Source organism: Bacillus sp. C28GYM-DRY-1 (assembly GCF_030519405.1).
Classification (GTDB): Bacteria; Bacillota; Bacilli; order Bacillales; family Bacillaceae; genus Bacillus; species Bacillus spizizenii_A.
This window is the reverse complement of the sequence record NZ_JAUMKF010000001.1, coordinates 230,686-438,394: the sequence shown is the minus strand read 5'-3', so window position 1 is coordinate 438,394 and position 207,709 is coordinate 230,686. Positions and strand designations below refer to the sequence as shown.

General features: G+C 41.7%; 170 protein-coding genes, 1 tRNA gene and 27 pseudogenes (1 of these 198 cut by a window edge). 97 read left to right on the top strand and 101 right to left on the bottom strand.

Annotation, left to right across the window (positions count from 1 at the left end; translation table 11 throughout):
• Positions 1 to 137: transposase (locus Q3W56_RS02115; RefSeq protein WP_302894325.1), on the top strand; the 137-nt coding region annotated here is incomplete at its 5' end.
• 192 nt (positions 138 to 329) lie between these two features.
• On the opposite strand, the gene Q3W56_RS02110 is transcribed toward Q3W56_RS02115, so the two are convergent.
• On the bottom strand, positions 330 to 1,007 hold the full coding sequence (locus Q3W56_RS02110; RefSeq protein ID WP_019714624.1) for a lysozyme family protein: 678 nt from the start codon (positions 1,005 to 1,007) through the stop codon (positions 330 to 332).
• Between the two features lie 192 nt (positions 1,008 to 1,199).
• On the opposite strand from Q3W56_RS02110, the gene czrA reads away from it, so the two are divergent.
• Positions 1,200 to 1,523, top strand: coding sequence for a Zn(II)-responsive metalloregulatory transcriptional repressor CzrA (gene czrA / locus Q3W56_RS02105; protein ID WP_302894318.1), 324 nt, complete (start codon positions 1,200 to 1,202; stop codon positions 1,521 to 1,523).
• 25 nt (positions 1,524 to 1,548) lie between these two features.
• On the opposite strand, the gene csk22 is transcribed toward czrA, so the two are convergent.
• Positions 1,549 to 2,094, bottom strand: coding sequence for a mother cell-specific sporulation protein Csk22 (gene csk22 / locus Q3W56_RS02100; protein ID WP_302894317.1), 546 nt, complete (start codon positions 2,092 to 2,094; stop codon positions 1,549 to 1,551).
• Between the two features lie 189 nt (positions 2,095 to 2,283).
• On the opposite strand from csk22, the gene Q3W56_RS02095 reads away from it, so the two are divergent.
• The 7 genes and pseudogenes from Q3W56_RS02095 to csaA all read left to right on the top strand — a co-directional run bounded on the left by Q3W56_RS02095 (position 2,284) and on the right by csaA (position 6,524).
• The gene (locus tag Q3W56_RS02095; protein WP_302894316.1) at positions 2,284 to 3,222 is read left to right on the top strand and encodes a helix-turn-helix transcriptional regulator; all 939 of its coding nucleotides are present in this window, start codon (positions 2,284 to 2,286) and stop codon (positions 3,220 to 3,222) included.
• A gap of 53 nt (positions 3,223 to 3,275) precedes the next feature.
• Positions 3,276 to 3,758, top strand: a complete 483-nt coding sequence (locus tag Q3W56_RS02090) for a GyrI-like domain-containing protein (protein WP_302894315.1) — start codon at positions 3,276 to 3,278, stop codon at positions 3,756 to 3,758.
• 73 nt (positions 3,759 to 3,831) lie between these two features.
• Positions 3,832 to 4,535: pseudogene (locus tag Q3W56_RS02085) on the top strand (MBL fold metallo-hydrolase).
• Positions 4,536 to 4,537: 2 nt separating this feature from the next.
• Positions 4,538 to 5,113: a TetR/AcrR family transcriptional regulator gene (locus Q3W56_RS02080; protein WP_268401389.1), complete on the top strand. Its 576-nt coding sequence runs from the start codon at positions 4,538 to 4,540 to the stop codon at positions 5,111 to 5,113.
• A gap of 57 nt (positions 5,114 to 5,170) precedes the next feature.
• Positions 5,171 to 5,386: pseudogene (locus Q3W56_RS02075) on the top strand (GNAT family N-acetyltransferase); the annotation flags it as partial.
• Positions 5,387 to 5,407: 21 nt separating this feature from the next.
• A complete protein-coding gene (locus tag Q3W56_RS02070) occupies positions 5,408 to 6,124 on the top strand; it encodes an AraC family transcriptional regulator (protein ID WP_268401388.1) in 717 nt (238 codons plus the stop codon).
• A 67-nt stretch (positions 6,125 to 6,191) separates the two neighbouring features.
• Positions 6,192 to 6,524 carry a chaperone CsaA gene (csaA, locus tag Q3W56_RS02065; protein ID WP_019714619.1) on the top strand — a complete coding sequence of 111 codons (333 nt, stop codon included), beginning with the start codon at positions 6,192 to 6,194 and terminating at the stop codon, positions 6,522 to 6,524.
• A 228-nt stretch (positions 6,525 to 6,752) separates the two neighbouring features.
• Here the strand turns inward: csaA and Q3W56_RS02060 are convergent, their stop codons facing one another.
• Positions 6,753 to 8,189 (bottom strand): flavin monoamine oxidase family protein, encoded by a 1,437-nt coding sequence (locus Q3W56_RS02060; protein ID WP_302894314.1) that lies wholly within the window; start codon positions 8,187 to 8,189, stop codon positions 6,753 to 6,755.
• 204 nt (positions 8,190 to 8,393) lie between these two features.
• Here Q3W56_RS02060 and Q3W56_RS02055 point away from each other — a divergent pair.
• From Q3W56_RS02055 to Q3W56_RS02035, 5 genes and pseudogenes are all read left to right on the top strand, one after another.
• Positions 8,394 to 8,796, top strand: a pseudogene (locus Q3W56_RS02055) (SMI1/KNR4 family protein).
• Between the two features lie 140 nt (positions 8,797 to 8,936).
• Positions 8,937 to 10,739 (top strand): LXG family T7SS effector ribonuclease toxin YobL, encoded by a 1,803-nt coding sequence (yobL, locus tag Q3W56_RS02050; RefSeq protein WP_302894313.1) that lies wholly within the window; start codon positions 8,937 to 8,939, stop codon positions 10,737 to 10,739.
• A gap of 9 nt (positions 10,740 to 10,748) precedes the next feature.
• Positions 10,749 to 11,207, top strand: coding sequence for a type VII secretion system immunity protein YobK (yobK, locus tag Q3W56_RS02045; protein WP_268277482.1), 459 nt, complete (start codon positions 10,749 to 10,751; stop codon positions 11,205 to 11,207).
• A gap of 54 nt (positions 11,208 to 11,261) precedes the next feature.
• Positions 11,262 to 11,832: pseudogene (locus Q3W56_RS02040) on the top strand (SMI1/KNR4 family protein).
• 114 nt (positions 11,833 to 11,946) lie between these two features.
• Positions 11,947 to 12,384, top strand: a complete 438-nt coding sequence (locus tag Q3W56_RS02035; RefSeq protein ID WP_483298516.1) for a YrhA family protein — start codon at positions 11,947 to 11,949, stop codon at positions 12,382 to 12,384.
• A gap of 304 nt (positions 12,385 to 12,688) precedes the next feature.
• Here the strand turns inward: Q3W56_RS02035 and Q3W56_RS02030 are convergent, their stop codons facing one another.
• Positions 12,689 to 12,772, bottom strand: coding sequence for a putative holin-like toxin (locus Q3W56_RS02030; RefSeq protein WP_082786706.1), 84 nt, complete (start codon positions 12,770 to 12,772; stop codon positions 12,689 to 12,691).
• Positions 12,773 to 13,007: 235 nt separating this feature from the next.
• Between Q3W56_RS02030 and Q3W56_RS02025 the strand changes: the two genes are divergently transcribed.
• From Q3W56_RS02025 to Q3W56_RS02015, 3 genes and pseudogenes are all read left to right on the top strand, one after another.
• Complete coding sequence (locus tag Q3W56_RS02025) at positions 13,008 to 13,475, top strand: DUF4879 domain-containing protein (protein ID WP_302894312.1); 468 nt, start codon at positions 13,008 to 13,010, stop codon at positions 13,473 to 13,475.
• Positions 13,476 to 13,480: 5 nt separating this feature from the next.
• Entirely contained in the window at positions 13,481 to 13,840 is a 360-nt protein-coding gene (locus Q3W56_RS02020) for a hypothetical protein (RefSeq protein WP_019714609.1), read from the top strand.
• A 335-nt stretch (positions 13,841 to 14,175) separates the two neighbouring features.
• Positions 14,176 to 14,382, top strand: a pseudogene (locus Q3W56_RS02015) (UV damage repair protein UvrX); the annotation flags it as partial.
• Positions 14,383 to 14,471: 89 nt separating this feature from the next.
• Here Q3W56_RS02015 and phrK read toward each other — a convergent pair.
• On the bottom strand, positions 14,472 to 14,594 hold the full coding sequence (gene phrK, locus Q3W56_RS02010) for a phosphatase RapK inhibitor PhrK (protein ID WP_004399440.1): 123 nt from the start codon (positions 14,592 to 14,594) through the stop codon (positions 14,472 to 14,474).
• Positions 14,591 to 15,706 carry a response regulator aspartate phosphatase RapK gene (gene rapK / locus Q3W56_RS02005; protein WP_019714607.1) on the bottom strand — a complete coding sequence of 372 codons (1,116 nt, stop codon included), beginning with the start codon at positions 15,704 to 15,706 and terminating at the stop codon, positions 14,591 to 14,593. Before rapK ends, phrK begins: the two co-directional genes overlap by 4 nt.
• Positions 15,707 to 16,558: 852 nt before the next feature.
• Between rapK and Q3W56_RS02000 the strand changes: the two genes are divergently transcribed.
• Positions 16,559 to 16,747: a hypothetical protein gene (locus tag Q3W56_RS02000; protein ID WP_302894311.1), complete on the top strand. Its 189-nt coding sequence runs from the start codon at positions 16,559 to 16,561 to the stop codon at positions 16,745 to 16,747.
• A 130-nt stretch (positions 16,748 to 16,877) separates the two neighbouring features.
• On the opposite strand, the gene Q3W56_RS01995 is transcribed toward Q3W56_RS02000, so the two are convergent.
• Positions 16,878 to 17,690 (bottom strand): ATP-dependent DNA ligase, encoded by an 813-nt coding sequence (locus Q3W56_RS01995; protein ID WP_302894310.1) that lies wholly within the window; start codon positions 17,688 to 17,690, stop codon positions 16,878 to 16,880.
• Between the two features lie 69 nt (positions 17,691 to 17,759).
• Entirely contained in the window at positions 17,760 to 18,434 is a 675-nt protein-coding gene (locus tag Q3W56_RS01990) for an SOS response-associated peptidase (RefSeq protein ID WP_302894309.1), read from the bottom strand.
• Positions 18,435 to 18,504: 70 nt separating this feature from the next.
• Here Q3W56_RS01990 and Q3W56_RS21120 point away from each other — a divergent pair.
• Positions 18,505 to 18,581: pseudogene (locus Q3W56_RS21120) on the top strand (hypothetical protein); the annotation flags it as partial.
• Between the two features lie 70 nt (positions 18,582 to 18,651).
• Here Q3W56_RS21120 and Q3W56_RS01980 read toward each other — a convergent pair.
• Together Q3W56_RS01980 and Q3W56_RS01975 are read right to left on the bottom strand one after the other, a co-directional pair.
• A complete protein-coding gene (locus tag Q3W56_RS01980) occupies positions 18,652 to 19,017 on the bottom strand; it encodes a hypothetical protein (RefSeq protein WP_302894307.1) in 366 nt (121 codons plus the stop codon).
• Between the two features lie 38 nt (positions 19,018 to 19,055).
• A pseudogene (locus Q3W56_RS01975) lies at positions 19,056 to 19,261 on the bottom strand (SAR2788 family putative toxin); the annotation flags it as partial.
• 828 nt (positions 19,262 to 20,089) lie between these two features.
• Between Q3W56_RS01975 and Q3W56_RS01970 the strand changes: the two are divergent.
• Both Q3W56_RS01970 and Q3W56_RS01965 read left to right on the top strand, forming a co-directional pair.
• Positions 20,090 to 20,293, top strand: a complete 204-nt coding sequence (locus tag Q3W56_RS01970) for a hypothetical protein (RefSeq protein WP_302894306.1) — start codon at positions 20,090 to 20,092, stop codon at positions 20,291 to 20,293.
• A 223-nt stretch (positions 20,294 to 20,516) separates the two neighbouring features.
• Positions 20,517 to 20,960, top strand: a complete 444-nt coding sequence (locus Q3W56_RS01965) for a hypothetical protein (protein WP_302894305.1) — start codon at positions 20,517 to 20,519, stop codon at positions 20,958 to 20,960.
• 425 nt (positions 20,961 to 21,385) lie between these two features.
• Here Q3W56_RS01965 and bla read toward each other — a convergent pair whose 3' ends face one another.
• Complete coding sequence (bla, locus tag Q3W56_RS01960; protein ID WP_302894304.1) at positions 21,386 to 22,297, bottom strand: class A beta-lactamase; 912 nt, start codon at positions 22,295 to 22,297, stop codon at positions 21,386 to 21,388.
• Positions 22,298 to 22,559: 262 nt separating this feature from the next.
• On the opposite strand from bla, the gene Q3W56_RS01955 reads away from it, so the two are divergent.
• From Q3W56_RS01955 to Q3W56_RS01940, 4 genes are all read left to right on the top strand, one after another.
• Complete coding sequence (locus tag Q3W56_RS01955; protein WP_268401521.1) at positions 22,560 to 23,192, top strand: type 1 glutamine amidotransferase family protein; 633 nt, start codon at positions 22,560 to 22,562, stop codon at positions 23,190 to 23,192.
• Positions 23,193 to 23,429: 237 nt separating this feature from the next.
• A complete protein-coding gene (locus tag Q3W56_RS01950; RefSeq protein WP_302894303.1) occupies positions 23,430 to 24,320 on the top strand; it encodes a CPBP family intramembrane glutamic endopeptidase in 891 nt (296 codons plus the stop codon).
• 1,095 nt (positions 24,321 to 25,415) lie between these two features.
• Complete coding sequence (locus tag Q3W56_RS01945) at positions 25,416 to 26,327, top strand: VanW family protein (RefSeq protein WP_302894302.1); 912 nt, start codon at positions 25,416 to 25,418, stop codon at positions 26,325 to 26,327.
• Positions 26,328 to 26,584: 257 nt separating this feature from the next.
• Complete coding sequence (locus Q3W56_RS01940; RefSeq protein WP_302894301.1) at positions 26,585 to 26,779, top strand: hypothetical protein; 195 nt, start codon at positions 26,585 to 26,587, stop codon at positions 26,777 to 26,779.
• Positions 26,780 to 26,863: 84 nt separating this feature from the next.
• On the opposite strand, the pseudogene Q3W56_RS01935 reads toward Q3W56_RS01940, so the two are convergent.
• Positions 26,864 to 27,141 (bottom strand): annotated as a pseudogene (locus Q3W56_RS01935) (hypothetical protein); the annotation flags it as partial.
• A 137-nt stretch (positions 27,142 to 27,278) separates the two neighbouring features.
• Here Q3W56_RS01935 and Q3W56_RS01930 point away from each other — a divergent pair.
• The 4 genes and pseudogenes from Q3W56_RS01930 (at position 27,279) to Q3W56_RS21115 (ending at position 30,094) form a co-directional block, all read left to right on the top strand.
• Positions 27,279 to 27,673: pseudogene (locus tag Q3W56_RS01930) on the top strand (DUF4944 domain-containing protein).
• Between the two features lie 249 nt (positions 27,674 to 27,922).
• Positions 27,923 to 28,225, top strand: a complete 303-nt coding sequence (locus Q3W56_RS01925) for a hypothetical protein (RefSeq protein WP_019714592.1) — start codon at positions 27,923 to 27,925, stop codon at positions 28,223 to 28,225.
• Positions 28,226 to 28,907: 682 nt separating this feature from the next.
• Complete coding sequence (locus tag Q3W56_RS01920) at positions 28,908 to 29,624, top strand: NPP1 family protein (protein WP_302894300.1); 717 nt, start codon at positions 28,908 to 28,910, stop codon at positions 29,622 to 29,624.
• A gap of 101 nt (positions 29,625 to 29,725) precedes the next feature.
• Positions 29,726 to 30,094, top strand: a pseudogene (locus Q3W56_RS21115) (hypothetical protein).
• Positions 30,095 to 30,574: 480 nt separating this feature from the next.
• On the opposite strand, the gene Q3W56_RS01915 reads toward Q3W56_RS21115, so the two are convergent.
• Positions 30,575 to 31,612, bottom strand: coding sequence for a polysaccharide lyase family 1 protein (locus Q3W56_RS01915; RefSeq protein ID WP_302894299.1), 1,038 nt, complete (start codon positions 31,610 to 31,612; stop codon positions 30,575 to 30,577).
• Between the two features lie 158 nt (positions 31,613 to 31,770).
• On the opposite strand from Q3W56_RS01915, the gene Q3W56_RS01910 reads away from it, so the two are divergent.
• Positions 31,771 to 32,448, top strand: a complete 678-nt coding sequence (locus Q3W56_RS01910) for a YoaK family protein (RefSeq protein ID WP_019714589.1) — start codon at positions 31,771 to 31,773, stop codon at positions 32,446 to 32,448.
• Positions 32,449 to 32,698: 250 nt separating this feature from the next.
• A pseudogene (gene exlX, locus Q3W56_RS01905) lies at positions 32,699 to 33,397 on the top strand (expansin ExlX).
• A 63-nt stretch (positions 33,398 to 33,460) separates the two neighbouring features.
• Here the strand turns inward: exlX and hpaB are convergent.
• Positions 33,461 to 34,915, bottom strand: coding sequence for a 4-hydroxyphenylacetate 3-monooxygenase, oxygenase component (hpaB, locus tag Q3W56_RS01900; RefSeq protein ID WP_302894298.1), 1,455 nt, complete (start codon positions 34,913 to 34,915; stop codon positions 33,461 to 33,463).
• A 299-nt stretch (positions 34,916 to 35,214) separates the two neighbouring features.
• Here hpaB and Q3W56_RS01895 point away from each other — a divergent pair, with 299 nt between their 5' ends.
• The gene (locus Q3W56_RS01895; RefSeq protein WP_302894297.1) at positions 35,215 to 36,900 is read left to right on the top strand and encodes a methyl-accepting chemotaxis protein; all 1,686 of its coding nucleotides are present in this window, start codon (positions 35,215 to 35,217) and stop codon (positions 36,898 to 36,900) included.
• A 147-nt stretch (positions 36,901 to 37,047) separates the two neighbouring features.
• Here the strand turns inward: Q3W56_RS01895 and Q3W56_RS01890 are convergent, their stop codons facing one another.
• Together Q3W56_RS01890 and Q3W56_RS01885 are read right to left on the bottom strand one after the other, a co-directional pair.
• Complete coding sequence (locus tag Q3W56_RS01890) at positions 37,048 to 37,341, bottom strand: YozQ family protein (protein WP_302894296.1); 294 nt, start codon at positions 37,339 to 37,341, stop codon at positions 37,048 to 37,050.
• Positions 37,342 to 37,396: 55 nt separating this feature from the next.
• Positions 37,397 to 37,519, bottom strand: a complete 123-nt coding sequence (locus Q3W56_RS01885; RefSeq protein ID WP_003220370.1) for a hypothetical protein — start codon at positions 37,517 to 37,519, stop codon at positions 37,397 to 37,399.
• A 552-nt stretch (positions 37,520 to 38,071) separates the two neighbouring features.
• Between Q3W56_RS01885 and Q3W56_RS01880 the strand changes: the two genes are divergently transcribed.
• The 4 genes from Q3W56_RS01880 to Q3W56_RS01865 all read left to right on the top strand — a co-directional run bounded on the left by Q3W56_RS01880 (position 38,072) and on the right by Q3W56_RS01865 (position 43,165).
• On the top strand, positions 38,072 to 39,067 hold the full coding sequence (locus tag Q3W56_RS01880; protein ID WP_302894295.1) for a LacI family DNA-binding transcriptional regulator: 996 nt from the start codon (positions 38,072 to 38,074) through the stop codon (positions 39,065 to 39,067).
• Positions 39,068 to 39,558: 491 nt separating this feature from the next.
• Positions 39,559 to 40,488: a sugar phosphate isomerase/epimerase family protein gene (locus Q3W56_RS01875; protein ID WP_302894294.1), complete on the top strand. Its 930-nt coding sequence runs from the start codon at positions 39,559 to 39,561 to the stop codon at positions 40,486 to 40,488.
• Between the two features lie 17 nt (positions 40,489 to 40,505).
• Positions 40,506 to 41,672: a Gfo/Idh/MocA family protein gene (locus Q3W56_RS01870; protein WP_302894293.1), complete on the top strand. Its 1,167-nt coding sequence runs from the start codon at positions 40,506 to 40,508 to the stop codon at positions 41,670 to 41,672.
• Positions 41,673 to 41,710: 38 nt separating this feature from the next.
• Positions 41,711 to 43,165: a sugar porter family MFS transporter gene (locus Q3W56_RS01865; protein ID WP_302894292.1), complete on the top strand. Its 1,455-nt coding sequence runs from the start codon at positions 41,711 to 41,713 to the stop codon at positions 43,163 to 43,165.
• Positions 43,166 to 43,243: 78 nt separating this feature from the next.
• Here Q3W56_RS01865 and Q3W56_RS01860 read toward each other — a convergent pair whose 3' ends face one another.
• Both Q3W56_RS01860 and Q3W56_RS01855 read right to left on the bottom strand, forming a co-directional pair.
• Complete coding sequence (locus tag Q3W56_RS01860; protein WP_302894291.1) at positions 43,244 to 43,564, bottom strand: hypothetical protein; 321 nt, start codon at positions 43,562 to 43,564, stop codon at positions 43,244 to 43,246.
• Between the two features lie 107 nt (positions 43,565 to 43,671).
• Positions 43,672 to 45,630, bottom strand: a pseudogene (locus tag Q3W56_RS01855) (molybdopterin oxidoreductase family protein).
• On the opposite strand from Q3W56_RS01855, the pseudogene Q3W56_RS01850 reads away from it, so the two are divergent.
• Positions 45,623 to 46,051 (top strand): annotated as a pseudogene (locus tag Q3W56_RS01850) (MFS transporter); the annotation flags it as partial. The pseudogenes Q3W56_RS01855 and Q3W56_RS01850 overlap by 8 nt on opposite strands.
• Before the next feature lie 230 nt (positions 46,052 to 46,281).
• On the opposite strand, the gene Q3W56_RS01845 reads toward Q3W56_RS01850, so the two are convergent.
• From Q3W56_RS01845 to Q3W56_RS01835, 3 genes and pseudogenes are all read right to left on the bottom strand, one after another.
• The gene (locus Q3W56_RS01845; protein WP_019714578.1) at positions 46,282 to 46,815 is read right to left on the bottom strand and encodes a GNAT family N-acetyltransferase; all 534 of its coding nucleotides are present in this window, start codon (positions 46,813 to 46,815) and stop codon (positions 46,282 to 46,284) included.
• 43 nt (positions 46,816 to 46,858) lie between these two features.
• Positions 46,859 to 47,631: pseudogene (locus tag Q3W56_RS01840) on the bottom strand (hypothetical protein).
• Positions 47,632 to 47,700: 69 nt separating this feature from the next.
• Positions 47,701 to 48,006 carry a DUF948 domain-containing protein gene (locus Q3W56_RS01835; RefSeq protein ID WP_302894290.1) on the bottom strand — a complete coding sequence of 102 codons (306 nt, stop codon included), beginning with the start codon at positions 48,004 to 48,006 and terminating at the stop codon, positions 47,701 to 47,703.
• A gap of 150 nt (positions 48,007 to 48,156) precedes the next feature.
• Here Q3W56_RS01835 and Q3W56_RS01830 point away from each other — a divergent pair, with 150 nt between their 5' ends.
• Positions 48,157 to 48,873 (top strand): 3-ketoacyl-ACP reductase, encoded by a 717-nt coding sequence (locus tag Q3W56_RS01830; protein WP_019714575.1) that lies wholly within the window; start codon positions 48,157 to 48,159, stop codon positions 48,871 to 48,873.
• Positions 48,874 to 48,903: 30 nt separating this feature from the next.
• Here the strand turns inward: Q3W56_RS01830 and Q3W56_RS01825 are convergent, their stop codons facing one another.
• Positions 48,904 to 50,121, bottom strand: coding sequence for a cytochrome P450 (locus Q3W56_RS01825; protein ID WP_302894289.1), 1,218 nt, complete (start codon positions 50,119 to 50,121; stop codon positions 48,904 to 48,906).
• Positions 50,122 to 50,425: 304 nt separating this feature from the next.
• Between Q3W56_RS01825 and rtp the strand changes: the two genes are divergently transcribed.
• From rtp to proB, 3 genes are all read left to right on the top strand, one after another.
• Positions 50,426 to 50,794 (top strand): replication termination protein, encoded by a 369-nt coding sequence (gene rtp, locus Q3W56_RS01820; protein ID WP_003220337.1) that lies wholly within the window; start codon positions 50,426 to 50,428, stop codon positions 50,792 to 50,794.
• A 146-nt stretch (positions 50,795 to 50,940) separates the two neighbouring features.
• A complete protein-coding gene (gene proC / locus Q3W56_RS01815; protein ID WP_302894324.1) occupies positions 50,941 to 51,834 on the top strand; it encodes a pyrroline-5-carboxylate reductase in 894 nt (297 codons plus the stop codon).
• A complete protein-coding gene (proB, locus tag Q3W56_RS01810; RefSeq protein ID WP_302894288.1) occupies positions 51,831 to 52,946 on the top strand; it encodes a glutamate 5-kinase in 1,116 nt (371 codons plus the stop codon). Before proC ends, proB begins: the two co-directional genes overlap by 4 nt.
• A gap of 51 nt (positions 52,947 to 52,997) precedes the next feature.
• Here the strand turns inward: proB and gltC are convergent, their stop codons facing one another.
• Positions 52,998 to 53,900, bottom strand: coding sequence for a glutamate biosynthesis transcriptional regulator GltC (gene gltC, locus Q3W56_RS01805; RefSeq protein ID WP_302894287.1), 903 nt, complete (start codon positions 53,898 to 53,900; stop codon positions 52,998 to 53,000).
• Positions 53,901 to 54,045: 145 nt separating this feature from the next.
• Here gltC and gltB point away from each other — a divergent pair, with 145 nt between their 5' ends.
• Both gltB and gltD read left to right on the top strand, forming a co-directional pair.
• Positions 54,046 to 58,608, top strand: a complete 4,563-nt coding sequence (gltB, locus tag Q3W56_RS01800) for a glutamate synthase large subunit (RefSeq protein WP_302894286.1) — start codon at positions 54,046 to 54,048, stop codon at positions 58,606 to 58,608.
• A 16-nt stretch (positions 58,609 to 58,624) separates the two neighbouring features.
• Complete coding sequence (gene gltD, locus Q3W56_RS01795; protein ID WP_302894285.1) at positions 58,625 to 60,106, top strand: glutamate synthase small subunit; 1,482 nt, start codon at positions 58,625 to 58,627, stop codon at positions 60,104 to 60,106.
• 413 nt (positions 60,107 to 60,519) lie between these two features.
• Here gltD and ggt read toward each other — a convergent pair whose 3' ends face one another.
• Positions 60,520 to 62,283: a gamma-glutamyltransferase gene (gene ggt / locus Q3W56_RS01790; RefSeq protein WP_019714568.1), complete on the bottom strand. Its 1,764-nt coding sequence runs from the start codon at positions 62,281 to 62,283 to the stop codon at positions 60,520 to 60,522.
• Positions 62,284 to 62,467: 184 nt separating this feature from the next.
• On the opposite strand from ggt, the gene Q3W56_RS01785 reads away from it, so the two are divergent.
• The 3 genes from Q3W56_RS01785 (at position 62,468) to Q3W56_RS01775 (ending at position 63,685) form a co-directional block, all read left to right on the top strand.
• Positions 62,468 to 62,698, top strand: a complete 231-nt coding sequence (locus Q3W56_RS01785) for an excisionase family DNA-binding protein (RefSeq protein ID WP_024121629.1) — start codon at positions 62,468 to 62,470, stop codon at positions 62,696 to 62,698.
• Between the two features lie 316 nt (positions 62,699 to 63,014).
• Positions 63,015 to 63,560, top strand: a complete 546-nt coding sequence (locus Q3W56_RS01780) for a site-specific integrase (protein ID WP_019714566.1) — start codon at positions 63,015 to 63,017, stop codon at positions 63,558 to 63,560.
• Positions 63,561 to 63,612: 52 nt separating this feature from the next.
• Positions 63,613 to 63,685: transfer RNA gene (locus tag Q3W56_RS01775), tRNA-Arg, on the top strand.
• 87 nt (positions 63,686 to 63,772) lie between these two features.
• On the opposite strand, the gene iseA is transcribed toward Q3W56_RS01775, so the two are convergent.
• Positions 63,773 to 64,318, bottom strand: a complete 546-nt coding sequence (gene iseA, locus Q3W56_RS01770; RefSeq protein ID WP_302894284.1) for a DL-endopeptidase inhibitor IseA — start codon at positions 64,316 to 64,318, stop codon at positions 63,773 to 63,775.
• 285 nt (positions 64,319 to 64,603) lie between these two features.
• On the opposite strand from iseA, the gene Q3W56_RS01765 reads away from it, so the two are divergent.
• The 15 genes and pseudogenes from Q3W56_RS01765 (at position 64,604) to nrnB (ending at position 80,568) form a co-directional block, all read left to right on the top strand.
• On the top strand, positions 64,604 to 65,995 hold the full coding sequence (locus tag Q3W56_RS01765; protein ID WP_302894283.1) for an MATE family efflux transporter: 1,392 nt from the start codon (positions 64,604 to 64,606) through the stop codon (positions 65,993 to 65,995).
• A gap of 132 nt (positions 65,996 to 66,127) precedes the next feature.
• Positions 66,128 to 67,105: an aldose 1-epimerase gene (gene galM, locus Q3W56_RS01760; protein WP_302894282.1), complete on the top strand. Its 978-nt coding sequence runs from the start codon at positions 66,128 to 66,130 to the stop codon at positions 67,103 to 67,105.
• Positions 67,106 to 67,139: 34 nt separating this feature from the next.
• The gene (gene dacB / locus Q3W56_RS01755; protein ID WP_302894281.1) at positions 67,140 to 68,615 is read left to right on the top strand and encodes a D-alanyl-D-alanine carboxypeptidase/D-alanyl-D-alanine endopeptidase; all 1,476 of its coding nucleotides are present in this window, start codon (positions 67,140 to 67,142) and stop codon (positions 68,613 to 68,615) included.
• A 66-nt stretch (positions 68,616 to 68,681) separates the two neighbouring features.
• Positions 68,682 to 68,768 (top strand): annotated as a pseudogene (locus tag Q3W56_RS21110) (hypothetical protein); the annotation flags it as partial.
• Positions 68,769 to 68,958: 190 nt separating this feature from the next.
• Positions 68,959 to 69,351: a DUF1360 domain-containing protein gene (locus Q3W56_RS01750; protein WP_268401495.1), complete on the top strand. Its 393-nt coding sequence runs from the start codon at positions 68,959 to 68,961 to the stop codon at positions 69,349 to 69,351.
• 155 nt (positions 69,352 to 69,506) lie between these two features.
• Complete coding sequence (locus tag Q3W56_RS01745) at positions 69,507 to 71,045, top strand: glycoside hydrolase family 10-like protein (protein ID WP_302894280.1); 1,539 nt, start codon at positions 69,507 to 69,509, stop codon at positions 71,043 to 71,045.
• Positions 71,046 to 71,300: 255 nt separating this feature from the next.
• Positions 71,301 to 71,429 (top strand): annotated as a pseudogene (locus Q3W56_RS20965) (hypothetical protein); the annotation flags it as partial.
• Between the two features lie 90 nt (positions 71,430 to 71,519).
• Positions 71,520 to 72,662, top strand: coding sequence for an acyl-CoA dehydrogenase family protein (locus Q3W56_RS01740; protein WP_302894279.1), 1,143 nt, complete (start codon positions 71,520 to 71,522; stop codon positions 72,660 to 72,662).
• Between the two features lie 42 nt (positions 72,663 to 72,704).
• A complete protein-coding gene (locus tag Q3W56_RS01735) occupies positions 72,705 to 74,354 on the top strand; it encodes an AMP-binding protein (RefSeq protein WP_302894278.1) in 1,650 nt (549 codons plus the stop codon).
• A 9-nt stretch (positions 74,355 to 74,363) separates the two neighbouring features.
• Positions 74,364 to 75,698 (top strand): acetyl-CoA carboxylase biotin carboxylase subunit, encoded by a 1,335-nt coding sequence (locus tag Q3W56_RS01730; protein WP_302894277.1) that lies wholly within the window; start codon positions 74,364 to 74,366, stop codon positions 75,696 to 75,698.
• Between the two features lie 14 nt (positions 75,699 to 75,712).
• Positions 75,713 to 75,934 carry an acetyl-CoA carboxylase biotin carboxyl carrier protein subunit gene (locus Q3W56_RS01725; RefSeq protein WP_019714554.1) on the top strand — a complete coding sequence of 74 codons (222 nt, stop codon included), beginning with the start codon at positions 75,713 to 75,715 and terminating at the stop codon, positions 75,932 to 75,934.
• A 14-nt stretch (positions 75,935 to 75,948) separates the two neighbouring features.
• Positions 75,949 to 76,851, top strand: coding sequence for a hydroxymethylglutaryl-CoA lyase (gene ldeG, locus Q3W56_RS01720; protein ID WP_302894276.1), 903 nt, complete (start codon positions 75,949 to 75,951; stop codon positions 76,849 to 76,851).
• 17 nt (positions 76,852 to 76,868) lie between these two features.
• Complete coding sequence (locus tag Q3W56_RS01715) at positions 76,869 to 77,651, top strand: enoyl-CoA hydratase (RefSeq protein ID WP_302894275.1); 783 nt, start codon at positions 76,869 to 76,871, stop codon at positions 77,649 to 77,651.
• Between the two features lie 10 nt (positions 77,652 to 77,661).
• Positions 77,662 to 79,197 carry an acyl-CoA carboxylase subunit beta gene (locus Q3W56_RS01710; protein WP_302894274.1) on the top strand — a complete coding sequence of 512 codons (1,536 nt, stop codon included), beginning with the start codon at positions 77,662 to 77,664 and terminating at the stop codon, positions 79,195 to 79,197.
• Between the two features lie 171 nt (positions 79,198 to 79,368).
• Complete coding sequence (gene nrnB, locus Q3W56_RS01705) at positions 79,369 to 80,568, top strand: oligoribonuclease NrnB (RefSeq protein WP_302894273.1); 1,200 nt, start codon at positions 79,369 to 79,371, stop codon at positions 80,566 to 80,568.
• A gap of 48 nt (positions 80,569 to 80,616) precedes the next feature.
• Here nrnB and uptA read toward each other — a convergent pair whose 3' ends face one another.
• From uptA to Q3W56_RS01690, 3 genes are all read right to left on the bottom strand, one after another.
• Positions 80,617 to 81,213 carry an undecaprenyl phosphate transporter UptA gene (gene uptA / locus Q3W56_RS01700; RefSeq protein WP_019714549.1) on the bottom strand — a complete coding sequence of 199 codons (597 nt, stop codon included), beginning with the start codon at positions 81,211 to 81,213 and terminating at the stop codon, positions 80,617 to 80,619.
• A gap of 70 nt (positions 81,214 to 81,283) precedes the next feature.
• Entirely contained in the window at positions 81,284 to 82,177 is an 894-nt protein-coding gene (gene galU / locus Q3W56_RS01695) for a UTP--glucose-1-phosphate uridylyltransferase GalU (protein WP_302894272.1), read from the bottom strand.
• Positions 82,178 to 82,183: 6 nt separating this feature from the next.
• A complete protein-coding gene (locus tag Q3W56_RS01690) occupies positions 82,184 to 82,591 on the bottom strand; it encodes a GtrA family protein (RefSeq protein ID WP_302894271.1) in 408 nt (135 codons plus the stop codon).
• A 347-nt stretch (positions 82,592 to 82,938) separates the two neighbouring features.
• Here Q3W56_RS01690 and Q3W56_RS01685 point away from each other — a divergent pair, with 347 nt between their 5' ends.
• The 7 genes and pseudogenes from Q3W56_RS01685 (at position 82,939) to xynC (ending at position 124,380) form a co-directional block, all read left to right on the top strand.
• On the top strand, positions 82,939 to 83,124 hold the full coding sequence (locus Q3W56_RS01685; RefSeq protein ID WP_302894270.1) for a 6-carboxyhexanoate--CoA ligase: 186 nt from the start codon (positions 82,939 to 82,941) through the stop codon (positions 83,122 to 83,124).
• Between the two features lie 795 nt (positions 83,125 to 83,919).
• The gene (gene fabD, locus Q3W56_RS01680; protein ID WP_302894269.1) at positions 83,920 to 85,122 is read left to right on the top strand and encodes an ACP S-malonyltransferase; all 1,203 of its coding nucleotides are present in this window, start codon (positions 83,920 to 83,922) and stop codon (positions 85,120 to 85,122) included.
• Positions 85,123 to 85,141: 19 nt separating this feature from the next.
• Positions 85,142 to 97,090: a non-ribosomal peptide synthetase/type I polyketide synthase gene (locus tag Q3W56_RS01675; protein WP_302894268.1), complete on the top strand. Its 11,949-nt coding sequence runs from the start codon at positions 85,142 to 85,144 to the stop codon at positions 97,088 to 97,090.
• A 49-nt stretch (positions 97,091 to 97,139) separates the two neighbouring features.
• Entirely contained in the window at positions 97,140 to 113,234 is a 16,095-nt protein-coding gene (locus tag Q3W56_RS01670; RefSeq protein ID WP_302894267.1) for a non-ribosomal peptide synthetase, read from the top strand.
• An 89-nt stretch (positions 113,235 to 113,323) separates the two neighbouring features.
• Positions 113,324 to 121,150 carry a non-ribosomal peptide synthetase gene (locus Q3W56_RS01665; protein ID WP_302894266.1) on the top strand — a complete coding sequence of 2,609 codons (7,827 nt, stop codon included), beginning with the start codon at positions 113,324 to 113,326 and terminating at the stop codon, positions 121,148 to 121,150.
• A gap of 320 nt (positions 121,151 to 121,470) precedes the next feature.
• Positions 121,471 to 123,009 (top strand): glycoside hydrolase family 43 protein, encoded by a 1,539-nt coding sequence (locus Q3W56_RS01660; protein ID WP_302894265.1) that lies wholly within the window; start codon positions 121,471 to 121,473, stop codon positions 123,007 to 123,009.
• A gap of 83 nt (positions 123,010 to 123,092) precedes the next feature.
• Positions 123,093 to 124,380: pseudogene (gene xynC, locus Q3W56_RS01655) on the top strand (glucuronoarabinoxylan endo-1,4-beta-xylanase XynC).
• Positions 124,381 to 124,553: 173 nt separating this feature from the next.
• On the opposite strand, the gene Q3W56_RS01650 reads toward xynC, so the two are convergent.
• The 3 genes and pseudogenes from Q3W56_RS01650 to Q3W56_RS01640 all read right to left on the bottom strand — a co-directional run bounded on the left by Q3W56_RS01650 (position 124,554) and on the right by Q3W56_RS01640 (position 127,918).
• Positions 124,554 to 124,817 (bottom strand): YnfE family protein, encoded by a 264-nt coding sequence (locus Q3W56_RS01650; protein ID WP_302894264.1) that lies wholly within the window; start codon positions 124,815 to 124,817, stop codon positions 124,554 to 124,556.
• 68 nt (positions 124,818 to 124,885) lie between these two features.
• A pseudogene (locus Q3W56_RS01645) lies at positions 124,886 to 126,208 on the bottom strand (glycoside hydrolase family 5 protein).
• 312 nt (positions 126,209 to 126,520) lie between these two features.
• The gene (locus tag Q3W56_RS01640; protein WP_302894263.1) at positions 126,521 to 127,918 is read right to left on the bottom strand and encodes an alanine/glycine:cation symporter family protein; all 1,398 of its coding nucleotides are present in this window, start codon (positions 127,916 to 127,918) and stop codon (positions 126,521 to 126,523) included.
• Positions 127,919 to 128,393: 475 nt separating this feature from the next.
• Between Q3W56_RS01640 and Q3W56_RS01635 the strand changes: the two genes are divergently transcribed.
• Positions 128,394 to 128,747 (top strand): hypothetical protein, encoded by a 354-nt coding sequence (locus Q3W56_RS01635; RefSeq protein ID WP_019714543.1) that lies wholly within the window; start codon positions 128,394 to 128,396, stop codon positions 128,745 to 128,747.
• A 25-nt stretch (positions 128,748 to 128,772) separates the two neighbouring features.
• Positions 128,773 to 128,898, top strand: coding sequence for a hypothetical protein (locus Q3W56_RS01630; RefSeq protein WP_014113948.1), 126 nt, complete (start codon positions 128,773 to 128,775; stop codon positions 128,896 to 128,898).
• A gap of 50 nt (positions 128,899 to 128,948) precedes the next feature.
• Here Q3W56_RS01630 and parC read toward each other — a convergent pair whose 3' ends face one another.
• From parC to Q3W56_RS01615, 3 genes are all read right to left on the bottom strand, one after another.
• Positions 128,949 to 131,369 carry a DNA topoisomerase IV subunit A gene (gene parC / locus Q3W56_RS01625; RefSeq protein WP_302894262.1) on the bottom strand — a complete coding sequence of 807 codons (2,421 nt, stop codon included), beginning with the start codon at positions 131,367 to 131,369 and terminating at the stop codon, positions 128,949 to 128,951.
• 2 nt (positions 131,370 to 131,371) lie between these two features.
• A complete protein-coding gene (gene parE / locus Q3W56_RS01620) occupies positions 131,372 to 133,339 on the bottom strand; it encodes a DNA topoisomerase IV subunit B (protein ID WP_019714541.1) in 1,968 nt (655 codons plus the stop codon).
• Positions 133,340 to 133,733: 394 nt separating this feature from the next.
• On the bottom strand, positions 133,734 to 134,141 hold the full coding sequence (locus tag Q3W56_RS01615) for a CoA-binding protein (protein WP_302894261.1): 408 nt from the start codon (positions 134,139 to 134,141) through the stop codon (positions 133,734 to 133,736).
• Between the two features lie 167 nt (positions 134,142 to 134,308).
• Here Q3W56_RS01615 and plsY point away from each other — a divergent pair, with 167 nt between their 5' ends.
• Both plsY and Q3W56_RS01605 read left to right on the top strand, forming a co-directional pair.
• Complete coding sequence (gene plsY, locus Q3W56_RS01610; protein WP_302894260.1) at positions 134,309 to 134,890, top strand: glycerol-3-phosphate 1-O-acyltransferase PlsY; 582 nt, start codon at positions 134,309 to 134,311, stop codon at positions 134,888 to 134,890.
• 79 nt (positions 134,891 to 134,969) lie between these two features.
• A complete protein-coding gene (locus Q3W56_RS01605) occupies positions 134,970 to 135,257 on the top strand; it encodes a HesB/YadR/YfhF family protein (protein WP_014113944.1) in 288 nt (95 codons plus the stop codon).
• Between the two features lie 33 nt (positions 135,258 to 135,290).
• Here the strand turns inward: Q3W56_RS01605 and Q3W56_RS01600 are convergent, their stop codons facing one another.
• The 7 genes from Q3W56_RS01600 to acnA form a co-directional block, all read right to left on the bottom strand.
• On the bottom strand, positions 135,291 to 135,590 hold the full coding sequence (locus Q3W56_RS01600; RefSeq protein WP_019714536.1) for a hypothetical protein: 300 nt from the start codon (positions 135,588 to 135,590) through the stop codon (positions 135,291 to 135,293).
• Positions 135,591 to 135,605: 15 nt separating this feature from the next.
• Positions 135,606 to 136,022, bottom strand: coding sequence for a YbgC/FadM family acyl-CoA thioesterase (locus Q3W56_RS01595; RefSeq protein ID WP_302894259.1), 417 nt, complete (start codon positions 136,020 to 136,022; stop codon positions 135,606 to 135,608).
• A gap of 83 nt (positions 136,023 to 136,105) precedes the next feature.
• A complete protein-coding gene (tlp, locus tag Q3W56_RS01590) occupies positions 136,106 to 136,357 on the bottom strand; it encodes a small acid-soluble spore protein Tlp (protein ID WP_019714534.1) in 252 nt (83 codons plus the stop codon).
• Positions 136,358 to 136,393: 36 nt separating this feature from the next.
• On the bottom strand, positions 136,394 to 136,540 hold the full coding sequence (gene sspN, locus Q3W56_RS01585) for an acid-soluble spore protein SspN (protein ID WP_003221249.1): 147 nt from the start codon (positions 136,538 to 136,540) through the stop codon (positions 136,394 to 136,396).
• Positions 136,541 to 136,604: 64 nt separating this feature from the next.
• Positions 136,605 to 136,730 (bottom strand): FbpB family small basic protein, encoded by a 126-nt coding sequence (locus tag Q3W56_RS01580; protein ID WP_003244964.1) that lies wholly within the window; start codon positions 136,728 to 136,730, stop codon positions 136,605 to 136,607.
• 78 nt (positions 136,731 to 136,808) lie between these two features.
• Positions 136,809 to 137,321 (bottom strand): redoxin domain-containing protein, encoded by a 513-nt coding sequence (locus tag Q3W56_RS01575; RefSeq protein ID WP_302894258.1) that lies wholly within the window; start codon positions 137,319 to 137,321, stop codon positions 136,809 to 136,811.
• A 71-nt stretch (positions 137,322 to 137,392) separates the two neighbouring features.
• Positions 137,393 to 140,122 carry an aconitate hydratase AcnA gene (gene acnA / locus Q3W56_RS01570; protein ID WP_302894257.1) on the bottom strand — a complete coding sequence of 910 codons (2,730 nt, stop codon included), beginning with the start codon at positions 140,120 to 140,122 and terminating at the stop codon, positions 137,393 to 137,395.
• A gap of 225 nt (positions 140,123 to 140,347) precedes the next feature.
• Between acnA and sspO the strand changes: the two genes are divergently transcribed.
• The 4 genes from sspO to Q3W56_RS01550 all read left to right on the top strand — a co-directional run bounded on the left by sspO (position 140,348) and on the right by Q3W56_RS01550 (position 141,806).
• Entirely contained in the window at positions 140,348 to 140,494 is a 147-nt protein-coding gene (sspO, locus tag Q3W56_RS01565; protein ID WP_003221239.1) for an acid-soluble spore protein SspO, read from the top strand.
• 31 nt (positions 140,495 to 140,525) lie between these two features.
• Positions 140,526 to 140,672, top strand: a complete 147-nt coding sequence (locus Q3W56_RS01560; protein WP_003221237.1) for a small acid-soluble spore protein P — start codon at positions 140,526 to 140,528, stop codon at positions 140,670 to 140,672.
• Between the two features lie 80 nt (positions 140,673 to 140,752).
• Positions 140,753 to 141,145, top strand: a complete 393-nt coding sequence (gene cotM, locus Q3W56_RS01555) for an outer spore coat protein CotM (RefSeq protein ID WP_268401472.1) — start codon at positions 140,753 to 140,755, stop codon at positions 141,143 to 141,145.
• A gap of 232 nt (positions 141,146 to 141,377) precedes the next feature.
• Positions 141,378 to 141,806, top strand: coding sequence for a DUF2621 domain-containing protein (locus Q3W56_RS01550; protein ID WP_003221232.1), 429 nt, complete (start codon positions 141,378 to 141,380; stop codon positions 141,804 to 141,806).
• A 30-nt stretch (positions 141,807 to 141,836) separates the two neighbouring features.
• On the opposite strand, the gene Q3W56_RS01545 is transcribed toward Q3W56_RS01550, so the two are convergent.
• The 3 genes from Q3W56_RS01545 to ccdA form a co-directional block, all read right to left on the bottom strand.
• A complete protein-coding gene (locus Q3W56_RS01545; RefSeq protein ID WP_080010291.1) occupies positions 141,837 to 142,328 on the bottom strand; it encodes a CcdC family protein in 492 nt (163 codons plus the stop codon).
• Positions 142,329 to 142,405: 77 nt separating this feature from the next.
• Complete coding sequence (locus Q3W56_RS01540; RefSeq protein ID WP_019714527.1) at positions 142,406 to 142,765, bottom strand: response regulator; 360 nt, start codon at positions 142,763 to 142,765, stop codon at positions 142,406 to 142,408.
• Positions 142,766 to 142,853: 88 nt separating this feature from the next.
• Complete coding sequence (gene ccdA / locus Q3W56_RS01535) at positions 142,854 to 143,561, bottom strand: cytochrome c-type biogenesis protein CcdA (protein ID WP_087987047.1); 708 nt, start codon at positions 143,559 to 143,561, stop codon at positions 142,854 to 142,856.
• 219 nt (positions 143,562 to 143,780) lie between these two features.
• Between ccdA and ynzD the strand changes: the two genes are divergently transcribed.
• Positions 143,781 to 143,954, top strand: a complete 174-nt coding sequence (gene ynzD, locus Q3W56_RS01530) for an aspartyl-phosphate phosphatase YnzD (RefSeq protein ID WP_024121579.1) — start codon at positions 143,781 to 143,783, stop codon at positions 143,952 to 143,954.
• Between the two features lie 73 nt (positions 143,955 to 144,027).
• On the opposite strand, the gene Q3W56_RS01525 is transcribed toward ynzD, so the two are convergent.
• From Q3W56_RS01525 to yneA, 6 genes are all read right to left on the bottom strand, one after another.
• On the bottom strand, positions 144,028 to 144,246 hold the full coding sequence (locus Q3W56_RS01525) for a YneF family protein (protein WP_003221221.1): 219 nt from the start codon (positions 144,244 to 144,246) through the stop codon (positions 144,028 to 144,030).
• 85 nt (positions 144,247 to 144,331) lie between these two features.
• A complete protein-coding gene (sirA, locus tag Q3W56_RS01520) occupies positions 144,332 to 144,778 on the bottom strand; it encodes a sporulation inhibitor of replication protein SirA (RefSeq protein WP_019714525.1) in 447 nt (148 codons plus the stop codon).
• 154 nt (positions 144,779 to 144,932) lie between these two features.
• On the bottom strand, positions 144,933 to 146,936 hold the full coding sequence (gene tkt / locus Q3W56_RS01515; RefSeq protein WP_302894256.1) for a transketolase: 2,004 nt from the start codon (positions 146,934 to 146,936) through the stop codon (positions 144,933 to 144,935).
• Between the two features lie 167 nt (positions 146,937 to 147,103).
• Positions 147,104 to 147,337 carry a DUF896 domain-containing protein gene (locus Q3W56_RS01510; RefSeq protein ID WP_019714523.1) on the bottom strand — a complete coding sequence of 78 codons (234 nt, stop codon included), beginning with the start codon at positions 147,335 to 147,337 and terminating at the stop codon, positions 147,104 to 147,106.
• A gap of 63 nt (positions 147,338 to 147,400) precedes the next feature.
• Positions 147,401 to 148,054 (bottom strand): YneB family resolvase-like protein, encoded by a 654-nt coding sequence (locus tag Q3W56_RS01505; protein WP_019714522.1) that lies wholly within the window; start codon positions 148,052 to 148,054, stop codon positions 147,401 to 147,403.
• Positions 148,055 to 148,074: 20 nt separating this feature from the next.
• Positions 148,075 to 148,392: a cell division suppressor protein YneA gene (yneA, locus tag Q3W56_RS01500; protein ID WP_302894255.1), complete on the bottom strand. Its 318-nt coding sequence runs from the start codon at positions 148,390 to 148,392 to the stop codon at positions 148,075 to 148,077.
• A 149-nt stretch (positions 148,393 to 148,541) separates the two neighbouring features.
• Here yneA and lexA point away from each other — a divergent pair, with 149 nt between their 5' ends.
• Positions 148,542 to 149,159 carry a transcriptional repressor LexA gene (gene lexA / locus Q3W56_RS01495; protein WP_019714520.1) on the top strand — a complete coding sequence of 206 codons (618 nt, stop codon included), beginning with the start codon at positions 148,542 to 148,544 and terminating at the stop codon, positions 149,157 to 149,159.
• A gap of 391 nt (positions 149,160 to 149,550) precedes the next feature.
• Here the strand turns inward: lexA and Q3W56_RS01490 are convergent, their stop codons facing one another.
• Together Q3W56_RS01490 and fosM are read right to left on the bottom strand one after the other, a co-directional pair.
• Positions 149,551 to 149,979: a hypothetical protein gene (locus Q3W56_RS01490; RefSeq protein WP_302894254.1), complete on the bottom strand. Its 429-nt coding sequence runs from the start codon at positions 149,977 to 149,979 to the stop codon at positions 149,551 to 149,553.
• Between the two features lie 76 nt (positions 149,980 to 150,055).
• Positions 150,056 to 150,478, bottom strand: coding sequence for a FosM family fosfomycin resistance protein (fosM, locus tag Q3W56_RS01485; protein WP_302894253.1), 423 nt, complete (start codon positions 150,476 to 150,478; stop codon positions 150,056 to 150,058).
• Positions 150,479 to 150,658: 180 nt separating this feature from the next.
• Here fosM and Q3W56_RS01480 point away from each other — a divergent pair, with 180 nt between their 5' ends.
• A complete protein-coding gene (locus Q3W56_RS01480; protein WP_302894252.1) occupies positions 150,659 to 151,111 on the top strand; it encodes a YndM family protein in 453 nt (150 codons plus the stop codon).
• Positions 151,112 to 151,133: 22 nt separating this feature from the next.
• Here Q3W56_RS01480 and Q3W56_RS01475 read toward each other — a convergent pair whose 3' ends face one another.
• From Q3W56_RS01475 to Q3W56_RS20960, 9 genes and pseudogenes are all read right to left on the bottom strand, one after another.
• Positions 151,134 to 151,892: a poly-gamma-glutamate hydrolase family protein gene (locus Q3W56_RS01475; protein WP_302894251.1), complete on the bottom strand. Its 759-nt coding sequence runs from the start codon at positions 151,890 to 151,892 to the stop codon at positions 151,134 to 151,136.
• A gap of 233 nt (positions 151,893 to 152,125) precedes the next feature.
• On the bottom strand, positions 152,126 to 152,440 hold the full coding sequence (locus tag Q3W56_RS01470) for a hypothetical protein (protein WP_302894250.1): 315 nt from the start codon (positions 152,438 to 152,440) through the stop codon (positions 152,126 to 152,128).
• 101 nt (positions 152,441 to 152,541) lie between these two features.
• Entirely contained in the window at positions 152,542 to 154,173 is a 1,632-nt protein-coding gene (locus Q3W56_RS01465; RefSeq protein WP_302894249.1) for a YndJ family protein, read from the bottom strand.
• Positions 154,167 to 154,787 carry a DUF4166 domain-containing protein gene (locus Q3W56_RS01460; RefSeq protein WP_302894248.1) on the bottom strand — a complete coding sequence of 207 codons (621 nt, stop codon included), beginning with the start codon at positions 154,785 to 154,787 and terminating at the stop codon, positions 154,167 to 154,169. The genes Q3W56_RS01465 and Q3W56_RS01460 overlap by 7 nt, the downstream gene beginning before the upstream one ends.
• Before the next feature lie 4 nt (positions 154,788 to 154,791).
• Positions 154,792 to 155,598, bottom strand: coding sequence for a hypothetical protein (locus Q3W56_RS01455; RefSeq protein ID WP_302894247.1), 807 nt, complete (start codon positions 155,596 to 155,598; stop codon positions 154,792 to 154,794).
• Between the two features lie 147 nt (positions 155,599 to 155,745).
• A pseudogene (locus Q3W56_RS01450) lies at positions 155,746 to 156,008 on the bottom strand (Ger(x)C family spore germination C-terminal domain-containing protein); the annotation flags it as partial.
• 82 nt (positions 156,009 to 156,090) lie between these two features.
• Positions 156,091 to 157,287 (bottom strand): chromate efflux transporter, encoded by a 1,197-nt coding sequence (gene chrA, locus Q3W56_RS01445; protein WP_302894246.1) that lies wholly within the window; start codon positions 157,285 to 157,287, stop codon positions 156,091 to 156,093.
• 152 nt (positions 157,288 to 157,439) lie between these two features.
• Positions 157,440 to 157,628, bottom strand: coding sequence for a hypothetical protein (locus Q3W56_RS01440; protein ID WP_268401455.1), 189 nt, complete (start codon positions 157,626 to 157,628; stop codon positions 157,440 to 157,442).
• A 21-nt stretch (positions 157,629 to 157,649) separates the two neighbouring features.
• Positions 157,650 to 157,909: pseudogene (locus tag Q3W56_RS20960) on the bottom strand (hypothetical protein).
• A 126-nt stretch (positions 157,910 to 158,035) separates the two neighbouring features.
• Between Q3W56_RS20960 and Q3W56_RS01430 the strand changes: the two are divergent.
• Positions 158,036 to 158,445 (top strand): annotated as a pseudogene (locus Q3W56_RS01430) (SRPBCC family protein); the annotation flags it as partial.
• Positions 158,446 to 158,506: 61 nt separating this feature from the next.
• Here Q3W56_RS01430 and Q3W56_RS01425 read toward each other — a convergent pair.
• Positions 158,507 to 158,674 (bottom strand): annotated as a pseudogene (locus Q3W56_RS01425) (hypothetical protein); the annotation flags it as partial.
• A 482-nt stretch (positions 158,675 to 159,156) separates the two neighbouring features.
• Here Q3W56_RS01425 and cotC point away from each other — a divergent pair.
• From cotC to Q3W56_RS01410, 3 genes are all read left to right on the top strand, one after another.
• Positions 159,157 to 159,375, top strand: a complete 219-nt coding sequence (gene cotC / locus Q3W56_RS01420) for a spore coat protein CotC (protein ID WP_019714508.1) — start codon at positions 159,157 to 159,159, stop codon at positions 159,373 to 159,375.
• A gap of 237 nt (positions 159,376 to 159,612) precedes the next feature.
• Entirely contained in the window at positions 159,613 to 159,963 is a 351-nt protein-coding gene (locus Q3W56_RS01415) for a YoqO family protein (protein WP_302894244.1), read from the top strand.
• A gap of 98 nt (positions 159,964 to 160,061) precedes the next feature.
• Positions 160,062 to 160,481: a YrpD family protein gene (locus tag Q3W56_RS01410; protein WP_302894243.1), complete on the top strand. Its 420-nt coding sequence runs from the start codon at positions 160,062 to 160,064 to the stop codon at positions 160,479 to 160,481.
• Between the two features lie 10 nt (positions 160,482 to 160,491).
• Here Q3W56_RS01410 and Q3W56_RS01405 read toward each other — a convergent pair whose 3' ends face one another.
• A complete protein-coding gene (locus tag Q3W56_RS01405; RefSeq protein ID WP_302894242.1) occupies positions 160,492 to 161,331 on the bottom strand; it encodes a thymidylate synthase in 840 nt (279 codons plus the stop codon).
• Between the two features lie 791 nt (positions 161,332 to 162,122).
• On the opposite strand from Q3W56_RS01405, the gene Q3W56_RS01400 reads away from it, so the two are divergent.
• Positions 162,123 to 162,413 carry a hypothetical protein gene (locus Q3W56_RS01400; protein WP_302894241.1) on the top strand — a complete coding sequence of 97 codons (291 nt, stop codon included), beginning with the start codon at positions 162,123 to 162,125 and terminating at the stop codon, positions 162,411 to 162,413.
• A gap of 590 nt (positions 162,414 to 163,003) precedes the next feature.
• Here Q3W56_RS01400 and Q3W56_RS01395 read toward each other — a convergent pair.
• Together Q3W56_RS01395 and Q3W56_RS01390 are read right to left on the bottom strand one after the other, a co-directional pair.
• Positions 163,004 to 163,438, bottom strand: coding sequence for a dUTP diphosphatase (locus Q3W56_RS01395; RefSeq protein WP_302894240.1), 435 nt, complete (start codon positions 163,436 to 163,438; stop codon positions 163,004 to 163,006).
• A 30-nt stretch (positions 163,439 to 163,468) separates the two neighbouring features.
• Positions 163,469 to 163,798 (bottom strand): annotated as a pseudogene (locus Q3W56_RS01390) (DUF2691 family protein).
• 321 nt (positions 163,799 to 164,119) lie between these two features.
• Between Q3W56_RS01390 and alr the strand changes: the two are divergent.
• Positions 164,120 to 165,304, top strand: coding sequence for an alanine racemase (gene alr, locus Q3W56_RS01385; protein WP_302894239.1), 1,185 nt, complete (start codon positions 164,120 to 164,122; stop codon positions 165,302 to 165,304).
• A 137-nt stretch (positions 165,305 to 165,441) separates the two neighbouring features.
• On the opposite strand, the pseudogene Q3W56_RS01380 reads toward alr, so the two are convergent.
• The 6 genes and pseudogenes from Q3W56_RS01380 to Q3W56_RS01355 form a co-directional block, all read right to left on the bottom strand.
• Positions 165,442 to 166,367: pseudogene (locus tag Q3W56_RS01380) on the bottom strand (MFS transporter); the annotation flags it as partial.
• A 797-nt stretch (positions 166,368 to 167,164) separates the two neighbouring features.
• Positions 167,165 to 167,635, bottom strand: coding sequence for a hypothetical protein (locus tag Q3W56_RS01375; RefSeq protein ID WP_302894238.1), 471 nt, complete (start codon positions 167,633 to 167,635; stop codon positions 167,165 to 167,167).
• 581 nt (positions 167,636 to 168,216) lie between these two features.
• Positions 168,217 to 168,975 carry a YqcI/YcgG family protein gene (locus Q3W56_RS01370; RefSeq protein ID WP_302894237.1) on the bottom strand — a complete coding sequence of 253 codons (759 nt, stop codon included), beginning with the start codon at positions 168,973 to 168,975 and terminating at the stop codon, positions 168,217 to 168,219.
• A gap of 136 nt (positions 168,976 to 169,111) precedes the next feature.
• Positions 169,112 to 170,362, bottom strand: coding sequence for a Y-family DNA polymerase (locus Q3W56_RS01365; protein WP_302894236.1), 1,251 nt, complete (start codon positions 170,360 to 170,362; stop codon positions 169,112 to 169,114).
• Positions 170,355 to 170,648 carry a YolD-like family protein gene (locus Q3W56_RS01360; protein ID WP_302894323.1) on the bottom strand — a complete coding sequence of 98 codons (294 nt, stop codon included), beginning with the start codon at positions 170,646 to 170,648 and terminating at the stop codon, positions 170,355 to 170,357. The genes Q3W56_RS01365 and Q3W56_RS01360 overlap by 8 nt, the downstream gene beginning before the upstream one ends.
• Positions 170,649 to 170,997: 349 nt before the next feature.
• Positions 170,998 to 172,287: a Na+/H+ antiporter NhaC family protein gene (locus tag Q3W56_RS01355; protein WP_302894235.1), complete on the bottom strand. Its 1,290-nt coding sequence runs from the start codon at positions 172,285 to 172,287 to the stop codon at positions 170,998 to 171,000.
• A 172-nt stretch (positions 172,288 to 172,459) separates the two neighbouring features.
• Between Q3W56_RS01355 and Q3W56_RS01350 the strand changes: the two genes are divergently transcribed.
• Together Q3W56_RS01350 and Q3W56_RS01345 are read left to right on the top strand one after the other, a co-directional pair.
• The gene (locus Q3W56_RS01350) at positions 172,460 to 172,615 is read left to right on the top strand and encodes an HNH/endonuclease VII fold putative polymorphic toxin (RefSeq protein WP_302894234.1); all 156 of its coding nucleotides are present in this window, start codon (positions 172,460 to 172,462) and stop codon (positions 172,613 to 172,615) included.
• A gap of 14 nt (positions 172,616 to 172,629) precedes the next feature.
• A complete protein-coding gene (locus Q3W56_RS01345) occupies positions 172,630 to 173,019 on the top strand; it encodes an Imm50 family immunity protein (RefSeq protein WP_302894233.1) in 390 nt (129 codons plus the stop codon).
• A gap of 13 nt (positions 173,020 to 173,032) precedes the next feature.
• Here the strand turns inward: Q3W56_RS01345 and Q3W56_RS20955 are convergent.
• Positions 173,033 to 173,171: pseudogene (locus tag Q3W56_RS20955) on the bottom strand (phage holin family protein); the annotation flags it as partial.
• Between the two features lie 87 nt (positions 173,172 to 173,258).
• On the opposite strand from Q3W56_RS20955, the gene Q3W56_RS01335 reads away from it, so the two are divergent.
• On the top strand, positions 173,259 to 173,462 hold the full coding sequence (locus Q3W56_RS01335; RefSeq protein WP_483298515.1) for a tyrosine-type recombinase/integrase: 204 nt from the start codon (positions 173,259 to 173,261) through the stop codon (positions 173,460 to 173,462).
• Between the two features lie 112 nt (positions 173,463 to 173,574).
• On the opposite strand, the gene glnA is transcribed toward Q3W56_RS01335, so the two are convergent.
• From glnA to spoVK, 5 genes are all read right to left on the bottom strand, one after another.
• A complete protein-coding gene (glnA, locus tag Q3W56_RS01330) occupies positions 173,575 to 174,909 on the bottom strand; it encodes a type I glutamate--ammonia ligase (RefSeq protein WP_019714494.1) in 1,335 nt (444 codons plus the stop codon).
• 57 nt (positions 174,910 to 174,966) lie between these two features.
• Positions 174,967 to 175,374, bottom strand: coding sequence for a transcriptional repressor GlnR (gene glnR, locus Q3W56_RS01325; protein ID WP_019714493.1), 408 nt, complete (start codon positions 175,372 to 175,374; stop codon positions 174,967 to 174,969).
• A gap of 109 nt (positions 175,375 to 175,483) precedes the next feature.
• Positions 175,484 to 176,749, bottom strand: coding sequence for a methionine gamma-lyase family protein (locus Q3W56_RS01320; RefSeq protein ID WP_302894232.1), 1,266 nt, complete (start codon positions 176,747 to 176,749; stop codon positions 175,484 to 175,486).
• Between the two features lie 16 nt (positions 176,750 to 176,765).
• Positions 176,766 to 178,028 (bottom strand): GTPase HflX, encoded by a 1,263-nt coding sequence (gene hflX, locus Q3W56_RS01315; RefSeq protein WP_302894231.1) that lies wholly within the window; start codon positions 178,026 to 178,028, stop codon positions 176,766 to 176,768.
• A 133-nt stretch (positions 178,029 to 178,161) separates the two neighbouring features.
• Positions 178,162 to 179,130: a stage V sporulation protein K gene (spoVK, locus tag Q3W56_RS01310; protein ID WP_302894230.1), complete on the bottom strand. Its 969-nt coding sequence runs from the start codon at positions 179,128 to 179,130 to the stop codon at positions 178,162 to 178,164.
• A gap of 789 nt (positions 179,131 to 179,919) precedes the next feature.
• On the opposite strand from spoVK, the gene Q3W56_RS01305 reads away from it, so the two are divergent.
• Entirely contained in the window at positions 179,920 to 180,687 is a 768-nt protein-coding gene (locus tag Q3W56_RS01305) for an N-acetylmuramoyl-L-alanine amidase (protein ID WP_302894229.1), read from the top strand.
• Positions 180,688 to 180,749: 62 nt separating this feature from the next.
• Here Q3W56_RS01305 and Q3W56_RS01300 read toward each other — a convergent pair whose 3' ends face one another.
• From Q3W56_RS01300 to Q3W56_RS01260, 9 genes are all read right to left on the bottom strand, one after another.
• A complete protein-coding gene (locus tag Q3W56_RS01300) occupies positions 180,750 to 181,370 on the bottom strand; it encodes a hypothetical protein (protein WP_302894228.1) in 621 nt (206 codons plus the stop codon).
• Positions 181,371 to 181,419: 49 nt separating this feature from the next.
• Positions 181,420 to 182,409, bottom strand: coding sequence for a class 1b ribonucleoside-diphosphate reductase subunit beta (gene nrdF / locus Q3W56_RS01295; protein WP_302894227.1), 990 nt, complete (start codon positions 182,407 to 182,409; stop codon positions 181,420 to 181,422).
• A gap of 17 nt (positions 182,410 to 182,426) precedes the next feature.
• Positions 182,427 to 184,529, bottom strand: coding sequence for a class 1b ribonucleoside-diphosphate reductase subunit alpha (gene nrdE / locus Q3W56_RS01290; protein WP_302894226.1), 2,103 nt, complete (start codon positions 184,527 to 184,529; stop codon positions 182,427 to 182,429).
• Positions 184,489 to 184,881, bottom strand: coding sequence for a class Ib ribonucleoside-diphosphate reductase assembly flavoprotein NrdI (nrdI, locus tag Q3W56_RS01285; RefSeq protein ID WP_302894225.1), 393 nt, complete (start codon positions 184,879 to 184,881; stop codon positions 184,489 to 184,491). The genes nrdE and nrdI overlap by 41 nt, the downstream gene beginning before the upstream one ends.
• Positions 184,882 to 185,125: 244 nt before the next feature.
• The gene (locus Q3W56_RS01280; RefSeq protein ID WP_003238362.1) at positions 185,126 to 185,356 is read right to left on the bottom strand and encodes a hypothetical protein; all 231 of its coding nucleotides are present in this window, start codon (positions 185,354 to 185,356) and stop codon (positions 185,126 to 185,128) included.
• Positions 185,357 to 185,438: 82 nt separating this feature from the next.
• Positions 185,439 to 185,711 (bottom strand): YmzC family protein, encoded by a 273-nt coding sequence (locus tag Q3W56_RS01275; protein WP_302894224.1) that lies wholly within the window; start codon positions 185,709 to 185,711, stop codon positions 185,439 to 185,441.
• Positions 185,712 to 185,901: 190 nt separating this feature from the next.
• Positions 185,902 to 186,123, bottom strand: a complete 222-nt coding sequence (gene hfq, locus Q3W56_RS01270; protein ID WP_003221097.1) for an RNA chaperone Hfq — start codon at positions 186,121 to 186,123, stop codon at positions 185,902 to 185,904.
• Between the two features lie 39 nt (positions 186,124 to 186,162).
• Complete coding sequence (gene miaA / locus Q3W56_RS01265) at positions 186,163 to 187,107, bottom strand: tRNA (adenosine(37)-N6)-dimethylallyltransferase MiaA (RefSeq protein ID WP_302894223.1); 945 nt, start codon at positions 187,105 to 187,107, stop codon at positions 186,163 to 186,165.
• Positions 187,108 to 187,206: 99 nt separating this feature from the next.
• Positions 187,207 to 187,620 (bottom strand): YmaF family protein, encoded by a 414-nt coding sequence (locus Q3W56_RS01260; RefSeq protein WP_302894222.1) that lies wholly within the window; start codon positions 187,618 to 187,620, stop codon positions 187,207 to 187,209.
• Positions 187,621 to 187,709: 89 nt separating this feature from the next.
• Between Q3W56_RS01260 and Q3W56_RS01255 the strand changes: the two genes are divergently transcribed.
• From Q3W56_RS01255 to ebrB, 3 genes and pseudogenes are all read left to right on the top strand, one after another.
• Complete coding sequence (locus tag Q3W56_RS01255; protein ID WP_302894221.1) at positions 187,710 to 187,958, top strand: hypothetical protein; 249 nt, start codon at positions 187,710 to 187,712, stop codon at positions 187,956 to 187,958.
• Positions 187,959 to 188,099: 141 nt separating this feature from the next.
• A complete protein-coding gene (ebrA, locus tag Q3W56_RS01250; protein WP_302894220.1) occupies positions 188,100 to 188,417 on the top strand; it encodes a multidrug efflux SMR transporter subunit EbrA in 318 nt (105 codons plus the stop codon).
• 13 nt (positions 188,418 to 188,430) lie between these two features.
• Positions 188,431 to 188,785, top strand: a pseudogene (gene ebrB / locus Q3W56_RS01245) (multidrug efflux SMR transporter subunit EbrB).
• A gap of 11 nt (positions 188,786 to 188,796) precedes the next feature.
• Here ebrB and Q3W56_RS01240 read toward each other — a convergent pair.
• From Q3W56_RS01240 to Q3W56_RS01230, 3 genes are all read right to left on the bottom strand, one after another.
• Complete coding sequence (locus tag Q3W56_RS01240; RefSeq protein ID WP_302894218.1) at positions 188,797 to 189,249, bottom strand: OsmC family protein; 453 nt, start codon at positions 189,247 to 189,249, stop codon at positions 188,797 to 188,799.
• A 74-nt stretch (positions 189,250 to 189,323) separates the two neighbouring features.
• Positions 189,324 to 190,031: a poly-gamma-glutamate hydrolase family protein gene (locus tag Q3W56_RS01235; RefSeq protein ID WP_302894217.1), complete on the bottom strand. Its 708-nt coding sequence runs from the start codon at positions 190,029 to 190,031 to the stop codon at positions 189,324 to 189,326.
• 278 nt (positions 190,032 to 190,309) lie between these two features.
• The gene (locus Q3W56_RS01230; RefSeq protein WP_302894216.1) at positions 190,310 to 190,543 is read right to left on the bottom strand and encodes a hypothetical protein; all 234 of its coding nucleotides are present in this window, start codon (positions 190,541 to 190,543) and stop codon (positions 190,310 to 190,312) included.
• Positions 190,544 to 190,757: 214 nt separating this feature from the next.
• Here Q3W56_RS01230 and aprX point away from each other — a divergent pair, with 214 nt between their 5' ends.
• The 3 genes and pseudogenes from aprX (at position 190,758) to ymzB (ending at position 193,457) form a co-directional block, all read left to right on the top strand.
• Positions 190,758 to 192,086, top strand: a complete 1,329-nt coding sequence (gene aprX, locus Q3W56_RS01225) for a serine protease AprX (RefSeq protein WP_302894215.1) — start codon at positions 190,758 to 190,760, stop codon at positions 192,084 to 192,086.
• Between the two features lie 111 nt (positions 192,087 to 192,197).
• Positions 192,198 to 193,023 (top strand): annotated as a pseudogene (locus tag Q3W56_RS01220) (MBL fold metallo-hydrolase).
• A gap of 77 nt (positions 193,024 to 193,100) precedes the next feature.
• Positions 193,101 to 193,457: a protein YmzB gene (gene ymzB / locus Q3W56_RS01215; RefSeq protein ID WP_019714473.1), complete on the top strand. Its 357-nt coding sequence runs from the start codon at positions 193,101 to 193,103 to the stop codon at positions 193,455 to 193,457.
• A 171-nt stretch (positions 193,458 to 193,628) separates the two neighbouring features.
• On the opposite strand, the gene Q3W56_RS01210 is transcribed toward ymzB, so the two are convergent.
• Positions 193,629 to 194,225, bottom strand: a complete 597-nt coding sequence (locus tag Q3W56_RS01210) for a TetR/AcrR family transcriptional regulator (protein WP_302894214.1) — start codon at positions 194,223 to 194,225, stop codon at positions 193,629 to 193,631.
• Positions 194,226 to 194,345: 120 nt separating this feature from the next.
• Between Q3W56_RS01210 and Q3W56_RS01205 the strand changes: the two genes are divergently transcribed.
• A complete protein-coding gene (locus Q3W56_RS01205) occupies positions 194,346 to 194,903 on the top strand; it encodes a hypothetical protein (protein ID WP_302894213.1) in 558 nt (185 codons plus the stop codon).
• 141 nt (positions 194,904 to 195,044) lie between these two features.
• Positions 195,045 to 195,500, top strand: coding sequence for a regulatory YrvL family protein (locus tag Q3W56_RS01200; protein ID WP_302894212.1), 456 nt, complete (start codon positions 195,045 to 195,047; stop codon positions 195,498 to 195,500).
• A gap of 45 nt (positions 195,501 to 195,545) precedes the next feature.
• Here the strand turns inward: Q3W56_RS01200 and Q3W56_RS01195 are convergent, their stop codons facing one another.
• The 11 genes from Q3W56_RS01195 to ymdB all read right to left on the bottom strand — a co-directional run.
• Positions 195,546 to 195,779: a CPBP family glutamic-type intramembrane protease gene (locus tag Q3W56_RS01195; protein WP_302894322.1), complete on the bottom strand. Its 234-nt coding sequence runs from the start codon at positions 195,777 to 195,779 to the stop codon at positions 195,546 to 195,548.
• Positions 195,780 to 195,852: 73 nt separating this feature from the next.
• Entirely contained in the window at positions 195,853 to 196,113 is a 261-nt protein-coding gene (locus Q3W56_RS01190) for a hypothetical protein (RefSeq protein WP_302894211.1), read from the bottom strand.
• A 599-nt stretch (positions 196,114 to 196,712) separates the two neighbouring features.
• Complete coding sequence (gene mutL, locus Q3W56_RS01185) at positions 196,713 to 198,599, bottom strand: DNA mismatch repair endonuclease MutL (protein ID WP_302894210.1); 1,887 nt, start codon at positions 198,597 to 198,599, stop codon at positions 196,713 to 196,715.
• Positions 198,600 to 198,614: 15 nt separating this feature from the next.
• Positions 198,615 to 201,191 (bottom strand): DNA mismatch repair protein MutS, encoded by a 2,577-nt coding sequence (mutS, locus tag Q3W56_RS01180; RefSeq protein WP_302894209.1) that lies wholly within the window; start codon positions 201,189 to 201,191, stop codon positions 198,615 to 198,617.
• 132 nt (positions 201,192 to 201,323) lie between these two features.
• Positions 201,324 to 201,869, bottom strand: a complete 546-nt coding sequence (cotE, locus tag Q3W56_RS01175) for an outer spore coat protein CotE (protein ID WP_019714466.1) — start codon at positions 201,867 to 201,869, stop codon at positions 201,324 to 201,326.
• Positions 201,870 to 202,129: 260 nt separating this feature from the next.
• A complete protein-coding gene (gene ricA, locus Q3W56_RS01170; protein ID WP_302894208.1) occupies positions 202,130 to 202,561 on the bottom strand; it encodes a regulatory iron-sulfur-containing complex subunit RicA in 432 nt (143 codons plus the stop codon).
• A gap of 1 nt (position 202,562) precedes the next feature.
• Positions 202,563 to 204,092 carry a tRNA (N6-isopentenyl adenosine(37)-C2)-methylthiotransferase MiaB gene (miaB, locus tag Q3W56_RS01165; protein WP_003221018.1) on the bottom strand — a complete coding sequence of 510 codons (1,530 nt, stop codon included), beginning with the start codon at positions 204,090 to 204,092 and terminating at the stop codon, positions 202,563 to 202,565.
• A 144-nt stretch (positions 204,093 to 204,236) separates the two neighbouring features.
• Positions 204,237 to 205,415: a glycine C-acetyltransferase gene (locus Q3W56_RS01160; protein WP_302894207.1), complete on the bottom strand. Its 1,179-nt coding sequence runs from the start codon at positions 205,413 to 205,415 to the stop codon at positions 204,237 to 204,239.
• Between the two features lie 13 nt (positions 205,416 to 205,428).
• Complete coding sequence (gene tdh, locus Q3W56_RS01155) at positions 205,429 to 206,472, bottom strand: L-threonine 3-dehydrogenase (RefSeq protein ID WP_019714463.1); 1,044 nt, start codon at positions 206,470 to 206,472, stop codon at positions 205,429 to 205,431.
• A gap of 266 nt (positions 206,473 to 206,738) precedes the next feature.
• Positions 206,739 to 206,999, bottom strand: a complete 261-nt coding sequence (gene spoVS / locus Q3W56_RS01150; protein WP_003154135.1) for a stage V sporulation protein SpoVS — start codon at positions 206,997 to 206,999, stop codon at positions 206,739 to 206,741.
• A gap of 199 nt (positions 207,000 to 207,198) precedes the next feature.
• Positions 207,199 to 207,709, bottom strand: the 3' portion of a protein-coding gene (ymdB, locus tag Q3W56_RS01145; protein ID WP_019714462.1) for a 2',3'-cyclic-nucleotide 2'-phosphodiesterase. Its footprint extends 284 nt past the window's final position; 511 of the gene's 795 nt are visible here — the last part of the coding sequence; its start codon lies beyond the right edge, outside the window; its stop codon occupies positions 207,199 to 207,201.

The window sequence follows — 207,709 nt, the reverse complement described above, 5'->3', positions numbered from 1 at the left end:
TTGCAGATTCAAAACAGCTGCATGGGCTTCGCTATTGCAGGTTGAGGGGAAAACGGAATGTGAGCGAACAAGTTCTCCTCACAGCCGCATGCCAGAATATGAAGAAGATTGCCACATACCTAGCCAAACGGAGCTAGGTATGCGGGAGCTCTTTTTCTGTTTTTGAAATCAGCTGAATATCCAAAAAAACAGCGTAAAACAAAAAAAGCTTGTAGAAAAACATCGTTTTCTCTACAAGCTGAGCCATACTCTGTATGGCTTTTTTAAACGTTTTTAAACATGACAAAAGCCCAAATCTGTTTTGGGCTTTTGTCAGTAATTATAGACTCCTATTTATGAGTCTTTGATTCCATGGTTTCAAGTGTTGCAACCTGCAAAGATTCTTCAACAGTTTTTGTTTTTTCTTTTACTTTTTCTGCATACGTGTAATCACCGTAGCAATACGGATAGCGGAAATTGTTCACATTTCCCCCGCAAGTATACAGATCGGGATTTTTTTTGACTTGCTGCTCGGAGTATTGTTTTGCCAATTCCTCAGTATGCGTTCCTCCATGTTCAGCTACAAAATCAATGTAACCTGCCCCCATGTTGTAGCTTTGAATAATAGTATCCAAATCCACACCTTTTTCCTTACCGGTCTTGTACATGAGGGTAAATTGCTTGATGCCTTGTTTAACACTGAGTTGAGGGTCTGTTATCTCATTGCGTTTTAACCCCAGAGATTCAGAGGACTGCATGGGATCATTGCCTTTTCCTTTAGACTCCTGATACATCATGCCAAGTATCAGTGATGTATAATTAGAGAGCCCTTGGTTTTCAAGCTCGTCTTCCACCAGCGGTTTGTAATCGGTTAAACGTTCCAAAACAATCGTTTTCGTATCGATTGGAAGTTTTTTGATCAAATCCCGGTTGAAAAAAAGCAAGACCAGTAATAAAGAGGCGATGACAAAGACAAAAATCATCATAAAACCCGCAGCAGCGAAACAGCCTTTTCTCTTTTTCTTCACTGTGTTTCACCCTCAATATTTGGAGCAGTATGACCTTTTTATTATGACATAGAACGATATATCAGACCAAGTAAAAACCTGATTTGAAACATAAATTTAACTTATGAGATTGAATTGGAACACAAGCAGAGTGGTTTGCACTCAAGCGTATTTGTTATAAGATAAAACCATGAATAAAGAAAGGTGATACAGATGACTGAATTTAGAGAAACGGACCGGATGGCTGCTGATCTGGATGAGGAAACCTTGTTTCTAGTCGCGCAAACATTCAAAGCGCTTTCTGACCCTACCAGAATCAGAATTCTCCATTTATTATCCCAGGGTGAACATGCAGTAAACGGAATTGCAGAAAAGCTGAATTTATTGCAATCCACAGTTTCCCACCAGCTTAGATTCTTAAAAAATCTCCGGCTTGTCAAATCGCGCAGAGAAGGAACATCCATTTATTACTCACCGGAGGATGAACACGTATTAGATGTTCTTCAGCAAATGATCCACCATACACAACATGATTAAAGAAGACATCCTTGCTTAATCCCAGTTAGCGGGCAAGGATGTCTTTTTCTTTACTGTGTCCGTTCTGATCGAGTTCGTTTCTGCTGAGCTTGATGACAAAAGAAGAAAAACCGATATAATAAACCGCTATCAGAAAAAAGACGCCAATTGTCAGAGGATCCGTTCCAATTGACTGACTGTAAGATCCAAGGCTGTTTAGATCTGACGAGGTAAGATAAAGCTCTGTCACACGATACAGAAATCTTGATAGAAACAAGGTTAAGAGAATCACTTCTACCCAAATATGAGTCCGAAAATAAATTTTTCCTCTGCGTTTTTCAAAGGAGATGTTTTTCTTTGCGAAAACGACAAGGAGCCATCCGCCAACTATGCCGAAAATGAGATATCCATATAAAAAAGGGTGAATGACGCTGAAGATTGAAAGACCACAAGCAAACAGCGAGAAAAGAATCATACGTGTGAACAGCCAGCGAGGCTTCAGCGGCTGATATCCGATGGACCTTTTAATTTTTTTATACAAAAAAAAGATGATAATCATGGCAGGATAAACGCTTTGAAGTGTAAGATGCATGATGTGAAATCCCCTCCGTTGAGAAGTGTATGCTTATCCGTTTCGAAATAGTAGCTAAAATCAATACTGGACACAAAAAAGAAGGGGAAACCCCTATTTTCATAACATATGCAAAATGTATTTGGACCGCATAATAGATATACCCAAGATTTATAAAAATGTTAAATAAAAGAAGAAAAGGTGCAGAGAATGAAACTGGAACGTTTGTTAGCGATGGTTGTGTTATTAATCAGCAAAAAACAAGTGCAGGCAGCTGAACTTGCTGAGCTGTTTGAAGTGTCCGTCAGAACAATTTACCGTGATATTGAGACGATTAATAGAGCTGGTATTCCAATTGTGACCTCACAGGGCTCCGGGGGCGGAATTGCGATTATGGAGACGTATCGGCTTGAGAGAGAGTGGTTGAAAGAGGATGAGCTGTTTGCGATCGTTTCCGCTTTGCAGAGTGTCTCATCTATGTATGAACCTGTTTCTCACAGCACAGCATATCAAAAAATCAAGCACCTCATACCGGAGCAGTCTGCTGAAGCATTTAAGCACCAAACTGAAAAATGGTTTATTGATATGACGGCTTGGGGCCAGACTGAGGATCAAAAGGCGCTTCGTGAGAAAATTAGTGCCGCCATCGATCGATTGTCAACAATATCATTTACATATACTAATGCAAGCGGGGAAACACTTCAGCGTGAAACGGAACCTTACACATTGGTTTGCAAGGCGGGGCACTGGTATTTATATGCCTATTGTCTGGTTAGAAATGATTTTCGCTTCTTTAAACTTAACCGAATGAAAGATCTGACCATATTACATCAATCCTTTATCAGAAAAGAAGTCCAGCTGGAGACTTTGCCGTGGGATAAGCAATGGTACCAAAAGGACCGTTTAACCGAACTGGTCATTCTTGTTCAGCCGTCTGCACGTCAGCGCATATTTGAATGGTTCGGAAATGAAGTTTTTCATTACGATGAAGATGAAAACTGCCGGGCAGTGATTTCTCTTCCTGAAGATCGATGGCTGATCGGTTTTTTGCTGCAGTTCGGAAAGGATATTGAGGTTCTGCAACCTCTTCATATCCGGGATAAAGTAAAAGATATCATTCGTCAAATGCAAAAAGTATATGGAACCTGACACACTGCTGTCAGGTTTCTTTTTTTATAATCTAGATAAAAGGGAGGGATTGTATGAGTTTTTCACATATGACACACTTAGAGCAGAAATGGTTTGCCGGACTGTCACAGCGGACAAACAACGCATTGGAAATGACGGAAGAAAGGCGGATCCCGGCACTGTGGGACCAATTCTGGAAGCGGGAGATGAGCGTACTTTTCTCACAGGCAAAAGATCAGAGCATTATTGCCTTATATTCCAATTACGAACAGGAGACGAAAGGGTTTTACACGTTTTCAGTCGGAACGTTTCAGGAGGACAGCAGGATTCTATCGGAACCATATGAAAACATTGAGCTACCGGCTTCCGCTTATGCCGTTTTTACTTCCAAAATCGGCCCTATTGAAGAGATTGTGTATGAAACGTGGAAGGAAATTTGGACTTGGGATAAGCGTCATCTGCGTACATTTACAGGTGACTTTGAAATGTATGATCAAAGTGCAGCAGTACCTCAGAGGGCACAAGTTAACATATATGTTGCCATAAAACATTCATAAACTCATGAAAAGCTAATGGTGTTAGTTAATAATAAAACTAACACCATTAGTTTTTGTTAGAGGGGAAAAATAAATGAGAATTACCCAGTATCAAACAGTTTGGCAGCTGACTTACTTTCCAGCTTTGTTTCCGGTCAATTGCTATTTAGTAGAGGAAGAAAACGAAGTCACCCTTGTTGATGCCGCACTTCCAGGCAGCTATAAAGGAATTATTCAAGCTGTAAACCAGTTGGGAATGCCGCTTCATCATATTTTACTGACCCATGCACATGGAGATCATGTCGGATCACTGGATGCATTGACACAAGCATTTCCTCACGCAAAGGTGATGATCTCAGAACGGGATTCTTTCCTGCTGAAAGGTGATACATCCTTGCGTCATGATGAGCCGCAGACTCCGATAAAAGGAGGTATTCCGAAACACGTGCAAACAAAGCCACACCATCTGTTGACGGGCGGTGAAACAATTGGTCCGTTGCTTGCCATTTCTACACCGGGCCATACACCGGGTAGCATGTCATTTCTTGAAACAAGAAACGGCACTATCATTGCAGGAGATGCGTTTCAGTTGCACGGTGGAATCGCTGTATCAGGTCAGATAAAATGGGTGTTTCCTTTTCCGGCATTTGCCACATGGAATAAGGAGGAGGCCATCAAAAGTGCACAATTGCTCGCCGATAAGGCGCCTTCCTGTCTCGCTGTTGGACATGGGAATTTTCTGAGAGTACCATCAGAGAGGCTGAGAAGGCGATCCAAAAAGCAAAGAAAGGACGATGAGCATGTCACCGAGAATAGGATTGAGCCCAAAAATGATTGTAGACGCCGCAGCGGAGATTGCCGATCAGGAAGGCTTGAATGGTGTCACGCTTGCCGCACTGTCTAAAAAAATGAATGTACGCTCTCCATCGCTATATAATCATATCAACGGGCTGCAAGCGATCAGAACAGAGCTTGCTGTCAGCGGACTGACAAAGCTCTATGATCAAATGGCTGACGCCGTGACGGTACAAAAGGGAGATTCCGCTTTGCTTTCTTTAGCTCAGGCATATGTTGATTTTGCAGTTGAAAATCCCGGATATTATGAAGCGGCTTTGCTCAAGATTCAGGACAAGAGAGCGGAAATCGTGTCAGACCAAATTGTCCGGCTTGTCGCGAACCTGCTCATTGAAAACGGCTATGCAAGCGAAAAGACTGCCATTCATGCGACTAGGGGGCTTAGAAGCCTGCTGCATGGCTTTACGGCTTTAATGGCAAAAGAAACATTTGAACGTGAAGAGGATATTTTAGAAAGTCTATCATTTTCAATTCGGACATTTTTGGCCGGCTTATCAATAAACAACAAAAATATTATGTAAACTAATTAATAGATGTCTTATATTTCTGAATATTGTATAATGTAAGGGGTATACTTAGGCTATGGCGGAATCAGTAGCATCGTGTTGCCAAGGAGCATAGATGGAAAGGGGCAGGAACTCAAGTGATCAGGATATTGACTGAATGGGCAATCAATTAACGGAGCGAGGCACATCTACTTGTAAGTGCTGAAGAAAACCTAGCGGCAGTTTCTTTATATGAAAAAAATAGGATTTACACCTATATCGGAACACCATTACCGGATTAAAAGATGACCATAGGAAGGAGCTTGCTTGATGGACTCGCTTCAAGAGATCATTTGCGAAAAACGGACATACACACGCCTTTATCATTCACATCAGCACGGGTACAGCCAATTTCTTTTTCCGCTTGAAGGAAGTATAGATCTTGAGACAGAGGGGCGCCAGGTGAAATTAAAGCCGGATCATTTTTTATATATTCCGCCGGAGTGCGAGCATCGTTTCCGTTCAATCGGCAGAAATGAATGTCTTGTACTGGATGTTCCGCTTCATGCAATGAAAATCGATGAATATCATGCAGGATCGGGAATTGAAGCTGCGCTTGATCCTTTCTGGTCTTCAATCAGGTACTTACTGACGGAGGAAGCAAAGGCCGGCACAGCGAACTCGCTGCATATGCTGGTTCAATACATAAAAGAAAAGCTGCAATCCCATACCTACGCCTCAATTGCTTATATCCACAGCCATTTATCTGAGCGGCTGACGATTAAGAAGCTGGCTGAAATCGAGCATTACCACCCAGCTTACTATTCAAACTGGTTCAAAAAGCAGACGGGGAAGTCTCCGCAGCACTATATTGCCAACCTTCGACTCGAGGAAGCGAAACGAATGCTGATAGAGAAAAGTGAAACCCTTACCGTCGTAAGCGAGGCACTGGGTTTTCAAAATCTGTCTTCATTTACAAGATGGTTCACGAAAAGTACAGGCATGTCGCCCCGGTTATATCGAAACACCTTATATTTGGATAAATAATGAGGGTTCTTTGGTTAAACGAACCTGTGATATCTCTTTTATAATAGGAGAAAAAGGAGTTATTGATATGGCAGTCATTGAGGATTTTGAGAAATTGGATATCAGAACAGGTACTATAGTAAAAGCAGAAGAATTTGCTGAAGCAAGAGTCCCGGCGATGAAGCTTGTGATTGATTTTGGAGCAGAAATTGGCATGAAACAATCGAGCGCGCAAATCACGAAGCGTTACCAGCCCGAAGATCTTATCAACAAGCAAATCATAGCAGTCGTCAACTTTCCGCCGCGCCGGATCGCGGGCTTTAAATCAGAAGTGCTGGTTCTCGGCGGCATTCCCGGCCAGGGCGATGTCGTCCTATTGCAGCCGGATCAGCCCGTCCCAAACGGCACAACAATCGGATAACATAAAAAAGACGTTTGCCTTAGGCAAACGTCTTTGCGTATTGAGGCGATGCACCACACGCCACATTCGTGTGCGCCGCAAAGGGCATGTACATCGGCTTACACAATTCAGCTCATCGCTATATGAATATAGCATGGCGGGTGAAGGAATGCAAGGGTTACTTTGTTGTTGTGATTGAATTTGTACATCTGATTATGATTTGGCTATATGAACAAGATGAAAGCGGATCTAAGATAAACGATTAACTTCAAAAGCAGTGCGTATTCCAGATTCAATCGCGCCTTGCATCCACGCATGAGTAAGTGAGACATGTTCTCCAGCGAAATGAACTCTTCCTTCAGGGGCAGGGATATAAGGATACAGCTCTAATTCTTGTCCTGGTTCGAAAGCTGTAAAGGCCCCAGCCGAATAAGGATTCTGACTCCAGCTAAAAGAGGCGGCAGACACAAATTCTGACCATACAACATCGCCATATATTTCAGATAAATTCAATAAAGTATACTGAATACGCTCTCTTTCTGAAAGACTATCCCACATCAGTGCCTCGTCTGCCCATGTATAACTCGCCAGGACAACAGCATGTCCATTTGCTCCAATATCAGTGCTTGGATAATAAGAGAATCGAATCGGAAGATCAGTAATAGATTTGCCGCCGCGCTGCCCGGCTTTTTCCCAAAATCGGCTTTTAAACTCTATGCCGATTTTTGTTGCGCTCATATAGTTGACTTCGCGAATTGCCCTACGTTTATAGTAGGAAAAAGAATGGTATGGTTCGACTTTCACAAATCGCAATGATGAAAAAGGAATGGTTACAATAGCGAGATCAGCTGTGAATGTTACATGTTCTCCTGTTTGTTGATGCTGACAATGGATCGTAACGCTGTTTTCATTTTGAGAAATTTTCATCATTTTTTGGTGGTATAGAATATTTGTTTTTAATTGAGGAAGAAACGCATAAGGAAGCCGATCCATGCCACCTGTTATCTCATAGAAGTGAGATGGTGATAAAAAAAAGACGGATTCCCGTAACGCTTCAACAAGGGACATACCCATATACGCTTCCATATCCAGAAGTATACCAATCATATCAATCGCGCCATATGAAAAGAAAGTGTTTAAGTAAGAGCTTAACGAATAATTCTTGTATTGTTTTTCAATAATCCGCCAATTTCTTGCAGGATCTTGATTAATAAAATGCAATATAGGCTGTAATACAGTAAGCATCAGCTCTTCAGCGGTTTTTCCTTGTTCGTTTGGTGCAACGGGGTATCTTAGTAATCCAGGATTTCGTTCAAAAAGATGGAGACGTGTCTTGATTCCATTCGTGTAAATGATGTCCATTGGGGTTCTATTGATAAATACATTTGTTGGCAGACTGAATTTTTTTATATATTCTAAGGTTAACAAATGGGTATTCGGTATGCGCATCGAACCAACATTGAAATACAACCCATCACTAAAGGGAGATCTCAACGTGCAGACACGGCCGCCTGCTCTGCCACTTGCTTCAAGAATCGTTACTCTATGACCGGCATTTTTTAGTAAAGATGCTGATACAAGCCCGGCCAATCCAGCACCCACAACAATAATATGCTTTGGATGATGTGATGCGTTAAGTCCGTTTCTAATGATCTTTATCATATCTTCATTCATTAGTGAATTCACTTTTGGGGGGCACCTCTTTTTTGAATTTATTGCATTATATTCAGTGAAAAGGGCAGCTATCCCGATCTATTCACTTCTATTGGAATTTGTATTGATTTTCGTGAAAAGAACAATATTGAGGTGAACTTTGTTACTGTAAGCGGTTTGAAAAGTCTCCTAGATGAAAAAGGAGCCATTAAATTGTTTTGTTCTGAAGGGTATATCATGGAGGTCCTTGTTACAATTTCACAGGACAAAGCAACTCCGAATGCGAATGGCATTCAAAGCTTTGAAGCTAAACATCAGCTTACCCTTCCAGATAATTATCAGAAGTTTATTACACTACATAACGGTGCATTGCTGATGGGGAGAATATAGGTGGAGGACTTTATTTAGTCTTGAAGAGATTGAAGAAGAATTAAAATATGAGGATTTGTTTGAAGGCATCAATGGCATCCCAATTGGCCACTTATTAGAAGGGTGCCATTTGATGATCGACAAAGATAAATTGGATAAAGGGGATCTCAACTATCTCATTATTTTTCAAATGGGTGAGTATACACCATTAAATGTAAAATTTGAGATATTTCCAGATCGGTATATACAATCCAATGGGGCAACTTTTTGATGGCGTTACTATACTGCAGAAAATTATTATAGAACAAGATAGTAATATGTATAAGGCAGTCAACTTGGCTGTCGTTTTCTGTTATGCAAATAGATTATTGTGGTAAAATTTACATAGAGTAAGTATGAAAGGAGAATGATATGAAGGTATTTGAAGCTGATTCATTACTCTCTGAAGCAGATAAAAGAACCAAAGAGTATAAGGAATTAAGGTCACAAATGGTGAAGCTTAAAAATGCATTTAAAGGCGTAGCTGACCTGGATGACAGTGAGTTTTCCGGCAAGGGCGCTAACAATATCAAAGCGTTTTATCATGACCATGTCGGCGTTACAGACCAATGGATTGATCTTATCGATATGAAAATTGCTTTCTTAAGCAGCGTTTCTGCAAAACTTGAAGACGCCAAGATGACCGATGCTTACATAGAAGAATCTTTTCTAGAACATGAGCTGGCGAACGCTTATACAAAATCAAAATCCATTATGTCTGAACAAAAGAAAGCGATGAAAGATATCTTAAACGACATTAATGACATCCTTCCCCTTGAAATATTTTCAACAGAGGACTTCAAAGACAAGCTTTCTTCTGCAGATGACAAACGTGAGAAGACTGTCGATAAATTGAACAAGCTTGATGACGATTTAAAAACAGAATACGTTGAAACAGAGCCTAACGAACAATTTATTCAGCAAGATTTTAAAAAGCTGCAGGAATCTACAGGGAAAGGGAAAAACGCCTCTCCGATTCACTATAATGCCAAAGCGTATAGAGAAAGTGACATACATAAGAAAGAAGGCGATATTGAGAAGCATTCTGAATCTTATTTAAGCGTGAAAAAAGAAGAAGCAAAAGAACGAGAAATCAAAGAATTAAAGAAAAAACTTAATGACGGTGTTTCTGACCCTGATGAATATTTAGAGATTGCTAAAAAAGTAGGCTACGAGAATCTTGAGCCAGCTCAAGTTCAGCTAGCAGTGCAAATTGAACAAGCGAAGCAGCTAGAGGGAGCCGGAGAAATCACCTGGGATATCGTAAAAGGTGTAGGAGTAGGTATATATGATGTTGGAAAAGACACTGTAACCGGCATTTGGGACTTCATCACCGATCCAGGAGAAACACTCTCAGCACTGGGGAATGCAGTTATTCACCCAGTGAAAACATATAATGCCATTTCAGCAGCAATAGAAGAGTCATATCAAAAAGATATGGTGAATGGAGATTCCTATTCTAGATCAAGATGGGTTACCTATGCTGTTGGTTCAGTGGCTGTAGCTGTTTTTGGAACCAAAGGTGCAGGAGCCATTAACAAAGCAGATGCAGCGGGCAAGGTCATAAACAAGGCAGGGCAAGCAGGGAAGAAAATGAAGGACGTTAAGATTCCAGATTTACTACCTTACAATCCTAAGTATAAGCTTGCTCTAGCTGATAACGTACCATACAATGTGGTTGATAGCCAAAATCTTAAGAATGAACTTTTGACTAATGCGAAGAAAATACCAGATGGAACAAGAAAACCGTTTACTGGCCAAAAGATAAGTCCCCCATGGCTAAATAAGGAAAAGTATGAAGCGTATGAAATAAAGGGGAAGGTAAAGGCGAAGGGGAAAGTTAAAGATGTAAGTCGAAGAGTGTATACTATGAAAGATATAGATATTAATCAAAAAACAGAATTCGGCGTTACAAATCTTCAGCTAATGAAAAACGGGAACGCCCCTTATGCAAAAGATGGCACACAGATTAATCTACATCACTTGATTCAAGAAGAACCTGGCCCAATGCTTGAAATCCCGAACAGTTTACATACAAAATATAGTGATGTCATTCATAAGCTTAAGTCTGATGGTGAAAGTTTTAGAAATGATAAGGTTTTAAAAGCGCAATACGAGAGCTTTAGAAAGAGATATTGGAAGTGGAGAGCGAAACAATTTGAGAATGGAAATTGAGGTGTTTAAATGATTTATTCGAAGGTTGAAAACTTTATTAATGAAAATAAACAAAATGCTATATTTACAGATGGCGCAAGTCATGAAAACATTGAACGCATTGAAGAAATCCTCCAATGCGTTCTTCCCAATAGCTATAAATGGTTTTTAGAAAAATACGGTGCTGGTGGTTTATTCGGTGTTTTAGTTTTAGGTTACAACTTTGATCATGCATCAGTAGTAAATAGAACTAAGGAATATAGAGAACACTACGGCCTTCCTGATGGACTTGTGGTTATTGAAGATGTTGATTACTTTGCTTACTGTCTAGATACGAATAAAATGAAGGACGGAGAATGCCCAGTAGTTGAATGGGATAGGGTAATTGGTTATCAAGATACTGTTGCAGAAAGCTTTATTGAATTTTTTTATAATAAGATTCAAGAAGCGAAAGATGACTGGGAAGAGGATGAAGACTGGGACGACTAAAACTGAAAAGAAGGTCTTTACTCATTTTTCCATACATATGAAGGGGTAAATAAAGTGAGCTTCTATTATATCAAACAAAAGTTGAAAGAGTTTTCAATTGATACAAAAACAGATCCCAGCATCAATAAAAATGAACAACTCAAAGAAATTGAAATGAACATAGGAAAACAATTACCTTCTGATTATAAGAACTTTTTGAAGGAATATGGCGGCTGTTATCTAGAAAGTAAAAATACAACAGATGAAATTGAGTATGACGTTTGCTATAAACCTTTAGAGAAAGATCCTTGGATGGGCAAGGACGATGATACACAATTGTTAGAAGGTTTTTGTGGTTTAGCGAACGGTCATAACAGTTTTCAGAAAGCAATCGATACATATTCAGATCGCTTTCCTAGAAATATTATTCCTATCGCAAGCTCCGCAGGCGGGAATGAAATATGCATGGATATCGATAATGAAAAGATTTTGTTTTGGGACCATGAATTAAGTCATCCAAATAAAAGATTTTTTCCTGATTGCCAATTCGTTTGAGGAGTTTATCTTAAGTTTAGTTGATGAACCAATTGAAACTGATGAAGAACATGATGGGATTCTGTATATTGAATTAGATGATGCTTACTAAACAGTTAAGAAAAGATGTTGCAAAGATAATGTTTTAAGTAGCGGTAGTTTAGAATGTAACCGGGATAAAAGGGGGCAGTTTTATGTCGGTAAATTTATTAGAAGATATTAGCAAATAAGAACCAAAAAAGAAGCAAAGTATGGAGAAGAACCAAACTCCTCTGCTACAGAAAAAGAAATTAATAAATTTGAAGCGGCGGTTGTAGGCAAGTTTCCTATAAATGAGATACCTACAGGGTATAAGGAATTCCTTCAAAGTGTAAACGGATTAAATTTCAATGGTTTAGTGATTTACGGAATCGACGATGATTTAATGGAAGAAGAAAATGATGAAGAAGTTTATGGTTTTATTGAAACAAATGAACAAGGGCATGAAAATGATGAGCAGAAAAAATATCTATTTTTTGGTGACTCAGATACAGCTTGGTATTGTTTAGATGTAATTGAGAATGAATACTTAGAGCTTGATAAACCCTCTGGAACGCTGATGAACAAATTTAATGATTTTAACGCCATGCTAGCTGATGCATTGAAAGTTAGTTTAGACAACTAAACAAAAGTATTGCAATTGTATGAGATCTTGCAGAGATAAGCATCTCCAATACTATAAAATAATGGTTTTAACCATAAAGCAATAGTATTGCAAATACCATTTCTATATGGTTATAATTTGGGTAATGATACAATTATATAATTATTTTTGCATTTTGATTTATGTAAATGCATAAAATAAAAGAAGACCTGGGGTGCGCTAACACCCACAGGCCACTATTTGCACAAAAAGCTGACCGTCAAAGGGCTGCTCGGTGTTGTTCTAGGTAGACCTAACCCTTCAGGACTCCAGTCTCAAGGGAGGTCTATTTTTTATTTATATACGTCAACAGGGCGATTATAAACGATCCGAATGCAAGCATTAGCATTAATGCCTGAAATGTTGACATAGCATCACCCCCCTTTCATTAGGGGATGAGCAAGACTCCCTTGAGTGAGCAAACTTAATGTACAGGAAGTATTATATTTTACATAAATGCCCTTGTGTCGTTAAAAATTCTCAATAAATTGACAATACGAAAAGAACTTGCATATTGCAGGTTCTTTTTTTATTTCAAATATTAAACAATTTCATTCAGTTGACGATATTTAACATGTAAACTTGTTCCAAGGAGGATTTAGGAAATGAAAGAGAGAATTACATATGTACTGCTTGCTCTTCTAGCAGTAGTAGCTTTGGCTTTCACTGATTCATCAAAAGCCAAAGCAGCAGAAGCAACACCTCTTTATTATCTGCAAATTACAGGGATAACATCAGATGGAAACGACTTTGCTTGGGATTACATTAACTTTAACCAAACCAAAGCTCCAAGTGTTTTAAAAGGTGATAAACTTCACGTTAGAGCTCGTTTTATGGGGTATACAAAGTTAACAGTTATCACGGGTAAAGATGGGAGAAATCTGTTATATGATGGTACAGCTAGGATGTATAAATCTGATGCCATTCTTGGTCAGAATAAGGTGGTTATAGGCTGGGATAAATATTTTGAGATTCCAATGGACGCACTTCAAGATAACTCTATACAGATTAAAGCATTAAGCTCAGGCACCACTTTTGTTTACAGCCAAAAAATTGATTTTGAAAGAGAGTGAACCAGGTGATTAGCACTTCTAATTATGATGTAACTAAAGATCCAAAGTTCTTAGCATTTTGCAGTTTGGCTACAGAAGGATACGGGGGGAATAACTCAGCTCCTAGTAGATCAATTGGTTTTAGTGAATTCTGTGAAAAACTTGAGAAAAATGAAGTAGTTAAACCCGAGAACAAAAAAAGCACTCTTGATCTAAATAAGTCTCTAGATTATTGGAAATCAAGATTTACTGCAGGAGGTAGCCTTTCTGTAATGGATTCGCAAGTACTAAATATTATTAAAAAAGCTTACAACTTAGGCATGGTTAACAAAAATAATATGCTGTTGCGAAACGAAGCAATTAATGCTTATAAAAATTCAATCTAAGTTGCTAAAACCCCTTATCCATAAACGGAAAGGGGTTTTATTGAAAAGGCCTATCATCTAAGGTTAATCTAAAATGAAAAAGCCTTGTACTTTTGTTGTTTCTTTAGGTAAATTGAATTCATTAAGTTTTTTTTAGTACAGAAATCCCCATATAACCCCCAATACCTTTTTTGTTTTCCTCTTGCGAAATCACATAAAGTTTTTGATCTTTAAATTTTGCATTCATATGGAAATTTCAAATCAATTTTTTCAAAAGAAAAATCTTTATTAATCTCAAGTACCTGCGTTACTATATTTGTATCAGATTTGTTTAAATATGTAATGTGAAATATTTTTCGATAGATATTTACAGATGCTACTTGATGCTCTTTAATAGCTTTTCTCGGGTAAAAATGTGAGAAGTATTTCTGTATGTTATCAAATATTGAGGTTGATGTTAATTAGCAGTTGAGTTTATTTAAAGCAGATAATGAAAAGAGCAAATACGGGTCAAAAGCGATTCTGAGATCAGTTTCTTACACAGCGCAGGTACAGCGCTTTAAAGAGTTGGGCTTACTGGTGGACATAAGTCATAAAATAAAAGCCCACTCAAAATGTTTTGAGTAGTGCTAATTAATTAATTAATCTTTCTTTAACCTCCGACAGGCCTTTCAGCTACCTGGATGTTAGATGGTGAATCTGTACTCAATTGCGTTAAAGCTACTCCACTTAAAATCACAGCTAAAATAGATACGCAAAGCACAAGTTTTTTCATAAGATTCCCTCCACCTGATTCATTTTCTGTTCAGCCCAAATTTTCGCATTGAAAAAGCTCGTTGCTTCTTCAAAAGCACCTATTGATTCAAACCTTTTTGCAGCTAAGTAGGACAATTCATCTACACTTTCAAGTTCATTTTGTTGTTTTAAAAACTCAATATTACTAATGCAATTATTAAAATTATTTTTTAGTTCCCCACAATAAAGGTTATATAAGATGCTAATTTTGGCTTCGTATACTTTATTCTCCATTAATATGAGTCTTTCCTGTGCTTTATTGTAAAAATTAATGGCTTTCATTTTTTCGTCAATTTTAAAGAGTTCTTTAATCATCATGAATAAAGAATTTATATAAAAAATTGAATTTACCCAAGGTTCATTTCCTATTGCTTTTTCAAGAGATTCGATGCATTTATCAGGTTTGTTCCAATCAGAATAAACGATACTAAGATTGTGAAATAATTGAGCTTTCAAAAATTCATCTTTTGTTTCTTTTGCAATATCAATTGCTTCTAAGTAATATTTTTCTGCTTCCTCAAATCGTTTCATATCAGCATAGTTTGCAGCTGCAATCATTGTTGATGTAGCAAGTTTGCATTTATAATCAGGGTGTCGCTTATATATTGAAATTGCATTTTTTATATAGTGTTGTGCTACAATGCTTTGTTTAACAAGAGTGTATAAGTAAGAGACTTTTGAGTAAAATTCAGCTGCTTCAATTTCATCTGGAATTTCTGCAAGCATTTTCTCAGCTAATCCATATAAGTTAATTGCTCGATCATAGTTTTTGTTGTATGCCTCATACATTGCTTCAAATAAATAAAAGTTGTATTCTAATTTATCATTTGTTTTTTTAATGAAGTTTTGATTGTCTTCAGTAAAATAGGTGTGCTTTTGTAAAGGCTCTCCTCGTGAAGAATGGAGCAACATTTTATGTCTTTCTTCTAATAGACTATAATACGCAAGAACCTCTTGATCTTCTTCCATTTCATCAAAAAGTTTCTTTATCTCTGAATAATATTTTATTGACTCATCAACCTTTTGCTTTTTTATAGCAATATACCAGTCATTCAGTGTAGTAGCAACAACTTCTGAAGCGATCTTACTCATTCAAACCCCTCTTTCTGAAAATTTCAAAAATCTCCCGAAAACAATCATAACATATTCATTGAAAAAATTGTAAAAGGATGTAACGTTTTCTGCAACTTTTTTATTTGATAAAACGAAAAAAATACCCTCCTCAATCAAGAGAAGGGTATGGAGTTTATCTCGGTGAATCATAATCCATTGCTTGTTCACTATACCTTGAGTTGTTGGATCAACAATGATACCCGTTGCAGTTAAAAAAGTTAGAAGTGCATTAAATTACTCTGTTAAATTGTCACCAAATACCGTCAAGTCGTATATTGTACACGAATAACATGCTTATCGTAAAAATTTATAATGAGCTAAAAAAGACAGTAAACATAAGGATTTTTGATACTTTAATTAGTGAATAGGGGGTAAACGATCGTAAAACATAAGCGGGAGTAAGGGAAAGGGGGTTTTTAAGCAAATAAGGATGAATAAGTACTTTTGTTCTTGTTTTTGAGTATTTGGATGTTAATAAACCCCCTATATATTGGTAGTAAAATCCCTATATAATAGCTCTTTTACCTACATTTCAGTTACATATAATGGTTATGCTCGAATGCTTTATGGATGCATATATAAAAGTGAAAATCAAGAATATTTTTTTAAAAAAAGCAGAATAAATTCTGGATTAAAATGGGATAGATAACCCTGTTTTTGATCGTTATCGTAACAGGAAAAATTAATACGAACACTTTTTTAACTTCAATAAGAAAATTGTTCTTAGTGAAGCATCTACATATCAAATTAATTAGGAGGATGAAGTATGAGTGAAGTAGTGGGAATGAACTTTTTGAGGATATGGACGGAACTAATTGGCATATTACAGTTATGGAAGAATTTAAGGAAGTAACAAAAGATGGCGTAGTCTATGCAAAATTAGTAGATGGTTCGAAGTATGAAAAACAAGACAATATTTATATTTATAAAACCAATGGCTATTTAGGAGATGATTACAGTGGGACGATAATCAAACCAATTACAGATACTATTGCTCTTGTTATGGGGTATACATGTTGAAAATTAAAGAGATTAGGGGAAATTACAATTTGACGAGTAACCATATTAAAGGAAGAACTAATTGATCCATGTACTAAATTTTCAATTAGCTTTAAATGGTTAGGCTCTAAGAAGTTATGTAACGGAGAGATTATACTCTCCAGGATTCGAAGGAAGGGATGCGGAGTTTGCCGTGCTTAGTCTTAAATCTGTGCTTAACTTTACATAAGATAGGCTCAATAAATACATAGTCATCAGATTCAGACTTTACTTGTTTCATAGAGTGAAACTTACTTCGTTCTGCATGTGGCATGAATTCCATAAACCCAGCTGCAGTTCCATCAGGATAAGACAGAAGAAATTTTATATCCTTCTTCGTGTAGCCGGTTATGAGAACTTCAGTGTAATCATAAATAATCACTTTCAGCCAATTATGCGAACGTTTATTGATCTCATAAGGGGAGTCAGCTTTTTTGAGTACGATTCCCTCTAAATTCTTTTCTTTGGCCAGATTGAAGTAAGCGAGGCCGTTACCTTGAATTCCTTCAATTACAAAGATATTAGGATGATTTAGCTCAAGTGAGTTCAGAACTGTTTTTCGTTCGATGAGCGGCTTAGCTGCAATTGACTGACCGTCTTTGTAGATAACATCAAAGACACAGTAGACGATGTTGTGGGCTGATTTTTTGGACATAAAACGTTCCATTACAGCTTCAAAGTCCGGAGCACCGCCTGGGGCAGATACAATCACTTCACCATCGAGTATGGTTCCATCTGGAATATCTAAGTCCAAGAGTTCTGGAAACTTGCTTGTTACTTCGTTGTTGTGACGAGTGTACAGCTTAATCTGGTTATTGAACTTAGAAAGAATGAGCCTAATGCCATCAAATTTCAGTTCAGTGATATAGTTCTCGTCATCAAATGGTTCCTTTATCGAATGCAATAACATTGGCGATACAAACAAAATATCACCTCCTACTTAGAACATATTAGCTAAGCAAGGGTGATATATAAAGCGATATGTCAGTGGTACTTAATGGGATTCAATGAGCTCAGGTGAATTGTTTTTAGGTGAGTTCACTAAAGATGAAACCTGGTATGCTTCCATGTCATCAGCATCATAAGGCTGCAGTAAGCTTTGTAGATAATCAGGATCGGTATTTTTTGGGTTGAGCCATTCCTTTTCGTTCTCATCAGTAAGGATAACCGGCATCCGATCATGAATGTCTTCCATAAGCTCATTAGGCTTTGTTGTGATGATTGTGCAAGTGTACAACGGATTGCCTTCTGGTGTGTTCCACTTTTCGTATAAGCCGGCAAAAGCAAAGAGATTGGATGATTTAAGTTTAATCCGCATAGGAATCTTAGTCTTTGGATCAAGGCGTTTCCATTCATAAAAACTGTCTGCCGGTATGACACAACGTTTGCTTACGAGTGGTTTTCGAAAGCTGGGTTTCTCGGCCAACGTTTCAGCACGGGCATTAATCATTTTATAACCGATTTTTTCGTCTTTGGCCCAAGGAGGGACAAGTCCCCATCTAAGCTTGCCCAGACGGTTGTTTGATCCGTCGTTGATGATTGTTAGGATGTTTTGTGATGGAGCGACATTATAGCTTGGGTGATATTCATCTTCGGGTAAGAATTGATCTATGTTGAATTGTTCAATGATATCATCAAACTCAGAGAATAAAGTGAATCTTCCACACATGTTCATCATCCTTTAGGGTTTTTGAATATTGTACAGGCTTGATACATGAAAATCAAAAAGGAGGAATGTGATGCAGCAAACAGTTGAGGTTAAAGAAGTTGAAATGTTGATCAGGGGATATGGAGAAAGAAAAAAATCATTGATATTAATACTTAAACAGTCATTTGATAGACTTTACAATAATAAGAAAACCCCCATACCGGGGGCTTGAAGCTGCCTAATAACCATTAAATCCCTTGATTTCAAAGTTCTCTGTATCGAGATTTAGGCTATTCAATTGCTTTAACAACACCTCAAATTTTAAGCAGTCACCGTTTCTTAATTCATCTGGAATATATTTAGGATTTGCAATTTTCATTCCATTCTCAATCCACTGTTTTCGGTATAACTGAATTGCAGCTTCAATTAAGTAATCTGGCGTTACAATAAAACCTAAGCTTACTTCATGATCTTCACTGAAGCCGTATTCAAAATTGCAACAAGGGCAGATATCAAATGCTTTTTGATACTCACCATCCTTGTTTAATGGGTTTTCACTTAATCCTTTATATCCGCAAATTAAACATGTATATAATTTAGTCATAGCAATCCCTCTATATATTTATAGTTTTATTGATTTTATTAATTATAACCAGCGTCTTTATTTTGATGTTTTGGCTTAAAAGTACGTTATGATAGTATCTTTATTCCCTTGTCGTCTAAAGATAAGAATTCAATTGTCTTCTTATTATGCTTATAGTAACGATAATTGCCACCAAATTTTCTCTTGCTTTTTTTTCAAGAACAGTTTTGCCAGTTGCTTTTCCTAAAAAAGTTCGAGCTTTATTTGGCCTTGCTTTGCCATATTTTTTAATAGCCTGTTTTAAACCTAAACATAGACTGCGCTTTGAAAATCATTGTTTTCTAAAAAAGAGAACCCCAGCCTGCAGCACGCATTAACCAGTTTGTGGTCATATTTATTAAAAAGGGTGATTAAGGATTATGTATGTTACATTCAATATTTCAAAAAGACAATTGATAAGTGCATTTTTTTATTTAATATCGTTTAAAGTGGGGAGAAAGAACAATTGGTGGAAGGACGAAATATCGGTCAGATAGAAACAACTGTTTTTATATGTATATGATTGACTTGGTGACTTTAACAATCATTATAATGTTCTTTGGCAAAGAGAACTTAAAGTAAAATAACTTCAAACGTGTGAGAAAGAACAAAGAGATTTATCACCTCAAATATAATTTATTGACCGTTTTTTTGTAACTGAAACTAGTTGAATTATTACTTTAAAAAGAATCATTGTCTACATATCAATAAACAATAACTACAAGGGCAATGATTAATTTCTTCAAAATAAGTCTTGGTAATAATATCATGTGGACGTCAAAGATGCTTAAGAATATGTAATCAGCTAAAACCATTTGATTGACGAACAAAATCTGCAGAACCCTCATTAGGAGCTCTGCAAATGAGAGAGAGTGGAGAAATATAACATATTCTGCGACCATATACTTATGGTTTTGTTGGATAAGGAAGAACATCATTTCTTATAGATACATTACATATTACCACTTTTTTGCATAAACTGTATGAAATGTTTTTTTGATCTGAGATAATAAAAATCTACTTCACTGTTCTCATAAAAAAAGAGGTGAAATTAATGAATGGTATAGAACTATTAGAATCTGTGTCGCAACTTGGACAAATAATTTTATTGTTCTCCGGCTACGCCTTTTATTGGAGGTTGAGTAAAACAAAAAGAGAACGAAGACTTACAAAGTATGAGACTTTTCTTAGGTTCCTTATAATGTTCGGCATATTGGCATGGGCGTTTTCGTTTCTAGCTTTGCATTTCCCTTCATAGTATGGTTAGTCTTCGCTTTCATTACTGATCAAAAGAACACCTTAGACTTTCTAATGGGGATACGAATTTTACTTATTTAGCATCTTATTTGCTATCATCTTTGGATCTGGGACTCAGTTTTTCTGCAAAACAAGTCAAAGCTGGCAATCCTTGTACTTATAAACGAAAAACTATCCTTTTAATTACCATATTATGTTATAAATTGGATGGAGGAGGAGAGAGAATGAAAAGGTTAATTATTTTGACTTTGATCTGCTTTGGTTTAATCTCAGGTTTTGATATTAACAGTGCTGCTGCTAGGATTACAACTGAATATAAGAAAGTGAGTTATACTATGACAGAGGAATCCACCGGGTTCTCAATGGCTGATTATGACAACTGGAACTACTATCCCACTTGGTTGTGGTACAAATTTACGATTTTTAATGCCGAAGGCTGCACTCTAACAATGACAATTAACAGAATAACTCTGAGCGGATGGGTTTTTCCAAGGAGTGTAAAAGAGTTCACAGGAAACCACTTTGATTTTACTGCAACAGATCGAGTAGCAGGAGATCCGTATAAAAATCACTCTCTAGAGATTACAAAAAATCCAGGATGCGGAGATGTTAAAATAAAAGGCACATATGGATTTGACCATGAAGAGCCAGATGACTATCCTTTTTAAATGTTCTACAAGGTCAAGTGAATAAAAAGCCTAGGCCATTATTGTAAGCTTAATGATCAATTTAATTTATCAGGAATAACCATAAGGTGAGAATATTGATTAAATCAAATTTAAAGTCATAATAGACGGAAGGACATTAGTATCCCGACTGTCTGAAAGTTATATATAATGACGAAAATGGAGCGATATCCAAGAGAGCTGCTGAATAAAGTTTTGTACATATCTAGAGATTGAACTGCACAAGTTGCTGTGTTCCAAAAAAAGTCTTAATCATATCGATAGGGAGTTCTTATTCTAAAAAAGAAGGGTGAACTGCTGAGAAGATGAAATACACCGTTCATGAAAAATGAACGGTGTGGTTTTAAAAAAACAGCTTTCAAGAAAGCTAGGTCAATCATGTATTTCACTTTACAATCTTGATTTACTTACTTGAGATCGGTAAGAACGACTTTTGCAGCCTCAGCGATAAGAGCGTTATCATAATTAGCATCTTTCGTAAACCGCTTAGATAAGATTGCCAAAACAATAGGTGCTCTATTAGGCGGCCAAACGATAGCAATGTCGTTTCGTGTTCCGTAACTTCCGGCTCCAGATTTATCGCCGACTTCCCATCCTATAGGAGTGCCTGCCCGAATTAGTTCGTCACCAGTAGCGTTCCCCCGCATCCAATCAGTTAAGATCGTGCGCTTATCAGCCGTGAGAGTGTTATCCACAGTGAAAGCTTTAAGGTCGGTTGCTAGTGCTTTTGCGGTGCTTGTGTCACGACTATCTCCAGGAATGGCAGAGTTTAAATCTGTCTCAAATCGATTTGCCTTTGTTACTTGGTCCCCAATCTGTTTCAGTGAATTTTCGAATCCTTTAGGGCCGCCAAGCTGTTGCAGCAATATGTTCCCAGCGGTATTATCGCTGTAACGGATAGCGGCCTCTGAGATTTCCTTCAAGCTCATGCCTGTATCTACGTGTTTTTCTGTGATTGGAGAATATGTAACAAGATCGTCTTTGCTGTAGTGAATCATTTCATTAAGTTTTTCAATTGGGTTTTTCTTCAGGACAGCAGCTGCGGCTAGAACTTTATAGGTTGATACGTAAGCAAACCGTTCATTCGGCCGATAGGCAATCGTCCTGTTTGTGCCTGTGTCAATTGCATAAACACCAAGCCTGGCATCAAATTTTTTCTCAAGTTGAACAAATTTTTTCGTCATACAGCTTGTCATTTTTGTGTCTCCTATAGCTTTTGCTTCTGCATGCGTTGATCCGTAAAAGGGTCTGAAACCCGTAAGGCTTAAACATAAAAGTCCAATACATATTCCAAGGTTTAATGTGGTTTTATTTTTCAAATGAAACGACCTCCTAATTTAAATTGATTTTGTACTCACCTTCTATTAATACCACAAAAATAGGAGCAATATCGATATATTACCAATGAGATGTTTAACAAAAACCTTTTTATTCATCTCGTTTTTTTGATTTTTAATATGTTAATAGGGCAGGGTAGCATGAGATTTTTATCATTGTTCCTATTGTCACCCATAAGGCATTAAAAGGATGGTCATGAAGTCATCCTAATGGGCTTTATCAATTGTGATTGGAGTGTTATGTATGCAAACAAAAAAAGCTTATCTTTATGTATTTCAAACCATGTCAGACTGGGAATATGGCTATTTAATTGCTGAACTAAACTCAGGGAGATATTTTAAAAAAGATGTAGCACCTTTAAAAGTAGTTACAGTAGGAGCTAATAAAGAAATGATTACGACGATGGGGGGACTGAGCATAAAACCAGATATTATCCTTGATGAGTGTACTCTTGAGAGTAAAGATCTTTTGATTTTACCCGGAGGAAATACTTGGGGAGAAGATGTTCATCAACCGATCTTGAAAAAAGTTGGCGAAGCTTTAAAGCTTGGCACGATTGTAGCTGCCATTTGTGGTGCAACCGAGGGTCTCGCCCATTATGGATACTTAGATTCTAGAAAGCACACTTGCAATGACTTAGCTTATTTGAAAATGGTCTGTCCTCATTATAAAGGAGAAACATTATATGAGTTGGCACCTGCAGTATCTGATAAAAATTTGGTTACTGCTTCAGGAATTGCCCCTCTGGAATTTGCGATGGAAGTACTGAAAAAATTAGAAGTATTTGCACCAGAAACATTGCATTCATGGTATGAGCTAAATAAGACCCAAAAGCCTGAATACTTCTTCGAGCTAATGAATACAATAAATGGATAGAATCATTACCAAATACCCCTGAACTGAAGGGGCATTTTTTTGTTAAAAGTCTAAATAATTTTCAATGAGACAAAGTGTGTCTATTTATTAAGAAAGAAAACGACGCAACTGAGTAGGGTAATGCAGAAATTTGAAACGAACCCATCATCTGGAACGTATTATGATAATAAAGTTTAAATATAAGTCACGCAATTTATGTTTTTGTTTAGTGCTTATATGAATGAAAGGGGTATCCAAATGCATTTTCATCATACTCAAAGCGGAAAACAAAACAATCAACCAAAATGGTTGGTAACGATCTTGCTCAGTTGGGGAACGTTTGTTTTTGCTTTGTTTTTTGCTACTTTAATTGGTACAATGGCCCGCCAAGCAGGGGCTTCCAAGCTTTTGCAGCAAGGAATCCAAGCAGGTTTAGTAACATTAATTACTGTCCCGTTGCTCTATTTTCTTCTTAAGCGGGTTTCTAGTAGACCATTCTACTCTATCGGACTGTCTGGATGGCGGCAAGCCATTCCGAAAGCCATTTTGGGCGCAATGTATGTGATTGTTCTATCAGCATCTGGATTTGCTATCGCCCATTTGTTGGGCTGGATCAAAATTACACAATTTCATTTCTCCGCCCATTTAGTTACTGTATTGCTCTTAAACATGATGATCGCTTTTTTTTACGAAGCTTTTCCAGAGGAATTAACTTTTCGCGGGACGATGTACTATGCTCTGAACAGGCGATTTAATTGTTTCATAGCCATACTCCTACAGCCGATCCTATTTGTGCTAGCACCATTAACTGTAAGTGGTTTGCAATATATAGCAGGAATTGAATCACCTGCTATCACATTAGATTACATTGTTTTATTGTTGTCTTTTGGATTCATCCTTCAACTGCTGCGCATAGTAACAGGAAGCTTATGGACGTCTATAGGCTTTCATCTAGCCTTTCTTGAAAATTCTCGGTTCTTCGTCCTGCAGGGGGATAAACGCTTTATTACGTATGAAGAAATTGTTCCGGGAATAGGAGCGTTGTTTGTAATTTTGTTTATGTTGCTTTTTGTCGGTACTCTACTCTTAATGCCAGCAGTAATAGCTCGCTGGCGGCGTAAGAATAAGAGAAAAGGCCAAGATGTTTAACGACTGGTTTATGTATAAATTGGAAGGTGTCGATTAAGAATGTCTATTTTAATAATTGTTGAAATCATCTCAGTTTTAACTGTATTAGGTTTATTCACATGGATTTTCAAAAGACAAAAAAATGCGGATGAAGATGTATTCATTTATGCGAGATACATGATTTATCTTCTTGTAGCTGAAGTTGCTGTATATGTTATATTTCAGGACAACTAAGTATAAAACGATAAGAAAAAATCGTCATCATTTTTTAAAATCATCATTCATTCTTGAAATACATGCAGCACTTACCAATCATCTGGCTCTAAATGGATTATGATAGATATGCTCTGTTGGATAAAGCCTGTACATATTTGCACAAGTGCATAAAATTGCTAGTCTTCCAAAAAGAGCATAATTGTATCGATCAAGGTAAGAAGGGTATACTGTTGTAACAAGTATTGGAAGGCGCTTACACACTTTTAGTTACATAAATAAAATCAGGGGGATTACATTGAAACCAACCACGACTTATGCAGTCATATGGATATCGACTGCTTTGGCTGCTTCAGTAGGTATTATCGTTACCAAGAGCGCCCTTCCGTTATGGGCGTTATTCATTCCTATGATAATACCTTTTCCAAAAGATAAAAACAAATAAAAACTAGCATAATCATTTAATAGATTGGAGGAGTAAGCTGAAGTATACGAGCTTGTTAAGGAAATATGAAGAAGAATTGTATAGTCTAATGATTGAGTATGATATAGTGGAACATTTACACTTTAAACCACATTTTGAAACATGAGGTGTGTTCACTTGGAGCTCAATTAAAAGAAGGTTAAAAAGTCATGTTTATACTCTGGCGTTTTTTATTGTGGTTAAGGGAGTTTTCATTTTTAGATAAGCATCATTTAAGGGAAATGCTCTATAACATTAGTCGATTTTAAACATGCGCTGCGAATTGAGATGTTAGCTTCAGTCCGCTCAGGGAATTGATGAGAATCATTAAAAAAGTGAATAAAGTGAATAGGCATTTAAATCTTCAAACAAACGATGAGAAGAGATACATCAAAGGAAAAGCTGATGTTCATACTAATGGTCGGGAGGTAAACCGGCTTATGATACAAATTTGGATCACTGGTTTTTTATTATTGGCTCAACCGAGCGGGCCGCCTGACAGCTTAACGGTTACACAGCAAGGACGGACGATTGCTACTGTTAACCGCGAAAACTTTACAATGCCTCTTCCCGGTACCCCGATGATTGATCATGAAAAGTACCGTAAATTCATCGAACAGCTGGATCAGCAAGTTTACCGGGAGCCGATAAATGCTGTGCTTAACGATCATGGAAGCATCATCCCGGGCAGGGTTGGGTACAAGTTGTATCAACAGGCGTTTATGGAGAAGTTTTATTCTTATTTCTATGGACAAGGCCCCTCCAAAGTAGAAGTGCCGGAATTGAATATTTATCCAGAAGTTGACAGCGAAATGCTTGCTCACATCAGTACACAGCGGCTCGGTCAGTACGTAACATATTTTAATTCGAATAATAAAAGCCGAACACATAATATTTCTCTTTCTGCAAAAGCGATTGACAATCATGTTGTTTTTCCTAACGAGACCTTTTCATTTAACCAAGTTGTCGGAATGAGAACCCGGGACAAAGGATATAAGAGTGCGCCCATTATTGTTAAAGGTGAGTTGTCTGAAGGTGTAGGCGGAGGTATATGTCAGGTATCATCTACACTATTTAATGCAGTCGATCGCGCGGGGCTGCGAATCGTTCAGCGCTATTCACATACAAGAAGCGTGCCATATGTTCCGCCCGGACGTGATGCTACAGTAAGCTGGGGAGGTCCTGACTTTCTCTTTCAAAACCAATATAACCAGCCAATACTCATTCGGGCAAAAAGACATGGGAGCAGTATGATTGTTACGCTTTACTCTTCTGATGTAATCAATAACAAACTTAGAAAAGTTCCTAAAGCCCCATCTCAGCTACCGAAAGAAATAAACGCTGAGCGGTAATAGGATACTACTATAGGGAAAACCAAAGCCAAAAGATAAAAAATGGCTCGCTGTTGAGGTTCAAGCAATTTATGCTTGGCAGATAAGCCTCTGAATTAGAAGTTGTTATTAACTGGACGTAAAAGGATGTTAAAGCAAAAATTTGTCAGTCAGGAATAGAATATTTATATTACTTATAGATGAGAGAAATCAGCATATGCAAACTACGGGTGAAAGGAAGGGGGAGGGAGAGTAAACGAATAAGATGGGATGGTTTTATGATTAGATCCATTACTTTGCCAAAGGAAAAAACGAAAATAACAGTTGGAAAACCAATCATACATGAGTCAAACGTCAAAGTTACTGCGATATATGACTATAGAGAAGAACCAGAGGAAGCTTTTTGGATACATTTATCTGATGGAAGTGAAATGTTTGTTGACGATCACAAAGTCTTTATCGAATACGAATAGAGAAAGTATTAAAGTACTGTTGATATGCATTTTAGCTTGGCATTGTAAAGACAAAGACGCCAACAAAAGCACCCTAGTTAATCATTAAAAGCTGTTAATTTCAAAATTTTCTATGTCGAGATATAGGTTTTTCAATTGTTTCAACAGAACTTCAAATTTTAAGAATCCTCTATTTGCAATTCTCAGGTAAGCAATAATCATCCCGGACTCAATCCATTGTTGCGATACAATTGAAATGCAGCCTCAATCAGATGATCCGGAGTTACAATAAAGCCTAATCTCACATCATGATCCTCACTGTATCCAAACCAAAACCGCAACATGGACAAAATGTCAAAGGTTTTTTGATACTCGCCTTTATACTAAGGATTTTGTGAAAGAAAGTGGTAAGCCATCTGTTATTGAACCACTGACTTATTTTCTTTTCAGTAATATTTTGATTTGATTTTCTACTAAAGATTGAGGGGAAGTGTGAAAAAGATCAACAAAGTGGTTATTGATGATAGCTGTACTTCTGATGATCTGCATCGTATCAATCTTTGTAATGATATCAGGAAACAAAGTGAAATATGAGGGCAGCGGGAAAAGCGGACTGTGGGTTTCTAGACTTTAAAAATCAGACAAGACTCAATTGGACTGAAAATTTGTATTGGCTGGGGAGTAAGAAAGAAGAAAAAAGGTCGGTTATTGAAAAACTTATACATGGATGGAAAAAAAGTATGATGAGAGTAAAAATATATACAGATGAAGAATTGCCAGGGGGAGGACATATGGAGGACCACATCGCTACCTTTAATGATATGCTGAAGATGAAGTAATAGTACATGACGTATTAGTGAACGTAAGTGGAAGACAGGCGAGAAAGTACAGACAGTAGAAATAAAATTTATATAAGAAGCCAAGGTAGCTCATTTGATGAATTGGTGACCACATTGGTGTCACTTTTTAATTTGTAGGATTTTAGTACAGCAATATAAAATCCTGTATATGCTGATTGAAAATTGCGCAGCCTTGAAGTGATGGAGACGATATAGCAGTTATCAAAATTTGAATTTATTATAACAAAAATCTCATAGCCTATCTTTATATATTCAATCAGTTGATTACGTAAAATGAGATTGGCTTTAATACGGAGGGGCGAGAATGAAAACACTCACTTTCATATCCAGCTTTACTGCTATTGGAACCTCAATATTGGGGCAATGGCTAGGAGTGCTGGATGATTCTTATGCTGTTGGTAATGCTTGGTTTATAGGTGTTTTAGCTGGATTGATTACACTTCTCATTTTGATTGACAGTCAAGTTATGACAAAAAGTTTCATAGTAAGCTTAAGCACAATTTTAGGCATTATGGGAGTAGGATTTTTATATCTCCCAGCTGCAATCATTAACATACTTATAGGTATTAAACTGGACAAGAAAAAGAAAGAAGAAGGCCTTAATTAAATATCCAAAATGTATTCTAGGAAGGGAAGACTATGGATTTACCCACATGGGCATATACATATTTACAATCATGGGTGCTGCAGGTTTTGTAAGTTTAATGTGGTTCAGTTATTTTTCTGACAAAGCTGAAAAGTAAAGCGATTTTCATTCTAGATGTGTCAATACACTTTGCTGTTTTGCAAAAAATTAAGACTTAATGCAATGTAAACGGCAACGTCTGAAGGAGTTTACATTGCTTATTTATACCTATTTGTTTACATAATAATATTATCTAAAACTATTCGCATCAAATTAACTAAATGATCTATATACTAATTATTCATTATAACTATAATGGATCGGCATTAAGAAACAAAACTTAATTACATAATCTTATTATAGTAGCTTCATCACTGCATACGATTCTGTGTATCGATGTTTGCTGACAAGCGGTCTTCGACAGGCCGATTTCTAGAATATTGTACAGGCTGGAAATATGAAACAAAAAGGCGAAACCGGTTGCTGTCTAACAGTTGAACTAAAGAAGCAATGCATTCATTAATTGAGTGGCTGAACAATTGTACAGACTATGTTTATTAGTTTTAAGATTCTGTAAACTTGATTGAATAGCGGGTTCCACTATTTGTATAATGACGTTGCAGCTTAGGCTCTACATAACGAATGCGATAAGGAGGAAAGTGAAATGAGGAAAATTGCGCTTGCTGTTTTGATGTCATTTTTCGCTTTTATCAGCTTAGTTCCAACAGTTGATGCTGCTGTCATTGGTCATGACAAAGTAGTAGGTTTCGAAGAAGTTGTCCCAACTACTGTTGTTCAGAAAGTCGAAAAAAAGTTTCAGCCGTATCTGAAGGTTTATAGCGGCTGTGTACCCTTTCCAGCAGTAGATGCACAAGGCAATACAAGTGGCGGCTTACAGCCAACTGGAGCGCCTGAAGGAGGTTGCAGCAAACATACCGGACAAATTTACTCACGTTCAACTATGTACAATGGCGTGTGGGCAATCATGTATTCTTGGTATTTTCCAAAGGATGAGCCTTCTCCAGGTTTGGGTCATAGACATGACTGGGAAGGAATCGTAGTTTGGGTCGACAATCCGTCTAGTCAAAATCCAAAAGTTTTATCAATTGCATACTCCGGCCATGGGAAATTTACAAATGTTCAACCAAATGAAAGAAACATGAAGGACACACATCCATTAATTGCATACAACAGCACATGGCCCTTAAACCATGAATTGCATATTAGTGATCAAGTAGGGGGCACTCAGCCATTAATCGGGTGGGAAGACTTAACACCGGAAGCGAGGAATGCTTTAAATATAACGGATTTCGGTAAAGCGAATGTCCCTTTTAATGATTTTAATTTCACAAATCATTTAGAAAAGGCATGGTTTAGATAATTCCATAGAATAGTCATTAGATTCTTTCAGCATTTTCATGACAAGCTAAAGGAACAGACCCAAAATGAAAAAGTTTCTTAATAATCTTAGCTTTGTTTTTGATGACAATCTATGCAGGGAATGCTTCTGAAAAATGAGGAAATAGTAAGTTTTACGATGACAGGAAACCAAAAAACGTTCATGATGCCCGATGAGTCAATCCAAGTAGGTTTCCCTCTCAATTATTCGGATACCGATTCACAATTATGCACAGTTCATGCTAGGATATTTGGCCTGTCTTTATTAGGATACGAAATAACGCTAATTGAGCAAAATTTTAGAGGTGACCATTTTGATTTAAGCGCAAGTGATCAAACGAGACGGTGCCGTTCAAAAACCAATATTTAGAGTTAACGAAAGATCAAGACTGTGGAGAAGTGAAAGTTAGAGGTTTATACGGTTATCAGTTTGATAATGTATACGAATATTGATAAAAGTTTGAATGTAACGGCCAATCTAAAACGTGGCCTTTTTTTACTGTCTAAAGATATAAAGGGCATCTAGTTTAGGAAGGGGAGCATTTAGAGCCAAGGTTTCTATTGCCTCTGCAGACTAAATGAAGTGGAGAATTTGTTAAAATAAATATAATCACGAGAACTCATTGCGAAAGGGGAATGTTGATGTCCAAGACAGAGATTGTCACGGGTTCTGCAAGAGGATTAGGGGTCTGATTTATAGATGATATGAGATTCAAAAAGAAGAATCTATTTTAAACTTTGTCATATGGATTCTTTATACTTGCGATAAACTGGTATAATAAGAAAGCCGATCTAAGCTGTTATTGTGAAAGAGAAAATACGCTTTTGCTAAGAACAGTTTGACCGAACCTGATAGAGTGTGACAAGAGCGCTTAAAATAAGCCTATAAGTACAAAAAGAGGCTTTGCGTTTTTTACGCAAGCCTCTTTTGTGTCAGTAGCCAAATACCAGCGTTGTACTTTGTGATCCCGCATATTTCGTGACAAAATCTTTTGTATACTGCGGCGTTTGGACACGGTAGCTGTAATTAGATCCGGGATTCCAGGAAGTCAGCGGAGAGCTTTGCTTATTAAGAGAAGGGTAGCTGCCTGTATCCTTGAAATAACCAGTGCCCTTGTCATCAAGGATTCCGCCTTTTTCACTGCCTTTTCCAAAGTAATTATATTCAGAATATATTTTTGCTTTTGTGGCAATCGTAATTGCCTGGTTAAAGTTGTTGCTGTAATTGTTTTTCACATGAAAGTATCCGTATCTCATAAGACCCGGGCCTCTTACATACAGGTTCTCAAAATAATTGTTGGCGATTGTCATGTGGGGATAGCCGTCATATTGATGCTGCGAATCATCTGGGTATCCTAAAATCAAACCGTATTTATGATTCGCGAATTTTGAGTTGCTGATCGTGATATAATCTGCTGATTTTCCGATATACAGAAGCTTGTCCAAATCACTGCCGCTTGCACTATAGCTGTGGCCGGAGAATGTGACGTGGTCAATCCAGTAGTTGAAGCCGGAATCTAAATAAAGCTGGATATCATTATTTCCGTTAATCTGCGGACTGTGTTCAAAAGTCAGATTTTGAAAAATGACGTTCCCAGAGGCAGATGAAGTGGTTAAATAAATATTTTTTAACGTTTTTTTCGCGTAAGAGCCTACGAGTGTTTTGTTTGAGCCAATGGTAACTGTTGTTTTCGAAGATGCGGAAATATCATTTTGAAGCACTAAAATTTTCGGAGTTGATCCTCCTAGATGGGTTTTTAAATCATTTACGCTTTGAATGTAAACAATCTGGCCGTTTTTTCCTCCCGTTGTGCTCGCTTTAGAAATGCCTTTTTCATTTTTAGCATTTCCGGCAAATCCTAAAAGGCCATTCGTTGAGGTATTTGGAAAATCGACGGCTCCAAACGCTTTTCCAGGCAAGAGAACCAATAACAAGCTGAACATGGCAAACCATAAACAAAATCGTTTCATCACAATATGCTCCCTTTCAAATGTAATAATTTCCTTGCAAGGATTATTATTACAGTAAATAAAAAGGAATGATAGGTTCTATCGTCCTAATTAATGCCGGGTTATTTAAAATACAGATTGCGCTAACAATTAAAACAGAAGAAAGGATTGATATACCATTGACTGCAGCAGCTTATCGAAACACCTTGCTTTCACTTTTATGTTTAACAGCTGGAATCGTGGATGTAATCGGGTATTTAAGTCTTGGACATGTGTTCACAGCGAATATGACTGGAAATATTGTATTATTTGGGTTAGCGATCGGCAAATCTCTTCAGGCCACAGTTTTTAATTCTTTGACTGCGCTAATCGGATTTATATGCGGCGTGATTATTTCAACACTGATGGTCGGAAAGGCAGAAAATACTCTTTGGCCTTCTGCTGTGACAAAAGCGCTTGCCCTTGAAGCATTCATTTTATTTGTCTTTGCTTGTCTATCTTTTTATTCGGCCTTTGTTCCTGTATACATTCTTATTATTCTCTTGAGCATTTCTATGGGGATTCAAACAACAGCAGCTAAAAAGCTGGGAATCGCAGGTATTTCTTCTACTGTGTTGACCGGAACATTGGCTTCTCTTTTAGAGGATTTGTCCGGCCGTTTGTTTTTTAAGAAACAGAAGAAGACATTCTTAAGAGATGCTGTGTTAAGAGCGCTGGCTATTGTCTTATATTGTGTGGGGGCTATTATTGTAGCTTTAGCTGAGCCTAATTTTTACAACATCATCATTTGGGTTCCGATTGTTCTCATATTTGGCATCATGATGACCGCTAAGTTGAAACTGAGCGCGGAAAAATAAGAGCTGATATCTGGCCATCAGCTCTTATGGCTATGCTATATAGCTCAGTAAATAAAAATAAGAAAATCGGCTGATGGGTATACCCATTCATTCGTATTGACTTTTTCATAAAAACCCTACCTTTGATATATTTATGATAGTGAATCTGTCTTAAAATCATCTATGAATCTATTTCCTCTTTCAAACCAATGGATTGAGTCTTAAAATGATAATGATTCTCATTTGGAAGTCTGTATTGAGGTGGAGATTTATGAAAAAGAATATCAGTGCAATTGTTAGTATGGTTTTGTTGATGATCCTTTGTTTTTCCCCGCAAGCTTCGGCAGCATATGACGACATGCATGAAGGCTATGCATCCTATACAGGGTCAGGTTATGCAGGAGGAGCTTTTCTGCTGGATCCCATTCCTTCTGATATGGAGATTACCGCAATAAATCCTGCAGATCTCAATTACGGGGGAGTGAAAGCGGCACTTGCAGGCTCCTATTTGGAAGTTGTGGGGCCAAAAGGAAAAACAATTGTCTACGTTACCGACCTATATCCTGAAGGCGCTCGGGGAGCTCTTGATCTGTCACCAAATGCCTTTCGAAAAATCGGCGATATGAAAGACGGAAAAATCAATATTAAATGAAGTGTTGTCAAAGCCCCAATCACCGGCAATTTCACATACCGGGTCAAAGAAGGCAGCAGCAGATGGTGGGCTGCAATTCAAGTCAGAAATCACAAGTATCCTGTTATGAAAATGGAAGATGAGAAGGATGGTAAGTGGATTAACATGGAGAAAATGGACTATAACCATTTTGTCAGCACTAATGTAGGGACAGGCTCTCTCAAAGTCAGAATGACTGACATCCGTGGAAAAGTTGTGAAAGATACCATTCCGAAGCTGCCTGAAAGCGGAACGTCCAATGCATATACAGTGCCGGGCCATGTACAGTTTCCTGAATGAAAAATACGAAACAGCGGACCTTTCCCGCTGTTTTTTCATTTCGTTATATGAAGAGAATAGGTATCAATCATCAACATCTTCATCATGTAAAAACGCTTTAATCATGTTTACTTGCTGCTGCTTTGGATAACTAGTGTACAGTCTGCTTGAAATCCGAATAGGATCTCCGAAAAAGTATCTTTCGTAGTGTGTTTGCCTTGTTCCGAATGAACTCATTGTTAAATCCCACGCCAAGCGGAAAATTTTCACACGCTCTTCAGCGTTTGTATTAGTTGCTTGGAGATATTGGTCAAGATCTTCCCGTATCTCTGAGTCAAATGCATTTTCTGTCGGCAGCGTCACCATTCCGCTAGCTCCAATTAATTGTATGATTTCAGTAAATCGAGGATATAGAGTAGGAATAATCGTACTGATGACTTGAAGAGGAATTAAACTTGGACGCATAAAGCCGTATTCATCTAACTGAGCGTCATTTTCTGATTTGTCAATGAGTGCTTTAATTGTTTCCAATCCAACAATGATTTCAGAGAGCTTTTCTTGTATGTGCTGGTATTCAGAAACATTAATCGTGTCGACCAGAAGCTGTGCAACTCCTAATAGAAATTCAATTTTGATCTTTTGCCTAATGACGACCTGGTGAAAGGTAAAGGCATGAAAGGAGCTTTTCGTCATAAAGTCTTTAGCTGCTTCAACATTATCATAAAAAAATACACGATCCCATGGCACTAGCACATGATCAAAAACAACAATTGAATCCATTTCTTCATACCTTGAGCTTAAAGGATGATTAAAGGCAGATTCGCTTAATACAAATGATTCTCTTGTGATGAATTTGACGCCTTTTGTATTAGATGGAATCGAAAAAGCAAAAGCTTCATCCGTTTCAAAGAAAAATTTAGGTGCCGAAAAAACCAGGATTTCATCAGTTAAGCCACCTTGGGTTGCAAGCAGACGCGCACCTTGTACAATTAATCCTTTTTCGGTTCTGTCAATGACTTTAGCAGATATCGGTTTTTCACTGGACCCAAAATAGGACTGTGACCGGTTCACTTGGGGGGTAATAAATGTATGGGTAAAGGAAAGATCATGTTTAACAGCCTCCCTATACACGTCTAGTATATGTTCAGGAAAGCAATTTTCTTTATCTCTGAGTAGCTCTGCTGAGGATGCAAAGCTCATCATGACCGTATTCATGTAATCCGGACTTCTCCCCATCATTCCGTGAGTATGTCTAGCCCAATGTTCTATCATGGTCCTTCTTTTTCTCAAATCACTTTTGGTTTTAGGCTGAAGATATGAGAGTCCGATTCGATCAAGATCTCCAGGAAGGCGATAAGTCATTTCATTGATTAACTCATCCTTCGTTTGCAAATCATAAAGCGAGCTTTTCGTTTTGACTATTCCTTTAAATGCAGGATGATCAGAAATGTTACCCTCTACTTTTTCGCCATCATACCATATTTCGTTTTCTAGTTTATTCAATCGGTCAATGAATTCTTTTCCATTGATGATCCCCATTTGACGTTTCGCTCCTTCACATCATGCTGCGTATTGTCATTATATTTTCGAAAGAACAGCCCGTTCCCTAATTTGAGATAGGAAAAGCCTTTTTTAGTATGCCTTAATAGAAGAGTAAATTGAAATACTATGTAGACAAGGCAGTATATGTCTTTCGTGTTGTTCTGATGTAAACAATTTGCTTATGTACGGGGTAAGACATTACTATAAAACCTTTATAAAACATGTCGATATAATTGACATAGAAGTAAGCGAATAGCTATTTCGATCATACATCGTGCAGAAAGGGAAAACGACACATGAAAGTGAAAACAAAATTACTGGGGATAGTATCAATATTAGTTCTTTCAATGATTGGAATTGGAGGCTCCTCTGTTTTTATGATTTCTTCTACTGTAAAAAAGAATGAAGAACTGAAAGACAAAATGGATTTCCAAAAAGAGATGAAGCAGATCCAATATCGATTGACCGGGTTATCAAATGATGAAAGAGGTTTCCTGATCACCGGAGACAAAGAATATGACGAGGGAATGAAGGAAAAAGCAGACGATGTCTTAAAGAGCCTTGATCGGATCAATGACTTGATTGATGAAGAGAAATATCAAACACATATTGAAGACATTAAAACAAGCCTTACTCAGTATAGAGCTTTAAATCAGCAAGTATTAAAAGCCTACTCTTCAGATCCTAAAGAAGCAGGAACCATCCATTTTGGAGAAGAAAGAACATTAAGAAAAGAAGTTGTAGATCCAGCTGTCAATAAGCTGTCTGATCGCCTGGATCAAGAGGTGGAGGATCTAAAAGGTGAAATACGCAGCAAAGGGGAAATGAGTCAATGGTTCATCATCATTGTCACAGCGGTATCAATAATGGTAGGCGTTGTTTTAAGCTTATTGTTATTAAAGTCCATTATGGTTCCATTGAGAAGTATGAATATGCAGCTTGAGGAAATTGCTCATGGCGAGGCGGATTTAACCAAAAAAGTCATTGTGAAAAATAAGGACGAATTTGGTCAGCTTGCTCAATCTTTCAATTCTTTTACTCATTCATTAACTCAAATTGTGAAGCAGATCAGCAGCTCATCTGAACAAGTCGCCGCATCTTCCGAAGAATTATCGGCAAGCGCGGAAGAATCCAAATCAACTTCTGAACATATCTCCAGAGCGATGCAGATGGCTGCCGACAGCAATGGGAAGCAAAGCTCAATGACAGAAAAGAGTGCAGAATCCATTACTGAGTTATTAGACAGTATATCATCTGTTGCTTCAAATACTGGTAACATAGCGGATCTATCTTCGTCGATGAGAGACAAGGCTGAAATAGGATCTCAATCCGTCAACAAAATGTTAGATCAGATGAAGTTCATTGATAAATCTGTAGATTCAGCCGGCAATGGCTTGCAGGCATTGGTAGCAAGCACAGCAGAAATCAGCAATATTTCTTCGCTAATCACAAATATTTCCGAGCAGACAAATTTGCTGGCACTGAATGCAGCGATCGAGGCTGCCAGAGCCGGAGAGCACGGAAAAGGATTTGCTGTGGTGGCAGAAGAAGTTCGGAAATTGGCCGATGAAACGAATAAGTCAGCCAATCACATCCAATCTGTGGTAACAACTATCCAAAATGAATCGGTTGAAACAGTGAATAACATTAAGGTTGTTCAAGAAAATGTGAGCTCAGGTATTGTGCTTTCTCAAGAGACAACAGGGAATTTCAATGAAATACTGAATCTGGTGGAACAAGTCACTTCTCAAATACAAGAAGTGGCAGCGGCAACACAGCAGCTTACATCAGGCGTTGAAGTGATTCAGCATACAGTTCATACATTAGCCGCTGGTACAAAAGAAACGTCAGCAAATACAGAAGCGGTTGCAAAATCATCACAGGAACAGCTTCATTCAATGGAGGAGATTTCTTATGCTGCAGAGTCTCTATCCCAGTTGGCGGAAGAACTTCAAACTGTTATTCATCGTTTTAAATATTAAGTAGGTTACTTGACGTGAAAACCCCATTTTATTCAGTGAGGTTTTAAGGTTCCTCAATAGGAAGCTGGTATATGTAGCATTGACAAGTATTTTCACTGTAAAAACGGAACTAACTTACTTCTTTAAAGTTAGCTCCGTTTTAAATGACTAGTCCAAATTTTGATCAATAGTCCCTTCGAAATAGTCATCGCTGACTTGTTCATGAGTTTCAGCCAATCCTTTTTCCAATTGCGTGGTTCCTTTATAATCTGAGGGATCAAAATACTTTCCAGCCACATCTGTGGTGTCATTTATGTTTTCTTTATTATGTGATTGAGTTTCAGCGTTTTCATTTTCTGTCTTGCCACTTTCATTTAAAGTCTGCTGAAAATCATATTCCTTGTCTATTGCAGAAAATCTTTTGTAGTCATCTGGTCTGTCCGCTCCATTTTTTTGAGTCACTTTTCTCACTCCAGATTATTGAATTTAACAGTGTCATATGGGATTAAGCAAAAACTTATTTCGTTCTTTTCGGATCAGAACCATGCTTTTTAGGATCATCTACTTTAAAAGCTGTTTCAGTCTCATGGTCGTTTCTTATTTGCTCAATACTTGAATTTTGAATTCCTTTTTTACTCATTAGTGTCACCCCTTTACGAAAAGTGTTGTATCAACTCTTCTTATTCTGTCTGTTAGGCAGGTATTCATTCGCTTTTTTTCGTTGACTCTTCCCATTTAGGCAAGAGAGTCAGTTTCATGTCAGTATATTAAAGGTCATTTTGAAACCTTTGTTAGCACACTGTGTATATGAAGAGGCTTTATAAAGCTGGGAACATATCTAAGATTTTTAAAAACAAAAAAGCGAACATATTGTAGAAGTTGAGCTTAACTCAGCGCAATTGTCCCCTTTATTAAATTCAAAACCGGTTTGGATTGAAACATTCCAGAACCTTAAATTGATCACCCCGTTTGGTCTTACGGCTATCAGCATGTATCTTTTACAAGTTAACTCAAAATCAATGTTTGACATGAGTTTCCTTGGTGAGTCTTTATAATGGTGCCTGTCCAAGATGTTGCAACAAGATTGTTGAAATCTTCACAGTTATCTTTACAATAACGTATATAGTGTTTTTCTATATTTACTACATTTTCCTAGTGGTACCATTGTATGGAGAAAGAGGTTTTTATCAAAATGAAAACTACAATCTACGATGTTGCAGAAAAAGCCGGCGTGTCCATTTCAACAGTTTCAAAAGTGATCAATCATCAGCCGGTCGGGATGAAATCGAAACAAAAAGTGCTAGATGCCATGCAAGAGCTGAATTATAAGCCAAGTGTGCTCGCATCAGCATTAACAGGGAAACGGACTTCGACAATAGGTTTTCTTTTACCGGATATAGCTAATCCTCTGATTGCAGAAATGGCACGGAGAGTAGAGGATCGGGCACACGAATATGGATTCAATGTCGTCATTTGCAGTACGGATTTCAAGTCAGAGAAGGAAGAGAGATACGTCTCATTATTAAGGCAGAAGCGTGTTGACGGCTTTATTTTAGCTGGGGGGTTTCGAAATAAAGAGGTTATTCATGAGTTAATCAGCGATAACATTCCTGTTATCCTTCTTTCGGAATCACAGCCATACTCATCTCTTACAACGGTTACAGTTGATAATTTCTTGGGAGGGTATGAATTAACAGCATATTTAATTTCGCTTGGCCACTCAAGGATTGCGGTGATTGCAGAAGACAATGCCAGCAGCCGGGAGCGAATTCGCGGATATTCACAGGCTTTACAAGAGTCTGATCTTGATATTCACGATGATCTGATCGTTGTAACAGATTCAACGGCCGAATCTGCACAGTTTTTGGCCTCTTCATTATTACAATCTTCAAATCCGCCCACAGCTATGATTTGTTGTAATGATATCTTAGCAATTGGTGCGCTTCTTGCAGCAAGGGAGGAACATGTAGTGGTTCCTGAAGCACTTTCTATCACAGGCTTTGATAATACACTGTTATCAAAAAGCAGCGATCCTCCTTTGACAACAGTTGAAGTGCCTGTACAAAGCATGTGTTCACAGGCAGTGGATTTACTGATTGATGAAATAGAAGGAAAAGCCTCAGAAAAACAAAAAATTTTAGTATTGCCGAAATTAATTGTCCGAAAATCAACAAGCCGTTTTCATTAAAGAATTGTATTCCAAATCAATATATTTAGCAGCAGGAAAGTCCCCGCTGCTTTTTTGTGTTTCTCAATTTGAATCCAAGAATGACAAAAGAGAAGCAAGAAAAACTCAAAAAACAACATTGATAGGTCGGAATATCCTTTTTCAAAGTTTGAGGTGTATATATATTGGTGTATTGTTGATAATTTTCTGAAAATAATTTCAAAAAAACGTTTACAAAATATATTGAATATTATACAATCAACTCACAAAATATAAAGCGCTTTCTGAATTTAGGGATATAACCTGTGAAAAAACAATCTACTTACTTTTAAAAACGGGATGTAAAGCGCTTTATATTATTTTGTTTTCAGTTTTAGTTAAAGTGCACTATTATAATTAAAAAAGAAGATCAACTTGGAGAATCGAAATGAATGTTCTTTTAAATCCAGTTGAAAGAAAGCGCTTTATTCTTTGATTGCCGTTCATAATTCATTTGATTAGAGGTGTCTTGGGTGAGTATTCACATTGCTGGCGCGCCCTGCTGCTGGGGCGTTGACGATCCGAAAAATCCTTATCTTCCTCCATGGGAGAGAGTGCTGCGAGAAGCCTCACAAGCTGGTTATAAAGGGATTGAGTTAGGTCCATACGGCTATATTCCGATGGATATCGAACGTGTCCAAGCAGAGCTTTTGAAAAACGATTTATCCATTATTGCCGGTACGATTTTTGATGATTTAGTATCAGAGTCGCACTTAGGAAATTTGCTGGAGCAAGTTGATGAGATTTGTTCTCTGATTACAAAACTACCTTTCTCTTTTCAGGATAAAGAGGAGCGCTTTCGCTTTACACCGCCTTATTTGGTCCTGATTGACTGGGGGCATGACGAAAGAGATTATAAGGCGGGGCATCCTGATCAAGCGAAACGGTTATCTAAAAAGGAATGGAGCCGTATGATGTCTCATATTCGGACAATTGCGGAACGGGCGTGGAAGCAATATGGCGTACGAGCCGTCATCCATCCTCATGCAGGGGGATATATTGAATTCGAGGATGAGATTCAGCAATTACTGAAAGATATCCCGTACGATATTGCGGGGCTTTGTCTTGATACAGGACATTTATATTATTCAAAGATGGATCCGGAACAATGGCTGCGGGACTATGCGGACCGTGTCGACTATATCCATTTTAAAGACATTGATGAACATGTATATCAACAAGTAATGGTTGAGCATATCCGCTTTTTTGATGCTTGCGCAAAAGGAGTCATGTGTCCGATAGGCCAAGGAATTATTAATTATGAAGCGATTTACAAGTTGCTAAAAAACATTCACTATCACGGCTATATTACGATTGAACAAGAACGTGATCCGAGAAACTCTGATACTAGTTTAAGAGATGTCAGTCAAAGCCTTGCTTATTTAAAAAATGTTGGTTACTAGTGAGGGAGGAATCAAAAATGATTAATGGTGAAAAAAAGGTAGATAAACCGATACGCTGGGCAATGGTAGGAGGCGGTCGGGGAAGTCAAATTGGATACATTCATCGCTCGGCTGCCTTGCGTGATCATCACTTTCAGTTAGTTGCAGGGGCATTTGACATCAATCCGGAACGGGGAAAAGATTTTGGGATGAATCTTCATGTTACTCCGGAACGCTGCTACTCGGATTTCCAGAAAATGTTTGAAGAAGAAGCGAAACGAGAAGACGGTATTGAAGCTGTTTCTATCGCAACTCCAAACGGCACTCATTATGAAATTTGTAAGGCAGCCCTGAATGCTAGTTTGCATGTTGTATGTGAAAAGCCTCTTTGTTTCACGTTTGAAGAAGCAAAAGAGCTCGAGAATTTGGCAAAGAAAAAGAACAGAGTTGTCGGCATTACATATGGTTATTCTGGGCATCAAATGATTGAACAGGCGCGCCAGATGATCGCAAATGGAGAGTTGGGTGACATCAGAATTATTAATATGCAATTTGCACATGGTTTTCACTCAGATCCTGTAGAAACTAATAATCCAAGCACAAAATGGCGTGTAGACCCGAAATCTGCCGGTCCGAGCTACGTGTTAGGAGATTTAGGGACTCATCCGTTATTTTTATCAGAAATCATGCTTCCGGAACTGAAAATAAACAAACTGTTATGTACTCGCCAGAGCTTTGTAAAAAGCAGAACGCCTCTTGAAGATAATGCTTATACGATTATGGAATACGATAATGGGGCGGTCGGCACGGTGTGGTCTTCATGTGTAAATGCCGGATCAATGCATGGCCAGAAAATACGTGTTATCGGTTCCAAAGCTAGTGTTGAATGGTGGGATGAACAGCCTAACCAGCTGCGTTTGGAAATACAGGGAAAACCTGTACAGATTTTAGAGCGCGGAATGGGGTATTTATATCCGGAAGCATTGCAAGATGACCGGATTGGAGGCGGCCATCCAGAAGGTCTGTTTGAAGCGTGGTCAAATCTTTATTCGCGGTTTGCCGTAGCAATGGAGGCTGCAGATCAAGGGAAAGAATTGAATGACATGTGGTATCCAGGAATTGAAGCAGGTGTGGAAGGTGTACGCTGGGTGGAAAACTGCGTTCGATCCGCGGATAAAGGCGCTGTATGGGTGGACTATCAATAACATGTAGCAATTGTAAGTCCTTTTAAAGGAGGAGAAATATGGACCAGCATGAAAAAGTGGATACTGCAGGCGGAAACACCTCGGGTAAACATAAAAAAATTTTCCGCAAGATTACAATCATTTCGACATTCGGAGGCCTTCTCTTTGGTTATGACACTGGAGTAATCAATGGAGCGTTGCCTTTTATGGCACAAAGAGATCAGCTTGATTTAATACCTTTCACCGAAGGTCTCATCACAAGTTCCCTCCTTTTCGGAGCCGCATTTGGCTCCCTTGCTGGAGGACGGCTAGCAGATCGTATTGGCAGACGGAAAACCATCTTAAATCTAGCTTTCTTGTTTTTTATTGCTACGATTGGTTGTTCGTTCGCACCAAATACATCTGTTATGATAATTTGTCGAAGTGTACTTGGTCTTGCAGTAGGGGCAGCATCTGTCACGGTACCGGCCTTTTTAGCTGAAATGTCGCCAGCGGAACAGCGGGGCAAAACAATTACTCAGAACGATCTCATGATTATTTTAGGTCAGCTTCTTGCATTTACATGTAATGCGGTCATTGGTACAACAATGGGTGAACATGCGCACGTTTGGCGATATATGCTTGTTTTGGCAACACTGCCGGCCATTTTTCTGTGGTTCGGGATGCTAATTGTACCAGAGAGCCCACGCTGGCTGGCATCGAAAGGGAGGGTGGGTGAGGCGTTCAGAGTTCTTAAGCATGTAAGGGAAGAAAAGCGTGCCAAAGCTGAGCTGGCTGAAATTAAAGCTTCAATCAATCGGGATACTGAAATGAATCGGGCGACACTGAAAGACTTGTCCGTCCCGTGGATTCGCCGAATTGTCGGTCTTGGGATAGGGATCGCTGTAGTGCAGCAAATAACCGGTGTTAACTCCATTATGTTCTATGGCACTCAAATTTTGCAAAATGCTGGTTTTGCCAGAGACGCAGCACTTGTCGCAAACATTGGAAATGGCGTCATTTCCGTGATAGCCTGTACATTCGGCATCTGGATTGTGGGTAAAATCGGGAGGCGGCCGCTTCTCCTTACAGGACTTGCAGGCACAACAGCTTCTATTTTGCTTATAGCGATTTGTTCCATCACACTTCAAGGAACTCCAGTGTTGCCGTTTATCGTGATTGGCCTGACAATTATGTTCCTAGCTTTTCAGCAGTCAGCGGTATCCGTGGTCACGTGGCTCATGATTTCAGAAATATTCCCGCTTAGATTGCGAGGGCTCGGAATGGGGATTTCAGTGTTTTTCCTTTGGATGATGAATTTTCTTATCGGCTTAACGTTTCCTGTGTTACTAGATCAATTGGGGATGTCGTCAACGTTCTTCGTCTTCGTTGTTCTTGGGCTGTCTGCGATTCTTTACGTGAAAAAGTACCTGCCGGAAACAAAGGGGCGCACTCTTGAAGAGCTTGAAAACGACTTTAGAAGCAAAGAAGGTGTTAGAAAAGCATCATCGGGCAAAAGAGAAATAAAGATGTAAGCGCTTACTCTTCTTTCTGATTAAAAAGGCTTTGCTTTTTAAGCGAGCCTTTTTAATCAGTAATTTGCCATTAAGCAGCTAGTAAATCTCGTTTTTCTCAAAACTAACTTCATCCTGTTGCTTTTGGACTAATGCAAATACCCATTCTTTTAAGCTTTGTTTCTGCACATACTTTTTCCCGTTTATTTCAATGTAAGGCAGGTCTGTCATGTCTCCGGCTAACTGTTTTGCCTCAGATGTTGTTATTCCTAAAAAATGTCCGATGTAAAAGTGAATATCTCGTTCTTTTATAAGAAAAGTATCACTTTTTTCATATGCTTTTGGATGGTTCATTTGCTTTAAGCCTTCACCAATAAAATAACCAGCCAAAGCAATACCGATTCCTAAAAAAACGTCCATATGCATACCTCCATTATGTCAATGTTATGTTATACGTGCTTGGCATACTCGGGGTTTCATTATCAACCCAAAAAACCGCCAGGTCATACTCTGTGCGGTTTCTTCGTTCATGCTTTTTCAATTTGTACACGTCCTGAAAAAAAGGTGGCGCCGCCTCCCATATCGGACAAGCGGTCTGGGGTAAGCACGTTTACAAGCTGTTTTTTTCCTGGTTCATCCGCCCATAACCCTTGGCTGACTACGACACCGGGCAGCACCTGTTCTCCGACTGCAGCGGCCAGCTCGCATTCTCCCCGGCCGTTCCAAATTCGTACAGGATCCTCATCAACAATTCCAAGTTCTTCAGCATCTTTTGTGTTGATAAAGAGCTTTGGCGTCTTTTCAAGCTTGATATGCTTTGCATTATTGGAAAACGTTGAGTTTAAGAAATTATGGTTTGGCCCCATCATCGCATGTAAGAGGCGTATGTGTCGGTAAAGCCGGGAAACCGGCTTGTTTCATTGTCTCTGAATATAATTCTATTTTTCCGCTTGGAGTCGGAAGTTCGCCTGGAAACAGCGGCTTTTCGCGTTTCGCTTTCATAAATGAATGCTTAGTAAGTGAATCGTAATCAATCTCCGCTATATATGGGTTATCTGGATGGTCAAGCGCCTGGCGGATTAATTGTTCATCTGAATCTTTGAGCTCCTGTCTGTAAATCCCATTGCTTCTGCCAATAATCGGAACACCTCAGTGTTAGACTTGCTTTCTCCATATTTCTCTATCACTGGCTGTTGAAGCTGGATGTAATGGTGCCAGTAGGAGGTATAAAAATCAGTATTTTCAAAAGCGGATGTTGCAGGAAGTACAATGTCCGCATATGCAGCCGTTTCCGTTAAAAATAAATCATGAACGACAGTAAACAGGTCTTCTCGCAGCAAGCCCTGTCTGACTTTGTTCGCTTCTGGAGCGACAACGGCCGGGTTCGTCCCATAAATAAAAAGAGAACGAATCGGCGGATCTGTCTCCAAAAGCACTTTGCCCAGCTGATTCATATTAAACGATCTCGGTGTGCGACCCTTCAGCAAGTCAGGCCGCTGCAAGGCATTTGTGTTATATTCTAAAATTCCGCTGTTATGTTTAATTGCGCCGCCCCCTATGTGCAGCCATTGGCCAGTTACCGCCGGAAGACAGGCAATCGTCCGTACAATCATCCCGCCGTTATCGTGGTGCTGAAGCCCGTTTCCGATCCTAATAAAAGCAGGGGAAGTTTCGCCGTACATTCTTGCCAGCTGATACATATCTTCGATACTGACACCGGTAATCAGTGATACCTTTTCCGGATTATACTGCTTCACGTGTTCACGGAGCTCTTCATAGCCGACCGTGTATTCAGACAGAAATGCTTCATCATGAAGGTTTTCTTTAAATAAGATGTGCATGATGCCAAGAGCAAGTGCGCTGTCGGATCCGGGTTTTATCTGATTTTTATGAACATCAATTACGACAATTTTAGCACCTTTTTTACGTGCTTTTTGGGCGATGGTAATTTGGTGCATATTTGTGCTGACCGCGTTGATTCCCCAAAAAATAAATAGTTTCGTATGAATGGTTTCCTCAGGATCGATTCCCGCACTTATACCCATCGTATATTTATAGCCCTCAGAACCCGCTTTACTGCAAATCGTCCGTTCAAGTTGGCTTGAGCCCATGCGGTAAAAGAAACGGCGATCCATTCCTTCAGCTGTTAATTTGCCCATATTACCGTAAAAACTATAAGGAAGTATGCTTTCAGCACCCTCTTCATCAATCAGTTGTTTCCAGCGGGAGGTGATAGTATCGATCGCCTCTTTCCAAGAAATCGGTTCAAATATTGCCTGGCCTTTCGCACCTGTCCGTTTGAGAGGTATAGTCAGCCGCTTTTCATCATAGATGCGCTCCGTCAAGTTTCGGACTTTGTTGCATATATTTCCTGCTGTGACAGGATGATCAGGATCACCTTGGACTCTTACATTTTTTCCGTCTTTTTTATGTATTAACAATCCGCACTGATCCGGGCAGTCAAGCGAACAAACGGATTTTGGAATTGTCGGCGATAAATTCGGCTGGAAAAATACTGTTATTTGGTTTGGCGGAGTCGGCTGCGGTATTTTCACCGTCCTATTATATTATGCGCCTGTGTTTTCTGGTGGAAGTGTAGCGGTTGTCAGCGTCATCGGCTTTATTTGGGGAGGTTTGTTGGCAGGCTATGTTCCGATCGGTGCAATTGTGCCAACGGTGGCCGGAAAAGACAAAGGAGCGGCCATGTCTGTATTGAATTTGGCTGCAGGTTTATCAGCGTTTGTCGGTCCTGCGCTCGCTTGGCTGTTCATCGGTCTCGTCGGTGCGCAAGGCGTCGTCTGGATCTTTGCGGCCCTTTATCTTGCGAGTGCAGTCATGACGAGATGCATTCTTATACCTGAGGAAAAAGCAGTGCAGGAGGATACGTCTCCTCAATATGCATCCTAATCAGATAGCGCCCTGTCTCAGGGCGCTTTTTATCATTTATGCATTTATTCAGTAATGTAAGGAATTTCGCTCATGTAACAGCATTTACCAATATGCACTTTTAAAAAGTTATGTAAGTATAAGAGGTGAAAATTGAAGGAAGTTTCAAAGGCGCCATAGCTGGTGCAGGTCATGATTCGGACATTTAAAGGGAAGGAGATGTCCATACAGATCGAGAAAATGCCGGCCGTTCATTCTCTTGATTTTAAAATAGAATACATATTCGCATCATAAGGGATACCATTTTGATACATGTACTGTCTTAAAACGCCTTCTTTTTGAAATCCCATTTTTACGAGCAGCCGTTTTGAGGCTTCATTTTCAGTAAATACAACTGCGCCAATACGTGTTAGTCCTAGGGCGGCAAACCCGTAGGATACAGTCTCTGACACGGCCTCTGATGCAAATCCGTTTCGCCAATGCGACGGGAGGATTTCATAACCGATTTCTGCACGCCTATGCTTTTGGGACAAAGCATGAAATCCGATTGTTCCGATCAATTCTTTGGTGTCTTTTCTTTCAATTCCCCACCGTATCCCGCGTTTTTCTTGATAAAGGCCGGCAAATGTTTGGACCATTGAATTGGCCTCTTCTATAGATTTCATATTTTCAAGTCCATAATAGCGTGTGACCTCATGGTTTGAGAAACAAGCAAAAATGGTTTCTGCATCTTGATCTTTGATTTGTCTGAGTGTAATCCGATCCGTTTCTAATACAGGAAACATTCCATCACTCTCCAAGTTTGTATTCCGTTTTATCATATCCCTTTTATTTCCTCTTTTCTATAGTGAATTCAAACCTGAAGAAGCAAAGGTACGAATTTGTCTTTCTAGTTGCTCTTTGTTTTTGTTGAATTGTTTCAAACGATGGCCGTTCGCACCTGATGGGTGGGGAAAGCCGCGTAGGCAAAAAAAATTCCGGAGGCTGTGCTGGCTGATCAGTGTTTCACAGACTGCTTCGGCTGCTTTTCCTAGCGGAATGAGAAGAGCCGGTCCCGTCACTTCATTGAGCTCCGCAGGGAAGTGCCCAAAAGCATAGGTGCTTAGGATATGTGAGTGATTGATAGCCGGCCTGTAACCTGTATAGTTTTTATGGTGAATAAAGACAGGATATTTGATAACGGAAGTTGTATGAAGCATATGCCGTAAGTCTCCAAACAGCTGTGCGGCGCTTTGAATGCCTAAAGCCTGCGGCAGCTCGCAAAAATTCAGCATCGTGATTAGGTTTTGCCTCATCGAACCGGAGAAGCCCGCTGCTTTTTTCGTGTCTACCGCCATTTGCTCAAGAGACCTGCCTTGCCGCAGGCTTTCAACGGCTGTTTTGTACGCGATTTTCATCTGGAAAAAACCTGGCGTAATTCCGGCAATCACAATAGAGGCAGCCCGGTTGATATATTCATTATGAGGTGAATAATAGATGCCAAGTTCGTTTTCTTGATGGAGACGAAATGGAGAATCAAGTAAATCAGATTTTGTAAGAGACGTAGGAAGACAACGCAGTTTCTCTGCGAACTCCTCTAGACTGCTTCTGTTTACAATCATGCGTCAGCCTCCTCAAAAAATAATATCCCATTGTCCATTCTGATCATAACAATGGGATATCATTCATCTTTATCTGCTATTGAAATGGCCTGCCTGCCACACCTCTTTGACTGCTTGAGGAACCTCTTTCACTTCAGCTGCTGTCTGCTGAAGTGTATTTTTTTTCATTTGGACATCCTGCTGAATCTTCTTTTGTTTCTGCGTCAGCAGCTGCGCTTCTGTTTTTAATCCTTCGACTTGTTTTTGCATAGCCTGCGTAACATAGGTGAGCTCCTTTAGTGCGGGGGCTATATTTTTCTTGTTTTGAATCACATTAACACCTAAATAAATGATAGAAATAGCCAATACTGCGAGACTGATGTAAACAATAGCCATATGTTCACTCCTTTTCTTATGTCATTACCCAGTTTCCGCTTTTTTAATCAGAAGAAAGAATGTTCGTGCAGTTCGTTTGATTTGCGTATTGGATTTATTGTATTTATAATGTGATATCGTACATATGTAAACAAAGAAAGGGTGCTTCAATTGCAAAGTTTACAAAATAAAACCGCTCTTATCACAGGCGGAGGCAGAGGGATAGGCCGCGCTACGGCTCTTGCGCTTGCGAAAGAAGGCGTGAATATCGGGTTAATCGGCCGAACTGCCGCAAATGTTGAGAAAGTGGCTGAAGAAGTCAAAGCGCTTGGTGTAAAAGCAGCATTTGCCGCTGCAGATGTAAAAGATGCCGAGGAGGTTAACCAAGCTGTAGCTCAAGTGAAAGAACAGCTCGGTGAAATCGACATTCTCATTAACAACGCTGGCATCAGCAAATTTGGCGGTTTCTTAGATCTATCAGCTGATGAGTGGGAAAATATTATACAAGTCAACCTAATGGGTGTGTATCATGTCACTCGCGCGGTGCTTCCGGAAATGATTGAACGCAAAGCCGGAGACATCATTAATATTTCTTCTACAGCGGGCCAAAGAGGGGCTGCTGCAACTAGTGCTTACAGCGCTTCTAAATTTGCGGTTCTCGGGTTAACAGAGTCTCTTATGCAAGAAGTGAGAAAGCATAATATCAGAGTCAGCGCGTTAACGCCGAGCACAGTTGCTAGTGATATGTCTATTGAATTGAACTTAACAGACGGTAACCCAGAAAAGGTTATGCAGCCAGAGGACCTTGCTGAATACATGGTGGCACAATTGAAATTAGATCCGCGCATTTTCATCAAAACAGCGGGATTGTGGTCAACAAATCCGTAAAAATGAAAGCCTGTCTTGCGACAGGCTTTTTTATTTGAATGTAATTCTCACTGGTAAACGTTTAACGCCAAACACAAAGGGACTAGGGATCGCTTCAAGCTTTTCATCATAATCAGCTTTTTCGATACAGGCTGACATTGATAAAAGGGAGGAAAGAGCGATGGTCGCTTCTAGCCTGGCCAATGGTGCGCCGAGGCAAAAGTGGATCCCAAATCCAAAGCTGAGATGATGATAGGAAGGGCGGTCAATCTTAAAACAATCAGGTTCGCAAAATTTGTCTTCATCGCGGTTGGCTGACGCGATCCAGCTGATAACGGATGATCCCTTTTTGATGAACATTCCGCCAAGCTCTGTGTCTTCCGTCGTGACACGCCCAATGGCCTGCACAGGCGGATAGTAGCGAAGCGTTTCTTCTATGACATTGGCAACATTGTCTGTATTTTGTCTTACCTGCAGTTGGACCACTGAATCTTCTGTCAGATAGCGTACTGCATTTGCTATCAAATTTGTAGTCGTTTCATTCCCTGCGACGAGAAGAAGAATACAAAAACCAATCAGCTGTTCTTCTGTTAAATATTCTCCATCGATTTCCGCCTGTAAAAGCATTGTCATTAAATCTTCTTTTGGTTCAGCTCTTCGTTTTGACAGGATGTCTCTGAAATAGTCACTTAAAGAAGCGTGGCCGTCACGCCGATTATGGACCATGTCAGCAACAGCTTGGTCAGAGCTGTCCTTTGCTCCAGCTACAAGTACGTCGGAGTATGTTTTAATCAAGTGGCGGTCTTCAATCGGAGCGCCCAGCATTTCAGCTATAATGATAACTGGGAGGGGACCTGCAAAATCTTCAATGAAATCGATTGTACTCTTTTGCCGTGTTTCTTGTAAGAGAAACGCTGTCACGTCTTTTATGCGGGTTTCGAGTTGTTTTACTGCTTTTGGGGTAAACGCTCTGTTGACGAGAGCCCGTAATTTGGTGTGTTTCGGAGGATCCATTGTTAATATACTTTCAGTCTGTATGCCGCGTTTTGATGAAAAGAGTTTAGGATTTTTCAGGACGAACTGAACATCATCGTATGTGAAAACATCCCAGCAATCCCGCAGCGGGTCATAACGGACAGGGGACTCACGCCGGAGCTTATTATAAATTGGGAAAGGAAGAAGCTGGTCTTTTTCGGAGTACAATTCTTTCATGGGTATAAGATTGGCGTAACGTTCTTCCTTTGAAGGGCGTGTAGTTTGATTTGTCATTCTATCATCTCCTTTCTCCATACGTTACCAAACCCAGTTTCTCAATTCAATGGACATAAAATAAAGAAAATGTAAATCGGACAATCGTTTCAGATTGAAAATAATGGTGAACGTCGGCTATAATAGAACTAAGTAAACTGTGTACTTAATGTTCACTGATTATTTTTTACTCCGCTCATTAATAAACAGCAAGTACAAGAATTAGCTGATGAACAGTCCTTAATATAAAGAAGGAAAACAATAATATTAAATTGAATATTTAGTACATAGTGTTCTCAGTGATAAAAGAAGGGGTGCATACATGATGAAAGAAGAAAAAAGAAGTTCAACTGGATTTTTAGTTAAGCAGCGCGCATTTTTAAAACTTTATATGATAACGATGACAGAGCAAGAAAGGCTCTACGGACTAAAACTGCTTGAGGTGCTTCGGTCTGAATTTAAAGAGATTGGATTTAAACCAAATCATACAGAAGTATACCGGTCTTTGCATGAGCTTCTTGATGACGGGATATTAAAGCAAATTAAAGTAAAAAAAGAAGGGGCTAAGCTCCAGGAAGTCGTCCTCTATCAATTTAAAGATTACGAGGCTGCCAAACTATATAAAAAACAGCTGAAGGTTGAGCTGGACCGCTGCAAAAAACTGATTGAAAAAGCGCTCTCAGATAATTTTTAATAGAAACAAACACCCGCGCAGCAGTGCGCATCGGGTGTTTTCTGCTTTACATTATACATATTTGTCGAAAAGAAACAATACAAATCAATAATGACCTTCACACTTGACACCATTTCCTCACGTGGTAACATTTTAAACGTGTGAAAATGCGAACAAAAAAGCGAACAAAGGAGATGTTACCGATCTTTGATCAAACAAAAGTAGCCTTTATAGGAGCAGGATCTATGGCGGAAGGAATGATATCAGGTATCGTTCGTGCCAACAAAATCCCAAAACAAAACATCTGCGTTACAAACCGCAGCAATACAGAGCGATTAGCTGAACTTGAACTTCAATATGGAATCAAAGGCGCCTCACCACACCAAATATGTATTGAAGACATGGATGTGCTCATTTTAGCAATGAAGCCAAAAGACGCTGAATGCGCTCTGTCATCACTAAAAACACGTTTTCAACCCCATCAATTAATCTTGTCGGTCCTTGCCGGCATATCCACCTCTTTTATTGAACAATTATTGCTTAATCAACAGCCGGTTGTCAGAGTGATGCCCAACACCTCCAGTATGATCGGTGCTTCTGCAACAGCCATTGCGCTTGGCAAGTATGTGTCAGAAGACCTGCAAAAGCTGGCTGAAGCATTGCTCGGATGCATGGGTGAGGTCTATACAATCCAAGAAAATCAAATGGACATATTCACCGGAATTGCCGGCAGCGGCCCCGCGTATTTTTATTATTTAATGGAATTCATTGAAAAGACTGGCGAGGAAGCGGGCCTCGATAAACAGTTATCCCGAAGCATCGGCGCACAGACGCTTTTAGGTGCAGCAAAAATGCTCATGGAAACAGGAGAACAGCCTGAGGTCTTACGAGACAATATCACGTCACCGAACGGAACGACTGCTGCCGGGCTGCAAGCCTTGAAAAAGAGCGGCGGCGGAGAAGCGATTTCTCTAGCGATTAAGCATGCGGCTAAGCGTTCAAAGGAAATCAGCGACGATATCGAAAAAACAGCGGCACCGCTATCAGGAGTGATAAAGTGACGCCTGATCCAAACATGAAAAGAGTCGTTGTGAAGATTGGAAGCAGTTCATTAACAAGCCTTCATGGAGAAATCAGCATTCGAAAATTGGAAGCGTTGGTCGACCAAGTCGTCAAACTCAAAGACACTGGCTATGAAGTGATTTTGGTTTCCTCAGGCGCAGTGGCGGCGGGATATCGGAAGCTAGGATTTATCCGAAGACCCGAAAAGCTTCCGGAAAAACAAGCATCAGCCTCAATCGGCCAGGGCCTGTTGATGGAAGCTTATTCAAAGCTGTTTTTGGCACACGGCTATGTTGCATCCCAAATTTTAATTACGAGAAGCGATTTTTCTGATGAATATCGGTATAACAATGTCAGGAATACAATGAATGTACTCCTCGAACGCGGCATCATCCCAATTATTAACGAAAATGATACAGTTACCGTCAATCGGCTCAAATTTGGCGACAATGATACGCTCGCAGCAAAAGTCGCCGGATTAATTGATGCAGATATGCTTGTGATTTTATCCGATATCGACGGATTATATGACGGCAACCCGCGTACAAATCCAGAAGCGAAAAGGATGGAGCGGATAAGTGAAATAACGCCTGACATCGAAGCGTGTGCAGGTGACACTGGCAGCGGCGTCGGCACTGGCGGTATGCGCTCTAAGTTGGATGCGTTTAAAATCGTAATGGCATCCGGAATTAAAGGGTTTCTTGGTCAGGCAGATGCCAACGATATTTTATATCAAGCCGTTCATGAAGAAGCAGAAGGCACCTATTTTGAAGCAGAGGGTATGCTTCCGTTGAATCAAAAGGAGCAGTGGATCGCTTTTAATTCCGGCCCGGAAGGTGAAATGATGTTATCGGATCATTATGCCCGAAAAATTACAAACGGCCAGTCGAGTCTATATCTGGACGGTGTACAGGAGATTAAAGGAAAATTCAAAAGCGGATCAGTTGTTCGGCTGATAGATTCACAAGGGGCAGAAATCGGGCTCGGAATCGTCAATTATTCTTCTGTACAGCTTCAAGAACCGGATAAGAAGGAAGAGTTGATAAACAAAGCTGTGGTAGATCAGGAAGCATTTGTTTGCCATGTGGATTTATCTTTGCCTGTCAATTAATTTGCAGTAAAAAACCCGAAACTTCTTTTATAGAAGCTCGGGTTTGTTTTTTTATTTATACTGCTCCAGCTTAGAGAAGAATTGAATGACAAACTCATAAAAGTCATTCGCAGACGGAGCAAGCTCTCTGTTTTTCGGTTTAATGATCCCGACAGTCCGTTTTACTTGAGGGAACTCAATTGGAATTTTCACAGTAAAACGAGGTGTTGTTTCTGCAAAAGTGCTTTCAGGCAAAAGAGTAACGCCCATTCCCGCGGAAACCAATCCTTTGATGGCATCCAAATCCTCACCCTCCGTAGAAACGAGAGGAGCAAAGCCGGCTTGTTTGCAAGCGTCAATTGCCATTTTTCTAAGCACAAATCCTTCCGGGAACAATACAAATTGGTCGTTGCGCAAATCGATTAAATGAACCGTTTTTTGTTCGGCAAGCGGATGATTTAATGGAACAAGCGCGTAAATTTTTTCTGTGAATAAAATTTTCCCTGCTATGTCAGGGAAATTCGTCGGCACCGGTCCTAATAAGGCCAGATCAATATCGCGGGTTCTGACAGCCTCAATCAGAAACTTATAGGAGCCTTGGCGCAGCAAAAATTCGACGTGCGGATATTCTTCTTTAAATGCTGAAATGACAGTCGGCAACAGCTGGCTCGCAAGGCTTGTAGGAAAGCCGATCTTGACCGTTCCGCGATGCGGGTCGAGATACTCATCAATTTGTTCTTTCGCATAATCAATGGCTTTCATAGCCGTTTTCACATGAATTAAAAACTCTTTTCCAATTGGCGTGAGTTTGATATTTCTCCCTTCACGCTCAAATAAAGTCACATTTAATTCTTCTTCAAGATTTGCAATTTGTCTGCTGATTGCTGATTGGGCCACATGCAAATGATCAGCGGCTTCTGAAACGTGTTCTCTTTCAGCCACCTCCATAAAATAACGCAGTTGGCGCAGCTCCATGTTTGTCTCACATCCATCTATCTCATTTTGAGATTCTTTTGATCTAAATTATATATTGTTTATATCGTTTTGAAAACCTACAATGATTATAGAGTGTTAGATTTTATGACCGGTATTATCGGAAATTGATCGGGGGAGAGGAATTATGACTTACAATCAAATGCCAACAGCTCAAGGTCTCTACCGTCCTGAATTTGAACATGATGCATGCGGAATCGGCCTATATGCGCACTTAAAGGGCAAGCAGACTCACGACATCGTCAAACAAGGGCTTAAGATGCTTTGCCAGCTAGACCACAGAGGAGGCCAAGGCAGTGATCCGGATACAGGAGACGGAGCCGGCTTACTGGTTCAAATCCCTGATGCTTTCTTTAGGAAAGAGTGCAAAGACATCAATTTGCCGGAAAAAGGGCGTTACGGGGTAGGAATGGTCTTTTTCTCACAGAAGGAAGATGAAAGAAAAAAAATCGAAAAGCAAATCAATGCACTAATTGAACAAGAAGGCCAAGTCGTTCTTGGATGGAGAACTGTACCTGTAAATGTCGGAAAAATCGGAACAGTAGCGCAAAAAAGTTGTCCGTTTGTCCGTCAGGTATTTATCGGTGCAAGTTCTGAACTGAAGGACAATTTGTCTTTTGAACGAAAATTGTATGTCATTCGCAAACAAGCTGAAAACTGGGGAGTAACAGAAGGTTTTAATTTTTATTTTGCCAGTCTTTCAAGCCAGACCATCGTTTACAAAGGTCTTTTAACACCTGAACAAGTTGATGCGTTTTATTCTGATCTGCAGGATGATGCATTCGTTTCTGCTTTTGCACTTGTTCATTCACGCTTTAGCACCAACACATTCCCTACATGGGAAAGAGCGCATCCAAACCGCTATTTGGTACACAACGGTGAAATCAACACCCTTCGCGGAAACATCAACTGGATGAGAGCGCGTGAACAGCAATTTGTATCTGAAAGCTTCGGTGAGGACTTAAACAAGATTTTGCCGATTTTAAATGCTGACGGCAGTGACTCTTCCATTTTAGATAACGCATTTGAGTTTTTTGTGATGGCTGGACGCAAACCGGCACATACGGCAATGATGCTCATTCCAGAGCCTTGGACGGAAAATACGCATATGTCCAAGGAAAAAAGGGCGTTCTACGAGTACCATAGCTCCCTGATGGAGCCTTGGGACGGACCGACAGCCATTTCATTTACTGACGGTAAACAAATCGGGGCAATCCTTGACCGGAATGGTCTCCGTCCGGCCCGTTATTATGTCACAAAAGATGATTATATTATTTTCTCATCTGAAGTAGGCGTTATTGAAGTTGAACAGGAGAACGTTTTATATAAAAACCGCCTTGAGCCTGGGAAAATGCTTTTAATCGACCTGGAAGAAGGCCGTATTATCTCCGATGAGGAAGTCAAAACACAAATTGCAACTGAGTATCCGTACCAAAAATGGCTTGAAGAAGAGCTTGTACAAGTAAATCCTGATCCGGAGTCAAGAGAAGAAGAACAATTTAGTGATCTTCTTACTCGCCAGAAGGCATTCGGATACACATATGAGGATATCCAAAAATATCTAATTCCTGTTATTAAAGAAGGCAAAGATCCTCTCGGTTCAATGGGGAATGACGCGCCGCTTGCTGTTCTGTCAGACCATGCACAATCACTGTTTAACTACTTTAAGCAGCTGTTTGCACAAGTAACGAACCCGCCAATCGACGCGATTCGCGAGCAGCTTGTGACATCAACCATGACCTGGCTCGGTGCAGAAGGTGATCTTCTTCACCCGAGTGAGCGAAACGTTCGCCGGATTAAACTGTATACACCTGTCTTATCAAATGAACAGTTTTACGCATTAAAAACGATTGTTCATCCGGATTTGAAAAGCCAGAAAATCGATGTGCTGTTTTCAGAGGATCTTGAACGCGGATTAAAGGACATGTTCACACAGGCAGAGGAAGCCATCAGCCAAGGCGTAAGTCTATTAATCTTATCAGATAAAAAGATGAACGAACGCCTGACACCAATTCCGCCGCTTCTGGCAGTCAGTGCGCTGCATCAGCATTTAATCCGCGAAGGGCTGCGCACGAAAGTCAGCATTATTGTGGAATCAGGAGAAGCGCGCGAAGTGCATCACTTTGCAGCATTAATCGGTTACGGTGCAGATGCGATTAATCCTTATCTCGCTTATGCGACCTACAAGCAGGAAATCGATGAAGGACGTTTAGATATCAGCTATGAAGAAGCGGTCAGCAAATACGGAAAAAGCATTACTGAAGGTGTCGTAAAAGTCATGTCCAAGATGGGGATTTCAACTGTACAAAGCTACAGAGGCGCCCAAATCTTTGAAGCGGTAGGAATCAGCCGTGATGTAATTGACCGCTATTTCACAGGTACTGCATCACAGCTCGGCGGCATCGACTTAAAAACAATTGCGGAAGAGGCGCAGCGCCGCCACCTGGAAGCGTATCAGGATGATTACAGCCAAACGCTTGAATCGGGAAGTGACTTCCAATGGAGAAAAGGCGGAGAGCATCACGCGTTTAACCCGAAAACGATTCATACCTTGCAATGGGCATGCCGCAGAAATGATTACAATTTGTTTAAGCAATATACAAAAGCGGCAGATGAAGAGCGAATCGGATTTTTACGGAACTTGTTTGGATTTGACGGAAACCGCAAGCCGCTAAAATTGGAAGAAGTCGAATCCGCTGAATCGATTGTCAAACGCTTTAAAACAGGTGCGATGTCATTTGGATCCTTGAGTAAGGAAGCGCACGAAGCGTTAGCAATCGCAATGAACCGTCTTGGCGGAAAAAGCAACAGCGGTGAGGGCGGAGAAGATCCAAAACGCTTTGTTCCAGATGAAAACGGCGATGACAGAAGAAGTGCAATCAAACAAATAGCATCAGGACGTTTCGGTGTCAAAAGCCATTACCTCGTCAATGCAGATGAGCTGCAGATTAAAATGGCGCAAGGCGCTAAGCCGGGTGAGGGCGGGCAGCTGCCTGGCAATAAGGTATATCCTTGGGTTGCCGATGTCCGTGGATCAACGCCTGGTGTTGGATTAATCTCACCACCGCCTCACCATGACATTTATTCAATTGAGGATTTAGCCCAGCTGATCCACGATTTGAAAAATGCCAACCGTGACGCAAGAATCAGCGTGAAGCTGGTGTCAAAAGCAGGCGTAGGTACAATCGCTGCAGGTGTAGCCAAAGCAACTGCCGATGTCATTGTGATCAGCGGTTACGATGGAGGTACAGGTGCCTCTCCGAAAACCAGCATTAAACATACAGGGCTTCCGTGGGAGCTTGGCCTCGCAGAAGCACATCAAACATTAATGCTGAACGGGCTCCGTGACCGCGTTGTATTAGAAACTGACGGAAAGCTCATGACGGGCCGGGACGTTGTAATGGCTGCCTTACTCGGAGCTGAAGAATTCGGTTTCGCAACGGCACCTTTAGTTGTACTAGGTTGTGTCATGATGCGTGCCTGCCATTTGGATACATGTCCTGTCGGGGTAGCGACGCAAAATCCAGAGCTTCGCAAAAAGTTTATGGGCGATCCTGATCATATTGTGAACTATATGCTGTTCATTGCTGAAGAAGTTCGTGAATACATGGCTGCGTTAGGCTTCAAGACATTTGATGAGATGATCGGGCGCACTGACGTACTTCATGTGAGTGAACGGGCGAAGGCGCACTGGAAGGCAAGCCAGCTTGATTTGTCTACACTTCTTTATCAGCCTGAAGGCGTACGAACGTTCCAATCGCCGCAAAATCATAAAATTGATCAATCACTAGATATCACAGAGATTCTCCCGGCCGTACAAGAAGCCATTGAGTCTGGAAAAGAAGCAGATGTTTCTATCGAAATCAATAATACAAACCGTGTAGCCGGAACAATAACAGGCAGTGAAATATCAAAACGTTACGGAGAAGAAGGGCTTCCTGAAGATACAATCAAGCTGCAGTTTACCGGATCAGCCGGACAAAGCTTTGGAGCTTTTGTTCCTAAAGGGATGACGCTTTATTTGGACGGAGACTCAAATGATTATGTCGGAAAAGGGCTTTCTGGCGGAAAAATCATCGTTAAGTCACCGGAAGGATTTAATTCTGCGTCAGATGACAATGTCATTATCGGTAACGTGGCGTTCTACGGCGCGACAAGCGGAGAAGCATACATTAACGGACGTGCGGGTGAACGCTTTGCCGTTCGGAACAGCGGTGTGAACGTGGTGGTAGAAGGTATCGGCGACCACGGCTGTGAATACATGACTGGCGGCAGTGTTGTCGTACTCGGTGATGTAGGGAAAAACTTCGCGGCAGGTATGTCCGGCGGAATCGCTTATGTTCTCGCCGAAGATGTAAAAGCCTTTAAACGCAAATGCAACCTTGAAATGATTTTATTTGAATCATTAGAGGATGAGGCAGAAATTGAACAAATTAAAGCAATGCTTGAAAAACATGCTGGGTATACAAACAGCCAAAAAGCAGCAGACCTGCTTGATCAATGGGAAGACAGCGTGAAGAAATTCGTCAAAGTCATTCCAAAAAACTATAAACAAATGCTCGCAAGCATCGAAGAGCAAAAAGCTGCAGGTTTATCAGATGAAGAAGCCGTGATGTTTGCATTTGAAGCCAACACGAAGCCAAAGCAGAATTCAGCAACATCGGGACAAAAACAAGCGGTAGTGCAGTAAGGAAGGGGAGAGGAACATGGGGAAACCAACTGGATTTATGGAGATCAAACGAGAAAAACCTACTGAGCGGGACCCTCTCACTCGCTTAAAGGATTGGAAAGAATATTCTGCTCCTTTTTCAGAAGAAGCATCAAAACGGCAGGGGGCGCGGTGTATGGATTGCGGTACACCGTTTTGCCAGATCGGTGCGGACATTAATGGATTTACATCCGGCTGTCCGATTTACAACTTAATTCCTGAATGGAATGATCTTGTCTACCGGGGCAGATGGAAAGAAGCATTGGAACGCCTTCTAAAAACAAACAACTTTCCTGAATTCACAGGGCGGGTATGTCCCGCTCCATGTGAAGGATCATGTACATTAGCGATTTCAGACCCGGCCGTTTCAATTAAAAACATTGAGCGGACCATTATCGACAAAGGATTTGAGAACGGCTGGATTCAGCCTAGAATTCCTAAAAAACGAACAGGCAAAAAAGTGGCCATTGTCGGATCGGGCCCAGCCGGACTGGCGAGTGCAGACCAGCTGAATCAAGCAGGACATTCCGTCACTGTATTTGAACGTGCGGACAGAGCGGGCGGACTTTTAACTTACGGCATTCCAAACATGAAACTTGAAAAGGGGATTGTCGAACGCCGCATTAAGTTGCTGACGCAAGAAGGAATCGATTTTGTTACAAATACGGAAATTGGCGTTGATATAACGGCTGATGAGCTGAAAGAGCAATTTGATGCCGTGATCCTTTGCACAGGTGCTCAAAAACAGCGGGATCTATTAATCGAGGGACGCGAATCAAAAGGTGTTCACTACGCGATGGATTACTTGACGCTTGCTACAAAAAGCTATTTAGATTCTAACTTTAAAGACAAGCGATTCATTGATGCGAAGGGGAAAGATGTTATCGTGATCGGAGGCGGAGACACAGGGGCTGACTGTGTGGCTACCGCTTTACGCCAAAAAGCCAAAAGCGTGCACCAATTCGGCAAACACCCGAAACTTCCTCCGGCACGCACGAATGATAATATGTGGCCTGAACAGCCGCACGTCTTTACGCTTGAATATGCATATGAAGAAGCAGAAGCAAAATTCGGAAGAGATCCGAGAGAATATTCGATTCAAACAAAAAAATTGGTTGCCGATAAAAACGGCAACTTGAAAGAGCTCCATACGATTCAAATGGAGAAAGTAAAAAATGAGTACGGAAAATACGAGTTCCGCGAGCTGCCTGGAACGGAAAAAGTATGGCCTGCTCAGCTTGTCTTCATCGCTATCGGTTTTGAAGGCACAGAGCAGCCGCTTTTAAAACAATTCGGTGTTGATTCTAATAACAACAAAATCAGCGCCGCATATGGGGATTATCAAACAAATATCGATGGCGTATTTGCCGCAGGGGATGCAAGAAGAGGCCAAAGCTTAATCGTATGGGCGATTAATGAAGGCCGTGAAGTGGCGCGTGAAGTGGATCGATACTTGATGGGGAGTTCAGTTCTTCCGTAAATAAAGGGGATTATATATAGGAAACCGGTCTGTTTGCCAGCCGGTTTCTTTTTTTATTCCATTACGATTCCATTTTCAAAATGTATGCCTTCCTGGATTTTCACATGATGTTTCTAAAGGGTATGTGCGGTCTATTACAGGTTGTAGCCTATGTTATTCAATAAAAGGTGAGCATAAGCTTGCCCCAAAGCTGACAATACACCCGTTCGGTTTTACATGAACGAAAGCAGCCCAAATGCTGAATTATGTTCAGGCGAATGTGCAGCCAGTATACATAAGTTTGAGGAATCTTTGAATATCAAGCATATGGAGTACTGCAAAAGCGTTTTACATGTATATTGATTTTGTTTCATCCTATAAAGGGCTGCATACAAAAAACTGTACTCACTTGAAGCGAGTACAGTTTTATCTTTTTATTTCCGTTTTAAATTAATGCCGATCGCCGCGCCGTTTCTGCTTGAATCAGCTACGCCTTTAAAGGAGCCATTTTCATGGTCGATAGAAATACTTTGTACGTTTCCGATTTCCACCGGGCTCTTGCCGAATTTATGGCCCATGCCGTTTAGTTTACTGAGGACGTCTTCAGGAACTCCGTCTTCGTAGCGGTAGGAGCTCATGCTGTTTGTATAAATTCTCGGCTCTTCAACAGCAGCTTTTAATTCCATGCCGTATTCGATGTGATAGAGAATGGTTTGCAGAACGGATGAAATAATGGTGGCCCCGCCAGGAGATCCGACGGTGAGGACAGGCTTATCATCCTTAAATAAAATGGTCGGGGTCATGCTGCTTAAAGGCCGTTTGTTCGGCTGTACTTCGTTAGCTCCGCCTGGAACCGCATCAAAATCCGTTAATTCATTGTTTAAAATAACACCGTAATCAGGGACCATAATACCTGTTCCGAATAGCTGTTCAATTGTCGTCGTATAAGAAACAACATTTCCCCAGCGGTCGGCAACTGTAAAGTGGGTTGTTTGGCCTTCTACTTTGTCTTTCGGCTGTTCAACTTGCTTATAGTTTGCCGATCCCTCTTGGTATTTCCAAGGATCACCGGCTTTCGGTTTTTTATTGACTTGATCTACATTGATTAATTGCTGGCGTTCTTTAATATAATCGGGGTGAAGCAGGCCTTTGAGAGGAACGTTTACAAATTCGGGATCACCTGCGTAAGACGCACGATCCGCATAAGACAAATGCATCGTTTCAGCAAGCAGTTGATATTTTTCCCATGAGCGGACATCGTATTGTGAAAGGTTAAAATCATCAAGTATTTTCAGCATTTGCAGTAAAAAAATACCGCCAGAGCTTGGAGGAGGAGTAGTGGCAATTTGATAGCCTTGATAGTCTCCCCAAATCGGTTCATCGATTGTAATGTCATAATTTTCTAAATCTTTTTCCGTCATTGATCCGCCGAAATTCTGTACAGTGTCAGAAAGTGCTTTGGCAAGTTTTCCTTCATAAAAAGCGTCAGTGCCTTTTGAGCGAATGAGCTTAAATGTTTTTGCCAAATCCTTTTGAATCAATGTATCGCCTTCTTTGAGCGGCTCGCCATTTGGCAAAAATACATCTTTTGCAGCAGTCCGTGACAGCTTTTCCTGATAGTTTGAAATAGCATCTGCCAACACCGAATCAATCGGAAATCCTTTTTCAGCCAGTTTAATAGAAGGGGTGATTAATTGCTTCATCGAGCGGGTTCCCCATTTATCCAGGGCAGCCTCCAGCCCTTTCAGCGTGCCTGGAACACCGACGGCAGTACCTTTTGTCGAACGTTCAGAGAAAGGAATAGCTTTGCCGTTTTCATCGAGAAACATATCGGGGGTTGCGCCTGCTGGAGCACGTTCACGGCTGTCAATGATCGTTGTATCCTTTGTTTTACCGTCATACACCATCATAAAACCGCCGCCGCCAATGCCTGACATCATCGGCTCTGTTACATTGAGTGCAAATTGAATGGCAACCGCCGCGTCAATGGCATTTCCTCCTTTTTTCAGCACATCAGCACCGATTTCCGAAGCGAGGGGATGCGCGGTGGCAACCATGCCGTCTTTCCCTACATCTACTTGTTTGTACTCATCGTAGCTTTTGGGCGGCTTTTTAGCATCCGCGTGAAAAGGGACAATTCCAACGACTAACAGAACACTAAGCAGAGCTGTTAAACAGACGTTCCACGTTCTTTTCATGTTCTCCCTCCTATATGAAGCTGTAATGTTACAATCTTAGCGTAAAAAAATTACAGAGTTTTTACAAGTGACAAATGGTATATTATATAGCACCATTAACCCGTTTTTCTGTGCAAAATTGATTATATTGTTATGAGCCATGTGCTATATTAGAATCAGCTACGAATTAAGAAAGGACGGCTATATGTATTTAACGATTAAAGAAACAGCAGAATATGCAAATCTTTCAGAGGATTATATTAAAAGCTTGGTGCTCGAAGGAAAAATCAGAGCCGTTCATGACGGTGAACAATTTTTGATTTATAAGGGACAGTTCAAAACACATCTCGAACAGCTTGAGAATTACAAAGCCCTTGTGCAGGAAATATTAAATGAACCAATCCCAGAGGATATTGATGTAAAGGATGAGGATTAGGACACAATTTCAAATTGTGTCTTTTTTTTGTATATCTTTTTAAAAACATCGGAAAAATCGAATCGTCAGATTTTGTTTTAAGAGGTTTTTTGACGGCGTATAGAGGAATATGTATCAAATAGATTAAAAGCTTTATATGAGGCTTTAAAAAGCATTTAAGAGGAAGAGAGATTTCAAAAACTTCTTCATCTCCTCATGTAACACTATGTATATTATGTTACATAAATGCCTTCACACTTTGACATTCAACGTTTTTCAGCTATAATAGTAACATAGACCTCAAAACGTTACATAACGGTTTTTAAGGAGTTTTTTGATGCATATTGTACAGCCGATTCGCAGTTTAGAGAAAATCCAAGATGTAAAACAGTATTTGCTCAACAAAAACAAGCGGGATTATTTTCTGTTTATTTTCGGCATCAACAGCGCGCTCCGCATATCTGATATTCTGCCGCTGCAAGTGAAAGACGTTAAACATAAAGATCATTTATGGGCGACTGAAAGCAAAACGAGAAAGAAAAGGAAGATTCTGATTCTAGAATCACTGAAACAGGAAATATACGAGTATACGAAAGACATGAAAGATAACGAATATCTTTTTAAATCTGTCCGGACCAGGAAACCGATTTCCCGCATTCAGGCCTACAGGATTTTAAGAGAAGCTGCCGCGGCGTGCGGACTTGAGGAAATAGGGACACATACGCTCCGAAAAACATTTGGCTATCATTTTTATCAGAGGACAAAAGACATTGCCGAGCTGCAGAGAATACTGAACCATTCATCACCCTCGATTACAATGCGATATATCGGTATTGACGAAGACACAACAAGGGCCGCGTATAAGGTTTTTGGGGGGCTTTAATACAAACCGCTTGAAAATTCAGTTCATCAGAGCTACTATATAAGTACAAAAAGCTCTAGTAGCACAGCGGATAGTGCAGCAGTTTCCTAAACTGCAGGTCGGGAGTTCGAATCTCTCCTAGAGCATTATCATTACAAAAAGACAACAGGCTGTTCGTCTGTTGTCTTTTTGTATGCCAAATCAAAAGCGCCCGCTTATACCGGGCGCTTTTCTTATATAACTGCGTCGAATTGATTGACTTTCCATTTTTTATTCTCTTTTACAAATGTCACTTTCCGTTTCGCTGAAGGAGATCCGTCTAAAGTAGGAACGGTAAATTCGTATGTGACTGTGCCGCCTTTTTTAGAAATCAGTTTAGCCGTTGATTTTTTCCAATTTAATAGGTTGTCTCCGTCACCGACTGGAACGGCAAGTTTTCCTTTTGAAACAGTGAAATGATAGTCTTTAAAGCCTTTTTCGATTGCTGTTTTTGTAAAAATAGGAGTTAAGTAATTCACCGCTTTTGCTTTAGTGCCTAAATCACTGCACATATACACATATTGAAGATTTTGATACTCAAATGTGCCTGATGGGCAAACTGCTTTTTTCGCTTTTGGATTGTGGCCGCTCATTGTGTTCCAAAAATGCTCTCTTGCTGATAATGCCAGTTGCAGTGCTTGTTTTTGTGATAAATCGCCTGGATTATTTTTCGCAAATGCATTTGTGTTTAATGACAGAATAAGTGCAATCGTTGTTAGAAATAGAAGACATTTTTTCATTGTGGGTCACTCCTTCAAAATCTCTTTCTCTTATGTTACAAATGTTACAATAATTACGGATAGATTACAATAACTTTGCGTAAATTATTTTTCATTCTTTTACTCACAAAGAAACAGGCTGTTACTTGTTAGTTTATTCTTCATAAGCTAAAGAATGTGTAAAATTAGAAGAAACGGGAAGGGTTTCATATGTAAAGTGATGAATAATAACATGTTTCACATCCTGTTTCTGTCAAAAGAATAGGGGCATGTTGACAAACGAATCCAAATAAAGGAGCTTTCAATATGGAAACATCACAAGAACAACTTGTAACTCAGAAAAAAAGCAATCCATCTGTCTGGCGGTCTATGTCTCTCTTTTTAGTGCCGCTTCTGCTAAGCAATGTGCTGCAATCAGTCGGCCAGCTAGTCGGGATGATGGCTGTAGGCAGATGGCTCGGTGTTGATGCGGTTGCAGCTGTATCATCCTTTTTCCCGTTATTTTTTCTTTTAATCTCATTTACCATTGGGATCGGTTCAGGAAGTTCGATCTTGATCGGACAAGCCTACGGGGCAAAGAATGAGGAACGGTTAAAGGCTGTTGTAGGGACGACGCTCACGTTTACGTTTTTATTAGGGGTGGTATTAGCCGTCATCGGCAGTATTTTCACCTTGGATATTCTTCGTTTAATGGGCACGCCTGAAAATGTCATTCATGTCAGCGCAAGGTATGCACGTATTTTATTTTACGCTATGCCGTTTATGTTTTTATATTTTGCATATACAACATTTTTGCGAGGAACAGGGGATTCTAAAACGCCGTTTTATACGCTGATCGTCAGCACGGTCATCAACATAGCGCTTTTGCCCGTCTTAATTCTTGGCATGTTCGGTTCTCCGAAACTGGGTATATACGGCTCCGCATATGCAACCGTCATTTCCACAATTGCCACATTTCTCGTGTTAATGGTGTATTTGCGAAAACGAAACCATCCGCTCCAATTTGATAAAACAGTGCGGCGTTATTTGAAAATGGATAAGGAACTGCTGGCTCTTCTGCTGCGCCTCGGGATTCCATCAAGCATCAATATGATTCTCGTCTCATTATCAGAGATAGCGGTTATTTCATTCGTCAACCATTACGGCTCTAATGCGACAGCTGCATACGGCGTGGTCAACCAGGTAGCCAGCTATGTGCAGATGCCGGCCGTCAGCCTTGGTATTGCGGTGTCTATTTTCGCTGCGCAATCGATTGGAGCGAACGAGTCTGGCCGCTTAAAGCAGGTCATACGCGTTGGGATTTGGCTGAATTATATCATTGGCGGCGTGCTGATCATTCTAATCTATGTGTTTTCACAGCAGATTTTAGCGTTATTTTTAACCGAGAAAGACACACTTTATATTGCGCACCGTCTCTTGATGATTACATTGTGGAGCTATTTGCTGTTTGGAAATGCCCAAATTATTTCTGCGACGATGCGGGCAAGCGGAACGGTTTTATGGCCGACCGTTATCAGCATTTTCGCCATCTGGGGGGTAGAGGTGCCTGTCGCGTTCGTACTATCCCATTATACAAAGCTTGAAATACTCGGCGTATGGGTTGGCTATCCGGCTGCGTTTGCCGTCAGCTTGCTGTTGATTTATGGGTATTATCAATTCGTGTGGAAAAAGAAACAAATTACACGTCTCATCCAATAGACTTCCGAATCACACCGTTCATGATTGGAACGGTGTTTTTTTTATTTGATAGGGAAACATAAAATAGAGGAAATATGGCCCAGTGCATTGAATTCTTATACGAGCAATGAATCAAGGAGAGGTTGAGGACATATGGCTAACTATATTGAGAAGATTACACATTTAGGAACATCCGCCATCAAAGCAGGGAACGAACATATAGAAATGATTGTCGTTCCCGAGTGGGGGAGCAACGTCATTTCTCTCGTGGTCAAAGCAACAAAAACCCAGCTTTTGCGTGAACCGAAAACAGCAGAACGTTTTCATGACACACCAACATTGTATGGCATTCCGATCTTGTTTCCGCCTAACCGGGTAAGTGACGGTACATTCAGTTTCCGGGGCAGAACATATCATTTTGATATCAACGAAAAGGATAAACACAACCACCTTCACGGGTTTCTTTATCAGGAAAAGTGGAACGTAGTGACCATGAAGCAAACTGATGAAGAAGTGATCGTTGAAACGGAAATTGATCTTTCAGAGCTTCCCCATGTGTATAAGCAATTTCCGCATCATGCCGTCGTTCGGATGACATACACGCTAAAGGGGAATACTCTATTTAAATATGCGACGGTCATGAACAAAGGAAAGGAAGCGTTTCCTTGGGGAATCGGTTATCATACTACTTTTGTGTTTCCAGAAGAAAGCTCATTATTCTCCCTGACAGCAGATCAGCAATGGGAGTTGGATGAACGCCTGTTGCCGACCGGGAAGCTGATGGATGTACCAAATAAAGAAGCCTTGCATGAAGGGATAGATTTACGCCACAAGCAGCTGGATGATGTTTTTTTATCTGCTTATCAGAAAAGAGGCGGAGAAAATCAGGCAGTCATTTATCATCAGCACGCACATGTCAGTATTATTTATAAGGCAGATGAACAATTTAAACATTGGGTTGTATACAATGCGGACGGAAAACAGGGGTATTTATGCCCTGAACCTTACACATGGGTGACAAACGCAGTGAATCTTGATTTGTCTTCATCACTCACTGGTTTACAAGTGCTTGAGCCAGGAGAAGAAACGACAGCCAAAAGCAGTATCACCATTGAATTGAATCATCAATAGCCAGTAATGTGGCGCAGAGAGGCGGGGGAAAAAAGTGAAAAAAAGCATAAAGCTTTATGTTGCTGTTTTGCTGCTTTTCATCGTCGCTTCGGTACCTTATATGCATCAGGCTGCGCAAGCAACTGAAAAACAGGATGCACTGGCCAATCAGATCGATAAGATTTTAGCTGAACACCCTGCACTCGAAGGCGCAATGGCCGGCATCACTGTTCGCTCTGCGGATACAGGCGCTGTTCTATATGAGCATTCAGGAGATATCCGAATGAGGCCTGCCTCTTCTCTGAAGCTTTTGACAGCTGCCGCGGCACTTTCTGTCCTTAGTGAGGACTATTCCTTTACAACCGAGGTCCGGACAGACGGCACACTTAAAGGGAAAAAGCTGAATGGAAACCTTTATCTGAAAGGAAAAGGAGATCCGACACTTTTACCATCTGATTTTGAAAAAATGGCTGAGAAATTGAAACAGACCGGTGTTAGCGTGATTAAAGGTAATTTGATCGGTGATGATACGTGGTATGATGACACCCGATTATCACCTGATATGCCATGGAGTGATGAATACACGTATTATGGCGCACAAGTCTCTGCTTTAACAGCATCTCCGAATAAAGACTATGATGCAGGCACTGTAATTGTAGAGGTCACCCCAGGTAAAAAAGAAGGGGAAAAGCCTGCCGTTTCTGTATCTCCAAAGACAGATTATGTAACGATTAAGAACAATGCAGAAACGACTTCGGCGGGCCAAAAGAAAGACCTCACGATCGAAAGAGAGCATGGGAAAAATACAATCACCATTGAAGGAAGCGTACCGGTTGGCGCAAGCAACACAAAGGAATGGATCGCTGTCTGGGAGCCGACCGGATATGCTTTGGATTTATTTAAGCGTGCACTACACAAACAAGGCATTACTGTAAAAGGGAACGTCAAGACGGGCGCTGCGCCCGGTTCTTCAGACGTGTTAATCTCTCACCGTTCAATGCCTTTGTCAAAACTATTTGTTCCGTTTATGAAATTAAGCAATAACGGACATGCCGAAGTGCTCGTAAAAGAAATGGGGAAAGTGAAAAAAGAAGAGGGAAGCTGGGAAAAGGGACTCGAAGTATTAAACCATACGCTTCCAAAATTCGGTGTCGATCCCAAATCACTTGTGTTAAGGGACGGATCAGGAGTCTCGCATATTAATGCTGTATCCTCAGATCAAATCTCAAATCTGTTATATGACATTCAAGATGAGAAATGGTTCTCAGCTTATCTACATTCTCTGCCTGTTGCGGGCAATAGTGACAGAATGATAGGAGGAACGCTGAGGAACCGCATGAAAGACACGCTTGCACAAGGGAAAGTGAAGGCAAAAACCGGCTCGCTAAGCACGGTCAGCTCTCTATCCGGGTACGCAGAAACAAAGAGCGGAAAAACCCTCGTTTTCTCAATTCTTCTTAACGGATTGATTGATGACGAGGAGGGAAAAGATATTGAGGATCAAATCGCTGTCATCTTGGCAAATCAATAATCACGCCAGACCTGTTTTCCAAGCGAAAACAGGTTTTTTTATGTTTTTTCTAATGTTCTGCCCCCTCACCAACGGTTTCCGAATAATGAATTAAGAAAAGAACAGAAGGAATTGCATAATCTTATCGGTATATCTACGCAGTATCAGCCGCTCCTATGAAATAATATGGATTCACTATGAAACAGCGCTTTAGACAAGATCACTTCAAATAAAGCAATACTGCAAAAACGTTAAGTTGGTTTAGCGGACAGGGGCCATTCTCTGTCCGTCTTTCTTTTTATATCTAGAATGGATAGAAGACACTTGGGAATGATAACATCATCCTTTTTCTTGGAGGCTTGTCATGGATCGTCTTTCTTTCCTTACTTTTATCATGCTGATTCTAGCCAGTTACAGGCTGACACATTTGATTGTATTCGACAAAATCACGGAATTTATCCGAAAACCTTTTATGAAAAAGAAAAGGATCGTTGATCAAAACGGGCATGCAGAAGAAAAAAGCGTGCCGGCTTCTAACTTTGGATACATGCTCAATTGCTACTGGTGTGCCGGCGTTTGGTGTGCCATTTTGATCGGACTGGGCTATCTCTTTTTGCCTCGTATTGCAGTTCCAGTAATCTTTATTTTAGCCATCGCAGGAGCACAGGCGATTCTTGAAACAGCTGTCGGTGTCGGCGTAAAACTCATTGATGTGTTAAAGAGCCTGCAAACCATGATAAATGATAAAAAGTCCTAAAGCAGCGGAACAAAATGCTTCAGGACTTTTTTCGTTTATTTGGTGATATAGACATAAAATCCTGATTTCTTCAATCCGATTAAGCACCCTTTTACAGCCCGGGAATACCGTAATAGCGAATAGTGAAAGAGATGTAATGGGGGAGAAGAAACAGAATGAAGGTTTGTCAAAAGTCGATTGTCCGTTTCCTTGTCAGCTTGATCATCGGAACGTTTGTCATTTCCATTCCGTTTATGGCCAATGCGCAGCCTGACAGGGAATTGAGAGCCGTATGGATTGCTTCCGTATTAAACATTGATTGGCCGTCAAAAAAAGGTTTATCGGTGGAAGAGCAAAAGCAGGAGTATATCAAACTGCTGGACGATATACAAAAAATGGGAATGAATGCCGTTATTGTTCAGATTAAACCGACGGCAGATGCTTTTTATCCGTCCGCTTACGGACCTTGGTCTGAATACTTAACTGGTGTCCAAGGGAAAGACCCAGGCTATGATCCGCTTGCATTTATGATTGAAGAAACCCATAAACGAAATTTAGAATTTCACGCATGGTTTAATCCTTACCGCATTACCATGAATCATACAGACCTCAATAAATTGTCTAAGGATCACCCGGCAAGACAGCATCCAGACTGGGTTGCCGCTTATGGAAACCAGCTTTATTATCATCCGGGTATTCCTGAAGCGAGAGATTTTATCGTCAAAGGTATTGAAGAAGTGGTAAAACATTATGATATCGATGCCGTTCATATGGATGATTATTTTTACCCTTATAAAATAGCCGGACAGGAATTTCCTGATCAAGTACAGTATGAACAATACGGAAAAGGCACTTTTTCCAATATTGATGACTGGCGGCGGGATAACGTGAACCAGCTTGTCAAACAAATCAACCAAACAATGAAAGCCACAAAGCCATATGTCAAATTCGGTATCAGTCCTTTTGGAGTATGGAGAAACGCGGCAGATGACCCAACTGGATCGAATACCAATGCAGGCGTCAGGAACTATGACGACCTTTATGCAGATACGAGACATTGGATCCAAGAAGGCGACATCGATTATATTGCCCCGCAAATCTATTGGAGCATCGGCTTCAACGCAGCCGCTTACGACGTACTGGCTGATTGGTGGAGCAACGAAGTCAAAAATAGGCCTGTTCATTTATATATTGGCCAGGCAGCCTATAAAATCAATAACAACTTTGATCCGCCATGGTCCGATCCCGAGGAGTATGTGAGACAAATCACCTTGAACCGTCAGCTTGAGCTTGTGAAAGGAAGCATGCATTTCAGCCTCAAAGACCTCAACAAAAATCCGCTTGGCATCAAAGACAGGCTCATCACCGAGCTTTACAGCAAGCCGGCACTGGTTCCGCAAATGCCTTGGCTTGACAATACCGCTCCAAAAAAACCGAAGCTTACGAAAGTTACCGGCGACAAAAACGGTATTCTTCTTCAGATTAAAGACCACCCATCAAATCAAAAAACGAAAGAAACAGCCTATTATGCGATTTACAGAGCCGAAGGGGATAAGAACAAAACATTAGTTGGAACCGCGCGGAAAACAAATGAGCAGCAAACCTTCCTAGATAAGACGGCAGACCCAAACAAGAAATATACGTATTATGTCACTTCAACAGACCGGCTTCATAACGAAAGCAAGGGTTCAAACGAAAGACAAAATAAGAAATGAGAAGGACGGCTTTCTAAGTCGTCTTTTTTCAAAAAAGTAATTTTGGGATCAGAATACGAGCGTATTCAGAAAAACCCCAGGATAAAAAATCTATATAGTTAGTTATTGATGGCGTTTCTTTCACGACATGGGGAATGATGCGAATGCTTTAATTGATGGGCTCGCCATACAGTCTCTCGTTTTCGATGATTTTCCATCAGAAGATGTTTATCAAGAGCTCGAATAGACTGCGGTCGGTTTATGAATTGATATGATTCCCTTTGGGGCCATCCCATTATCTTCCCGGCGCTATTAAAAGGACAGGTCATTGCGTTTACCATATGGATGGTATGCGCCTATGGCATGTATTTGCTTATCCCATTAATATTTGCACGGCAAAATTGACTCGGTTTTAATTTTCAGACTTCTTTTGTCAGGGAATGATTACAGAACTCGCCTAATAAGATGTTACAAAGATGTGAAGGAGGAAACTACGTGAATTTTGAGCTGACAAAAGAACAACAAATGGTTCGTGAAATGGTAAAGGATTTTGCGAAAAAAGAAATCGCTCCTCAGGCTGAACATGTAGATCAAACGGGCGAGTTCCCGATACAAACATTTAAAAAAATGGGAGAACTCGGGCTGATGGGCATTCCATTCCCCGAAGAATATGGCGGATCAGGCGGCGATACGATTTCATATGCCTTAGCGGTTGAAGAAATCGGCAAAGCCTGCGGCAGTACTGGATTAAGCTACGCTGCAGCGGTCTCGCTCGGTGCAAGTCCTCTTTATTACTTCGGAACAGAAGAACAAAAACGGGCGCATTTGACTCCGCTGGCTTCAGGCAAAGCACTCGGGTCATTCGGCCTAACGGAGCCAAATGCCGGCTCAGATGCAGGAGGGACTCAAACGAAAGCCATTACAACTGGTGATGAGTATGTAATTAACGGCGAAAAATGCTGGATCACGAATGCAAGTTACGCACGAACGGTGATTGTAACCGCAGTAACAGGCAAAAACAAAGAAGGAAAAAACATCATCTCTGCATTGATCGTGCCAACTGACACACCCGGACTTACGATTACGAGCCCGTACGATAAAATGGGTGTCCGCGGTTCAAATACAGCGGAAATTTTGCTTGAGGATGTGAGAGTGCCTGCGTACAACTTACTCGGCGATCCAACAAAAGGGTTTAAGCAGTTTCTACACACGCTGGACGGCGGACGAATCTCTATCGCTGCTCTTGCAGTCGGCATCGCCCAAGCGGCACTTGAAGCATCATTGGCATATGCGAAAGAACGAAAGCAGTTCGGACAGCCGATTTCTTCTTTTCAGGCCATCCAATTTAAGCTTGCTGACATGGCGATGGAAATTGAACTTGCACGGCAAATGGTGTTAAAAGCCGCTTGGCTGAAAGACCATAACCGCCCATTCACAAAAGAAGCAGCATATGCCAAGCTGTTTGCATCTGAAATGGCGACAAGAGCTTGCAATCAAGCCATTCAAATCCATGGAGGTTCAGGCTACATGAAGGAATATGGGGTAGAACGGATGCTGCGGGACGCAAAATTAATGGAAATCGGGGAAGGCACATCTGAAATTCAGCGTATCGTGATTGCCAGACAGCTATTGAGATGAAATGTAAACGCTTTCTAAATACTTAGAAAGGAGGACCAATTCATGGCTGAACTCATTCATTCCACAATCGGCAGCCTGCTGGAACAAATCGCTGAAACCTATCCCGATCAAGAAGCGGTTGTTTATCCAGACAGAAAAATTCGCTATACGTACGCTCAATTTGACAGTCTGTGCCGTCGAACCGCTAAAGGACTCATGCGGATGGGGATTGGGAAAGGAGACCACGTAGCCATATGGGCTTCGAATATCCCCGAATGGCTTGCCGTTCAGTTCGCCACCGCCAAAATCGGAGCTGTGCTCGTGACCGTCAATACTAATTATCAAGCACACGAACTCGATTACTTGTTAAAGCAATCGGATGCTACCGCTCTTATTGTCATGGATTCATACCGGGGCAATTCTTACACAGACATCCTGAAGAGCCTCATTCCAGAGCTGCAAGAAACAGAACCTGGCCAGCTGAATTCAGAACGATATCCCTTTTTAAAAACCCTGATCTATATTGGCGATAAACGTTTTCCGGGTATGTATCATTGGGACGATACAGAGATACTGGCCAAAACAGTGTCGGATGCTGAGCTGGAAGCCAGAATGAACAGCCTTGAAAAAGACGATGTGATTAACATGCAATACACATCAGGAACGACAGGGTTTCCTAAAGGGGTAATGCTGACCCATTTTAATGTCATCAATAATGCTGCTAATATCGCTGAATGTATGGCATTAACCTCTCAAGACCGCATGTGTATCCCGGTTCCGTTTTTTCATTGCTTCGGATGCGTGCTTGGGGTTTTAGCGTGTGTGTCCGTCGGAGCAGCCATGATACCTGTACAAGAATTTGATCCCGTTACCGTCCTTAAAACGGTAGAAAAAGAGCAATGCACAGCGCTCCACGGTGTGCCGACCATGTTTATCGCGGAGCTGCATCATCCGGATTTTGATGCATATGATCTATCGACCCTCCGAACAGGCATTATGGCCGGCTCTCCTTGTCCAAGTGAAGTGATGAAAGCTGTTATTGAAAAGATGGGCATGAAAGACATTACGATCGCCTATGGACAAACCGAAGCCTCACCGGTCATAACGCAAACGAGGGCAAATGATTCCTTCTTAAGGAGAGTCGAAACAACCGGCCGCGCCCTGCCGCATGCAGAAGTGAAAATTGTAGAACCCGGGACATGTCAAGAAGTTCAAAGAGGCGTGCAGGGAGAGCTTTGCACCCGCGGCTATCACGTTATGAAAGGCTATTATAAAGACGAAGAAGCGACCAGAAAAGCAATCAATCCCGATGGATGGCTGTTTACCGGAGATCTTGCTGTCATGGATGAAGACGGATACTGCCGCATCACTGGAAGATTAAAAGACATGCTCATTAGAGGCGGTGAGAACATTTACCCGCGGGAAATCGAAGAATTTTTATACCGGCATCCTGATGTTTTAGATGTACAGGTCGTTGGTGTGCCTGACGCCAAATTCGGGGAGGAGGCCGCAGCCTGGATTAAACTGAAAGACGGAAAAACCGCTTCGCCTGAAGAACTTAAGGACTATTGCAAAGGGAAAATCGCCCGCCACAAAATTCCGCGTTATGTTATTTTTACAGACGAGTATCCGATGACGGCTTCAGGCAAAATTCAAAAATATAAACTGCGTGAAAAAACGATTAAAATGTTCAACTTATCATCATGTCAATGAGGTGAAGTGATGTTTACAAAAGTACTGATCGCCAATCGCGGAGAAATCGCAATGAGAATTATTCGAACATGCAGCCGTCTCGGCATCAAAACGGTCTCGGTTTATTCTGAAGCAGACAGAGACGCTCCCCATACAAAGGCGGCCACAGAGGCTTATTTGATTGGAGAATCAAGAGTCAGTGAAAGTTACTTAAATATAGAGAGAATCATAGAGACAGCGAAAAAAGCAAATGCCGATGCCATCCACCCGGGATACGGGCTATTATCAGAAAACAGCCAATTCGCTGAACGCTGCAAGCAAGAAAACATCATGTTTATAGGCCCTGCACCCGATATCATCGCAAAGATGGGCAGCAAAATTGAAGCACGTAAAGCAATGGAAGCGGCAGGTGTCCCTGTCGTTCCCGGTGTTTCCGAATCCCTCGGAGACATTCAGGCAGCTTGCCGCGCCGCAATTCAAATCGGCTATCCTGTCATGCTGAAAGCTTCAGCGGGCGGAGGCGGCATCGGCATGCAGCTTGTTCAAAACGAGGAATCATTAAGAAAGGCGTACGAGGGAAACAAAAAGCGCGCAGCAGACTTTTTCGGTGACGGGTCGATGTATATAGAGAAAGTCATTGAACATGCCCGCCACATCGAGGTTCAGCTTTTAGCGGATCAGCACGGCCATACAGTACACCTATTTGAACGCGATTGCTCTGTTCAAAGGCGCCACCAAAAGGTCATTGAAGAAGCGCCGTCACCATTTTTAGATGATGAACTGAGAATGAAGATCGGGGAAACGGCCGTAAAAGCAGCAAAGGCGATCGGCTATACGAACGCAGGCACGATCGAATTTATAGTTGATCCGAATCAAAACTTTTATTTCCTTGAAATGAATACGAGATTGCAAGTTGAACATCCCGTGACTGAAGAAATAACAGGCCTGGACTTAGTTGAGCAGCAGCTGCGGATTGCTGCGGGCCATACACTCACATTCTCCCAAAAAGACATTAAACGAAACGGGCATGCGATAGAGGTTCGAATATACGCGGAAGATCCCAAAACCTTCTATCCTTCACCAGGTACAATCACTGCGTTTTCACTCCCTAATCAAAAAGGGGTCCGACACGAATGTGCGGTAGCAAAAGACAGCACCGTCACCCCTTTTTATGACCCGATGATCGCCAAGATGATTGTCAAAGGCCAAACCAGAGCGGAAGCCATTGAAAAGCTGGAGTCAGCGCTCGGCGACTATCGAATAGAGGGAATCAAAACAAATCTTCCGCTTCTCATACAGGCTGCGGCATCAAAAGCATTTAAAGAAGGGGATGTCACGACTGACTTTTTGAAACAACACCTATAAAGGAGGCAGTTGTCATGACGGTTAAGATACAAATGGCGGGAAACCTGTGGAAAGTGCACGTGAAAGCCGGCGACCACATTGAAAAAGGCCAGGAAGTTGCCATTTTGGAATCAATGAAAATGGAAATCCCAATCGTTGCAGACAGAAGCGGAACCGTAAAAGAAGTCAAAAAAAATGAAGGCGATTTTGTGAATGAAGGTGACGTGTTGCTCGAATTGAACGATTCCACTCAATAATCTGGAGGAAGACCATGTCATATCCTAAAAAAGTGAAAATCAAAGAAGTCGGTCCGCGTGACGGCTTACAAAACGAGCCCGTATGGATACAAACAGAAGATAAAATTGCTTGGATTAACCAGCTATCCCGGACAGGGCTTTCGTATATTGAAATCACATCCTTTGTTCATCCAAAATGGATTCCGGCGCTTCGAGATGCTATCGACGTGGCAAAAGGCATCGACCGTGTAAAAGGGGTAACGTACGCGGCACTTGTCCCGAATCAAAAGGGGCTGGAGAATGCGCTTGAAGGAGGCATTGACGAAGCTTGTGTCTTTATGTCTGCAAGCGAGACGCACAATAGAAAAAACATCAATAAATCCACCTCTGAAACTCTTCAAATTCTTAAACAAGTAAACGATGACGCAAAAAAAGCAAACCTCACAACAAGAGCCTACCTCTCAACCGTTTTCGGCTGTCCGTACGAGAAAGATGTCCCCATTGAACAAGTCATCCGCCTCTCTGAAGCCCTATTTGAATTTGGGATTTCTGAACTGTCGCTTGGAGATACGATCGGAGCGGCAAATCCCGCCCAAGTTGAAACCGTGCTTGAAGCTCTTTTGACACGATTTTCGGCCAATCAAATTGCCCTGCATTTTCATGATACGAGAGGAACGGCTCTGGCCAACATGGTCACAGCTCTCCAAATGGGCATCACTGTGTTCGACGGCTCGACAGGCGGACTTGGGGGCTGTCCATATGCTCCAGGTTCGTCCGGAAACGCTGCAACTGAGGATATCGTATACATGCTTGGACAGATGGACATCAAAACAAATGTAAATCTTGATAAACTGCTATCCGCAGCCAAATGGATAGAAGAAAAAATGGGCACACAGCTGCCAAGCCGAAATTTACAGGTTTTTAAATCATCATTATAAAAGAGAGGGCAAATACAATGGGAGAATCAATTCTTTTTACTATCCAAAATGAACATATTGCATTGATCACCTTAAACAGGCCTCAGGCTGCAAACGCTCTTTCAGCGGAAATGCTTAGAAGCCTGCAATTGATTCTTCAGGAAATTGAATTCAACTCAAACATCCGCTGCGTTATCCTCACAGGCACCGGTGAAAAAGCGTTTTGCGCGGGGGCAGATCTGAAAGAACGGATAAAACTGAAAGAAGATCAGGTTCTGGAAAGTGTATCTCTCATTCAAAGAACTGCGGCTTTACTTGAATCCTTGCCGCAGCCGGTCATAGCTGCGATAAACGGAAGCGCATTAGGCGGCGGGCTTGAATTGGCATTAGCATGCGACCTTCGAATCGCAGCTGAATCTGCTGTGCTGGGCCTTCCAGAAACAAGGTTAGCCATTATCCCAGGCGCCGGAGGAACCCAAAGGCTGCCGCGTCTGATTGGCAGAGGAAAAGCAAAAGAATTAATTTATACAGGCACACGTGTAACTGCACACAAAGCAAAAGAGATAGGTCTTGTAGAGCAGGTCACGGCTTCTTGTGACCTCATGCCAAAAGCAGAAGAACTGGCCGCAGCCATTTCTGCTAACGGGCCGATCGCTGTCCGTCAGGCTAAATTCGCAATCAATAAAGGGTTGGAAACAGATCTTGCTACAGGTCTGGCGATTGAACAAAAAGCATATGAACATACCATTCCGACAAAAGACAGGAGAGAAGGGCTTCAGGCGTTTCAAGAAAAAAGACGGGCCATATATAAGGGAATATAAAAGGGAGGCAATGCTCATGGATTATGAAAAGGAACGAACAGAACGGGCCGAACGAATACAAAAAGGCGGGGCGGAAAAGTATCATCAGAGCAACCAAGAAAAAGGTAAGCTCTTTGTCAGAGAGCGGCTTGCTCTTTTGTTTGACGATGACATCGAGCTTGAAGACGCTTTTTTTGCGGAATGTATGTCAGACGGGCTTCCCGCTGACGGAGTCGTAACCGCCATCGGCAAAATCAGCGGCCAAACCGTCTGTGTGATGGCAAATGATTCAACGGTTAAAGCAGGGTCATGGGGAGCGAAAACCGTTGAAAAAATCATCCGCATTCAAGAAACAGCCGAAAAATTAAACTGTCCGCTCATCTATTTAGTCGATTCAGCGGGTGCCAGAATCACCGACCAAATCAATGTCTTTCCAGGGAGACGCGGTGCAGGAAGAATTTTTTACAATCAAGTCAAATTATCGGGACGCATTCCGCAAATCTGCTTGCTTTTCGGCCCGTCTGCGGCAGGAGGCGCTTATATTCCAGCCTTCTGTGACATTGTCGTCATGGTAGAGGGTAACGCCTCCATGTATTTAGGCTCGCCGAGGATGGCAGAAATGGTCATTGGCGAAAAAGTGTCCCTCGAAGAAATGGGAGGCGCCCGTATGCATTGCTCAATCTCAGGCTGCGGAGATATTCTTGCAAAAACTGAAGAAGAAGCCATACGTCTGGCACGGGCTTATTTATCATACTTTCCGGCAAATTATCAAGAAAAAGCGCCCATGCAAAAGAAACGCCCGCCAAAACACTTCGACATCCCGCTTGCCGACATCATTCCGCAAAACCAAAATGCACCTTTTGATATGAATGAGCTGATTGAGCGGGTCATTGATGAAGGCTCATTTTTTGAAATCAAAGCTTTATTTGCACCAGAATTAATAACGGGCCTCGCACGAATCCAAGGACAGCCTGTCGGTATTATTGCAAATCAGCCAAAGGTAAAAGGAGGCGTCTTATTCCACGATTCCGCAGACAAAGCGGCTAAGTTTATTACCTTATGTGACGCGTTTCATATCCCATTGCTGTTCTTAGCAGATATCCCCGGCTTTATGATCGGCACAAAGGTAGAACAAGCGGGTATTATCAGGCACGGGGCAAAAATGATTTCAGCGATGTCGGAGGCAACTGTACCAAAGCTCTCTGTCATTGTCCGAAAAGCGTACGGTGCGGGGTTGTACGCAATGGCTGGGCCGGCCTTTGAACCAGATTGCTGCTTAGCGCTCCCAACCGCTCAAATCGCCGTCATGGGTCCTGAAGCAGCTGTAAATGCCGTCTATGCTAAAAAAATCGCCGAGCTGCCGATAGAAGAGAGGGCCCAATTTATCAGCAGCAAACGGGAGGAATATAAAGAGGACATTAATATATACCGCCTGGCTTCAGAGATGATCATCGATGCCGTGATCCCAGCCAATTCGCTGCGGGATGAGCTGGACAAACGGCTGAAGGCATACATGACAAAGGAAATGACATTTACAAATCGAAAGCATCCGGTTTATCCTGTATAAATAAGCAGGGACTTAAGGAGCGCAAAAGCGCTCCTTATTTATGATTTACAATAATTTTATTATGTAAACCAATTAACCTTGCATAAAACACCATGTTTTTTAGAATAGTAAATAAAAGCTGCCGCACCTCTAGCGGCAATTTCCAGTTCATCATAAAAAGGGGCCTGCATGATGTATCATTTATATTCACATAACGACTTGGACGGAGTAGGGTGCGGAATCGTAGCAAAATTGGCATTCGGAAAAGATGTTGAGGTCCGGTATAACTCTGTCAACGGCTTAAACGCTCAAGTCCAGTACTTTTTAGAAAAAGCGAAAGAGAACAACAGACAAGACGCGTTATTCATTACCGATCTCGCCGTCAACGAAGAAAACGAAGAGAGATTGAATGAGTATGTTCATGCGGGCGGAAAAGTGAAGCTGATTGACCACCATAAAACAGCCCTTCATTTAAATGAGCATGAATGGGGATTTGTTCAAGTGGAATACGATGATGGACGGCTTTCATCGGCCACATCGCTTTTATATGGCTATCTCGTTGAAAATGGTTTCATGAAACCGACAAATGCCTTAGATCAATTTACAGAGCTCGTCCGCCAATATGATACATGGGAGTGGGAGCGGTACGATCAAAAACAGGCGAAGCGGCTTAATGACCTTTTCTTTTTGCTGTCAATTGATGAATTTGAAGAAAAAATGATTCAGCGTCTTTCTGCGCATGATGAATTTTTCTTTGATGATTTTGAAGAAAAGCTGCTTGATTTAGAAGACGCAAAAATCGAGCGCTATCTACGGAGAAAGAAAAGGGAAATGGTGCAAACCTTTGTTCATGAACACTGTGTAGGTATCGTTCACGCAGAATCGTACCATTCAGAGCTTGGAAACAGGCTTGGAAAAGAAAATCCGCATCTCGATTACATTGCGATTTTAAGCATGGGGTCAAAACGGGTCAGCCTGCGCACCATTCATGATTACGTCGATGTGTCAGAAATCGCCGGCCGATACGGAGGAGGAGGGCATGCAAAGGCATCAGGCTGTTCGATAACCGACGAAGTATACGAATTGTTTATTGCTGAAGCATTCCGGATTGAACCTGTCCGCCCAGATGCTTTCCGTAATATCTATAACCTAAAGGGATCGGCGAACGGAGCATTATATGAAAATCGCGCACAAATGAGATTTTTTCTGTTTCCATTAGACAACGAGTGGAATATCCAAATTAACGGAGAAACCCAGGATGAAACATTCGCAGCTTTTGAAGAAGCAGAGTGGTTTATAAAAAGAAATTATGCAGCATCACTCGTGCGGGATGAAGTATTTGTCGCATTTTTAGCGGAGCATTTGAAGCAGGCAAATCAGCATCGCAGATAAAAAAATATGCATAGGGGAGAATCAATCATCCCTATGCATATCCGCTAGCTATCGTTTAAATATAGCTGCACGTTTTTTAATCAGAAAATAAAGGGCGATAACGACAATAGCCAGTATCATAATCGGCGTAGTATAAGTGCCCGCTATGTTCTCAACGTCATCCCACTGACTTCCGAGCTGAATGCCTAAATAAACAAAGAGGATAGACCACGGAATGATAGCAAGCACAGTCAGTACCACAAATTTAAGAAACGGCATTTTGGCAATGCCTGCGGGAATGGATATCGCATGTCTGACAACTGGTATAAAACGTGCCGAGAAGACAACACCCGTGCCGTACTTTTGAAACCAGTTTTCTGACATGTCAATATGATGCTTTTTAATCAATAAGTACTTCCCGTATTTGTCCAAAAACGGTCTGCCGCCATAGCGTCCAATCCAATAAATAAAGATCTGGGCAATGGTGCCCCCGATAACACCCGCAATGATTGCGCCAATAAATCCAATCGTGCCTTCCGATACCATATAGCCACCATAGGCCAATACAATTTCACTCGGAATAATTTCAATCATCAAGCCAATCGCAATGCCCGCATATCCCATGTTCGTCAGCCATGTTAAAATTTCGCTTATCAAACTGCCCACATTCTTCACACCTGTCCTAATCTTTTTCTCTATTATATGACGGATTGACGAGCAAGATGGTTACAATTTTTTATCGCAGCAATTCTTTCGTTTCCCGTTTGATCACATCTTCTAAATAGGCCAAAAGCTGAGATCTCATTTCGGGGCGCATTAAGCCGATTTCAGTGCTCGCTTTAAAACAGCCCAGCTTATCGCCAATGTCATATCGATTTCCTTCCAGCAGCTTGGCATGGATAGGCTGCTCACGGCAAGCTTCACGAAGCGCATCTGTAAGCTGAATTTCGTTGCCCGCGCCTCTGCCAATGGACTTTAAAACGGGGAAGATCGATGAATTCAGCACATAACGTCCCATCACGGCGATTTCCGAAGGTGCTTCTTCAGGAGAAGGCTTTTCCACTAAATCTTTCACTTCAAATACAGATCCGTGAGAAGCTGATGCATTGATAATACCATATTTACTGACATCCTCAGGCAGAACGGACTGTACACCGACAACCTCTGTACCGTATGCATTGTATACATCCATTAATTGCTGAAGAGCCGGTGTTTCAGACACCATAATATCATCGCCTAAGAGAACGGCGAAAGGCTCATCTCCGATAAAATGCTCCGCACACAGCACCGCATGGCCTAATCCGAGCGGTTCTTTCTGGCGGATGTAATGAATGTTGGCCAAATCGGCAATCTGCTGCATTTCCTTAAGCGTCTCCATCTTGCCTTTTTCCCGCAAATTGAATTCCAATTCCGCCGACCGGTCAAAATGATCTTCAATCGAGCGTTTGTTTCTCCCTGTAATAATCAGTATATCTTCAATTCCTGACTCTGCGGCCTCTTCTACAATGTATTGGATTGCTGGTTTGTCGACGATCGGGAGCATTTCTTTCGGCTGCGCCTTTGTCGCCGGCAGAAATCTCGTTCCTAAACCCGCTGCGGGAATGACCCCTTTTCTCACTTTTTTTCTCATTCATCTTCACTCCTGATCCTGTATGTTTTTCAGCGAATCTCCAAATACCCAGATTCGGTTTCCGATAAAATTCACCATCATTCCGCCGATAGTGGCGGCGAGCTTACTCACCAAAAGCGAACAGCCGCCTTTTTGAAACAAATAAAGCAGCAAAAAGGTAATCCCAGACGCGGCAATATTAATCATGAGAAAGCGCACGATCTCTTTCCCGCCGGCCTTACGTTTAACACGAAACGTCCAACTCCGGTTCCACACATAGCTGTTGATGATACCTGCCGAATAGGAGCAGATCTGCGCCGGCAGATAAGGGACATGACAAGCGGTGAGAAGAAAGAAGACACCAAAATCTATCAGCGTATTGCCGACGCCCACGGTGCAAAAACGGCCTAATATCTTTATTTTTTCTTTCAGCATAACGGCACCCGGCTTTGACCTCCCTTCATAAAAGATGCGGATGGCTGTCTTATTTGTTGATATGGATTACTTTAGCGGACAGTGTTGAATAAACAATTAATAAAATATGAACAAAACATGAAAAGTAATGAGGCCTGCAGATTCATTAAGTTACCATTTTTATAGTTTGGGTTGGCGCATTTTGCTAGGAACCTAAGTGTTAACGTTATTTAGTTAACATTAATTTCCAGGTGAGAAAGAACGTGATGCAGAAAAAACATATTACAGTGTCAGAATGAGAACTTCCCAGGACGTTCCGATGAACAAGACGGAAAACAGCTCATCACTTACAACGGTTACAGGAAGCGGTGAATGCTTATTACATAAAGGCTTCTCGGACACCTGATTTTATGCAGATTCAGCTTGAAAGCGTTAATGAACCGGTCAAAACGATCCGCCCTTTAACGATTGCCGTACATCAATCAGCTACGGTAGAAAAAGGGCAAACCACAGGTCAGGCCGTAGTCATTGACGGCGTATATACCGTTCAATAGTTCTTATACTCTTGAAAAAAACAGCCGCTCTGAACGGCTGTTTTTTGTGCCTGAATATCTAGTTCACATATAGATGACAAAATATGACGGGTTTCGAAAGGGGTTTGCGGAATGTTAACGAAATGTCTTACAAAGAAGAGAACAATGGAAACAGGAATCAGCAGAAGAAGCAGCCGGAATTCAATAGATTGAAAAGTTCCGCGCTTTGATTCCCTATCAGCCTACAGCAAGACTGAACCAGAACCAAAACAATTTGTTTCTAATGATATATTCCTCTTATGATGATGCAGCTCGCATTCAGCAATGTAATGGACCGATTTACTGCTTCAATCAGTTTCCAAGCAGGATCATTCATATGTTCTGCGTCGTATTTCAACCTCGCAGAGTTTACTCATCAAGATCCATTTCTTGTGCAACATCTATAAACAAGCGCCATCAGTTTACAATCCTTCACAGATATACAGATTAATTTTTATAAAAAAACAAAAAATATGGAATTTCTGACACAATTATGTCAATAGACCTAAAACATATGAACATCGAGGGCGCGGTCTAAGTGATGAAGAGTCGGTAACAGCCTTCCATTCCGACTCCTGTCATCTCTCTTAAAGACTGATTTTTCGGTGTCAGCCCCATTTTATATTTAATGAACAAATGTAATCCAGGCCCTTTGTAAAACCGAACAATAACTCCTACAAAAGTATTCTATACACATTTATTATAATCATGCTAGGATGTTAGATAAAGGGATATTTTGTATAATATTGTATAGTTCAGTGTGATCGGAGGGAGCTCATGAACAATCTTGCCTTTTTATTTCCTGGACAAGGATCTCAATTTGTAGGAATGGGCAAAAGTTTTTGGAATGATTTTGTGCTCGCAAAGAGATTATTTGAAGAAGCGAGCGATGCAATCTCCTTGGATGTAAAAAAACTGTGTTTTAACGGTGATATAAATGAACTGACAAAGACAATGAATGCGCAGCCCGCTATTTTAACCGTCAGTGTGATTGCTTTTCAAGTGTATATGCAGGAGATAGGGGTTAAGCCTCGCTATCTTGCAGGTCATAGTTTAGGCGAATACTCTGCGCTTGTCTGTGCTGGCGCTCTTTCATTTCATGATGCCGTTACACTTGTAAGGCAGCGGGGAATTCTTATGCAAAATGCGGATCCTCAGCAGCAGGGGACGATGGCCGCCGTGACTCAGCTCCCTCTTCAAACATTGCAAGAAATATGTTCGAAAGTGTCGACGGAAGAATTTCCCGCAGGTGTCGCCTGCATGAATTCAGACCAGCAGCATGTGATTTCCGGACATCGGCAAGCTGTGGAACGTGTCATCAGGATGGCGGAGGAAAAGGGGGCCAAATATACTTATTTGAATGTCAGTGCGCCTTTTCACAGTTCGATGATACGATCAGCATCCGAACAATTCCAGACTGTATTACACCAGTATTCCTTCCGGGATGCCGCATGGCCGATCATTTCGAATGTCACGACGCACCCTTACAGCAGCGGAAATTCGATCAACAAACATCTCAAGCAGCACATGACGATGCCGGTAAGATGGACAGAATCGATGCATTACTTGCTTTTACACGGAGTGACGGAAGTCATCGAAATGGGCCCAAAGAATGTCTTAGCCAGTCTGCTGAGAAAAATAACGAATCATATTGCACCTTATTCTTTAGGGCAGACATCTGATCTTCATCTACTTTCCAATTCAGCGGAAAGAAATAAAAATATTGTCCACTTACGCAAAAAACAATTGAATAAATTGATGATTCAATCCACCATTGCGCGAAATTACAATAAGGATTCATTGGCTTATTCCAACATGACGAAGCCATTATTTACGCAAATCCAAGAGCTGAAAAAGAGAATGGAAATACATGAAGATGAGCTTTCAGAACAAGAACTCGAACATTCGATCCATTTGTGCAAATTAATTTGCGAGGCTAAACAGCTTCCGGCTTGGGAACAATTACGGATTTTAAAATAAAGCGCCCAGGAGGGGACCTATGTATACCATTCAATTCCAAACCTTAGTCGATGTCATTCGGGAAAGAAGCAATATCTCTGATCGCGGGATCCGTTTTATCGAATCCGATAAAAAAGAGACAGTTGTCTCTTACCGCCAATTGTTTGATGAGGCACAGGGGTTTCTTGGCTATTTACAGCATATCGGCATTCAGCCGAAGCAGGAAATTGTATTTCAAATCCAAGAAAACAAATCATTTGTCGTTGCTTTTTGGGCTTGTTTATTAGGAGGAATGATCCCGGTACCGGTCAGTATCGGAGAAGATGATGACCATAAGCTGAAGGTCTGGCGCATTTGGAATATATTAAATGATCCGTATCTGATTGCCTCTGAGAAAGTATTGGTTAAAATAAAGAAATACGCCGCAGAACACGATTTACAAGATTTCCATCATCAATTAAACGAGAAATCTGACATTATTCAAGATCAAACCTACGATTACCCCGCTTCTATATATGAACCTGATGCGGATGAACTGGCCTTTATCCAATTTTCTTCAGGATCGACAGGACATCCAAAAGGAGTCATGTTAACGCATCACAACTTAATACATAACACGTGTGCCATTCGAAATGCTCTGTCCATTGATTCGAAAGACTCTTTCTTATCTTGGATGCCTTTAACGCATGATATGGGGCTCATCGCCTGCCACCTTGTTCCCTTCTTAGTCGGAATCAATCAAAATCTAATGCCTACAGAATTATTTATTCGCAGACCTATCCTTTGGATGAAAAAAGCTCATGAACATAAAACCAGCATTCTATCCTCTCCTAATTTCGGATACAACTACTTCCTTAAATTTCTGAAAAACGAACCAGACTGGGATTTATCCCATATCAGAGTCATCGCAAACGGTGCAGAACCGATATTGCCGGAGCTATGTGACGAATTTTTAAAAAGATGCGCAACATTCAATATGAAAAGATCCGCCATTTTAAATGTTTACGGTTTAGCGGAAGCTTCAGTCGGCGCAACGTTCTCTAAAACAGGCGAAGAATTCGTCCCCGTTTATTTGCATCGCGATCATTTAAACCTCGGCGAAAGAGCTGTAAAAGTCAGCAAAGAAGATCAAAATTGCGCTTCATTTGTCGAAGTGGGACAGTCTATTGACTATTGTCAAATTCGAATCTCCAACGGAGAAAATGAAAGAGCAGAAGACGGAATCATCGGCCATATCCAGATCAAAGGAGACAATGTGACGCAAGGGTATTATAACAACCCCGAAAGTACGGACAGAGCGATGACTTCTGACGGCTGGGTAAAAACAGGAGACCTTGGATTCATTAGTGAAAGTGGTAACTTAGTCGTAACCGGAAGAGAAAAGGACATTATTTTTGTGAACGGAAAAAATATCTACCCTCACGATATTGAACGGGTCGCGATTGAAATGGAAGAGGTTGACTTAGGAAGGGTTGCCGCCTGCGGTGTATATGATCAAAAGACGAGAAGCGGAGAAATCGTGCTCTTTGTTGTTTTCAAAAAATCACCTGAAAAATTTGCCCCGCTTGTCAAAGAGATTAAAAAGTATTTGTACAAGCGGGGCGGCTGGAACATAAAAGAAGTCCTTCCAATCCGGAAGCTTCCAAAAACAACCAGCGGAAAGGTTAAGCGATATGAACTGGCCAGACAGTATGAGGCAGGGAATTTTTCGATAGAGTCTGCTGCCATCAATGAATTTTTGGAGAGCAGCCCTGAAAAATCCGGACAGACGCCGATTCATGAGATAGAAACGGAATTGCTGTCTATCTTTTCCGAAGTTCTCGATGGAAGAAAGGTTCACCTCACTGATAGTTATTTTGATATGGGAGCAAATTCATTACAGTTATCGCAGATTGCTGAGTGCATAGAACAGAAATTTGGGCGCGAGCTTGCCGTTTCCGACCTCTTTACGTATCCTTCCATCACTGATTTAGCGGCATTTCTGTCTGAAAACCATGCTGAAATCAAGCATGATGTGACAGAGAAGCGAAGCCAAATGTCGCCGAAAGACATTGCCATTATCGGAATGTCGCTCAATGTCCCGGGAGCATCGACTAAAAGCGATTTTTGGAATCTGCTTGAAAAAGGAGAGCACAGCATTCGAGAATACCCTGCATCTCGGCTGAAAGATGCGGCGGATTATTTAAAGTCCATCCAAAGTGAATTCAATGAGAATCAGTTTGTTAAAGGTGGCTATTTAGATGAAATCGACCGCTTTGATTATTCGTTCTTCGGTTTAGCTCCTAAAACGGCTCAGTTTATGGATCCAAATCAAAGACTGTTTTTGCAGTCTGCATGGCATGCGATGGAAGATGCGGGCTATGCCGGAAACAGCATGAACGGGAGTCGGGTCGGGGTATATGCAGGGTACTCGAAGGTGGGCTACGATTATGAACGCCTCCTTTCTGCCAATTATCCGGAGGAACTTCATCAATATATTGTAGGCAATCTTCCTTCAGTGTTAGCCAGCCGAATCGCTTATTTCTTAAATCTAAAAGGGCCGGCGGTCACAGTGGATACAGCTTGTTCTTCATCGCTTGCTGCCGTTCATATGGCGTGCAAATCTTTAAATTCTGGCGAGTGTGTAATGGCTATTGCCGGAGGTATCCGGACATCGCTCTTGCCGATGCGTATCGGACTTGATATGGAATCTTCGGACGGATACACGAAAACGTTCAACAAAGATTCAGACGGCACGGGCTCAGGTGAAGGCGCGGCGGCAGTCCTATTAAAACCTTTGCAGGATGCGGTTCACGACGGAGACCATATTTACGGCGTGATCAAAGGGAGCGCGATGAATCAAGACGGAACAACCGCCGGGATTACTGCACCGAACCCGGCAGCTCAGACTGAGGTCATTGAAACGGCCTGGAAAGACGCGGGCATTGCTCCTGAAACGCTGTCATTCATCGAAGCACATGGCACCGGAACCAAGCTTGGAGATCCGGTTGAATTTAACGGGCTTTGTAAAGCATTTGAAAAGTATACGGCAAAAAAACAATTTTGTGCGATTGGTTCTGTTAAATCGAACATCGGTCATTTGTTTGAAGCGGCAGGCGTCGTTGGGCTGATCAAATCTGTCCTCATGCTGAATCAAAAGAAAAACCCGCCGTTAGCCCACTTTAATGAACCCAATCCGTTCATCCATTTTCACTCTTCACCGTTTTATGTAAATCAGGAAGTTGCGGAGTTTACATCCGGGGATGAGCCGCTGCGGGGCGGAGTCAGCTCGTTCGGTTTTAGCGGAACGAATGCTCATGTGGTGTTGGAAGAATATATTTCTCAAAGTGAGGAAGCACTCGCGGACGAAAATGAGCCGCACCTATTTGTTTTATCCGCTCATACTGAAAATTCACTCTATGAACTCGCGCAGCAGTATCGGCAATATGTATTGGATGGCAGCCAAGCTTCATTGAAGTCCATTTGCTATACAGCCAGTACAGGAAGGGCTCATTTGGATCATGGTATGGCCATGGTTGTATTCAGTAAGCAAGAATTATGTGACAAGCTGACCTCCGTGGTTCAAGGAGACAGCCATCTTCCCGGGGTACACATTGGTTATAAGAACTTGAAGGAAATGCTGCCTGCTCATAAAGAAGAGCTGAATAAACAAGCTGCTGATCTGATTGAGCAGTGTATACGTACGCATGATGAACGAATCACGTGGCTGAATCGCGCCGCCGAATTATTTGTGCAAGGAGCCGTTATAGATTGGCGCGCGCTTTATGCCAGTGAAACTGTACAAAAAACGCCATTGCCCTTATATCCGTTTGAACGGAACCGATGCTGGGCTGAAGCTGACCATTTGCGCTTAAACGAGGACGAAGAGAGAGGAGAACCGGCATTGAATATCAATCAAACGAAGGCGCATATTGAATCCTTTCTGAAAACTGTAATCGGCAATGCTTCGGGAATCAGAGCGGATGAACTCGATTTGAATGCGCATTTTATCGGGCTCGGAATGGATTCCATCATGCTGTCACAGGTCAAAAAAGCCATCGCTGACGAATTTGGTGTAGACATCCCGATGGATCGTTTTTTCGATACGATGAACAACCTTCAAAGTGTCATAGATTACTTGGCTGATACCGCTCCATCGTCCTTTGCATCCGCACCGGCTCAAGAGAATGTTCCGGCGGAGGAAAAACTGGTCATTTCAGAAACACAGCCTAAATCTGGTCACAGAGAAGAGCATCAAGAACACATGCTCGAAAAAATAATCGCTTCTCAGAATCAATTAATTCAGGATACCTTGCAGGCTCAATTAAATAGCTTTAATTTGCTGAGAAACAGCGGACATCATTCCGATGTGAAAGACTACGCTAAAGCACTAGAAAATTCAATTCCTTCTGTCAAGCAAGGGACGCCGACCGCCACTGCAGAAAAGAAATTGGCTCAAGAAGCGAAACCCTATGTTCCTTTTCAGCCCCAGAACCTGTATGAACAGGGACACTATACCGCACAGCAAAGACGATATTTAGAAGATTTCATCGGGAAATACGCAGATAAAACGAAAGGTTCCAAACAATATACGGACAAAACCCGATTTGCTCATGCAAACAACCGCAACTTGTCCAGTTTCCGTTCATACTGGAAGGAAATCGTGTACCCGATTATTGCCCAACGTTCTGACGGTTCCAAGATGTGGGATATTGATGGAAACGAATATATCGATATCACCATGGGATTCGGGGTTAATCTTTTCGGGCATCATCCGCCCTTTATTACACAGGTTATTGATGATTCAATCCGTTCATCATTGCCTCCGCTCGGCCCGATGTCGGATGTCGCCGGTGAAGTTGCCGATCGAATCCGCACATGTACCGGGGTAGAAAGGGTCGCTTTTTATAATTCCGGAACAGAAGCCGTCATGGTTGCCCTTCGTTTGGCAAGGGCGGCAACAGGAAGAAAGAAAGTTGTGGCGTTCTCAGGCTCTTATCACGGTACGTTTGACGGCGTATTAGGGGTTGCCAGTACAAAAGGCGGGGCTGCGTCTGCGAATTCGCTTGCTCCGGGCATACTGCAGAGCTTTATGGATGATTTGATTATTTTGCATTACAACAATCCAGATTCGCTCGATGTGATTCGCAGTCTTGGAGATGAATTGGCAGCTGTATTGGTAGAACCTGTACAAAGCCGCAGGCCGGATTTGCAGCCGGGAGCATTTTTGAAAGAACTGCGGGCGATCACGCAGCAATCCGGGACAGCCCTGATTATGGATGAAATTATTACCGGATTTCGGATCGGTCTCGGCGGCGCGCAGGAATGGTTCGGCATTCAAGCCGATTTGGTGACCTACGGAAAAATCATCGGCGGCGGACAGCCGTTAGGGATAGTTGCCGGAAAAGCTGAGTTCATGAATGCGATCGACGGGGGAATCTGGCAGTATGGGGACGACTCCTATCCACAGGATGAGGCGAAACGCACGTTTGTGGCCGGCACCTTCAATACTCACCCGCTTACCATGAGAATGTCATTAGCCGTGCTTCGCCATTTACAAACCGAGGGAGAACACCTGTATGAGCAGCTAAACCAAAACACTACCTCCCTGGTCGATCAGTTAAATCGCTACTTTGAACAATCACAGGTGCCTATCCGTATGGTTCAATTCGGTTCTTTATTCCGTTTTGTCTCATCGCTTGATAACGACTTGTTCTTTTACCATCTCAATTATAAAGGGGTTTATGTATGGGAAGGACGCAACTGCTTCTTGTCTGCTGCGCATAGCGCGGATGATATTGAACATATCATTCAAGCCGTTAAAGACACGGTGAAGGATCTTCGCCGAGGCGGATTTATCCCGGAAGGCCCGGATTCCCCTAACGACGGCAGCCATAAAAAATCCGGGACGTACGAGCTTTCACCTGAACAAAAACAATTGGTTATGGCATCCCATTATGGGAATGGAGCTTCTGCAGCTTTAAACCAGTCCATTATGCTAAAAGTGGAGGGTGAACTGCAGCATACGCCGTTAAAACAAGCCGTGCAGCATATCATCGACCGCCACGAGGCTTTACGTACGGTGATTCATGTAGATGACGAGGTACAGCAGGTGCAGGAACGGATAAATATAGACATTCCTGTCATTGATTTTACCGGTCACCCAGATGAGAAACGGGAGTTGGAAATGCAGAATTGGCTGACAGAAGATGCCAAGCGGCCATTTCATTTTCATGAACAAAAGCCCTTGTTTAGAATCCATGTGCTTACATCGACTCAAGATGAACATCTGATTGTGCTCACGTTCCATCATGTCATTGCCGATGGATGGTCAATCGCTGTTTTTGTTCAAGAGCTGGAGAGCAACTATACAGCAATTGTACAAGGAAAACCGTTTCCGCCAAAAGAGGCTGCTCCTTCATTTCGTCAATATTTAGACTGGCAGCAGGCGCAGATTGATAGCGGCCATTATGAAGAAGGCGTCCGTTATTGGCGGCATTATTTCTCTGAACCGATACAGCAGGCAGTCCTGCCGAGCGTCGCTTCCGCCCGTTATCCGAACGGATATGAGGGAGACAGATGTACCATCAGGCTTGGACGGCCTTTAAGCGAGGCTTTAAAATCATTAAGCATTCGGATGAAAAATAGTGTATTTGTGACGATGCTGGGCGCATTTCATCTTTTTCTGCACCAGCTGACCAAACAGACGGGTCTTGTGATCGGGATTCCTGCAGCAGGTCAATCGCATATGAAACATCATGCTCTGATTGGAAATTGCGTCAATATGATTCCTGTGAAGAACACGTCTTCTTCAGAAAGCACTTTATCCGGTTATCTTGGCAATATGAAAGAAAACGCGAATCACGCCATGCAGCATCAAGCTGTTCCGATGACACTGGTAGCCAGACAGCTTCCGCACGATCAAGTGCCGGATATGCGTATTATCTTTAATTTGGACAGGCCTTTTCGAAAGCTGCATTTCGGAAAGGCGGAGGCGGAGCCCATTGCATACCCGGTGAAACGCATGCTGTACGATTTATTTCTTAACATAACAGACGCGAATGAAGAATATGTTCTTGATTTCGACTTTAAAACGAACGTCATCAGTCCGGAAATCATGAAAAAGTGGGGAGCGGGCTTTACGAAATTGCTGCAAAAAATGGTTGAGGAGGATTCTGTCCCTCTTGATGCCCTGATGATGTTTTCCGATGAAGAACAGCAAGATTTACAAGAACTGTATGCCGATCACCAGCAGCGGGTCTCTTCAATAGTAAGCAATACGGCAAACTTTGCTGACGCCTATGAGGCGCCGGCAAATGAAACGGAGCAACAGCTGGCGCAGATTTGGGAGGAACTTTTCGGCCTTGAGCGGGTTGGAAGATCAGATCGCTTCCTGGCTCTGGGAGGAAACTCACTCCAAGCGACGCTGATGCTTTCCAAAGTTCAGAAGACATTTCATCAAAAAGTTTCCATCGGACAATTTTTCAATCACCAGACTGTTAAGGAATTAGCACGTTTCATTGAGAATGAAAAGAAAGTCATGTACCTCCCGATGAAGGCTGCTGAGAAAAAAGCGCATTATCCGACATCACCGGCGCAGCAAAGAGTATATTTCCTTCACCAAATGGAACCGGATCAATTGGCTCAAAATATGTTCGGCCAAATATCAATTATAGGGCAGTACGATGAGCAGGCCCTGATTTCTTCTCTTCAGCAAGTCATGCAACGGCATGAAGCGTTTCGCACGTATTTTGAAATCGCAGACGGCGAAATTGTCCAGAAACTTGAAAACGAAGTTGATGTTAACGTTCATGTTCGGACAATGAGCCGGGACGAATTTGATGACTATGCAGACCGGTTCGTAAAACCATTCCGCTTGGAACAAGCTCCTTTGGTCCGCGCGGAGCTGATCAAGATTGATAACGGGCAGGCCGAGCTGCTCATTGATATGCATCATATCATTTCGGACGGTTATTCCATCAACATCCTTACAAATGAATTGCTGGCCTTATATCATCGGAAATCATTACCGGACATTAAATTTGAATATAAAGATTTCGCAGAATGGCAGAACCAATGGCTGAATGAGGATGCCATGAAGCAGCAACAGACATATTGGCTGGAACAATTTCAAGAAGAAATCCCGGTTCTTCAACTGCCGACAGATGGTTCAAAAGCGGCGGTACGGTCTTCCGAGGGGCAGCGCGTGACGTGCTCTCTGCAGCCGAATGTAATCCGTTCGCTGCAAGATCTGGCGCAAAAGGCGGGAACGACCCTTTATACGGTGCTTCTGGCCGCCTACAAAGTGCTGCTTCATAAATATACAGGACAAGAAGACATTGTCGTAGGCACGCCTGCTTCAGGAAGAAATCATCCGGATGTCGAAAATATCATCGGGATTTTCATTCAAACCATCGGAATCCGGACGAAGCCGCACGCCAATAGAAAGTTTACGGATTATCTGGAAGAAATAAAGCGGCAGACGCTTGACGCTTTCGAAAACCAAGACTATCCATTCGACCGGCTGGTTGAAAAATTAAATGTACAGCGGGAAACAACAGGAAAATCACTGTTTAACACGATGTTTGTGTTTCAAAATATTGAATTTCATGAAATAACGCACAATGAATGTACATTTAAGGTGAAAGAGCGAAACCCCGGAGTCTCTTTATATGATTTGATGCTGACGGTCGAAGATGCCGGGCAACAGATAGAGATGCATTTTGATTTTAAACCGGGACAGTTTGAACAAGAAACTATTGAACAGATCACAAAACACTATATCAGCATTTTACACAGCCTTGTAAAGCAGCCGGAGATGACGTTGTCTTCCGTTCCTATGCTGTCTGAAACCGAACGGTATCAATTGCTGACGAAGTTTAATGACACAAAAACATCGTATCCGCATAACGAAACGGTTTCTCGATGGTTTGAAATTCAGGCGGAACAGCGGCCTGAGCATGAAGCCGTTATTTTTGGCAATGAGCGGTATACGTACAGACAGCTCAATGAACGGGCAAACCAATTGGCGCGAACGTTACGGAGAAAAGGCATACAAGGGGATCAATTCGTTGCCATCCTCTCTCCGCATTGTATCGAGCTGGTTGTTGGAATTTTGGCTGTGCTGAAATCCGGCGGCGCATACGTGCCCATTGACCCTGAGTATCCGGAGGACCGGATCCATTATATGCTGAGGGATTCAAAAGCGAAGATTGTGTTGACACACCACAACCTGCAAGATCAATTACCTTATGATGGTGAAGTTGTGCTTTTGGATGAGGAAAACTCTTATCATGAAGACCGCACAAATCTTGAATTATTCAGCAATGCGCATGATTTGGCCTACATGATCTATACGTCGGGTTCCACTGGAAATCCGAAAGGTGTACTCATTGAGCACCAGGGGCTGGCCAATTATATCTGGTGGGCTAAAGAAGTTTATGTGACAGGAGAGAAAACCAACTTCCCCTTATATTCCTCCATTTCTTTTGACCTGACGGTGACTTCGATATTTACACCGCTGGTGACGGGAAATACCATCATTGTCTATGACGGAGAAGACAAAAGCGCTGTGCTTTCTGCGATTATGCAGGACTCAAGAATCGACATCATCAAATTGACCCCGGCACATTTGCATGTAATCAAGGAGATGAATATAGCAGGCGGCACCACAATACGGAAAATGATTGTGGGCGGAGAAAATTTAAGCACCCGTCTGGCCAAAAGTGTCAGCGAGCAGTTTAAAGGCCGGCTGGACATTTTCAATGAGTACGGGCCGACGGAAACTGTCGTCGGATGTATGATTTACCGTTACGACGCAAAACGGGACAACCGGGAATCTGTACCGATCGGCACTGCGGCTGCCAACACGGACATTTATGTGATGGATGCAAACAGAAACCTGGTTCCGATCGGGGTAATCGGTGAAATGTATATCAGCGGACCCGGTGTTGCCAGAGGGTATTGGAATCGCCCAGATTTAACGGCAGAGAAGTTCGTTGATAATCCGTATATCCCGGGAGCGAAGATGTACAAATCAGGGGACTTGGCTAAGCGATTGAGGGATGGAAATCTTGTATATGTGGGACGCATCGATGAACAAGTCAAAATCAGGGGACACCGAATCGAACTTGGTGAAATCAAAGCAGCGATGTATAACGTGGAAGCAGTGCAAAAAGCCGCTATTACAGCCGAAGAAGCAGAAGACGGCTTAATACAATTGTGCGCGTATTACGTAAGCGACAAACCCATAGCGGCTGGGCAGCTTAGGGAACAATTGTCATCGGAGCTCCCGGACTACATGGTTCCGTCCTATTTTGTCCGTCTTGAGCATATGCCATTAACGTCCAACGGGAAAATAAACCGTAAAGCACTGCCCGCACCCGAAGCAAGTCTGCAACAGACAGCTGAATATGTTCCGCCGGGCAATGAGGTGGAGTCCAAACTGACAGATTTATGGCAGGAAGTGCTCGGAATAAGCCGTGCGGGGATCAAACATAATTTCTTTGATCTCGGAGGAAATTCCATTCGCGCGGCGGCCTTAGCCGCTAGAATTCATAAAGAGCTGGATGTAAACCTGACGCTAAAAGACATATTCAAGTTTCCTACCATTGAACAATTGGCTGACAAGGCGTTACACATGAACAAAAATCGATATACACCGATCCCGGCAGCAAAGGAAATGCCTTATTATCCAGTTTCTTCAGCTCAAAGGCGAATGTATTTGTTAAGTCACGCAAAGGGCGGCGAGCTGACTTACAATATGACGGGTGCCATGAGTGTGGAAGGGACGATTGATCCCGACCAGTTAAACGCCGCTTTCCAAAAATTAATCGAGCGTCATGAAGCTTTGCGGACCAGCTTTGAATTATATGAAGGCGAACCGGCACAGCGTATTCATCAGAACGTCGAATTTACAATAGAACGTATTCAAGCAAGCGAAGAAGAAGCGGACGATCGTGTGCTTAATTTCATCCAAGCGTTTGATTTAGCCAAACCGCCGCTGATGCGGGCCGCACTGATTGAACTAGAACCTGCGCGGCATGTGCTTGTGGTTGATATGCATCATATCATTTCTGACGGCGTATCCGTCAACATTTTGATGAAAGATTTAAGCCGGCTCTACGAGGGGAACGAACCCGATCCGCTTTCTGTTCAATATAAAGACTATGCAGTTTGGCAGCAATCAGATATTCAGAAACGGAATATCAAGAGTCAGGAAGCGTACTGGCTGGATCAGTTTCGTGATGACATTCCTGTACTGGACATACCTGCGGATTACGAGCGGCCTGCCGTACGTGATTACGAAGGCGAATCCTTTGAATTTGTTATACCGGAACACTTGAAACAAGGCTTAAGCCAAATGGAAGAAAACACAGGAGCAACACTGTATATGATTTTATTGGCAGCCTATACGATTCTTTTATCCAAATACAGCGGACAAGAGGATATTGTCGTAGGAACGCCATCTGCCGGGCGGAATCATTTGGATGTGGAGTCGGTCGTGGGAATGTTCGTCAATACGTTAGTCATCCGCAATCAGCCGGCGGGCCGTAAAACATTTGATGCCTACTTAAACGAAGTAAAGGAAAACATGCTGAATGCCTATAAAAATCAAGACTACCCGTTAGAAGAATTGATTCAGCATTTACATCTTTCGAAAGATCCAAGCCGCAATCCTTTGTTCGATACGATGTTTGTGCTGCAAAATCTCGATCACGCTGAATTGACACTCGATTCCCTTCAGCTCAAGCCGTATCAGTTTCATCATCCGGTTGCCAAATTCGATTTGACCTTGTCGATTCAGGCGGACCAAGACAACTATCACGGCCTGTTTGAATATTCGAAAAAACTGTTTAAGAAAAGCAGAATCGAGGCTTTATCAAACGACTACTTACACATTCTATCCGCGATTTTAGAACAACCAAGCATTCTAATCGAACATATCGGATTGAGCGGCAGCTATGAGGAAGAAGAGAACATGCTTGATTCTATTCAATTGAACTTTTAGGGAAAAGCATATATTTATTTGTTTAAATTATACAAAATGAGGTGCTCCAATGTCGGTATTTAAAAATCAGGAAACATACTGGGATAACCTGTTTGATGAAGATGACAGCCTAAGCGCATTCCCTTACTTTAAAGCAGCAGATAAGGCGCCATTGGCCCGTACCGGCTATCAGGAAAAATGCATCTGCCGTTCCTTATCTCCGGAAGTATCCCAAAGAATAATCACAATGTCTAATCATTCTGAAATGGCAGCCTATTTGATTTTATTGGCAGGGATTGAATGCTTGTTGTATAAATATACGGATCGAACGGGGCTGATTCTTGGCATTCCAACGGTATCGAAGCAAAAAAGCAGCCAGTCAGCCGTTAACACCATTGTCCTTTTGAAAAATACGCTTTCAAGCCAGAGCACGTTTAAAACCGTATTCGAGCAACTGAAAGAAGCCGTTAATGATTCGCTAAAAAATCAAAACCTGCCGTTTCGAAAAATGGTTCAGCATCTGAACGTGCAATACAATGATGAGCATATGCCGTTGATTCATACCGTCGTTTCACTTAACGAAATTCATTCCTTGCAATTTAAAGAAGATGCTGCAACCGATACGCTGTTTCACTTTGATTTGGAGAACAACGGGATTCATTTGAAGCTTTTTTATAACGGCAATCTGTACAATGAGCGCTATATGGATCAAATTGTATCTCATTTGGATCAACTGCTGTCTGTGATCTTATTTCAGCCCCAAGCTGCGATCCATAAGGCAGAGGTCATACCCGAAGCGGAAAAACAGAAACTATTATTTGATTTTAATGACACCAGCGCAAATTATTCCGGGAGCAGAACCGTCTATCAGTTATTTGAAGAGCAAGCAGAAAGAACGCCTGATCATGCAGCCGTCAAGTTCAAAAACTGCCATTTGACATACAGGGAATTGAATGAACAGGCCTGCCGTTTGGCAAGAACATTGCGTAACTGCGGAGTTCAAGCCGATACGTTAGTCGCCATTCTGGCTGATCGTTCATTAGAGATGATCGTGTCTATTATAGCCATTTGGAAGGCGGGGGGCGCTTATGTGCCCCTGGACCCTGAATATCCAAAAGAGCGGCTTCAATATTTGCTTCATGATGCGAATACAGATGTTCTCCTTGTTCAGCGCCATTTGAAAAACATCCTCACCTTTGACGGACCGACAATCGATCTGAATGATGAAGCATCTTACCATGCCGATTGCTCATTGTTATCACCCATAGCGGAACACAACCATTTAGCCTACGTCATTTACACCTCGGGCACAACAGGAAAGCCGAAAGGGGTCATGGTTGAACACGGCGGCATTGTGAACTCGCTCCAGTGGAAAAAGGCGTTTTCCAAGCATTCTGCCAAGGATCGAGTGCTTGTCTTGTATCCCTATGTTTTTGATGCATTCATTTTAAATTTCTTCGGCCCGCTAATCTCGGGTGCAACCTTGCATCTTTTGCCGAACGAAGAGAATAAAGACCTTTTCGCCATTCAAAATGCCATGAAACAAGAGAGGATTACACATTTTTCAACTTCTCCCCGTCTTCTGAAAACGATGATCGAACAGATGAATGCAGAGGACTTCATTCATGTTCAGCATGTTGTTGTAGGCGGTGAGCAGCTGGAACTAGATACAGTTGAGAAGCTATATTCTCTGCAGCCTCACATCCGAATCAATAATGAATACGGACCGACAGAAAATAGCGTGGTATCTACATTTCACCCTGTCCAGTCCGCTGATGAACAGATCACAATCGGCAAACCGGTGGCCAACCACCAAACCTATATTTTAGGAGCGCACCATCAAATCCAGCCGATCGGCGTACCTGGAGAGCTGTATGTCGGTGGAGCCGGCGTGGCCCGCGGCTACCTCAATCAGCCTGAATTAACGGAAGAAAAGTTTGTTCAGCATTTGCTCCTCCCTGGTCAAAAGATGTATAAAACGGGTGACCTCGCCAGATGGCTGCCAGATGGAAGGATCGAATATTTAGGGCGAATCGATTTTCAAGTGAAAATTCGTGGCTACCGTATCGAAATCGGCGAAGTAGAGGCAGCCTTGTGCAATCTTGAAAAAGTTCGTGAAGCTGCAGTCGTTGCGCGGGAAGCCGAAGACGGAGCCAAGCAATTGTATGCCTATTATGTCGGCGAGCCTTCTTTGTCCGTTGCGCAGTTCAGAGACGATTTGTCCCGTAAACTGCCGGATTATATGATTCCCTCCTATTTTATCCATTTGGAACACATACCGCTCACTTCCAATGGGAAAATTGATTTGAAGGCTTTGCCTGCTGCCGAAGAAAAAACGCGGACGGATAACGAATACATAGCCCCGCGAAACTCAACAGAAGAACTGCTGGCGTCTATCTGGCAAGAAGTATTAGTAGCAGAACGTATAGGAATTCTGGATAATTTCTTTGATTTTGGCGGAGATTCGATTAAATCAATTCAGGTGTCTTCGAGGTTGTATCAAGCCGGTTACAAGGTGGATATGAAGCATCTGTTTAAATACCCCGTGATTGCTGAACTAAGTCAGTTTGTAGTGCCGCTCGGCAGAATGGCTGATCAAGAGGAAGTGAACGGCAGGACAAGTCTGACCCCGATTCAGCATTGGTTTTTTGAACAAAAAATGCCGAATGCACACCATTACAATCAGGCCGTCATGTTATATTCGGCGGAAGGCTTTAAAGAGGCTTTGCTTCGCCGGACGATGGAACGCATCGCCTCGCATCACGATGCCTTGAGGATGATTTTTGAAAAAACGCCGAATGGATATGCTCCGCGAATTACAGGCACGGATGAAAGTGAATTATACCATCTGGAAGTGATGAATTATAAAGAGGACACAGATCCGGCTCAAGCAATTGCCGATAAAGCGAATGAGATTCAAAGCAGCATGGTATTAGAAAAAGGGCCTTTGATGAAGCTTGGTTTGTTCCAATGTCCGGACGGAGATCATTTGCTGATTGCAATTCACCACTTGACGATTGACGGAGTATCCTGGCGAATTTTACTTGAGGATTTTGCAAGCGGTTATGAGCAGGCAGAGCGCGGACAAACGATCCGCCTCCCGCAAAAAACAGATTCATTTCCATTCTGGGCGGATCAATTGTCCAAGTATGCGGCGGAAACCGACATGGAACAGGAGATTGCTTATTGGACTGAGCTGTCAAGCATGAAACCGCAGCCATTGCCCAAGGACAACATCGGCAAAGGTTCGTTATTAAGAGACAGCGAAGAAGTGACGATTCAATGGACAAAAGAGGAAACAGAGCAATTATTAAAACAAGCGAATCGCGCCTACAACACGGAGATCAATGATCTGCTGCTGACTTCATTAGGACTTGCCGTTCACAGGTGGACTGGCATAGAAGACATTCTCGTGAATTTGGAAGGCCACGGGAGAGAACCGATTATTCCGGATGCAGATATTTCCCGGACGATAGGATGGTTTACAAGCCAGTACCCTGTCGTACTGAGGATGGAAGCCGGAAAAGATCTGTCGCAGCGGATTAAGATCGTCAAAGAAGGACTGCGCCGTATTCCTGATAAAGGAATGAATTACAGCATCATCAAATATGTATCCGGGCGTGCGGAAGCCGCCAGTCTGCAGCTGAATCCGGAAATATCGTTTAATTACTTGGGGCAATTTGACCAAGATCTGGAGCATCAAGCTTTACGCATATCGCCTTTTTCCACAGGGTTATCGATGAATGAAAACCAAGAGAGAACGGCCGTGCTTGATTTGAACGGCATGATTGCTGAAGGGAAATTATCGATAACACTGAGCTACAGCAACAAACAATACGAAAGATCGACTATGGCGCAATTTGCACGAAATTTGAAAGAAAGTCTGCAAGAAGTCATTGCGCATTGCGTAAGCCAGCAGCAGACTACCCTGACGCCAAGTGACATTCTGTTAAAAGATATCACAATAGACGAACTGGAACAGCTCTTGGAGCAGACGCGTGAATGGGGCGAAGCAGAAAATATTTATCCATTAACACCGATGCAGAAGGGTATGCTGTTTCACAGCTTGTTTGACCCCAGTTCAGGTGCCTATTTTCAGCAAACGATGTTTGATCTGCATGGAGATCTGGATATTGACTCATTTTCGAAAAGCTTGGATGGCTTATCACAAAAATATGATATTTTCCGCACGAATTTTTACAGAGGCTGGAAAGATCAGCCGTTGCAAATCATATTCAGAACGAAAAAGATCGGTTTTGAATTCATTGACTTACGTGAGATGAAGGAATCACAAAAAGAAGAGATGATTCAGGAATATGCCAGAAGAGATAAGTTACAGGGGTTTGACTTAGAAAGAGGCGCGTTAATGCGGTTACTCATTCTTCGTACGGATGACACGACATACCGTTTTATATGGAGTTTTCACCATATTTTGATGGACGGCTGGTGCCTGCCGCTGATTACAAAAGAAATATTCGAGCATTACTTTGCCTTGCTTCAGCAAAAGCAGCTTGAACAACCGTCGATTACTCCGTACAGTCAATACATTGAATGGCTCGGCCGGCAAGATGCAGAAGAGGCCATGCGTTATTGGGATCAGTATTTGGAGGGATATGAAGAGCAAACCATCCTACCTAAGGATCACCATGCGGCGGAAGATGAGCGATACATTCCGGAGAAAGTGACATGTGAAATAAGCACCGACCTCACTTTGAAAATGAAGCAGACGGCCGGCAAACACCATGTCACGCTGAACACGCTGCTGCAGACGGCATGGGCGGTTTTGCTGCAGAAATATAACCGAAGCCGAGATGTTGTTTTTGGAAGTGTTGTATCCGGAAGACCGGCTGGAATTCCAAACGTGGAAACTATGATTGGCTTATTCATTAACACCATTCCCGTCCGGATCCGATGTGAAGCCGGGACAACGTTTACCGAACTCATGAAAGAAGCGCAGGAAAAAGCAGTAGCGTCTCAAAAATTTGAGACGTACCCGCTATACGATATTCAAGCACGTACAACGCAAAAGCAAGATTTAATTACACATTTAATGATATTCGAAAATTATCCTGTTGATCAGTATATGGAAAGCATAGGCCGGCAAAACGGATCATCCATCACAATTTCCAACGTGCAAATGGAAGAACAGACCAACTATGATTTTCATTTGACCGTTGTACCGGGCGAAGCGATGAACATCTATTTTGAATACAATGCCAGTGTGTATGATCGCTCAAGTATAGAGCGGATTCGGGAACATTTCATGCAAATCTTGCATCAAGTCATGACAGATGCGGATATCCAGGTGGAGCAAGTGGAATTGTTAACGGAAAACGAAAAAAGAACCCTTCTTCATACTCTTAACGACACGGCTGCACCATTTCCGCAGACGACGGTTTATCAATTATTTGAAAAACAATCGCAGCGTACGCCCGATCAAGCGGCCGTCATCGATAAGGACAGGGATCTCACGTACGGAGAGCTCAATAAGCGGGCAAACCAACTGGCGCGAACGTTAAGAGCGAAGGGCGTGCAGACGGATCATCCTGTGGCTGTCATCAGCAGAAACAGTATCGAATCAGTAGTCGGGATCCTTGCCGTTTTAAAATCAGGCGGAGCCTACGTCCCTATAGATCCGGAATATCCACAAGACCGCATCCGGTATATGCTGGATGACTCTCAAGCCGGAATCGTTTTGATGCAGCGAGATGTCAGGGAGCAGCTTGCCTATGAAGGCGTCACGGTTTTACTGGATGATGAAAGCTCGTATCACCAAGATGACTCTGACCTTGCACCGATAAGTGATGCTAGCCATTTGGCATATGTCATTTATACGTCAGGTTCCACAGGCCGGCCAAAAGGCGTATTAATCGAGCACCGAGGCTTGACCAATTATATTTGGTGGGCGAAAGAGGTTTATGTAAAAGGCGAGAAAACCAACTTCCCGTTGTATTCGTCAATCTCTTTTGATCTAACGGTGACTTCTATTTTCACACCGCTTGTCACAGGCAATACGATCATCGTCTATGACGGAGAGGACAAAACAGCACTGCTTGCATCGATTGTGCAGGACCCGAGGGTGGATATCATTAAATTGACGCCGGCCCATTTACAGGTTTTGAAAGAAATGAATATCGCCGATAAAACGGCTGTCCGAAGAATGATTGTGGGCGGGGAGAATCTAAGCACCCGGTTAGCCCAAAGTATTCATAAACAGTTCGAAGGCCGAATTGAAATATGCAATGAGTACGGACCGACGGAAACCGTTGTCGGCTGCATGATTTACCGTTACGATGCCGTGAAGGACATGCGGGAATCGGTACCGATTGGAACGGCTGCAGCAAACATGAGTATTTATGTGCTGGATGAGAATATGAAACCCGCGCCGGTCGGTGTCCCAGGAGAAATCTATATCAGCGGCGCCGGTGTGGCAAGAGGATATTTGAACCGGCCGGAATTGACGGCAGAGAAATTTGTCGATGACCCGTTTGAACCCGGAGCCAAGATGTATAAGACCGGAGATTTGGCGAAGTGGCTGACTGACGGAAACATTGAATATGCGGGCAGAATGGATGAACAAGTGAAAATCAGAGGCTACCGTATCGAATTAGGCGAGATCGAGGCGGCACTGCATCAAGAAGAAGCGATTAAGGAAGCTGTTGTTACAGCTAGAGAAGATATCCACGGGTTTAAACAATTGTGTGCATATTACGTGAGCGGCGGGCAAATAACGGTTTCCCGGCTCCGGAAACAATTGTCTCATACTCTGGCAAGTTATATGATTCCGGCCTATTTTATCGAGCTGGATGAAATGCCTTTAACCTCCAACGGAAAAATAAACAGAAAAGGGCTGCCGGCTCCGGATTTCGGGCTGCAGGACAGAGCAGAGTATAAGGCTCCCCGAACAAAAGTGGAAGAAATATTAGTTTCCGCCTGGGAAGCTGTATTAGGTGCAGAGAACGTCAGTATTCTGGATAATTTCTTTGACCTTGGCGGAGATTCTATTAAATCAATCCAAGTGTCATCAAGATTAAAACAGAGCGGATACAAAATGGAAATCAAAGACTTGTTTCAATATGCAACGATTGCCGATTTGAGTCCGCATATCAAGCAGAATCTGCGTATAGCCGATCAGGGTGAAGTCAAAGGAAAAGTCAGCCTGACTCCTATTCAGCATTGGTTCTTTGATCACATAACAATAGAACCGCATTATTATAATCAAGCCGTCATGCTGTATGCACCGGAAGGTTTTCGGGAAACGCCGCTTCGTCAAACCCTGCAAAAGCTTGCAGAACATCATGATGCGCTCCGCATGACGTTCCAGCAGACGGAAAAGGGGTGCGAGGCACAGATTGCAGAGATTGCTCAAAGCGGGCTGTACCACCTTGAAGTCCTGAATCTGAAGGCAGAACCCGACCCGGGGCAGACAATTGAAGCCAAGGCTAATGAGATACAAGGCTGTATGCGTTTATGTGACGGGCCGTTAATGAAGGCCGGATTGTTTCAATGTGCAGATGGAGATCACTTGCTGATTGCCCTCCATCATTTGATTGTAGACGGGGTTTCATGGCGCATTTTATTGGATGATATGGCTAATGGCTACAAACAAGCTGAGGACGGGCAAGTGATTCAACTGCCGCAAAAAACAGACTCTTTCCAATTATGGGCCAAGAGGCTTTCAGAATATGCGCAAAGTGAAACCATAAAACAAGAACAGGAATATTGGACAGAGATCGAACAAACCGATGTGAAACCGCTGCCTAAGGATTTTCATGAAACACATACGACCTCAAAGGACAGTCAAACAGAAACCGTGGAATGGACTATAGAAGAAACGGAGCTGTTATTAAAACAAGCGAATCGCGCTTATAACACTCAAATAAACGATTTGCTTTTAACCTCTCTGGGTCTTTCCATATCGCATTGGTCAGGACTTGAACAGATTCCGATACATTTAGAGGGACACGGAAGAGAACAGACGATTCAAGATATGGATATCTCCCGTACAGTTGGATGGTTTACAAGTCTGTATCCGGTTGTGCTTCACGCGCAGCCAGGCAAAGAAATCTCTGATTATATCAAGACGACCAAAGAAGGACTGCGCCAAATTCCGCATAAAGGGATCGGATATGGAATAGCAAGGTACTTAAGCGGGTCAATGCCATCAAAACTGAATCCGGAGATTAGTTTTAACTACCTGGGGCAGTTTGACCAAGATTTGCAGCAGCATGCGATTCAATTATCCTCCTACTCCTGCGGTTCAGACTCAAGCGGGAATCAAGCCAGACCGTATGTATTGAATATAAACGGAATGATAACCGAGGGCCGGCTGAGGATTGCGATCAGTTATAGCATCAAACAGTACGCAAGAGAAACGATTAAGCGGCTATCGGAAACAATTCAAAGCTGCCTGCGGACCATCATTACGCATTGCGTTCATAAAGAACAATCGGAACTGACACCAAGCGATATTTTGTTAAAAGGCATGACCATTGATGAATTGGACCAGCTCCTCATTCAACTGCCGCATTCAGGTGAGATCGAAAATGTGTATCCGCTCACTCCGATGCAGAAAGGAATGCTCTTCCACAGCTTGCTGGATGAAGCCACAAGATCTTATTTTGAACAAGCATCGTTCGATTTGCAGGGAGAGTTAAAGATTGATTGGTTTAAAGCAAGCTTGGAACGATTATTTGAAAAATACGCCGTGCTCAGAACCCGTTTTTACAGCGGCTGGAACGATACTCCTTTACAAATCGTCTATAAAACACAAAAACCGCAAATTTATTTTGCAGATTTGCGTGACATAGAGGAGCACCGGCGTGAGGATAAAATCGCTGCCTATCAAAGAGAGGACAATGCAAAAGGATTTGACTTGGCTCGGGGTCCGCTGATGCGCATAGCGATTTTCCGTATGGAAGACCGCAAATATCATTTGATTTGGAGCTTCCATCATATTGTTATGGACGGCTGGTGCCTGTCTCTTATCACGAAGGAAGTGTTTGAGCATTATAGCGCCTTGCAAGAAGGCAGGGAAACAGAACCACCATCTGCAGCTCCTTACAGCGACTATATCGAGTGGCTTGACCTCCAAGATCAGGGAGCGGCCAAACGGTACTGGAGCGAGTATCTTGAAGGGTATAAAGGTGAAACCAGGCTTCTTCATAAACGACCGCAGAATGAACAAAAAGCATATGCTTATGCCAATGTGATCTGCGAATTAGACCAAGAACAGACAAAACGGTTGCAGCAGATCGCAAATCAGCATCAAGTGACATTAAATTCGTTGATCCAAACATTGTGGGGGGTTTTATTACAGAAATACAGCGGGTCCGGGGACGTTGTATTTGGCAGTGTCGTGTCCGGAAGGCCGGCGGAAATCCCCGGTGTGGAACAGATGATTGGCCTGTTCATCAATACCATTCCGGTTCGCATCCGCTGTGATGAGGACAGCTCTTTTGCTGAAGCGATGCAAATGGTTCAACAAAAGGCATTGACTTCCCAAGCATTCGATACCTATCCTTTATATGAAATTCAGACAAAAACAGAACAAAAGCAAAACCTGATTGACCATATCATGATCTTTGAAAACTATCCGATAGGACAACAAGTTGAACAGGCAGGACATCATGATGCGGGACTGGACATCATGAATTTTCATATGCAAGAACACTCCCACTATGATTTGAATGTGGTTGTCATTCCTGGCGAAAAGCTTGCCATCCATTTCGTTTTTAATGAAAACGAATATGAAAAATCAGAAGTGGAGCGGCTCCGCGGGCATTTTGAACAGCTCATGCAGCAAGTATTGCAGCAACCATCTGTCAAAATAGAAGAATTGGAGCTTCTGACTGAGCAAGAAAAAGAACATCTGCTCAGTCGTATTCAATCTGACGAGATGGATTACCCACGTGAACAAACGATTCATGAGTTGTTCGAGGAACAAGCGCATCGTACACCTGACCATGCGGCGGTTGTATTCGAGGGTAAACAATTAACCTACGGAGAACTGAACCGGCGATCCAATCAGCTAGCGCGAACCTTGCAGGCAAAAGGAGTGCAGGCGGATCAGCTTGTCGGCATTATGACTGAACGCTCTCTGGAAATGATTGTAGGCATTTTGGGGATTTTAAAAGCGGGCGGAGCATATTTGCCGATAGATCCTGATTCTCCGCCTGAACGCATCCGTTATATTTTAAGTGATTCGGGCATCAGCGTATTGCTTTATCGTGAGAAGCTGCAGAATAACATCGGCTTCCCAGGGACATGTATCGATCTCATAGAGGAACATGCCTATCACGAAAAAGACAACGGCCTTGCGCTCTCTTATCAGTCGAGTCAACTGGCCTATGCCATTTATACTTCCGGTACGACGGGCAAGCCTAAAGGCGCGTTAATTGAACATCGCCAGGTCATTCACCTGATTGAAGGACTTCGCCGCCAAGTTTATTCTGCCTATGATGCTGAGCTGAATGTAGCCATGCTTGCTCCATATTATTTTGATGCTTCTGTTCAGCAAATGTATGCTTCCTTGTTGTTAGGACATACCATGTTTATTGCTCCTAAAGAAGTCGTGTCAGACGGTGCAGCATTATGCCGTTACTATCGGCAGCATTGCATTGACATAACCGACGGAACACCTGCCCACTTAAAGCTCTTGATAGCTGCAGGTGATTTGCAGGAAGTCCCGCTTCGGCACCTTTTAATAGGAGGAGAGGCTCTTTCTAAAACAACGGTAAATCAGCTCATACGATTATTCGACGATTATGGCGCTGCGCCTGCCATCACCAATGTATATGGACCTACAGAAACTTGCGTAGATGCGTCCCTTTTCAACATTGAATGTTCTGCCGATGCTTGGGGACGCAGTCAAATTCATGTCCCTATAGGCAAGCCGTTAGGCAGCAACCGCATGTACATTCTTGATTCAAAAAAGCGGTTGCAGCCTGTGGGCGTCCAAGGCGAGCTGTATATTGCAGGGGACGGTGTCGGGCGGGGCTACTTGAACCTGCCGGAACTAACGGATGAAAAATTTTCTGCCGATCCGTTTGTCCCGACGGACCGAATGTATAGAACCGGTGATCTGGCCCGCCTTATGCCGGATGGAAATATTGAATTTATCGGCCGGATTGATCATCAGGTGAAAATTCACGGTTTTCGGATTGAACTCGGTGAAATCGAATCGGTAATGCTCAACATTCCTGATATTCAAGAAGCCGCCGCAATTGCCCTTGAAGATAAAGATGGAGAGTTTTACCTATGCGGATATTATGCTGCGGATAAGCCAATACAAATCAGTGAACTTCGCGAAAGTCTGGCCCGGCATTTACCGGGATATATGATACCGGCTCATTTTGTGCAGCTGGATAAGATACCGCTGACGCCAAACGGGAAGCTGAACCGTCAGCTATTACCGACTCCGGTCAAAAAGCGGGACAGAGGCATAGAATACGTGCCGCCGCAGACTTCGGCAGAAATCCATCTGGCAGCAATTTGGCAGGATGTTCTCGGTTTAGAGCAGGTGGGGATCCGAGATAACTTCTTTGATATCGGCGGACACTCCCTGCGGGCAACGGCGCTCATTGCAAAGATACAAAAGCAATTGCATGTCCAAATTCCTTTGCGAAACGTGTTCCGTTTCCCAACCATTGAACAGCTCGCGCGGGAAATCACGACGATGGAGCAAACCGGGTATGCCGGGATTCCTGCAATTGAGAAAAGACCATATTATCCGGTATCTTCGGCGCAAAAACGATTGTACATTCTCAATCATCTGGAAGGCGGAGAGCTCAGTTACAACATGCTGGGTCTGATGGCGGTCGAAGGTAAGTTTGATCGTGATAATCTGCAGCAAGCCTTCCTCGCACTGATTCAACGTCATGAATCTTTGCGCACCGGTTTTAAAATGGCCGGCGGAGAACCTGTTCAGTATGTCTTGGATCACGCAGAGTTTGAAGTAGAGTGGTATCAGGCAGAAGAAAATGATGCAGGCCTTTATATCCGCCAATTTATTCGCCCGTTTCATCTGGAAAAGCCTCCGCTGCTTCGTGTGGGGCTGATTGAACTTCGACCTGACCGCGGAATTCTGCTGTTTGATATGCATCATATTATTTCTGACGGAACATCTATGAGCATATTGATTAAAGAATTTATTCGGATTTATGAAGGAGAGACATTACCGCCCCTGCGCATCCAGTACAAGGACTACGCAGTATGGCAGACCGGAGAAGCGCGGTTAAAACAGATCCAAAACCAAGAAGCCTATTGGTTAGAGCTGTACAGCGGCGACGTTCCTGTCCTTCATCTGCCTACAGATTATATACGGCCGTCGGCACGGGATTTTGCGGGAGCTACGATGCATTTCACGCTTGATAAGCAAAAAAGCGCCGGGTTAAAGCAGTTGGCGTCCCAAAACGAATCTACTTTATATATGGTGCTCCTTGCGTCTTATACATTATTGCTTTCAAAATACAGCGGCCAGGAAGACATTATTGTCGGCAGCCCTATTGCGGGGAGACCGCATGCGGATTTGGAACCCATTATCGGAATGTTTGTGAATACACTGGCGATGAGAAATTACCCCGAAAAAGGGAAGACGTTCTCTCAGTATCTGTCCGAGGTTAAGGAGAATGCCCTAAAAGCTTATGAGCATCAAGATTACCCGTTTGAAGCGCTGATTGACCAACTGAATATCGCCAGAGATTTGAGCCGTAATCCGTTGTTTGACACCATGTTTGTGCTTCAAAACACGGAGCAGGAACAGTTAGATATAAATGACGTAACTTTCAAACCATACCCAAGCGAACATACGATGGCTAAATTTGATTTAACCTTAACGGCTGTGGAAGAAGACTCGGGTATTCATTTCACGATGGAATACTTGACGGCTCTGTTTAAACCGGAAACGATCGAACGTATGATGGGGCATTTTGCGCAGCTGATTGATTCGATTATTAAACAACCTGAGGCCGAGCTGGCTGATTTGAATATGATAACCCGAGAAGAGAAGAGTGAAATTCAGAAACTCTTTAACGATACTGCAACCGCAGAAAAACGTATTCCGCCAACGATTCATCAACTTTTTGAGCAGCAGGCTGGGCTTAACCCAGACCATGAAGCCGTCCTGTTTGAAAATCAGACTCTGACTTATCGTCAGCTGAATGAACGTTCCAATCAGCTGGCGCGCGTCCTTCAAGATAAGGGTGTAGGCACAGATCAGGTGGTTGCCGTTCTCACGGATCGCTCAGCAAATATGATGATCGGCATTTTAGCGATATTAAAGGCCGGCGGAGCATTTCTTCCTATCGATCCGGAACTTCCTGATGAACGGCGGGCTTTTTTGATGAAAGACAGCGGCGCCGGTGTGCTATTGACTAGTGCAGGTCATGCCATTCCGCCGCTCTTTGAAGGGGCAGTTCTTCTGCTTGACGATCCGTTACTATATCAAGGCGGGACAGATAATCTTCAACTCTCCTATTCGGAAAATGACTTAATGTACGTCATTTACACGTCTGGTACAACAGGGAAGCCAAAAGGGGTTCAATTAGAACATAAAACGATGACGAATCTGTTCGCATATGAACGAGACCATACGCAGCTGCGTTTTGACAGAGTGCTGCAATTTGCTGCCATGAGCTTTGATGTCTGCTATCAAGAAATTTTCTCCGCGCTTTCAAGCGGAGGGACACTCTGTATCATCAGCAATGAGGCAAAACGGGAAATACGTCAGTTCAATGATTTTGTCAGAACGCACAGGGTACAAACAGCATTTCTTCCGACCGCGTTCCTTAAGCTCCTTGGCTCGGAGAAACACTATTTCGAACCGTTCGCCGAGTGCGTGGATCACATTATCGCAGCGGGAGAACAGCTCATCGCAACAAGTATACTGCGTGACATGCTGGCGCACCACCATGTCACTCTTCATAATCATTACGGTCCGTCGGAAACGCATGTCGTGACCATGTATACCGTTGATCCGGATATTAATCAGGAGCTTCAGCCGATCGGCAAACCGATTTCAAATACGGAGATTTTCATTTTAAATGAGGCCGGAACGCTTCAGCCTGTCGGGATCGTCGGTGAGCTTTGTATTTCCGGGGTCAGCTTAGCCAGAGGTTATCATAACAGGGAGTCTTTGACGCGCGAAACATTTGTTCCGCACCCATATGACACGAAACAACGAATGTATAAAACAGGTGATCTGGCCCGTTACCTTCCCGACGGAAACATTGAATATGCGGGAAGGATGGACCATCAGGTCAAAATACGCGGTTACCGGATTGAGCTCGGCGAGGTGGAAGCCGCTCTGCTAAGCATCGGGCATGTTCAAGAAGCCGTTGTCCTGTCAAAAGAAAATGCAGATGGACAAAACGATTTGTATGCCTATTTTACAGCGGAGCAATCATTGCCGATCAGTCAGCTAAAAGAAAAACTTGCTGATCAAATACCGGGCTACATGATTCCTTCATACTTCATCCAGCTGGAGAAACTGCCGTTAACCTCCAATGGAAAAGTAAATCGAAGAGCATTACCGAGTCCTGAAGTCGGTTTGCAAACCGGGACTGACTACGTCGCTCCGCGGACGAGTATGGAAGAGAAGCTGGTATGCATCTGGCAAGACGTTCTGAAGGTAAAAGAAATAGGCGTGAAAGATAACTTTTTTGATCTGGGCGGCCACTCGTTACGGGGAATGACGCTCATTGCCAAAATCCATAAGGAATTCAATAAAAGCATTTCATTAAGAGAAGTATTTCAATATCCGAAAGTTGAAGAAATGGCAAAGGCCATTGCTGAAGCTGAAGCCTGCGGATCGGATTATATTCCGGCTGCCAAAGAAAAAGATGTCTATCCTGTATCCTCCGTGCAGAAGATGGTTTACCTGTCAACACAAATCGAAGGCGGCGAACTTAGCTACAATATGCCGGGAATCCTTGCATTAGAAGGAAAAATCGATATGAATCGCTTACAAATCGCTTTCCAAAGACTGATCCAGCGTCATGAGTCGCTGCGCACCGGATTTGAAATGATCCGCGGAGAACTGGTGCAGGTGATCAAACCGCAAATGGAGTTCTCTATGGAAAGGTATAAGGCAGCACCTGACGAGGTTGAGGAACTTTTCCGCACCTTCGTGCGGCCATTCGATCTCAGCCAGGCTCCATTACTTCGGGCTGGACTCATCGAGTTGGAACAAGACCGGCATATTTTTATGTTTGACATGCACCATATCATTACGGACGGCGCCTCCATGAATATTTTTGTCGAAGAACTGATTCAATTGTATGACGGCAGAGCGTTAGCTCCGCTCCGTATACAATACAAAGACTTCACTGAATGGAAGCTGCAAAAAGAGCAAAGAGAACGAATCAAGAGGCAGGAAGAGTATTGGCTGGGTGTATTTCATGAGGAGCTTCCGTCATTCGAGCTGCCGAAAGATTTTGCAAGGCCGCCGGTGAGAAGCTTCGATGGGAAGCGGCACAATTTTGTGCTCGATAAGACTGTCATCCAAGGTGTAAAGCAGCTGGAAGAATTGACCGAATCGACCGCTTATATGATTTTGTTTTCGGCCTATTCCATACTGCTGGCTAAATATAGCGGCCAGGATGATATCGTCGTCGGTACACCTATTGCGGGGAGAATACATGAAGATTTGCAACATATCATCGGAATGTTTGTAAATACATTAGCCATCCGTACCGCTCCGATGGCTGAAAAGACATTTATGGATTATATAACGGAAACAAAAGAAACAATGCTGAAGGCTTATGAAAATCAAGAGTATCCTTTTGAAGAATTAGTTGAAAAACTGGGTGTAAAACGGGACTTAAGCCGCAATCCATTGTTCGATACGATGTTTGTCATGCAAAATACGGAACAAACGGATATTGAGGTAGACTCTCTCGCCGTCAGACCTTATGAACAAACAAATACGGCTGCCAAGTTTGATTTACAGCTGACCTTTGTAATAGATCAGGATGAGATACAAGGCAGCTTTGATTACTGCACAAAGCTATTTAAAAAGAAAACCATTGCTGTATTGGCCAAGGATTACGTCATGATCCTCTCGGCGATTTTACGAAATCCATCCATTCCTTTAAGAGAAATTCAATTAACCGAAAAAGTAAACAAAAGTAAACACCTCGCAAGCACAATCGAATTGGATTTCTAATAATGGCCGGCGCGGCTGTCCCGGCACGAATGCCGCGGCTGCCGCAAGCCGCCTTAAAAACAGGAATGAAACCAACTGGAGGGATATGAATGTCAGAATTCAAACAACAGGAGTTGTTCTGGGGCCACATGTTTCACACGGAAGACCGCCCCAGTGCATTCCCTTCGTTTCAAGTGTCCGACTCAACATTAAAGCGTGATGTATCGAGTGCATCTGACTGTATTCACAGTTCATTGAGTTCAGATGTATCACGGCGCATCCTGACCATGACGAATCAAACGCCAATGGCCGTCTATCTGATACTCCTGATCGGAATTGAGTCCCTATTGTACAAATACACGGGGGAAGAGGGTGTAATTACAGGGGTTCCAACCTTTGAAGACGAAACTGATGAAGATCTTCGTTTAGATCAGCTCATGTTAATCAAACAAAATATAAATGCCGACAGTACGTTTAAATCTATATTCCATGAACTGAAACATACGCTGGACGAAGCGATCCTATATCAGGACGTTCCCTTTGATATAATGGCCGGACAGCTGCGACTGGACTACAATACAAATCATTTGCCAATCATCCATACGGTTGTTTCATTAGAGCAAATTCATTCTAAGCGTTTCATAGAAACGGCTGCTTCAGATGCCTTATTTCAGTTTGCTATGGAGGAAGACTCGATTGATGTAAAGTTATTTTTTAATGAACAAGCCTATGATCGTCAGTATATGATGCAGGTAATCGGGCATTTAAACCGTCTATTTTCTATCATGTTATTTCAGTCGGACCTCACTCTCGGTGAAGTAAATATTTTGTCTGAAGCGGAGACTAATACATTTCTCGTTGACTATCACCATACGAAAACTGAATATCCGCGAGATAAGACGATCTATCAGTTATTCGAAGAACAGATGAAACGAACACCCGATCAAGCCGCCATTATTTGCGGAGAAAAACAATTCACGTATCGTCAGCTCAATGAACGTGCCAATCAATTAGCCCGAACGTTGAGAGCCAAGGGCATGCGGACAGATCGGCTCGCAGCCATCATCAGCGATCATAACGTTGAGGTGGTAGTTGGAATACTGGCCGTATTAAAAGCGGGCGGTGCCTATGTGCCAATTGATCCGGATTATCCGAAGCATCGCATACAGTATATAGTAGATGACTCCCAAGCTGATATCGTCTTGACGCAGAGCCATCTCCGAAAGCAATTGGAACTTACGGGCACAATGGTTTTCATCGATGAGGAAAGTTCTTACCACGAAGACGGCTCTTACCTTGAACCGATCAGCAGTACGAAGGATTTGGCCTATGTCATCTATACGTCGGGTTCCACAGGCAAGCCTAAAGGTGTGGCAATTGAGCATCAAGGCTTAACCAATTATATTTGGTGGGCCCGCAGGGTATATGTCAAAGGAGAAAAAACCAACTTTCCTCTATACTCGTCCATCGCTTTTGATCTAACGGTAACGTCTGTTTTTACTCCGCTTATTACCGGCAATGCCATTATTGTCTACGGAGGAGAAAACAGGGCGGCCTTGCTTTATTCCATTGTGCAGGATCCGAGGGTGGATATTATCAAATTAACCCCGGCTCATTTGCAGTTATTAAAAGAAATGAACATCTCTCCTGAGTGCACCATTCGGAAATTAATTGTTGGCGGCGACAATTTAAGCACGCGTCTCGCCCAAAATATCAGCGGACAATTCGGCGGCAGAATCGAAATCTTTAACGAATACGGCCCTACAGAGACAGTCGTCGGCTGTATGATTTATTCCTTTGATCCGCAAAACGACAGACGTGAATCAGTGCCGATCGGAACCGCTGCGGACAATATGAACATTTATGTACTGGATAAGAGCATGAAGCCGGTGCCAATCGGCGTCCCGGGAGAAATTTATATCAGCGGGGACGGCATTGCCAGAGGTTATTTGAACCGGCCGGAATTAACAGCGGAAAGGTTTCTGCGGCATCCCTTTGTACCGGAGGGGAAAATGTACCGGACGGGAGACTTGGCCAGGCGGCTGCCGGACGGTAATATCGAATACCTCGGAAGGATCGACCACCAGGTAAAAATCCGCGGTTACCGCATTGAAATCGGTGAAGTCGAAGCCGCATTTTTTCATATACCGCCGATTCAAGAAGCCCTCGTTATTGCACAAGAAACCAACGGGGAAACATCTTTGTGCGCCTATTATACGGCACAGCATTCTTTAACCGCAGGTGAGATCCGGGAACATCTGTCCCGGCAGCTTCCGGACTATATGATACCTGCTTATTTCGTACAGCTGAAAGCGATGCCGCTTACTTCCAACGGAAAAATAGATCGTCAGGCACTGCCTGTTCCAACAGGAAATCTCACGGGCAATACCTATACAGCTCCGCGGACAGAACTGGAAAAAATCCTAGCTGGAGTGTGGGAGTCGGTATTAGGCGCAGAACGCGTCGGAATCGACGATCATTTCTTTGAGCTGGGGGGAGATTCAATTAAGTCGATTCAAGTGACATCAAGCTTATATCAATCAGGGTATAAGCTTGACATCAAACACTTGTTCAAGCATCCGACGATCGCTGGGGTTGTTCCTTTTGCAGAGCCGGTCATCCGAATTGCTGAACAAGGAGAAATTAAAGGCCGGTCGCTTCTGACACCGATTCAGCATTGGTTTTTCGCCCAGCAATATCCGGATTTGCATCATTATAACCAATCCATCATGCTTTGCTGGAAAGAGAAATTGGATGAATCGAAGCTTCGCAAAGTCATGAAGAAGATTGCTGAGCATCACGATGCTTTACGTATGGTTTATGTTCCGACAGAACATGGATACCAAGCCCGAAACCGGGGGATCGATGAAGGAGATTTATTCAGCCTTGAAGTGTTCTCCTTACTTGGAGAAAACAACCCTGCCCAAACGATAGAAACGATCTCCAATGACATTCAGCAATCCATCCATTTAGCCGAAGGTCCGCTCATGAAACTGGGATTGTTTCAATGTCAGGATGGAGATCATTTGCTGATTGCGATTCATCATTTGGTCGTCGATGGCGTATCGTGGAGGATTTTACTTGAGGATATTGCAGCAGCTTATGAGCAGCTTCAAAACGGCGAAGCGATCCGGCTTCCGAAGAAAACAGACTCATACCTTTTATGGGCTGAACAATTGAAACGTTATGCAGAAAGTCAGGAATTCGAAGCAGAAAATCAATACTGGTTCGGGCAGAAACATAACCCGCAACATACATTGCCAAAGGACAAAGAACAGGAGACCGGTCTGGCCGAAGACCGGGAAACGATCATCGTCCAATGGACGGCGGAAGAAACCGAATCTTTATTAAAAAAATCTAACCGGGCCTATACGACTGACATTAACGATTTATTGCTGACCGGACTTGGAACGGCTATTCATCGTTGGACCGGTTATGAAGACATTCTCATTCATCTGGAAGGACACGGCAGAGAATCTATTTTTCAAGACCTTGATATTTCACGTACGGTGGGATGGTTCACAAGCCTATACCCGGTTTCGCTCCAAATTAATGCAGACCAGGATATCTCGCAGCGGATTAAAACAGTGAAAGAAAATTTGCGTAAGATCCCGCAAAAAGGAATAGGTTATGGCCTGATTAAGTATTTGTCCGATCACCCGAAGGCTTCCGAATTTACCGGACAGCCGGAAATCAGTTTCAATTATTTGGGTCAATTTGATCAAGATTTCCGAAACGGCAGGATGGAGGTATCTCCTTACTCAAGCGGGAAAACAGTCAGTGACAAGCGCCCCATAACCTATGCACTTGATATCAATGGCATGATTTCAAACGGTCAATTGTCGTTGGCAATCAGTTATTGCGGTAAACAATATCAAAGAGAAACAATGGAAGCCTGTGCCGCTCTCTTAAAAAGCAGTTTGCAGCAAGTCATCGAACATTGTGATGCTCAAGATCAAATTCACCTGACGCCAAGCGATATTTCATTTGAAGATATAACGATCGGTGAACTAGATCAATTTGTGCAACAAACACATCACCTTGGTGAAATTGAAAATATATACCCATTAACCCCTATGCAGAAAGGAATGTTGTTCCATAGCTTGATCGATTCGGCTTCCGAAGCTTACTTTGAACAAGCCGCTTTTGATCTGAAAGGTTTCTTGGATATCGAGGCATTTAGGATGAGCTTGGTGCAGCTGGCCGAAAGATATGACATTCTTCGAACTCTTTTTTATACAGAATGGAAAGATCAGCCTTTGCAGATTGTATTCCGGCAAAAGCAGATTGAAACTGTCGTTGAAGATATTCGCAGCATGAACAGTCATCAACGCAGCGAGTTTATTGCCGATTTTGCGAGAAGAGATAAGGCGCGAGGATTCAATCTCACCCGAGATGCTTTAATGCGCGTATCGATCCTGCGGACTGAGGAAGACCGAGCGCGGTTGATATGGAGCTTTCATCATATTTTAATGGATGGCTGGTGTTTGCCTCTTGTTACGAAAGAAGTGTTTGAAACCTATTATGCGATTCTTGAGCGGAGGCAGCCGAAGCGGGGAGCCGTCACTCCATACAGCCGATATATCGAATGGCTGGATAAAAAAGATCACAAGCAGGCAGCAGCCTATTGGCGTGATTATTTGGAAGGCTATGAAGGGCAAACTGTTTTGTTACAAGAACAATCCTCCAACCAGCCGAAAGGATACGAAAAAGGAGAGCATGCGTTTCGTTTAGGAAAGCAGCTCACAGATGAGATCAAACGGGCCGCAAGCCACCATCAAGTCACGCTCAATACATGGATACAAACCGCATGGGGCTTATTGCTGCAAAGATATAACGGGAGTCAGGATGTCGTTTTCGGCACTGTCGTATCCGGCCGGCCGGCAGAAATCCCGGGAATTGAAACTATGGTCGGTTTATTTATCAATACCATTCCCGTACGTATTCATACGCAACCTGAAATGACAGCTGCACAAGTATTGAAAATGAACCAGGAGCAGGCACTGGCTTCTCAAGCATACGATACATTTCCGTTGTATGAAATTCAGGCTCAAACTGAGCAAAAGCAGCAGTTGATCAATCATATTATGGTATTTGAGAATTACCCGGTCGAGAAACAAATAGAACATATGAAGCAGGATGACAAAGCATTAGACATTATCGATTTTCATATGGAAGAACATACACATTACGATTTTACTTTTATAGTTATGCCGGCCGGAGAAATTGAAATTCGTTTTGTATACAATCGTGATATTTATGATCAAGCATGTGTCGAACGGATGCAGGCGCATTTCATGCAAATCATTAAGCAAATGGCGGACGATCAGGAAACTCGCGTCCAAGAACTGAATATAGTAACAGCGGATGAACGATCTCTCCTAATAGACAAGTTTAACGATACGGCGGCCGAGTATCCAAACAAAAAGACGATTCATCAATTGTTTGAGGAACAAGCGGAGCGAACGCCGGAGCAAGTAGCGATTGTTTTTGAAGATCAGAAGCTGACGTATCGGGCATTAAATGAACGCGCTAATCAGTTGGCCCGAACTTTGGTCGCCAAAGGACTTCAGGCTGAGCAGCTTGTTGGCATTATGGCGGAACGTTCACCGGAGATGGTGTTAGGCATCCTCGCTATTTTGAAAGCGGGAGGGGTTTATGTACCGATCGATCCGGAATATCCGGAAGAACGCATCCATTATATGCTTGAAGATTCTAACGTCTCTATATTATTATTGCAAAATCATCTTCTAAAATGTACCGCTTATCAAAGTCATGCTGTCTTCCTTGACGATCCGTCATCATACGACGCCGAAGCATCCAATCTCAATCTAAGGACAGCCCCAAATCAATTAGCCTACGTCATCTATACATCAGGAACAACGGGGAATCCGAAAGGAACGCTCATTGAACATAAAAATGTGGTCCGTCTATTATTTAATAACAAAAACCTTTTTGATTTTAACGCATCGGACACATGGACCTTGTTCCATTCCTTCTGCTTTGATTTTTCAGTGTGGGAAATGTACGGAGCACTGCTGCATGGGGGCAAATTAGTGATTGTTCCGAAACAAACAACAAAAAACCCCGAAAGGTATTTGCAATTGTTAAAGTCGGAAGCAGTGACAATTTTAAATCAAACGCCAAGTTATTTCTACCAACTGATGCAGGAGGAGAGAGCATATTCAGAATCCAATTTAAACATCCGAAAAATCATATTTGGCGGAGAGGCGTTAAATCCATCCTTCTTGAAAGACTGGAAGATTAAATATCCTTTAACGCAATTAATCAATATGTACGGCATCACGGAAACCACCGTTCATGTCACATATAAAGAAATCACGGAACGAGAAATCGGCGAGGGCAGAAGCAACATCGGACAACCTATTCCTACCCTGCAAGCGTATATTTTGGACGAATATCAACGCATTCAGGTAATGGGCATACCGGGAGAGCTCTATGTTGCAGGAGAGGGACTGGCTAGAGGATATTTGAACCGCCCGGAATTAACGGCAGAGAAATTTGTTGAACACCCATTTGCCCCAGGCGAAAAAATGTACAAAACGGGAGATGTCGCCCGATGGCTGCCTGACGGCAATATCGAGTATTTGGGAAGAATTGATCATCAGGTGAAAATCCGGGGCTACCGGATTGAACTCGGCGAGATCGAAACAGCTTTATTGCAACTGGAATCTGTCAAAGAAGCGGTCGTCATCGCGATTGAAGAAGAGGGCTCCAAGCAGCTGTGCGCCTACTTGACAGGAGACGAATCATTCAATACGGCGCAGCTGAAGCGGCATTTGCTGAACAAACTGCCCGCGTATATGATTCCAGCCTATTTTGTACAAGTAGAGAAGATGCCGATAACCGCTAATGGAAAAATCGACTGGAAAGCTTTGCCGGCTCCTAAGGGAAATAGGCTCACCGGGACCGAATACGCAGCACCCGAAACGTTAATTGAAAAGCAGCTGGCCGAGATTTGGAAGAACATTTTAGGTCTCACTGACCCGGGGATTAAAGATAATTTCTTTGACGTGGGCGGCCATTCACTCAAAGTTTTGCAAGTTATTCATCAAATTAACGCCAGTATGGGAATCAAAATGCATTATCAAGCCGTATACGATTTTCCTACCATCGAAACAATGGCACGCGCCATTCAAGCCGCGGTGTTCGAGTCCAAGACGGATAACGTATTCGTCAAGATGAATCAGAACGGTTCAATCCCTGTGTTCTGTTTCCCGCCTTTAATCGGGTATGGGCTGGTTTATAATGAAATGGGGAAAAGACTTGATGGTAGCTGCACCGTCTATGCCGCTGATTTCTTAGAAGAGCCGTCTTATGAGAAAGAGATCGTTGACCTGTATGCAGAAAGTATGATAGGTATTCAAGAAGAAGGGCCTTTTGTTTTGCTTGGTTATTCTTCGGGATCGAATTTAGCTTTTGAGGTTGCCAAAGCCTTGGAGAAGCGAGAGCGCGTCGTATCAGATGTGATCATGCTTGATTCTAAAATCACCGTTTCGGTTACGCATTTATCGGAAACGGAAATTGATGAGATCGTCCATTTGAATATGGATATTATTCCAGACTACTACCAAGACATATTAACCCTTCCTTCGATTAAGGATAAAATCAGAAGCTATCTTGCGTATCACAATGAACTGATCAATACCGGCGCCGTTAACGCCAACATACATCATTTGTTGTGTGGCGATTTGACTGATAGAGGATGGACGCAATCAACTATACAGCATTACCTTGAGTACAAATTAAAAGGAGACCATGTGACGATCTTTGAACCTCATAATATCGAAGAAAATGTGGACGCAATTCGATCTATTATCAAAAGGATTGAAGAACGGCATCGTCAAGGACTTATTCTTGATGAACAACTGTCAATGGGATCGTTTGCGGGAGACGCAAAGTTTGACAAAATGTAAATGATCAAGTGTAAAACGCCGCTGGCCTGGCAGTCAGCGGCGTTTTTTATTAAAAAGGCGAGAGTAATACTCCTGTGTTTGCAAGGCTTACTCTAGAAGCGTTCTTCATGACCAGTTGTCATCAAATGGTAAAAAAATCATCCATTTTAAGGAAAAAGAAGGATGTCAAGTTATTAGAAAAAAGTTAGCGTATGTTTATGGGTTCTAGCTTTATTATTGAGTTGCTTATCTGCGGAGTCTGCTTTTGCTGCCGGTACTACAATTTGTCATCAAATGTTAAAAGACCCCCAATTTTAAAGAAAAAGGAGGAGTGTTAAGTTATGTGTAAAAAGTGTAGCGTATGTTTATGGGTCCTTGCTTTATTATTGAATTGCTTCACTGGGAAGTCTGCGTATGCTGCCAGTACTACAATTGCAAAACATGCAGGGAATTCAAACCCGCTTATAGACCATCATTTGGGAGCAGATCCGTTTGCGCTTACCTATAACGGAAGAGTCTACATCTATATGTCAAGCTATGACTATGAATATAATAGCGACGGAACGATTAAGGATAATTCATTTGCCAATTTGAATAAAATATTCGTCATTTCTTCAGCAGATATGGTGAACTGGACAGATCACGGAGCGATTCCTGTAGCGGGTGCCAATGGGGCGAATGGCGGCCGGGGGATTGCTAAATGGGCAGGAGCATCATGGGCCCCGTCAGCCGCGGTGAAAAAGATCAATGGTAAAGATAAATTTTTCCTTTATTTCGCAAACGGCGGCGGAGGTATCGGGGTTCTCACCGCAGACAGCCCGACCGGCCCATGGACAGATCCGATCGGAAAAGCGCTGGTAACGCCAAATACGCCAGGAATGTCCGGTGTTGTATGGCTTTTTGATCCGGCAGTATTCGTAGATGATGATGGTACCGGTTACCTATATGCCGGCGGAGGCGTTCCGGGCGGTTCTAATCCCACGCAGGGGCAATGGGCCAATCCTAAAACAGCAAGAGTCATGAAATTAGGGCCTGATATGACCAGTGTTGCCGGAAGTGCATCTACGATTGATGCGCCTTTTATGTTTGAAGATCCGGGAATGCATAAGTATAACGGAAAATATTACTATTCCTATTGTATCAATTTCGGGGGCGCGCACCCGGCCGATAAACCTCCAGGTGAGATCGGCTATATGACCAGCTCAAGTCCTATGGATTCTTTTTCGTATAGAGGGCACTTTCTGAAAAATCCGGGAGCATTTTTCGGAGGTGGCGGGAACAATCACCATGCTGTTTTCAATTTTAAAAACGAGTGGTATGTGGTGTATCATACTCAAACTGTCAGCTCCGCTCTTTACGGGGCCGGCAAAGGATATCGCTCTCCCCATATTAATAAGCTTGTGCATAATCCAGATGGCTCCCTGCAAGAGGTAGCGGCAAATTTTGCAGGTGTCAAACAGCTATCCAACTTGAATCCATATAACCGGGTAGAAGCGGAAACGTTTGCCTGGAACGGACGGAGTTTGACAGTGGCATCCTTAGCACCCGGCGGGCCGGTCAATAATCAACATGTCACAAACATTCATAACGGAGACTGGATTGCTGTAGGAAATGCAGAATTCGGGTCAGGCGGTGCCAGGACGTTTAAAGCAAATGTAGCATCGGCTGGAGGCGGAAAAATAGAAGTGCGTCTCGATAGTGCAAACGGTAAGCTTGTCGGAACCTTGAATGTCCCTTCCACAGGCGGAACGCAATCTTGGAGAGAAATAGAAACTGCGGTAAGCGGCGCAGCCGGTATTCACAACGTATTCTTTGTATTTACCGGAACTGGTACAGGAAACTTGTTTAATTTTGATTACTGGCAGTTTACGCAAAGATAGGAGAAAACCTTTTGTTTGTAAATATAAAATGAGACAGAACAGATTTTTCTAATACCGTAAAGACAGATGAAGGAGAGGAAAAAATGATTTCATTCGTAAAAAAACCACTTTTTGTATTATTGGTATGTTTCACTATGCTGTCAGTCATACTAACCGGACCAGGCGCCACTGAAGTTTTGGCAGCAAGTGATGTAACAGTTAATTTATCTGCAGAAAAACAAGTGATTCGCGGATTTGGAGGAATGAACCACCCCGCTTGGATTGGGGATCTTACAGCAGCTCAAAGAGAAACCGCTTTGGCAATGGACAGAGTCAGTTAGGTTTTTCAATCTTAAGAATTCATATTGATGAAAATAGAAATAATTGGTACAGTGAATTAGAGACTGCAAAGAGTGCGATCAAACATGGAGCAATCGGTTTTTGCTTCTCCCTGGAATCCTCCAAGCGATATGGTCGAAACCTTCAATCGAAATGGTGACACATCAGCTAAACGGCTAAGATACGATAAGTACGCTGCATACGCGCAGCATCTTAACGATTTTGTTACCTACATGAAGAATAACCTACATGAAGAATAATGGTGTGAATCTTTATTCGATTTCCGTTCAAAACGAACCTGATTATGCACACGACTGGACGTGGTGGACTCCGCAAGAAATGCTTCGTTTTATGAGAGAAAATGCCGGTTCGATTAATACCCGTGTCATTGCGCCTGAGTCATTTCAATACTTGAAGAATTTGTCGGACCCGATTTTGAACGATCCGCAGGCTCTTGCCAATATGGATATTCTCGGAACCCACCTTTATGGTACTCAGGTCAGTCATTTTCCTTATCCTCTTTTCAAACAAAAAGGAGCGGGGAAGGACCTTTGGATGACGGAAGTATACTATCCGAACAGTGATAACAACTCGGCGGATCGATGGCCCGAGGCATTGGATGTTTCACATCATATTCACAACTCGATGGTAGAGGGAGATCTTCAAGCTTATGTTTGGTGGTACATTCGCAGATCATACGGTCCTATGAAAGAAGACGGTGCGATCAGCAAACGCGGTTACAATATGGCTCATTTCTCGAAGTTTGTGCGTCCCGGCTATATAAGGGTTGATGCAACGAAAAACCCTAATCCGAACGTTTACGTGTCAGCCTATAAAGGTGACAACAAGGGCGTTATTGTTGCCATTAACAAAAGCAACACAGGAGTCAACCAAAACTTTGTTTTGCAGAATGGATCTGCTTCTCAGGTATCTAGATGGATCACGAGCAGCAGCAGCAATCTTCAACCTGGAACGAATCTCAATGTAACTGGCAATCATTTTTGGGCGCATCTTCCAGCTCAAAGCGTGACAACATTTGTCGCAAATCGTTAAGGGTACCTAAGGCACGCAACTCATTTTTCAATAGAATGTTATATCTCAAGCTTTTTTAGTTTACATAATATATATTCTAGGAAGTAAACAAAATAAAAGAATTTCTGTCTCAACTCAAAAGTATACTTAAGTTAGTGAGACAGAAGATGAAATTTTACTATTGAATGTCCAAATCAAAAAAATGGCGTTTTCAATCCATAATATATTGCTTCTAAATCTCCCAGCGTCATATCGCCATATGCGCATTTGATAACCGAGTCAGCAAATACATCGTAGTCATAATCTGTAGAAAAACCTTGCTGCAGCTGTTTTTCATAAGCTTCAATCTGTTCTTTTTGATGTTGGATATCATTTTCCTTACCCGGATAGTCCGGACCATTTATCGCATTATTCATTTCTTTGAACAGCATCATATACTGCTTCAGTGTTTCATCCACAACCTAACCTCCTTGTTTTGCTGTATAAGATGATGAAAACGGACATCATTGCTGATGCCCGCCAAAAGCTAAACTGATCTGGGTTCCGTTCCCCAAATAAGTTTTCCATGTTTATATAGTATGATTTTTTTCATTGTTTTAAACGCATTTGATTGGAAAAAATCCAATCCTCGCGTTGTGCATAATTGCTCCAGTCATCATTCTGAAGACAAAGCTGTATATTCTCTGTGCTGTGTTTGCTCGCTCCTGGTGACAGCGTTCCATTTTTAAACCCTAGTTCCAGATCTGGTTTCCGTTCGTACTACCATCACCTGCTCTGTATTGCACAGAGAAGCTGTTTTTTTGTTTGGGTTAATCTTGTGTTGGCGTTTCAACGCTTCCCTTCATCGAATTTTGTTGCCGAGAATGTTTTCTCTTACGAACGTTCCTGAAGCGGATAAATCTGATAACGGCCACCCTCCTGTTTTAGATGCTCCCGGCTTTAAAGCTGAAGATGATTCCTGCTTATCAGAAAGATTCCAGTTTACCCAGCTGATGTTCTTGCTGTTGAGATAATTTAGCCATTCCCGTGACTGGTTAAGAAATACTCCGCCATTTCCAGAAGCATCGCTTGTCCCCCACTCCGTCACAAAAATAGGTTCTCCTTTGCTGAGTGCATAGTTTGCTTTATCCCGTAAAAACTGGCCATGTGTGCCGGCATAAAAATGAAGCGCGTACATGACATTTGCATCCTGAAGCTGATCATCGGCAGCATCATTCACATCCTGGCTCCATGTGCCGGTACCGACAATGATGATGTTGTCGGGATCGTTTTTGCGGATAACGGGAATCACTTCTTCCGCATACGGTTTAATATCACGCTTCCAGTTCACATCGCCGTTTGGTTCGTTCGCAATTTCATAAATCACGTTTGGCGTGCTTCCGTAAAGGCTTGACATTTCCTTGAAGAATTCTTTTGCCTTCTCTTTATTTTGGTTAGGATTGCCGTCATTTAAGATATGCCAGTCAATGATGACATATATCCCAAGCTCTTTTGCCGCTTCAACCGCTTCTTTTACTTTGTTTTTCACAGACGGATTATCAATATAACCGCCGTCTGCCGTATACATCGCCGCTCGGAAAACCGTAATGCCCCAATCGTCTCTCAGCCATTTTAAGGTGTCTTTATTGACAAAATCACCATACCATTGCAATCCATGTGAACTGATCCCCTTCAGCTGCACCGCCTTTCCGTCTTGATTGACTAGCTGTGTTCCTTTTATGCTTAGCTGCCCATTTATGGATACTGGCGTTTCCCCCCCTGCTGCAGATGCTTGTGGAGCAGGCATACCGCCGATTGCTAGTAATGCAATGAATAAACATACGATTAAATTAGAGACTGAACGTTTCATATAGAATATTCTTTCCTCCTTTAAATCATTATGTGCTTAGCAACTCACAGCTCTCCTCCCTTTTTTGTAGCACGGACTCATTGTAAAAAACCTTTCTCATGATTGTCTATCAACCTAATTTCTTGTTTTTAGGCGGTTTAAAAGGCTGCCAATTTGCTCTTTTTGTCTTGTTTCAGATACTGCTAATACAGGTGGACCACATATAAAAGTGTTTAACCAGGACTTTACACGTTGCTTTTTTATGAAATCATAACATTCCGCTTCTTTTCGCCAAATAAAAAGGCTGCATTCAATTTGAATGCAGCCGAGTTCTTATACTTCTTGTCTTTCATCTTCCCAAGTTTCAGTGTTTTTAAGACCCGGGATGTTTTTCGCTTTGAATACAGGATCAAGTCCTTGTTTACGCTGTTTCGCGTAATCTTTATACACTTTGTAAGCAACGTTCGACAGCAGTGTAATAACAATTAAGTTAATCAGCGCCATGATCCCCATAAAGAGGTCCGCCATGTCCCATACAATCTGGAACCCTGCTACACATCCAAAGACCACCATAGCAATAACCGCGATGCGGTAAATATTCAGCCATGTTTTGCTTGTTTTAATAAATTCAATGTTTGTCTCACCATAATAATAGTTTCCGACAACTGAACTAAAGGCAAACAAGAACATTGCGATTGCTATAAAACCAGGCGCCCAACCTCCAATATGATGGCTCAGAGCAGCCTGTGTCACTTGGATGCCGTCTCCTTTTGGTGTTACACTGTATAGTAAAATGATAAACGCTGTAGATGTACATACGATAAATGTATCGAAAAACACGCCTAATGTTTGAATAAAGCCCTGTTTTGCCGGATGCGAAACATGAGCTGTCGCAGCAGCGTTAGGCGCGCTACCCATTCCCGCTTCGTTAGAGAAAAGCCCGCGCTGTGCACCGATGACGATGATCGCTCCCAGTCCTCCGCCAACAACTTGTTCAAATCCCAAAGCATTTTTGACAATTGTCGCAATTACGCTTGGGAATGCAGAAATATTGGTGAATACAACATATAGTGCAATGAGAATATAAAGACCCGCCATTACCGGAACAATCAATTGTGTCACTGCGACTACACGTTTTAAACCGCCGAAAATAATAAAAGCCGTTAAAGCAGCAAGAACAATAGCCACAACTGTTTTGTTCACATGAAATGCGCCTTCTAACGCTCCCGCAATTGTATTGGATTGAACAGCGTTAAAAATTAAACCGAATGATACAGTAATTAAAACAGCGAATACGATTCCGAGCCACCTGACTCCAAGACCTTTTTGAATATAGTAAGCCGGTCCGCCGCGGAAATCGTTTCCGTCCTTCACTTTAAAAAGCTGTGCTAACGTACTCTCAACAAAGCTTGAAGCCATACCTACAGCAGCTACAACCCACATCCAAAAGACAGCGCCTGGACCGCCTGTCGCAATTGCTAAGGCAACACCAGTCAAATTGCCTGTCCCGACTCGGGATGCGGCAGAAATAAAGAACGCCTGCATAGATGTTACACCTTTATTTCCTTCAGACTTCTCACCTACTATTCTGAACATTTCAATAAAATAACGGAATTGGATAAAACCAAAACGAAGTGTAAAAAATAGTCCAAGTCCTATTAAAATATAAAATAAATAGTTCCAGATAAAATCACTTGGAATATTGATCAAACTGTTGAAAAAAGACTCCATATTGACCTCCCGTTTTCATCAATTCATTGTGAATTCATATTTGATGTTAGATTTTTTAACATAACGAGTTTTATTATATCACAATATGTCGAATTAGGAAGTTTTTTCGTGAAGGTTATTGTCTTAGACTGATGTTTCACTCCTTTGATCCCCTCCTTCTCTATTATTTTCCTATGAATAAAGAGTTCTCTTTTTATAAAGTAAGATTTCTTTCCTGCCACCTTCCGTTTTCTTTGATAAATAAACTCATAAATCCTAAACAACCAACATATCTTTTAAAATGTGTTTTTATTCACATCTTAGATCGGGTATACATACACTAATAAAAGAAATTATCCTTTCAAAAATATGCAAAAAGATATATACTTAACAAAGTGAAATTTATTTTTAAATTTAATAAATCAAGTTTACTTTTAGAATGGATTAGGGTATTATTATAAAAATATTCAGTAATATTAAAGGAGGGGGAGATCAATTGAAAAAAGTAACGATACTAAAAGCGTCTATCTTATTTTTGGCGATTGCCAGTTTTCATTTGTTCTCAATTCCCCACGCCTTTGATATCGGCCATCATTATAAAGCTGTAGCTGACCAGCAAGAAATGCATGAGATGAAAGCCGGCCAAAATGCTGATGATGAGAAGAAATCCTTCACAGGAGCATTTGCGCTTACTGCTTTATGGGCAATGGCTGTTCTGCTTCTGACCGCTGAAAGCAAAAGTACGGGCTACTCCCGCAGGCGCCAGCGGAAAAAAAGCTTTATACTGGCCAAATTTTATCAATCGTCTTATTTCGGCAAACTTCATGTTCAACATCACCCGATTATATAACGAAAATATGAGGAGGCTGTTAAACATGTTGTTTATCTTAAGAATGGTGATTTTAGGCTTGTTTTCTTTCACAGCACTGAATTTATTTGTATGGCAAGGAATCGAATTTGTTCATGCCTTTACAGATCTTTTCACCAGCCATGAAAGCTAATTGAAAATGAAAAACGAAACCCGCTCATATCACATGAGCGGGTTTTTTTATTATTGTTCTGTATGAAGGCGCCAAACAGCTGTAACCTTGCCTGATTCCTCTTCATCAATAAAGAAAGAGCCATTGCTGTACCTGTCGTTTGTCCGCAGGTCTTTTGCCAGCAGTTCTTTTCTTTCGCCTTTTTCCGTTTCCACCATAAATCGCTGTTCAAGACCGCAAGCGAACAGTGCTACGACCCGGTGAGGATTTTTCTTCAGTTCCCTTAGCATAACAACACCGCGTTTTGCACGGGATGTTTTTTCAAACTCGGAAAGACTCATGCGTTTCACCGCTCCCCGCTGTGTGAACAATACAATTGAATTAGATTCTTGTAGGATTTTCCCGGAGACAACAAAGTCATCTTCTTTTAAGTTAATCCCTTTGACACCAGCAGCGCGCGCGCCAACTACATTTACTTCGTCTTCTCCAAACCATAAACCGTACCCTAGGTGAGTGGCCATAAAGATCTGGCTTTCCCCATTTGTTACATGTACATCAATCAGTTCGTCTTCACCCTTCAGATTTAAGGCCACAAGCGCTTTAGAATAACGCTGTGCTTTATAATGAGTGAGCTCTGTCTTTTTCACCATTCCGTTTTTCGTAAAGAATAATAGATACGCCGACGGATCAAATTCTTTTATCGGTATGGCCTTTACAATCGTTTCATCACGGTCAATGGTGATCATATTTGAAAAATGCTGGCCCATGTCCTTCCATCTAATATCAGGCAGCTGGTGAACCGGACAATAGATGTAGCTTCCTTTGTTCGTAAAGAGCAGCAGCACATCCGTCGTATTCATTTCAAACTGATGCAGCATCCTGTCCGTATCTTTCATCCCGAAATCCTGGCCATTGGAAGCGGCAAATGAGCGCTGGCTCGTCCGTTTTAGGTAACCATCCTTCGTAACGGTCACATATACATCCTCAGACGCAACCATAACTTCAAGGTTAATCTTAATTTCCTCAATTTTTTCTTCAATGACGGAGCGTCTCGTGTCTGCATATTTCTTTTTCAATGCTTTTAAGCTGTTTGTGATCACTTTTAACAGCTTTTTATCATTGCTCAGAATGGATTCGAGCTCTTCAATTTTTTTACCAAGCTCTTCTGCCTCTTCTTTCAGTGCTGTGATATCTGTATTGGTTAAACGATAAAGCTGCAATGACACAATGGCTTCAGCCTGAGGCTCTGTAAATTCATATTTTGCAATTAAGTTGTTTTTAGCGTCACGTTTATCGCTTGAAGAACGAATTGTTGCAATGACTTCATCCAGAATGGACAAAGCTTTCATGAGTCCTTCTACGATGTGATGTCTGTCTTTTGCTTTTTGAAGCTCATAAACGGACCGGTTTGTGACGACTTCCTTTTGGTGACCGATATATGCATCCAAAATAGACGGCAGGCTCATCAACATCGGGCGGCGATTATGAATAGCCACCATGTTAAAGTTATAGGTGATTTGCAAATCAGTATTTTTATATAAGAAATTCAAAATGCCATTGGCATCCGCTTCTTTTTTCAGTTCAATGACCACTCTCAGCCCAGTTCGATCCGTTTCATCACGAACCTCTGAGATGCCTTCAACCTTTTTATCAATGCGGTACTCGTCCATTTTTTTCACTAGGTTTGCTTTATTTACTTCAAATGGAATCTCCGTAATGACAATTTGTTCACGTCCGCCTCTGATTGTTTCAATTTCAGCTTTTCCGCGGATAATGATTTTTCCTTTTCCGGTTTCATAGGCTTTTTTTATGCCGTCAACGCCTTGAATAATACCGCCTGTCGGAAAATCAGGCCCTTTAATGACTTCCATGAGTTCATCAACAGAGCAAGATGGCATTTGAATGCGCTTGATAACAGCATCAATGACTTCTCCCAGATGATGAGGGGGAATGTCGGTCGCATATCCCGCTGATATCCCGGTAGAGCCGTTGACCAATAGGTTAGGAAACATCGCCGGGAGTACGACAGGCTCCTTGCTTGTATCATCGAAGTTCGGCACAAATTCAACTGTATTTTTGTCAATATCCCGAAGAAGCTCAGAAGCGATCGGTGATAATCTCGCTTCTGTATAACGCATGGCTGCCGGGGGATCCCCGTCGATACTCCCGTTGTTCCCATGCATTTCAATTAACACATTTCGCACTTTCCAATCCTGGCTCATCCGCACCATTGCTTCATAAACCGAACTGTCACCGTGCGGATGATAGTTACCGATGACGTTACCAACCGTTTTAGCCGCTTTTCTGAAGTTTTTATCAAACGTGTTTCCATCTGTATGCATCGCATACAGAATTCTGCGCTGTACGGGCTTTAAACCGTCTCTTGCATCAGGAAGCGCCCTGTCTTGAATAATATATTTACTATAGCGTCCAAAACGGTCGCCGATCACCTCTTCTAATGGTAAATCATGAAATAATTCTGGCTGTGACAACATTAAACCTCCTCAGCGACCGATAAGTTTTCATTTTCTAAAATATTGCTTTCTTCATCTAAGCCGAAAGCGACGTTTTTCTCAATCCACTTTCTGCGCGGCTCAACTTTGTCTCCCATTAGCGTAGTAACACGTCTCTCTACTCGTGCCGCATCGTCGATTTTGACTCTTACAAGCGTACGGGACTCCGGATTCATCGTCGTTTCCCACAGCTGGTCTGCGTTCATCTCTCCAAGACCCTTATATCGCTGAATGGTATAGCCTTTGCCGACTTTTTTCAGCACATCATCCATCTCTTCATCAGACCATGCATATTCAATGATTTCCTTTTTCCCGCTACCTTTACTGACCTTATATAAAGGAGGCAGTGCAATGAACACTTTGCCATGCTCAATCAGCGGCTTCATATAGCGATAGAAAAAGGTAAGAAGCAGCACTTGAATATGAGCGCCGTCCGTATCTGCATCGGTCATAATGATGATTTTGTCGTAGTTGATATCATCGATTGAGAAATCCGCTCCGACTCCCCCGCCGATCGCATGAATGATCGTATTGATCTCTTCATTTTTAAAGATATCAGCAAGCTTAGCTTTTTCCGTATTAATGACTTTCCCGCGTAAAGGCAGAACCGCTTGGAATCTGCGGTCTCTTCCCTGCTTTGCTGACCCGCCTGCCGAATCACCCTCAACGAGATACAATTCATTTTTTGCCGGGTTTCTCGAACCCGCAGGCGTCAGCTTCCCGCTTAATGTCGCTTCTGATTTTTTTCGTTTTTTGCCGCTTCTTGCTTCTTCGCGGGCTTTGCGTGCCGCTTCACGGGCCTGGCTTGCTTTGATTGCTTTTTTGACAAGAAGCGTTGCAGTATCCCGGTTTTCCTCTAAAAAGTAAGCAAGCTGCTCTGAAACAACTGCATCAACTGCTGATCTCGCTTCACTAGTACCAAGCTTTCCTTTTGTTTGTCCTTCAAATTGGAGAAGCTCCTCAGGAATCCGAACAGAAATAATGGCTGAAAGCCCTTCTCTTATATCGGTGCCCTCCAGGTTTTTATCTTTTTCTTTCAGCAAAGCCACTTTTCGCGCATATTCATTAAAAGCACGTGTCATCGCTGTTTTTGCACCTGACTCATGAGTCCCGCCGTCTTTGGTTCTGACGTTGTTAACAAACGATAAAATGTTTTCAGAATAGCCGTCGTTAAACTGGAACGCAAAGTCCACTTCTATTGAGTGATGCTCCCCCTCAAATGAGACCACTTCAGACAAGGCGTCTTTTTCCTCATTTAAATAAGCGACAAACGATTCTATGCCGTTCTCATAATAGAATACCTCATGCTGGTCATTGCGCTCGTCAATCAGCTCAATTTTTAATCCTTTTAACAAAAACGAAGATTCTCTTAAGCGTTCAGAAAGCGTTTCAAAATTATAAGTCGTTGTGCTGAACATCGTAGGATCTGGCTTAAAGTGCGTTAACGTTCCTGTCTTTTTTGTTTTGCCGATCTTTTCGAGAGATGTAACTGGTTTTCCTCCGTTTTCAAAACGCTGCTGATAGACGAAACCGTCCCGCTCAATGGTAACCGTCAGCCATTCAGATAAAGCATTCACAACTGATGCACCAACTCCGTGCAGCCCCCCGCTTGTTTTATAGCCGCCTTGACCAAACTTTCCTCCGGCATGAAGCACCGTTAAAATCACTTCAGGGGTTGGTTTGCCGAGCTTATGCATTCCGGTTGGCATGCCGCGGCCTCTATCCTGTACAGATATACTGTTGTCTTTATGTATTTTGACGATTATGTGATCTCCATGGCCGGCAAGCACCTCATCGACAGAGTTATCTACAATTTCATAAACCAAGTGGTGCAAGCCCCGTGCGTCAGTAGAGCCAATATACATACCCGGTCTTTTTCTGACGGCCTCAAGGCCTTCGAGCACCTGTATGGCATCTTCGTTGTAATCAAATTGCTGTTTTCTAGCCAAACGTACAAACCCCTTTCAAAAACTAACATTGTCTTTCTCTTTTTCAGTGTTACACCATCAATTGTATAAAGTATTTGTTATAAACCTCGCCTCGAGCCGGTACTGCCTTGGACTCCTCATTATAACCAATATGTTGGCAATCGCAACATAGCGCTAACGAAACAGTTCGCAAAACATCGGATAGTGCTGTTTTTACACTATGAGAACGTATGTTTGTTTATTATATATAAAGCAGCAGACCTTCGCAAATCGAACGGCCGAAATCCAGCTAGACAAGGTATTCAAAAAAAGCTGTTCAAGCTTTATTGTATCTGTTTCACCGTAATACGCAAACAATATCTTAAAATTAAAAAGCAAAAATCCTTGAATTCACAAGGATTTTTGCAGTTTGCACCTATTTTGTTACAGCGTGCGCTACTTTTATGCACAGATCCATGATAACCGTTCTGTCTTTTTGCTTTAGCATCTGGTAAGCTTCTTCGTTTACCAGCCCTTGCTGTGCCCAAAATACTGGAGCGCCTGTCTCCAAAAATTCTTCCGCTACGACTGGCAGCTGTTCTGAGCGCCGGAATACATTGACGATGTCAATCGGACCCTCAATCTCTTGTAAAGATGAAACGGCTTTGACACCAAGTGCCTCATTAATTGTAGGATTGACGGGAATGATTTCATAGCCCGCATCCTGCATTGCTTTGGAAACCATATGCGACGTTCTATCCGGCCGGTCTGAAAGCCCCACTACCGCAATTCGCTTGCTTTGATCAAGAATCTCTTTAATTTCCGCTTTGGAAGGGTTTTGCATCATGTACCACTCCTTTTCATCTATTTTACCCGATCAAAATGTAAGAAATCAAAATATGATGCATGTTTGATAAGATTTGTAAGCAAACTTTACAAAAAACTTATCATCAGATTATGATATCTCATGTTAAAATAGAAAGAAGGGAATTTGAAAAAGGAGAAATGTAGATGTTAATTGCTTTATTGATTATTTTGGCCTACCTGATAGGCAGTATTCCATCTGGCTTAATTGTGGGCAAGCTTGCCAAGGGAATTGATATTCGGGAGCACGGAAGCGGCAACTTAGGAGCTACCAATGCATTCCGTACATTGGGCGTAAAAGCTGGTTCGGTCGTTATAGCCGGGGATATTTTGAAAGGAACGCTGGCAACTGCATTGCCTTTTCTCATGCATGTTGATATTCATCCGCTTCTTGCAGGAGTCTTTGCGGTTTTTGGCCACGTGTTCCCCATCTTCGCCAAATTTAAAGGCGGCAAAGCCGTGGCAACGTCCGGAGGCGTTTTGTTATTTTACGCACCTTTGTTATTTATCACGATGGTCGCGGTATTTTTCATCTTTTTATACTTGACTAAATTTGTTTCTCTGTCATCAATGTTAACAGGGATTTATACTGTTATATATAGTCTCTTTGTCCATGATAAGTATTTATTGATTGTCGTTACCCTGCTCACTATATTTGTGATATACAGACACCGGGCGAACATTAAACGAATTATCAATAAAACAGAACCTAAAGTGAAATGGTTATAAACCTTCTCTTTTGACACAGATTAGCCTAGTACGTTTATAATAGAGAAAATTCAAAAGAAGAACGAAGGGGTGTTCTGTAATGAATATGACAATTAACGAAGACGCACTGAACTGGTATAAGGAAGAGCTCGATTTAGAAAGCGGAGACCAGGTTCGCTTTTTCGTCCGCTACGGCGGCTGCAGCAACGTTCAAAAAGGATTTTCTCTCGGAGTGGCGAAAGATGCCCCACAAGAGGCTGGAGCCACTGCAGAAGCCGGCGGCATCACCTTCTTTATTGAAGAAAGTGATCTATGGTACTTCGATAACCACGACCTACTAGTCAGCTATTCAGCGGACGCTGATGAACCGGTTTTTGAATACCAATAAAAAAAGAACGCACGTTAAGTGCGCTCTTTTTTTTTATAAATCAAATCTTATCAGATGATCTGTCAGGTTTTCTTGTTCCAAAATATATTTTTGTGTCTCTCCCAGCAGGTCAAAGTGAGGAAATTCACTTTTTTTATGTATCCATTCTTTTTTTAAACCGTACGCCGCTCCCCACTGAATCAGCTTATCAATATCTGCACAGCCTGCTTTTGTCACAGTCTTTGCTTCCGGAAACCGGTCATCCAGCCAGTAATGTGTTAAAAATGCGATTTCTCCTCTTTTCACTGCTTGTTTCCAGCGGTTGAGTTCTTCACGTTTCACACCAAACGCCATATCTTGTTCACTTCCCTATTTCTTGGCCTTTTCATATGCTTCGTGCCAATCAGGGAAAGCTTTACGGAACTGAATAGGCTTAAAGCTCTCTTTATCTACACAAATATGAGATGAGGTGGCTTCGATGGAAAGCTCACCGGCCGGATTGTAAATGTGATATCCATAGATGGTTTTAAAGCCGTTGTATTGCTCTATCCATGTGTGCACATCCGCAGTTTCTCCATAATGAAGCGGCTTTTTATAGGAAATATTGATGTCAACGACTGGAGACAGGACACCTTTCTTTTCCATATCACTGTATAAAAATCCTAAATCCTTAATCAGATCCGTTCTGCCGACCTCCATCCACACAAGATAATTGGCGTGATAGACAATCCCCATTTGATCTGTTTCTGCGTAACGCACTTCTATTTCTTTTTTTGATACATGCAAGATTACTCTGCTCCCTTAACGTCAATTTAGCCCCATTTTACCATAATCAAATCAGAAAGAAAAAAACCAGGTTTCCCTGGTTTTTAAGAGCGGTATCCGTTTTCTCTCGCTGCAGATTCGTCTTGAATTTCATTGCGAAACGCTTCGATGCTTTGTTCGCGTCTAGCATTTTTTTCTTTGATGCGCTGTTTATCTTCTCCTGAAGCAAACTCCATTGATGCTTCTGCTTCTTCTATGTTTTCAATTGTATTTTGAACCATATCCTGCAATTTTTCTACATTATCAGAACGGTCATCAGGATTAGACTGCTGATATTGATTTTGGTTCTTTGTCATTCGGATGTACCCCCTAGAATTAAACTTGATTCGGCGCTACTCGCCTTTTGTCTGCATGATGATCGGCTGCTGTCCGGAAGTATCATGCATTTTTTCCCCTTTATTGGCTTTATACTTTACAGGCTTTGTACCCAAGTGGCTTGGCGCATATTGAGGCTGACCGTTTTTCTTGTTGTTTCCCATGTTTATCCCTCCTCAACAGATAGGATTCTCTAAAGGAGGGGTAAACATGAATACAAATTAAAGGTTATTTTTGCTTAAATCGCTGTTCAAGCTTTTCCTCAAGCTGATTTAAATACTCCGTATTGGTCATCAGCTCTTTTTTGTTTTCCATGACGAGCTCATGAAAGGAACGCTTTCTCATCTTCTTCACCCTACTCACCTCCGCATATTCTTTTATTTTTTCCAATTCTGAAAACTTGTAAGCATATCTGAACATAAAAAACTGAATCTAATCAAGATCCAGTTTTTGTTCCATTTCTTTTTTTGTCATAGTGCCAATGTGTATGTCTTGAATAACACCTTTTGCATTTAAGATATACGTCGTTGGGTATGACATCACATTATAATCAGCATTGACCCCTTTTTTATCAATCAAAATAGGAAACGTTAAATCATACGTATCGGCAAATGTCCGGACCTGTTTCTCGCTTTTCTCAGCTGTAGTGAAATTTACCGCAACAACCGCAAGTTCGTCGGCGTGTTCTTTTTGCAGCTGTTCCATCGCCGGCATTTCCTGGCGGCACGGTTTACACCAAGTCGCCCAAAAATTGAGCAATACTTTTTTGCCTTTTGTGTCCTGTAAGGAACTTTTCTCTCCCGATAGCGTTCTCAAAGAAAAGTCAGGTGCTTGCTGTCCCTCTTCAATCCCGACTTCTTTTTTGCTGTACGTTTGATACAAATTCCATCCCATATAACCGGCAAGCATGATAAGCAGGATCCCTGCGAGCCATTTTTTTAGCATATGCCACCTCCGCAGCACACTTTGTCATAAAAAGAAGAGAAAGCAGAATGCCTTCTCTTCCTATTGATTCATTAGGACTGTTTCATTTTTTCACGAAGCACCATTTGCAGGATGCCGCCATGGCGATAGTAATCAATTTCCACTTCACTATCAAAGCGGACGACTGCTTCAAATGTTGTTACATGACCATCTTCATTGATTGCTCTTACTGTCACAAGGTCACGAGGACGAACTGTTTCATCAACATCAACCTCGATAACTTCTTTACCTGTTAAACCGAGTGTTTCCGCATTTTCCCCTTGTTTAAACTGAAGCGGCAGCACACCCATGAATACAAGGTTGCTTCTGTGAATTCTTTCAAAGCTTTCAGCAATTACCGTTCTGATGCCGAGAAGGTTTGTTCCTTTTGCAGCCCAGTCACGTGAAGATCCCATACCATAGTCTTTTCCTGCTAATACGACAAGACCTGTTTTATTTTCTTTATATCTCATGCACGCCTCATAGATGGACGTTACTTCACCAGTCGGCCAGTACGTTGTATATCCGCCTTCTGTACCCGGTGCGATTTGGTTTTTGATGCGGATGTTTGCAAATGTTCCTCTCATCATAACCTCATGGTTTCCGCGGCGGGAACCGTAGGAGTTAAAGTCGCGAGGGGAAACGCCTTTTTCTTGCAAATACTTTCCGGCAGGCGTGTCTTTTCCAATTGCCCCCGCAGGAGAAATATGGTCAGTTGTGACTGAATCGCCGAATTTACCTACAACACGCAAACCTTTTAATGGTTCAACCTTACCTGGCTCAACAGACATTTCTTCGAAGAATGGCGGATTTTGAATGTAAGTTGACTCGTTATCCCATTTATATAGCGCTTCATCTGTAGTTTCAATCTCGTTCCATCGCTTGTTGTCATCAAATACTGTTTCATACTCTTTGCGGAAGAGCTCAGGCGTAACAGTTTGCTTAACAAGTGAATTGATTTCGTCCATTGACGGCCAAATATCGTTAAAGTATACGTTTTGACCATCTTTGCCCACACCGATCGGATCAGTTTTCAGATTAATGTTTACCGTTCCAGCCAGCGCATATGCTACAACGAGCGGCGGAGAAGCAAGATAGTTGCCTTTAACAAGCGGGTGAATACGCCCTTCAAAGTTACGGTTTCCGGAAAGGACAGATGTAATCAGAAGATCATTTTTCGCAACTGCTTCTTCGATTTCTGGTGAAAGCGGACCTGAGTTTCCGATACATGTTGTACATCCGTACCCCACGAGGTTAAAACCAAGCTCTTTCATGTATGGAAGAAGGCCTGAATTCACAAGATATCCTGTAACAACTTTAGATCCCGGTGCAAGTGACGTTTTTACGTAATTAGGCACTTTAAGCCCTAACTCAACCGCTTTTTTCGCTACGAGTCCGGCACCGATTAGAACGTACGGGTTGGATGTATTCGTACAGCTTGTGATTGCAGCAATGGCGATCGCTCCCGTTTTCATAACTGTTTCTTCGCCATTCAGGAGTTTAAACTTAATTTCTTTTTCTTCTTCTTCAGCATCCATACCGAATCCTTGGTTACCCGCAGGGCTGACTAAATGCTTTTTAAACGTTTCCTGCATGGCAGAAAGCGGGATCAAATCCTGAGGGCGTTTTGGACCTGATAAGTTTGCTTCAATTTGAGACAGGTCAATTTCAACCACATCAGTAAATTGAGGGTCTTCCACATCTGGAGTGTAGAACAAGCCATTGTTTCTGCAGTATGCTTCGACAACATCAATGTGTTCAGGATCACGGCCTGTCAGGCGCATATAGTTTAGCGCTTCTTCATCTACTGGGAAGAATCCGCATGTAGCACCGTATTCCGGAGCCATGTTCGCAATAGTTGCACGATCTGCAAGCGGCAGTTCAGCAACTCCAGGCCCAAAGAATTCGACAAACTTGCCGACAACGCCTTTTTCACGCAGCACCTGTGTCACTTTTAACGCCAAGTCAGTAGCTGTTGTTCCGTTCGGAAGCTTGCCGACAAGTTTCGCGCCAATTACCTCAGGAACTGGGAAGTAAGAAGGCTGTCCAAGCATTCCCGCTTCAGCTTCAATTCCGCCGACACCCCAGCCAAGAACGCCAATACCGTTAATCATTGTTGTATGTGAGTCTGTTCCGACAAGCGTATCAGGGTATGTTACAAGTTCACCGTCTTCTTCAATTGCATGGACGACACTTGCCAGGAACTCTAGGTTTACCTGGTGCACGATACCTGTTGCAGGCGGCACTGCCTGATAGTTATTAAACGCTTTCTTTGCCCAGCTTAAAAATTTGTAGCGCTCTGCATTTCTTTTGAATTCCAAGTCCATATTAATAGCTAACGCATCTTCTGTGCCCGCTTTATCAACCTGTACTGAGTGGTCGATAACGAGATCAACAGGAATTTCGGGGTTAATTTTATCAGGATCTCCGCCGACAGCTGCCATTGCTTTCCGCAGTGAAGCAAGGTCTACTACTGCCGGAACCCCTGTGAAATCTTGTAAAATAACACGAGATGGTTTAAACGGAACGTCGATTTCCTTTAATTCGGCAGTTCCCCATTTTGCCAAATTTTCCACGTGTTCTTTTTTGATGACGAATCCGTCAACTTGACGCAATACTGATTCTAATAGAACTTTGATGGAATAAGGAAGCTTCGAAACCTTCCCGATACCTGAATCTTCTAACGCCTTTAAAGAGTAGTAATGATATGTTTTCCCATTAGTAGTAAACGTTTTTCTCGCTTGGAAAACGTCTTTTGTTGCAGTTTTTTGCTCGTTTGCCATTCTCCAAAATCCCCCTTCAGATCAGATCATTCTCAGATGAAGTAAATTCCATCACAATTTTCTCACAATTTCATATTAAAACAAAATCATACATAAGTAAATATCAATGTTTTTATTAAATACAATAAGTTCGGCTTATCGGACAAATGTACCGGTAATTATTACTGTTTATGCTCCCTCATATAACACAACAAAAGGAGCCATATTAAGATTGAGGTGATAATGATGGTCAAAAGAAAAGCGAATCACGTAATCAACGGAATGAATGACGCGAAAAGCCAAGGCAAAGGCGCCGGCTACGTTGAAAACGACCAGCTTGTACTAACTGAAGCTGAACGCCAAAATAATAAGAAAAGAAAAACCAATCAATAACACCGGACTCTTTTAAGGAGGTTCTCATGATATGACCAATAAAAATACAAGTAAAGATATGCATAAAAACGCCCCTAAAGGACACAACCCGGGTCAGCCGGAGCCTCTCAGCGGAAGCAAAAAAGTGAAAAATCGAAACCACACAAGACAGAAGCACAACTCAAGCCATGATATGTAAGAAAAGCAGACCTTAGTGTCTGTTTTTTGATGCGTTCACCCATTTCTGATAATCCGCATATGATGTAAAGCAAGGTTGATATGTGGAGGAATGCTTCCATGACCCATTCAAAACGTAATGATGCTAATGATTTCGATAGTATGGATGAATGGCTTCGGCAATTGTTTGAAGACCCCTTCGCCTGGTACGACGAAACATTGCCTATTGATTTATATGAAACAAGTCAGCAGTATATAATCGAAGCCGATCTGACTTTTTTACAGCCGACACAAGTAACGGTTACCCTGTCTGGCTGCGAGTTCATCTTAACAGTCAAATCGTCAGGGCAGACTTTTGAAAAACAAATAAGGCTTCCTTTTTATTTTAATGACAAAACCATTCAAACCGAATGCGAAAATCAAATACTCACAGTTGCCGTCAATAAAGAAGTAGGAGATGGTTCTTCTTTCTCTCTTCAATTTCCTCTCAGTTAATATAAAAAGTCACTTTCATCCCCTATTATGAAAGTGACTTTTTTTCCGTCCATTTATCGTCAAATACCCTCTAGTGACTCTCCCATGGCCAAATAGCAGATTCACTATACAATAGAATATGATCTACTATCTCTTTTGACTAGACGTCTATCACTTTTTTCTATTCTTTTTTTACTGTGTTCTTCTAATCTCTCTTCGTATACAATATGGTTAGAATAAGGGGGAATGATTAATGCTGGAAGGCTGGTTTTTGTGGTTTATTCTGTTTTGGGTGATCATGATGGTTGTCTTATTATCAATCGGCGGTTTCTTTATGTTTCGAAAGTTTTTAAAGCGTTTACCGAAAGAAGACGGAAGGTCAGAGCTTGATTGGCAGGATTACTATATCGAAAACAGCATGCATTTGTGGAGCAATGAAAACAAACAATTTCTTAACGAATTGGTTTCGCCGGTTCCGGAGCTGTTCAGAGATGCAGCAAAAGCCAAAATTGCAGGTAAAATCGGTGAGCTTGCATTAGAAGAAAAGGTATCAAAGATTGATCAGCAACTAATGATCAGAGGTTATATTCTCGCAACTCCTAAAAGAGACCATACCTTCTTAAAAAGACATCTGCAGGACAAAAAAATTGATCTCGAACCTTATCAGACCCTTCTCAAATAAAAAACCTTTCCTGATAGAAGGAAAGGTTTTTTAATTCATTTGAATATTAGCTGACTGCAGCTCGTTATGAAGTTTTCGATATGATAAATACATGGCGATTCTCCACGGTACAATCATACCGAAAGCCAAAATCCAAAACATTCCGCTCAGTGCGCCGTAATCAATTGTTGTGCTCAAGATCGATTTCATCACGATTCTGATCACCAAAAGACCGACTAATATAAATGCAAATGCTTTAGAACGTTTCATGTAAATTTCATTATTTCTAATTTCAAACTTAGACGTTTTGATGAGAAAAATTGAGAAAATCACGCCTAAAGTGATCGCTTCTAAAAACTCTGCACCAGTGACCCAAAATACCGGAAATAAAAACATTAACGCTCCCGTACTCATAAAAATCGGCGGAAGAATGATTTTTTTCGGTGAGACGGGCTTGTCAGAGGACTTTATTCTGATCACCATCACAGCTACAGCCATTAACACAGCAATAATCGATGAAACTATAATCATCATACTTATCATTCCTTTGTTTCTAGGAGTGTTGATACTATATACTATACTCCAAAATAATAAAAAAAACCATTTTGGAAATGACGTTACTATCCCATAACGCGGCTAATAGCTTCTAACACTTTTGTTTCCTCGAACGGCTTGACAATAAAGTCCTTTGCTCCCAACTCAATCGCCTCCGTTACAATTCTTTGCTGGCGCATGGCGGTGCACATGATGACCTTCGCTTTAGGATCGAAGGTTAAGATATCACGAAGCGCCTTAATGCCGTTTTTCACCGGCATTGTAATATCCATAGTCACGATGTCCGGCCGCAGTTTTTTATACAGGTCCGCTGCTTGCTCACCGTCCGCCGCTTCGCCTGCAATTATGTAATTTGCCTCTTCCAAGATCTCTCTGATTTTCACCCTCATGAACTTGGCGTCGTCTACAACTAAAACTCTTGTCATATTCCCCTCCAACAATCGATTTCCACAGATAATAGTCTTATTGTACCAAAAACAAAAGGACTGGTAGTAGTACGAAAGTGATTTATGGTTAAAAACCAGTAAATCCTCCAAAAAGATCAGACAGCAAAATAATGATTAGGCTCATCCAATTAAAGAATAACAGCACACCAATCACAATCATCAAAACGCCGCCTGCTTTCATGATCAAAAGCTGATTCTTTCTTATCCACTTCAGCTTTGTGATAAAGAAAGACAATAAAAGAAACGGAACAGCAAAGCCGAGTACATATAACATCATGTACGGTACCGCTGAGCCTGGATTTGTGCTAGCAAGTGTGATAACAGCAGCTAATATCGGACCGGTACATGGCGTCCATCCCGCCGCAAATGCCATTCCAATTAAGATAGAACCTAAAAACCCGCTTGGTTTATGCTTAAAATGGATTCTCCGCTCTTTCATCATAGCCTCAGGCCGGAACACACCGAGCGTAATAAAGCCGAACAAAATAATAAGCAACGCGCCAATTTGCCGTATCGCATCGTGATAATCCCTAAACAGGCTGCCAACAAAAGATGTTCCATAGCCTAAAGCGATAAAAATGACTGAAAAGCCAAGCAAAAAACACAAAGTATGAAACAAGCTTCTTTTCTGTAGCAGCAGCTTTTCTGTTTTCACATCATCCATACTGACCCCTGTAATATATGACAAGAAAGCTGGGTAAAGCGGCAGGCAGCAAGGCGAAATAAAGGATAAAAACCCCGCTCCGAATGTCAAAAAATAATTCACGTCTCCCATGTCATCATCCCTTCATGATTTGACATTCCTTCAAGTTATGACAAAATCATTTCATTTTTTTAACACTTTCACTTGAAGGATTTCTATTTTCAGAAAAAACTTATATAATTTAATTTGACATTGAGATATTGTACTCCTTCTCATTTGAAAATTAGTATAAATATGGATATAATATAAACATTCACTTTGAAGATCTAATGTATGAAAGGATACATCCCTGTGATTAGAGAGCATCTATTAAATGAAATTGAAAAAAAAAGAGCAGAGCTGCTGCAAATTGTCATGGCGAACGGAATGACATCTCATATAACGATAGAGCTCAGTCAGGAGCTTGACCATCTTCTCATACAATATCAAAAGCAGCGCCTTAGAGCAGTAGCGGGTGATGAATGATTGCAAAATAAAAAACCCGTATAAGGGTTTTTTATTTTATAACCATGTTTCTCTATATCATAATCTTTACGTATTATTTCGTTTGATTATTCATGGCTTTCATCATTTGATTGATTTTCTTTTGAGAAGGTTTCATTCCCATTTGCATCATCATCATACGTAACATTTGTTCATTAATAGGCGGATTCTTTTTAAGGTAGCTCATCATATATTTACGAGCAATAAAAAACCCGAGTGCAACACCTATGAGCAATGCAACTACGCCCACTAGGATGCCAACCCATAAAGTCATTTTATTTCCTCCTTCATGTTGTCTAGTTTAAAGTGTACTAAACCAAAAGCTATTATACAACATTTACATCTCTTTTTCTTTGGTTTTAGACAAAATTTCTTTCTTTCACCGGATTTAGCCATCCATAACGCTTCGAATTAAAATCCATAGCCAGAAAGCAAGGGCTTACTTTTCTCAACACTTCAAAGAAAATCGTTTCTGCCTCGTAATCCCCCGAAGCCACTAATTCTATCATGTGCTCCTTCATCATAAACGTCGCGTGGCCTTTTGCATTCGGCAAAGCTAATCTATAAATATAATCCAGCTGTCTGTAATCCGTATTGTGTAAATTCATTTTTAACCGCTGATGCATATGTAAAATCGGAATAGGCTGTGTAATATATTGAATCTGTTTCTCTGTCATTTCATACTGCTGCTTTGTCAGGCTTGTCCAATGATAGTCTTGAAACAGCTCAAACATAACCGATTCCCGCCCGAAATAGTGATTAGCAAACTCCTCTTTAATCAGATACGTATAATAGTGACGTTCCATCTTTTCATCCCCTTTTCCAGCAGCATTTCATTTGCTCTCTATTATACAAAAGAAGAAAAGAAAGAATTGTCTATTACTGTTTAACAGCCAATACTATTTTTGTCGGATAAACAAGAAAAAGAGGATGATTTGACTCATCCTCTTTAAAAGACTTTTACTTATTGATTAATGCTTTAACTCGGCTCACTACGTTTGGAACTGAGAAGCCGTATTCATTGATGACGGTTTCGCCAGGAGCAGATGCACCGAATCGGTCTATGCTGAGCACGTCTCCTTCAAGCCCTGTGTATTTGCCCCATCCAAATGATGAGCCCATCTCAATCGCAAGACGTTTTTTCACACCTGCAGGAAGGACAGTGTTTTTGTATTCAACAGATTGTTTATCGAAACGGTCCATTGAAGGCATGCTGACAACAGAAACATCGATATTTTCTTTTGCCAATTCAGCTTGTGCTTCAATCGCAAGACCTACTTCAGATCCTGAAGCGATAAGAAGAGCGTCAGGTGTTTCGTTTTTAGATTGAGAAACGACATATGCACCTTTTTCCACTCCTGCCAATGCTTCTTCAGCTGTTTGGTCAATCGTTGGAAGGTTTTGGCGTGTCAACACTAGCGCTGTTGGCTGTTCAGTGCTTTGCACTGCAAGCTTCCATGCTGCGGCTGTCTCATTTCCGTCTGCAGGACGGATCAAGGAAAGATTAGGCATCGCACGGAGTGAAGCAAGCTGTTCAACAGGCTCGTGCGTCGGGCCATCTTCACCTACCGCAATACTGTCATGTGTGAAGACATAAGTGACAGGAAGACCCATTAACGCTGCAAGGCGAATCGCCGGACGCAGGTAATCTGAGAAGACAAAGAAAGTTCCGCCGAATACACGCAGTCCGCCATGGAGCGCCATACCATTTAAGGCCGCGCCCATCGCAAATTCACGAACACCGAACCAGAAATTTTTGCCTGAGTAATCAACCGCTGTAAAATCACCGGCATTTTTAATTGTCGTTTTGTTTGATCCCGCTAGGTCAGCAGATCCTCCGACAAAGAATGGAATTTTTTTCGCAAGTCCGTTGAGAACTTCACCGGAAGAGGCGCGGGATGCCAGGCTGCTTCCTTTTTCATAAACAGGAACCTCTTGATCCCAGTCCTTCGGAAGCTCTCCTTTAATTGCCAGCTCAAGCTGTTCAGCAAGTTCAGGATAAACTTCTTTATATTTAGCGAATTGAGCATTCCATTCCTGTTCTTTTTTCTCTCCTGATTCTTTAACCGCTGAAGCAAAATGCTCATATACTTCTGCCGGTACGTAGAAATCTTCTTCATATGTCCACGCATAAGCTTCTTTTGTTAACTTGCTTTCCTCTTTACCAAGCGGAGCTCCGTGAACACCGGATGTGCCGGCACGGTTAGGTGAACCGAAACCGATTGTCGTTTTCACTTCAATTAATGTAGGTTTCTTTTCATTTTGGCGTGCTTTTTCGATAGCTGCTGTTAATTCTTCGATGTTGTTTCCATCCTCAACATAAAGAACTTCCCAATTCATTGCTTCAAAACGCTGTTTCACGTTTTCAGAGAATGAACGGTCAAGGTCCCCATCCAGAGAGATGTCATTAGAATCGTATAATACGATCAGACGGCCAAGCTGAAGATGGCCTGCGAGTGAAGCGGCTTCAGAAGAAATGCCTTCCATTAAATCACCATCACCGCAAATACTGTATGTATAATGATCGACTACGTTAAATGAATCGCGGTTGTAAGTTTCCGCTAAATGGCGTTCAGCGATAGCCATTCCGACCGCCATGGCAATTCCTTGTCCGAGCGGACCTGTTGTGGCATCCACACCGGCAGTATGCCCGAATTCTGGATGTCCAGGTGTTTTGCTGCCCCACTGGCGGAATCCCTTAAGATCTTCGATGCTAAGATCAAACCCGCTTAAATGAAGCATGCTGTATAAAAGTGCTGATCCGTGTCCAGCAGATAAAACAAAACGGTCACGGTTAAACCAGCCAGGGTTTGCCGGACTTACGTTCATAAATTTTGTCCACAGCGTGTATGCCATTGGAGCAGCCCCCATTGGCATTCCTGGGTGACCAGAATTTGCTTTTTCAATAGCGTCTATTGAGAGTGTGCGAATGGTAGCAACTGATTTCTTTTCAATTGTATCCATAAAAATCCCCTTCCTATGTGTTGTACCCTTACATCATAAATGTCTGACGACTTTTTCTCAACTGTTTCAGCTTAAATTCGAGAGAAACTTGTTGAATTTTGTCACATAAGAGTTTTGCTCATAGTATATGCAAAAGAGGAATACGATATTTCCGTATTCCTCTCATATTAGTGAAGTTTGTTATTTCTTTGTTCTTTTTTTAGCTTTTCTGGTGTCACATCATTGCCTTCTGGATCAATAATTTTCACACTTTTCAACGTGTTTTTCATAGATGAGCGAAAACCTTTTAAGTACTCTTGACGGAGCTTTTGCTGTTCGGCTTTTTCTTCTTCTGTTATAACGCCAGCTTTGGCTTTAGCAGCAAGTTCATTAATTCTGGCAATTTTAGCGTTTGAAATCATGTTAAACTCCTTTATTGCATTTTGTCTATATAGTACTAGATCAAAAAGAGTTTTACAACCTATTCACTCGGCTGTCTCATCATTCTCTATGTACTCTTGATACCGCCGGTGGACGGTAGCTTTAGACACATCATAGCCAAACCCTCTTAGCGTTGCCGCAATTTCTGCAAACGTCAGTTTATTCGCTCTTAGGCGGACAATCTCTGAGATTGGGACCTCTATTCTATCTTTTCCGCTGTTTTCATGTTGGTTTTTCAAGTTTTTTTGCGGTTTAAAGCCATTTTTTACTGCACGCTTCATTCCCCGCTTGATTTTCATGTTGTGAATTTTGCGCTGATACTCTTCCACTATGCTGACGATCTCCAGCACCATAGAATCAGCCTCCGATAACTCCAATTCACCTCTGTGAGCCGTTGTATAGACTTTCACACCTTCTCTGTAGATACAATGGAGCAGGGCAATTTTTGCATTTCCCCGACCGAGCCTAGTCTCATCCTGAACCAAAATAACATCAATACCCGAATTCTTGATCTCATCCAGCAGTTCAAATACACCGTCCCGATCCATTTCGTATCCACTGGCTTTTTCAGAAATCACTTTGACGGCTTCCATGCCGTTCTCTGCTGCAATGGCTGTTAGCTCCTCCACCTGCCGCTTTAATGAGGTTTCCTGCTGTTCTTTATTTGTGCTTACGCGGGCATATATGAGTGCTTTCATTTTTTTTCTATCTTTCCTCTCTATCTTACAGTTGCTAATTCATATGCATCCTGATGTTTTTTTTTCAATGGGATCACCAGCTCGTCTCCCGGCTGGATATCAGACGTCTGCAGATGATTTTTATCAGCTACCCATTCAATAAAATCGTTTTTGTTTATCTTTTTTGTATCTGCAACCTGATCAGCAATTGACCAAAGTGTGTCGCCTTGCTGGACTTCTATTTTAGCATACTGATTAAGGTCCTGACCGCTGCTTGTATATGACAGCAAAAGGATAACTGCGCTCAAAATCACTGAGAATAGACCAACAAAAATAATAGATTCTTTACTCATGCTCATAACCTCCAACAGGAATGTTTGTTCGCCTTTTTATAATTTCAGTATATACGAACAAACGTTTCTGTCAATTGTTTTTTCGAACCTATGTTTGTACTGTAAGGAAAATCATGCTATAATCTTCTTAAAATCGACGTTTTGAGGTGCAAAAAATGACGAAGCTATCAAAAAGGCAACTAGATATCCTCCGTTTTATTAAAGCAGAGGTAAAATCAAAAGGATATCCGCCTTCCGTGAGAGAAATCGGAGAGGCTGTTGGGCTTGCGTCCAGCTCAACTGTCCACGGCCATTTGGCCCGTTTGGAAACAAAAGGGCTGATTAGACGGGATCCGACAAAACCTAGAGCAATAGAAATCCTTGATGAAGAAGTAGACATTCCGCAAAGTCAGATCGTTAATGTACCCGTCATCGGGAAAGTCACGGCGGGATCTCCTATTACAGCAGTAGAAAATATTGAAGAATATTTTCCGCTTCCTGATCGTATGGTTCCTCCGGACGAGCATGTATTTATGTTGGAGATCATGGGAGACAGCATGATTGATGCTGGTATTCTCGATAAGGATTATGTCATCGTTAAACAGCAAAATACAGCGAACAACGGGGAAATTGTAGTTGCGATGACAGAAGATGATGAAGCTACGGTTAAACGTTTCTATAAAGAGGATACTCACATTCGCTTACAGCCTGAAAACCCAACGATGGAACCTATCATCTTGCAGAATGTCAGTATTCTAGGGAAAGTGATTGGCGTGTTCAGAACCGTCCATTAACCTATTAATCTATCAAATGCATGAAATAACCCCCTCTTCCTTTACGGAGAGGGGGTTTATTGTACAAAAAGCAGGCTCGCCCTGGCTTTTGGGTGCGAGCCTGAATAGGAGGGGAAAAGAACATCATGTTTACACCATAATTATCCACCGGATAATTGTTGAAGTCAAGAAATTTTCTTTCCTTCAGGAAACTTTTATCAGGTTATTGTTGTTTAAAATATTAGACGTTATTTTCTTGAAAAATGTTTCATTCTCATAGGGCGTGGAATAGCGCGGCTTCATGTATATTTATGGAGCGCGACATTGAAATTTAATGAAAATTTAGTATACAGTAAACTTAGTTCAACATAATCTAAAAAAAACAGCTCACCTCTCCTGATCAACGTGAGCTTCAATCAAATTGTAAATACTGTACACCATAACTGCCCTTTACCCGAACACTTGTGCAGTTTTCTGAGTGTTCTTCTGCAAATATACGGTATCGGTGAAATGGATCGATAGAAACCTTATCCTGAGCGCTAAAATCAAACCAGCTTCCGCTGAATTGCTTCGTGCTCAGCGTGGTATATTCTCCCGTAAGCCTCATTCGCTGAAGTTTAATCTCAACTGAGCAAGTATTGGCTCCCAAGATCGTCAACTGATAGCCTAAAATATAGTCGATCGCCGGAACATCATTAATATTGTCCAGAACAAACGATTTTGTGCTGTCATTTAAAATAAAGTTTGTTTTGTGATCAAAATCTAAAGCTGACACGTGGGTACTGCCAATGCCGAAAAAACACATCAAAACTGCTGTTAAGCCCAAGATTTTTATTTTCAATCACATCCTTTCTTTTCCATATTTTAACCTTTCATAAGATTTATGTACATGTTCTGTGTAATACCAAGAGGTTGTTTCAATCATAAAAATCCATATGCTTTTTCTCCTGTTTATAATAACGAAGCCTGTCCTGAAGGGTTCCTGTATGAAATTCAAATTTGTGACCGTCTGGATCGGTAAAATAAATTGATTTTCGATCTCGTTCATCTCGTTCTCTGCCCGGCAGAATATTGACATGAAGCCTTTTTAATTTCGCTGACATTTTCTCAAACTCATGATCTTCGATAGTAAATGCAATATGGGTATAAGACGCCTTAATGTCATTTCTCGGAATGTCAGGTTCTTCATTAAGCGCAAGCCATATGCCATTTAAATCAAAATATGCTGTTGTTTTTCCCTTTACCAGAAGCTTGGCATCAAATACTTTTTGATAAAAATCAATCGATGTATACAGATGAGAAACTGAAAATAATAAATGGTTGATTCCTTTTACCTTCACAAATCATTCCCCCTTGAAAGCTGATCATCCATATGTACGACTTTTTCCCAAAAAAGTTTCAGTCAGCAAAAAATACCAGTGTAAACAACATCGGATTGTTTACACTAATGACTGTGAATGTTCTTTGTCATTCATTTACAGCCAAGGGTTTTCTTCAAAAATAACAATTTAGGTGGTTAAATGAAACATATCATTGCTCTTGCTTCAAAGGTTGCTTTCACTTTTGCCCTTTTATATGTGATATTGGACAGAGTCTATCACGCGCCCTTTTTAAGTGTGATGTTTATAGCACTTTTCCTAGGTTTTGTTTCCTATCTATCCGGTGACATGCTCGTCCTTCCGCGAACAAACAATATTACAGCTTCATTGGCTGACTTTGGACTTTCATTCGTTATTCTTTGGGTCTTTGTTTTAACCCAAACAAGAAATGATTTCCCACCGTTTGCAGCTGCTCTACTTTCCGCTGCCTGTCTTACTGTTTTTGAATACTTTTTTCATCGGTATTTGCTAAAAAATGTGCTGGATGAAACCTTTCGAAATGAACTGTCAGCCAGGGATAACACTCTGCAGTATCAAATAGAAGCCGCAGACGAGCTGTTTCCTGACGTTACGAAGGAGAATCACGAGGAATAGGAGGCTAAACGCCTCCTATTTTTCAGTAGCTATTATTGATAAAACGGGACAGCACTTCTGTAAAATCGTAAAACCTCTCATTTTGAGTGACAGATCTGCTCTTTAAAGAAAAAATGCCGAACAAAGATTTTCTAAAACCAGTGCTCATTTCTAACTGGATACTCAAACCTGTTTTTGATTTATTTGCGATGTTATTCGGACTTACACCTGCGTGCGGATGATCCATACCGAGCAGTACCGCAGGAAAACCGGCATTTTGCAGTCTTTTAACTAAATCTGCCGCTCTTACGCGATCTGTACCGCCGACTTCGATCTGCTGATCTTCTTCTGCATATCCGTGCAATGATATGACATATTCATGACTTCCCGTCATTTTCAGGGCCCGAGGCTCATCAAAACGCGTGCTCGTAATATGCAGCACCGAGTTTCCTGACGATTTTAAGCCTTCAAATAAATACAACGAGTACTCTTTGCTGAGTTCTCTCGCTATTTCACTTGTCCCGCCCTCTATACCTCCTCCGTGAATGGCTAAAACAAGAACAGGGCTGCACGTTTGTTTCGTAACAATGCCGTAATCAGAAGGATCTTCATTGTTTTTTAATTCCTCAAAATTCTGATATACATCTTCAGCATATATTGAAGAAATCGGAGCAAACACCATAAAAATAAACAACAATCTTACAATTTTAGGAGTTGATGGAAAACGTTTGGTTATGTTACAATCAACATGCTTCAAGGAATGGAGCAAACGGCGGAGCAGGGATACTTTGGCCGGTTTCATCTACTCCGCCTCTAAGTCCAAATTTACAGGATGTCGGTTTCTTTGAGGCTTTAGCACGAAATTCTCGTCCTCCTTGTTAAATTTTTGTTAAATTCACAATATTATATACCATTAGCCCGGGCGCTGTTCTTCCTATTTCTGAATTTATGAAAAGTAAGTTGGCACCAACAGCCTTTTACCCAATTCCCATATCAAACAGAAAAAAATGCACCTGCCCTTCGGCCTGTGCATTTTTATTTTCGTTTCATTCTTTGTTTCATTTCTTTATTCAATTCCATAAGGTTTTTTTCAATCTTTCTTATTTTTCGCCTTTGCGGGATAGTTTTCACTTCATCATAAACAGCGATAAACCCGCTTAATGTCACTGTTGCAATGTAAAGGACACGCTGTTTGATCCTCCGGTCAGCGTGCGCATGATCACCCGCTTCTTTTTCCAATCTTTCGGTTACGCCTTTATCAAACAGCTGATCGACATACACTTGTTTCATTCCCACTATAAATCCCGCAGCCAGCCAAAGGATCAGAAAACAACCGATATAAAACATCATTAATCCTTCCTTTCCCGTCTAGATGCGGCGCAGAATTAAAATGTCGCTGATCTACTCACTAAGCAGCTGGCTGACGAATCCTCTTCTTTGTGTTAGGTTCTTCATTTGGGCGGACAATATGTAATGATGTAATGTACAGTTAGAAATTTTATTCCAAACAGCCACATGTGATGAACAGCGGTTAATTTGTTGTCCTGCATAGCTTCTATCAGAAAGGTTTCAGATAAAGGAAGCGGACAAGTCCCTGCACTTGTTTGCAGATAAATCCCCTCATCTCCGGCCCTGCTTTTTCTCCGCCTGCTTGTCAAAACCAGCTTCTCATGATGATGATAAGGTTTTAAAATGCCTGTCATACTGCTGAATGGAAGCGGTAGAGAAATGTTCATATACCCTTCTCCATTTGAACGATACACTGAATATAGAGCGGTAAAAATGGTTTCGTTTTTTTCATTTGTTCTGATCCAGGCACGCACTTTTTCTCTTCCGTCTTTTTTCGAATGAACACCCTTTATCGTACTGTACATCCTATACCAGTCAGGGTTCGTCGACAGATGTATTTGGCCGGTTCTTCTGCTGAACCATTCGTAAACCATTGCAAGCGGCCGAAACCACGTGCTCCACGCCACTTTTGCTTTTACATCATAATTTATGGTTTGTTCATAAAACGATAGAATGAACGGTGCCAGTTTTTCGGGCGAAAAATTTTTTGCTCGAAGGCTTCCCATATCATCCACAAGCCCTCTGTACTGAACGTTATTTTCAGCTTGAATGTTAGCTAAAAAGTTTGTTCCAATCCTTCTTCTTCCGTATATACGGCTGAATGTCTTTACGCTGTCTGCATCAAAAGGCTTCGGAGCTACTATTCTCCATCCTATGAGAGCAGGCACTATAACAAAAAATGCGTTAACAAAACCGTGTATCCAAATCATCTGATTAATGGTCAATGTGACGTTTTGCCGAAATACACCAAATGAATAAATCATCGAGAAAGAGATCGTTATCAGTAGAACGGCAGAAGAAAGCCGAATAAGAAATGTTCCCGTCTTGCGGTGAAAAGCTGTAGTGAACACCAAAAATGCGTGCAGATAAAGTGCCGCCATGTAGATGGCAACCGCAAAGACATCAAGTGTTTTTGAATATGTGATACCAAGCGCAATCAGAAGGGGTGATAACAAAATCACCCATGTTATCCAACTGTACAACATCCGATTTTTCCTGGTAATTCTCCCGAGCAAGCCGTTAAAGATTGGGATCAGAAAGGCTGAATAATGAAAGTGGACAGCAGTCAGCAAAATGATAAGAGGGGCAAATTGCATGATCTGCAAATGTGCAGCATAAGCAAAAAACCAAAAACCTCCTCCCGCCAAATAGATAAGCCCGAACAAAACTGATGTCTCTTCGATTCTATGTATCTTTGTTTCCCAGAGGCGAAGGATCGCAAACAGAGCCACAAAAGCTGTGTATATCCACCAGATTAGCGCGAACCCTCCGATGTCTGTCACAAGAGCCAGTACCGCAAAAAAAGCGGCAGCCGGATAGCACTTTATCAACCCAGATTCTAGAGATTGAGCAGACCGAAGCTGCGATTGATGAAAGACAAAAGGAAAAATTCCCGGCACGAAAAAAAGAATGGATACCAAAACAAGTGCCTCTGCCACTGATATATGGGGTGCTTCCGCTGCAAGATATCCTATAAAGCAAAGCCCACTGATCATTCCATTTCGTTTTAGCATGATTCTCTCTCTTCTTCCTGAAACATTCCATGATAAAAGAAAAGGGTGCCGAGTATTGTATTTTGGACATGCACTTGTATGGTGAAGCAATTCTTGCTTTCGTCAAACGTTTCGCAAACAACGGATGTACCGGTCAGCCATTTTGGGAGCGCTATTCTTTTTCCTCCTATCAACAGCCATTGCTTTCCCGATGTAATCGTAAGAGAGCCTTCAGCAGATGCCTCGAACGCTAAAACAGACAGCAAAACATGAGGTTTGCCGAAGAAATCAAGTACCCTATCTTCTTTTTCGTCGTATACCATAATCGCATCAAAGTAACGTTTTTTGCCTTTAAAGAAAAATGTACGATTCCATTCTATCCCGGTATGTTCCCGATTCATTAGACAAGCTCTATTTTGTATCGTAAAAGGGATGTCTTTGCCTCTTTCTGAAAAAAAACACCTGAAAAAAACCCCCAGCTTTAGAAGCATTCTAACCAGAAAAGTGCCTCCGCTTATTTCTGACATCGTTCCTGTCCCGCTGAATGTATGAGACTCGTCTAATTGATATCGTTTTTGCAGCTTGGGGTGCAGCAAATGATAGTTCTTGATTGTTTTTTCATAAATCGAACTCACAATGTCACTTCTTTCTCTTTCGTTTTGTGTTCCTGGCACTAGGGAGTTGCAGACTAACAATGCCGCTTGCCGCAGAAAACACACTCAACAGTATCCACAATACTATTTCGGAGCCTAAAATAGCGAATCCGGCAAAGAGACAAGCCTGGACAGCATGAATGATCCATTTTCTCTTTAATGGAATCAGCCACAATATACCCAATCCTATATCCGCTGTTCCTGCCAAAATGCTTGTTTCAAAACCTGTAAAACCTTGATAACTCCAAAATAGACTGAAAAACAGACACATGAACACATAGACAATAGCAGATCGAATGAAGTATTTCGGATGTTTATTTTGCTCAATCCAAAGTCTTAAAACATCGAAGCTCCATGCAGTCGCCCAGCCGAGAAGCGGCCGAAATAATAAACGATCGATCCATCTTCCCGGCAGCCCGTAGGCTGTTTTGTATTGGTACTGCGTTAAAAACGTCAAATTCCCGTTGTCTTGCTGTATATACTTCCAGTACCCGCTGCCATGCTGAATTAGAGATAACGGATGATCAGAGCCAAAAGCCAGTGAGGAAACTCTTGCAGATGACGATTTGTCGAAAACACCGACTGTTTCTCCTGTACCCGATACCTTTAATCCAAAGCCTATCCTTGTTTCGTAAAGAAACTTCTGCTTTTCGTATGGCGGCCTATATAAATACGTGATATTTGAAAACCGGAGGTCCCATTCCCTATGCAGTGATGGGTTTTGTGTATATTCCCAAAGCTTATCCAGATCGGATCTCATTTCAATTTCTACATAAATCGGTTTCTGTTTCACAGCTCCTCCTCCCTTCAATTAGAAGCAATTCCTATATTAGCATATTGACCATTCAGAAAATCCATTTCCTCCAAAAAAAGTATATGAATTCTAATACGCAAAGAAAAAGAAGAGATAGTTGCCTTCTTATTGTATCTATTTGATTCATCACTGTGTTTTAACCGTTCTATAATGAGTAAGTTTGGCGTTTACGCTGTACGTGATGTTAATTTTACTGAAGGTATCACCCCAATTATTTTCCATAAGTCCGGATGCTCAAGCCTTAAAGATTCATCAAAACCCGCAACATCTGCTTTATATTCATGTTGAATTTTTAATACATTACTGACTAATTTCTTTCCTTCGTTTTCAGTATTTGTTTCCATACGTTTTAAAAACTGAGTGTCCACCGCCTCATTTGTATTCCAGTTTCATAGGATTATTTTTCCCGTGTTCGTTTTTTTTTCCCAATAAAAAAAGCCTGATGAATGTCTTCATCATGCTTTAAAGAAGTCAAATGTAAAGATGGTTCAGAAGAAAGCCGCCAATTACACCGGTGACGACAATCACCCAAGGAGGCAGCTTCCAATAAGCAAGCATACTAAACAATAAAGCCGCCAACGCAAAATCAATCGGATTCAAAATCGCACTTGTCCAAATCGGAAAATAAAAAGCTGAAATTAAAATTCCGACTACCGCTGCATTCACTCCTGCAAGAGCTCCCTTTAGGTTGGAATTCCTCCGCAAAACATCCCAGTAGGGCAACGCACCTAAAATCAGCAAAAACGCAGGCAAGAATATGGCAATGGCAGCTAACATTCCGCCCTGCCAGCCGCCCATGACTGCACCTAGATAGGCAGCAAAAGTAAATAAAGGCCCCGGCACAGCTTGTACTGCACCATATCCTGCTAAAAATGCTTCTTTGCTGATCATTCCAGCTGGTACAAATTCCTGTTCCAGTAACGGCAATACAACATGTCCCCCGCCAAAAACCAAGGAACCTGCCCTGTAAAAACTGTCAAACATAGAAAGCCAGCGCAAATCTGAAGTTTCTCGCAGAACAGGCAAAAGAAAAAGCAATCCGAAGAATAATGAAAGACACACAGTCCCAAATGTCTTAGAAATAGGAAAATGGAATGCTGATTCCTTTTTGTCGATAGACTCTTTAAACAACAGAAAACCAATCGCTGCTGATATGATGATAATACCTGCCTGGGTAAACGTAGTTTGCCATAAAAGCGAAACAGCCAATGCAAACAAAGCAATCGTTTTTCGCTTAACATCAGGTGCCAGTTTTTGAGCCATTCCTGTTATAGCATGTGCAACAACTGCAACCGCCACGATTTTCAAACCATGAATCCAGCCGGCTTGCTCTATATCGGTACTTTTTAATAAAAGTGCAAATATGATTAGTGCCAATACAGAGGGCAGTGTAAAGCCGAGAAATGAAACGATACCGCCAAGTAACCCGCCACGCATAACTCCAATCCCAATCCCAACTTGACTGCTCGCCGGTCCAGGCAAAAATTGGCACAAAGCAACCAAATCAGCATAGCTTTTTTCATCCAGCCATTTTCTTTTGCGAATATATTCTTCATAAAAGTAGCCCAGATGAGCAATGGGACCTCCGAATGATGTAACCCCAAGTCTTGTTGAAACCATTAATATTTCTATCAGAGTTTTAAAGCTGTAACGCTTATGTTTGTGCATTGCTCCCTCCCATGTTCTCAGCATTTAAAAAAGCTGAAATACTCCACTTAAGTATAAAAAAATGAAACATGTTTGCAAGCGCTTATTTAAAATGATAACAAAACTTAACTTTATTATATTAAAAAGGCTCAACATGAGCGGTTAAGAATAGATTAAAATTCAAGCTTGAAGCTTTCTTCCTGATCTGACACTTCCACAGGTATTCCCATTATCGTTTTCGGTTTGGGAACGTAAACAAAACGCATCTCTTTCTCTAGTTGCTGAAACGTTTTTTCACTGACTATAATTCTAGCCGGCTTTCCCGGACTGTTATCAATGGCTGCTTTAATGTTTCCAAGCATAAAAAAACCTCCTGTTTTAAATTAAACCTGAGATATGACCATAAACAAATTGATGATAGCTAAAACTCCCGAAACATAGGCTATACGTTTGTTCCTCCTCCAGAAAAACAGCACATTGGCTAATAAAACAAAACTGATGAAGGCATCAAATCCCACAAAACAATTTGGCTGGACAGAATTTTCGGTTCAAAAATAACAATTGCAACTGCACAAACAACCATGAATGAAAAGACGAAAAGATACACTTTCCACTCTCTCACTGTATTTTCTTTCTCGTACATGAAAAGCACTCTCCTTAAACAGACCCAACTGGATGGGACTGATACAGTGTTCATCAACAAACCCATGGCATGATCTTATTAGTTATTATATGATGTAATCAAAAAAACATCATATGTAAGAGGAATATGAAATTGATCAAAATCGCGATAATAACGAAAAACATTATCCTAGAGGCATCTATTCAGAAAGTCTGGGAAACAGTACCATTTTAGAAGGCATCGCTAAGTGGTTTATGTCCAATGACTTTCAGCTGAAAGAAAGACAAGAATTACAATCAACGGTTGTCTCCTTGTAAAGTTTTGACTGTTCAAGTTCCCACTGAACTTTCATTTAAGTGGAATATAGATTGATGGGTCGTTACTTTTTAATTACACGACTTGGGAGAAAAAACGAGGTTTACCCTTATTCACAGCAGCTGGAAGGAGCCAAATAAAGTGATTGGCAAAGCAAACGAAAAAAGCTCCATCATCCGCGATAAGATGGATGGAGGCCGGATCGGCATTTAAATGAACAGCTTAGTAAGACTGTCGAAGATACAAAAGAGATAGGTTTCTCTCTCTTTGTTTTCAAAGATCATACTTCCCAGTTTGAGTTCGTCAATCATAGAACGTAACTGTTTTAGATTTACCAGAGTAATCGGTAACAAAGAACTCTGCCCTGTTATTGCTCCCATCAACAAATATAAAAGTGTGGCATTCTCCGGGTGAAAAATAGTTTGCTCCTACATAATCATCAGGATTGTCACCGGCATCATCCTCATATAAGGGCTTCAACATTTGACCCAGACCACCTCTCCGCTTTTTTTGCAAATGGCATTGGACATTATACTCGGCCCAGCCATTTTATGAATCAACTCTTGGGATATCATTGCACCAGCTGCTGGCTTTTAAAATGTTCAAAGTAAAAAATACGCGTTATTTTATTTGTAAACTTTTTCGTATTTGGTCCTGATAAATGCCGCTTGACCGTTATGCAGGAAGAGCCTATCAGAATGTAAAAAGCGACCATCGGACAGGACTAAAGATGTATGAAAAAGTGATTCAGAAAATAAGGAAGAACAACAATATAAGATAAATAATTTAGGCCGATGAATAATCGGCTTTTTATGTTGATTTTGTTTTTGTGTTATCTGCCTCTTTTTCTATGATTTGGATAGCCCTTTTTTTCTTCTATGATTCTAACTGTCCAAGCCGCACAATCAATTCGCCATATAATAAAGCGTATCAACAATAAAGGAGGAGTAAATATGGGTTATTACAAAAAATATAAAGAAGAGTATTATACGGTCAAAAAAACGTATTATAAGAAGTATTACGGATATGATAAAAAATACGATGATCATGATGATAAAAAATATTATGACTGTGATAAAAAATATTGTGACTGTGATAAAAAACATTATGATCACGACAAAAAAGACTATGATTATGTAGTAGAGTATAAAAAGCATAAGAAACATTACTAAAAACTCCCTTAACATCTCCTCGATTCTCTTTTTACCCGGCTAATGCCGGGTTTTTTTTGTTGTTTGGTCTACTATATAATCTGAAGTTCCTTAATGACTGAATCTATAATTATATTGAATATTTAGTACATAGTTTAATTAGTTTATATAAGTTCCACTGGTTCTCCTTCCAAGTATTGCAGTTTTAAAGAAACTTTTGTAAACTCTTTGAGGGCCATACTTAAAAGGAGAGATTCTTTGTCTAAAAATATAGTATTTTATCTCATAGTACTTTGTTTAATTATATCAATTACCATGAAAAATTTTGATGTTATACAAATAATTTCCAATGTTAGCTTTTTTGTTTTCTTGTTGCTTTATGCTAAAGAGGAATTGAAAACATATACACGCAAATCGTTGGTGATCCTCAGTAATTGTTTTCTTTTCTTAGTCAGTATCTGTACTTTTATGATTTTACAGGGGCAAGCATTTATTAAAGATCATCCCCTCATTACCGGCTGGGAAACAATAGCCAACATTCTTTTGATTATCGTTTCTTTAAGCATTTGTGTTTTTATTTTGAGAAAGATCTCAAATCGGTTACCCTAGTGAGCTCATCCTGTCATCTATTGAGTGTATATAGTTTTTCATATTTGACCCATAAACCATCTAACATGAAACTTATTGGTAAAATGAAGTATTTTGCGTTGGGAGAAATTTTAATAAAAAAAATATTGATTGCAGGTGCAGTAGAAATAGCAGTTCTTTTCAGAACATTTTCAGCGGGTATTCCAGGCTTGCCCGCGGCAGACACTCAGGTCGCTAAAGCAGCGACCCAGCTGCCTAAAGGCATTGGCGGCCGTGCCTATCTGAACAGTATTGGCACTGTTTTTACAGCTAAAATCAAGCTTCCCGACACCGTAAAACTGAGGACTCGTTCTCTACACCTTATATTTATTCAGGCTTTAGGGCAACAAGCGGAACTGAGGCAGACATCGGGCAGTACAGCAAACAAAAACGTCTGGAAGCCTGCCATGAAGGCTGGAGCCAAAAATGAAGAAACGTACATCGAAGTAAAAGACAAATTTATTATTAGGATTACTTACTTTCAATCCAATGAACAATAAAGAGGCAGCATTAAACTGCTACCTCAAATAAAAGCTTGTCCCCATGCTTATAGTTGAATAACTTGAAATCATCAATGGTAAAGTCATAAAAATCTTTGACTTCAGGATTGATCCATAATTCAGGTGCTTCAAACTGCTCCCTTCCCATTTGGATTTTCAAATTGTCTATATGCCGTGTGTACACATGGCAATCCCCAATGTTAAAGATATATTCACCAAGCTCATAACAAGTGACTTGAGCAATCATACGCTGCAAAACATTGTATTGGAATACATTGAATGGATTCCCCAACGCCATGTCATTGCTCCGTGCTCTTACCTCGAGGTGGAGCTTGCCTTGCTTAACATACCATTGAGTTTCGTATACACATGGCGTTAAGGCCATTGAATCTAATTCATCTGGATTCCATAGCATTGTGATGTGTCTGCGTGAAGATGGGTTGTTCTTCAATTGATGAAGAAGATAATCAACCTGATCCACCTTTTCTCCATTTAGATTTCTGTTTTTCTTACCCAACTGAAATCCATAAGCATTGCCGATAGTGCCGTCTTCTTGTTTCCACTGATCCCATATTTGTACACCCATCTTGTTTAATTCAGTAACATCGTTAGATTTTAGCTGCCAAATCCAAAGCAACTCTTTAATGGCTGTTTTCCAGGCAACCTTTTTTGTCGTTAAAATAGGAACTTCTGAGTTGTCGAACCTCATTTGTTTACTAATCACGCTTAGTGTATGAGCCGGTGTTCCATCAGAGTCCCACTTGGTTCTTACATGAAATTCTTCATCTGAGATCCCATTATTCATAATATCCTTTATGATGGAATTGTATTGTTTATCGAATTGTGTCATGACTATTCATATCCTTCTTTCATTTTCAGTTACTTGGCATAATTTATTACGAAAACAATATTAACGCAAATACGAAGCACGTGCAGATAAAATGAGATTCTTATTCCAATCACGTGTGTAGAGGGAAGAGTCAGCCTCCTCTTTTACACCTGTATTTCTTCATAACATAGTCTCATAGTTACCCGCTAGTTTGATGCATACTACGTTTATAATAAAGAAATCACTAGATATTGAGGCACATGAACATTAAATAGTGAGGTGTTGGTGTATACCAAATTGGATATGTCTAAACACATTACATCCACTCGCTCCCTCTGGTTTAATGCATTTTATTTTACCTAATATCAAATGTCACTTGTCTATGTGCAATTGGGCTTACTTTCAAACAAATCCCCTCTCATTTCACTCATTTGATCATCGACATTTTTTTCGATATTGGGCAGAAAGTCATTCCTTCATTCATCTATTTCTGACCGTTGTTGACGCCTTACTTTAAGTCTTTCAAAGCAGCGTCAGAAATAACATCATAGAGTGCTTGAATCTTAACCAAGACGTTCAAATATTATTTCTATTAGAGAAGGTCTCTCTTTACGTATATTAATCTTCTCCATACACTTTATTATTTTACAGGAATTACGGCCTTTCTCCCTCTCTTATTTTGATAAGCAGTTATCCGTGTTGTTTTCATAAGTTTTTTAAAGCCTCTTTTTACTATTTTTTGTCCATTTGACCATACCATATCATTTAAACTTCATAAATTAATATTGAATAACATAAAAGGAGGAATTTAATTGGGTTATTATAAAAAATATAAAGAAGAGTATTACACTTTGAAAAAAACGTATTACAAAAAGTATAACGACCATGATAAAAAGCATTGTGATTGCGACAAAAAGTTTCATGATGATGATAAAAAACATCGTGATTGCGACAAAAAGTTTCATGATGATGATAAAAGACATCGTGATTGCGACAAAAAGTTTCATGATGATGATAAAAAATATTATGATTGCGACAAAAAGTATTACCATGACGATGATCATTACTATGATTTTGTCAAATCGTATAGAAAACATTACTAAATATCTTAAATCTCTATTTATTGCCCCGGTGACATACCGGGGGTTTTTTTATAAAATCAGTCGACGATACTCAGATTTTTTTGTGAAGTCTTGTGTCTCATTTTGTCAATATTTGAAATTGTGTTATGGCTGCTGCAAATTCAATTATTAATGAACATGTCTTCCATTACTTACAAAAATGTAGATAAAAGTATTCTTTTATGAAATGCTTATTTTATCGACTCCTCAATCCTAAATGTGGTAAAATCGATAAAAATACGAAAATCGTAAATATAAGAAAAAGGAGCATTGATATGTATATTAGTATTATAATTTTAGCATCCATGCTTTTATGGGGTGAAGTTATTCATGAACTAAATAAACCTTCAAAAAAGCAAAGCACCCGAAAAATTGTTTCTTTGACATCTTTAGGATCTTTATCTACTTTAGTCATTACTATTTCACTTTTTCAAAGCTTTCCTTTTTAAAGTTTGTTTAAAATGAAATGCTTCGTATTAAATATTCATTTTATACATATCATTATATGTACCTTGGCTGAAACCTCCATTGTCAGATTACAGCATGAAAACAGCCAAGGTTTTTAAATTTGCTTACATTGTTCCCGTTGAACCGTGTCCGCCTCTATCTTCATTCCCTAAACACTCAACTTCAATTAATTCAACTGCCGGCATCTTTTTCATGATTCTGAACTGGCAGATCCGCTCCCCTTTATTAATCTCTGTGTCACGTAACGCATAAGCAGGAAAGAACCAAAAATCGTTGTCTCCCTTGTACGACTCATCGATAACACCCATTGAGTTTGTTTGAATAACGCCAAAGTTCTTATAAGTACTTGAACGAGGAACAACATGTGCTTCGTAACCTTCAGGCAATTCCATAGCTACACCTAATGGAACAAGCTTAAATTCACCTTTTTTAATTGCTATATCTTCAGCTGCCCGAAGATCAATCCAGTCTCCTTGCTCAATTTTGCTGATTCTTTTTTGTGTTTCATCTAGATATTTGATTTTAATTTGTATTGTCATATGTATTACTCCTTATCATTTTTTTCATGATCATACGGTAAGACCTATTCCTGTATCGTTTTCATCAGTTATAAATTGAACTTCTTCAAAATCATTCTTTAAAGCATTGAAGTAAAGTTTTTCAATGGCATTTTTGCTTTTACAGTATATCGAAACATAGCTATTATCTGCAATCAAAAGGACAAGTTCGCAATCACTGCTAATAAACTCTTCATATGTCTGGACTTTGATTAACCGTCTTTCCAGTTCAACGAAAATGGTATAGTACTGATTTGTTTTATATAATTAGCTATATCTAACGTCTGCAGTATTCTCCATAGATAATTTCCATATTATCTGAAAACTAACTCCCCTTTTCATATTTACTCCTCACTTAAACGATTTTCTGAACCGATTGATTCCAATCTTCTTTCACACATTTTCTCAGCCCTGCCCATTTAGAAATTTCTTCTAACGTTCAGTTAGGCGTTTCTCAATTCTTTATCAAGAAGAGTTAGCCCGGCCAGTACCTCAGTTTCACGTTTGGAAGCAGTTATTTCGGCATTGATGAAGCCTTCTCGTAAATCATAGATTTGCTGTTGAATGATTTCAAATGAAGTTGAATAAAATAAGATCGAAACTATCCAATAATTTTGCGGTTAAATGCTTTTTTACTATTCCATAAGAAGGAAGGAAGCGTTAATGACAAAGCTTTGCCGAGAAGTTTGGATTGAAGTCAATCTTGATGCCGTAAAAAAAAATTTACGAGCGCTTCGCCGTCATATTCCAGATAAGAGCAAAATTATGGCTGTCGTAAAAGCAAACGGTTATGGTCATGGGTCTGTAGAAGTGGCGCGCCATGCACTGGAACATGGGGCGAGTGAGCTCGCTGTTGCCAGCGTGGAGGAAGGAATCGTTTTACGAAAAGCGGGGATTACAGCACCTATCCTTGTGCTTGGATTTACCTCCATTAGTTGTGTGGAAAAGTCAGCAGCTTGGAATATAACATTATCAGCATTCCAGGTTGATTGGATTAAAGAAGCTAACGAGATATTGGAAAAAGAAGCTAGTACTGACCGGCTGGCTATTCATATTAACGTGGATACTGGGATGGGACGATTAGGTGTACGCACAAAGGGAGAACTTTTAGCAGTAGTGAAGGCACTAAAGGCAAGCAAATCTCTCAGATGGACAGGGATATTTACACATTTTTCTACAGCTGATGAAGCTGACACCACACTAACCGAGCTGCAACACGATAAATTCATTAGTTTTCTCAGCTTTTTAAAAGACCAGGGCATTGAACTGCCCACCGTGCACATGAGCAACACGGCTGCAGCTATTGCTTTTCCTGAATTTAGTGCTGATATGATTCGTTTAGGTATCGGCTTATATGGGTTATATCCTTCAACCTATATCAAACAACTAAACGTCGTGAAGCTTGCTCCTGCATTAAGTTTAAAAGCGCGTATCGCTTATGTGAAAACCATGCGGACAGAACCCCGAACCATCAGCTATGGCGCGACATACATCGCAGAACCCGACGAAGTCATTGCTACCCTTCCGATCGGATATGCTGACGGTTATTCCCGTGCACTTTCAAATCGCGGGTTTATTCTTCATCGCGGAAAACGAGTCCCGGTGGCGGGAAGAGTGACGATGGATATGATCATGGTGAGTTTAGGCGAGAGCGGTGAAGGTAAACAAGGAGAGGAAGTCGTGATTTACGGCCAGCAAAAGGGAGCCGAGATTTCCGTCGATGAAGTTGCTGAAATGCTTAATACGATTAACTATGAAGTGGTGTCTACATTAAGCCGCCGCATCCCTCGTTTTTATATAAGAGATGGTGAGATTTTCAAGGTATCAACTCCAGTATTATACGTGTAGGTTTGCACTTGCGTTTATGCCTTTTATGCTGAATCAAGCTTCCTCTACCGGAGGGATTTTACTTTTCTGAAACCAAACAAAAATCCCTCCTATAGGCAGAGAGATTTCATGCGTCAGTATCATGATTGTATTATAAATCATGATACCTCAATAGCTGATTTTTCTGGGGTATCTTTATCATGTTGAGAAGGAAATGCTCTTCAAGTTCTTCAAGTGTACGCCCCTCTGTTTCCGGCATGAATTTGTAAACAAAACGGAGTGCCAATATACCCAACGCCACGAATATAAAGAATGTAAAAGACAAACCTACAGAGCTAAGCAATATCGGAAAAGCAAAACCGTTCATAAAGTTTAAAATCCACAGGAAAAACACATAAATTCCAGAACCAAGCCCTCTTAATCTTTGAGGGGATATTTCCGCTATGACCAGCCAAGTCACAGGCCCTACGCATCCTTGCATAAAGGCAAGAAATAAAACGGTCAAAGAAAGAACAGCATAAGGGAGTGCTGCAGTTCCAGCAAGCACTATTGAGAATATTGCTATTAATAAAAGTGCTGTCGTCGTTCCCGCCAAACCAATCAATAATATTGGGCGCCTTCTTACTTTTCCGACCAGCCAAATCCCAAATATAACGGCAATGACTGATATTAGCCCATTCCCAATATTAGCGATTAAAGCTGCTTTTGTATCAAAACCAGATTCTTTAAGGATTTGAGTGCCATAATACATAATCGAGTTAACACCTGTAATTTGATTCACTATGGCAACACCGATTCCAATCAGTAAAAGACGGCGCAGCCATGGTGTAGAAAAGTCACTGAGTGATGCCTTTTCAAGTTCTGTATCTTTTTCTACCGCTGCTTGTATTTCTCTATATTCAGCTTCTGCACGTTTCTCTTCTCGAATTTGTTTAAGAACACGCAGCGCCTCACTTTTTTTGCCTTTGGAGATTAGCCATCTCGGGCTTTTTGGAACTCTGAGCATACTGGCAAATAACATTACAGCCGGAGTAGCACAAAGGACCAGCATGTATCTCCAAACATGTCCGGTATTTGCCACTGAAAGTGACAATAAAGCCTCTTCCCCTCAGCGTCAACCGGAGACATTCCAGAGTATTTCTAAATAACATAAACCACTCAGTACCTCATTAAAGATCTATTTATTTTCCCTACATAAGTGAAAATTGTTTTGCCTTCCCCTTCATAAAAAATTCCACTTGCTTACCCATTCATTGAAAACAGCTTAATTGAAATCTTAAACATTATTGGACCATTAAAGGTCATGTAAATCCGATCTCAACAACAACAACAAGAAATTTATGTTAGTATTTTTTGATTTTTAAATCTTCATTTTATTTTAAGCAGTAGTTTCCTCTCCTACAATATGGCTTCTACTTATGTTATTCAGTTCGTTTATGAAATACACGAACAATGATAGCCGCTAAGAAGAATAAAGCGAACAATCCAAAAGCCATTGACCCATCCTTTAAGACAATTCCAAAAATCAACAATGCACAACCAGACAAAATAAATAGTATTTTACTTAAGATATTAATTATTTACACTCCTCCATACAGTCAAAGAATGCATTGACATGAATAATTCACGCAGTATGTACACAAGCAGTTCCTGTTGGGGACACCAGCTAACACCATATAAAATAGCTAAGCCCGTTATTGCCCATTGGCTAATATTTTTATAACCTTAAACAATTAGATACACACCCATTCCAACTCAGGGTATTCATCATATTTGTTGACCCGTTTCAGTTCCTTTAAATCCACCGTTAATCAATGAAGGAATCTTAGTACATTGCTGCAAACTTATGTTTGTCGTTGGAACAATAGAGAATAATAGAAATTAATGCTGTATTAGTTTTTTCAATATGTTAATTTTACTTTGGTCTTTATGATTCTTTTTTGTTCTTCTATAGCCATCTAACAAAGATTTATTATAAACCTTGAGGTAATCATCAATAGTTAACAAATGATATTTCGCTCCGTCATCTTCAAAAACCTCTAAACTATTATAGTCTATATCTGCAAATGGTTTTAAATCCTCAATGTAAGCAATGCCTATTTTAATATTCGTTTTCCTAAATTCATGCTCGTGTAAATCAACCATTTTGTATCCTTGCAGTTCCATAAGTTTTTTTAGTTTTTCCCACTTTTCCTCTAAAAAGATTAAAGGAATAAGGATATCAATATCTTCTGGGGAGAAATCCAACCCAGTTACCTTTTCCAGACCTAAAGATCCATATAATAACGGAATGATATCTAACTCTTTATTAAGAGTTTTAGCTATATTTATAAATTCATTATACAATACCATTTTTGACATCATCCCCAATTTTTGGTCATTAATGATTTAAGAATCAACTGCTCCTGGAAGTTTCTTAATTTCTCAAATTCCTCCTTAAAGTAAATATCCCCCTACCTCTTTTTTCAATTATAATATGAATTAGAATTTAGAGGGTAGTTGTTTCAGGGGAAAATGCTGTCTTTGCCTGTTGAGAAAAACTGAGTCCCAGACCCAAAAGATTAAAGCAAACGAAATGCCATATAAGTAAATTTCATATCCCATTACAAATTTTAAGGTGTTCTTTGGAACAATAAATAGAGCGAAGAATAATCATACGAATAACCGAATAGATGCAAAAGGCCGTCCTGATACGTTCATGTCACTATGACCAAGAAAGCTAGTTTAAAACCCATCTATTTATATCTTCATCAAACTTTACCTACTGGACTATATCATCTATCTAATATTAATTCTTCTATTGAAGTTTGGCTTCATTGTGTGTAGTATTGTTGTTTTTTTATGATTCCTCATCAAAAAAGCGCGCTGCTTTTTGCTGCAGGTGCGCTTTTTTGATGAGGGTACAGGTAATTATGATGAATTCAATCATTTTATTAATAGTTTCTATTTTCTTTGTCAATTAAACTTCTTAAGAATGGACAATTTGGTAGTTCAGTATCACTATCTCTTAGAAAATACTGTTTCCATTCGTGATTATCTACATTCCCGTAACTATTTAAAGCAGGATGAATGGGTATGGTATCATATTGATTAATTCTTTTTCTTACTTGTTCTTTAATCTTTTTAGCGTATTTTTCATTCTTATTAAATTCTTGAAGAACCCAACGCGGGGTAATGGCCATCATCATATAAGGAAAATGCCTACTCTTTCTCTCTTCATGCTTTGGGGTGGCACAATACATAAAATACTGCTCCCCATGAAAACAATATTCCCATTCATGTTCTGATGGATTCTGGGGAATATGAATGGGCCAATCCTTCTCATCTAGGTCATGCAATTTGTTAAGTTGCTCCCAAAACAATAATTCAAAATCCTCTACGCTGCTTTTATTAATAAGATCTTGAGGCGTGTCAAAGAATACAATCAACGTTGTATACTTCCCGTAATCCCTACAGTTTATCGTGAACTCTTTTAGTAAATTGGCTAGTTCTAGGGATGTTTGGTCATATTGAGGTTGCCCTACAAATCCATACCTGAGGTGCCCAAGTGAGAAAGATTGAGTAGCTGGAATACATGGAAAAAGATGCTCTTTATCTTTCATTTTGTTACTAAAAGCATTCAGTGCATCCTTTTGCCAAGGTAAAAGACATGCTTGGGCAGCTGCTTCAATTCCTTTCATTAAGTTTGTCATACGATAGCCTCCTTACATCATTAGACTATCGCAAAAGTGTTGTATAGGTGTTTGTCCTGTTAATAATTAGGCACTGTTCCACAACACTTTTATGGTTGAAAGATTTCCACTTTACATGTAAGAAGGAGATCATATTTTACGATTTATGTCCACCAGTCAGCCCTGCTCTGTGAAGTGCAGTTCCTGCAGGTGTATAAGAAACGGCTCTCAGAATTGCTCTCGACCCATATTTACTCCTAATCCCATCCATTACAAATCCGAGTTTCCTTCTCTTTTCATTATCCACTTCAAATAAACTCAACTGCTGATTAACATCATCCTCAATATTTGATAACGTAACTGAGATACTTCTCACTGTTTTACCCGAGTAAAACTTATGAAAGAGCATCAAGCAGCATCTATAAATGTCCATGGTAATATTTGTGGGAAGATCAATTGTTTTGGATCGATGAAATCCACCACCAAGCTCATCTTTACTGTATCCAATTCCGAGGCTAATTGTTCGACCAACTTTGTTGTGTGTACGTGCCCTTCTTGCGACTTCCTCGCAAATCTCCAGAAGAACAGCCTTAATCTCTTCTCTCCTTGTATAATCCCTCAGCAAAATCTGACTCTTACCAAAACTAATCTGTCCTTCCATCAATGGAGCTCCAATTTCTGATAAATCGATTCCATGAGCATGATAATACAACTGGTTTCCCATTATTCCGAACTTCTTTTCAAGCAGCTCTAAAGGAAATTTGGCTAACTGACCTACTGTTGATATTCCCATCAGATTCAGGTTTCTTTCCATCCTCCCTCCTATCCCCCACATTTTTGACAACGGATGAACATTCCAGAGTTTATTTGGCACATCTTCATATCTCCAACGTGCAATCCCACTCTTCGTTTTCTTACTCTCCAGGTCAAGCGCAAGCTTACTGAGTAACATATTATCTCCAATACCTACTGTGCACATTAGGCCAAATTCTCTCCACATGCTGCTTTGGATGGCTTTGGCCATTTCTTCAGGATTTTCTTTTCCTGCATCTAAAAAAGATTCATCAATTGAATACGTATGGACACATTTTTCAGGAACAAATCTGTAAAACAGTTTTGTAATCTCAGTTGAAACTCTGATGAAAAGCTTCATTTGCGGATTTACAATGTGTATTCTTGGATCTTCAGGTATCTCAAATAGTCTCGACCCTGTTTTGATTCCAAAATCTTTTTTAAGTGCAGGAGATGCAGCTAACACTACACTTCCCTGTCTCTCCGTGTTTCCTACAACAGCAAGATAGCATGTTAAAGGGTTAAGCCCCATTGTTACAGCCGATACAGAAGCATAAAAGGATTTCATATCGACACAAAGTATATTCTTACGTGTAAATTGTGAGTAATCAATCATTGTATGTAACTCCTAAGATGTCTCTCATGTTGATATAAACTGTATTGTCGTTCTGGTCTTTTACGTGTAGCTTTTGTTGCTCAAAATTAATGTAATGCACTCTGCCGGCGACAATTTCAACAAAACCATCGTTAAAAAGCTTGAATTGCAGCTCTTTATTAAATTCCAATGCCTCAGAGACGAGAAGCTCCATCTCTTCAATTTGTTGGTCATCTAAGGACGGCTTTTCAATTTTTGATACATCAATTAAATCTTGTTTAAGCTGGGTTAAATGTTCCGGAAGCATCATTGATGTCCATTTGATTGTTCCTCGATCTCTAAGCAATTTGGCTCACTCCTTTATTGATCTAATATTAACAGAACAAACGTTCTTCATTCAATAACAACAGGAACAAAGGTTCGATGTAAATGTTGGTAATGCCATTCCATAGCCTAGAATGACCCTTACTTAACAAATACACCTCTAACAATTCGAAGACACAAAAAAACAAGGGCATCAAAACCCTTGTTATTATTGTTGCGGCCGAGAGGGCTTGAACTCTCGTTATTCACCCACTAGGCCATCAACATTTAATTGTGTATCATAAAATGAAAGAATTAAGAAATAGGTACTATTCGATACCTATTTTTTATATTTATTTTGAACGTCTAGTGAATTTCGGCAGACCAAATATAATTGCTATGATACCGCAGATCCCGATTATAACAGGATAGAAAGAATAATGCACGATACTGACAGGCGATATTTTTCCAAACTTCCCTGCCGATAACATCTGCGCGCCATAAGGTATTAAACCTTGAATTACGCAGGAAAAGATATCTAAAATACTTGCTGATTTTCTATTGTCGATTTTAAATTCATCAGAGATATTTTTCGCAATTGGCCCGGCTGCAATAATAGCAATTGTATTATTGGCAGTAGCTAGGTTTGTAACGCTGACCAATCCGGCAATACCAGCTTCAGCGCCCTTTCTCGAATGGATTCTTTTAGAAATGAATCCCATTAAAAAGTCAATCCCTCCGTTTTGTTTCATGACGCCGACCATTCCGCCAATTAACATTGAAAGGATGATAAGATCAGACATTCCTGCAATCCCATCTGTAATTGCTTTAAAATAAGATGCAAGCGTCAAGCTTCCGCTTGCAAACCCTATAATTCCTGTTAAGATCAATCCGCAGAAAATGACAGCCACCACATTAAATCCAATTAACGCAAAGACTAACACGGCAACATAAGGAAGTACTTTAAACCAGCTGTAAGATTCAGCTCCGGTATGTCCTACGTGTCCTGTCGGTATAAAAAATAATAAAATGACAGTTATGATAGCAGCAGGAAAAACGATCAAAAAATTTGTTTTGAATTTATCTATCATTTGTGTTTTTTGTGACCGTACTGCCGCGATGGTAGTGTCCGAAATAAAAGAAAGATTATCTCCAAACATAGCTCCGCCCACAACAGCTGCAATAGCTATTGCAGCGGACAAGCCAATTTCTCCGCTCAAACTGGCGCTAATTGGAGTAACTGCCGCAATCGTGCCCATTGATGTTCCCATCGAAACAGAAATAAAACCAGAAATGATAAAAAGCCCTGGCAGCATAAACTGCTGCGGAATAAAACTCAAAGCAAGGTTGACGGTTGAGTGTACAGCTCCCATCGCCTCAGCCGCAGAAGCAAAAGCACCTGCTAATACAAAAATGATAACCATAATAATAATGTCAGATTGTCCTGCACCGGAAGCAAACCATTCTATTTTTTGATTGAGCGGTTGCTTTTGGTTTAATAAAAGCGCAAAAGCTGATGCTATAATTGCTGCAATCAATATTGGCAATTTGTAGAAATCTCCAGTTATTACACCAGAGCCGACAAAAAGACCTACAAATAAAAATAGTGGAAATAGCGCCCAAGGATTTCCATTTTGTTTCATCTAAGCAGCCACCTCTAATTTCAGTATCAAAGTCGTCTAAACAACATTCCATACTTTAAAAGGCTACAGTAAAAAAGTCAAGCAGAAAATAGTATAGTCATTATTACATCAATAACTGAGAAGAAAGAAAAATTTTTTAAAGGAGAGGAATAAACACTCTTATCAACAGTTTATGGGAAGATTCCCAAGCGGAAAAATTATTATACAAGATCATAGCACTGGACATGAAAAAGGTGGTCAAGGTCCGCACTTTAACGTTAGACCAATTGATAATACTCGAACGGGAAAGGTCCCTGGGACAAAAGAACATTATCCTTTTAACAAATAATTTGAGGTGATTTTATGTGGTACAAGAATATAGAAGAAAGTCATTTTTTAAATAGTTTATATAGCGAGGTCCCAAGCTTAGAAAATGTACGCATTGAGGGTATTTATATAAAAGAGGAAGGCAGAAAAGTAACATTGCATTTTGATATGCCATTCTATGCCGATAATCCACCTAAGAAATGGGTTAATCTAGGATACAACTCAATCGCCCTTCAAGTGGACTTCTTCGATATCCATTCCTTAGAAATGAAAACTTCTTCAGATACATACAGAGGAAACATTGAGATAACTAAGGATGAACAAGGCTTATTAGAAATAAATGTAACAGGTGAAATTAACGCAAAGATAAAAGCTGACACCGGTTTTATTCAATCAATTAATGGTTATATTAACGAAGCTATATGAACTATTTGATTAAAAAACTAAGCATTTTCCGGACGTAACCAAACCAAGCGCTTCGGCTTCGCAGCTTTTTAAATTTCCAAGCCTTGACCACACTGGTTATTACATCAATAATGCTTAGAACCAGTAGTAAATCAGTACTTCACACCCCCAATTTAGTCGGGTTGACGGGAATTTTTGTGCCGAAGTCTACCCTCTTCAATGCATTTTTTCGCATTCTAAATCGAGCAAACATTGATAAAATGCCAGTCCATGCATTGCGGCACACGCATGCTGTATTACTTTTAGAATCGGGTGCAGACATGAAATATATTCAAGAGCGCTTAGGACATAAAAGTATGATGGTAACCGCCGTTGTTTATTCCCATGTAAGTAAAAGACTTGACCAAAACCGGATAAAGAATTACGAGAATTACGTTTCGTCAATTGTAGAGTTAGATTTCTAACTTCAAATATTTTTGGTCATAATTTGGTCATTGACCAAAAATACTAATTCTTCATTCTATTAATCAAAATCAAAAAATCCCTCGACACCAATAGTGCCAAGGGATTGAGAGATTAATATTGAGACATATACTGTTCGCGCTCCCAAGGATGTACTTGTGTGCGGAACATATCCCACTCGATTTCTTTTGCTTCGATGAAGTGTTCGAAGAGGTGCTCGCCCAGCGCTTTGACCATGACTTCGTTTGATTTGAATTCTTCTAGCGCTTCCGCAAGTGTTGCAGGAAGGTCAACGATTCCGTTTTCCATGCGCTCTTCTTTGCTCATGACGTAGATGTTGCGGTCGATTGGAGCTGGCGCTTCTAGTTTGTTTTTAATTCCGTCTAAGCCTGCAGCAAGCAATACGCTAAGTGCAAGGTACGGGTTAGCAGCCGGATCTACGCTGCGGACTTCAACACGTGTGCTGATGCCGCGGGAAGCCGGGATACGGATAAGCGGACTTCTGTTTTGCGCGCTCCATGCAACGTAGCAAGGCGCTTCATAGCCAGGAACAAGACGTTTGTATGAGTTTACTGTCGGGTTTGTTACTGCTGTAAAGCTTGTTGCGTGCTTCACGATACCTGCAATGAAGTGTTTCGCTGTTTCACTTAACTGAAGGTCTGCGTTTTCGTCATAGAATGAGTTAACACCATCTTTGAAGAGTGATAGATTACAGTGCATACCGGAACCGTTCACACCGAACAATGGTTTTGGCATAAATGTCGCATGCAGGCCGTGTTTGCGGGCAATTGTTTTCACAACTAGTTTAAACGTTTGGATGTCGTCACAAGAGCGGACTGCGCCAGCATATTTAAAGTCGATTTCGTGCTGGCCAGGCGCTACTTCATGGTGAGACGCTTCGATTTCAAAGCCCATCTCTTCAAGCTCAAGAACGATATCGCGGCGGCAGTTTTCTCCCAAGTCAGTTGGAGCCAAGTCAAAATATCCGCCTTTGTCGTTTAGCTCAAGCGTCGGCTCGCCTTTTTCGTCTAATTTGAATAAGAAGAATTCAGGCTCAGGCCCTAGGTTGAAATCACTGAAGCCTAGGTCTTCCATTTCTTTCAGAATCCGTTTTAAGTTGTTTCGCGGGTCACCTTCGAAAGGTGTGCCATCCGGATTGTAGATATCACAGATGAAACGTGCTACTTTACCTTTTTCAGCTGTCCATGGGAAGATAACAAATGTATTCAGATCTGGATACAGGTACATGTCTGATTCTTCGATGCGAACGAACCCTTCAATAGAAGAACCGTCAAACATGACTTTATTATCAAGCGCTTTTTCAAGCTGGCTTACAGGAATCTCAACATTCTTGATTGTTCCAAGAATGTCAGTAAATTGAAGACGGATATACTTCACATTTTCTTCTTTTACTAATTTTACGATATCTTCTCTAGTATACTTTGCCATTTCGTAAAACTCCTCCTCTAAAAGGTAAATGTATATAGCAAAACAGTTGCTAACGGATTAATGAAAGAAGCGGGACATGTCGCCTTGGCGGAATGTATTCCCTCTTTGAAAACGGCCGGCTTGCATGAGCTCGTTTTTCAGGAGCTGTCTCAGTTCGTCATCGGACAGATCATGTTTCATTGGTTTTTTCGGCTTCTCGTTTTGTTTTTGCTCCGGCTCGGCTTCAGCTTTCGCCAGAATCTGTTTAATTCCTGCCATGTTTACACCTTGTTCAATCAGGTGCTTGATTTCTAACAGTTTATCTACATCATGAAATGAAAATAATCGTCTATTCCCTTCGCTTCTGGCTGGAAATATCAGTCCATTTTCCTCATAATATCGAATTTGTCTTGCTGATAACTCCGTTAACTGCATGACAATTCCTATTGGAAATAAAGGCATTGAGCGGCGAATATTATCACTCATCTCAATTTCCTCCTTTTCTTAACTTAGTTTCATTATAGGTGATGTTATATAATGTGTCAATAAGATGTAAGGATTCTTAACATCAAATTCAGTGAAATTTTTAAAAAATTTAAATTAATTGCTTTTCCATCAACGAATCCACTGCACTGCATATGGCATTCTTCACATGCGAATAGGTTAATCCACCCTGAACATACGCTACATACGGCGGGCGGATAGGGCCATCTGCTGATAATTCGATGCTTGCTCCTTGAATAAATGTGCCTGCTGCCATAATGACATCATCTTCGTATCCTGGCATGTAGGCTGGATAAGGCGTCACATGGGCGTTGATCGGCGATGCCAATTGAATGGCTTGGCAAAAGGCAATCATCTTTTCTCTGTCAGAAAACTCAACGGATTGTATCAAATCTGTCCTTTTCGCATCCCATTTCGGGTTAGAATTGAAGCCCAGCTTTTCAAGAAATCTCGCTGTAAACACCGCTCCCTTTAAGCTTTGAGACACAACGTGAGGCGCCAAAAAGAATCCTTGATACATTTCTTGGAGCGAGTAAAGAGATGCTCCTGCTTCTCTGCCGATGCCAGGTGACGTCATCCGGTATGAGCAAGCTTCAATCCATTTCGCTTTGCCGACGAGATAGCCTCCTGTTTTCGCAAGACCGCCGCCGGGATTCTTAATGAGAGATCCCGCCATCAGATCGGCTCCGACATGACAAGGCTCAAGCTCTTCCACAAATTCTCCGTAACAGTTGTCCACAAAGACGATCAAGTTTTCATTGATTTCTTTTACAAAACGAATCATTTCTTTTATTTCACTAATTAAGAAAGAAGGACGATTCGCATATCCTTTTGAGCGCTGAATGCCAATTACTTTTGTCTTCGGATTGATCGCAGCGGCGACTGCATCATAGTCTATTTCTCCGTCTTCCGTCAGATCAACCGCATTGTAGCCGATTTGAAAATCCTTTAACGATCCAGCGTTTTCTCCGCCTCTAACGCCTACAATTTCCTCTAGCGTATCATATGGCTTGCCCGTTATATAGAGAAGCTCGTCCCCCGGTCTGAGAACACCGAACAAAGCAATCGAGATGGCATGCGTGCCTGAGATAATTTGCGGTCTTACAAGCCCCGCTTCTCCGCCAAACACATCCGCATAAATGCTTTCAAGCGTATCTCTTCCGATATCATCATAGCCGTATCCAGTCGACGGCGTGAAATGAGTGTCGCTTACTTTGTGTTTTCTATAGCTTTGAAGCACTCTCCATTCATTGCGCTCGCTCATTTCTTCTATTTGTTTATGAACACCGGCAATGTCCGCTTCCACTTCCATTGCCGTTTTTTTCAGTAATTCTCCGTGTGTTAATGTGTCAAACATGTTTTGAATTTCCTTCCTACATATACTTCTTTAATTCACCGATAATGCTTTGCTCTTCCTGTACATAGCCTGATATGTCGTACCGTTCATTTTCTTCATTAAAATAGAAGCGATCAACCATCGTTTCCGATTTGATTCTGGAAAGGAGTTTCCCTTCACTTGCCGGCACATGCGCTTCAAATGACATTAACAGCTCTTGGCGCAGATAGCGCTGAATCGCTTCTTTAAACGCATTAGCGTCTTCCTCAAATTTCGCGCTGACCATAATATGATCCCTTCCGGCAGACGGTATGAAATCAGGCTGTTTTTGATCACGTTTATTGTAAGCCGTCAGCATCGGAATATCATCGGCTTCAAGCTCCTCAAGCAACCGAAGCACTGTTTTTTCGTGTCCTACATAATCCTCATTTGAAGAGTCAATCAAGTGCAGGATCAAATCCGCTTCTTTTACTTCTTCAAGCGTTGATCGGAATGCAGCAATCAGTGTGGTCGGAAGATCCTGAATAAACCCTACTGTATCTGACAGAAGCACGCTATAGCCGCTTGGCAGAACCATTTTCCTGGTCATTGGGTCCAGTGTGGCAAACAGGAGATCTTCTTCATAGCTGTCAGCACTTGTCAGGCGGTTGAACCATGTAGATTTCCCCGCGTTTGTATATCCGACAAGTGCAATTTGAAGCACACCGTTTTTCTTTCTTCTTTCACGGTACCGGCTTCTATGGCGAATAACGGTTGAAAGCTGTGTGTTAATTTCGTGAATGCGATTTCTGATATGGCGGCGGTCGGTTTCCAGTTTCGTTTCCCCGGGTCCTCTCGCCCCAATTCCTCCGCCTTGACGGGAAAGATTGATCCCTTGTCCCGTCAGCCGCGGAAGTGCATATTGCAGCTGAGCCAGCTCAATCTGAAGTTTGCCTTCTCTCGTTCTCGCCCGCTTTGCGAAAATATCTAATATCAATTGCGTACGGTCAATCATCTTTACTTCAATCGCTGTTGCCAATGACTTCAGCTGACTTGGCGACAGCTCATCATTAAAGATAAGGAGGTCAGCTTCAAGTTCTTCCACCAGTGCCTTTAGCTCCTCTACCTTCCCTTTTCCTATATATGTAGCGGCGTCAGCCCTGTTCCGTTTTTGTGTGACGCTGGTCAGTACGTTTCCGTCTGCTGTTTTTGTCAGAGATGCAAGTTCTTCCATAGAATTTTCAAAATGCTCATCCGTGATATGCGGCAGCTGACATCCGACTAAAATAGCTTTTTCTTGTCTAGTTTCCTGTTCGTTCAAATGGATGTTCCTTTCTTTTGCATATTGGGCAGTAGTATTATCATACCAAACCCTGCATGTCTATACCACAAATCGATTGCTTCGAAAAGCAAGAAATACAAGCAAAAAACAGACCTCTCGAAAACTGAGAGGTCTATACAGAGCCAGACGCTTCTTCTTTAATGGAAAGATCTTGGCTTTTAATGGTCATCAAATCGCTTTTTAAGTATTGATCGCCCATTAAAAGCCTCATGGCTTGCGCTCTGATCGATTTTTCGATCACATTCCTGACAAAACGGCCATTGCTGAATTTAATGGGACTTGTCGTGCTTTTGACTGTCATTAAGTAATCTTTCAATTTCCATTCCGCTTCCTGACTGAGCTGGTATTCCCTATCAGCAATCATGCGTTTTGCAATCTCCATGAGCTGGGTGACAGAATAATCAGGAAAATCAATGGAAATGGGAAATCTTGATTGAAGACCGGGATTTAATGAGAGAAAATGATCCATTTCCCTAGAATATCCAGCAAGGATCAAAATAAACTCATGCTGTTTGTCTTCCATATGCTTTACAAGTGTGTCGATCGCTTCTTTTCCAAAGTCCTTTTCGCCGCCTCTTGCCAACGAGTAGGCTTCGTCTATAAACAAAATGCCGCCTAACGACTTTTTGATTAAATCTCTCGTCTTTTGAGCGGTGTGGCCGATATATTCGCCGACCAGATCAGCCCGCTCCGCTTCTATCAGGTGGCCTTTTGACAGGACATTCATGTCAAAGAACAGCTTGCCGATCAGCCGTGCAACCGTCGTTTTTCCTGTCCCCGGATTTCCTTTAAACATCATGTGCAGCGCTTGCTTTCCCACCTTTAAGCCTTGCTCCGCGCGTTTTTGGTTCACAAAAATCCAGGCGTATATTTCCTTGATGTTACGTTTCATTTCCTCCATCCCAACCAGTGCGCTCATCTCTTTTTCAATTTCCTTCAAAATGCCGTGCTTAGCTTCGTTTTTTTGCAATGCAGCTTGATATTCCGCCTCTGCCTCAGCATTCGTCAGCACCTGCTTTTGCCCGTTAAGAATAATGTTGATCTGTCCGTTGTTTTTGTATGTCACAGCGCGCTCCAACATTTTCACCTCTCTGTTCTCTCTATATGATATTCAAGCGGATGCCGTTTGTGACAAACGCCTATCATGTGTCGAAACAATTGCTTTTCTCGGGAATGATAAGGAATCTTGCGCTTTCCCGAGAAATACTTTATTTCTTATTGTATTCACAGACATGAGGTGGACAAACCAAGAGATTTTGTTTTTAACAATTTTGTAAGGAACACTGAGCTATGAATATGGTGATATGCCTTTGTGATATATAAACCTCTTTATCACGGACACTTCCTATATCGTTTTTAACAGCTCAAATGAATCTCTCACAGCGGAAGATATCCTCCGAAGCTGTGTTCTTTGTCCGCTGCGCACCCTGTTTGGCATGGCACTTTCGGTCTTGGACAGGGAGCGAGCCATAAATACGAATTGATCACACCTGTCAGCATATTGATCGGGCTTAATTTGCTGTCCTCATCTTAAGATACCTGAGACATTTTTTCTTCTATTAATAAAGAGATGTCTCCAGTGACACGTTTTCCTTGCCTTTTTCTTCTCAGCATATGCCAAATGCCTAACGCTAAGCTGAAGACAAGACGGTATAAGCGGAAATAAAGCGAAACACATAATTCTCCCAAACAAATGACATATTTACATTTTTTCATTCAGATAGAATCTGCTGTCGCTCCATGTTGAATTGTGCGCTTTCCCGAGAAATAATTTCCGCTTGCAAAGGGTTATTTCCTCATTTTTCAGATGAATGATAATCGTACAAGCCAGAAACGTATTTTTTCATATCCTGTAATGAGGTGATGAAGAATGGTTAAAATTTTTATTGATCCTGGCCATGGCGGGTCCGATCCAGGCGCAACTGGAAATGGACTTCAAGAAAAAACGTTAACCCTGCAAATCGCTTTAGCTTTGCGTACGATATTGACAAATGAGTATGAAGGCGTTTCTTTGCTGCTGAGCCGGACAAGCGACCAATATGTCAGCTTAAGCGATCGGACAAACGCTGCTAACAACTGGGGAGCCGATTTCTTTTTGTCCATTCACATTAATTCCGGGGGCGGCACAGGTTTTGAAAGCTATATTTATCCGGGTGTGGGAGCCCCGACGACGACTTATCAATCGGCAATTCACTCTGAAGTGATACAAGCTGTCGACTTTGCAGACCGCGGCAGAAAAACAGCAAACTTCCACGTCCTAAGGGAGTCGGCAATGCCTGCCTTATTGACCGAGAACGGCTTCATCGATACCGTTGCAGATGCAAATAAGCTGAAAACAAACAGCTTTATTCAAAGCATAGCGAGAGGCCATGCAAATGGGCTGGAGCAAGCCTTTAGCCTTAAAAAGACATCCAGCTCAGGATTATATAAGGTTCAGGTCGGTGCATTTAAAGTAAAAGCAAATGCGGACTCACTCGCAAGCAGTGCCGAAGCGAAAGGCTTTGACACAATTGTCGTTTTAAAGAATGGATTATACAAAGTACAGATTGGCGCATTTTCATCCAAAGACAATGCAGACGCTCTTGCTGCCAGAGCGAGAAACGCTGGCTTTGACGCTATTGTGATTCTAGAATCCTAGTCTAGACGTGGACGAGCGTCCTATAAAAAACCCGGCTCCTCATCACGAGAAACCGGGTTTTTTTATTCAAGAATATCAACAACAAATTGTGACCATGTTTCCAGACGTTTATAGATGTCGTCCTGTTTTAATTCAGAGACTTTCATCCATTTTCCAGCAATTTGTTCTTTTTCCTTCACTTCCACTTGTGAGTCTGGTTTTAATTGAAGCGCAGATAGAATACCGATATGTACTTTACCGACACTGTTTTCATCATCATTGATGAGTCCCAGTGTGACAATCGCTTGTTTATCTTCTTCGTTTATTTGCAGTTCTTCGTCAAGCTCACGGTCTGTGTTCAGCTTTAAGACTTCAGCAAATGAGGCTGCTCCTTCAATCGCGTTCATATGGCCTCCAAAGCCGAGAGAAAGCTTATTGTGCAGACGTGATTCTCCGCCGCCCGCCAGCCGTTCGTAAAGGAAAACTTCATCTTCGCGCTTAATGACGACATAAGGAATTGGCTGCTTGAAATGCGGATCTTCTTCTGCGTCTCCCCTTCTCATTTCACGATAGCCCGCTTCGATCTGAGCCATGATTTCTGCTACTTTGCGATCTTCACTGTTCACACCCTGGAAGGTTAAGCTTTCTTTCTTAAACACGTCCTCGCGCGGGGCGACTAAAATCTTTTCGTCCATTTTTCCCATGATTACTGCGTCCTCCTCATTTGAATCTTCAAGCCGAAAAGAGCAGATATTATATCTGCTCTTTTTCATCTCCAAAATAAAAGTCATCGTCTTTGAGCGGCTCAACTGTCGCCTTTTTATAGCCGTTCCCCTTCATAGAGAAGAAGTCATGTGATTTTGTTTTTGTATTTAATCCGTTTAAAACGATCGGATTAATATCTTCCTCTTCAAAATATAGATCAAATCCAAGGTTCATCAGCGCTTTATTGGCATTATAGCGGATGAATTTCTTTACGTCGTGTGAGAGTCCAACTTGATCGTACAAGTCTTCTGTATACTCAAGCTCATTTTCATATAACTCATTCAGAAGGTCGATTGCGAATCCGCGAAGCTCTGCTTTTTTCTCTTCTGTCTGCTTATTGTAGATTTCCTGAGCAAGGAGACCCACATAGACGCCGTGAATCGCTTCATCACGAAGGATCAAGTTAATGATTTCCCCGCTTTGCATTAGTTTCCCTTGTCCGTAGAAATATAACGGATAATAGAAACCGCTGTAGAAGAGGAAGCTTTCCAGATAGACAGAAGCAACCATCGCTTTGAACAATGAAATCTCGTCATCTTTTTGAATGGCTTTGTAAAGCCCGACGATGATTTGCGCTTTTTTCTGCAAATATTTATTTTGTTTAACCCACTCAAATACTTCATTGATGGTTTCAGTCGGTGCCAGGGTCATGAAAATATTAGAGTACGATTTTGCGTGAACAGCATTCTCCATCATCGCCATAAAGTTCAGCACGGCTTTCCGCTGGTGGCCGTCTACGTGTTCAGCCACAATCGGCATTCCTGTATTCCCCTGCTCTGTATCAAGAAGAGTCAGTCCGGCCAGTACCTTCATATATGTGTCTTGCTCATTTTTCCCGAGGTACTTCCATGTGAGGAGATCGCCGTTTAAAGCAATCTCTTCCGGAAGCCAGAACTGTTTCACATTTTGGTTATAGAACATTTGGGTAAAGTCGTCTTCATGCTTTGACCAGTTTGCTGCGTCATAAATTTTTGTCACTATAAACTCTCCTTTAATCAAACAACACAAGAAAGGCAGCTGTCTTGCCCAGTATCTTTCGTTCTTGCATAGTAAATGGTTTTAATTCCTCTGTGATGTGCATACAAATCAATCCGGTTTAAATCACGAGTCGTCATTGTATCTTTCAGGAACAATGTAAAGCTGATTCCCTGATCAACGTGCTGCTGGATAGTCGCGATCATATCTACAACTTTGAACATATCCATATCATAGGCTTCTTTGTAGAAGAACCAGTTATTAGATGCAAGACCAGGCATTGGGTAGTACGTTTTTGAGTTGCCGTATGTTCTTTCTTCAATCCGTTCCATAATCGGCATGACAGATGCCGTGCTTGACTGAACGTATGAAATAGAGCCTGTCGGCGCAATGCATAATCTGTAGCTGTGATACATGCCGTGTTCAGCGACAAAAGCTTTTAATTGTTTCCAGTCCTCTGTCGTCGGGATATGCATACCTTGAAACAGATTTGCGATTTTTTCGTATTTCGGCGAGAAATCAGTTGAAACGTACTTATCGAAGTATTCACCAGTTGCATAGGTTGATCCTTCATATTGATTAAACGTCTCGCCCTTTTCTTTTGCGATCTCCGCAGAACGCTGGATAGAGTAGAAGTTCACCATCATAAAGAATGTGTTTGCAAAGTCGCGCGCTTCCGGGCTTTCATACGCGATCCCATTTTGCGCAAGGTACCCGTGGAGGTTCATAGCGCCGAGACCGATTGATTTCATTGCTTTGTTTGCCCGTCTTACAGCAGGCGCATTACGGATATCAGTCGTTTCAGAAACGTGAGTTAAAGAATCAGTCGCAAGCTTAACAGTCTTTTCAATCGATTTGTGCTCCATCACGTTGAGAATGTTAAGCGATCCTAGGTTGCATGAAATATCCAAACCGATTTCATCTTCTACATCGTAGTCTGTGTAAGAAGAAACTTGAGATGCCTGCAGTACCTCAGAGCAAAGGTTAGAAAATTTCACCTTTGAAATATGGTTATTCGCATGTGCTTTGTTGACATTATCCTGGAACATGATGTATGGATAGCCTGATTCAGAGCGAAGCACCGCCAGTTTTTCGAGCAATTTACGCGGGTTGATTTTCTCTTTTTTCACCCGAGGGTTGTCGACGAACTTATCGTACATTTCATTCATGTCCATTTCGTCCATGTGCTGTCCGTACTCTTTATAGATGGTATGCGGATAGAATACATAAGCCGCTTTGTCCTCACGCGCAAGCTCAACGAACTTGTCCGGAATGACTACACCGATTGAAAGTGTTTTGACGCGCACATCCTCATCGGCAGAAATCTTTTTCGTATCGAGAAAATCATTGATATCGCGGTGGAAAATGTTTAAATACGCCGCGCCAGATCCTTGTCTTTGCCCCATTTGATCAGCATAACGGAACGCGTTATCAAGAAGCTTCATGACGCCTACAACGCCTTTTGTGGCATTTTCAACATCTTTAATGGCTTCACCTTTCGCGCGAAGCTTGGACAGGTTAAGAGAAACCCCGCCGCCCAGTTTAGAAAGCTGCATGGAGATATCGATCGCTCTTGAAATATCGTTTAATGAATCATTGACTTCGAGCAAGAAGCAGCTCACCAGCTCTCCGCGGCGTTTTCTGCCCGCGTTTAAAAATGTCGGTGTGCTTGGCTGATATTCCTGGTTAATCATCAGGTTCACATATTCTTTTGCTTTCTCAGTGTCGCCGTTTGCGAAGAACAGCGCAACAATTGAGATTCGGTCCTCATAACGCTCGAGGATTTTTTTCTTGTCATTCGTTTTCAAAGCATAGTCATTATAGAATTTAAACGCACTCATGAAGGAAGGAAAACGAAACTTCTTAGCGTAAGCTGTCTTAAACACTTCTTTAATGTCTTCAAAAGAATAAAGGCTTAAGAATTCCTCTTCGTAATATTGGTTTTCAATCAAATAATCCAGCTTCTCTTTTAAATCGTGAAAGAAAACTGTGTTTTGATTGATATAATCTACAAAATAGCTATGTACAGCCTCTTTATCCTTATCAAACTGAAATTTTCCATCTTTTTGGATCATGATTTCGTTATTTAACTGGATCCATTTTGGCACTTGATTTTGTGACAACTCTTTCTACCTCCTGAGTAAACAATTCAACGTCTTTAGATGTGCCGCTGAGTTCAAATTTGTGCAAGATCGGCACCTGATATTGTCTTGAAATGGTATCGGCGCTTTTTGCAAAGTTATCGCCCCATACTTTATTGCCGCTCGCAGCGACTCCCAATAAAAGATGGGCGTATTTTTCGAGAAATAATTGTGTTGAAGCCGGTACCTGACCGAAGTTTGTCGTGTAGGTGACCAAAACAAACGGAGTGTCCAGGTGATCAATTTCGTCCACCTTGCGTATCTGCTGAAAGCCTATTTTATTCACAAACCGCTGAACATTCCCTGTTTTCGAATCAAATATGATTTGTACCACGTTTTATCACGACCTATCAAAAAATATGAATCTCTCATCACTAGCACTATATATAGTATACTACCCTCTAATAAAAACACAATATATAGATTTGTTTTTGTGGAAAATTCATATTTTGATCAAATCAGGCAATGGGGGCAGACTCATAAGGGCCCAAAAAAGAGAGCAGAACGAGAATCATTTCTCGTCCTACTCATGGTGTCGTTTTTAAGCCGATGTATATCATAACATGAAAAAAAACTGCTTAGTAGTCTAGATTTTTTTTTCTTAAGCTATCACAGCATTTTTCGCTCTCTACTGTTTCTTCTATTTCAACATCCGCACCGATCTCTTCTAAAACCGCCTTCAAAGCGCTGATAATTGACGCTTCTCTGATTAATTCTTTTCCATTTACAATGATGCTTGTTCCGTATTCATAGCAAGAATCATCTTCACAAATTTCTTCCCAATGATTCACGATCACTTTATGCTTCATTTTTTTCACCCTCTGTTTGATCTGTGTCTGTATTTAGTTTAGCGGGTAGCATTCGCTTTGTAAATTCGGATGCTTGTGAATTTTATTCAAGCCCATCATCCGGGTATTCTTTCTTCAGCTTTACCTCATTTCGCGATTCATTATACTCATAAATTTTGATATAGCCGTTCTCCACAACACCAAAATGATTATGTTCAAGCGGGAACGAGGTTGGCCGAGGCGTTTCATAGCCTGAATTGCCGCTGTCTGTTTCGATGATGGTATCTTGATTCCCGCACGCCCCGAACAGTAAAAAAACAGCTATCCACACAAGTGCAATCCTGATTCGTCTCAGTTCTGCTTCGCTTTCAAACAAGGCCGCGCCACTCCCAGTTACGATTTTTTACATGATATTCGATTAGTCTTGCATATGTTGATCTCATAAAAAAGACCGTGCCTTGCATGGTCCGCTTACCAAAAAGCTTGAAACGAAAGTGGATCAAAAAAAAATGGCTGACGGGATTCCCCCGACAGCCTCCCCATGTCTTGACATGGTATTTTTTAATCTATTCGAGTTCAAGCTGGACGTTTTTTTGCGGTGCAAATGTTGAGATCGCATGTTTATAGATAAGCTGCTGCTTACCTTCCGATTCCAGCAATACGGTAAAGTTATCAAAGCCTTTCACCTGGCCACGCAACTGAAAGCCATTCAGCAAAAAAACAGTGACATACGTATTTTCTTTCCGGATTTGATTCAAAAACTGATCCTGAATATTAATCGGTTTCATGTTTCGTCCTCCTTGATTCTCTATATCATACAGTTTCGATTAAAGTTCGAGTTTTCCTGCTATATGTTTGAAAATTTCCTTTTTTTTTAGCTCCATATCAACGGGCGGTGTCATATCGAACCAGGTAACCTGCATTTTGTTGCGAAACCACGTCAGCTGGCGTTTCGCGTACCGCCTTGAATTCTGCTTTAGCTGATCGACGGCATCAGAAAGTGTCACAAAACCGTCAAAATATGCATATAGCTCCTTATAGCCTATTGCCTGTATCGATTGACAGTCTCTCACATTCCTGTCGTAGAGTCGTTTCACTTCCGGAAGAAGACCTGCCTCCATCATCATATCGACCCGCTGATTAATTCTTGCGTAAAGCGTGTCTCTATCCATTTTCAGTCCGATTAACACTGCATTGTACAGAAGTTCTCGTTTTTGTTCCTTCAAATGCTGAGACATCGTTTTTCCGGACGTATGTAAAATTTCCAGCGCACGAATGACTCTTCTCGTATTATTGGGATGAATCGCAGCTGCTGCCTCTGGATCTGCCGCAGCAAGTTTGGCATGAAGAAAATCAGCGCCTTGCCGCTCGGCGGCTACTTGCAGGCTCTGTCGAAACGCAGGATCATTCGCCTCTTCCGTAAATGTATAATCGTAAAGCACAGATTGTATATAAAGCCCTGTACCGCCGACAATCATCGGAAGCTTTCCTCTTTTTGCAATCTCGCTGATTTTGTTTCTCACTAAGCTTTGATAATCGGCGGTGGAGAAGGAATCTTGGGGGTCTAAAATGTCAATGAGATGATGGGGTACCCCTTCCATCTCCTGTTCAGTGATTTTAGCTGTTCCAATATCCATTCCTTTATAAACCTGCATCGAATCCCCGCTGATAATTTCCGCGTTCAAAGATTTAGCTAGCTGAATACTTAAATTTGTTTTCCCCACTGCCGTCGGTCCGACTAAAATGACAACGGGCTGCTTCGTATTATTCAATGTGTATCACTCTCTTTTATAAATCTCCCCCCATTATAGCATTCATCATGTACAACCACCTATCCATTTTGCCCTTTTTTTGAACCGGTAAACATCTTTCTACCACCCGAGGGGTTCATTGCCGACGATTTCTCTCGTCTTTCCTTTCAGGGCATGCCGATGCGTTTTTCTTCCGTCATCTTTCGGATCATACACAACGCCTCCGTACCGGATGTCAATCGGATCATTATAGGCCAGATATGTCGTTTCTTCGATTTCGTGATAATGTGTGCCGTCTGATAAGGGAATTGCAGGCCCTGAGATTCCGTAATATCGGTGAAAATGGCCGTTTTCAAAAGAAGTGATCCCTGTAAAGTAATGTGTATGCTGATCAATATTCGATCCATTAGCTGGCTGAGTAAAGCCTTCAATGAGATGATAATGCCCCTGTTCTCTTGTCGTTTTGACATGATAAGCGTGTGCGTGAGGCGGCGCTTTTGACCAGTCAGACGGATACAGGCCCAAAGTGATCACACCCCTTCCTTTTCAACAAACGCCCAATCAAATCTGGGTAGGCTGAATACACTGCATCATCTACACTTTATTTCAGGAGGAAAGAAAAGATGAACGAGATAAGCAATTTTACTGCTGAAGATACAAGAATATTTGGAAGACCCTTCGGATATGGGAGGCCTGGATTCGGCTACGGGTTTGGAAGACCTGGATTCGGGTTTGGCCGGCCATTCGGTTTTTACGGGGGACCTTTTTTCGGCGGCCTAGTTGGCGGGCTGGTAGGAAGCGCTTTATTTAATCCTTATTTTTATGGCGGATATCCCTATTATCCGTACGCTCCATTTCCTTACTATTATTAAACACAAAAGGCCTCTTCAAAAGGGGTCTTCTTCGGTGATTGAAAATGAATCTCTTGACTCATACATAAGCATACACTAATATTTTTCTAGCTGTAGATCTTTTCAAATCTAAAAATGTAGTTGAAGTGAGGAGAATGTAACATGTTGGTAGGATATATATTCCTCACGATTGCCATTTGCTCGGAATCGATAGGAGCGGCCATGCTGAAAGTATCTGACGGCTTCAAAAAATGGAAGCCAAGCGCTTTAGTCGTGATTGGCTATTCCCTCGCCTTTTATATGCTGTCGCTCACCTTAAACCATATCCCCCTCAGCCTCTCGTATGCGACGTGGAGTGGTGTAGGCACGGTGCTGACGGCAGTGATCGGAGTGAAATGGTTTAAGGAAGAATTGAATGTCAAAGGGCTTATCGGGATTCTTTTATTACTATCAGGGGTCGTGTTACTTAACTGGCAGTAAAGGAGTGATAATGATGAAAGGATTGCTTTATTTGGCTCTTGCCATTGTATTTGAGGTTTTCGGGAGCACAATGCTAAAGCTTTCAGAAGGATTTACACAGGCCTGGCCCGTTGTTGGAGTCATTGCCGGATTTCTTTCTGCTTTTACCTTTCTAAGCTTTTCTTTAAAAACAATTGACTTATCAAGCGCGTATGCGACATGGTCTGGCGTTGGAACGGCGCTTACAGCCATTGTCGGATTTTTGCTTTTTGGCGAAACCATCAGTTTAAAGGGCGTGTTCGGGCTCACGCTTGTCATTGCAGGCGTCGTCGTATTAAATCGGTCGAAAGCCCCTGCTAAAGAAAAAAAAACAGACGGTCTGTGAATGACCGTCTGTTTCTTATTCTCCAGCTCGTTTTACAGAGGCTTCAAGCTGCAGCTCAACATTACCTTGAATTGCGCGTGAAATCATGCATGACGACTCCGCCTTTTCACAAAGCCTGTGCGCCAATGCGACATCTTCTTGTGAGGCATCATGTTTGAGCACGACAGAGGGACGGTGAATAATCTTTTTGTATGTAAAAACTCCTTTTGTGACGTCAACAATACCTTCTGACTCCATTTGCAAGTCTTCCTTATCTATCCCGCTTCTTTCCATCATCGCAGCAAGTGTAATAATGTAACAGGTAGCTGCCGCGCCGAGAAGCATTTCATCTGGGTTGGTCCCCTCTCCCGGCCCATCCATTTCTTTAGGAATGGAAATAGATGTGATTAAGTTCCCGCTTTCGATCGTACCAACGTCATTGCGGTTACCCGGCCAGTTCGCTTTTAAATAAAAATGATGATCTGCCATCGTATGTTTTGCCTCCTTTTATAATCCTATTTCAGTCTACTGATTTTCTCTTATTTTGTCTTCTGAACTGCTTGTTACGAATACTCTTTTTCAAGGACACTTTTGATCGCACGTACATAAGAATAAAATTCACTGTTCTTTGTATATTTCCTATTTTTATAATAAAAGTCATCGAAAAATGCTTCTCTTTGCTCGCGGCTGATCTCCAGCTGGATACTCAGCCCCGTTTCCCCTTGGTTGTTAATGTTTTCGGCACTCAATCCTGCAAGACCGCTTTTAGACGACGCTAACTCAGCGGGAAACCCTCTTCTCTCAAGGGCTCTTACGATCATTTTCGCCCGCTTTCGATCTGTGCCTCCAACAAGTGTATTCTTATCTTCCCCCTTATATCCGTGAAAAGCCACAACATATTGGTGCTCCTTGATTTTCTTTTCGGCCAATGGCTCATCAAAGTTAGTGCTTGTAATGTGAAGCGTCTGGTTATCGTGTGACTTCAACCCTTCAAATAGGTATGTAGAGAATTCATTATTGAAATACCGCACAAGCTCGCTTACTCCGCCTTCAATTCTTCCTCCGTGTGGAGACATAATTAACACTTTGCTTCCTTTTTTTTCACTATAAGAAATATCATAATTGGCTGGGCTCTCATTTTCTGCCAAGCTACTGAAATTTGAATATGTATCTGGCTGATTAGATGGTTCAGGTTCTAATGAGTAATTAACATATCTCAGGAATAAGACAATGGCTAAGACTAATATGACATTTAGTATAAATCTTCTCATGTTTAACTCCTTTCATAAGAATGGCGAGGTTCATTATATGAGGTTTAGCCAATAGGTTTTATCTTACCATTGTATACAGTATATCATCAGTGAAAAAGTTCCCGGTTTCAAAAAATCAATTGATTGTCACGGATCATAGCGGTTCATTTGAAATATGAGTGAAAAAAGATTGAGAGGAAAATAAAAAAAGTAGGCATAACCTCACTTGGCAATTACATGTATAAAGGTTTAAGGAGGGTTTTATTAGCGGCTGCCCGGTTTATGAGACGGACAGCCTGTTATCGATCTGCCAAATAGAGATTTTGTTTATTTGTTCCCACAAAGTCACAGGAGAGGATCGAATCCAACAAAAACGTTCTGATCTGTTGTTTCGAAAAACAAAATGCTTTGATTAGTGTTTGTTTTTTCTGTCTTACAATAATCGTTCTTTTACTAATCGTCCCGTCTTTCTTCATATATATAATGCTAATTGGTATTTGGCTTTCCAAAGACCGATGTAAGAAGAAATTCATACAGCTGCTCTCCCCTTGCCAGTTTGATATGACCTCATTATAACGCGAACAAATGTTCTTTTTCAATCCCCAATGATTGCCATGACTTCTGAATCTGATTGAAAGATTCATAAAAACCAACTCTTATCCACCTCTTCTAAAGGACAAACAAACTTACCAAAGCTACCATCTATTCATAGAGTATACAGAGAACATTATAATAGGAGGAAAATACATGTTTGGGTACTCTATGGTACAAATGGTGAGAGCAAATGCTCATAAGCTAGATTGGCCGTTGCGGGAGAGCGTCTTGCAGCTTTACAAGCCCTTCAAATGGACTCCTTGCTTCTTGCATCAGTTTTTTGAAACCAAATTGAAAAACAGAAAAAAAATGTCAGTCATTATTGAATTTGAAGAAGGCTGTCAAGAGACCGGCTTTCAAATGGCTGGAGAGGTGCTGCAAAAAGAAAAGCGCAGCAAGCTAAAAAGCCGCTTCAATAAAATCAATTGCTGCACCGCGGAGGTTACCCCTTCAGCGTTACATTCCCTTCTTTCTGAATGCAGCGATATTCGCAAAGTGTATTTAAACCGCGAAATCAAAGCGCTTCTAGACACGGCAACCGAAGCAAGCCATGCGAAGGAAGTCATCAGAAACGGGCAAACCCTGACAGGAAAAGGTGTTACTGTCGCTGTTGTCGATACAGGCATTTACCCGCATCCTGATTTAGAAGACAGAATTATCGGATTTGCGGACTTGGTCAATCAAAAAACAGAACCGTATGATGATAACGGCCATGGCACACACTGTGCAGGTGATGTCGCAAGCAGCGGCGCATCCTCTTCCGGCCAATACCGCGGGCCTGCACCGGAAGCCAATCTAATCGGTGTAAAGGTTTTGAACAAGCAAGGTTCAGGAACGTTAGCAGATATTATTGAAGGTGTAGAATGGTGTATTCAATACAATGAGGACAACCCGAATGAACCGATTGATATTATCAGTATGTCGCTTGGTGGCGATGCGCTTAGATATGATAATGAACAGGAAGACCCGTTAGTCAGAGTGGTTGACGAAGCGTGGAACGCAGGGATTGTCGTCTGTGTCGCTGCCGGAAACTCAGGGCCTGATCCACAAACGATTGCAAGCCCAGGCGTGAGCGAAAAGGTGATTACAGTAGGTGCCCTTGACGATAACAATACCGCAAACAGCGATGATGATACGGTCGCTTCATTCTCAAGCCGCGGGCCGACAGTATATGGGAAAGTAAAGCCCGATATTTTAGCGCCGGGTGTTGATATCATTTCCCTTCGCTCTCCGAATTCTTATATCGATAAGCTTCAAAAGTCAAGCCGTGTAGGATCTCAGTACTTTACAATGTCAGGAACGTCGATGGCAACTCCGATCTGTGCAGGAATTGCTGCTTTAATCCTTCAGCAAAATCCGGACCTTACACCTGATGAAGTAAAAGAGCTGTTGAAAAATGGCACGGACAAATGGAAAGATGAAGATCCGAATGTTTACGGAGCGGGCGCCGTCAACGCGGAAAATTCCGTTCCTGGCCAATAGACAGCATTAAAAAGCCGGTAATTCTCCCTCAGCAGACTTGCCGGTTTTATGTTTTCAATTTTCATAATAATAGGATAAGATAACGAAAAATAGATAAAGGATCTGGAAAAGCTGCCATATTATATCTGCAAAACATGCGGAGTACAACATGCGCAGAGTGTAAAGCCGCCGAACTCATGTCTGATATGCGATGATGAAAGGCAGTATATTCATCCGGATGTACAATCTTGGACAACCCTTGAAGACATGCATGAAAAAGGAAACCTTCAAAACATCCTTAAAAATGAAGAAGAGCATCTTTACAGCATCAAAACGGAACCAGAGTTTGCGATCGGACAAACAGCACATTTGATCCAGCATAAGGGCTTCAACGTGCTATGGGATTGCATTTCATATCTTGACCAAAACACAATTGACCAAATGAAAGAATTAGGCGGTATTCAAGCCATCGCTTTGTCTCATCCACATTATTACTCTACTCAGGTTGAATGGGCTGAAGCGTTTCAGGCTCCGATTTATATTCACGAGGATGACAAAGAATGGGTTGACAAGGCCCAGCAATTACATTCATTTCTGGACAGGAGAAACTCTTAACATGAAGCCGGGACTGGACCTTTACCGCCTGGGCGGACATTTTAAGGGCGGCGCCGTTCTTCATTGGAGCAGCGGCAATGCTAGGAAAGGCTTCCTATTGACCGGGGATATCATTACAGTTACGGCGGATCGGAACTGGGTCAGCTTTATGTACAGCTATCCAAATCTCATTCCCCTCCCCGCCTCCAAAGTTGAAGAAATAGCAGCCAAAGTAGAACCGCTTCAATTTAACCGGATTGATAATGCTTTTTCAAAAGTTGTCAAAGAGAATGCCGGCGAAGCGGTCCAGCGTTCTGCCGTACGTTATATCAAGGCTCTGAACAGCGAATTGTTTTATACATAGAGGGTGAGGCGGCTCTTTTCCGTGTAAAAGATGCAGCAATTGGGAATAGTATCGTGTAGATAAAAGGAGGAATATTGATGGCACACACGAATACACAGCTTTCTCAATGGCTGGAATCAAAAGTCGGCCAAACGCTTGATATTAGAAAAGGTGAATTGACCCATGATGAAGAGATTTCAGACTTGGATCAGATTGTTCTCCACCTTCAAAAAGTGGGTATACGCAGCACGAATCATCCTGATGACTATGTTGCAAAAGAAGAACTCGTTTTAGAAGGCGAAGGAACAACATTCACTGAGGACGGCAACGTACCGCTTCCGCAAAATGCCTATGAGATTCCTTTATTAGGCGATATGCATATTCACCAAGAAAACGAAGGATTGAAGGTTATAACAGATCGTGCAGTCTATACATTTGATGTCCAGCACAGCTAACAGTCAATTAAATCATACAGCTTAGCGCCTTTGAGCTTTCATTCAAAGGCGCTGCTTTACATGGTCTCTTTCAAAAGTATATCGCGTAGGAGTATATCGTTTATGCATTCTATACTTAGTGATTTGACCCGTTTCTTTTTACAGCTTGATCAATATTCCCTCCCCTCTGTCTCATATGTTCCCATTTACACAAATTGATTCAACATGCTGCATAATGACACGTTTGATTCTGTCTTTATTCACTCTCATAGGGTCAAGCATCGCATGCAAAGCCAAGCCATCAATAAGCGCGTAAAGTCTCTCAGCTTCAATATCTTTATCAGCATCCTGCCTCAGTAAATTGAATTCATCTAAATAGGCAATCAGATTCCGCATGCCGCTGTAAATCCCGTCATGATTTGCATCAAACATATCCTGTTTATGTCTGGCGTAAACCGTAAAAGCAAACCACACCTCCATCTCTCTAACCGTTTCTTCATTCGTTGGGACAATTTCAAGCAAAATATGTAACACTTTTTCCTTAGGGGGCATATCCCTCATCGTAATGTCCTTAATTCGGGCCATCACCTTTTCTTTAACGAGTTTCATTGCAAAAACAAGCAGATCATCCTGAGTAGAAAAATAATGGCGCAGCGCACCTAATGACAATCCTGCTTCCTTTGCAATGTTTCTGGCTGAGGCTCCCTCCATCCCCCGCTCTAAAATCACCCGCCACGTTGCTTCTGCAATTTCTTTTCTTCTTTTCTCATGGTCAATTTGTTTTGGCATAGCTTTATTGTAACAAGAAAAGAATAAGAGAGCAATTTTTATAATACAGTTGTGTTGCAAAAACAAAGGTGGTAACATATTATTTACATAATACAGCTGTATTGAAAAGAGGGAGATGGATTGAACGGTATCGCATGGATGATTGTCTTCTGTGAAATTGCGTTTTGGATTGTGATTGTTTTAGGGCTATCTGTACGCTACCTATTCAAACAGCATACATTAGGACTGCTATTCCTTGCCTTAACTCCAATTATTGATTTGATCTTATTAGCGGCAACTGGTGTGGACCTTTACCGCGGAGCCTCAGCGACTGCTGCCCACGGGATTGCTGCTGTTTACATCGGGGTATCGATCGCCTATGGGAAACAAATGATTCAATGGGCAGATGAAACATTTCAATATTATGTGACAAAAAAAGGCGCCAAACCGATGAAACGTTTTGGAATGGATCATGCCAAGCACTATGCGAAAGGCTGGATCAAACATGTGCTAGCCTACCTTATTGGTGCGGGACTATTAGCAGGGATAATCTATTTTATCAACGATTCTGCCCGAACCGAGGCATTGAGCGGCATTCTAAAACTGTGGACTGTCATCATAGGCATTGATTTTCTCATTACAGCCAGCTATTTTATTTGGCCAAAAAAAGAGAAAGCTTCGGCGAATCTCAGGAGTTAACACGATGAAAAAGGTCCTTCCCCAGCGGAAAGGACCATTTTCTTGTAAAAATATGTTATACTATTTTCATTAGAAAACAGACTTATAGATCTTTTGGGCTCCTTCAAGGGTATGAGTAAGCAGGTGAAGGGAGTGTCATACATGAGCCAAAAAGAACAGAACGAGCACTCTAAAGATTGTAGCCTGAGATCAAGATTAATCGGAATTGTATCGATCACTTTCATCGTTGCCATTGCACTTGTAGTGATCCTCGGCGGCTATTTCTTTGGGTTAAAAGGATTATTCTCCATACTGGGCCTCACATATGATTCAAATCAAACATTAGTTTTATTTATTTTAGTCTGTTTTGCTGTCGGCTTGATCATAGACCCACTCACAAAGGTTGTCTCTATAATTTTGGCAAGATCACTCTCATTGAAAAAGACTGCACTTTTTGCTTTTATACTGTACTTTGTGAGCAATTTCATAACGATCTGTTTTGCAGATTACTTTATGCAGTCTATATATATTCCAGATGTCTTTCTTGTTGTGATATCAGCGTTGATGGCTTTCATTGAACTTGCCTTTGATGACCGGCCAAATGGGAAAGCGGCTTAAAACCGCCTATGATGATTCATAGCGGTTTTTGCTTTTATATCATTCTCATCGTCTAATTTTGCTAAATAATCCATAAGAAAATGTAAAATGTAAAATGATGAGTGGAATAATAGAATCAATGATGATATATAAAGCAGAAAACAAAGCCCCAACCAGTGAAGTTCTGATCACTCCCTGCCACAGCCCCTGATATATATGAGCTACTCCAAAAAGGAGTGATGCAAGCAGGATGATGACCCAGATTGAAACTTGCGGGAACAAAAACACAAGAACAAATATTAAAAACCCTCTATAAATGATTTCCTCCGTTACACCGGCTGTTAAGGATACATAATTCCAAACCTTTTTCTCATTACAATGAAACAGGCAGGATGGGCGCGGCAGCCGAGGTCTTTAACTCTTCCGCTTTTTTATTTATTATATCTTTCCTGGTCTTCGGACTAAACGTGAAACCAATAATACAATACATCACAAGGATTACATATAAAACACCTAATCCCAGCAAAAGATAGGATGCAAGCGGACCGAGAGGATCTGTATGTATTGTCGGCATAGTGAATCCAATTTGTTTGAATGAGAGATCGGTAAAAGCCACTAAAGCTAAAATAAACAAAACTGGACCCCATAATCTGATCATTATACGAACATAATACTTCACTCTCTCATTTCCATTTTCACCAGTCTTAATGTTTCTTTTAAACTTTTGAAAATCAATGTATCCATATATCGGTTCGTAGATCAATAAGAATAGAATGAACGCCCCAAATACATTTCAATCACACTAAACACCCTCCTTTTACTTTAAGATTATTCATTTATAAAATTGGACGACAGCCCAAACGCTCTCAATGAAAAACAAAACTCCCTGTTCATAAAACAGGAAGCAAAACAATGCTGATTTGATTTAGATTCTGCATTCATAAATAATTCCTTCAATCTCATGCTCAAGCTCATCCAAAAGGATGATTCTATTCGGTTCGATTGTCATATTCCCACCTCCTTAACTCAAAATATACATTTATTTCAATTATTTGCAAACAATTTATTATGGTATGAGATATATCCATAAACTCATTAGAAAGTATAACCCTTGTCACTATTTTGAACGTTTCAAAACTGATTCTTAACGTATTACACCAAATGAGTACAAAAAAAGCATTGATCCATTCAAAGAATGTCTCAATGCTAAATTTACCCCTTCGCCAAACCCCGCTACATCACACGCTTAAACATCTTCTCCATCTCATACGTAGAATGGTGAATGATGATCGGACGGCCGTGCGGGCATGTAAATGGGTCTGATGTGCTTCGAAGGTCGTCCAGAAGCGCTTTGATTTCGTCATTTCTGAGGTGGCGGTTTGCTTTGATGGAGCCCTTGCAGCTCATCATAATCGCTGCCTCCTCGCGCAGTTTTTTAATATCAATATTTTTGGAATCGAGCACCTGCTGTATGATTTCTTCAATCAGCTCAGCTTCTTCCCCCTTTGGAAACCAGGCCGGGTGGCAGCGGACGATGTAGCTGTTTGAGCCGAATGACTCTAAAAAGACACCGACGCTTTCGAGTTCTTGTTTGTGCTGTTCAATAATCAGCGCCTCGTTCGTGGAGTAGTGGAATGTCAGTGGCACGATCATATCCTGCACCTCAGGCTCAACCTCCCCCACCTTTTCACGGAAATATTCGTATTTAATACGTTCTTGGGCGGCATGCTGGTCGATAATATACAGGCCGTTTTCGTTTTGCGCCAATATATAAGTCCCATGCATCTGGCCGATCGGGTACATAATCGGAACCCGCTCAGACGTTGGCTCCGACTGTTCTTCTTGATGGTGTTCCTGCTCAAGTGCCACAGGCTGATCCTCTGAAACATCAGGCGCTTCAATGCTTTGTTCCTGATCAACAATAGATGGCGAATTAAATTGGGCAGAGGGCCATTCTTCCTCCGTATTAACCGGCTCTTTCACGACTGAGCTGAGCTTCATTGGCGAATAAGATGGTGCAGGCGCTTTTTCCGGAACTTTTCTTTCAGCAGGCTTTTCATCAAAGGTTATGAACTGCTGCTCATTTTTGATGGCAGGTGCTGATCTTTTCGGGAGCTGGGCACTTGGAATCAGCTGCTGCTGTTTAAACACATCTTTAATTCCGTCACGAATTAAATCATGAAGCTCTGTTTCCTTGCTGAGACGGACCTCAAGCTTCGATGGATGCACATTGACATCAACTAAAATCGGGTCCATCGTAATTTCTATAAAAGTAATTGGATGGCGTCCGATCGGCAGAAGCGTATGATATCCTTCATGAACCGCTTTGACGAGCGGGAAATTTTTAATGTAACGGCCATTGACCACAGACGACATATAGTTTCTCGACGCCCGTGTGATCTCTGGGAGAGCGATATATCCCTTTACTTCAAAATCCAAAGAGCTCACATGCAGCGGAAGCATTTTTTTGGCGACAGCTGTGCCATAAATCGCTGCCAGTACATGGCGCACATCTCCGTTCCCGTTCGTTTGAAGCAGGTTTTTCCCATGATGGCGCAGGCGGATCGATACCTCCGGATGGGCAAGTGCAATACGGTTGACCACATCTGTAATGTTCCCAAGCTCTGTATGAACGGTTTTCATATATTTCAAGCGGGCCGGTGTGTTAAAAAACAGATTGGAAACGACAATTTCGGTTCCCTTCCTGCTTGAGGTACGTGATTCGGAAATGATATTTCCTCCTTGGAGTACGAGCTTCGTCCCTGCTCCTTCACCGGTGCTGGTCGTCATCTCCAGATGAGAGACTGACGCGATACTCGGCAGTGCTTCTCCCCTAAAACCAAGCGTTCTCACCCTGAATAAATCATTTTCATCTTTTATTTTACTCGTTGCGTGGCGGCGGAAAGCACGCTTGCAATCCTCATTTTCCATTCCTTCGCCGTTATCAAGCACCCGAATGGATGCAAGACCTGCTTCCTCAATATCGATTTCAATGACTGTGCTGTCAGCGTCAATCGCATTTTCCACTAATTCCTTGACGACTGAGGCGGGCCGCTCCACAACCTCGCCCGCCGCTATTTTATTTGAAAGCTCATCTGACAGCTGGATGACTTTTGCCACATTCATCACCCCGTTTTAATGTAATTTCTTTTGCAGCTTATACATTTCATTCATCGCTTCAAGCGGCGTCATATCCAATATATTAAGTGATTTAATAGCATCGAGCACTTGCTTTTCTTTTTTTGAAAGCTTTGGCGCAACAGCCGGCTTTTCTGCTTCGTCAAAAAAGGACAGCTGTGCCGGTTCTTCTTTTACTTGGGGTTTCCGCACCGGTACTTCCGGTTTGTTCCCAGAATGCTCAAGCTCTTTTAAAATATCTTGAGCGCGCGAAATAAGATCTTCCGGCAGCTCAGCAAGCTGGGCTACATGGATCCCGTAGCTTTTGTCAGCGGCTCCTTCTTTAATTTGATGAAGAAAGACAACCGTTCCGTTATATTCTTCAGCGCGGACATGAACATTTTTCAGCTGCGGCAGCTTGTCCTCAAGAACAGTCAGCTCGTGATAGTGCGTGCTGAACAGCGTCTTGGAGCCGATATGATCGTGAACATATTCGATAATGGCTTGTGCCAGCGCCATGCCGTCATAAGTGGACGTTCCCCGCCCGATTTCGTCAAACAGAATCAGGCTGTTTTTCGTCGCATTTACAATTGCATTTTTAGCTTCCAGCATTTCCACCATAAATGTACTTTGTCCGGAAATCAAATCATCAGCAGCGCCGATCCGCGTGAAAATTTGATCAAAAATCGGAAGCACCGCTTTCTTCGCGGGTACAAAGCAGCCGATTTGCGCCATAATAGAAATGAGCGCAATTTGTCTCATATACGTGCTCTTCCCTGACATGTTTGGACCGGTAATGAGAAGCATTTGTCTATTATCGCCCATCATACAATTGTTCGGGACGTATTCCTGGCTGTCCATGACCTTTTCCACAACCGGGTGTCTGCCTTCTACCACTTCGACTTCATCTTTAGAGAACTTCGGTTTCGTATAGTGACGATTTTCACTGATTGTCGCAAAGCACTGCAGTGCGTCAAGCTCGCTCATCTGTTTGGCAAGCTGCTGCAGCCTCGGAATATACAGTTTCACTTTCTCACGCAGCTCGGTGAATAGCTCGTATTCCAGCTCGCAGATGTTATTTTCCGCTTCTAAAATGAGCGCTTCTTTTTCTTTTAATTCAGGTGTAATGTAGCGCTCTGCATTCGTTAACGTCTGCTTCCGCTCATAGCGCCCTTCCTCAAGCAAATGCAGATTCGCTCTTGTCACTTCTATATAATAACCGAAAACTTTATTGAAACCGACCTTTAAAGAGCGAATGCCTGTGTATTCTCGCTCCTGCTGTTCCAGGCGGGCAATCCAGTCTTTTCCGTTTTTGCTTGCGTCACGGTATTCATCAAGCTTTTGATTATATCCGTCTTTAATCAGGTTCCCTTCTTTTAACGATAAAGGAGGGTTTGCGTACAGCGCTTCTTCCAGCAGTTCAAGCACATCCCCGCAAGGATCAATGCGCTCCGCACGTTCCTTGGCCTTGTCATGAGCCAGTGAAGCAACCAGCTGTTTGATGCCAGGCACTTGCTTTAACGATTCCTTCAGCTGAATCAAATCCCGTGCATTGACATTCCCAAATGCGACGCGGCCTGCAAGTCGTTCTAAGTCATATACTTCTTTTAACCGCTCACGCAGATCTTCCCGTTCAAAGAAATGAGACATCAATGTTTCCACCATTTCTTGGCGTTCTTCGATTTGATTGACTCTAATAAGCGGCCGGTCAATCCACTGTTTAAGCAGCCGGCCTCCCATTGCAGTTTTTGTTTCATCCAGCAGCCACAAAAGAGAGCCTTTTTTATTTTTCGAACGGATCGTTTCGGTCAGCTCCAGATTTCGCTTTGAGTACAAATCAATTTTCATCGCTTCCTCAAGCTCATACACCTGTACGGGCTGAAGATGATCAAGGCTGCGCTTTTGAGTTCTCTTTAGATACGTATACAAGCGCAAAAATGTTTTTGTCACATCTTCATTTTCTAAATGCTCAATGATCATGACGTGTTCGTCTGTTTCACCATCTTCAATCGAGATCGTGGCACCGCACCGCTCTTTCAGCTGTGCGACCGTATCCGCATCCAGGCTGCCTGAAACGACGATTTCCCGTGCGCCAACTGAATAAACTTCTGATATGACATCTTCTAGCCGTTCAATCAAGACAGCCAAATTTTCTCCTGTTGTTAAATCAGACAGCGCCAGCCCGTATCCGTTTGAGCAAGCGGAAACAGATGCGATAAAGTTGTTTTCTGATTCATGGATACCCTTGCCGTCCATTACAGTTCCGGGTGTAATAAGCTGAACCACTTCACGTTTCACAACGCCCTTTGCGGCTTTCGGATCTTCCGTCTGTTCACAGATAGCCACTTTATACCCTTTTTTAATCAACTGCTCGATATACGCGGAAGCAGAATGATAGGGCACACCGCACATCGGTATTTTTTCAGCCGCACCGCCGTCTCTGCTTGTTAACGTAATTTCCAGCTCTTGTGACGCTTTTTTGGCGTCCTCAAAAAACATTTCGTAAAAATCACCAAGGCGAAAAAATAAAAAGGCATCCTGGTGCTCTGCCTTTATTTTTAAATATTGCTGTATCATAGGCGTATAACCGGCCATTGTTTAATCCCTCACTATGTATCAACGTTTCTATTTTCCAGCCTTCATTATAACATAAACAAAAAGTGATAAAAGAATGATATATCAATATAAAAAAGAGACTTGGGGGTACTGTCTCCCCTAGTCCCTTTTTTATTCTTCTGGATCTCCTACTAAAAATTCCGGGTTGATGTCTTCCAGCTCTTCTTCAAGCTCATCTTCCCAATCTTCTTCGTCTTCCTCTTCCCAATCAGGATTGACCTCAACCACTACCTTTGTTTCTCCTACCACTTCCGCCAAAAACTCCCTTTCTGCCTGCACAACAATTTTATTTCCATTCGGTGAAATGGTCACTTCTAGACAGTTAGGCTGCTGAAGAACTTTTGCAATCACTTCATGCTCATCATCTAAGTAATTGTTGTCTCTGTATCTGAGTTTGATGACATCTACGTATTTCACCCGTTCTGTGACAACCTCTGTTTTTGTGTTGTCCGCGTAAGAGTACCATACGTTTATATCATAATACCCTTCAATTTCTACCGTTTTCCCGATTTTTTCAGCATCATACTTGTGGTTAATGATCCAACCGCCCAAAATGCTGCTCGGTTTTTTCTCAGGGGAGATGGTATTGGTGCATTGGGTGAATTTTCTGCCTTTCGCTACTACCGCCTTCGTAATAATTTCCCTGTATTCAGACATTCCGGCATGCCTCCTTGTTCTTCTTCGTGTTATCTTATGCTGGGCATTTGTCTAGTGTGCATTTTTATAAATAAAATATAAAAATACAAAGTTTCTGTTCCATTGTATGCAGGCCCGCCTAGAAACTTTACTTTTAAGTGCGATAAAGTTTACTTGCGGCTGAGCAGAGAAAAACAAATTGAACACTTGGCACATAGATTATTTAGTTCATTTTTATCCATTTGAATATAAAAAAACACGGGCCTGTAAAGGCACCGTGTTTAGAGAGAACAGCTATTATTTGAATGCTTCACCTTCGAACCGGTTTCCCCTTTCAGGAGGTCGCCTCCGGTTGACGTGATAATTTCATTTGTGACTTGATTGGAAATGGTGTGCGCAACGAGCTGCAGAAGGTCATTTACTACCATCTGCGAGTCTCTGAATTCCTGGATGACAGGAATCTCTTCAAGCTCTTCTTGCAGCGCGTCAATTTTTGCTTCTACTTGTTTGAGTGCTTCATGCTTTTCATAATGCTTCAGATTGACAGCCTGCTTTTGCAGGGCTTTAATCTGATTAATAATTGTAGACACTTTGTCATTCTCATTGATTTGCGCTTCAGCCCGTTTGAAAAAATCAACCTCTTCTGTTTCAGAGATCATTTTTGCAAGGTTTCGAGCCTGCTGCACAATGTCTTTTTTTGAGTAGAGCGTCATCTTATTTCACCTCGATTGCTTCTCCTACCATTTCTCCGTCAAGCGACCATGTTTTCGCTTGCTGGATTTTCACGCGGACAATTTTGCCGATGGCTTCCTTCGGCCCTTTGAAATTGACAAGCTTGCTTTTTTCAGTATAGCCTGCAAGAATATCAGGATTATTTTTGCTTTCACCCTCAACTAATACTTCGACAACCTTGCCTTCGTATTCCTTCATTTTTTTAGCAGAAATTTCATTTACCAATGCATTCAGACGCTGCAGACGTTCTTTTTTTACGCGCATCGGTACATTATCTTTCATTTTGGCAGCTGGAGTGCCCTCACGCGGAGAATAAATGAACGTATAGGCGCTGTCAAACTCTACTTCACGGTATAGAGAAAGCGTTTCTTCAAACTGTTCGTCCGTTTCGTTCGGGAATCCGACGATAATGTCTGTTGTCAAAGATGCGTTTGGCATTGCTGCCTTAATTTTTCGCACGAGCTCCATGTAACGCTCTCTGTCATATTTGCGGGCCATCAGCTTCAGAACCTCTGAGCTTCCTGATTGAACCGGAAGATGAATGTGATCAAGCAGATTGCCGCCTTTTGCCAGCACTTCAATGAGACGGTCATCAAAGTCGCGTGGATGACTCGTAGTAAAACGGATTCTCGGGATATCGATTTTTCTCAGTTCATCCATCAAATCACCAAGTCCGTACGTCATATCTTCAAAATCTTTTCCGTACGCGTTTACGTTTTGGCCTAATAGTGTAATTTCCTTATAGCCTTCACTTGCGAGCCTTCTCACTTCCTGAATGATCTCTTCAGGGCGGCGGCTTCTTTCTTTTCCGCGTGTGTAAGGCACAATGCAATACGTACAGAATTTGTCACAGCCGTACATGATATTGACCCAGCCCTTAATTTTTCCGTTCCGGACTTTCGGAAGGTTTTCAATAACGTCCCCTTCCTTGGACCAAACTTCGATGACCATTTCTTTTGAAAGGTATGCTTCTGACAAAAGCTCTGGCAGGCGATGGATGTTATGCGTTCCAAAAATCATATCGACAAACGGATGCTTTTTCAAAATCCGATTCACGACTGATTCCTCTTGGGACATACAGCCGCACACGCCTAAAATGAGATCGGGATTGTTTTTTTTCAGCGCTTTTAAATGCCCCAGCTCACCAAACACCTTGTTCTCGGCATTTTCACGGATCGCACATGTGTTTAACAAAATCACATTGGCATCATCAACAGAATTTGTCGCTTCGTAACCGAGCGCCATAAAGATCCCTGCCATAACCTCTGTATCGTGTTCATTCATTTGACAGCCATACGTACGGATATAGAACTTTCTTCCGTCTCCCAAACCTTTAAATTGTTCAGAAATTTTAAAGTCATTATGATAAGTAACGGCTTCCTTGCCTCGTTTTTTCGCATCTTTTAAGGAAGGCGGAATATACACAGCTTCAAAGTACTTGCTGTAATCCTTCTCGGATTTTTTGTCCGATGGATTAACTTGTCCGCTCTCTAATTTTTGCTTTTCATTCATGTCATAATTTCTCCTTTCAAACCAAACTTCCACCCTTCAGTATAAAGGTTATTGAAGCTCTGCACAACTGGCAACCTATCATTGTACAATCATTGAGAATAATAATCAATAAGGAATCAAAAGAGGAAGAGTATGCTCTTCCTCTTACAACAGCTGAAGCTCCTTAGCCGTCTTTTCGATGGCGTCAAGGGCCTCATCCAGTTCTTCTTTAGTGTGCTCGGCGGTAATAATCGTGCGAATTCTGGCTTTTCCCTTTGCTACAGTCGGGAAAACGATGCTTTGAGCAAAAACGCCGCGAGATAGGAGCTGATCAGAAAATTGCTTTGCTACACCTTCGTCACCTATTAAAATAGGAAGAATTGGCGTCTCACTCTGCGTGAGAGTCAGACCCATTTTCACAAGCATAGATTTAAAATAGTCTGCATTCTCCCACAAGCGCTCCATATGCTCCGGCTCTTCCAGCAAGACATCAATCGCTTCCATACAAGCTGCAGTGACAGCCGGCGGATGGGACGTGCTGAATAAAAACGGACGGCCTTTATGGCGCAAATAATCGATCAGCACCTTTGAACCGGCAGCATAGCCGCCGAGCACTCCGATTGCCTTGCTTAGCGTTCCGACCTGAATATGGACTCTGCCGTCCAGACCGAAGTGATTCACAGTCCCCCTGCCGTTTTCGCCAAGCACTCCCGATGCATGGGCGTCATCCACCATCACAAATGCGTCATATTTCTCAGCGAGTTCTACAATATCAGGCAACGGAGCTATGTTGCCATCCATGGAAAATACGCCGTCTGTCACAATCAGACGCATCCGAAAATTCATTGACTTTCTCAGCACCCTCTCTAAATCACTCATATCGACATGCTGATACACCTTTTTATCCGCCTTTGTCAATCGGATTCCATCAATAATAGAGGCATGGTTCAATTCATCTGAGATGACAATATCCTCTTTTGAAAGAATACTTGAAAGTACGCCCTGATTTGTTGTAAAGCCTGATTGGAATACAAGTGCCGCTTCCGTTTTTTTAAAGGCTGCCAGCTTTTTCTCAAGTTCTTGATGCATTGTAAATGTACCGGCAATCGTTCTCACTGATCCGGTGCCTGCTCCAAATTGCTGAACGCCCTCCTGCGCGGCTTTGATGAGTCTTGGGTGTGAAGTAAATCCGAGGTAATTATTAGAAGAAAGCTGAATGACGTTTTTGTGATTCACTGTGACAGATGGGCCCTGCATTGATTCAAGCTGTTTTATCTCTTGCCATGTATGGTTTTCCTTCATTTTATCAAGCTCTGTTTTTAAAAACTCAAATTCCTTCGTCATGTTTATCCCCCTTTTATGGAATTAAAATCACTTTTCCGCACTGGCCGCTTCTCATCAGTTCGAATCCTTTCTCAAACTCCTCTAACGGAAACTGATGGGTAATAACAGGTGAAAGATCGAGCACGTTTGAGCTGAGCAATTGAGACACCTGCCGCCATGTTGAAAACAATTTTCTTCCGGTGATTCCTTGAATCGTAAGTCCTTTAAATACCACTTTATTCGTCAAATCAATTGTCACCGGATGTTCCGGCAAGCTGAGAATATGAAATCTGCCGCCATTTGCAGCCATCGCAAGACCTTGGGCAATCGCTGAGGGATGACCCGACATCTCACAAACGAGATCCACTCCTTCCCCATTCGTTAAAGCGCTTACAATTTTGAGCGGATCTTCTTCTTCAATTGAAATCGTACGTGTGGCTCCCATTTGTTTGGCAAGCGCCAATCTGTATTCATTTTTATCAATCGCTATCACCTGAGAAGCACCTGTTGCTCTTGCAACCGCAACAGCCATAAGACCAATCGGTCCGCATCCGATGACTGCAGCTGTTCCTCCTGCAGGCTGGCTCTCGAGTACTGTGTGAACCGCATTTCCTAAAGGTTCTTGAATGGAAGCAATCGCCGGGTCCATATCGGCGGGATTCTTCCAAACGTTATCAGCGGGGACTTTCACATACTCCGCAAAACATCCTGCTGTGTCCACCCCGATAATAGCTGTATTGGTGCAAACATGAGATTTTCCGGCTAAGCAAGGGACACATTTACCGCAGACAATATGCGTTTCCGCAGACACATATTCCCCTACTTTTATATTGCCGGCATTCTCTCCTACAGCTTCAACAATCCCGCTGAACTCATGGCCGAAAACATAGGGAGTTTTGATTCTCTGGCGTGCCCATTGATCCCAATTATAAATGTGCACATCCGTACCGCATATGGAAGCAGCTTTCACTTTTATGAGGACTTCATGTTTTTCAATCTCAGGAATGGGAACTTCAGTCAGTACAGCACCGAATGCCACGTCCTTTTTCATTAGAGCTTTCATCTTTCCACTCTGCATGTACAATCCTCCTTGAAAATTTCTTGTTATATTCGGATTGTACCATGATATGGAATAAGCGTAAACATCACTGTCTCTCTGAGAAAGACAAAAGTTTCCGTCTTGAAAAATGGGCGCAAATTTTTTTTTGAAACGTTCCAGATCATTTCTAACTTTTGCATTTCCTCGATTTACATGCTGAAAATACTATAGGAAGAAAATATCACAATAAATGAAAAACAACCTGTTTGCCCTCGGCAAACAGGTTGAGAATGCTTTATTTGTTTTTAGCGAGGCTCTACGATTAATTTAATTGCTGTTCTTTCTTCCCCATCGATCTGAATATCTGTAAAAGCCGGAATACAAATCAAATCAACGCCGCTAGGCGCCACAAATCCCCTGGCAATCGCCACAGCTTTTACAGCCTGGTTTAATGCACCCGCTCCAATCGCTTGAATCTCGGCGGCTCCTCGCTCTCTTAACACACCTGCAAGCGCACCTGCCACTGAATTTGGACTTGATTTTGCTGAAACTTTTAAGATTTCCATTTCTGCTCCCCCTTAGTTTTACAATGGATAAGTGAGTGTTCATTAGAACAATCATTATTAGATGTTGCTATCCAAAAAGCCATCCCCACAATGCTTTTCAAAAATAGCGGGCTACCTTCCATTTTTACTATATTCACTAAGGAGTTGCTATATTCCTGCTTTTCTTTTTAATATTTTTATAAAATAACCATATGTTCAATTATTCAAAGAACATGTGATCATCATTGATTAGAATACGTTCAATTTTGACAGCCTTTTTCGTTTGATCGTCAATGTCAATGACGACCCCGCTCAGTGTTGTTTTTCCTTCAGCGACAGTAAAACGGACCGGGAGATTCGTTTTAAATCGCTTAATAATCGTTTCTCTGTCCATCCCCAGTATACCATCGTATGGTCCAGTCATCCCTACATCAGTAATATATGCCGTCCCCTTCGGCAAAATGCGGTTATCCGCTGTTTGCACGTGTGTATGAGTTCCAACGACAGCTGATGCCCGTCCGTCTGTGTACCAGCCGAGTGCAAGCTTTTCACTTGTCGCTTCGGCATGGAAGTCGATAAAAATGTACGGCGTTCTTTTCGAGGCTTCGGCAATCAACTCATCCGCTTTTAAAAACGGGTCATCAAGCGGCGGTAAAAACGTACGCCCTTGTAAATTCATGACGGCAAGCTCTTTGCCGTTTGCTTTCACATATGTGATCCCTTTCCCCGGT

Bases quoted from the DNA above. Each gene is read 5' to 3' on its own strand.
- Q3W56_RS01940 (WP_302894301.1), top strand. From the start codon at position 26,585: ATGATTAGATCCATTACTTTGCCAAAGGAAAAAACGAAAATAACAGTT.
- Q3W56_RS01835 (WP_302894290.1), bottom strand. From the start codon at position 48,006: ATGGCTATTGTTTACATCAGTCTCGCAGTATTGGCTATTTCTATCATT.
- ccdA (WP_087987047.1), bottom strand. From the start codon at position 143,561: ATGGGAGACGTGAATTATTTTTTGACATTCGGAGCGGGGTTTTTATCC.
- Q3W56_RS01395 (WP_302894240.1), bottom strand. From the start codon at position 163,438: ATGACAATACAAATTAAAATCAAATATCTAGATGAAACACAAAAAAGA.
- csaA (WP_019714619.1), top strand. From the start codon at position 6,192: ATGGCAGTCATTGAGGATTTTGAGAAATTGGATATCAGAACAGGTACT.
- lexA (WP_019714520.1), top strand. From the start codon at position 148,542: ATGACGAAGCTATCAAAAAGGCAACTAGATATCCTCCGTTTTATTAAA.
- ldeG (WP_302894276.1), top strand. From the start codon at position 75,949: ATGTCATATCCTAAAAAAGTGAAAATCAAAGAAGTCGGTCCGCGTGAC.
- yobL (WP_302894313.1), top strand. From the start codon at position 8,937: ATGAAGGTATTTGAAGCTGATTCATTACTCTCTGAAGCAGATAAAAGA.
- iseA (WP_302894284.1), bottom strand. From the start codon at position 64,318: ATGAAAAAATGTCTTCTATTTCTAACAACGATTGCACTTATTCTGTCA.
- mutS (WP_302894209.1), bottom strand. From the start codon at position 201,191: ATGGCCGGTTATACGCCTATGATACAGCAATATTTAAAAATAAAGGCA.
- Q3W56_RS01735 (WP_302894278.1), top strand. From the start codon at position 72,705: ATGGCTGAACTCATTCATTCCACAATCGGCAGCCTGCTGGAACAAATC.
- ebrA (WP_302894220.1), top strand. From the start codon at position 188,100: ATGTTGGTAGGATATATATTCCTCACGATTGCCATTTGCTCGGAATCG.
- gltD (WP_302894285.1), top strand. From the start codon at position 58,625: ATGGGGAAACCAACTGGATTTATGGAGATCAAACGAGAAAAACCTACT.
- Q3W56_RS01320 (WP_302894232.1), bottom strand. From the start codon at position 176,749: ATGTTTGACACATTAACACACGGAGAATTACTGAAAAAAACGGCAATG.
- Q3W56_RS01300 (WP_302894228.1), bottom strand. From the start codon at position 181,370: ATGGGAAAAATGGACGAAAAGATTTTAGTCGCCCCGCGCGAGGACGTG.
- Q3W56_RS01750 (WP_268401495.1), top strand. From the start codon at position 68,959: ATGGATCGTCTTTCTTTCCTTACTTTTATCATGCTGATTCTAGCCAGT.
- Q3W56_RS01845 (WP_019714578.1), bottom strand. From the start codon at position 46,815: ATGTTTCCTGTATTAGAAACGGATCGGATTACACTCAGACAAATCAAA.
- chrA (WP_302894246.1), bottom strand. From the start codon at position 157,287: ATGCACAAACATAAGCGTTACAGCTTTAAAACTCTGATAGAAATATTA.
- miaB (WP_003221018.1), bottom strand. From the start codon at position 204,092: ATGAATGAAAAGCAAAAATTAGAGAGCGGACAAGTTAATCCATCGGAC.
- alr (WP_302894239.1), top strand. From the start codon at position 164,120: ATGACAAAGCTTTGCCGAGAAGTTTGGATTGAAGTCAATCTTGATGCC.
- yobK (WP_268277482.1), top strand. From the start codon at position 10,749: ATGATTTATTCGAAGGTTGAAAACTTTATTAATGAAAATAAACAAAAT.
- phrK (WP_004399440.1), bottom strand. From the start codon at position 14,594: ATGAAAAAACTTGTGCTTTGCGTATCTATTTTAGCTGTGATTTTAAGT.
- galM (WP_302894282.1), top strand. From the start codon at position 66,128: ATGGCTAACTATATTGAGAAGATTACACATTTAGGAACATCCGCCATC.
- Q3W56_RS01510 (WP_019714523.1), bottom strand. From the start codon at position 147,337: ATGATTTCAAACGCTAAAATTGCCAGAATTAATGAACTTGCTGCTAAA.
- Q3W56_RS01230 (WP_302894216.1), bottom strand. From the start codon at position 190,543: ATGAATTTCTTCTTACATCGGTCTTTGGAAAGCCAAATACCAATTAGC.
- Q3W56_RS02000 (WP_302894311.1), top strand. From the start codon at position 16,559: ATGGAAGAATTTAAGGAAGTAACAAAAGATGGCGTAGTCTATGCAAAA.
- Q3W56_RS01675 (WP_302894268.1), top strand. From the start codon at position 85,142: ATGTATACCATTCAATTCCAAACCTTAGTCGATGTCATTCGGGAAAGA.
- Q3W56_RS01350 (WP_302894234.1), top strand. From the start codon at position 172,460: ATGGGAAGATTCCCAAGCGGAAAAATTATTATACAAGATCATAGCACT.
- Q3W56_RS01825 (WP_302894289.1), bottom strand. From the start codon at position 50,121: ATGACAAATCAAACTACACGCCCTTCAAAGGAAGAACGTTACGCCAAT.
- Q3W56_RS01545 (WP_080010291.1), bottom strand. From the start codon at position 142,328: ATGATAAGTATGATGATTATAGTTTCATCGATTATTGCTGTGTTAATG.
- proC (WP_302894324.1), top strand. From the start codon at position 50,941: ATGCGAACAAAAAAGCGAACAAAGGAGATGTTACCGATCTTTGATCAA.
- tdh (WP_019714463.1), bottom strand. From the start codon at position 206,472: ATGCAGAGTGGAAAGATGAAAGCTCTAATGAAAAAGGACGTGGCATTC.
- sspN (WP_003221249.1), bottom strand. From the start codon at position 136,540: ATGGGAAACAACAAGAAAAACGGTCAGCCTCAATATGCGCCAAGCCAC.
- Q3W56_RS01505 (WP_019714522.1), bottom strand. From the start codon at position 148,054: ATGAAAGCACTCATATATGCCCGCGTAAGCACAAATAAAGAACAGCAG.
- Q3W56_RS01980 (WP_302894307.1), bottom strand. From the start codon at position 19,017: ATGACTAAATTATATACATGTTTAATTTGCGGATATAAAGGATTAAGT.
- Q3W56_RS02095 (WP_302894316.1), top strand. From the start codon at position 2,284: ATGAAACTGGAACGTTTGTTAGCGATGGTTGTGTTATTAATCAGCAAA.
- ricA (WP_302894208.1), bottom strand. From the start codon at position 202,561: ATGACGCTCTACTCAAAAAAAGACATTGTGCAGCAGGCTCGAAACCTT.
- Q3W56_RS01550 (WP_003221232.1), top strand. From the start codon at position 141,378: ATGCTGGAAGGCTGGTTTTTGTGGTTTATTCTGTTTTGGGTGATCATG.
- acnA (WP_302894257.1), bottom strand. From the start codon at position 140,122: ATGGCAAACGAGCAAAAAACTGCAACAAAAGACGTTTTCCAAGCGAGA.
- Q3W56_RS01405 (WP_302894242.1), bottom strand. From the start codon at position 161,331: ATGACACAATTCGATAAACAATACAATTCCATCATAAAGGATATTATG.
- Q3W56_RS01965 (WP_302894305.1), top strand. From the start codon at position 20,517: ATGAAAAGGTTAATTATTTTGACTTTGATCTGCTTTGGTTTAATCTCA.
- Q3W56_RS01605 (WP_014113944.1), top strand. From the start codon at position 134,970: ATGAATATGACAATTAACGAAGACGCACTGAACTGGTATAAGGAAGAG.
- Q3W56_RS01970 (WP_302894306.1), top strand. From the start codon at position 20,090: ATGAATGGTATAGAACTATTAGAATCTGTGTCGCAACTTGGACAAATA.
- Q3W56_RS01860 (WP_302894291.1), bottom strand. From the start codon at position 43,564: ATGGACGTTTTTTTAGGAATCGGTATTGCTTTGGCTGGTTATTTTATT.
- gltC (WP_302894287.1), bottom strand. From the start codon at position 53,900: ATGGAGCTGCGCCAACTGCGTTATTTTATGGAGGTGGCTGAAAGAGAA.
- nrnB (WP_302894273.1), top strand. From the start codon at position 79,369: ATGTATCATTTATATTCACATAACGACTTGGACGGAGTAGGGTGCGGA.
- Q3W56_RS01255 (WP_302894221.1), top strand. From the start codon at position 187,710: ATGAACGAGATAAGCAATTTTACTGCTGAAGATACAAGAATATTTGGA.
- sirA (WP_019714525.1), bottom strand. From the start codon at position 144,778: ATGGAACGTCACTATTATACGTATCTGATTAAAGAGGAGTTTGCTAAT.
- Q3W56_RS01715 (WP_302894275.1), top strand. From the start codon at position 76,869: ATGGGAGAATCAATTCTTTTTACTATCCAAAATGAACATATTGCATTG.
- rtp (WP_003220337.1), top strand. From the start codon at position 50,426: ATGAAAGAAGAAAAAAGAAGTTCAACTGGATTTTTAGTTAAGCAGCGC.
- Q3W56_RS01525 (WP_003221221.1), bottom strand. From the start codon at position 144,246: ATGACTTTATGGGTTGGCATCCTAGTGGGCGTAGTTGCATTGCTCATA.
- Q3W56_RS01600 (WP_019714536.1), bottom strand. From the start codon at position 135,590: ATGGCGTTTGGTGTGAAACGTGAAGAACTCAACCGCTGGAAACAAGCA.
- Q3W56_RS01725 (WP_019714554.1), top strand. From the start codon at position 75,713: ATGACGGTTAAGATACAAATGGCGGGAAACCTGTGGAAAGTGCACGTG.
- Q3W56_RS01375 (WP_302894238.1), bottom strand. From the start codon at position 167,635: ATGGTATTGTATAATGAATTTATAAATATAGCTAAAACTCTTAATAAA.
- Q3W56_RS01360 (WP_302894323.1), bottom strand. From the start codon at position 170,648: ATGCTTCCGGAACATTTAACCCAGCTTAAACAAGATTTAATTGATGTA.
- csk22 (WP_302894317.1), bottom strand. From the start codon at position 2,094: ATGCATCTTACACTTCAAAGCGTTTATCCTGCCATGATTATCATCTTT.
- Q3W56_RS01560 (WP_003221237.1), top strand. From the start codon at position 140,526: ATGACCAATAAAAATACAAGTAAAGATATGCATAAAAACGCCCCTAAA.
- fabD (WP_302894269.1), top strand. From the start codon at position 83,920: ATGAACAATCTTGCCTTTTTATTTCCTGGACAAGGATCTCAATTTGTA.
- Q3W56_RS01990 (WP_302894309.1), bottom strand. From the start codon at position 18,434: ATGTGTGGAAGATTCACTTTATTCTCTGAGTTTGATGATATCATTGAA.
- plsY (WP_302894260.1), top strand. From the start codon at position 134,309: ATGTTAATTGCTTTATTGATTATTTTGGCCTACCTGATAGGCAGTATT.
- Q3W56_RS01235 (WP_302894217.1), bottom strand. From the start codon at position 190,031: ATGAGAAGATTTATACTAAATGTCATATTAGTCTTAGCCATTGTCTTA.
- Q3W56_RS02090 (WP_302894315.1), top strand. From the start codon at position 3,276: ATGAGTTTTTCACATATGACACACTTAGAGCAGAAATGGTTTGCCGGA.
- Q3W56_RS01470 (WP_302894250.1), bottom strand. From the start codon at position 152,440: ATGATGTTTTATATCGGTTGTTTTCTGATCCTTTGGCTGGCTGCGGGA.
- rapK (WP_019714607.1), bottom strand. From the start codon at position 15,706: ATGAGTAAGATCGCTTCAGAAGTTGTTGCTACTACACTGAATGACTGG.
- Q3W56_RS01160 (WP_302894207.1), bottom strand. From the start codon at position 205,415: ATGACGAAGGAATTTGAGTTTTTAAAAACAGAGCTTGATAAAATGAAG.
- Q3W56_RS01895 (WP_302894297.1), top strand. From the start codon at position 35,215: ATGAAAGTGAAAACAAAATTACTGGGGATAGTATCAATATTAGTTCTT.
- yneA (WP_302894255.1), bottom strand. From the start codon at position 148,392: ATGAGCATGAGTAAAGAATCTATTATTTTTGTTGGTCTATTCTCAGTG.
- Q3W56_RS01945 (WP_302894302.1), top strand. From the start codon at position 25,416: ATGATACAAATTTGGATCACTGGTTTTTTATTATTGGCTCAACCGAGC.
- Q3W56_RS01885 (WP_003220370.1), bottom strand. From the start codon at position 37,519: ATGAGTAAAAAAGGAATTCAAAATTCAAGTATTGAGCAAATAAGAAAC.
- Q3W56_RS01950 (WP_302894303.1), top strand. From the start codon at position 23,430: ATGCATTTTCATCATACTCAAAGCGGAAAACAAAACAATCAACCAAAA.
- aprX (WP_302894215.1), top strand. From the start codon at position 190,758: ATGTTTGGGTACTCTATGGTACAAATGGTGAGAGCAAATGCTCATAAG.
- Q3W56_RS01615 (WP_302894261.1), bottom strand. From the start codon at position 134,141: ATGCAAAACCCTTCCAAAGCGGAAATTAAAGAGATTCTTGATCAAAGC.
- spoVK (WP_302894230.1), bottom strand. From the start codon at position 179,130: ATGTTGGAGCGCGCTGTGACATACAAAAACAACGGACAGATCAACATT.
- Q3W56_RS01345 (WP_302894233.1), top strand. From the start codon at position 172,630: ATGTGGTACAAGAATATAGAAGAAAGTCATTTTTTAAATAGTTTATAT.
- tlp (WP_019714534.1), bottom strand. From the start codon at position 136,357: ATGACAAAGAACCAAAATCAATATCAGCAGTCTAATCCTGATGACCGT.
- Q3W56_RS01440 (WP_268401455.1), bottom strand. From the start codon at position 157,628: ATGCTTGGAAACATTAAAGCAGCCATTGATAACAGTCCGGGAAAGCCG.
- czrA (WP_302894318.1), top strand. From the start codon at position 1,200: ATGACTGAATTTAGAGAAACGGACCGGATGGCTGCTGATCTGGATGAG.
- Q3W56_RS01955 (WP_268401521.1), top strand. From the start codon at position 22,560: ATGCAAACAAAAAAAGCTTATCTTTATGTATTTCAAACCATGTCAGAC.
- Q3W56_RS02080 (WP_268401389.1), top strand. From the start codon at position 4,538: ATGTCACCGAGAATAGGATTGAGCCCAAAAATGATTGTAGACGCCGCA.
- Q3W56_RS01925 (WP_019714592.1), top strand. From the start codon at position 27,923: ATGAAAACACTCACTTTCATATCCAGCTTTACTGCTATTGGAACCTCA.
- gltB (WP_302894286.1), top strand. From the start codon at position 54,046: ATGACTTACAATCAAATGCCAACAGCTCAAGGTCTCTACCGTCCTGAA.
- Q3W56_RS01480 (WP_302894252.1), top strand. From the start codon at position 150,659: ATGAAACATATCATTGCTCTTGCTTCAAAGGTTGCTTTCACTTTTGCC.
- ymzB (WP_019714473.1), top strand. From the start codon at position 193,101: ATGGCACACACGAATACACAGCTTTCTCAATGGCTGGAATCAAAAGTC.
- cotE (WP_019714466.1), bottom strand. From the start codon at position 201,869: ATGTCTGAATACAGGGAAATTATTACGAAGGCGGTAGTAGCGAAAGGC.
- Q3W56_RS01540 (WP_019714527.1), bottom strand. From the start codon at position 142,765: ATGACAAGAGTTTTAGTTGTAGACGACGCCAAGTTCATGAGGGTGAAA.
- Q3W56_RS01785 (WP_024121629.1), top strand. From the start codon at position 62,468: ATGTATTTAACGATTAAAGAAACAGCAGAATATGCAAATCTTTCAGAG.
- Q3W56_RS01335 (WP_483298515.1), top strand. From the start codon at position 173,259: ATGCCAGTCCATGCATTGCGGCACACGCATGCTGTATTACTTTTAGAA.
- cotM (WP_268401472.1), top strand. From the start codon at position 140,753: ATGTGGAGGAATGCTTCCATGACCCATTCAAAACGTAATGATGCTAAT.
- Q3W56_RS01865 (WP_302894292.1), top strand. From the start codon at position 41,711: ATGGACCAGCATGAAAAAGTGGATACTGCAGGCGGAAACACCTCGGGT.
- cotC (WP_019714508.1), top strand. From the start codon at position 159,157: ATGGGTTATTACAAAAAATATAAAGAAGAGTATTATACGGTCAAAAAA.
- Q3W56_RS01690 (WP_302894271.1), bottom strand. From the start codon at position 82,591: ATGCTGAAAGAAAAAATAAAGATATTAGGCCGTTTTTGCACCGTGGGC.
- Q3W56_RS01920 (WP_302894300.1), top strand. From the start codon at position 28,908: ATGAGGAAAATTGCGCTTGCTGTTTTGATGTCATTTTTCGCTTTTATC.
- glnR (WP_019714493.1), bottom strand. From the start codon at position 175,374: ATGAGTGATAATATTCGCCGCTCAATGCCTTTATTTCCAATAGGAATT.
- tkt (WP_302894256.1), bottom strand. From the start codon at position 146,936: ATGGATACAATTGAAAAGAAATCAGTTGCTACCATTCGCACACTCTCA.
- hfq (WP_003221097.1), bottom strand. From the start codon at position 186,123: ATGAAACCGATTAATATTCAGGATCAGTTTTTGAATCAAATCCGGAAA.
- galU (WP_302894272.1), bottom strand. From the start codon at position 82,177: ATGAGAAAAAAAGTGAGAAAAGGGGTCATTCCCGCAGCGGGTTTAGGA.
- Q3W56_RS01870 (WP_302894293.1), top strand. From the start codon at position 40,506: ATGATTAATGGTGAAAAAAAGGTAGATAAACCGATACGCTGGGCAATG.
- Q3W56_RS01200 (WP_302894212.1), top strand. From the start codon at position 195,045: ATGAGCCAAAAAGAACAGAACGAGCACTCTAAAGATTGTAGCCTGAGA.
- Q3W56_RS01660 (WP_302894265.1), top strand. From the start codon at position 121,471: ATGTGTAAAAAGTGTAGCGTATGTTTATGGGTCCTTGCTTTATTATTG.
- Q3W56_RS01575 (WP_302894258.1), bottom strand. From the start codon at position 137,321: ATGCTAAAAAAATGGCTCGCAGGGATCCTGCTTATCATGCTTGCCGGT.
- Q3W56_RS01730 (WP_302894277.1), top strand. From the start codon at position 74,364: ATGTTTACAAAAGTACTGATCGCCAATCGCGGAGAAATCGCAATGAGA.
- Q3W56_RS01465 (WP_302894249.1), bottom strand. From the start codon at position 154,173: ATGCTAAAACGAAATGGAATGATCAGTGGGCTTTGCTTTATAGGATAT.
- Q3W56_RS01880 (WP_302894295.1), top strand. From the start codon at position 38,072: ATGAAAACTACAATCTACGATGTTGCAGAAAAAGCCGGCGTGTCCATT.
- spoVS (WP_003154135.1), bottom strand. From the start codon at position 206,999: ATGGAAATCTTAAAAGTTTCAGCAAAATCAAGTCCAAATTCAGTGGCA.
- Q3W56_RS01475 (WP_302894251.1), bottom strand. From the start codon at position 151,892: ATGAAACCGGCCAAAGTATCCCTGCTCCGCCGTTTGCTCCATTCCTTG.
- Q3W56_RS01210 (WP_302894214.1), bottom strand. From the start codon at position 194,225: ATGCCAAAACAAATTGACCATGAGAAAAGAAGAAAAGAAATTGCAGAA.
- Q3W56_RS01915 (WP_302894299.1), bottom strand. From the start codon at position 31,612: ATGAAACGATTTTGTTTATGGTTTGCCATGTTCAGCTTGTTATTGGTT.
- Q3W56_RS02070 (WP_268401388.1), top strand. From the start codon at position 5,408: ATGGACTCGCTTCAAGAGATCATTTGCGAAAAACGGACATACACACGC.
- Q3W56_RS02025 (WP_302894312.1), top strand. From the start codon at position 13,008: ATGAAAGAGAGAATTACATATGTACTGCTTGCTCTTCTAGCAGTAGTA.
- Q3W56_RS01780 (WP_019714566.1), top strand. From the start codon at position 63,015: ATGCATATTGTACAGCCGATTCGCAGTTTAGAGAAAATCCAAGATGTA.
- Q3W56_RS01280 (WP_003238362.1), bottom strand. From the start codon at position 185,356: ATGAAGCATAAAGTGATCGTGAATCATTGGGAAGAAATTTGTGAAGAT.
- Q3W56_RS01355 (WP_302894235.1), bottom strand. From the start codon at position 172,287: ATGAAACAAAATGGAAATCCTTGGGCGCTATTTCCACTATTTTTATTT.
- Q3W56_RS01745 (WP_302894280.1), top strand. From the start codon at position 69,507: ATGAAGGTTTGTCAAAAGTCGATTGTCCGTTTCCTTGTCAGCTTGATC.
- Q3W56_RS01665 (WP_302894266.1), top strand. From the start codon at position 113,324: ATGTCAGAATTCAAACAACAGGAGTTGTTCTGGGGCCACATGTTTCAC.
- Q3W56_RS01370 (WP_302894237.1), bottom strand. From the start codon at position 168,975: ATGACAAACTTAATGAAAGGAATTGAAGCAGCTGCCCAAGCATGTCTT.
- Q3W56_RS01765 (WP_302894283.1), top strand. From the start codon at position 64,604: ATGGAAACATCACAAGAACAACTTGTAACTCAGAAAAAAAGCAATCCA.
- Q3W56_RS01710 (WP_302894274.1), top strand. From the start codon at position 77,662: ATGCTCATGGATTATGAAAAGGAACGAACAGAACGGGCCGAACGAATA.
- Q3W56_RS01365 (WP_302894236.1), bottom strand. From the start codon at position 170,362: ATGATTGATTACTCACAATTTACACGTAAGAATATACTTTGTGTCGAT.
- ggt (WP_019714568.1), bottom strand. From the start codon at position 62,283: ATGAAAAGAACGTGGAACGTCTGTTTAACAGCTCTGCTTAGTGTTCTG.
- Q3W56_RS01640 (WP_302894263.1), bottom strand. From the start codon at position 127,918: ATGGAGTCTTTTTTCAACAGTTTGATCAATATTCCAAGTGATTTTATC.
- Q3W56_RS01305 (WP_302894229.1), top strand. From the start codon at position 179,920: ATGGTTAAAATTTTTATTGATCCTGGCCATGGCGGGTCCGATCCAGGC.
- Q3W56_RS01240 (WP_302894218.1), bottom strand. From the start codon at position 189,249: ATGGCAGATCATCATTTTTATTTAAAAGCGAACTGGCCGGGTAACCGC.
- Q3W56_RS01630 (WP_014113948.1), top strand. From the start codon at position 128,773: ATGTTGTTTATCTTAAGAATGGTGATTTTAGGCTTGTTTTCTTTCACA.
- Q3W56_RS02030 (WP_082786706.1), bottom strand. From the start codon at position 12,772: ATGTCAACATTTCAGGCATTAATGCTAATGCTTGCATTCGGATCGTTT.
- sspO (WP_003221239.1), top strand. From the start codon at position 140,348: ATGGTCAAAAGAAAAGCGAATCACGTAATCAACGGAATGAATGACGCG.
- hpaB (WP_302894298.1), bottom strand. From the start codon at position 34,915: ATGGGGATCATCAATGGAAAAGAATTCATTGACCGATTGAATAAACTA.
- Q3W56_RS01670 (WP_302894267.1), top strand. From the start codon at position 97,140: ATGTCGGTATTTAAAAATCAGGAAACATACTGGGATAACCTGTTTGAT.
- glnA (WP_019714494.1), bottom strand. From the start codon at position 174,909: ATGGCAAAGTATACTAGAGAAGATATCGTAAAATTAGTAAAAGAAGAA.